The following is a 226,287-nucleotide window of genomic DNA, read 5'->3' as shown; positions in this document are numbered from 1 at the left end:
GTCGCGGTGCTCGAGGCGGAAATCGTCACGCTCGATCCGCATTTTTCCACGGCCTATATTTCGCGCACGTTCGGCTACATGGTGTTCGACACGCTGTTCGCGAAGGATTCCAAGGGCGAGATCAAGCCGCAGATGGTGCAGGACTGGAAAGTCTCTGCCGACGGGTTGACCTATACGTTCACGCTGCGCGACGGCCTGAAATGGCATGACGGCCAGCCGGTCACGGCGGCCGATTGCGTGGCCTCGCTGCGCCGCTGGGGCACCCGTAGCGCGCTCGGCCGCCGCATTTTTGCGATCACGACTTCGCTCGAGCCGACGGATGCGAAGACCTTCGTGCTGACGCTGAAGGAGCCGTCCGGTCTCGTCATCGACGCGCTCGGCAATCCCGTCAGCCCCGTTGCCTTCATGATGCCCGAGCGCATCGCGAAAACGCCCGGCGACCAGCGCATCACGGAGATCATCGGCTCCGGCCCGTTCGTCTACAGCAAGACCGATCACCGTACCGGCGACCGAATGATCCTGAAGAAGTTCGCCGACTATGTGCCGCGCCCCGAGCCTGCCGACTTCCTCGCCGGCGGCAAGCGCGTCAATGTCGACACGCTGGAGGTCCGCGTCATTCCCGATGGTGCGACGGCGGCCTCCGCGTTGCAGGCCGGCGAAGTCGACTTCATGCAATACGCGCCGTTCGATCTGCTGCCGCAGCTGGAGAAGAACTCGCGCGTGAAGCTCGTCAACTTCACCGGCGGCAACATGTTCGCGGGCGCCTATCGCCTCAACGCTGCGTCGAAACCGTTCGACGATCCCGAGATCAGGCGCGTGCTGTGGAAGCTGGTCGATCAGCGCGAAGTGCTGGACGCGCTCGGCTTAGACGCCAAATACGCCACCCCCTGCGCGACCTACTTCACCTGCGGCACGACTTATGAGAGCAAGGCCGGCACGGAAGCTGCCGCCAAGCCCTCAATCGAAGCGGCGAAGGCTGCGCTGAAGGCGACCAAATATGCCGGCGAGCCCGTAATCGTCATGGAGGCCAACGATCTCGAAGCGCCGCGCGTCTCGGCGCAGGTGCTGGCCGAGCGGCTGAAGGCCGCCGGCTTCAATGTCGATCTGCAGGTGATGGACTGGGCGAGCGTGCTGGCGCGCCGTGCCAAGAAGGAGGGCTGGAGCGTCTATGGCGTTCACGCCGGCGGTTTCGATCTCGGCTCGCCGCTGACCAACGTCATGGTCGCCTTCAACTGCGCCGACTTCACCGGCTGGCAGTGCGATGCGCGCATCACGCCTTTGATGGAAGCCTTCGCCAAGGCGCCGGCGGAGGAGGACCGCAAGAAGATCGCGGGCGAGATCCAGAGCGTGATGTACGATCAGGCACCCGCGATCCCGTGGGGCCAGTTCGCGCAGCCGGCCGCCTATCGCGCCACTCTGCGCGGTCTGATACCGTCCGCCATCCCGGTGTTCTGGAACGTTGAGAAGTAACGCGATGTACGATGTCATTGTTGTCGGCGGCGGTTCCGCCGGCGCCGCTGTGGCCGCAAGGCTCTCCGAAGATCCCGCACGCCGCGTGCTGCTGTTAGAGGCCGGTCTCGACTGGCGCGCTGATGAAGCGCCCTGGGAGGTGAGAACGCCGAACCCCATCCCGATCATCCACAAGCGCGAGTATCAGGAGAAATGGCAGTGGCCTGATCTCTTGACGCGCCGGGTGGCGGGCCAGGAGCCGCGCTTCTACTGGCGCGGCAAGGGGCTCGGCGGCTCATCGATGATGAACGGCCAGATCGCCATCCGCGGCGTTGCCGATGCCTTCGACGAATGGGCGGCCAATGGCTGCACCGGCTGGTCGGCCAAAGAGGTGATGCCGCTATTCTCGGTGATCGAGGATGATCTGGAGTTCGGCGACGCCGCGGGACATGGACGCGGCGGACCGCTGCCGGTCTATCGCGCGCCACCCGAGACGTGGGGCCCGATCGACCGGGGCTTGCGCGACGCCGCGCTGGCGGGCGGCTATCCCTGGTGCGCCGACCTCAACGGTCCTGACGGCGAGGGCGTCGCCTGTTATCCCATCAACAGCCGCGATAGCCGCCGCATCACCACCAATGAGGGCTATCTCGAGCCCGCGCGCGGCCGCGCCAATCTGGAGATCCGCGGCCATGCGCTGGTCGATCGCGTGCTGATCAGCGACGGAAGGGCGACCGGCCTCCGCGTCCACATCGAGGGGCAGGGCATCCACGAGATCAGCGCGCGTCAGATCGTGCTGTGTGCCGGCGCGATCCACAGCCCGGCGATCCTGCTGCGCTCGGGCATCGGCCCGGCCGAGGAGCTGAAGGCGATGGGGATCGCGGTCGAGCGCGACCTGCCGGTCGGTCGCCACTTCTTCGACCACCCGCTGTTTCGCGCCACGATCCAGCTCCGCGAGGACCTGCGGCCGACCGATCCCGATACCCGCCACACCAATTGCTGCGTGACCTATTCCTCGGGCCTCGCCAATGGCGGCAAGCGCGACATGATCCTGATCGCGTTCAACCATCGCGGCATTGGCGTGCCCGGCGCGATCGGCGCCGGGCTGTTCAACGCCTATTCGCGTGGCACGCTCAAGCTGGCCTCGACCGATCCTGCTATCGATCCTGTCGTCGAGGAGAACATGCTGGCCGATCCCCGCGACATGCAGCGAATGATGGATGCGGTGAAGCGCCTTGCCGTGATCACCTCGCAGCCGGCGCTATCAGGCATCGCCGACTGGATCAGGCTGACCGACACTGATTTGACGCTGCCGCAGGCAGCTAGCCTGCCCGATCACGAGCTCGATGCGCTGCTGCGCCGGGAGACCGGCGACATCCAGCACGCCGCCGGCAGCTGCCGCATGAGCGGCGTCAACGACGGCGATGGCGTGGTCAATCCCGATGGCGCCGTGAAGGGGATCAGCGGCCTGCGCGTCGCCGACGCCTCGATCATGCCGTCCGACTGCCGCGCCAACACGCATTTCACGACGGTGGTGATCGGGGAAGCGATTGCGCGGATGATGATGCGGTAGCGGGACAACGATGGTGTCATGCCCCGACTCGACCGCGGAGCGGGGCTTGACAGGCGGCGTGGCCGGCGTGCCGCGGCTGTTTTGTCCGACGGATATCGGTCGACGGGGGCCACGCCCAAGGATCCTCAGATTTCGCAACCGGTCAGATTCAGCGCCTTGAGCAAGCCACCGAACGCCTTGAGCCGACAGGGCTCTGTATTGTTTGCGGCCTTTGGACTTTGGAAATTGGAGGTTTGCTTGATGACGATTGCTCTTGGCTTCGGCTTGGGACGTTCAGCGGTCGCGATCTTCTTCGAATTGTGCCGATGACGGGCAATCGGCTTCGGCTCGGACGAACCAATATGGATGTCTTCCGGGGGAGCAACACGGTCTTCAACCACAGCAGCCTGTGTCGGCGTCTCGCTGCTCACAGCAACAATTTCAAGGCGGTCAGCCTTCGCCAGCGCACTATGTGAAGCGGAAATGTCTGTATTTTGCTGGGCGATCGCGGCTGCGCGACGCGGTGGAGCTCTCAGCTCCATGGCCGACAGCATTCCTACAGTCAGCAGGATCAGGAGGCCCAACAACGCCATTCTCAGCATAATGCGCCTCTAACCTGCGTTAGTGCTGCTGAAAATTCTCCGCTCCAATAAGGCAACTTGTCGGCGGGCCGCCGACCCACGACGGATCATTTACCGACAGGGTTAACGTCGGTGATGCTCCCCCACATGCCGAGAATGCTGCCGCTCACGTCCTTCCGGCGGCGAAAATGGAGGCGACTACACGCTCTAAATGACCCCTGCCAGCCGTAACGCCACGCCCGCCGCGCAACTGGCGGCGAGCACCGTCAGCATCCCCAGCTTGAACCGGAAGATCGCTGTCGCAGCCGCAATCGCCAGCAGCAGTGCGGGGATGTCGACGCTGGTCAAGACCGGCCGGTCGAAGGCGAAGGGGAAAGCGTGCACCGGCACGGTCTCGCGGAACAGCGTGTGCAGCGCGAACCAGATCGAGAGATTGAGGATCACGCCGACCACGGCGGCGGTGATCGCACTGAGCGCGCCGGCAAGGCCGGTGTTGCCGCGCAGGCGCTCGATGTAGGGGGCACCGACGAAGATCCAGAGGAAGCAGGGCGTGAAGGTGACCCAGGTTGCGAGCAGGCCGCCGAAGGTTGCCGCGACCATCGGCGACAGGCCGCCGGGGTCGCGATAGGCCGCCATGAAGCCCACGAACTGCAGCACCATGATCAGCGGGCCTGGCGTGGTCTCGGCCATGCCGAGGCCGTCGAGCATCTCGTGCGGCTTCAGCCAGTGATAATGCTCGACCGCCTGCTGGGCGACATAGGCCAGCACGGCGTAAGCGCCGCCGAAGGTGACCAGCGCCATCTTCGAGAAGAACAGCGCGATCTGGCTGAAGACGTTGGCCTGTCCGAACGCGGCGAGCAGGGCGATCACCGGCACCAGCCAGAGCGCCAGCCAGATCGCACCGATGCGGATCGCGCGGCCGGTGTCGGGTTTGACGTGGTCCGGCACGGCGTCGCCGAGCATGCTGTCGATCACGGCGCTGCTGTCGCCATGACCGTGACCGGCCGGGGCAAATTCCGGACGGCCTTGTCTGGCGCCGACATATCCGATCACGCCGGCGGCGATGATGATGATCGGGAAGGGGACGGCGAAGAAGAAGATCGCGACGAAGGCGAGGGCGGCGAGCGCGATCATGATGCGGTTCTTCAGCGCGCGCTTGCCGACGCGCACCACGGCCTCGACGACGATGGCGAGCACGGCGGCCTTCAGGCCGAAGAACAGCGCCTCGACGAAGCTGACATTGCCATAGGCGGCGTAGATATAGCTCAAGGCCATGATGGCGATGATGCCGGGCAGGATGAACAGCCCGCCCGCCATCAGGCCGCCGGCGGTGCGATGCATCAGCCAGCCGACATAGGTTGCAAGCTGCTGCGCCTCCGGTCCTGGCAGCAACATGCAATAGTTCAGCGCATGCAGGAAACGGCCCTCGGAGATCCACTTCTTCTCCTCGACCAGGATGCGGTGCATCACCGCGATCTGGCCCGCGGGCCCGCCGAAGCTCAGGCAGGCGACGCGAAGCCAGACGCGGAAGGCTTCGTTGAAGCTGATGCCGTGACCGGCATCAGCTCCCATTTGATTGGCGCGAGTATCCATTACGCCTTCACCTTGTTGGTCGGCCAGTTGTGGGTCTCGGTGGTGGCGTCGCGGCACCAGCGGTAGAAGGCGTCGTAGATCGTCATCCCGGCCTCGAGCTGCTCGAGATCGTCGTCATACATCCGCGACAGCCCGAGCGAGGCCGCGAGCAGGCCCGGTGCCTCCGGCGCCAGATCCGGCCGCGCGGTGTCGGCGCCGCGCACCAGCATCGCGAGGCGAAGCAGGGGCGGCGTCGCAATGCCGAACTCCTCGATCATGACGTCGAAGGTGCAGAGCTCGCCGCGGTGGCTCCAGAACACGTTCTCGATGTCGAAGGGCGCTGCGCCAAAGCGCTCGCCGACGGCGACCACCTCGGACGGCGCCACATAGAGGAACACCGCGCTGGGATCGACGAAGCGGCGGATCAGCCAGGGGCAGGCGATGCGGTCGACCTTCGGCCGCGCCCGGGTCACCCAGACGGTGCGACCCTGTGCGTCGCGCGGCGGCAGCTTGCGGGTGTCGAGCAGCGGCAGTTTTGCTGCTTTCCAGCCCTCGAAGCCGCCATCGAGCGCCTCGGCCTGCACACCGAGCTGCCTCAGCCAGGCGGCGGTGCCCTGCGCCAGCTTGGCACCGCGCAGGCAGGAGACGATGGCGGAGCGGCCGGCAAATTCGCCGCCCCATTCCGCAACGGTCTCGTGGCTGCGCCTGATGGAGCCGGGGATCAGCCGCCGGTCGGCGGCAAAATCCTCCTCGGTGCGGACGTCGATCAGGACAGGTGCATTGGCCGTGCCGATCAGGCGCGCCAATTTGTCGGATGATATGGTCGTGAAAGTAGACATGTTGTTGCGTCCTCGCAAAAACCGAACGGGACGCGATACTTGGGCATGTCGCCTCGTGGGGAGATCGCTCAAATCCCCATGGGCTGATTACAGCTAAACTAAGCGGAACTGTCAATCCGCAGGACGATTGGGTCTTAGAAAATTGGCCTGCACCGGTCTATAGTGCGCGCCAACACACCTGAATCTTCTGGAGAATTCGATGCATTCCCACTCCATTGAACAGTGGACCCATGACCACGCGTTCCTCGGCGAGAAGCACGACGAGAACGAGCGGCGCACTTGGCTCGTGGTCGTGCTGACGCTGGTCATGATGGTCGGCGAGATCGTGGCCGGTTCGCTGTTCGGCTCGATGGCGCTGCTCGCCGACGGCTGGCACATGGGAACGCATGCGGCCGCGCTCGGCATTGCCGCCTTCGCCTACCGCTTCGCGCGGAGGCACCTCGGCAATGCGCATTTCACCTTCGGCACCGGCAAGTTCGGCGATCTCGCCGCCTTCTCCAGCGCGATCATCCTCGGCCTGATTGCCGTCGAGATCGCCTATGAGAGCGTGCTGCGGCTGATCACGCCGGTGCCGATCGTCTATGGCGAGGCCATCGCGGTCGCCTCGCTGGGACTGTGCGTCAATCTCGCCAGCGCGTGGCTCTTGCGCGACAGCCACGACCATCACCACCACGGTCATGATCATGGCCACGGCCATGCGCATCATGATCACGATCATCATGACCACGACCATGATCACCACCACCATCGTCACGACAACAACCTTCGCGCAGCTTACGTCCACGTCATGGCGGACGCCGCGACCTCGGTGCTGGCGATCGGCGCCCTTGTGGTCGCAATGTATTCGGGCTGGGTCTGGGCCGACCCGGCTGTGGGCCTGATCGGCAGCGTCGTGATCGCGAGCTGGGCGTACGGCCTGATCAAGTCGTCGGGCGCGGTGCTGCTCGACGTGCGCGCCGACGAGAAGCTGGAGCGCGTGATCCGCGCGCGCATGGAGGTCGGCGAGGACCGCGTCACCGACCTGCATCTCTGGCAGGTCGGCCCCGGCCATTGTGCCGTGCTGGTGTCGGTGGTGTCGGACAAGCCGAAGCAGCCGGCGGTCTACAAGAAGCGGCTCGCCGGGCTGAAGGGTCTCAGCCACGTCACGGTCGAGGTCGAGACCTGCCCGCATTGACGTGATCGGCGGGCGCGGAATTCTGCGGCGCGGCCGGGGTTGATCCTCGGTCGCAGTCTGCATGGCGTTGAGGAGAAGCAACAATGATGCCCAGGATCACGCTCGCACTCGCCTTCGTTTCGCTAGCCTTGTCCGGCCATGCAGCGATGGCGCAGTCGGAGAAGGGCGGCGTCGAACGGCTCTACGTCCTCAATTGCGGTGAGGGCACTGCCGGCGACATCTCGCGCTGGACGCCCGGCATCAACGAAGGCAAGACGATGAACTTCGTCGATAGCTGCTACCTCGTCAAGCACGCCAAGGGCTGGTTCCTGTGGGACACCGGCGTCGCCGATGCAGTCGCAGCCATGCCCAACGGCCTGGCACCGGCCGACCCCAAGGCTGTGACCTGGCGCCGGCCGAAGACGCTGGCGGCCCAGCTCGAGCAGCTCGGCGTCAAGCCCGACGACATCAAGGCCATGGCCGTCTCGCACACGCACCCGGACCATTCCGGCAATGTCGAGCTGTTCCCGCAGGCCACGCTCTACGTGCAGAAGGACGAATATGACTGGCCCGGCGCCAATAACGAGCCGCGCTTCAAGCCTTCGCATCCGGTCGAGCAGCTCGCAGGAGACAAGGACGTGTTCGGCGACGGCAGCGTGACCATTCTGTCGACACCCGGCCACACGCCGGGGCACCAGTCGCTGCTGGTGAAATTGCCGAAGACCGGCGCGGTGGTGCTGTCCGGCGATGCCGTGCACTTCAAAGACAATTGGGACAACCGCCGCGTGCCCAGCATGAACCTCAACAAGGATCAGAGCGCGGCCTCGATGCAGAAGATCGCCGACACCCTCGCCAAGGAGAAGGCGCAGCTCTGGATCAACCACGACAAGGCCCAGCGCGACAGCCAGAAAATGGCGCCGGAGTTTTACGACTAGCGCTCGTCAACACCCCTGTTGCCACACCGGTGGCAGTAGGGCTGTGCTAGCGGTCCGCAAAAGCTCCGGCACAGGAGACGGTCGTGGGGGAGTGGCTCGGCGTTGCGATCGCGCTTGTCTCGAGCAGCTTAGGGGGCACCGCGGCGGCGATCACCCGCTATCTCGTCACCGGCGCCGATCCGGTCCTGCTGGCGATCCTGCGCTGGGGGATCGGTTTCCTCTGTCTCCTGCCATGCGCGCTGCTGCTTGGTGTACGCTGGCCGCAGCGCTCCGACTGGCCGGCGGTGGCGCTGCTCGGCATCTGCTTCTTCGGCCTGTTCTTCATCCTCTACAACATCGCGGTATCCTACACGACCGCGGCGCGCGCCAGCCTCGCGCTGGCGACGTTGCCGCTGCACACCATGGTGGTCGGCGCGATCCTCGGCGCGGAGCGACTGACCGCGCGCAAGATCATGGGGGTGGGCATCGCCGTGCTCGGCGTGACGGCGGCGCTCGCCGCGGGGCTCGCACAAAGCCCGCCGGGAGCCTGGCGCGGCGAACTGATCATGACCGCGGCCGTGTTCTGCATGGCGTTCTACAACGTCTTGTCGCGTCCGCTGATGCAGCGTTCGAGCGCGCTCGGCTTTCTCACGGTCGGCATGGGCGCGGGCGCCGTGGTGCTGGTCGTGGCGGGTTTGTTGAAGGGCAGTTTTGCGGCGCTCGACCAGTTCACGACGGGGCAGTGGATTGCCGGCATCTATCTCGGCGCTGGCGGCGGCGCGCTCGCCTTCATCCTCTGGGTCATGGCGCTGGCGCGGGCGACGCCGACCCGTGTCGCCAATACCATGACGGTCAATCCGATTGCCGCGACGCTTCTGGCCGCGCTGCTAATCGGCGAGCCGATCACGGCAAATCTGTTGATCGGGTTGGTGGCGGTGTTCGCCGGGATCTGGATTGCGACCAGCGAAGCGAAGCCGGCCTAGCTCTTCGGCGCCGTGGCCGCGGGCGGGCTCGCTTCGGGCGTCTTCTTCGGCTTTAGCGAGCCGGCATAGAACGAGACCAGCCACACCAGCAGGAGGGCGAGGAGATAAACGCCCCAGGCCTGCGGCGGCGTGGTCGCCCAGCGCAAAAGGCCCTTGAATGTGCGCGGCGGATTGTTGTCGTCGGTCATGGCCCGCTTGTGCGCGAAAGCGGCGGTGCGGTCAATCCGGCCGCCGCTCGGCGCGGATCAGGAACAGCGCCGCCAGCGCCGAGAGGCTGAGCGCGGAGGAGACGATCAACACCTTGGCGCCCATGACGTCGATGAGCAGGCCGAACACCAGCGGCGCCACCGCCTGCGCCATCCGCGCCGGCGCGCCGATGATACCGAGGCGGTAGCCGAAATCCTTGGGGCCGAAGATCGACAGCGGCAGCGTGCCGCGGGCGATCGTCAGGATGCCGTTGCCCGAGCCGTGGAACAGCGCAAAGGCGCTCGCTGCGGCACCGCCAAAGATGGCGACGACGGCAGCGCCGATCGGATGGGTCAGGCAGGCGAGCCGCGTCGACCACAAGGGATGAAAGCGGCTCAGAACGCTGGCTTCGAGGATGCGCGCCACCACCTGCGCCGGGCCGATCAGCGCGCCGGCCGCGATCGCCTCGACATGCGTCGCGCCGGTGGCCTCGACGATCCGCGGAAAATGCACGGCCATCGCGCCGGTGACGGTCCAGACCGCGGCAAAGACGAAGGCGAGCAGCACCATGGTGCGGTCGAGCGGCAGATGCGGCTTCTCGGCGGTCGCCGCCGCCTGCCTCGCGCCCTTGATCGTGGGCAGCATGAAGAAATTGAGGGGCAGGCCGATCAGGATGTTGGCGGCGGCCCAGGCAAAGCAGGTCTCGCGCCAGCCGATATGGGCAAGGCCCCAGGCGGTGAGCGGCCAGCCGACGGTCGAGGCAAAGCCCGCCATCAGCGTGATCCCGGTGATGGGCCTGCGCGCCTCGGTGCCGTAGATGCGCCCCAGTGCGGCGAAGGCGGCATCATAGAGACCCATCGCCATGCCGATGCCGAGCACGAGCCAGGCGATCGCCATCACTGCGACGGATTGCGAGACGCCGAGCAGGACGAGGCCGGCGGCGATGGTCAGGTTGGAGACCGACAGCACCTGCCGCCCGCCGACGAGATCGATCTGGCGCCCGATCCGCGGGCCGAGCATCGCCGAGATCACCAGCGAGGCCGAGAACGCGCCAAAAATCCAGTTGGAGGAGATGCCGAGGTCGCGCGCCATGGGATCGGCAAGCAGCGCCGGCAGATAGTAGCTGGAAGCCCAGGCCAAGGTCTGTGTGGTGCCGAGCGCCAGGATGATCGGAAGCTGGCGCTGGCTCATCTGCGCGTGCTTTCGATTCTGGCCGGCAATGTCATCATCGCCGGCATTTGCCGCCCGCGTGGCGAGCGCGTCAACCGCGGCTGCGGCATATTCGACCTGCGCGGGACGGGGAACCTTGCACACGGCCCCGCGCGAGGCTTGCGCCTTTCGCTCGTCACGAATGCACGCCATAATGGCGTATGCAATTGACCTCGCGCCTAGCGCTGATGAACTGGCTGACCGGCCAGGGGCTCACGGGCCTGCCCGAAAACGAACTGCTCAGAGGGTTCTGCGAGCGCTGCCGCGCCGAGGGCCTGGAGCTGTCGCGCGCCCTCGTTGTCATCGACACGCTGCATCCGATCTATGAGGGCCGCGGCTTCCTCTGGAGCGACCGCCCCAGCAACGAGAGCGACGTGTTCGAATACGGCTCGACCGCCGAGGGCGATGCCAACAAGAAGTGGCGCCGCTCGGTGTTCTTCCACATGCTCGAGCACGGCCATGACGAGATGGTGATCGATCTCGCCGATGCGCCCTCGATGGACTTCTCGCAGATCGGCGAACTCGCGGAGAAGGGCCACAAGCACTATCTCGCCTTCGTGCACCGCTTCGGCGAGAACGGCGCGCTCGGCCTGATGGACTGCCTGTACTCCTGCTGGACCACGCGCCGCGAGAGCGGCTTCAGCGAAGCCGAGCTGGAGTCCCTGCGCGATCTGGTGCCGGTACTGGGGCTTGCGATCAAGTCGGCGCAGCAGGTCGACATCGCGCGCACGCTGGGACGGGTCTATCTCGGCCGCGGTGCCTCCGAGCAGGTGCTGGGCGGGCGCATCTCGCGCGGCGTCACCGAGCGCATCAACGCCGTGCTGTGGTATTCGGATTTACGCGGCTCGACCGGGATCAGCGAGAGCATCGGCCCCGACGAGATCATCCCGTTCCTCAACGACTATGCGCAGGCGGTGATCGACGCGATCCACGACGCCGGCGGCGACGTCCTGAAGCTGATCGGCGACGGTGTGCTCGCGATGTTCACCGGCGAGGACATGGCGGCCGCGCGCCGTGCCGCGCTGCGCGCCGAGCACCTGTTCCGCCAGAACGTCGTGGCGCTGAACGCGCGCCGGGCCGCGGACGGCCGTCCCACCACGTCGGCCTATATCGGCCTGCATGTCGGCGAGGTCTTCTACGGCAATATCGGTAGCGAGGACCGGCTCGATTTCACGGTGGTGGGTCCGACGGTGAACGAGGTCAGCCGCATCGCCTCGATGAGCCGCTCGGTCGATCGCGAGCTCTTGGCATCAGCGGAATTCTACAAGGGCCTGGACGCCGCCGGCCGCCGCTATCTCGTCTCCACCGGCCGCTACGCGCTGCGCGGCATCGGCCGCGCGCAGGACCTCTACACGCTCGATCCCGATGTCGATGCCAGCGAGCCGGTGACGGGCAGCTACGAGCGATATCTGGCGGGTTAGGCACGACTGCTTCTCCAACGTCGTCCTGGCGAAAGCCAGGACCCATAACCACCGGCCTCGGTTTTGCGAAGACTAGTGGTTACCGGCTCGCCTCAAATTTCTCCCTGGGGTAATGGGTCCTGGCTTTCGCCAGGACGACGATGGAGATGTTGCGTCATTTTCCCCAATCGCGACGCGGCTAACACCGCACCGCCACCTCATCCCCCACCATGTCCGGCTGTCGGTCGAGCGTCGCGGCCGGAGACAGCAGGATCACCAGCGCCTGCGCGCCGAACACGGCGGCGGCGAGATAGAGGCACGCTTCGGCGCTCCAGAAGCCGCCGACGATTGCGCCAAGTGCCGAGCCGAGCGGGCGGGCGCCATAGCTCATGATGTTGATGGCGGAGACGCGGCCGAGCAGCCGCGGCGGCGTCACCGACTGGCGCAGCGTCGTGGTCGAGATCACCCACAGGATTGGCCCGACGCCGAGCAGGAAGAAGCTCAAGCCAGCGAGCCAGGGCGAGGGGACCAGCACCGTGAGCGCCATCACCACGGAGGCGACGAACCCCGTGACCGGGCCGAGGCCGACGACGGTGCCGAAGGCGATGCGCTGCATCACGCGCGTGGCGAGGAGCGCGCCGATCACCATGCCGACGCCGTACATCGTCAGCACCGTGCCGACGCCGGCGGCGGTCAGGCCGAGATGGCGCACCGCATAGGGCACGAACACCGCGATCTGCAGGAACCAGCCGGTGTTGAAGATGAACTGGGTGATGAACACCGGCCGCAGCAGCGGATGGTGGAACACGAAGGCCGCGCCTTCGCGGATTTCTTGGAACGGATGGCGCCGTGGCATCGGCGCGCGGGCGGGCTCGTAGATGCCGGAGAGCAGCACCACGGCGATGGCCGAGAGCGCCGCGGCGAAGCCGAAGGCGAGGCTCGCGCCCCACCAGCCGACCAGTGCGCCGCCGAGCGCAGGACCGCTTGCAAAGGCAATGGTGCGCGCAAGCTCGATCCGGGCATTCGCTGCGGGCAACAGATCCGCGCTGACCAGCGAGGGCACCAGCGCCGGCGCGGCGACGCTGTAGACGACGGTGCCGCATACCGCGGCAAAGCCGAGCAGCGACAGCAGCGAAAGATTGAGCGCGCCGAGCACGAGCAGCAGCACGATGGCCGCGAGCGCCGCCGCCCGCAGCGCCTCGGCCCCTGCCATCAGCGCGCGGCGCGAGATGCGGTCGGCGAGCAGGCCGGCCGGAATGGCGAACAGCACGAAGGGCAGGGTCAGCGCTGTCTGCAGCACCCCGGTCTGGCCCTCGGCGACCCCCAGCGTCAGCACGGCGACGATCGGAGCGGCGGCCAGCGCGATCTGCTCGGCGGACTGCGCGGCGAGATTGGACCAGGCGAGGCGGCTGAAGGTGTCAGGGAGGCGCGGCGAATTTGACATGGCTCATTTCCTGCAAAGTCGGATTGGCGCCAGTATTCGCGCCCGACGCCGGCCAAACCCACCCGCTTTCCGACTGGGCGGGGCAAAACGCGGCCGCACCGGGAACTGATGCGGCTAGATGCAGTTGCAAATGAGTTGCAATAAGCCCCGACTTCGGTATTCTGACCGCATGGATGCCCGATCGCCTGATTTGACCCCCAATGCCGCCGGCTGGCGCGCTGACGCGCCAGCCACCAAAAGCCTCGCCGAAGTGAACGCCACGGTCGCCATTCCGGTTGCGGCCCAGTGGTGGCGGCGGCTGCTCGCCTTTGTCGGTCCGGGCTATCTCGTCTCGGTCGGCTACATGGACCCCGGCAACTGGGCGACCGACCTCGCCGGCGGCTCGAAGTTCGGCTACACGCTGCTCTCGGTCATCCTGCTTTCGAACTTGATGGCGATCCTGCTGCAGTCGCTGGCGGCGCGGCTCGGCATCGTCACCGACCGCGATCTGGCGCAGGCCTGCCGCGCCACCTATTCGCCGGCGGTGAACTTTTTGCTTTGGCTTGCCTGCGAGGCGGCGATCATCGCCTGTGATCTCGCCGAGGTGATCGGCACCGCGATCGCGCTGAAACTCCTGTTCGGCATTCCCCTGATTGGCGGCGCATTGCTCGCAGCGCTCGACGCGTTCCTGCTGCTCATCCTGATGAACCGCGGCTTCCGCTTCCTCGAGGCCTTCGTCATCGCGCTGCTGGCGGTGATCGCGGCCTGCTTCGTGGTCCAGATCGCGGCGGCGGCCCCGCCGGTCGCTGAGGTCCTGCACGGCTTCGTGCCGAAGAGCGAGATCTTCACCAATCCGGAGATGCTCTACATCGCGATCGGCATCATCGGTGCCACCGTGATGCCGCACAATCTCTATCTGCACTCCTCGATCGTGCAGACGCGTGCCTATGAGCGCAACGACGAGGGCCGCCGCGAGGCGATCAAATGGGCGACGACGGACTCCACCATCGCCCTGATGCTGGCGCTGTTCATCAACGCCGCGATCCTCGTCGTGGCGGCCGCGACCTTCCACAAGAGCGGCCATGCCGACGTCGCCGAGATCGGCCAGGCCTTCGAGCTGCTGTCGCCGCTGCTCGGCCTCGGCATCGCCTCGACGCTGTTCGCGGTAGCGCTGCTCGCCTCGGGTCTCAACTCGACCGTCACTGCGACGCTCGCCGGCCAGATCGTGATGGAGGGCTTTCTCGACCTGCGCCTGCCGAGCTGGGCACGCCGACTCTTGACGCGCGGCATCGCGATCATTCCGGTGATCATCGTCACCGCGATCTATGGCGAGCGCGGCACGGCCGATTTGCTGGTGTTCAGCCAGGTCGTGCTGTCGATGCAGCTGCCCTTCGCCGTCATCCCGCTGGTCCGCTTCGTCTCCGACCGGCGCAAGATGGGCCAGTTCGCGATCCCGGTGTCCGTCGCCGCGATCGCGTGGATCGTCGCGGGCGTGATCGTGGTTTTGAATCTGAAGTTGCTGGCGGATACGCTGTTCGGGTGATGTTGTCACGACGCAGCTGTCATCGCCCGGTTCAACCGGGCGATCCAGTATTCCAGAGACGGTTGTGATTGAGCCGAGAAGCCGCGGCGTACTGGATGCCCCGGTCAAGCCGGGGCATGACAGAAAGCTAATCCTGCGGCTCGGACGCCGTATCTCCCTGCGCGTCGATGCGCAGCCAGCCCGAGGGAGCGAGCCGCTGCTGCGGCAGGAAGCGGGCCTTGTAGTCCATCTTCTTGGAGCCTTCGATCCAGTAGCCGAGATAGACGTAAGGCAGGCCCTGACGTCGCGCGCGGGCGATGTGGTCGAGGATCATGAAGGTGCCCATCGAGCGGCTGACCTGGCTCGGCTCGAAGAAGGAATAGACCATCGACAGGCCGTCGCTGAGCACGTCGGTGAGCGCGACTGCGATCAGCTCATCGCCGCGGCCGGTGATGCCGCTGTCGGGGCCGCGTTTGCGGTACTCGATGATGCGGGTCTCGACATGGCTGTCCTCGACCATCATGGCGTAGTCGAGCACGGTCATGTCGGCCATGCCGCCGTGGCGGTGGCGGGCGTCGAGATAGGCGCGGAACACCGAATATTGCTCGGAGGTCGGCACTGCGCTGCGCTGCTCGCCGATGATGTCGGCGTTGCGCGCCATCACCTTGCGGAAGTTGCGCGAGGGCCGGAACTCGTTGGCGATGACCCGGACCGAGACGCAGGCGCGGCACTGGTCGCAGGCCGGCCGGTAGGCGATCGACTGGCTGCGGCGGAAGCCGCCATGGGTCAGGAGGTCGTTGAGGTCGCCGGCGCGCTCCCCCACGAGGTGCGTAAACACCTTGCGCTCATGCCGGCCCGGCAGATACGGGCAGGGGGATGGCGCCGTAAGGTAAAATTGGGGGGTGTCGCGCGAGTGCTGGGTCAAGGGACGTCGTGGGCCTCCGAAATGAGTATCAGCATCGCGCTACGGAAGCTCTCGGTCAATCGGTCTGCTCGGCAGGTCAGATCAGTCAGCTTAGTGGGTCCTGGTTGACAGGCCGTTGATCAATACGGTCTGGCCGCTTGGGGCACGGGCGCGCGGACGGAGTTGTTGATCACGACCGTTCCCAGCACGAAATCGTGCAGCAGGCGCCGGCGGCCGTTGAACGGGCCGACCAGAACCACGAAGGGCGACAGGAACGAGACCGTCACCCAGAACAGCACGGCGTGGGTGGCGCCGAGCACCAAATAACCCGGCGCGCCGTACCAGGTGCGCAGCTCCAGATCCATCACCCGCATGCCAATCGTTGCCGACGACGGACCGCCGATGCAGGCGCCGTAATAGACGATGGCCCAGATCACGGAGGCCGGCCAGGCCAGCCAGAACAGCGCCCAGCCGATGCCGAGCGTGACCACGCCGAACAGCGCGATGAAGATGTAGCCGAGGATGACGGGAACGGAGATCACGACCATGTCGATCAGGAACGCGAAAACGCGCCGCGTCGCGACACCCCGGAACAGTTCCGGGTGGAGATAGGGATCGTAGGCGTGCGGTTGCATGGCGCCGTCGTTGCGCCAGGCGCCTGAATTTCCCGAGTCCGACATAGTCCGTTCTCCAGCGAAGCCCCCGTCGCAGGACATGGGAACAGGCCATCCCCGTGCCAAGGGCGCGCGTGTGCCAACAAGCCGAAATATTCCGGCGATTCGGGGGCGGATGGGGCCGCTGGCGCGGAAGCCGTAGGGTGGGCAAAGGCGCGTTAGCGCCGTGCCCACCATTGCCTGCTGTCGTGCACGATGGATGGATTGATGGGCACGCTTGCGCTTTGCCCACCCTACGGCACCTTATCCCTGGCTGCGCAGCTTCTCCGCCACCCGCGGCGCAAAATAGCTGAGCACGCCGTCGGCGCCGGCGCGCTTGAAGGCGACGAGGCTCTCCATCATCGCGCGCTCGCCGTCGAGCCAGCCATTGTTCGCCGCGGCGGCGATCATCGCGTATTCGCCGGAGACCTGATAGGCGAAGGTCGGCATCGCAAAGGTGTCCTTCACGCGGCGGACGACGTCGAGATAGGGCATGCCGGGCTTCACCATCACCATGTCGGCGCCCTCGGCGATGTCGAGCTCGACCTCGCGCAACGCTTCATCGGTGTTCGCGCTGTCCATCTGGTAGGTGCGCTTGTCGCCGGTGAGCGTCTTGGCCGAGCCGATCGCGTCGCGGAACGGGCCGTAGAAGGCGGAGGCGTATTTGGCCGCATAGGCCATGATCTGCACGTCGAGCAGGCCAGCGCGATCCAGCCCCTCGCGGATCGCGGCGACGCGGCCGTCCATCATGTCGGAGGGGGCGATGATGTCGCAACCGGCTTCGGCCTGCACGAGCGCCTGACGCACGAGCACGGCCACCGTCTCGTCGTTCAGGATCTTGCCGTCGGAGATCAGGCCGTCATGGCCGTGGCTGGTGAAGGGATCGAGCGCGACGTCGCAGAGGATGCCGATCTCCGGAAACTCCTTCTTGATCGCGCGCACCGCCTGGCAGACCAGGTTGTTCGGATTGGTGGCTTCCGAGCCTTCCTCGTCGCGCAAGGAGGGGTCGGTGTAGGGAAACAGCGCGAGGCAGGGGATGGTGAGCTTCATCGCGCGCTCGGCCTCGCGTACGGCCTGGTCGACGCTGAGGCGCTCGACGCCCGGCATTGAGGCGACCTGCTCACGCTTGTTGTTGCCGTCGATCAGGAACAGCGGCCAGATCAGATCGTCGGTGGTGAGGACGTTCTCGCGCACCATCCGCCGGGCCCATTCGGCCTTGCGGTTGCGGCGCGGGCGGACGGTCAGATCGAGGGCAGGGGAGGCTGCTCCGCCATCCCGGCGCGACACCTCGCGCAATTCGATCGGACGTCCGTATTTGATCGCCATCATTCTTCCTCCGGCTGGAATTATTCTTATACCAGCTCGCATGGTTCCCGTCACCGCGGCTTGACCTGCCGCAACGTGATGGCAGCCGATTGATTTTGCGGGCCGAAGCAGCCAGAAGGGGCCCATGTCCGAGATCTCCACCCGCGATGCGGCCCGTGACAGTGCCAGGGACGCTGCCCGAGACAATGCCAGAGAGAGCGCGCTCTCGGTGGCGGCGATCTCGTCGGAGCGGCCCGAGTCCGACGACAATGTCTGGACGCGTCGGCTCGTGCTGTTCCTGCGGGTGATGGCGCTGCTCTCGATCCTCAAGGGCCTCTATCACTGGGCGCAGGTGACCGGCTTCGTCGGCGGCGAGGACGAGGCGTTCGAGAACCAGTCGATGGCCTGGCAGGCCGCGACCGTCTATTTCGCCGTGATCGAGCTTGTCGCCGCCGTCGGCCTCTGGCTCGCCACGCCCTGGGGCGCGGTGGTGTGGCTGACCACCGTGGTGTCGATGGCGGTGATCGAGCTGATGTTCCCGGGAATCTACGGCGGCAGCCTGGTCGTGGTCGGTGTCGAGGTCTTCATGCTCGCCGCATATCTGGCGCTCGCCTGGATGGCCGCGCGCGAACGGCCGCCGTAGGCGACGTCGTCGCTCGAAAATACTCTTGTGCCCCGGACGCGACGCAGCACGCCGCTACTTGCGGCGTGATGCGTTGCAGAGCCGGGGCCCATCTATCGCAATCTCGCTTTGATACATCTGGGTCCCGGCTCTGCGCTCCGCTTCGCTGCGCTTGTCCGGGACACGAGTGTTGCGATTGGTTGACCGCTGGTTGCCTCGAATTTGCGGTAAGTTTTCACTAACCAGCGTGTTCCGCCACAGCCGTTACGCGCCCGTTTCGAAACGGGGCGGGGCTGTTCTGGAATGCGACAGCTGCGGCGGACGGAGGGTGAACAGGACCTTGCGAAGGTCAACAGAGGGTTGCGAAAAGTCCTTGTGGCACAGGCTTAATCAGCAATTCACTGTCTTAAATTCATGATCTCTTTATTCTCTTATTTAAGCCGATCTTCAAACGAGCCCCTTAAGTTGCACCTATCGGACGGGACACAAGTTTCGTCGAATAAGTGTCGATAAAAACGACAACAGGGGAAGTGTCATGATGAAAGCCGTCGCAACTGCGGCAGATACCGCAGAGCGCGTCTCCGGCCAGCAGGGTTCGGTGCAGTCGCTCTATCTGGAAGCTTTGACTCTGGTGGAGCGGCTGCATCGCCGGCTCCTCGACGTCATCAAGGACGAGTTCGATCGCCGCGGTCGCGCCGACATCAACTCGGTGCAGGCGCTCTTGCTTTACAACATCGGCGACAAGGAGCTGACTGCGGGCGAGCTGCGCACGCGCGGCTACTATCTCGGCTCCAACGTCTCCTACAATCTGAAGAAGCTCGTCGAGCTCGGCTTCCTCGATCATCAGCGCTCGCGCGTTGATCGCCGCTCGGTGCGCATCCGCCTGACCCCGCAGGGCCAGGAAGTCCGCCGCATCGTCGACGCGCTCTACCAGAAGCACGTCAAGACGGTCGAGCAGGTCGGCGGCATCTCGGGCGAGGAATTCTCGACCCTCAACAAGTCGCTGCACCGTCTCGAGCGGTTCTGGACCGACCAGATCCTGTACCGCCTCTGAGTTCCAAGGGATCAAGGCCAAGCCGGCCCGATAACAAGACCGGCAAGCCTCCCGAACGTGCCTGACCTCCCCAAGCGCATCGGCCCGGCTTCGCCCGGACCGGTGCGTTTTGCCATTTTGCAGTTGCGAAAAAATCGCCGTTCGGCCGGAACCAGATCCCGGCATCGCGGTTAGTCCTCTGGATCGGAGGATGCGATGCTGGGCGGGCGCGGGTTGCAGGCAATGAATGTCGAGCTCGTGAGCGAAGCTTATGCGATCGCCGCCAATTATCTACGCCGCTCCGGCGCGATCCCCGACACGCTCGTCACCAACGAGCGCCTGCTCGAGATCATCATCAAGTTGATCCAGCACGGTGAATTCAACAAGATCAGGCTCGCCAACAAGGCGATCACGTGGTTCGAGACGCAATCCGAGGCCCGCGCGGTTGCCTGATCAAGACTCCCAAGATTTGAGAGAACCAGAGGGTGCAATGGAAGCTGCCATCGACCGCATCATGCAGACCTATGACCTGCTCGCCAACCGCACCGCGGCGGCCAGCGAGGAGGCACGGGAGAAGGTGACGACCTACATCAATACGTTGATGGAAGCGGGCGAGAAGGACCCGCACAGGTTGACGGTCTGCGGCCTGACCTATTTGCGCCAGCTCGACGGCAGCGTGGACCCGGTCAAGGCGGGGTATACGGGGCTTTAGGGGCAGGCGGGGCGTCTCGGGGCTGGCCTTGGAGAGGTTTAAGGGGCCGAAACGGACCTTTAAGGATATTCGGCACGCGGGCGGCTCCCTCAAAGCCGCTCGTGCGCTCCAATCCTCCAATCCCACCATATCTTGCATAAATATCGGGCCTGACCCGCAAATGCTTGGCCGGGGGCGGGCGATGTGGTAGATCGCGCGTGCTTCCGATCGCCACACCAGACCCGCCCGTAGCCCGCCAAAAGGCTGCGGCGGTGGAGATATTCGCAAGATGACCCTCGCAAAAACCGCCTCCGCGCCCGATTCGTTTTTCACCGCCTCGCTCGAGCAGGCCGACCCGGAAATCGCCGCCGCCATCAAGGGCGAGCTCGGCCGGCAGCGCCATGAGGTCGAGCTGATCGCCTCCGAGAACATCGTCAGCCGGGCCGTGCTGGAAGCGCAGGGTTCGGTGATGACCAACAAGTACGCAGAGGGTTATCCGGGCGCGCGGTATTACGGCGGTTGTGAGTGGGTCGACGTCGCCGAGAACCTCGCGATCGATCGCGCCAAGAAGCTGTTCGGCGCCAACTTCGCCAACGTGCAGCCGAATTCCGGCAGCCAGATGAACCAGGCGGTGTTCCTGGCGCTGCTCCAGCCCGGCGACACCTTCATGGGCCTCGACCTCGCGGCCGGCGGCCATCTCACCCACGGCTCGCCCGTCAACATGAGCGGCAAGTGGTTCAAGGCCGCGCACTACACCGTGCGCCGCGAAGACCAGATCATCGACATGGATGCGGTCGCCAAGCAGGCCGAAGAGGTCAAGCCGAAGCTGATCGTCGCCGGCGGCTCCGCCTATTCGCGCGCCTGGGACTTCAAGCGTTTCCGCGAGATCGCGGACAGTGTCGGCGCCTATCTTCTGGTCGACATGGCGCACTTCGCCGGCCTCGTCGCCGGCGGCGTGCATGCCTCGCCGGTGCCGTATGCGCACGTCACCACGACCACGACGCACAAGTCGCTGCGCGGTCCGCGCGGTGGTCTGATCCTCAGCAATGACGAGACGCTCGCCAAGAAGCTCAACTCGGCGATCTTCCCGGGTCTGCAGGGCGGCCCCCTGATGCATGTGATCGCGGCGAAGGCCGTTGCCTTCGGCGAGGCGCTGCGTCCGGACTTCAAGGTCTATGCCAAGAACGTCGTCGAGAACGCCAAGGCGCTCGCCGAGGCGATGAAGAGCCACGGGTTCGATATCGTCTCCGGCGGCACCGACAACCATTTGATGTTGGTCGATCTCCGGCCGAAGGGCCTGAAGGGCAACGTCTCGGAGAAGGCGCTGGTCCGCGCCGCCATCACCTGCAACAAGAACGGCATCCCGTTCGACCCCGAGAAGCCGTTCGTCACGTCAGGCCTGCGTCTCGGCACGCCCGCTGCGACCACCCGCGGTTTCGGCGTTGCTGAATTCCAGCAGGTCGGCGGCATGATCGCCGAGGTCCTCAACGCGATCGCGCAGTCCGACGACGGCAAGGCGCCGCTGGTGGAAGCCGCGATCAAGGAACGGGTCAAGGCGCTCACCGACCGGTTTCCGATCTACCAGTAAGGTCAGGCCAAGCGGATGCGGTGCCCGAACTGCAACAGTCTCGATACGCAGGTAAAGGACTCGCGTCCGACCGAGGACTCGTCCGTGATCCGCAGGCGGCGCGTGTGCGTCGCCTGCAATTTCCGCTTCACCACCTTCGAACGCGTGCAGCTGCGCGAGCTCACGGTGATCAAGCGCAACGGCCGCCGCGTGCCATTCGACCGCGACAAGCTGATGCGCTCGGTGCAGATCTCGCTGCGCAAGCGGCAGGTCGAACCCGAGCGGGTGGAGAAGATGGTCTCCACCATCGTGCGCGAGCTCGAGACCGGGGGCGAGGCCGAGATCTCCTCCGAGGTGATCGGCGAGACCGTGATGGAGCATCTGCGCACGCTCGACGACGTCGCCTATGTGCGCTTCGCCTCGGTCTATCGCAATTTCCGCGAGGCCAAGGATTTCGCCGATGTGCTCGGCGAGCTCTCCGGTGAGGAGGAAGCGCGGCTCGCCGCGATCCGCAAATGATCTTCCGCATCCTGGAGGATCAATTCGCGCAGAAGGCCCGCGAGGCCAAGGACGCGGATCGCCGCTTCATGGAGCTGGCACTCTCGCTGGGTAGGCGCGGGCAGGGACGCACCTGGCCCAATCCGGCCGTGGGCGCGGTCATCGTGAAGGACGGCGTCATCGTCGGCCGCGGCTGGACGCAGCCCGGTGGGCGCCCGCACGGCGAGCCCGAGGCGCTGCGGCGCGCGGGCGAAGCGGCGCGGGGCGCCACGCTCTACGTTACGCTCGAGCCGTGCTCGCATTTCGGCAAGTCGCCGCCCTGCGCCGATGCGGTGATTGCCGCCGGCATCAAGCGCGTCGTGGCGGCGATCGAGGATCCCAATCCGGAAGTGGCGGGCCAGGGCCATGCGCGCTTGCGCGCCGCCGGCATCACGGTGGATGTCGGTCTTTGCGCGGCAGAGGCCGCGTTCGATCACGCCGGCCATTTCCGACGCATCCGGGACAAGCGCCCGCATGTGATCCTGAAGCTCGCGGTCTCGCCCGACGGCAAGATCGGCGCGGCCGGCGGCAAGCCAGTCGCGATCACGGGGGAGGCCGTGCGCAATCGCGTGCATCTGCTCCGGGCGCAGAGCGACGCCATCCTGGTCGGCATCGGTACGGTGCTGGCCGATGATCCGCAGCTCAACTGCCGCCTGCCAGGCATGGAAGCGCGCTCGCCGGTGCGCGTGGTGCTCGACCGGAGCCTGCGCATACCCGCATCGAGCCAGCTGGTGCGCTCCGCGCGCGAGACGCCGCTTTGGGTGATCGCTTCCGAGCTTGCGGAAGCGGCCGCCGCGACCCGCCTTGGCGCTGCCGGTGCGCAAATCATGCGCATGCCTACGGGCGTGGCATCCGGGCTCGATCTTTCGGCCGTGCTGCATGCGCTGGCGGAGAAGGGCATCACGCGGCTGATGGTCGAAGGCGGCAGTCGCGTTGCGGCTTCGTTCGTCGCGGCCGATCTCGTCGACGAAATCTGGCTGTTCCGCGGGACGGAAGCGGTCGGCGAGGGCGGCGTCGATGCGCTCGACGCATTGCCCCTGTCGAAAATCACGCAGTCGCAGGCCTACAAGGTTCATGCTAGCGAGACATTCGACAGGGATACTCTCACCATCTACGAGCGCGCCTAGCATGTTCACCGGCATTGTCACCGATATCGGCGAGATCGTCAGCTTCACGCCGACGGCGCAGGGCCAGCTGCACCGGCTGCGCATCGCCTGCCGCTACGATCAGACCACCATAGCCGACGGCGCCTCGATCGCCTGCAACGGCGTCTGCCTGACGGTGGTTGCCTCGGGCGTTGCGGACGGCAGGGATTCTACTCAAAAGACCTGGTTCGACGTCGATGCTGCCGCAGAGACACTGGCGCTGACGACGGCAAAGCACTGGAAGATGGGCACGAAGCTCAATCTCGAGCGCGCGCTGAAGATCGGCGACGAGCTCGGCGGCCATATCGTCGCCGGCCATGCCGATGGCATCGCCACCATCGTCAGTCGCGAGGACCTGCCCGACATGGCGCGGTTCGAGCTCTCGACGACGCGGGAGCTGGCGCGATTCATCGCCACCAAGGGCTCGATCACGCTCGATGGTGTCTCCCTGACGATCAATACGGTTGCAGACGTGACCTTTTCGGTGCTGATCATCCCGCACACGCTGACGGTCACGACGATCGGCGGCTGGAAGGCGGGGGCCGAGGTCAATATCGAGGTCGACCTGATGGCCCGCTACGCAGCGCGGCTGACGGAAATGAAGTGACGGCAGAGCCGTCATCCGGGGCGGCTCGAAGAGCCGAACTACGGTGCGCAATTGCGCACCTGAGAATCTCGAGATTCCGGGTTCGATGCTTCGCATCGCCCCGGAATGACAGTTTAAAACTTGGCTTAGCCTCTGGCGGCGACTACATAGGCCGACCCCTTTCGAAACGGATTGAACGATGGCAGACGCGCGGCGCGCACCCCTGAAGGACCAGACCGACATTTCCGGCGCACGGGCGCTGATTGTCGAGGCCCGGTTCTATGACGATCTCCAGGACGCGCTTCTCGACGGCGCGGTGACCGAGCTGAAGGCGGCCGGTCTGACGCACGACGTGATCACGGTTCCCGGCGCGCTTGAGATCCCGGCGGCTGTGGCGATCGCGGTCGATGCCGCGGCGGCAAACGGCAAGCCCTATGACGCGGTGGTCGCGCTCGGTTGCGTGATCCGCGGCGACACCATCCATTTCGAGATCGTCTCGCAGGAATCCTCGCGCGCGCTGATGGACCTCGCCGTGGCGCGCAAGCTGCCGCTCGGCAACGGCATCCTCACCGTCAACACCGAGGCGCAGGCCTGGGCGCGGGCGCGCGCCAGCGAGCTCAACAAGGGCGGCGATGCCGCGCGCGCGGCGCTGGCGATGCTGCGCATCAAACGCCGCCTGGCGCGGGCCTGAAGCCATGGCCGACAACACCAAGAAACCGGCGGGGCTCAGCGAGAAGAAGGCGAACCGCCGCGGTGCGGCGCGGCTCGCGGCCGTGCAGGCGCTGTACCAGATGGATATCGCCGGCGCCGGCATCAACGACATCTTCGCCGAGTTCGAGAGCCACTGGCTCGGCAACGAGGTCGAGGGCGACACCTATCTGCCGGCCGAAGCCGCCTTCTTCCGCGACGTCGTCTCGGGCGTCGTGCGCGACCAGAAGAAGCTGGATCCCCTGATCGACGAAGCGCTGTCGAAGGGCTGGCCGCTCAAGCGCATCGAGGCGATCCTGCGCGCGGTGCTACGGGCCGGGGCCTATGAGCTCCAGCACCGCAAGGACGTGCCGGGCCGCGTCGTCGTCTCCGAATATGTCGACGTCGCCAATGCCTTTGTCGACCGCGAGGAGACCGGCATGGTCAACGCGGTGCTCGACCAGATCGGCCGCCAGTTTCGCGGCGACGAGTTCGGGCGGGGGTAATTGAGACAACGACTTCCGCCGTAGCCGTCACCCTGAGGTGCCGGAGCGAAGCGGAGGCCTCGAAGGGCGGCGGCGTGCCATTAAAGGTGCACCTCGGCCGTGCATCCTTCGAGGCTCGCAAGAGCTCGCACCTCAGGATGACGGGTTTACTGTCGTGACACAAGACAGAACACAGCCCTCCGCCGAAGACTCCCTCATCGCGCGCTATTTCAAGCCGCTGGCGACCGATCCCGGTGCGTTCGGGCTGGTCGACGACGCCGCGATCCTGTCCTCATCCGGCGACGACATCGTCGTCACCACCGATGCCGTGGTCGAGGGCGTGCATTATCTTGCCACCGATCCCCCTGACACCATCGCGCGCAAGGCGCTGCGGGTGAATCTGTCCGATCTTGCCGCCAAGGGCGCAGCGCCCGCCGGCTTCGTGCTGACGCTGGCGCTGCGCAGCAAGGAAGACTCCTGGCTCCGGCCGTTTGCGGACGCGCTCGGCGAGGACGCGAAAGCCTTCGCCTGTCCGCTGCTGGGCGGCGACACGGTGTCGACGCCGGGACCGCAGATGATCTCGATCACCGCTTTCGGCCGTGTGCCGAAGGGACGCATGGTCGGCCGCACCGGCGCCAGGGCCGGCGACCGCATCTTGGTGACAGGCACGATCGGTGATGCCGCGCTCGGTCTAGGCGTGCTCACCGGCGGCGCAGCGGCTGAGGCGCTGGCGTCCGATCCCGCTGGAAGAGAAGCCTTGATCTCGCGCTATCGTATCCCGCAGCCGCGCAACGCGCTGGCGCTGGCCGTGCGCGACCATGCATCGGCCGCGATGGACGTCTCCGATGGCCTTGCCGGCGATCTGACCAAACTCTGTGCGGCGTCCGGCGTCTCGGCCACGGTCGACGTGGCGAGCGTGCCGCTTTCGGCGACCGCAGCAAGCCTCGTCGCCCGCAACGTTGTTTGTGTTGAGACGCTGCTGGCCGGGGGCGACGATTACGAGGTCCTGTGCACTGTTCCGCCGGCGCAAAGCGATGCGTTGATCGCAGCCGGTCGGGCCGCGGGCCTTTCCGTTGCCGCGATCGGCACGATCGTCGCGGGCCAGGAGCGGCCACGCTTCCTCGACGGGCAGGGGCGAGAACTGACCTTGAAGCGGCTGTCCTACAGTCACTTCTAGGAATTGCTCCAAACCGGCATCCTGGTTCTCGGGACTTGGCCTAAATACCTGCCGAGATCGGCCTTTTCGGCTCTATCCGGCGTTGCACCCTCAATTTGATTTTGGCAAGCTTGTGACCGACTGGAGCCGCCCCTTCGGGAAAGGGGCGGCTTTGTTCAAAATCAAGGCGCCGCACCGCACGACGGACAACAAAAGGCGCCGGGGGTACATCAAGGATCTGAGGCAAAAATCACATGACAGCATTATGGTTGATAGTGCTCTGCGGAGTGCTTTCCGTCGTCTACGCGATTTGGGCGACGTCTTCGGTGTTAGGCGCGGATGCGGGGTCGCCGCGCATGCAGGAGATCGCGGGGGCGGTGCGCGAAGGCGCACAGGCCTATCTCCGGCGCCAGTACACCACGATCGGTATCGTCGGCATCGTCATCTTCGTGCTGCTTGCCTATTTCCTTGGCCTCTATGTCGCGATCGGTTTTGCCATCGGCGCCATCCTGTCGGGGGCGGCCGGCTTCATCGGCATGAACGTCTCGGTCCGCGCCAATGTGCGCACCGCCCAGGCGGCGACGACGTCGCTGGCCGGCGGCCTTGAACTCGCCTTCAAGGCGGGTGCCATCACCGGGCTCCTGGTGGCGGGTCTCGCGCTGCTCGGTGTGACCCTCTATTTCGGCTTCCTGGTCCATTCGCTGAAGCTCGCGCCCGATAGCCGCACCGTGGTCGACGCGATGGTGGCGCTCGGCTTCGGCGCCTCGCTGATCTCGATCTTCGCCCGTCTCGGCGGCGGCATCTTCACCAAGGGTGCGGACGTCGGCGGCGACCTCGTCGGCAAGGTCGAGGCCGGCATTCCCGAGGACGACCCGCGCAACCCCGCGACCATCGCCGACAACGTCGGCGACAACGTGGGCGACTGCGCCGGCATGGCCGCCGACCTGTTCGAGACCTACGCGGTGACCGCGGTCGCCACCATGGTGCTCGCGGCGATCTTCTTCGCCAAGACGCCGATCCTCGCCAACATGATGACGCTGCCGCTCGCCATCGGCGGCATCTGCATCATCACCTCGATCATCGGCACCTTCTTCGTCAAGCTCGGGCCGAGCCAGTCGATCATGGGGGCACTCTACAAGGGCCTGATCGCAACCGGCGTCCTGTCGCTGATCGGCATCGGCGGCGTGATCTACGCCCTGATCGGCTTCGGCAAGCTCGACGGCGTCGACTACACCGGCATGGCGCTGTTCGAATGCGGCGTGGTCGGTCTCATCGTCACCGCGCTGATCATCTGGATCACCGAATACTACACCGGAACCGACTATCGTCCGGTGAAGTCGATTGCCCAGGCGTCGGTGACCGGTCACGGCACCAACGTGATCCAGGGCCTTGCCGTCTCGATGGAGGCGACCGCGCTGCCCGCGATCGTCATCATCGCCGGCATCCTCGTCACCTACAGCCTGGCCGGCCTGTTCGGCATCGCGATCGCGACCGCCACCATGCTGGCGCTGGCCGGCATGGTCGTCGCGCTCGACGCCTTCGGCCCCGTCACCGACAACGCCGGCGGCATCGCCGAGATGGCGGGCCTGCCCAAGGAGGTGCGCAAGTCGACCGACGCGCTCGACGCGGTCGGCAACACCACCAAGGCGGTGACCAAGGGCTACGCGATCGGCTCGGCCGGTCTCGGCGCGCTGGTGCTGTTTGCGGCCTATAACGAAGACCTCAAGTTCTTCGTCGCGAGCAAGACCCCGTACTTCGTCGGCGTCGCTCCGGACTTCTCGCTCAACAACCCCTACGTCGTCGTCGGCCTGCTGTTCGGCGGCCTGCTGCCGTACCTGTTCGGCGCGATGGGCATGACCGCGGTGGGCCGTGCGGCCGGCGCGATCGTCGAGGAAGTGCGGCGTCAGTTCCGCGAAAAACCCGGCATCATGCAGGGCACCGACAAGCCGGACTATGGCAAGGCGGTCGACCTGCTGACCAAGGCGGCGATCAAGGAAATGATCATCCCGTCGCTGCTGCCGGTGCTGTCGCCGATCTTCGTCTATTTCGTGATCTACGCGATCGCGGGTGGGGGCGCGGCCGGCAAGTCGGCGGCGTTCTCCGCCGTCGGCGCGATGCTGCTCGGCGTCATCGTGACGGGCCTGTTCGTCGCGATCTCCATGACCTCGGGCGGCGGTGCCTGGGACAACGCCAAGAAGTACATCGAGGACGGCCATTTCGGCGGCAAGGGCAGCGATGCCCACAAGTCCGCCGTCACCGGCGACACCGTCGGCGATCCCTACAAGGACACGGCGGGTCCCGCGGTGAACCCGATGATCAAGATCACCAACATCGTGGCGCTCCTGCTGCTGGCGATCCTGGCGCACTGAGCGGCGATAACGAGACAAGACGAAACCCCGCGGCGCGAGCCGCGGGGTTTTTGTTTGGTGGGTGGGCTGCGCAGGGTGGATTAGCCCTGCGGGTTGTTGGTCTGCGCCTGGCTGAGAAGCCATATCTCCAAGCGCCTTATCGTATCGGCACGTGATTTATGCCCGCCTTTTGTGACAAGGTAATAGCCCTCGGGAAGAGGGACTGTTGCGTCGAGAGCGCGAAGGCGACCGCTCGCAAGATGGGGCGCAGCATAGGCGAGATCCATCGCTGCTATGCCCGCACCAGCTAGCGCGGCATCCATGGCCTGGGCTCGGGTCTCTACCACGACGCTCCGACCGGGTGGATCACCGACCTTACCTGATAAGCGCCACCAACGATTCCAATCGCGAAAGCGGGAGCGCGCGCGGATGACGGTACTATTGCTCGAAAGCTCAGAGATATGCGGGTGAGCGACGGGGAGCAAAGTTTCGTTGAACAGGCGAGTTGCCGTGAGGCCTTTCCAATCGCCGAGGCCATGTCGAATAGCGCAGTCGAAGTCTTCGTTCGTAAGATCGATCGTCCGGGTCGTCGTCGAGATCGCCAACTCCACATCGGGGTTCAGGTGTTGCCAATCCGGAAGGCGCGGGATCAACCAGTGTGAAGCGAAAGTCGCAACGGTGCTGATCCTCAGTTGCCCACGTCGGCGCCGAAGGGGTGTCACTGCTGCTTCGATGCGGTCGAGCGCGTCACCCATAACCATCAGAAGGGATTCGGCGTCTTCTGTCAGTTTGCCGCATCGACCGACTTGGCGGACGAGCGTGACGCCAAGCTGACGCTCCAATTCTGCAATCCTGTGCGACAGTGCCGATCGCGTCACGCCAAGCGTTTCGGCCGCCTTGGATAGGCTTGGCGCCTTCTTCAGCGCCGCAAGTGCCTGCAAGCCCCTTGTCGAAGGCAGATCCATACTAATGTTCCCCGACACAACGTGTGAATATATCTCACGCAATATCCCCTGCGAAGCCGCTACATTCCCGAGCGGAGGCTTGGATGATGACAGCCCTTTTCAGTCAGTTCGCTGCGTATAACCGATGGGCCAATGCTCGCCTTTACGCTGCTGCGCTAGCTCTGCCAGACGAAGCGTATCGGCGTCCGATCGGCGTTTTCTTCGGGAGCCTTCACGGGACGCTCAATCACCTGCTCGTCACAGATCGAATCTGGCTCCGTCGTCTGACTGGCGAGGGTGAACACCCCGATCGGCTCAATGCCATCATCCATGACGACCGGAACGAACTGGCACGTGCTCGTTTTGGGGAAGACGAGCGCCTGATTTCCGTGGTCGAAGCCTATAGCGATAGCGACTTGGATCGGGCGCATGGCTATCGGACGACCAGCGGTCAGCCACACGAGCAGCGGATCGCAGATATCCTCCAGCACCTCTTCAACCACCAGACGCATCATCGCGGTCAAGCACATGCTTGTTGCTCTATTCTAACCGGAAAGGAGCCGCCCTCCCTGGATCTCCTAGCGTTCCAACGAGGGGTCCCGGCGCCTTCAATATCGATCGACTAAGAAAGCGGTCGCTTCGGTTTACCCCGTCAGTGTCGCGCGGGCGAGGAATCGCAAGGCTCAGGGATGCAGTCGAGCAGCGCGAGCTGGTCGATCGACATCCAGTGGCACGTGGCTCTGTCCCAACTGCAACTCCCACCTCAAAGGTGCCAAATTTTCAGACATTGAGAAGAGCAGACGAAAATTGTTGCATGACGTCGGAGTGTACGAATGAGCCCTTCCGGAGCTTTGATCGCGATCCTGCCGTGTAACGACCTTGATGCGTCGGAGCGGTTCTACAATCGGCTGGGCTTTGCGCGCCCGGACAGTGAAAGGCCTGCTCCGGGAGAGCCTGACACCTATCGCATGCTGTCGAACGGGAAGGGCGGATATCTACATCTGACGGACGCGGTCGAGGGATGGCTAACGCCGGGCAGAAACCCTTTTGGGCTTTATCTTTACCTCGAGAGTGTTGATGCTGCGGCGCGCGAATTTCAGCAATCACCCGAAGACAAGCCGTGGGGGATGTACGAATTTGCGATCTCTGACCCGGATGAAACGTTGGTCCGTGTCGGTTGGCCAACCCCTCTCCGCGCCGGAGCGCAATAGAGGCGTTGTCGCTCAGTTTCGGAAAGCGTGGTTGGAGTAACTGCCAGCAATTCCGCTAGCAGCTCATCCACAGCTGCGGTTAGAGCTATAGGGATTCCTCTCGGATTGTTGCCTTCCGGTTCATGCTGGCCCGACGGCAACTCACTGCACGTCCATCTGCAGGCCTTCCTTCTGGATGATGCCGGCGAACTTCTTCGTCTCGGCGTCCACGAAGTCGGCGAATTGTTGCGGGGTGCCGTAATCGGCGCGGGCGCCCATGGCGGCGATCTGCTTCTTGATGTCGTCGCGCTCCAGCATCGCCTTGACCTGGAGATTGAGCGCGTTGAGCACCTCGGGTGAGACCCCCTTCGGCAGGAACACCGAGAACCAGGACGATATGTCGAAATTCGCCAGCTCCGGCGCGCTCTCGCGCATGGTCGGCAGGTTAGGCGCGAGGTCGCTGCGGTCCGTCGTCGTGACGCAGAGACCGTTGAGCGTGCCGTTCTGCACCTGCGGCAGGCTCGGATAGAGATTGTCGAACAGGATCTGGATGTCGCCGGCGAGTGCGGCCTGGAGCGCGGGCCCTGCGCCGCGGAACGGGATGTGCGTCATCTTCAGCCCGGTGAGCTGGAGGAACCAGGCGCCGGTGAGGTGAGGGCTCTGGCCGACGCCGGAGGAGGCGTAGCTGAGCTTGTCCGGATTGGCCTTCAGGTACGCGATCAGCTCGGCGACCGACTTGATGCCGGTCTTCGGATGCGCCGACACGATGTTCGGGATCCGGATCATGTTGGAGACCGGCTGGAGCTGGTCCGGCTTGTAGGTCAGGTTCTTGAAGATGCTGTAGGCGATCGCGTTCGGGCCGGGGTTGCCGATCAGGATGGTGTGACCGTCGGGCTTGGCGCGGACCACCTCGGCGGTGCCGATCGTGCCGCCGCCGCCGGAGCGGTTCTCCACGACGGCCGACTGGCCCCAGGCGGTTTGCAGATGAGCGGCCAGCAGCCGGCCCATGACATCGGTCGAGCCGCCGGCCGCGGCCGGTACGACGAGGCGGACGTTCTCGGTGGGTTTCCAGTCCGCCAGGCTCGATCGCGGCAGGATCGCTGCGGCCGAAAGGCCGGCAGCGCCGGCAAGCACACGACGGCGGGACAACAAAGTGTTCTGAAGTTTCTTGGACACGAATCCACTCCCAGCTTCTTGTTTTGCTGGGAGCGTAGGGAACCCGCTGCGCAACGGCAAGTCGCGAGCGACGGCGAGTGCCGCGCGGATCGCGGCACGACGCCGCAGGCTGAAGGCTTAGTTAAAGCTGAGCAGCTTGAAGATCGGCGCGAGGTAGCTCATCTCCTGGCCCGAGGTCGGCGTGGTCCGGCTGATGAAGTCGAAGATCTTGCCGTCCTGCAGGCCGTAATTCGCCAGCCGGCGCACGCGCCGGTTCTTGTCGAAATAGATCGCGATCACGCGCTGGTCGACCACCTTCTGGTTCATGAAGGCAACCATTCGCTCCGAGCGCTGCGAGATGTAGTAGAACACCTCGCCGTCGAGCGTCGCGACGGTGGAAGGGGTGCCCATCACGATGAGCACCTGGTCCTGGCTTGCGCCGATCGGAATCTGCTCCAATGCGCCGGGCGGCAGGATGTAGCCCTTCTGAAATTGCTCGCCGGTGCAGCCCGCAAGCGCGACGCCGACCAAGGCCGCAGCGGCCGCCAGGCGCAGGCCGCGCCAACGTGCATGAAGGCCGCGCCGCGGATTTGCGCGCAGGCCGGTCTGGTTCGTTATTGTCATAGCGGAACTGATTCCGTCCCCTTGCGTCGCGCGAGGCGCTGAAGTACCGGGCGGAGGCTCTGAATGCAACTCGCGCGCGCCCGCTTGCGGAAACCACAATGCTTTGGCCGTTCAATCACTTCAGGAAACCCCGGCTAACCCCGCCGGGCACCATTGAAGCCATCTATGGCATGATCGTGACGCAGGCGCGAGAACCCATATTTTACCGCGACTTGGGCGTGCCGGATACGGTTAACGGCCGTTTCGACCTGTTGCTGCTGCATCTGTGGCTGTTGCTTCGGCGTCTGCGCACGGTCCAGAGCGCCACGGAGCTGTCTCAGGCGCTGTTCGATCGCTTCTGCGAGGACATGGACGACAATCTGCGCGAGATGGGTGTGGGCGACCAGACCGTGCCGAAGCGGATGCGGGCCTTCGGCGAGGCCTTCTACGGCCGCGTCCAGGCTTATGACCAGGCCATGGAGGACGACGGCGAGGCGCTGGCGGCGGCGATCTGCAAGAATATCTTGAATGGCACCGGCATGGACCAGGCTCGGCAGCTCGCGGCCTATGCCAGGGCCGCCGAGGCCGACCTCGGCCGGGCCAGCGAGGCCGCGCTGCTCGATGCGTCCTTCAATTTTCCCCCGGCGTTCAGGGAGGGTGCCAAGCCATGAGCCGACCCAACATCACATCCTCGCCCGATCCCTGGCGGGCGCCCGTCATCGTGGCGCACATCCCCGACACCGGTTTGCATCGCAAGCTCGAGGCATCGGCCGCCGAGCGGCAGGCCATGGCGGAGCTCGCTGGCCTGAGGGAGGTCCTGTCCGCGCACGCCAGCTTCGACGTCGTGCCGAAGAGTGGCGGCCGGATCCAGGTCACGGGGCAGGTCCGCGCCCGGATCGGCCAGACCTGTGTGGTCACGCTCGATCCGATCGAGAGCGAGATCGACGAGGAGGTGGACCTGACGTTCGCCCCCGAGGCCGAGGCGCGGCGCTTGGCCGACCTGATCGAGGAGGGGCAGGACGACGAGGAGCCGCCGGAGGTCGTCGATCCGCCGGAGGCCATCATCAATGGCGTCATCGACCTCGGCCGGCTCGCCACGGATGCCCTGTTCCTGGCGATCGACCCCTATCCGCGCAAGGAGGGGGCCGTATTCGAGGCGGAGGTGGTCGCCCCTGACCCGGAGGACCATCCGTTCGCGGCGCTGAAGGCGCTCCAGGACAACAAAAAGAACCGGTAGCTGCCGATTCCCCGTAAGACCGCTTGCCAAGGCACGGGAGGTGTCTGTGGCAGTGGTTTGAAAGTCCGATTTATCTATTTGATTTCTATATATTTCCGGCGGATTTTACCGATCCGCCGCCTGGTCGTCCTGAATGCAAAAGGCTGGGGGCAAGAGGTTGTTTCGGGATAACAAAACGCTATTGTCGCGCCCCGGTCCGGGTGCGGCGTGGCGCTTGGCCGGCCGCCATGTCATGGCGAACCCATTTGCGGCCCCGCTCGTTCAAGACCGCACCAGACCAGGTTTCCAGGACTTTCATGCCCAGCAAGGTTCGCATCGCGCTTGACGCCATGGGGGGCGACGACGGCGCCGCCGTGGTCATTCCAGGCGCCGCCATCTCGCTTGGCAGGCATCGCGACACCGAGTTCCTGCTGGTCGGGGACCGGGCCAAGATCGAGCCCGAACTCGAGAAGCATCCCCAGCTCAAGGCCGCCTCGAAGATCATCCATACCGACGTCGCCGTCAGCATGCACGACAAGCCGAGCCAGGCGCTGCGGCGCGGCCGCAAGACCTCCTCGATGTGGCTGGCCATCGACGCGGTAAAGAAGGGCGAGGCGGATGTCGCGGTCTCCGCCGGCAATACCGGCGCGTTGATGGCGATGTCGCGCTTCCATCTGCGCACGCTGCCGGGCATCGACCGCCCGGCGATCACGGGGATATGGCCGACCAGGCGCAGCGAATCCGTCGTGCTCGACCTCGGCGCCACCATCGGCGGCGATGCGCACCATCTGGTGTCGCTGGCGCTCATGGGCGCAGCGATGGCGAGCGTGCTGTTCGACAAGAAACGCCCCACGGTTGGCCTCCTCAATATCGGAACCGAGGAGATCAAGGGGCACGAGGAGATCCGTGAGGCCGGGGAAATCCTGCGTGCCAGAAATCTGCCGGAGCTCGACTATATCGGCTTCGTCGAGGGCGACGGCATCGGCAAGGGGCTGGCCGACGTCATCGTGACCGAAGGTTTCAGCGGCAATATTGCCCTGAAAGCTGCCGAGGGAACCGCGCGGCAGATGGCGGAATTACTCCGCAACGAGATGCAGCGGAGCTGGCTGTCCAAGCTCGGCTATCTCTTTGCGCGCAGCGCCTTCCAGGCCCTGCGGGACAAGATGGACCCCAACAAGTCCAATGGTGGCGTGTTCCTGGGGCTCAACGGACTGGTGGTTAAAAGCCATGGCGGAACCAGCGCCGAAGGCTTTGCCTATGCGATCGATGTTGGCTATGAGATGGCTCACTACGATCTCCTGAACAAGATCAATCAGATGCTCAACCGCGAGGGTGGTGCACTCAGTTCCGTGCAGGCCGCGCAGGAGGCTGTTTCGTGACGAAAATCCGTTCGGTCGTGCTCGGCTGCGGCTCCTACCTGCCGGAGCAGGTGGTGACCAACGCCCAATTGGCAGCGCGTATCGACACCTCCGACGAGTGGATCGTCCAGCGCACCGGCATTCGCGAGCGGCACATCGCGGCCGAGGGCGAGTTCACCTCGCACCTCGCCATCAAGGCGGCGCAGGCCGCGCTCAGCGACGCCGGCGTGGACGCGCAGTCGATCGAGCTGATCGTGCTGGCGACCTCGACGCCCGACAACACGTTCCCTGCATCGGCGGTCGCCGTGCAGCACGGCCTCGGCATCAACCATGGCGCGGCCTTCGATCTTCAGGCGGTGTGCTCCGGCTTCGTGTTCGCGCTCGCGACGGCGGACAATTTCCTGCGCACCGGCGCCTACAAGCGCGCGCTGGTGATCGGCGCGGAGACCTTCTCGCGCATCCTCGACTGGAACGACCGCGGCACCTGCGTGCTGTTCGGCGACGGCGCCGGCGCTGTGGTGCTGGAGGCGCAGGAGCAGCCGGGCAATGCCGCGACCGACCGCGGCATCGTCACCACGCATCTGCGTTCCGACGGCCGCCACAAGGCAAAGCTGTTCGTCGACGGCGGACCGTCCTCGACCCAGACCGTCGGGCACTTACGCATGGAAGGCCGCGAGGTCTTCAAGCATGCAGTCGGCATGATCACCGACGTGATCGTCGATGCCTTCGAGGCGACCGGGCTCAACGCCGACAGCATCAACTGGTTCGTGCCGCACCAGGCCAACAAGCGAATCATCGACGCGTCCGCCCACAAGCTGCATATCGCGCCGGAGAAGGTGGTGCTGACGGTGGACCGTCACGGCAACACCTCGGCCGCCTCGATTCCGCTGGCGCTGGCGGTGGCGCGCAAGGATGGCCGCATCAAGAAGGGCGACCTCGTTCTGCTGGAAGCGATGGGCGGCGGCTTTACCTGGGGTTCAGCGCTGGTGCGCTGGTAGCGCCACAGTTGATAAAATTTTGCCAGAATCAGCCGCGATTATCGATGCGTCTGCATTGATGAGCGCTGTTGACCGCCGTATCGTAACCTCATAATTTCAGACAACAATTGTTCGCCGTGATGTGGGGCAGGGCGATGACCGATCAAAGTAAAACCGTAACGCGTGTCGATCTCTGCGAAGCCGTCTACCAGAAGGTGGGCCTGTCGCGGACGGAGTCGTCCGCGTTCGTGGAACTCGTGCTGAAGGAGATCACCGACTGCCTTGAGAAGGGCGAGACGGTGAAGCTGTCCTCGTTCGGTTCCTTCATGGTGCGCAAGAAGGGCCAGCGTATCGGCCGCAATCCGAAGACCGGCACCGAGGTGCCGATCTCGCCGCGCCGCGTCATGGTGTTCAAGCCGTCCGCGATCCTGAAGCAGCGCATCAACGCGCAGCACCGCACCAACGGCGACGGCAGCAAGGTTCAACCCGAGGCGTAACCGCCTTTCGGAAAGGATGGGCATTTGGACAAGGCGCCGGATGCGTTCCGAACCATCAGCGAAGTAGCGCAGGAACTCGACATTCCGCAGCACGTGCTGCGGTTCTGGGAGACCCGATTCTCCCAGATCAAGCCGATGAAGCGCAGCGGCGGCCGCCGCTATTACCGTCCCGACGACGTCGACCTGCTCAAGGGCATCCGCCGGCTGCTCTACGGAGAGGGCTACACCATCCGCGGGGTGCAGCGGATCCTCAAAGAGCACGGCGTCAAGTCGGTGCAGGGCCTCGCCGACGGCGCGGCCGCGGTCTCGTTCGGAGCCATCGAGGACGCCATCGGCGCGAGCCTGATGGAGCCGGACGACGAGGGCCCCATCAAGGGCATCGCCGATGCCGACGATGACGACTACCAGGGCGATGAGGAGGAAGGCATCGACTTCCGCTTCACGGAGGTCGATGACGAGGAGATCCTCACCACGTTCCGCAAGGGCGGTGCCGCCGCGCCGGCAGGTCCCAGCGCGCTCGACCGGGAGCGCCTCGGGCGGGCACTCGCCGACCTCGTCGCCTGCCGGGAGATGCTGGATCAGGCGCTGAAGGACGGGTAGGGCAGGTCCGCCGGCGGCTTTTTCGGCCAGTTCCGGGAGATCTGGCCGGGGGCACACCAAAATGGTGTGACCTCGCCTTGCGCAAAGCGGCGATCCTAGCTAATGGAACGGCGTTCGGAGCGTGGCGCAGCCCGGTTAGCGCACTAGTCTGGGAGACTAGGGGTCGGAGGTTCAAATCCTCTCGCTCCGACCATCACTTAGCCGGATTTTAGGGCGTCCGGATTTCACTCAGGGTAACGGATAGGGTAACGTCTCCCCGGCGGGCGAATGGTGTCGAACGTCATCAATTTCTACATGGATGATTCGGGAACGCGGCACCCCGACCACAAGGTCGGGAAGCGGGCAGGACACGGCTACGATTGGTTTGCGCTCGGCGGCGTGCTTGTCGCCGATTCTGACGAAGCGCTTGCACGTGAAATGCACGAGACTTTCTGTCGACGGTGGGGGCTCACTGAGCCCATCCATTCGGTCGAGGTCCGGTCGCGGACCAAAGGTTTTCTTTGGCTGGAGCGACGGCCGCAGCGCGACAGGGATATCTTCTACGAGGAGCTGTACCAGCTCATGATGGGCTCGCCTGTCGTGGGCCTGGCGTGTGTGATCGACAGGCCTGGATACAACGCCCGCTATCGGGAAAAGTATGGCCGAGAGCGCTGGTCGTTGTGCAAGAGCGCCTTCACCATCAGCGTTGAGCGTGCCGCAAAGTACGCGAGAGAGCGAAGGTGCAGGCTCCGGGTGATGCCTGAGCGCTGTAACAAGGCCGAAGATCGTGTGCTCAAGGGCTACTATGAGAATCTCAAAAAAGACGGCCCGCCGTTCGATCCGAATACATCGGAAAAGTATCGGCCGCTTTCCCCACAAGAGTTCAGCGAAACTCTGCTGGAGTTTGCGCCGAAGATGAAGTCTTCACCTATGGCTCAAATGGCCGACCTCTATCTCTGGCCGATTTGCATGGGCGGGTACAATCCGGACTGCCGGCCCTACGAGAGATTGAAATCCGACGGGAAGCTCATCGAGTACCACCTGTCGCGAGAGGACTGGCCAAATCTCGGAAGCAAGTACTACTGCTTCGACGGTCCCGAGAAGCCTATGCCAGAAAGTAAAAACCCCGCCGAAGCGGGGTCGGCCACACACGGTGACCTCGGGGCAGAGCCCGCCTGAACAATGCCGATTCGGGGTTAAAGTTTCAATATCGCTATCGGTAACTTTATTTCGTTGTACAGGCGTGTACGGACGGGCCGAGCGCCCGCGACATCCGCTGCCTTACCCTAAGCATATCCATATTTTCCAATTTCTGGAAGATTGACGTCGGGGATTTCTTCTATATATTGGAAGATACCCGGGGCACAATCGGGTAAGGGGAACCGAAGCATCAGAGGCACAAAGGCTCATCATGGACACCACCCTCAAGCAGACGGAGCAAGTCGTAATGCTCGCAATCATGCGAAAGCAGCCCGACGCGTATGGCGTCTCCATCTACGAGGAACTCGAAAAGCGTCTGAACAAAGCAGTTCCGATGGCGACGATCTACGCGACTCTCGAAACCCTCGAAAAGAAGGGGTTTGTTCAAAGCAAACAAGGTCAGGCAACCGCAGAACGCGGTGGCCGAGCGAAAATGTTCTTCCAGATCACCGGTAAGGGGCAGATGGCCCTGAATGCATCCCTCTCTGCGCTCGACCGGTTGCGCGCAGGGACCAAACTGGCAGGAGCCATGGCGTGACCGAAAAGAGCGGGGACGACGATAAGAATTCCAAGCCTGACGTGGGGAAGTTTACCTATTTGTCAGGCTCGTACGAGATTTCGCACATCATTCAACGTGTGGCGATCAAAGCCGATTTGGATATAGAGTATCGGATTAAGCTCGCTACTGGCGAACGCAAGATACTTAAAGCAAAACTCCGGAAACTTCAGAAGGGGCTGGAGAGCGAGGCGGAGCAAGATTCGTCGGCTCCGCCCAAGCGCTCGACCCCGCCGGCAGCGGCCGCCTTCCTATTAGCATTCATCGCGCCGAAGAACTCGGCGCAAGCTCTGCTCGGCGATCTTGAGGAGATATTCCAGAGGAATGCCATCCGGCTCGGCGAGCCACAAGCACGTCGTATGTACTGGTTTGAGGTCGCGCGTTCATTTGGGCCGTTATTGTGGCAATGGATCAAGCGAATGGGTTTCGTAACGCTGGTGGTCGACTACGTCCGTTCGAAATTCGGCCTTTAGATCCGCAACTCGCTGCAGATCGTCACCGGTCCCTGCGTTGCCATCCACAGCGTTATGGCGACCGACAGGACCAAGTCGTCATGAGCGCCGACTCTGGCTGCATAGGTCGTGCGGCCGGCCTCCGATATCTTCCGCTTGAAGTCTTTCAATTCTTCCTTGAGCGCCGCAGCATCGTTCGCAGCCGCCGCGATGCGCAGTTCTCCGCTGTGCGAATGGGCTTCGAGGTTCGAAATCAGCAAGCCTTTGGGCACGTGCCAGGTCTTGGCGCCGTGCTGCGTCGCCTCTAATCCCGCCGTGATGGTGATCCTGTTCGGGTGCAGGCCGGCAGCATCGAACATGTCGCCGACCGGACGGCCGACGCCCGTTTCGTCAATGACCAGCTTGGGCTTTAGCGCGTCGAGCGGCGGGCGAGCCAACAGGTTGACCACACGCTGGATCTGCTGCGGGTAGGACATGCCGAGCGGCAAGCGCTCCAAATGGCGCACGTCGAAGTGCTCAGTACGATCCTGGCGCCAGTAGCCGGCTTTGATGTTCTCTTTCCACGTGTCGAGCGGGACGACGCGGTGGTTCAAAACGCAGATTGCGGTAGGGTCGGTGCTCTGCCCAAGGTCGACGCCGACGAACCATCGGTCGATTGCGCGCGCCGGGTACTGAGGCCAATCGAAAGATCTACGAGCTAAATCCATAGCGGTCGAACCTCATTGGTGAACATAGCGTCGATGATCGTTGTCGAGAATGCTGCGTCCTCTGTGTCGAGGAATTCGCAGAGGTATTCCTGTCGAAATTTCGTCTCGCCGAGGTTCTTGCGTTCGCGGGCGAGAAACTCCGGCGTGATGCGGGAGCATGATCCGAGTTCAACGCGTATGCGGTGCCAGTCCGGATCGTTTGCGAACCATGTTTCGTAGAATGCGCCTCGTTTGCCGGCGGGCGTCGACAGGTAAACGAGCTGCGCGCGCGGGTGCGTGGCAAGCATGGGGCGAATGGCGGTGATCAGTTCATCCGAGCAGCGCGAAGCTTCGTCGATGATCGCGAGGCGAACGCGAGCCAGGCCGCGGAGCGTGTCGCCGTCATTGTCACCCGGAAGCGCGAGGATGCGGCTCCCATTCTCGAATTCGATACGGCGCGCGGCATCCCCGACAAGTCCTGGCGCGTCCGGCAGTCGACCATAGGTCTTACGCGATCGCCGGACAAACTCGTCTGAAAGCCGCTGTGCTGGCGAGGCGATCAGAATTAGGCTGTCCGGCTCGGTGGTGGCGACGGAGAGCGACTTGATCGTCGCGGCCTCCGTCTTCCCATGCTGCCGCGGGATGAGCATGGCCGTCTGCGGCGCGTCAGATCGAACGAAATCGGCCTGCCAGTCGTCCAGCTCGATATCCGCGTCGACAGCGAGCAAGGCCGGATCCAGTGCGCGCGCTATGTCGCGTGCCATCAGCATGGCGGTGGCACCGGGCAGGGCGGTACGGCGGGCTTGGTCTCGATGACCAGGGGCGGCTTGCCGGCGCGCTGGGTGATCTCGGCGGCCGCATCAGTCTCCAGCCGGTGCAGGACCGCCCCCACGGCGCGCGCCGCCTCAGGGAAGGGGCGCAGCGCGCTTACGAGAGCGTGGCGCATGGCCAGGTAATCCGCGCTGATCAGGAGCGACGTCGAGCGGACGTCGTGACGCTGCACGATCATCCCCAGCAGCTTGCCAACGAGCGCCAGGTTGGCGGTAATGGCGCCTTCCGCGCTGATCGCCGCTTTGATGTCGCCGAAATCGATCGCAGTAGCCACGTGCTGTTGCAGGCGCGCGCGCTGGTGCACGAGCTGAGACAGCAAACCTTCCTGTTCGCTCGCTTGCAACGCGTCTAGATCGATCTCAGTGGGCTTCTGTGCGGTCAGGATCGCCGCGCGCATGGCGGGGCTGACGTGGTTGGCGGCGTGCCGGCCGACGGCATCAGCGCTGACGTTGAACCGGCGGGCGAGGGCGTTGTGCGCAATGCCGTGCGCGAGTCCAATCTCGATCTGGTGCCGGTGCTTGGAATTGCAAACGCTACACTTGGGGCCGGTCTTGCCCATTACTCAACTCACTTGCGATTTGGCCACGCGAGTTCGCGTTTCGATACCCCGTTGTTTACCCCATCGTACCAAAGAATTCGTGAATCAGCAAAAGTGCTGCGAGTATAGTAACGATACGTAACGGAGCACTAGTCAGTAGAACTAGAGCGCATCGAATTAAGCGAGCGATGCGGCGCGGACGAGTGGCGATGAGCGTGCGGATTTATGCAGCGCTGCGATGCGCCATTGAAACGCGCCCTGCCGCTCGTTGGTTGGAGGGTAATCGAAACTGCTCTCGGAGATCCCCCATGAGCGATAAGGATATGCTCGTCCTGTCCGGATTGGCCGGATTGGCCTGGTGGACATACATCTTTCTGCCTCTGGTCTATTTCCATGCCTGAGGGTTGATAGGTGGAATCGGTGGAGTCGGTGATCCGCTATTGCACTCCTTTTCCCAAACCAAACCACTCTGCTTTAGTAGCTCTTGTTCAATTACGTGTAGACAGGAGGGGAGGGCGAAAAGGATGAAGCTATAAACGATAATAGCGGATCACCGACTCCACCGATTCCACCTATCGGTTTGGCAGTGGCGGCATTGGTAAACCTGCCGAGGATAGCCGTTCGGCCGCTGCAATTTGATCCCGTGGCGACAGTTCACGCTTGGCATAAACCGGTGCACGCTTTCCATTCACGACCCAATAGCCGTCTCCGGCAGAAGGGTTGCGCACCGGCACATAGCCGCATTCCTCGAACCGGTGAGGGATCTTGCGACGGTTGCGGCGGTCTTGCAGCCACTCGCCGAAGTTAGGGGCAGCCCGCGTCAAGACGCTTGCCAGGGTCGCCGCGTCGGGCTTGCCGAGCGCATCCAAAGCGTCGGCCATCTCGGCATCTTCCGGAGCCCGGGAACTGTCCACCATCTCCCAAAAGGCTTGCGTCTTGGGCGGCGGTGCTTTCGGATCGAAGCCATTGAGGTCGAGCTTCGCGAGATGATGTGCCACGATCTCAGATCCTCCGCGCGCAAACCATCCGTAGAGCTTGTTCCAGTAATCCGGATGGAAGTCGTCCTTGCTCCGAGCGGACCAAGCCACGAAATGCCGGCGATCGTCAGCGGGCAGGTGCATGGAGTCTTTGTTGTTGGTCGTGACGATCACACCGCACACATTCAATACAGCATGCTCCCGCAGGTGCTTCTCGTCGACCCGGAGAACGTCCGGCGGCGCCGCGGTCAACGTTTTCATGTGCTCGTAAAAGCCATAGCGATCCACGTCCCCGAGGTCGCGAGCTTCGCTGATGCGCAGGATGACGGACTTAACGAAGCCGTTGAAGCGACCTAGCATCTGCACGGGTGATACTTCGGTGAAATTCCAAGGCCCGATTGCCTGCTTGACCGGTTCGAGCATCGTATCCTTGCCGATACCCTGCGGACCGCCGAGCACCAGGGCGTGATTGATCTTTTGGTCGGGTCGCTGCACCCGCTGTGCGAGCCAATGGATGATGTGGTCTGCCTCGCTTTCGAAGATGTAGCGGACGTGTTCGATCCATGGCGCTGCGTCGCCCATCGCCGGCTTGATCACGGGCGCACGATACAGATTGAATACGCTACAACCTAGCCGATCGATCCAACCACCGTCGGCGATCAGCTTGTCGGCGATGACCATTGGCCGACCAGGCGCCCAGGTCATCTGCTCGACGGCGCGGTGCGTGGCGAGCCAGGTAGATGCTTGGATCGGTTTCTCCCGCATGGGGACGGCGACTGGCCCAATCTTCGAATTAACGGACGTCGCTGGCCACATCTCGCGTGTCGGGGTGAAGATAAAGGCGCCGGCCGGCAGGCACGCATAGAAATCTTCGAGCGCTACCGCTTGCTGCGCGGTGAGATTGGGGTGATCGGGGAGGGGCATTGGCAACGGGACAGGGCAAGGCGTCACGGGTCGCGCGTCGTGACGAGCCATCAAGATTTCATTCTCGACGCGCAGTCGATCGCGAAACGAGAGTTCCGCAAGGTCGGCTTCGGTCAGCGTCAGGGGTCCCTTGGCAAGCAACGCAGCCACCGCGCCCGGGTTGGTGATGCCAGCCGCTATTTCCAATCGATCAAACTCGGCAGAGTCGAGTTCGTTGAATAGGCGGTGCAGATTTTTGATTGCCTCTTCCTCTTCAGGATAGATCTCGTCCGGCGTGAGCGCGAATAGGCCGCCTTCGTTCGCCTCATCGTGATACAGCGACGCCAGCGCGCGAAGCACCAGGACATCTTCGCCGTCGATGTACGGCCGATCTGCCGCGGTCCACAGTGACGGAAGGCGTTCTGGATCGTCCCATTCCTCAAAAACCGGAAGCAGCCATTCTTCAGCGAGTTTGTAGTCGCCACCGAGCAAGCGTCGGACATCCCAGACAAAATGATGAATGGGGAAAATGGGAGAATTCTTCTGGGCGTGAAACAGCCAAAGATTCACAATCTCGCGTGGGATCGCGACCGCCAGAGCATCCTGTACAGTGGGGGGCATGGCATAGGCGCTGCCGTTGCTGAATTGAAAAAGGCGTTCGTTCGCTTGCGCCCATTCCTCAACGTTAGTGACTCTCATAGCTTGCGGACTCCATTTGTTTGGAGCCCCGAGCCAAGTTCTGATTGCAAAAATCGCGGAATGTGATAGGTAAAGGCCGCCAAGCAATTTACCGAACCATCCCGCGGCCCTGCGATCAATCCTGATCCGGGGCCGTTTCGCTATTCAACAGTCATCGGCTCCATCGCCTTCGCGAGTTCTTCAAGAGCGAACAGATCCAGCTCTGCGATCTGGTTGAGACAAGGCCCGCCAAAATCGCCATGCTCGTTGCGAAAAACTAGCACCGACATCGGGTCGCCAAGCCGTTGCAGATTGATAAAGATCCGGCCCCCATGGTCGTAAAATCTGATAACGGCATGAGGATATGACTCCCCCTTCCAAGCGGCATAGGTACCGCTGCGCATGTCCGCGACTAGCGCTTCAATCGCGTCGCCGAAGGTGCTTGCGTGCGCGACTGAGAGGTCTCTAATCGCTTCATTGTTGATGTGAGGAGCGTAGTCGGTCACACGAACTGCCGCACGGGCGGTTCGGACCACGTCCAACGGATGAGGTGCTGTGCGACCGGTTGACGGTGTCGCGCATAGGGCAATGAGAAGGTTGGCAACTTCGCTGGCCGTCGGCTCAACTGAACCCATTCCGCGCTTTCCGCGGCGAAAGATCTTCTCGTCCTCGCGCAAGCGCTGAACGTACGTCGTTATCGTTGGGACCGGAATCCCTAAGAGCCGGTTCTGAATCTCGACGTATCTGGTGGTTGACGCCATGCCGACCAGATTATATGAATATCATATAATGTCAAGGCCTCGGCCTATTCGCGGTCCTTAGCCCGCGGCGCCTTCAATCCGATCTCGATTAATTGCCGGATCGCGTCCGAAACATTGGGGATTGGCTTCTGCTTCGCGCGCCATTTGTCGATCGCCTCCAACATGCTCTCGGTGAGGCCGACTAGCTTCTTGATCCGCGCCAACTCGTCGATGTGGAAACCTGTGTTTGAGTTTTGTCCCGATATGCGGCCAGACACCGCATCAACGCATAAAGTCGTAACGGAGCCCGCTAAAGGTCAGGCCGAGCGGACCCAACCCTCAAGGCGACGGCCTGCAAGCGGCATAGTGCGCGGCGGCGGCGCTAGCAGACTTTCAGAATTCGCGGTTCATCGCCGGATGGGTCCGGTTCTTCACCTTGACCCATTCCTTGGTACGGCCGACGATGTAACGCCGATCGCGGCGCTTGGAGACGATGCCCTCGAGGCGGAGGTCGCAGGCGGCGCGAAACAGCTCCGGCCCGATCGCACCGCTCTCGAACGGCGCGATGAACATGCCGTCGGGCCGGCCACGCAAAAGCCGCGCGAGGTTGGTCTTGCGCATCTCCAGCGGCAGCTGGCGCAGATCCTCGCCGCCGAGCGCGAGGAGATCGAAGGCATAGAGCTGCACCTCGTCGTCGTGCCGGCGCGAGTGCAGCGCATCGAAGTCGGAGACGCCGTCGACGCCGAGCACCACGGCCTCGCCGTCGATGACGAATTGCTGCTCGCGGTTGCGCAGCGCCGCCTGCACGATCCAGGGGAAGCGGTCGGTCCAGTTGTGCCCATTCCTGGTGATCAGGCGCACGGTGCGGCCGTTGCGCTCGACGCGCAGGCGATAGCCGTCATACTTGATTTCGTGGAACCAGTCGGGGCCATCGGGGACGGCCTTGGCCGCGGTCGGCAGGCAAAACTCGAATGTGCTGGGCATGAAAACGAGATAGTCACGCGGCTGCGAATATGCGAATCTTGCGTTCGATTTGAGCGTCGGGATTTCGTCAGTGAGGGACCGATGACAATTGCATTGCCATACGTTGGAATTGCGGTCTGCTGCTCGCTCACGGTCTGGTTGGTGAGCCTGGTGCTTTAGGACCGGAGCGGAAGCGCTAGCTGCACGCCGCCGATCGAGCGGCCAAGTCGGCTCTCGACAAAATCCTTCGAGGCGTCCGAGCTCCCATGACCTTCGGCGCAAATCTACTGGCTGGAGTCCTGCCGCCGTTCCCGGATCTCGATAGCTTTCCGATAATACTCGGCCACCTTAAGCAGGCCCTCCCGCTCAAGGTCAAAGGAAGCGATGGCGGCGTGTTCTCTGCAAGCCCTTTCGAGCCTGCGGAATTCCTTTAATTCCCGCTTCAACGACAGCTCCCCCGGCCAGAGGCGACACGTCTAGGATTAAAGTGACAATGTAACCAATTGCCGAAAATTCCCGCAACAACAAACATCAACCACTGCGCGAAATTTCGAACCGCCAGTTCCGGTATGGGAACAGAGCTAGTTCTGTGCACCCTGGACTGCCGAAAAAAGGCCCCAGCTTCACCAAAAGGATAAGTAGCTGGGGCACAAGTCACCTTCTGACCCAAGATCACGAACCTGGGGCTATCAGCGGTCAAGCTTTCGAATGAAGTCATCATAGTTGTCGCTCAACTGCATCGCCAAACGAGCAGCGGCCCCACCAACGCTGGCATGACGTGGCGAGGCCGCCTGCGCTCCGGATCACCAGGGCTGGATATTGCCCGGAGGTTTGCCAATCTTACCACCGCCACCAAGAATAACGATCGCCCGAAAGGGGCACTCATTAGGAGTGCAAAAAAGCCCCAGCTCACGCAGGGGCGCATTTGAGCCGGGGCCGACTTAGGGTCACCCTTTGGGGAAGGGTATCGGAACAACTTGGAAATCGCTCGAACGTTCCTGTCCTTTTCAAAGGAGCGTGTTTTCCGGGATAACCTGGCACAAACTGCATAACCGGCCTGACTTAACTCAGGTTAAGATAGGGCATGGGCAGAGAACTACTAGTGCGTGTGCTTGTCGTTGGCGCTGGTGTTTTCACGGTGGCCGCAGCAACGGCGCTAATCTTTAGTCTTTGATTTATCTCAAGCAGCGCACGCGAGCCGCCCCGCATCTTCCCATCCTGTGGGAGGCGACAATGACAATGCGGCCTTGGATGTTGCATGCGCTGGCGTGGGGTGCAGCCGCCCTGGGCTTGGCAGCCATCATCTCCATGAGCATGTAGGCGTCGGCTTCCGCATCTTCATCCGTCCGAACGGACATCGTTCCAGGCCAGAACGATGTTCGCTATTGCGTAGAGTGACCTTCCACGGTCGGCATCTCAGTCGACCTGACGCCAGGTATCTGAATTGTTGCCCCGAGAACGCTACGGTAGGACGTGATGCCGGTGAAAAGTCCTCTTACCGAGACAACGTCTCCCTCCAAAATCCTTCCCCTTTCGGATGGGCCACGCCTATATTCTACGTACACAGTGTCGCTGAAGCCCCGATAATCCTCCGAGGGAGTGACGTTGACCCGAAGCATACCGCCACTGCCGTTATCGATAACCTGGATGACCTTGCCTTTCAGAATGAGCGAGGCCCCTGTGAATTCCTCCGGTCTCCGCGAGATGTCATCATAACTCACGTCGTTCACCCGGATAACGTTGCTGGGCCAAGACCTCAGGTAAAAAACTCGTTCCGACGGGGTAGCGGATGGCTCCGGGTCTGCTTGGGGAGGTGCCGGTGGTGGCGGCGGGTGAGACTTAGAGTACGGACGAAAGAGTCCATTCTCGTCGTAGTAGCCCCGCTGAGCATAACTGTCGGTTGCGCAGCCGAAAACGATCAGCACGAACGCATTCGCGAAAGCGATTAGCCCGCTCCTCATGGCCCCTCCAACCGTGCGACTTTATCGCATTAGCTGCGACCAGCAACCGGGACTTAAGCTGCATGCTGGCGCCTTTGACCCGCCCCGACTCAGGCGTGCCTCCTTCCGCAGCGCAATTCTGCGCTTTGTGGAGGCGAGCATGGCGGCGACCTGTACAGGCGATGTCAGGCTGGCAAGGAGCGCGATTGGTCTGCCACCGACGCCTACGGCATAGCCGGCAGTGCAAATCAAGGCTCCTTCTGAGCGTGCTCGGCCTCGACAGCGCTGAGCAGGGCGGCAAGGCTGGGATATTCCACGCCGTTGCGAGCGTAGCGGTTGACGCGCTCGACATAGCGGGCCGATCCGTCGGGCTTGCCGCGCCAGCTGAACAGCAACACGGCGCTGTTGTGCTCGCGCAGGACGTGGCCGGCGCCACGACCGAAATACTTGCTCATGGCGTGGGGCTTCATGGCCGCGCCTCCAGTTTCGCCAGCTCCGACCCGTCCATTCCCGGATAAGCATCCGGAACGGAGACGTTCCTATTGTAGGCGAGGAGAGATTCGGCGAGGGTGACCAGCTTCACACTTCTTGGTTTTCAGGCGGACCGGCCAGCATGCCAGGCCGCCCCGGCGTCGGGTGAAGAAGGCCGGCGAGGATCTGCTGGCGCGGCGTCTTATTTGAGCAGATCTTGGCCGGGCTTCAGCAGTCTCACATAGGTGCCGCTTTCATGCAGCTCGAGCCAGCCGCGCTCGATCGCAAACCTGAGGCCGGCGCCGAATTCGGCGCCTGTTGCCTTGCAGCCGTTCTTCGAAAGGAATGGCGCGTTGATCTTCTCAATGTGAATGCGACCGTCCTGGACCGCTTCGATGCTCGCGGCGAGATCCAACAGCTTGCGTGCCGCGGCTTCAGGGTTGGAGTAGGGCCGTTCGTTAGTTAGGTTCATCGATTACCCATAGCCAATGGCGGCTTGCCGCTCTTGAAATCCGGTCTGACATCGGCGCCGCGTCTGCCGCAAACTCGGCATATGAACCGCGACTCAATATCCGATAGCCGTACATCATCAGCCCATCGATCGGCGCTCAATGCAACGCTGTGGCCGCAACGATAATCGGCGCAGAAGACGATGACGCTGCGGACGCCCATCTCGCGCATTTCGCCGAACGTGATCTTGAGCGGGCGACCATCGGCGTGAGTATGCTTGTGGCGGGCGGTGGATCGAGACATGCCGCGATCAAAGCGGCAACCTAAGTACATCGCAAATTGTCGATTCCTCGTAGCTCAAGGCGACAGGGAACTACTATGTCTCGTGGGTGTGGAAAAGAGGCCGCCAAAACACACGGCCTGATTTCCTGAATGCAAGCTTCTCTTCGTTATCGGCCAAGCCGTCGTAAGAGGCCCCGATCCTCTTGTTGCCGTCAACCCGACTTCGCTCCGATCTCTTCGGCTTGGCGATACCGCCGCAATGAGCAGCGTGGTCATGCGCGGGGTCAGTCTGGCGTGAACGCTGAAATTTGCGCGTTTGACGCTGCCAGGATCTGATCCTGCCAATCCTGCGCCTGGTCCGGCGCGAATTGGCCATGGCTCAACATCCGAACGGTATCGTTGAGGGCGGCGTGGTCGAGCGGAAAGCCCTGCACGGTAGCGGCGCTGACGTTCGTATTGCGAAGTGTCCGGTCCAGCGCCGCCAACGCAATGTATGCCGATTTCAACGACGCGAGCGCCGTAGCGTACGTCGCTCCGGCCGTAGCACGGGAGGATTGGAGTTGAGACAATGTAGCCATATCAGTTCGCCTCTTCGATGAGCTTGGAAAATTCGTGGGATTGCCAGCCGCCAGTGCGCGCAGCCTCGTTCGCAACGGTGCTGCTGACGGCGTCGAGCAGCGCGATTGCCTCCTGTTGCTGAGCGATAAGTTGCATATCTCCGGCGTGAAACTGGCTTCGGTAATTGTCGAGAAGCTTGCCGCGCTGATCTTCGCTAATGCCGGACAGCATGGCCGGACCCGACAACAGCGCTGAATACACCTCGACGGGATGGTCGAGCTTTGCCAGGAACTGCACTTGCTGCGGGACCGTCATTCCGCGGAACATCGCGCGAATGTCACTGCGGATCACAGCCAGATCCAGATCGCCTTTGTCACCGGGTGCGGGGACCAAACGCTTGGTCCAAGTGGCCAGATCATCGCGGCATTGCTTGGCCTGCGATCGCGCCTTCCGGAGATAGGCGCACGTACCGTCATGGATGTGAGTACGGACGAACGCACGCTGGCCTTCGGCCGTGCGGGTTCGATCTGCGGCCGCATTCTTCGCGACCGTTCGACACGCATCCAGCGCATCCGCCAGGTCACGGGCCGTCCTGACGACGGCTCGCTCCCGCTCGACCGCCTCGTGATGTGCGCCCCGCTGTTCGATCAATCTGTGCAGTTCGTTCATATTTGATGGTCCTTGATTGGCTGTCACGCGGCGATGGGCTGACGACGCGCGGCGACACTGCGTTCCCACGCGGCTAATTCACCGAGGCGCCAGAAACGGCGCTTGGCGATGTAGAGCGGGCGAGGGAAGGCGGGATCGTCTTTTAGACGGCGCTCGACCCACATATGACTCACGCCGCCGTAGCGGGCGCGGACCTGTGATGTGGGGATGAGTGCGTTAGGATCGTCGGCGGACATCGTGACCTCATGTGTTGATCACAGAGTCTCACGCTGCGCCTCATTCGGCCATCAATCGGGACAAAAGTGCACTTTCGTGTTGAAAGGACCTTCTTCCGCGTTAGCTATTAATTAAGAATTGGTCACATCGCGCCGAATCGTCTTCACGGTGACTCCAAGCTTCGCTGCGGTTCGCTTGTAGGCTTCGGCGTCTGAAAAACAGCGTTTGCGTTCGGCTTCAAAGACCGCGCGCCGTTCGTTGGTCCTTTCGCGCTTGCGACGCCGCCAACGACCGCGTTCGTCTCCCTCTCTTTCCGGTCGGCGCGCAATTTCTCCGAGGTGCCGGATCTCGGCGAGACGTTCGCCGAGTTGGCATGCGGCCCATGCTGCAGCGGAAGCGTCCCCGGCCATCAGCGCGTCGCGGATTTCGTCACAGCGTTTATCCGCCCAATCTGCTAAATCGTCGTCATCGAGCGTCGGAACAATAGACTCGACTTCGATCAGCAATTCGACGATCGGGGCGGTGCTCATGCCTGCTCCCTCTGGAACGGGAAAACATTGCTAGCGGTCCGGCCATTCACCAGATCGTCGACATATCGCGCCCAAGCGGTGAAGGCTTGAGTCTTTTCACGCAGGTATTTATGACGAGCATAGACCCTGGCGACGCCGCGGATAGAGCCCGAGGAATGGTTGACGCACGCTTCTGCGATCTCGATGGAGAACCCAAGCGCTTGCAGGCCAGAATAGAAGGTCCGGCGCAAGTCGTGCAGCGTCCACTTCTCCCACTTGTATTCGGGATCCGCTTTGCGCAACTCGGCACGCATCGCTTCATCGAACCGCTTCTTAGCCTTCGACAATCCGCTGATGGGCGTTTCGCCCGTCGTGGTGAACAGCCATCCCTTGCCCTTGATGGTGGGAAGCGACTTCAACAACGCCACGGCCTGCGGGCTGAGCGGCACTAAGTGCTCGCGCCCATTCTTCGTTCGCTCTTTCGGGATTGTCCACAGAGGCTCATTCCAGCGGCTGCCATCGTCGAGAACTATTGAGGTGCCGTTCAAGTCAAGTTCGGTTCGCGGCAGTTCGCGCAGTTCATCGCGTCGCTGCCCGAGCAGGATCAAGGATTGCACGAGACGGCCAAAAGGGTAGCCCTCGCGATCGGCGACTTTCCAAGCTGCCACCAGTTCAGCAGCGGTTAGCTTGCGCTCACGCTCGGTTTCGTGCGCGAAGGCGTCGAGGGATGCGACCGGAGAGGATTCCCGCATATCGCGATCGACGCACCAGTCGAAAAACGTCTTCAACGTGGTCAAGGTGCGATTCGCCGTTACTCCGCGCCCAGCGTCGACCAGGCCGTCGAGCAGCACAATTGCATCATGCTTGGTAATGGATGCGAGGGGGCGACCTGACCATTTGCCGAGCACACCTTTCCCGCTCTTTTTCCATTCGCCCGGTTTCTCCGGATCTGGTTTCAGGCCGAAATAGTGGGCAGTGAGCAGGCGGGTCGATTCGCGCAAACCTTGGCGCTTGCGGCCCTTGTACCGCTTCAGGAACTCGATCACAGCCGCATCGATGGTGTTGTCGCGGACAGCCTCCCGCTTGGCCTCAGCCTTCTCCTGCCGGCGCACAAACGTAGGGTCGATGCCCCTCTGCACGTCTAGCATCGCGGCGGCAGCCAAGGCGCGGGCTTGGGTCGGATTGAGGGGATGACCGAGCTGTGGCTCGGCTTTCGATGGCGCCAGGGAAACGGTGCCGAGTGTCAGTTTTTTGGGCTTTCCTTTGTCCTCCGGCGAGCGAAAGCGGAACACCCACGACATATTGCCCTTGGGATGGACTGCTATTCCAAGGCCACGTGCGCCCGGATCCGGCATCTCCCACCGCACCGCGCGCGGTTTAAGTTGTTCGATCGCCTGGTTGGATAGCGCCCTAGTCTTGCCCATGCCGTTACCCCAAGGTGCTGTGGGGTAACGTTTCTAGCCTGTTAGTGGCCGTTACCCCATGTTCGTAACATGCCACAAAAAACCGGAAATATCTAGTTCAATAAAGTGTTTACACCCTGTCCGATCGTTCAGTCTCGTTACGCTTTGTTACGGTATCGCCATCGTCTGGGAGACTAGGGGTCGGAGGTTCAAATCCTCTCGCTCCGACCATTTAATCCCATTGATCTTGCTGTCTTTTTCGTGCTCCCCGGCGCCTGCCGGGGAGGACGATTTAGCGAACGAAAAGCGGCAAAACGCCCGAAATCGTAACATGGACCACCGGAGAATCTACCGGAGCGTTACTGTTCCTTCGGTGACCGTTCTCCCGCGACTCTCGCCGCTTGCAAGAAGCCATCCACATCCAAGGGGCCGCACCCGCACGCAGTACGACAATTCTGACAAACGAAAGCCCCGCTGGCGGCAACCAGCGGGGCTTTCTGAATTTCAACATCAACACGATGGGGGCAACCACCGTGATCGACGACGACAATATACATCCTGCTCGGACTCCACACAAGAGTCGTCACCTTCCAGCTCGCGCGAAAGCCACGATCGCCGCAGAGCGAAGTCTACCACGCATGCACTGGCAATGGCGTCGTAGGACTCGGGAGATCTTTGCCTTACTAGACTTGCGATCGGTCATAGTCCTGCCGGACAACGACTCGGGTTTGCAGGCCGCCAAGCTGAAGGGGGCGCGAAAGCGCCACTTCTTCGCAACACGTTAGCGTTTCTATACTGCGATGTATCCGATCAACGAGATGGCGCTTTGGGATCAAGCCAACTGACTCTCAAACAGCAGGTCCCAGGTTCGAGCCCTGGTGCGCCCACCATTTCAAGGCCTTAGTCGGCAAAACCGTTTGAGCAGTGGATTTTTCAAACGGTCTTTTTTGAACCAATGGCCAACAGCGCCCGATAAAGAGGGGCGTCGCGCGACACCTCGGCAGTTCGTTGTGTAGTGAGGCCTGACTGGCTGTCGGCGAATAGCAAGCCACGCGCGCGGCGGCTTGTCCAATGATGGGCTGGACCGAAAATTCAAGTTTTCAATCGATTTGCTGGCGGGGTGTGCACGACGTGTGCACCGGGAGATCAAGAAAAATCCTGCGTCGGCCAATCTGGGCAGGCCCCGGAAGTGGGGCCGCATCCGAACTGCGAACGTACGAGCAAGCTTCAAGGACGTGGGACTAGGCGGTGCGGGCGCAAGACGGATCCGCGCATCCGCTGCGTTGAGATGGCGGAAAGTTAAACGAAGGCGCAACGTAGCGCGGCGCGGCAGTTGGGTTGCCGTTCGGGCCAGCCTCTGTCGTAAGATATCGGTTCCGCTCAAGCCCTAAAGCGTCGGCTCGAACTGGCAGTGCACGAGCATCTCGGAGACCGAGGCGTTGTTCGGCAGCATGAGTGCAGTTTCCACCAGGCGGGCGATGTCGCCGGGCTGGCTCATCTCGTGGCGCGGAATCTCGTCGTCGTTCAGCGTCATGTCGGTGGCAACATAGCCCGGGCAGATCACCGTCGCCCGAATGCCGGCCGCACGTCCTTCCCGGCGAATGCCGTGGGTGAGTGCGACCACGGCGAACTTGGTCATGGCGTAGCCGACATTGCTTCCAACGCGCTTGCCGGCGAGGGATCCCAGATTGACGACCCGGCCATGACCGCAGACGGCCAAATGAGGGAGGGTGGCTCTGACGAGGCGCAGGGGACCCTTGACGTTCACGCGCCACATTTCATCCAGCTCGTTCTCGCCCTCGTCGGAGACACGGACCTTCGGATTGATGCCGGCCGCATTGACGATGGCGTCGACGCCGCCCCACCGCGCGACCGTTGCGTTGACCCAGGCGATCGGGCTCTTGGCGTCTTCGGCATCATAGCGGTGGGTCATGAGCCTCTCGCTCTCGGCGAGACGGCTCGGATCGCGAAGCCCCGCCGATACGCGGAAGCCCGAGGCCAGCAGCCGGTCGACGACGGCGCGTCCGATGCCGCGCGAAGCCCCGGAGACCATGACGATCCGATTGCCGACTTCCAACATCCCTAGTCCGTCTCCCATGGCTGAGCGAAGCGCATCGCGAAATCTAAGGGGATGCGCGCGGCGACGAGTAAGAGAAATTCACTCTGCCTGCATCGGGTGTGCTTATGGCTCGCGCGCCCGGCGAGTTTCGGCGGGATATTGGATGTCCTTATGAGGGCAGAACGAATCCGCTGTATGCGCGTGCCAATCTCCGCACGTAACTTTCCGCCGCTCTGGCTGACTGCAAGAGAGCCTTGCGGATGGGATTTTCGGACTACCGAACGGCGTTGGTGACGGGCGCGTCCTCAGGTATTGGGGCTGCGACGGTTCGGCGCCTCCGCGCCGAGGGGCTCGAGGTTCATGCGTTGGCGCGCGACGTTCGCCGGCTGGCCAGCCTGTCGGCCGAGACGGGATGTCACGCTTGTGCGGTCGATGTGAACGATCGCGACGCCTTGGAGCGCCTTGCGAGCTCGGCCGAATTCGATGTTCTCGTCAACAATGCCGGCCAGTCGCGGCGCGGCGATATCCTGGATACAGCGCCCGACGATGTCGACACGCTGGTCGACGTCAATCTGCGGGCGGTCCTGCACCTGACGCGGCTGATCGCACCAGGCATGGCGCGACGCAACCGCGGCCACGTGGTCAATGTCTCGTCGATCGCCGGCCACTATGCCTTCGGCGAGAACGCCACGACATTCAATTCATCCGTGGCCTATCACGCGACGAAGGCCGGCGTTCATTCGTTGTCGCAGCAATTGCGCGTCGATCTCTACGGCACCTGCGTTCGCGTTACCGAAGTCTCGCCCGGGCGCGTGGCGACGAGCATCTTCCAGAACCAGAACGCCGCCGACAATCCGGATGCCCGCTTCGTCGGCGGCTTCGAGACGCTCCAGTCCGGAGACGTCGCGGATGCCATTGCGTTCGCGGTGGGATCGCCGGCGCGGATGAATGTCGCGATGATCGAGGTCGTACCCACGTTCCAGGTCGTCGGCGAACTGCGATTTGCGAGCCGATCCGAGGCTGCGCGCTTGAAAGACATGAGAAGTGGAGCTGACAATGCCTGAACTCGCAAACCGCCTCAAGACCGTGAAGGTGTCGGCCTCGGCGGCGATGACGGACAAGGCGCGCGAGTTGCGGGATGCGGGCGTCAAGATCGTGGGCCTGTCGTCCGGCGAGCCCGATTTTCCGACGCCGCCGCATGCGATCGAGGCCGCACATCGGGCTGCCCTCGCAGGCGATACCAAGTATCCGGCGCAGCCGGGGACTGTTGCGCTGCGGACCGCGGTCCAGCGCAAGTTCAAGCGCGAGAACAATCTCGACTACGCCCTCGACGAGATCCTGATCGCCAATGGCGGCAAGCAGATCATCTTCAACGCGCTGTTCGCGACCTGCAATCCCGGCGACGAGGTCGTCATTCCGGCGCCGGGCTGGATCACCTATGCGGACATCGTTCTTCTGGCGGAGGCGACGCCCATCGCGGTGCCTTGCCCGGAGAACAACCAGTTCAAGCTTCGTCCGGCGGACCTGGATGCGGCGATCACGTCCCGGACGAAGTGGCTGATCCTGAATTTTCCCAACAATCCGACGGGCGCTGCCTGTACGCGCGAGGAGATGCGCGCGATCGCCGACGTCATGCTGAAGCACCCCGACGTCTGGATTCTCACCGACGACATCTATGAACATCTCACCTATGACGGTTTCGAGTTCTGCACCATCGCGGAGGTCGAGCCGAAGCTGAAGGATCGCGTCGTGACCGTGAACGGCGCGTCCAAGGCCTACGCCATGACCGGGTGGCGGGTCGGCTATTGTGGCGGTCCCAAGGACCTGATTGCGGCGATGAACAATGTCCACGGTCAGGCGACCGGCGGAATCTGCACGGTGAGCCAGGCAGCGGCCGTCGCGGTGCTGGATGGACCGCAGGACTACCTGAAGGAGCGCGCCGACATCTATCGCGATCGGCGCGATCTGGTGGTCAAGCTCCTCAATCAGATTCCGGGCATCACCTGCCACAAGCCCCAAGGGGCCTTCTACGTGTTTCCGAACATCGCCGGCTGCATCGGCAAGATCACGAAGGGCGGTCGGCGGCTGGAAACCGATGCCGACTTCATCTCGGCTCTGCTGGAAGAACAGCACGTCGCAGCCGTACCGGGCGGCGCCTACGGCATGAGCCCGTACTTCCGGATCTCCTACGCGACCGATACCGAATCGCTGAAGGAAGGCTGTCGGCGTATCGCGAGCTTCTGCGAAAGCCTGCGCTGACCGGACGTCGATATGTCAGGAGGCTTGGCCCTCGGCGGAGAACGAAAGATGCAGCCAGCGGCATTCGTCGACCAAGATCGGAGCAGGATGCCGAACCAATTGTCATAATCCTTCCTGATGCCCCTAAACGAAGATGTTCTTGGTCCTGTAGGATGTCGACGCATAAGCTTTGTGCAAAGAGGGGTGTTGCCTTGGTATCGAGCAGTCGAGGACGGCCAGCGATGACCACCAGCGACGATGCGGTGGCAGTCTTAGCTGTTCAAACTCCACCGGCAACCCGGCGGGCATCGCGGTGGCGCTTGGCTCTGCCGGTCGGGCTCTTGGCCATCCCGATGCTGGCGTTCTTGACGTACTTCTTCTTCTATCCGGCGCTCGGGCTGCTGCTCTCGAGCATCCAGACCCAGGACAGCCGCGGCATCATCGGCCGTCCGTTCACGCTGGCGCACTACGCCCGTCTGGTCAACGTCGAGCTCTACGCGCGCGTGCTCTGGACCACGCTGCGGATCAGCATCGTCACCTCGGTGCTTGCGACAGTGCTCGCCTATCCGGTCGCCCTGGTGATGGTCAAAAGCCGTCCGATGGTCACGCGCATCATTACCCTGATCGTCATCGCGCCCCTGATCGTCAGCGTCGTCGTTCGCGGATACGGCTGGCAATTGGTGCTTCAGAACGGTCCGAAAGGAATGCTGAACTGGATCCTGATGTCGCTGCACATCGTCGACGCGCCGATATCGGTCCTCTACACCGAGGCCGCCGTCGTCATCGGATCGCTGCACGTGTTCTTCCCGATGATGGTTCTGCCGCTGGCCTCGGCGCTCGGCAAGATCGATCCCAACCTCGAAGATGCAGCCCGGATGCTAGGCGCGCCATGGTGGAAGGTGTTCCTTCGGGTGACGCTGCCGCTGAGCATGCCCGGCTTCGTCGCGGGCTTTACCCTGGTCTTTTCGCTCACCGCCGGCTCCTTCGTCATTCCGGCGATCCTGGGCGGTGCCTCGGCGGTGATGCTCGGCAATCTGATCGAGCAGCAGATCTTCGTCGTCTACGACTGGCCGTTCGGCGCCGCGATCGCCGTCGTTCTCGTCGGCCTCGTCCTTGCGGTGAACGGCGTCTCGATGTGGCTTCTGGAAGGCCGGCGGCTCAGGAGGCCCGAGTGATGGACGAGCGGTTTTCCGGCTTCGGCGCCTTCATCCTCTACAGCATCACGGCCGGCATGATGCTGTTCATCCTGGCGCCGCTGCTTCTCGTCATGGCGGTGTCGGTCTCCGATTCCTATTTCGTGACGTTCCCGCCGCAGGGCTTCACGTTGAAATGGTACGCCAAAGTTCTGCAGGACCGCGACTTCCTCGAGGCGATGCGGCTGAGCATCCTGCTCGCGCTCGGCACCACGGCGGGCTCGCTCCTGCTCGGCGTGCCTGCGGCCTTCGCGCTGGTGCGCGGCCATTTCTTCGGTCTGGCGGCGATCAAGGGATTCCTGCTGTCGCCGCTGATTTTTCCGGCGCTGGTCACGGGCCTGGCGCTGCTTCAGGTGCTGACCAAGCTCGGTTCGCAGGATGCGCGGCTCAACCTCCTGATCGGGCACGTGGTCGTGACGTCGCCTTATGTCATCCGAACCGTCGTCACCAGCCTTCAGCTCGTGGATGAGAACCTGGAGGATGCCGCGCGCACCCTCGGCGCAAACCGGCTGACGACCTTCTGGCGCGTGACGCTGCCGCAGATCGCCTCGGGCGTCGCCGCCGGCGGCCTGTTCGCCTTCATGGTGTCCTTCGACAATTACCCGGTCACGATGTGGCTGGCGAACTCGGAGTACTCGCCCGTGCCGCTCGTCCTGATGCGGCAACTGGTCAACGTCTTTGACCCTTCCGTGCCGGCGATGTCGACGATCATCATCCTGATGGCGATGGTCGGCGTGCTGCTGCTGGAGAAACTGGTCGGCCTTCGCCGCGCGCTGGCTGCCTGATGTGCATTGGTTAGATGGAGATTGGACCCATGAAGCTGACACGTAGGACTCTCATTAAGGCCGGTGCATCCGCGGTTGCTTTCCCGACGATCATCAGCCGGTCGTGGGCGCAGGACGCCAAGCAACTGCACGTCGGCGTCTACAACTCCGCGCTGGGCAAGCTGATCCAGAAGGAGGTCATTCCGAAGTTCGAGGCCGAGTTCAAGTGCCGCGTCTTCACGATCGAAGGCGCGACGCTCTCCAACATCGCCGCTCTGCGCGCGACCCGCGACACGCCGCGCTTCAGCATGATGATGATGGACGATGTCGGCATCCCCCAAGCCAAGCAGGAAGGGCTGATCGACAAGCTCGATGCCGGGAAAATTCCCAACCTCGAGAAGGTCTATAAGCGCTATCTGTTCGAGGATGGCTACGGCGTCGGCTTCTCGATCTCGAGCGCGGCCATGTTCATCAATCCGCAGGTGACGAAGCCGCTCGAGAGCTATGAGCAGATCTTCGATGCGAAATATCGCAAGCAGATCCTGCTGAACACGCCCAAGAACACCCAGAGCGTGCTGATGCTCATCGTGGCGACGGCGCTCACGACAGGCAAGCCGCTGCAGGAAGCGCAGTACCTGGTCGACAGCGGCTGGGACAAGCTCGCGGCTCTCAAGCCCAATGTCCTGACGATCTACGACAGCGAGGCGCAGGTGCTCCAGGTGGCCCAGGGCCAGGCGACCATCGGCGGCATCGAATATTCGAAGGCGATCTATCCGCACACGGCGAAGGGCATGCCGATCGACATGACCTTCCCCAAGGAGGGCGCCTTCACCGGCATCAACAGCATGACGCTGGTCAAGAATGCACCCGAGCCGGAGCTCGCCTGTGCCCTGATCAACCGCATTCTGGAGCCTTCGGTCGCCAAGATGCTGTCCGAGCAGACACTCAGCGCGCCCTCGGTCGGCGGCATCGACTTCAAGCCGGAGACGGCCAAGTTCCTGGCCTATCCCGACACCAAGGCAACCGATCTCGGACTGTTCACGCCGGACTGGAAGTTCATCGTTCCGCGCCGCGGTCCGTGGCTGGAGCGCTATAATCAGGTGTTCACGAGCTAGGACAGGCTGTCATGAGGTCTTCCGAAGTCAGGCTTGACCGCCTCAGCAAGGAATATAACCGCACCGTTGCGGTCGACGACGTCTCGCTCACGATCGAGCCCGGCCATATGGTGGCGCTGCTCGGTCCGAGCGGATGCGGCAAGACGACCTGCCTGCGCATGATCGCGGGGCTGATCCGCCCGACATCCGGCGACGTCTTCGTGAACGACAAGAGGATGACCGATGTTCCCGTGCATCGGCGCAATGTCGGGATGCTGTTCCAGAACTACGCGCTGTTTCCTCATCTGACCGTCGAGGAGAACATCGCCTTCGGCCTCGAGATGCGCGGGATATCCAAGGCCGATGCCGCAAGGAAGGTGGGCGAGGCGCTCAGCCTCGTGCAGCTCTCCAGCTTCGGCAAGCGCTATCCGGCGCAGCTCTCCGGCGGCCAGCAGCAGCGCGTCGCATTGGGGCGCGCCCTGGTGATCGAGCCGGCCATGCTGCTGCTCGACGAGCCGCTCGGGGCGCTCGACAAGGGGCTTCGCGAGAGCATGCAGGTCGAGCTGCGCGCGCTTCAGCGCAGGCTCGGCCTGACCACCGTCATGGTGACCCACGACCAGGACGAGGCCCTGACGATGGCCGACAAGATCGTGGTCATGCGCGACGGCAAGCTCGAGCAGGTCGGTTCGGCGACGGAAATCTACCAGCGTCCGGCCTCGAAATTCGTCGCGCAGTTCATCGGCGCGTCAAATCTGTTTCAGGGGCCCGTCGAGCAGCGCAACGGAAGCGGAGCGGTCATTCGTGTCTCGCCCGAATTGAGCCTTCAGGTCGATCAGATCCCGTCGTCGGCCAGCGACGTGATGGTTTCGATCAGGCCCGAGGCGATCGTGGTCGAGCGCGCTGGCCAAAGCCCGGCGTCGCAACGCGCCAACAGCGTGACGGCGCGCGTCGACCAGGCCATCTATCGCGGGTTCGTCAGTCACTACTATCTCAAGACGCCGAGTGGCGGCCAGATCATCGTGTTCGAGCAGAACCAGTCGCAGCAGGCCGGGCTCCGATACGCGGTGGGCGAAGAGGTCGTGGCTCGCTGGGAGTCGCCCAGCAATCACGTCATTGCGCGTCACTGACATCGGAGGCGAGTGCGACGTCCGGCCGGCAATCGACATCCCTTATACCCGCAGACGAACATCGTCTTGGATCGGCTTGTGCCGCTTGGCTAGATCTAAAGCATGATCCGGAAAAGTGCGAAGCGGTTTTCCGAAAAGATCATGCGTAACAACAACCTGGAGCGCGATGACGATTCATCCAAATCTCATCGCGCTTCAGGGGCGGCGGCGCCACGGGCGTTCGACCAGCGAGGCCCTTTTGTCGATTAATCAGCCCAACGCGCCTTTTGTCGGCACGATCGAGAAAAGCCCGAAGATCAGCCTGATCGGCACGCTTGCGATGCTGGTCGAGGCACCGGGTGATTTCGACCTGGTGCAGCAGGGCCGCATCTGGGCCCTTGCGGATGCGGTTTCCGCCTGGCCCAATGTCCAGGAGGCCGTCATTGGCGTCACCAATGTGATGCTCGTATTCGAGCAGCCGCCGGCGGATATCGGCATGCTCAGCGCCTCGATCGTCGAGCTGTGGCATCGTGTGCCCGGCCGCAAGGCCGACGGCAAGCTCATCGAGATTCCCGTGGTCTATGGCGGTGAGATCGGCTTCGATCTGCCGGCGGTTGCGAAGCGCGCCGGATTGTCCGAGCGCGACGTCATCAGGATTCACAGCGAAGGCGAATACACCGTCTGTGCCGTCGCGAGCTCGCCGGGGTTCGGCTATCTCCACGGCCTCGATCCGCGCATCACCACGCCGCGCAAATCCGTGCCCTCGCTCAACATGCGCGCAGGCTCGGTGACCATCGGCGGAATGCAGACAGGTGTTGCGGTGCTGACAAGTCCGAATGGATGGAATGCCATCGGCTGGGCCTCGATCGCCATGTTCGATCCGAAATCCGAGCAGCCCTCGCTCATGCTTCCGGGCGACCGTGTCAAATTCAGGATCGATCGGATCGAGCTATGATCGAGATCCTGACCAGCCCCGCCTTCAACACAATCCAGGACCTGGGCCGCCACGGCGCGCGCCGTTTCGGCGTGAGCACCTCGGGCGCCATGGATCCCGTCGCGCTCGCCGCCGGCAATGCGCTGCTCGGCAACGACGACAATTCGGCCGGCATCGAGATTCAGACCTTTCCGTTCCGCCTGCGCTTTTCGACCGAGACCGCCTTTGCGCTCACCGGCGCCGATCACGACGCGACGCTGGCGGGATCAACCGTCCGGCCATGGTGGTGCACGCGGGCGAAGGCGGGCGACGTTCTCGCGATCACCGCGCCGCGGCGTGGTGCGCGGGTCTACACGACGTTCGGCGGCGGTATCGACGTTCCGCGCGTGCTGGGTTCGCGCAGCACGCATGTACGCGGCGGCTTCGGCGGGCTCGAGGGCCGTACCTTGCGGGCGGGCGACGTCGTGCCGATCGGGAGTTCGTCGCACAGCGGCGAGGGCCGCTTCGACTTCGGCGTCGTGCCGCCGGATGTCGCGATCGAAGGTGCCGCTCCAGCGGATGACCGCGTGCTGCGGATACGCGTCATGCGGGCAGGCGAGTACGACCTGTTTTCCGAGGCGATGCAGGCGACGTTCTGGTCGACGCGATGGAAGATCAGCGCTCAGAGCGATCGAGGCGGCTACCGCCTCGCCGGCGGCAAGCTGACATTGGACGCGCCGGTCGAGATGCGCTCACACGGTGTGGTGGCCGGCGTCGTGCAGGTGCCGCCGGCCGGCGAGCCGATCATCCAGATGAGCGATGCCAATACGGCCGGTGGCTATCCGAAGATGGCGGCCGTGATCCAGGCCGACCTCTGGCGCCTCGGCCAGGCGGCACCGGGATCGGTCATCGCCTTCAGTGAGGTGAGCTATCAGGACGCGGTCGCGGCCATGGCTCCCGTCAGCGACTATCTTGCGAAGCTGCGCGCGACCGCGGATCTCTATCGAGCGCTTTGAGTGGACGTCAACAATAACAAGAGCAGGGTACGAACATGAAAATCGGCATCAATTCGGACATGGGCGAAGGTTTTGGCAACTATCGCATCTGCGACGACGAGGCGCTGATGGGTATCATCTCGTCGGCCAACGTCGCGTGCGGTTTCCACGCCGGCGATCCCATCATCATGGATCGCATGGTTCGCCTGGCAAAGCAGAAGGGGGTCGAGGTCGGCGCCCATCCGGGCCTGCCCGACCTGCTCGGATTTGGCCGCCGCGTGATCCAGATGGACGCCGCCGAGCTCGAGAAGCATATGGTCTATCAGATCGGCGCCTTGCAGGCGATCGCGGCCAATGCGGACTATCGCGTGACCCATGTCAGCTTCCACGCCGCGATGGGGAACATGGTCAATGCCGCCCCCGACATGGCCGATGTCGTTGCCCGTGCGATTGCTACCATCAATCGCGATTTCATCGTGTTCTCGCAGCCTGACGCCGAGATCGTGCGTGCCGCGCGCAAGGTGGGCCTGCGCATCCTCACGCTGTTCCTGGCTGACCGCGCCTATGACGAGCACGGCCACCTGGTGTCCCGCAAGCTTCCCAACTCGGTCATCACCTCCACCGAGGCGGTGGCCGAGCGGGTCAAGCGCTTCCTCGACAGCGGAACTGTGCAGACCATCGAGGGCAAGTCGATCAAGGTCGAGGCGCGCTCGATCCTGATCCACAGCGACACGCCCGGATCGGTCAACCTCGCCGGCACCGTACGCCGCGTGATCGAGCAGGGCGGCGGCGAAGTCACGCCCGCGACCGTCCTGCTCAACTGAGCGTGCGGATGCGCACGACCGGTGTGCCGTAGCCGATCGTAGCGCCAGGCTCCGCGATCACGGCGTCAACGGTGCCGGCGGCCGGCGCCACGATGGGCGCATACAAGAGCCCGATCTTGACGAGGCCGACGATCGCGCCGGCCTCGATGCGCTGGCCCTGTGCGACGAGCGGCTTGTCCCGCCAGGGATGAGCCGCAAGGAAATGCCCTGCGACTTCGGCTTTGGCGATGACGGAATGGTCTTTGGTAGGGACGGTCGGCGTCGGTGACACGGCCATTCGCGGTCCCGTGTCGACGACGAGCTTCAGGGACTGGCCGGGCTCCTCGATCTCGATCGTGTCCACCCCGGACCTTTCGAGGATCTGCGCCAGACGCGCGATATCGGTCAGCTCTATCGGCATGTTCTGCTCTCCTCGACAAGGCGCACATTGGTCCTGAGCCGGTCAAGATAGACCGACATCTCGGCTTCGGCTGCCAGCGCATCGGAATAAGCAGTTTGCTCGAACCGCAGCTTGCTGCCGAGCCGCGCTTGCCCGACGCGCCACAGATCGGCGCGGATTACGGTTGCGATCTTCGGGTAGCCGCCGGAGGTCTGCGCGTCGCGCATCTGGATGATCGGCTGTCCGTTCGGCGGAATCTGGATGACGCCGGGGACGATGCCGTGCGAGCGTTTCTCGATCGGTGCCTTCGGCTTCACGGCGGGGCCTTGCAGGCGGTAGCCGTAACGGTTGCTCTGCGGCGTGATCTTCCAGCTGCTGGACCAGAACAGCGCCTGCGTGGCGGCGTCGAACCCGTCATACTCGCCGGCAATCACGACCCTGACGATGGTCTCGTCCGCGCCGGTGTTCGGCCGCGCCAGCGTGATCTCGGCCGGCTCGACCCCGAGCTCGCCGATGGTCGAAGTCGACACGGCGCAGGGCAGGATGTCGCCTGGTTGGAGCGGCCGTCCGCGCCAGCCGCCGAACTCGCCGCGAAACTGCGTGCTGCGTGAGCCCAGCACCATGGGCACGTCGATGCCGCCGCCAACGGTCAGATAGAGCCGTGCGCCGCGGGGCATTGCCTTGATGGTCAAGATATCGCCGGCACGGGCGTGCGACCGCCACCATGGCGGGATCACGCGTCCTGCGATCTCGGCCTCGACATCGGCGCCCGTGAGCGCAAAGGCCATGCCCCGGCCGAAACGAAGCTTGAACGGCAGCATCGGGATTTCGATGCCGGCGGCGTTCTCGTCGTTGCCAACAAGAATGTTGCCGGCACGCAGCGCGACATCGTCCATCGCACCCGACGTGCCGACCCCGAAGCGATACTGGTCGAAGCGGCCGAGATCCTGGACGCTGGCGGGCCCCGTGACTGACAGGATCTCGATCACCGGATCACCCGTTCGATCTCGAAGCGGATCGTGTCGCCCGGTGCGAGCGCGGCTGGCGTCGGCCAGGACGGATCGAAGAACGTCCAGCTCGTGTGCCCGATGGCGTGCCAGCCGCTGGGGCCGGGCGATGCGGAGATACCTGTCTGCGATCCGCCGATGGAGACCGAGCCGCCCGCGGAGCGTTGCAGCGGCGTCTGTCGCCGCGGCATGGTGATGCGCGGGTCCATGCCGCCGAGATAGCAATAGCCGGGATGGCTGCCGAGCGCGAACACGGTGTAGAGCGGCGCGGCATGGATCGAGACCACGTCGTCGACGGACAGGCCGCAATGATCGGCGACGGACTGAAGCGACGATCCGATCTCGCCGCCATAGGTGACGGGCAGCCTGATCTCGCGGCCGCCGATCGCGAGGCTGTCCGCCGCGTCCCAGCCGTCGTTGAGCGCCCCGATCAGGGTGTCGAGCTCGCGCGGAGGGGTCTTGAAGGTCAGCATCATGTTGGTGATGCCGGGAATGGCCTCGCGGATATCAGGCCATTTCGACGCGGTGGCCGCCAGCGCCCAGATGCGCCGCTGATGCGGCAGGTCGAACGCGCCGGGCGCCTCGAACAGGAGCGCCGACGTCCCGAGCAGGCTGATCCGCGGCCGGTCCGGCGTGGTCATGGCGCGGCTACCTTCGCATTCATCCAGTGCTCGAGATGATGGATGTCGTAGCCGCCGCGGCAGAACGCGGGATCGGCGAGGATCGCCTGATGCAACGGCACATTGGTCCGGATGCCTTCGGCGCAGAGTTCGGACAAGGCGACGCGCGCGCGTGCCAGGGCCTCCTCGCGGGTGCCGCCGTGGGCGATCAGCTTACCGATCAGCGAGTCATAGTGTCGGGGAACGGTAGCGCCCGCGGTGATATGCGAATCGAAGCGGATGCCGATGCCGCCGGGAACATCCCAGCGCGTCACCGTGCCGGGCGAGGGCGCGAAACTGGTGGGGTCCTCGGCATTGATGCGGAATTCGACGGCATGGCCGACACAGGCGATGTCGCCCTGCGCGATGCCCAACGGCTCGCCTTGCGCGATCCGGATTTGCCCCTTGACGATGTCGATGCCCGTCGTCATCTCGGTGACGGGATGCTCGACTTGGACGCGCGTGTTCATCTCGATGAAGAAGAACTGCCCGTCCTCGTAAAGGAATTCGAAGGTGCCGGCGCTGCGATAGCCGATCCGCCGGCAGGCCTCGACGCAGCTTGCGCCCACCCGCTCGATCAGCGCGCGGTCGATGCCGGGCGCGGGAGCTTCCTCGACCACCTTCTGGTTCCTGCGCTGCAGCGAGCAGTCGCGGTCGCCGAGCCAGAGATGGTTGTCGTGCTGGTCGCACAGCACCTGGATCTCGATATGGCGGGGTTTTTCGAGGAATTTCTCGATATAGACAGCAGCGTTCTTGAAGGCCTTGCTGGCTTCCGCGCGGGTCAGCGCCAGCGCCTCGTCCAGTGCGCCTTCGCTGCGCACGATCCGCATGCCGCGTCCGCCGCCGCCGCCGGCAGCCTTGATGATGACGGGATATCCGATGTCCTGCGCGATCGCGCGCACCTCGGCCGGATCATCGGGCAGGGCGCTGTCCGGCCCCGGCACGCAAGGCACGCCCGCCAGCCGCATCGCGCGCTTGGCTGCGACCTTGTCGCCCATGGTCCGGATACAGTCCGCAGGCGGGCCGATGAAGGTGAGACCGGCGCGCGCGACCCGATCGGCGAACTCCGCGCTCTCCGAGAGAAATCCGTAGCCGGGGTGAATTGCCTGGGCGCCGCTGACCTCGGCTGCGAGCAGGATCGCCGCAACGTTGAGATAGGTGCTGCTCGCCGGCGCCGGCCCGACGCAGAGTGCCTCATCGGCGAGTGCGACATAGCGTGCGTCGCGGTCCGCCTCCGAGTGAATGACGACTGTCTTGAGACCCATCGCCCGACAGGCGCGCTGGATGCGAAGCGCGATCTCGCCGCGATTGGCGATCAGGACCTTGTCGAACATCAGGATGAACCCGCAGGACCGATCCGGAACAGGGCTTGACCCGCTGCGATCTCCTCACCGTTCTCCGCGAGAACCGCGAGCACGACGCCGGGCGCCTCGGCGGCAATATCGATGAAGGTCTTCATCGCTTCGATGATGCAGATCTTCTGCCCGACCTCGATCCGTGCGCCGACCTCGACCAGCGGCGGCTCGTCCGGCGCCGCGGCCCGGTAGAAGATGCCATGCATCGGCGCGGGCACGACAATGTCGGCGGTGGCCTCGGGAGCAGCGCGTTCCTGGTGATCGAGCGTGGCGGCGGCCTCAACCGTGACCCGGTTTGCATGGTGCGCCGAGGCCGGGGGCGCTTCTGCAGACGCGCGCTTGAGGATGCGGATGCGGGTGCCGTCCTGCGCGAGGTCCAGCTCCGCGATGGAGGAGCGCGTAACGAGATCGACGAGTTGTTCGATTTTGGCGAGGTCCACAGTCACGTTCCGCGTTGCAGGCCTGTCGAGTTCGGGGCGTTCATGCGTCACTCCGCAGGCGGCCGGCTCTTCTGTGCAAAATTGAGGCCGCCGACGACCTGCTGGGTCGGCAGGACTTCCATGAAGGCGACATTCATGCGCGCCGGCGACCCAACCGCGAACGCGATCGAATTGGCGATGTCCTCGGGCTGAAGCGAATCATAGTCGTCGAAGAAGCGACGTTTGGCTTCGGCGAGGTCACCGAGCAGCCGGCCGAAAACCTCGGTCTCGACCCGCGCCGGCGAAATCTCGGTGACGCGAACCCTGGTCCCGTAGAGATCGACGCGCAGCTGCTGCGACAGCGAGTGAATGCCAGCCTTCGTGGCGTGATACACGGTGTTGCCGCCGCCGAATGCGTAGTGGCCGGCGATCGAGGAGATGTTGACGACATGGCCGCGGTCGCGTTGCGCCATGCCGGGCACGACCAGCCGCGTCAGATGCAGGACCGCGCGAAGATTGACGTCGATGAGGGCGTCGACATCCTCCGCCGTGGTGTCCAGGATATTGCCGCGCCGGGACTGGCCGGCATTGTTGACCAGGACGTCGAACTCGGCCGACTTCGCCAATGAGGCAAGCGCGTCGAGGTCGCTGATGTCGACGGCGCAGGTGCGGCATCCGGTCTCCGCCGACAGGGCGCTCAGGCGAGCGGCGTCGCGGGCGACGGCGTAGACTTCGAGCCCTTCCGCACTCAGGCGGCGAACCGTCGCAGCTCCTATTCCGGAGGATGCGCCCGTCACCAGGGCCGTCCGATAGTCCGAAAATCCCATCCGCGAGGGCTCCTCTGCTACCGTCCAACCCGCTGGTGGCGTCGGCTGCAACGCGAGCGGCGGACGAGTTCAGCACTAGCTATAGGCCCCTCAGGTTCCCAGTGGTAAGAACAATTCCTTCTGATCCCATAGCTTCAGCCTATCGCTGCTGCATTGCTCCCTGACGGGATATCCGGAGACGCCGTATTGGATACGAAACGCTTGGAGGCCTTCATCAAGGTCGTGGATCTCGGCAGCATGACGAGCGCGGCGAAGGTGCTGAATGTCGCGCAGCCGGCCCTGAGCCAGCACATTGCGAGCCTGGAGGTTGATTTCAAGTGCAAGCTGCTCGACCGCAGCGCCCGCGGGGTCAAGCCCACCGAGGCCGGACGAATCCTCTACCGCTATGCCAAGTCGATCCAGCGGCAGATCGAAGAGGCGAGGCGCACCATTCTGGACAACAAGCCGGAGCTGACCGGCAACGTCACGATCGGCCTGGCCCCGCTCAGCTCGGCGGCATTGCTGGCGACCCCGCTGCTGATGCAGGTACGCGAACGCTATCCCGGCATCGTGCCGCACATCTACGACAGCTCCGGGGTCATGCTCAGCGAGATGATGCTGAAGGGGAGCATGGATATGGCTGTCCTCTATGGCGAGCGCCCGGTGACCGGTCTCGATTACAAGCCGCTGATGCGCGAGTACTTTTATCTTGTCGTACCCCGCAGCATGTATCCGGTGCAGATGCCTCCGGAGGACGTTTCGGCGGCGGAGGTCGCGCAATTCGACCTGCTGCTGCCATATCGGGAATCCTTCCTGCGGCAGACGGTCGAGCGGGTCTGCGCCGAGGTCGGACTCCGCCCGCGCATCGTCGCCGAGATCCATTCCCAATCGACCCTCTCTTCGGCGATTGCGGCCGGCGTGGGGGCGGCAGTGCTGCCGATGTCGATCGCAAAGGAGTTGCCGAACCTCGACGAACTCTGCATTCGGAGGATCGACGCGCCGTCGGCCTCGCAACAGATGTCGCTCTGCATTTCCGATAACGCTGCTTTGTCCGATGCCGCATTCGCCGTCTACAAGATCCTGCTCGAGATCATCGTCAAGACCTGGGGACCGCTCGGTATCCATCTCGGCTCGACCGCCATCGCCACGGGTGCCCCAACGTCGCCTCTGGATGGGCCGAAGGACGAGCCATAACGAAACACGATGCGGCAATCCTAAAATCTGAATTTGCCGCCCCAAGGCGGTTGGTTATGGAGGTGTAACGGAGATCGCGACTGCAAGGAGGTTATCATGGTGCATGTGATCAGGACATTCGACCGGCCCGCCGCCGAGCTTGTCGAGCGCATCAAGAAGTTTCCTCCGTCCACCCTGCACGAGGCGCAGGGGCGCTCGGGCGCGCTGACCTCCCGCATCAAGCCAATCTATTCCGGCATGCGCGCCTGCGGACCGGCGCTGACGGTGAGCTGCCATCCGGCCGACAACATCATGCTGATCACGGCGATTTCGCTGGCCAAGCCCGGCGACGTGCTCGTGGTGAGCGCGGGCGATCATCCCGAGCAGGGCGGCTTCGGCGAGGTGCTGGCGACGGCCTGCGTCGCCAAGGGCATCGTCGGGCTGGTCACGGATGCCGGCGTTCGCGACGGTCTTGCGGTGCGTGACACCGGCTTCAACGTCTTCTCCTACGGCCTCTGCATGAAAGGCACCGTCAAGGAGACCCTCGGCACCATCAATCAGCCGATCGTCATCGGCGGCATTGCCGTCCGCCCCGGCGACATCGTCAGCGCCGATGACGACGGCGTCGTGATCGTGCCGAAGGAGAACATCGCCGATGTCTGCGCCAAGTCGGCGGCGCGCGAGGACAAGGAAGCCGGCGTGATGAAGGCGCTCAAGGCCGGCGGCGACATTCTCGAGCTCTCCGGCATCGGCAAGGTGCTCGAATCCAAGGGCTGCACTTTCGCCTGAGGGGACAAGCGCCGCACGGACGCAGTGATGGGAGATCAGGTGTCAGCCATTCTCGGCTCTGGAGAGCATCGCTACCGCGTCGTCGATAACTGGGCGAAGTTGCCGGATGGCTGGCAGCTCACCGACGTCGCCTCCGTCGCCGTCGACAGCAAGGATCGCATCTACGTCTTCAACCGCGGCGCCCATCCGATGGTGGTGTTCGACCGCGACGGCAATTTCCTGCGCAGCTGGGGCGAGGGGCTGTTCTCCCGCGCCCACGGCCTGCACATCGATGCCGACGACAATCTCTACTGCACCGATGACGGCGACCACACCGTGCGAAAATGCACGACGGACGGCAAGGTGCTGCTGACGATCGGCGTCCCCGAAAGGCCCGCACCGTTCATGAGCGGCGACCCCTTCCATCGCTGCACCCACACGGCCTTGTCGCCGAAGGGCGAGATCTATGTCTCCGACGGCTACGGCAACGCCCGCATCCACAAATTCACGCCGGACGGCGAGCTGATCAGGAGCTGGGGCGCGCCCGGCACTGATCCCGGCCAGTTCAATATCGTGCACAATATCGTCGCCGATGCCGATGGCTGGGTCTATGTCGCCGATCGCGAGAACCATCGCGTGCAGGTGTTCGACGGCAACGGCAAGTACGAGACGCAGTGGAACAATCTGCACCGGCCGTGTGCGCTGTGCTGCTGCGGCGGGGCTAAGAACCCCACCTTCGTCATCGGCGAGCTCGGTCCCGCCATGCCGGTCAACCGCAAGGTGCCCAATCTCGGCCCGCGGCTGTCGATCGTGGACGCCAAGGGCAACCGCATCGCGCGGCTCGGCGGCGAGGACGGCCCCGGTCTTGCGAGCGGCAAGTTCCTCGCGCCGCATGGGATCGCGCTGGACTCCAGAGGCGACATGTATGTTGGCGAGGTCGGTGTCACCGACTGGAAGACGAACTTCCCGGACGAGGACATGCCGGAATTGGTCCGCACCTCGCGTTGCCTGCAGAAGCTGGAGCGGGTGGCTGAGAGGCGAGCCTAAACGACTGGTCGGACTTCTCGACGCCGGCGCGCGTCCGGCTGCCGGGTTGTGCTGTGGGTATACTGACGCTCGGGGGCAGAGGCTCTTGGCGCAAAACGAGCCGGTTTGCCTTGATCTTCTCCACCGTAGATAGTCCCTCTGCCGATGGCGGAACCCGCAAAGTTGTCGGCTGATACCGACGCTAACCCTCACCGCGCACTCTAGTCCAACCAGAAACGCGAGGATTCGCAGCGCCGTCGATTAGGAAAGCGTTGGTGCGCTATCGGCGAATTTGTCCGGTGATTTTGGCCCCCAACCCGCACGCCTTGATCCCGTCCATGATGTGTGCACTGAAAATCCGAAGATGTGATTTTCGCTTCCAATTCAGGCATATATGGCCCTAGAAGGGCCTGGCGGCAGAAGCGCTGTCAAACCGGATTTCTCCATCGGTCCAATTGCGCATAGGATTGATCGGAAGCGAAATATCTCTGTAGAATGAATAATTTAGATCGCAGATTTTCCACGGCCCTCATGATGGATCGGAGCGAGAGTTCAAGCTTTTCAAATGGTTAGAGGGCGGCATGTGCACGACGTGTGCACCGGGAGATCAAGAAAAATCGCATCAAGGCCAGTGCGGGCAAGCATCCAAAAAGTGGATCGAGGCGCCCTTCGAGCAAGTCACAGGACACACGATGTCTGAGAGCAGGGGACACATGGCGTGGCGACAGGCGATAGCAACTGTCCGCTGATAGAGGTGTCACCCCTTACGAAGCACCCTAGTCTAATCAGAGGCGAAGTGTTTTGCGGCGTCACTTGGGGATGCTTCGGTACGCATCGGTGAATTTGTCGTGTGGTGTAGGCTCGCCGTAGCGTTTATTCCGCTGCAACGGGCGGAATCGGCAGCGCCGTGATCGACTTGATCTTCTCCATCGCGAAGCGCGAGGTGACGTTTTTCAGCGGCACGGCGTGGATCAGTTTCTTGTAGAACACGTCGTAGCTCTGCATGTCCGGGATCACGACTCGCAGCATGTAGTCGACGTCGCCGGCCATTCGGTAGAATTCCATCACTTCGGGCATGGCGCTGACGGCTTCGGCAAAGCGTTTCAGCCAGGCATCCGAGGTCGGAGCTCTCCACGGAGACGAACACCGAAAGGCCAAGCCCGATCCTGTTCTGATCGACCAGGGCAACCCGTCTCAGGATCACGCCATCGGCTTCCAGCCGCTGGACGCGTTTCCAGCACGGCGTCGAGGACAAGCCGACGCGGTCGCCGATTTCCGCAACCGAGAGTGAGGCGTCCTCCTGGAGGACCGCCAGCATCTGCACACGTGCTCGAGGGCTTGTGGACCGAGTTGGCCGATCACGCAGACACAGGGACAATCGCCTCGCGCGAGACGGCGGCTCTATTGGCGACAGCGCGCTGGTCCGTCGCCACGGCGGCAACACGTAAGGAGAGCAGGGGCCTTCATCGCCGCGAGGATTTCCCTTCACGGGATTCCGGGCTTGCAGTCCGTCTGCTGAGTGGCGGTCTGGACCAGGTCTGGGTCGCGGTCGATGGTGCTCCTGCGGACGCCAAGACCGGTCAGCTCGAGGCGGCATCATGATCGAACTCATCGTCGCGGACCGCTGTACGGATTGCGGGGCATGCATCGAGGTTTGCCCAGCTGATGTGCTCGACGCCGGGCAAGGCGGCCTGCCGATCCTCGCGCGTGTCGAGGATTGCCAGACCTGCTTCATGTGCGAGCTCTATTGTCAGGCCGACGCCATCTACGTCGCACCCGATTGCGACCGCCGTGTCGCCGTCGACGAGACCGAGGTGGTGGCCTCCGGCCGCCTCGGTCAATACCGCAAGCATTCCGGCTGGGACGAATGGTCCGATCGCTTCCCTAACGAGCAATGGCTGATGGAAACCGTATTCCGTCGCGCCGGCGGGGCCACGGCGAAGCCGACGTCGGCTGACGTTATCCGCACGAAGTGAGTCCAGAGAGACGAACTCTTATGTCGTGCCGAGATGCGTCGCCCTGTTGTTGCAGGACAGCGGCGATCTTTGAAAAGACTATCTTGGTCTGAGCGCCTAGCATGTCCTCGCTATTGCCATCGTAAAGCTGCAAGACATGAACTCTCCCCGAATTGAAAGCAAGAACGCCACCACCAGCGTGCGATCGCCGATCATCGTCAATCAGCTTGGGCCGGACGTTCGCGCCGTCCTGGCCGATCACTGGTCGCGTCCGCTGATCATCGATCACCCCGCCGATCGCGCGCCATGGGAGATCGCTCCGGAGGCGGACGTTCTGCTGACGCGGCCGCTGGCGGGCTGGCACAAGGCGCCCGCGCCGGCTGGCCGTTTGGCCTGCGCTGGATCCAGACTGCCTCGACCGGCGTCGATTTCTTTCCGGCCTGGCTGCTCGACGGTCCCGTGGTTACGGTCGGCCGTGGCATCTCGGCTGATCCGATCGCGGAATATGTCCTTGCGGCGATCCTCGGCTTCGAAAAGCGCATCCACGACATCCGTCCGCGCAACCGCGAACAATGGAAGATTGCTCCGCTCGGTTCGCTCAGCGGCAAGACCATCGGGATCGCGGGCCTCGGTGCGATCGGCCGTGCCGTTGTCGAGCGTATCAAGCCGTTCGGTGTCAACATCAGGGTTTTGCGGCGCTCAGGCTGGCCATATGTCCTCCCGAGCATTCAGCCTGTCGACAGCATCGAGCAGCTGGTCGAGGTTTCCGATCATCTCGTTCTCGCCCTGCCGGCGACGACGAAGACGGCGCGTCTGATCAACGCCGACGTGCTGGCACGCGCCAAGCCATCGCTGCACCTGATCAACGTCGCGCGCGGACGGATCGTCGATCAGGGCGCCCTATTGCAGGCGCTCGATGAGGGACGGATTGCCGGCGCGACGCTCGATGTGACCGATCCCGAGCCACCGCCGGAGGACGATCCGATCTATAGCCATCCCAAGGTCGTCCTGACCCCGCACGTGTCATGGACGGGTGGCGAGGATGCCAAGCGGCTGGCCGACAAGACCCTGGTCAACCTCGACGCCTATGCGCATGGCGTGGCGCTGGCCGACGTCTTCGACAAGAACCTCGAATACTAGAAAAGGAGTCGCATCCATGAACAAGGTCGTCGAGAGGCCCAAGAAATACTCCCTGGTCGAGCGCACGCCGGCCGCGACATTCGAGGAAGAGCGGCTGCACCGCAAACAGCGGCTTGCCGCAACATTTCGCTTGTTCTCGCGCTATGGTTACGATCAGGGCCTCGCGGGCCATGTCACCGTGCGCGATCCGGAGTTTCCCGAACGGTTCTGGATCAACCCGCTGTCAAAGCATTTCAGCCAGATCAAGGTGTCCGACCTTCAGCTGGTCGATCACGAGGGCAACATCCTGATCGGCGACAAGCCGATCAACCAGGCCGGCTTCGTGATCCACTCGGCGATCCACGCCGCGCATCCGGAGGTGATCGCGGCCGCCCACACCCACTCGACCTACGGCAAGGCTTGGTCGGCCCTCGGCCGTCTGCTCGATCCGCTGACACACATGAAGATAAGGGAGACAACGTGCCTCAGGCCGCCCATATTCCGTACCTCACTTCAAATCAACACAGAAAGGCAATCTATGGTTGCTGCGACTTGCGGGTCGACCTCTTGGTGCAGCAACTGATTCACTCGCGCACGAGAGCTCGCTCAGCGGAAATTATCCTCGCGATCTAGATTGAGGACACCGCGGTCACGACTCATGTGCTGGAGAGACAGCGCTCGGGATGTCACGGACCTCGGAACTAAGGCGAACAGTGGATATGTCGCGGCCGCGGGCCGTGTCTACTATCTTGACGTCTTAAACCACCAGCATTCAACTGACTTTTGCTTTGTCCTGTTTTCATCGGGCGCTCGGGCGTTCTGTCCGGATTATCATCTTAAAATGCGCTGACTAGCGCAAGAACATAAAGCCCACGAGCTAATCACGCATTCCAAAAGAAACTTTCTCCGTCAGAGATAAGCAGAAAACAACGGCCCGTGCTTATCCCGAAGGGACAGAAACTCGAGATTCATGCCATCGAAGGTCTATCTAGGAGCGCGTCGCTGATGACGGCCATCGCAGCGAGGTGGTGTCCGGTGCCCTCGTCGTAAGCTTCGTAGCGCCGATCGCAAGCGATCGTCCACCTACCTCAAATACCCCACCACCATCCTCGTCGTCTCGTCCACCAGCACCTTCACAATCTTCTCCGTCAGCATCTCGGCATGGTTCAACACCGTGTTGTGCGCGACTGACTCGATCGCGCTGACGCAGATGAAGGTTGCGACATCGACGTCCACCTTGCGCATCTCCCTGCGGCGGCTTTCGAGATAGGTGCGCACCAAAGTGTGGACCTCGCGGTTGAAGGCTTCGACGTCCTTGAGCTGGCCGGTGCGGGGGATCTGCTCGGCGAGCACGCGGTGCAGTTTCGGGTTGATGCGGTGGGCGTCGATCGCGACGGTGACGAGCTTTCGCACGGCTTTGTCGATCGGGAGGTCGGCGACTTCAAGGAGCGCCGTGCGGACGAGGCCCATGATCTCCTCGTTGTGGCGATCGATCACGGCGGCGACCAGCGCTTCCTTGCTCGGAAAATATTGGTAGAGCGAGCCGACGCTGACGCCGGCGATTTCGGCGATGCGGTTGGTGCTGGCCTTTTCAAAACCTTCCTTGACCAGAATGCGAGCAGTTGCCTCGACCAATGCGTCGACGGTGGCGCGGGATCACTGCTGCAGGGCATTTTTCCGGGGTTTTGTGTACGGTTTGCGGGCCACGGCCTTGTGATCTGAATGCGAGTAGGAAAAGCGAGTGAATGCTCGCATTATATCGGAAAGTGGCGGCGGGTCGGCAAGTCTCTTCGTCGCCGTTTCGAAAGAGACAGATGGGGATGTGGCCATGAGCGTTGCCAGGATCGTGTCGGCCTTGCAGTTTTGCCCGGGCGGTTGCGCGTTCAGTCCACCGGCCCGGCGCGATCCCGCGCCAAGCCTGCAAAGCCGCGCCTTCAACCTGCTGCTGCGGCAGCTTCCCTACAAGCAGCAGCTCGCATCAGCCGAAGCCGTGCAGGCGCACGTGCAGAGGCTCGCATTGGAGCCTGTAACGTTCGAGCCGACGGGACTTGGCCGCGGCGTCGAGGCGACGCTGACGAAGATGGGCGGCTGGCCGGTCTATTACACCGCGCCGTCGTCGGGACACGAAGGCTGCAACTACGTCATGTTCCTGCATGGCGGCGGCTACATCAACGAGATCGTGCCGGCGCATTGGCGCTTCGTCGGACAGATGACGCGGCAGGCGCGCGTGTGCTGCGTCGTGCCGATCTATCCACTTGCGCCGCGCGCGACCGCGAAGGATGTCGTGCCGGCGACGGCGGAGCTGTTACGCATGTTGTTGGAGGACGCCGGGCCGGCAAAGGTCACGGTGGTCGGCAATTCCGCTGGCGCAGGGCTCGCGCTCGCGGCCTGCCAGTGGCTGCGCGATCGCGGCCATCGGCAGCCAAGCAGGCTGGTGCTGATCTCGCCCGCAGCCGATGCGTCGGTCAGCCGTCCGGAGCAGGTTGCGATCGCGGCGCGCGATCCGATCCAGGACATTCCGGGGATCGTCGAGGCGGGACGGCTCTATGCCGGCGAGCTCGATGTCGGCCATCCCTTCGTCAGTCCGCTCAACGGCGCGTTTCGTGCGCTGGCGCCGATGACGATCTTCGCTGGCACGCGCGATCTGCTCTATCCCGATAGCGTCGATCTCGCGGAGCGGGCGAGGGCGGTGGGCGTGTCGGTCGAGCTGCATCTGTTGCGGGACCAGCCGCACAATTATGCGCTGATGCCGACGCCGGAGGGACGGCGGGCGCGTGCAATCATCGTGCGCGAGATTGGCTAGGAATGTGGCGTGATCATCGTCACAGAGCGCGCCGCCGCGATCGGTCCGGCGCTGGCGGTGCCCGCACGGAGGGATAAGGCGACCCCCGGGGCGTTTCCTCCTAGATCAGTCGTCCTGGTATCCGTCGACCCGGTACCAGTAATTTTGCGGGGCCCTCAGGCGTGGCCCTTGATCTCGTAGTGACCCGGCACGCATTTGTAGCGCTCGAGGCGCCAGTTAGCGTGATAGATCGGATGCTCGCCCATCCATTTTGCCAGCGGTGCCTGTGCACCGATCGCACACTGCATCATCGACATTTCGGGCGTCATGTTGCTGTCGGTCACGATTTCCTCGACGCAAGCGCCCGAGGCAGATGCACCTAGCCGGCAGAGCACGGCAACGACGGTCACGAACATTCCAGTCACCTCATCGGTAGTTTCAGACCACGAAGAGGATGCAAGCGGAGTGCCAGAGCCTGTGACACAAACAACACGCTGACCCGGACGACTCGACCTAGCGTCCACCTTCCTTTGACGATTCGGATTGTAAAAAATTGCCATTAACCCGAATCCGGACAAATACGGGGAACCCGCAGCAAAACACCCAGGAATGATCGATTGTCAGGGCAGCGCCGCGTATGAGCCACTTCACAAGGCCCGCACGGCCGATACGATTCGTGAAGTTGCGGGCACTCGCCAAAAGAGCGGGGCTGCCGCAGCACCACAGGAAACGCGAGGGCGGACCATGAAGGTACGACCGACCGGCGTGATCCCGCCGATGACAACGCCGTTCCGGAAAGACGGCGAGATCGACTTTGAGCTCGTGGCGCCCCAGGTCGACTGGATGATCGGTGCCGGCGTGCACGGCGTTGCGGCCGGCGGTTCCACCGGCGAGGGCCACACGCTCGACCATGAGGAATATCGCGACCTCGTGGCTGCGACGGTGGCGGCGGTGAAGAGACGCATTCCCGTGATCGCCGGCATCATCGTCGATTCCACGCGCGATGCGATCCGCCGCGGCAAGCTCGTCCGCGACATGGATGTCGCAGCGCTCCAGGTCACGCCGGTGCATTACCTGTTCAAGCCGGACGACGAGGCGATGGTCGCGCATTTCCGCGCCATGGCGGACGAGACCGGCATGCCCATCATCATCTACAACGTGGTGCCGTGGTCGTATTTGTCGCCGGCGCTGTTGACGCGGATCATGACCGAGGTGCCGCTGGTCGTGGGCGTCAAGCAGAGCGCGGGCGATCTAAAGCTGTTCGCGGACCTCATGATGATGGCGCCCGACAAGCTGATCTACAGTGCCGTCGATGCCCTGATGTATCCGTCCTACACGCTCGGGGCCCATGGCTCGATCGCCGCGATCCTGACCGCGGCACCGCATGCCTCCGTCGTGCTGTGGGATGCGGTGAAGGCGGGCGACCATCCGCGCGTGCTCGATCTGCACAAGAAGCTGCTGACGCTGTGGAATGCGGTCATTGCCGACAATCTTCCGGCCTGCACGCGCTACGCATAGACGCTCCAGGGCCTGCCGAAAACGTATCCGCGCGCGCCGATGCCGGAGGCATCGCCCACGCAGCAGGCCGCAATCCGCAAGGCGCTGGAGGGCCTCGGCGCGCTGAACGGGGCGCGTAGTGAGGCGGCCGAATAATCCGCCGGCCGAAATAACCGACGTCGAACGGCAGCGCCGATCCGCTTTTACCTGCGGATGCGGCGCTGCTACATTTTGCCCGCGCGTCAGCGCGTAGCGATGAAGAAACATACCGACAAGGGGAGGGGCCGAAAGTCCCATGAAGGATTTTGCTGGAAAGATCGCGGTCATCACCGGCGGCGGCACGGGAATGGGGCGCGAGCTCGCGCGGCAGCTCGTTGCCGAGGGCTGCAATGTCGCGATGTGCGACGTCTCGGAGGCCGCGATGGCCGAGACCAAACGGCTGTGTGAGGTCGAGAAGCTGCCGCAGGGCCTGCGCGTCACGACGCATGTCGCCGACGTCGCCATCGAGGATCATCTCAAGCGCTTCCGCGACGAGCTCGCCGAGCAGCAGGAGACGGACAGGATCCATCTCCTGTTCAACAATGCCGGCATCGGCGGTGGCGGCAGCCTGTTCACCAACACGCGCGAGCAGTGGGAGCGCACCTTCAGCATCTGCTGGGGCGGGGTCTATCTCGGCGTGCGCACCTTCCTGCCGATGCTGGTCGCGGCCGACGAGGCCCACATCGTCAACACCGCCAGCGTCAACGGCTTCTGGGCCTCGATCGGCATGAACCAGGCGCACACCGCCTACAGCTCGGCCAAGTTCGCGGTGAAGGGATTTACCGAAGCGCTGATCAACGACCTGCGCCTGCACGCCCCGCACGTCAAATGCTCGGTGGTGATGCCCGGCCATATCGGCACCTCGATCGTCTCCAATTCGCGCAAGGTGCAAAGCGCCGACGGCTCGGAGCGGCTCAACGCCGACGAGGTCGCCCTGACCCGCAAGCGCATGGTTGCCGCCGGTGTGCCGGATGCCGACAAGATGTCGGACGAGGACATCCAGGCGGCGTTCGCCGAGCGCGCCCGCAGCTTCCTGGAGGACGCGCCGACAACGGCCGCGCAGGCCGCGAAGATCATCCTCGACGGGGTCAAGGCGGAGCGCTGGCGCATCCTCGTGGGTGAGGATGCCAGGCGCCTCGACGAGCGTGTCCGCGCCACGCCGGAGCAGGCCTATGACCGCGCCTTCTACGAAAGCTTTACCCAGGAGGTCGGCTGGCGACTCGGTTGAGTCTGCCTGGCTGCGCCGGTCAATGAAGGCGCCCGAATATGGGTATGATGATCGTCATGGCAAGAGGTGCGCAGGTTCATTTGACGTGCCACCTCCTGCCATTGTTCACAGCCTCATGACGAATTGGAATGTCACGCATGCGACGTGGCCCGTCGTTCAAGCATCGTTCAAGCGATGGTGATGTCCAACGGCTCTCATTCGGCGCACGGCAGCTTGGTTGGGGAACCGAAATAGTTTAGTCAATCAGGGGTAACGCGATGACAGAGCGTAGCTCCCGATGACGCCCGCATGCCTCTCCGACGACTGGATCCTTTGCCCGGAGAGAGAGGACATCTCCGCTGAGTTCACGCGGCTCCTCACCGCGGCCCAGGAAGGCGGCGCCACGATCGCGGAATGCCTGATGATCGCGCGGCAGCTCAAGCGGGGTGACGAGCAATCCTGGCATCGCGAGTGGAAGAGGCTCGCGCGGACCAATCGCCACCGTGCCGAGGCCGCCTTCGCGGAAGGCCACATGGCCACCGCTCAGCGCAACTGGCTGCGGGCGCTCAACTACTACGGTGCTGCGGCGATGCCGCTCGATCCGGCCGACGAGCGCCGCTGGGTTGCGGTGCTGGCGATGCAGGAGTGCGCCCGCCGCTATCTCACGGCGCGCGCGCCGGCCGGCGAGGTCGTGACCATTCCCTGGGTCGAGGATCATGCGTTGCAGGGCTACTTGCTGCCCGCGCCGTCGGCGCGGGGACGGGCGCCGACCGTGATCTGCATCGGCGAGCCCGGGCACCGCAAGGAGGAATTCCTGTTCAAGCTCGCGCCGCATGCGCGCGAGCGCGGACTGTCGATGCTGGCGCTCGACCTGCTCGGCGACCAGCGCGACGACTACACCGACACGCTTCTGCAGCGCCGCGACCTCGAGAGCTCGATTGCGAGCGTCATGGATTATCTGGAAACGCGCGGCGACGTCGATTTCGACCGCGTCGCCATCGTGGCGGACGGGTGGGGCTCCTCCTTCGTGGCGCGCGCGGTGCTGCAGGAGCCGCGGCTGGCTGCGGCAGTCTGCGACGGCGGCCTGTGGGATCTGCACGAACGATCCTTCTTCGCCAGCCGATTCGCGGTGAGCGACCTCAGCATCGTCCCGGTGCCGCATTCGCCGCTGATGGCTTCCAGCGCGGATTGTCCGGTGCTGATCACGCTCGGCGAGGATGGCTGGCTCAAGGCCGACCGGGCGCGTCAGATCGTCCAGAAATCCCGCCTCGGCAGCTCCGACGTCGCGCTGAAGGTGTTCACCGCGGCGGAGACCGGCGCGGCGCAGGCGCATGCGGACAATCCGAGCCTTGCCAACGAATACATCTTCGACTGGCTGGAAACGCGGCTCGAGGCCGGGCGGGGCGCCTGAGCGCCTCGCGCGCTTTAGGTTGTTATTTGAGCATGATCTTTTCGGAAAACCGCTGCACACTTTTCCGGATCATGCTCAGAAATCGAGCGAGATCCTGACGCAGGCCTTTTCCAACCGCGTCTTCAGCGTCGCGAGCTTGGTGGTGAATTCCGTCAGCTCGTTCTCGTCGAATTCCTGGAACACGAATTCGCGAATCGTCTTGTACTGCTCGTTGAGGCTCGCAATGTGCTTCTGGGTCTTGTCGACCAGGGACAGCCGCACGACGCGGGCGTCGGTCGGCGAGGGACGCCGGCGCAGCAGGCCCTTCTTCTCCAGCAGCTTGGACTGGGTGGTGACGAAGGAGGGATCGACGTGGAGCAGCTTGGAGACCACGTTGACCGGAACGCCGTCGTCCTTGTCGAGGTCGGAGATCGCCATCAGGATCAACCATTGCGGGCCGCTGATGCCGAGCGTCCTCGCCCAGAACTGACGCAGCTCCTCCAGATACATGTTGATCGAGGAGATCTCCCAGGTGAAGCGCCTGATGATATCCAGGTTGCCGACGGAGCGCAGGCGCGCTCCTTCTTTCCTCGTCGCGGACACAGCATCACTCCCGTGAAATGATTCTTCAGGCCGGTGTTCGTGCGGGGGGCATAGTCCACGCAAGCCTGCCCTGACGCAAGTGCAGAGCAGGGTAATTTTGTCACTAAAATTACAAAGATGAGCTGGTCAGCATATTCGTCCGGCCCGGGTGTTGCGCCCGGGGCACAGGCTTAGTGAAACCAGAAAGCTGACCAAATAAACTATTTTGATTACGGAACGGCGCAGGCATATTGGCACGCGACGGTGGGGGGTACTCGATCGTCCCGTTGCAGGTGGTTCGCTCACGTCCCTCGCGTCGAAAGCGGGTGTGTCCGAAAGCGCGAAGCGGCCGGGCGGATTTGAAGAGACGGGGATCTGGGGGGCCTCACGGTCCAGTCTCCGTAAAATGAGCAACTTGGAGGTTTTAAATGAAAATGGTGAAGAGCCTTTTGCTCGGCACTGCGGCGGGTCTGATCGCCGTCGGCGGAGCTCAGGCAGCCGATCTTCCGGTCAAGGCCAAGGCGGTCGAGTACGTGAAGATCTGCTCGCTGTACGGCGCCGGCTTCTACTACATCCCGGGCACCGACACCTGCATCAAGCTCGGCGGCTATCTGCGTGCCGAAGTGGCGCTCAATGCCGGCGGCAACTACAGCGCCCAGTACAACGGCGTGTTCGCGGCCAACAACCGCCTGACCAACTACTACTCGATGCGTGCTCGTGAAGATCTCAACATCGACACGCGCACCGCGACCGAGTACGGCGTGGTCCGCACCTATTTCGACGCGGTCTTCACCTGGACGACCGGCAACTATGGCGGCACCGGTTCGGCCACGGGCGGCACCCAGTACAGCGGCACCATCGGCCTCAACGCCGCGGGGACCGGCCTCACGGGCTCGAGCGGCGGTGCCGTCAACGCCACCGACGGCGGCATCTCCGGCGGCGCGCTCGGCGTCTACTACGCCTTCATCCAGTTCGCCGGCTTCACCCTGGGTAAGGCGGTCTCGCAGTTCGACGCGCCCTGGATCAACTATCCCGGCAACAACTTCGACCAGCTCGTCGGCGGCAGCGGCTCCACCAACGGCGTCGTTCAGGCCACCTACACGGCCGATTTCGGCCAGGGCGTGACGGCCGCGTTCTCGGTGCAGGACCAGACTCAGTTCTTCACGAGCAACCTCTGGAACACCGCGGGCATGAGCACCACCGGCGTGCTCGGCGGCGCCTACGGCTCCAACGCCATCGGCGGCACCAGGTCTCCCGACATCGTCGGCATGGTTCGTGTCGACCAGGCCTGGGGCCTGTTCCAGGCGTCGGTCGCCGCGCACGACAACCATGTCGGCTATTACGGCGCAACCGAAGTCACCGGTCATCCCGAAGACAAGTGGGGCTGGGCCGTCCAGCTCGCCCTGCAGATCAAGAACATCCCGACCGGCGCCGGCGACACGATCAACGTCTCGGGCGTCTACACCGAAGGCGCGAGCCGCTATAACTTCCAGTCGCTGGCCGCGACCAGCTACTCGATGTTCGGCAGCTCGAACGCGGCCTATCAGAGCATCGGCTTTGCCGGCGTGTCTGACGCGGTGTACGCTCCGGGCGGCGGCCTCGAGCTGACCAAGACCTACGGCTTCCGTGGTGCTTACACCCACAACTGGAGCCCGTACTGGAACACGGCGCTCTACGGCGCGTGGGCTGCGGTCAACTACAGCGGCACGGTCAAGGGCCTGATCTGCGGCAGCGCCGCGTTCGCCACCCTGACCGGTGCCTGCAACCCGGACTTCAACATCGGCCAGGTGGGCGTCATCACCCGCTGGACGCCGGTGAAGAACCTGACCTTCTCGGCTGACTTCACCTACAGCCATCTCGACCAGAAGTATTCGGGCGTGATCACGACCGGAGCGCTGACGGGCGTCGCCAAGCCGGCGGCCACCTACGAGCTGAAGGACCAGGACACCTACAGCCTGCTGCTGCGCGCCCAGCGCAACTGGTAAGGTCGGTCTATCGGACCTGATGAAGCCCCGGCGGGAAACCGCCGGGGCTTTTTCTCGAAGGGAGGGGCTTTCGGAAAATCCGGCGGGCCTCTGCCGGGGACGAAGACGAGCTATGCGAGTCGATCGTCTTCAAACTTATTTACTTACCTGAGTTAATCAGCTATATAGTTCTCAGCCAAATACGAAAGTTGCGGCTCTTAGCTTCACGCTAAGCCTCCAGGAACCTCCGGTGATGCCCCGCCGGAGGTTTTTCTTTTTGGAGAACAGCGCTCAACCGCGCATCACGCGGGCGCGCGAGTTGGGCCGGTAGGCGAGGCGGCTGTGGCCGGCGCAATAGGGCTGGCCGTCGGGCGAAGTATTGCCGCAGAAGCAGAAATCGTCTTCGCCCGGGCTGGAGATCGGCCAGCGGCAGCGGTTCTCGGACAATTCGAGCAGCGAGCAGCGATTGGCATCGTCGATGGGACCTGCGGCCGCGGGCGCGTCGGTCTCGCCGTAGATCGTGGCGAGCATCTCGTATTGCAGCCGCGGTACGGCGCGGGTCGCGCGCGCCGGCGGCGCGAGGCTTCGCTCGAGCCTGCGGTCTTCGACCGCGCGGCTGCGGGTCAGATTGAGCCGGGACAGCTTGCCGATGACCGCGTTGCGGCTGACGCCGATGTCGGCGGCGATCTCGCGGCAGGAGAGGCCGGCCTCGAAGTGCTGCTTCAGAAGTTCAATTCGTTCGTCGGTCCAGGTCGGTGAGAGAACAGGCATTGGTAACGGTCCCAGGTTGCAGATGCCGGCCATCCGCTTTCTCGAGATCCGTCCGCCTCACGTCCGGCGCGCGCTCACGTCCTGCCATTGTCGCGAATCGACAGGAGCCCGTCCTTGATGGCGAGACGGATGCCTTCCTCGATCAAGGTTCGTGCGACGCCGGGAACGCTGGTGCCGTGGGTGCCCTGTCTCACCAGTTTCTCCAGATAGGTGATGGTCGAGAGCGCCAAGGTTACGGGAATGCGGTCAGTCTCGGCTTTTTCGGTGGCCATGGCCCGAACGCTAGCCTCTTACTCGGGTACATAAAAGTAACGATTAAGACTCTATTTAGGTTCGGGGGTGGAAGTCAAATGCGGTCTCGGGCCGTAGCTCAGCGCATTGGAATCACTGGAGAAATCTGGCGCGCGGCGGCGCACCGCGCGGAAACCCGCGCGGCGGCGTGGCGTCGACAGGGCAGAAGGTGCGGGCCGGCTCAGCCGTGCACGATGGCCTTTTCGATCATGCAATGGATGCCCTTGGAGCCGTTGACGGTCTGGGTCACCCGCAGATCGGCCGCCAGGCTGCACAGGGTGTAGGCGTCCTCGCGCGACAGGTTTCGGGTCTCGCCGAGCAGGGCGATCATGTCGCGGAGCGCGCGCACCGCGCACTGGTCGAGGTCGGGGTCCATCGCCATGGTCATGTAGTGCGTCGCCGTTTCGGCGCGGGGATAGTCGAGCTTCAGGTCCTTGCGCAGCGTCAGGCGGAAGCGGCCCTGCAGCGCGGTCTCGATCGCGGTGACGCAGACCTCGCCGTCACCCTGCACGCCATGGCCGTCGCCGCAGGAGAACATCGCGCCCGGAACGAACACCGGCAGATAGAGCGTCGCCCCAGTGCCGAGCTCCTTGTTGTCGAGATTGCCGCCCATGGCGCGCGGGACCAGCGAGGAGATGCGGCCCCAGCTAGGTGGCGGCGACACGCCCATCACGCCGAAGAACGGTTTGAGCGGCAGATCCAGCCCCCACGGCATACGGCCGACCATCCGCGTCCGGTCGAGCGGGATGTTGAGGATGCGTGTCTCGTGGAAATCGTCGGGCAGGGTGCCGGACAGCGGCTTGATCATGTTCCAGCCCCAGTCCTGCCGGAGCTGGACGTCGAGGATCTCGACCGCGAGCACGTCGCCGGGCTCGGCGCCCTCGACCGCGATCGGGCCGGTGAGGATGTGACCGGGCAGCATGCGCTCGCTTTTGGCATGGACCTCGTACATCTCCGGCGGAATGTGAAACTTGTCGCGGTCGGGCAGCATGTCGGGGCCGCCGCTGATGGTGTCGACGGTCACCTCGTCACCGCTTTTGATCGTCAGCACCGGCTTGAGCTTGGCTTCGAAGAAGCCCCAATGACAGGTCTCGGGGCTGGAATGCAGGTGGTGATGGGTCATTTGCGGCCGTCCAATCGGTTTGCTTGTCATGCCCGGGCTTGACCCGGCGAGCGATCCTCTTTCAAGAAGATTTCCGATCATGGGCGGGGCGGTCAAGCCCGCGCGTGGCACGGTCATTCGAGCGAGGCTCCCCTGTATTTCGTTCTTTCCAAGACGCTCGGCACGGCGCTGCTGCCGATCAACCTCCTGGTCGAGCTCGGCATCCTGTCGCTGGTGCTGATGCTGACGCGCTTTGCCGCGCTCGGCCGCAAGCTTGCGGTGACCACGCTGATCCTGCTGGCGCTGGCTGCGTTCTCGCCGCTCGGCAATCTCCTGCTTTATCCGCTGGAGTCGCGCTTTCCGAAATGGGACCCGTCGCGGGGCGCGCCCGACGGCATCATCGTGCTCGGCGGCTCCGTCGACACCGATCTGTCGGCGGCGCATCGCACGCCGGTGGTCTCGGCCGCAGCCGATCGCATGCTGGCACCGGCCGAGCTCGCGCGCCGCTATCCGAATGCGCGCATCGTTTTCACCGGCGGCTCGGCGAACCTGGTCTCCACCGATGCCAGGGAAGCCGACTACTCCGCGCCGATCCTGGAAAACCTCGGCATCCCGAAGGAACGCCTGATCGTCGAACGGGACTCGCGCAACACCTGGGAGAATGCGGTCTTCACCCGGCAATTGGTGGCGCCGAAGCCGGGTGAGCGCTGGCTGCTGGTGACGTCGGCCTTCCACATGCCGCGCGCGATGGGGATCTTTCGCAAGGCCGGATTTGACGTCGAGGCCTATCCGGTCGACTGGCGCATGGGCGGGCGTGACGATCTCTTCGCGTTCACCCATCTCGGCAAGGAGGGTCTCGGCAGGACCGACGTCGCCATGCGCGAATGGATCGGTCTTTTGGCGTACCGCGTGATGGGCCGGACCGGCAAGTTGCTACCGGGGCCGGCCAAGGACTAGAACGGGGGTCGCAAAACAAGAACACAGCACCGGCGCGCGACCGCCGGTCGGGAGGACGCGATGCAGCAACAGAGTGCAGAGAGGATCGACCTTGCCGGCCTCGTCGCCGATCTCAACAGCCTGTTGCGGCTGAAGACGACGGTGATCGGCATGAAGCTGTTCGCGCACGCTGCTGAGATGGAAGCGATCCCGAAAATACGGCGGCCGAATGCGATCCACACCACCGACCAGATCGTCAGCATGGCGGCGCGTCTGGGCTGGACCGTCGGCATCACCGCCGACGATCTGGTAGGCAGCCAGTGCCGCGCGGTGATTGGGCTCAGCCCCCAGGACGACAAATGGCTCGCCGGCGAGAACTATGTCGGGGTCTGGCACGGCACCGCGGAGGACGCGCGCAAGCGTCAGGAGGCGCTGGACGTGGTTCCGTTCGGGCACTATCAGGCGCTCGCGGTCAGCCCGCTCGCCAGCGGCCGGCTCGATCCGCCCGACATCTGCCTCGTCTACGCGACGCCGGGGCAAATGATCATCCTGATCAACGGGCTGCAATATACCGGCTACAGGAAATTCGAATGGGGCGTGGTCGGCGAGACCGCTTGCGCGGATTCCTGGGGCCGGGCGCTCAAGACCGGGGAGCCCAGCCTGTCCTTGCCATGTTATGCCGAACGGCGCTATGGCGGCGTGCCGGACGAGGAGATGCTGATGGCCCTGAAACCTTCGCATCTCGCCAAGGCAATCGAGGGCATGAAGGCGCTGGCGAAGAACGGCCTGCGCTATCCGATCCCGCCCTATGGTATTCAAAGCGACGTCCGTGCCGGCATGGGCGTGAGCTACGCGAAGAAGTAAAGGCCAGTCATGAGCTCTGCGAAATTCGACATCGTCGTCTACGGCGCGACCGGTTTCACCGGCCAGCTCGTCGCCGAATATCTGGCGGCGCATTACAAGGACGACAAGGCGCTCAAATGGGCGATGGCGGGCCGCAGCCTCGACAAGCTGAAAGCGGTGCGTGATGCCATCGGCGCACCCGCCGATACGCCGCTGATCGTGGCGGACGCGTCGGACGCGGCCTCGCTGAAGGCGATGGTGGCGCAGACGAAGTCGGTGATCACGACGGTCGGCCCGTATCAATTCTATGGCGAGGACCTGTTAGCTGCCTGCGTCGCTGCGGGTGCGGATTATTTCGATCTCTGCGGCGAGCCGGTCTGGATGCGGCAGATGATCGACAAGTACGGTGCGGCGGCCAAGGCGAGCGGCGCGCGCATCGTGTTCTCCTGCGGCTACGATTCCGTGCCGTTCGAGCTCGGCACGTTCTTCGTGCAGGAAGAGGCGAAGCGTGTGTTCGGCGCGCCGGCGGCCCGCGTGAAGGGACGCGTGCGCGACATGCGCGGCACGCTGTCGGGCGGCACCGCAGCCAGTGCGAAAGCGACTTTCGACGCCGTCGCCAAGGACCTCAGCCTCGTCGCCATCCTCAACGATCACTTCGCGCTGACGCCCGGCTTCACCGGCCCGAAGCAGCCCAAGGGCAACAGAGCCGTTTACGAAGAGGACCTGCAGTCCTGGGCCGCACCGTTCATGATGGCGCTGATCAACACCCGCAACGTCCATCGTTCCAACATGCTGATGGGCTTTCCCTACGGCCAGGACTTCGTCTACGACGAGATGGTCCTGACCGGTCCCGGCGAGAAGGGCGAGGCCAACGCCAAGCGCGTGATGGCGGCCAATGCCGAGAAGACCGGCCCGAATGCACCGAAGCCGGGCGAGGGGCCGTCGAAGGAGGAGCGTGAGAACGGCCTCTTCAACCTGCTCTATGTCGCGATCGCGCCCGACGGCCGCATGGTCCGCGCCGGCGTCACCGGTGACCGCGATCCCGGCTACGGCTCGACCTCCAAGATGATCTCCGAATGCGCGATCTGCCTGCTGCGTGACGCGAGCGATGTTGCCGCCGGATTCTGGACGCCGGGCGCAGCGATGCAGCACAAGCTGATCAAGCGGCTGCAGGACAATGCGGGGCTGACGTTTGGGGTGGAGAGCTAGCTCGGTATCGTAGGGTGGGCAAAGGCGCAACGCGCCGTGCCCACGATCTCTCAGTGGTGGGCACGCTGCGCTTTGCCCACCCTACGGCAGTTGAGATTGCCGCTACGCCGCCCGCGCGTCGTACGCGTACATGAACTCCATGCTCTTCGAGCCCAGCGGCAATAGCCATTTCAGCATCTGATTGCGCATCCACGCGCCGGTAGCGCTGAACTCGCGCTTGCTGTTGCCGTTGCGGCGGGCCATCGCGACGATCTTCTCGGTGCGCGGACGCCGTTCGGCCTCGAAGGCCTGGAAGGTGGCGCCGAGCTCCTGTCCCTCCTGCATCAGGCGGGCGAGCCGCATCGCATCCTCCAACGCGAGCGAGGCGCCCTGACCGGCATGGGGGCTGGTGGCATGCGCGGCATCGCCGATCAGCAGCGAGCGCTTGCGCGACCAGGTCGGCAGCGTCGCGACGTCGAGCGTGTCGGTGACCACGATGTTCTCGGCCGCCGCGATGATATCAGGGATCGGATCGTGCCAGCCGCGGTGGAAGCCGCGCAGATGCTGCTTCAGCGTCGCGTGGTCGAGCGCGCGGAACATCGCCGCGTCCATGCCGTGCGCGGGCTGCGTGCTCCACCACATCACGCCGTCGTTCGGGTCCGGGCTGCAATGGCCGTAGCCGAAGAAGCCGCTCTGGCCGAAGGTGGTCTCGACATGACGGCCGATCGGCCTGCCGTCGAGGACGGCGTGCGGCACGAAGCCGCCGAAGCCGATCAGGCCGGTGTCGAAGGGTTGCGGTCCGTCCGGCACGACCTGGCGGCGCACCACCGAGTGCACGCCGTCGGCGCCGATCAGGAAATCGCCTTCGGCGGTGGTGCCGTCGGAGAAGTAGGCGATGATCGGCTGGTCGCCGCGATCCTCGATCTTGATCAGGCGCTTTTCGAAATAGAGCGACACGCAGGCGCACCAGGCCTTGTCGATCAGGATCTCGTTCAGCGTCGCGCGGGAGATATTGACGGCCGGCTGGCCGAACCGCCGCGCCATGTCGCGGTTGATCGAGCCGAGCTTCTCGCCGCCCTGCGAATAGAAGTCGAAGGCCTCCGCGACCGAGCCGCGGCTGATCAGCTCGTTCGCAAGGCCGATCTCGTCCATCACATGCATGCCGTTCGGCGCGATCTGGAGGCCGCCGCCGATGCCCTTCGAATAGGGCCACGCCTCGTAGATCGCGGACTCGATCCCGGCGCGGCGCAGCAGGATCGCGGCGACGGGGCCGGCGATACCGGCGCCGATGATCAGGGCCTTGCGGGGACGATAGGACATGACTTGCTCCCGACGTTTCCGTGGTGCTAGGAGAAATTACGGTCGCTAAATCTCTTAGCGGCTAAGATATATATCGAGTAAGATAAGAGGCCGACCTTGTCAAGGACGAAGGCGCGGGTTGCGCTGTTGCAGGAGCTCGAGGCGGCGATGCGCAGGTCGTCCGCGCAGGGCGTGCTCTATGGCCAGACCGTTGCGAACGTTGCCGGAATCGCCAATTCCGACCTCGAATGCATGGACATCCTCTATCTCGAGGGCCGCGTCACCGCCGGCCGGCTCGCCGAAGTCACCGGATTGACTACGGGCGCGATCACCGGCGTGATCGACCGGCTCGAGAAGGCCGGCCTCGTGCGCCGCGAGCGGGACGAGAAGGACCGCCGCAAGGTCTTCATTTCGGTCGTGCCGGAGACGGCCATGAAGATCGGCCAGCTCTACGTGCCGATGCAGCAGGCGATGGAGAAAGTGTTCGGCGCCTATTCCGACGAGGAGCTGCGCCTGCTGCTGCGTTTCGCCAATGAGGGCTACAAGGGCGTGCTCGCGGCAACCGAAGCGCTGAAGAGCCTTCTCGACACGCCGCCGGAGAAGCGTCCCGATCTCAAGCTGAAGAAGCTTCGTCGCTAACCTTATAGGCCTGCGCGGCGGCGATCATGCCCCACATCGCGCCCAGCATCATCCAGAAGTGGCGCCAGTGGTCGGTGTCGATCACGAAGCTTTCGCCGACGGTCCCGACGAAAGCGGAGAAGATCGCGAGATAAGCGCGCTGCCAGGGCACGCGGACGAAGATGTGCCTGAAGCCCATGATGACGGTGGTGAAGACCAGCGCGGGATAGCACACGCCAGAGAGCCAGCCGCCCGACATGAAGGCGTTGAGGTAGGAGTTGTGGGTATCCTCGGGGAAGTAGCGGTGGAATTGCAGCGGGCCGATGCCGAACGGCAGCTCGAGCGCCATCTCCGCACCCAGGATGTGCCGGCCGAAGCGTCCGAAGCGGCCTTCGTCATAGCTCTGGTCGAAGCTGGCGCGCTGCTTGAACATCTCGGCGGTGGCATCGAATGACAGCAGCACCGCGATCAGCGCAAGGCCCAGCACCGCGGCGACGATCGCCATGATGACGATGCGCGAGCGCTGCGCGTTGGTGCGGCTGGTCAGCACCATCAGCGCCAGCATGAAGGCGGAGGTCAGCACGAGGCCGCCCCAGGCGGCGCGCGAGAACGCGAGCAGGATCGCCAGCGACATGATGCCGAAGGCGATGACGTTGCGGATCGCCTTGCCGAGCTTGTCCGAGACCACGCTCTGGAGCGCGAACAGCGCCGGCAGGATCAGAAAGGCGCCGAGCACGTTCGGATCCTTGAACGTGCCGCGCGCACGGCCGTACAGCGTCAGCAGGTCGTTGCTGCCCGGCACCAGGTGGAAGTAGCCGGCGACCGCCAGGAGTGAGGCGACCATCGCACCGACCACGAGACCGCGGCGGAGCATGTCGAGCCGGGCCTCGGTGTCCTCGGAGATGACCATGGCGAAGAACACCACGGTCACAGCCATGTACCAGGAGGTCGCGATCCAGCTCACCACCTCGGACTGCTCGAACAGCGGGATCGCGCTGATGGTGTAGCCGACATTGAGCAGGACCAGCATCAGCACCAGCGGCATCAGCACGAGCCGCAGGCGCAGGCCGGTGGCGAAGAAGGTGACGGTCGCGAGCAGCGTCACGATCTCGTAGGGGCTCGGCTCGATGAAGACGATGGCGCCGGAGGCGCCGACCAGCCACACCAGCGCGCGCTGGAGCGCCAGCACGCCGGGCGCAGCCGGTGCGGCCAATTTCACTCCACCGGCTGTCGCCGCATACGCCATCACACGCTCATACGCTTACGCAACTCGCACGCCACAAACACCGCTGTCATCGCCTGGCTTGACCGGGCGATCAGTTCAATACGCGTTCTCGTTCTTGGTCAGCAGCGAGATCGGCGTTTTCAGGAGAATGACGAGGTCGAACAGCACCGACCAGTTCTCGATGTAATAGAGGTCGAACTCGACGCGCTTCTGGATCTTCTCTTCGTTGTCGATCTCGCCGCGCCAGCCGTTGATCTGGGCCCAGCCGCTGATGCCGGGCTTGACGCGATGGCGAGCGAAATAGCCGTCGACGGCTTCGTCGAACAGCCGGCTCTGGAGCTTGCCCTGCACCGCATGCGGGCGCGGGCCGACCAAAGAGAGATTGCCGGAGAATACCACGTTGAAGAGCTGCGGCAGCTCGTCCAGGCTGGTCTTGCGGATGAAGCGGCCGACGCGGGTGACGCGCGGATCGTTCTTGGTCACCACTTTCGATGCCGTCGGGTCGGCCTGGTGGTGGTACATCGAGCGGAACTTGTAGACGTCGATGCGCTCGTTGTTGAAGCCGAAGCGCTTCTGGCGGAACAGCACCGGACCGGGGCTGTCGAGCTTTACGGCCAACGCCACCAGTCCCATGATCGGCAGCGCTGCGAGCAGCGCGAGGCCGCCGACGATGCGGTCGAACAGCCATTTCATCACCAGATCCCAGTCGGTGATCGGCGCCTCGAACACGTCGAGCGTCGGCACCTCGCCGAGATAGGAATAGGAGCGGGGACGGAAGCGCAGCTTGTTGGTGTGCGCGGAGAGACGGATGTCGACCGGCAGCACCCAGAGCTTCTTCAGCATCTCCAGGATGCGCGTCTCGGCGGAGATCGGCAGCGCGAACAGCACCAGGTCGACGCGGGTGCGGCGGGCAAACTCGACGATGTCGTCGACCTTGCCGAGCTTGCGCGCGCCGGCGCAGGTGTCGAGCGCGCGGCTGTCGTTGCGGTCGTCGAACACGCCGAGCACGTGGATGTCGGAATCCTCCTGCGCGTTCAGTGCCTCGACAAGCTCTTCGCCGTTGCGGTCGGCGCCGACGATGATGGTGCGGCGGTCGAGCCGGCCCTGCCGCGCCCAGGCGCGCACCAGCGAGCGCAGCACCAGGCGCTCCGCGATCAGTGCGGCGAGCCCGAGGAAGTAGAAGGCGGCGAGCCACAGCCGCGACATTTCGCTGCCGAACTTGGCAAAGAAGGAGACGCCGATGAACAGCAGGAAGACGAACGACCAGGACGAGATCATTCGCGTCATCTGCCGGAGCTGTCCGCGGAACAGCTGCACCTGGTAGATGTCGGCGGCCTGGAAGCAGACCACGGCGGCGATCGCGACGGCCACGATCTCCGCAGGATAGGTCCAGCTGAAGCCGCCGGCGAGCGGCATGACATAACCGACATAGACCCCGAGGCCGACGAGGCTCAGCAGCGCGAAGTCAATGAGGCGGACGAAGCCGGCGATCACGATCGGCGAATAGGCGCGGGCGACCTTCTGGTTGACGACCTCGAGCGCGGCGGGCGAGAGCCGGCGGCGGCGTTCCACAAAGGGCTGATCAGCGGGCCTCGCCGCAGCGCTGGCCGCGGCATCGAGCATCGAGCGTGCGTTGAGCGGTTCCACGGGCGTCCACGTCCATTCCAAGAACCCGTGGGTCGCGACTTTGCGGCCCCGGGCAAGCATCCCCTGGCACTCGATTACCGGACAAATCGGAAGATTTTCTAAAGCGGCCTTAAGGATGGTTAATGATTGGCAAATGCGTCGCGATAGCCCGCGAGCACGCCGTCGACCATGGCCTGCTGGGAGAAATGCGCGGAGATGCGCTCGCGCAAGGAGGTCGCGCGTTGCGCGGTCGCTTGCGGATCGTCCAGCGCCGCTGCGATCGCCTCGGCCATGGCCTCGGGGTTGCTCGGCGCGAACAAAGCGGGGCTGTTGGTGCCGAAGATTTCGGGGATGCCGCCGATCTTCGAGGCGATCATGGGAATGCCGGCGGCTCCCGCCTCGATTACGACATAGGGCATGGAATCGCCGCGCGAGGGAACGACCAGCAGTCGCCCCTTGGAGAAGCCGTAGCGCGCCTTGACGTGGCCGATGAAACGGATGGTGCTGGTGAGGCCGAGCTTCTCGACCTGCGCCTTCAGCGCCGCCGTCTCCTCGCCGTCGCCGCCGAGGGTGAGCGTGACGTTCTTGCCGCCTTCGCGCAGCCGCGCCACGGCATCGACCAGCAGGTCTGCACCCTTAATGTGCCTGAACTCGCCGACATAGCAGAGGTCGGTGGCATCCTCGGCGGTGATGACTGGTTCGAATTCTTCCGGCGTCACGCCATTGAAGACGCAATGCACCACGCCCTTGGGCGTGCCGACGATGCGCTGATAGGTGTCGCGGGCAAAGGCGCTCTCGAACAGGAACAGGTCGGTCGCGCCCATCAAGGAGCGTTCGAGCCGCGCGTAGAACTCGCCCTTCAAGGTGTTGAGCGGATAGTGCAGCGAGCCGCCATGCGGCGTGTAGATGCGGATGGTGTCGTCGGTGCGCCGTCGCATGCGGATGAAGGCGCCGGCCTTGGCGCCGTGGCCGTGCATGACGTGAGGCTTGAGCTTCGCGATCAGGCGCCGCATCCGCATCCACACCATGACATCGTCGGGCGACGGCTCGCGGCGAATCGCCATGCGGTACACGCCGAGCCTCAAGCGCGGCGCGAGCTCCGTCAGCGCCTTGTCGGCGCGTTCGCCGCCGGTGAGGCTGTCGGCAAGGATCCCGACGTGGTGGCCGCGGTCGACCTGGCCGTTGGCGACGTCGAGGATGTGGCGAAAGATGCCGCCGACCGGAGCGCGCACGGCGTGCAGGATTCGAAGCGGCTGGTCGGGTGAGGGGGGCATGATCAAAACCAGCGCTCGACGGCGAGTACCGAACGATTCCAGGAAATATCGAGAGGGATTAAGAGCCTTCGTGGTTAACAAACGGTGAGGAGCGCGCGGACACGAGGCGCTGGATGCCGCGATTAACCCAGCGGCAACCTTAATGGAGTGTAATCGCTGCGGTTGAGGTAGCTTGGTGGCGTTGCCCCTGCGGGAGTGTTCGATGCGTTTAGCGTTCTGGCGTGCCGGCAAGGACAAGGCGGTGATCGAGCGGGCTGTTTCGAGGTCCAAGTCCGAAGCCAAGGCGTCCGAAGCCAGGATGGTCGAAGCCGCGCCCAAGGTCGAAGCCGCCAAGGTCGAAGCAAAGCCTGCGCCGGTCATCGCGAAGCAGGCCGCGGTCGAATCCGGTGACATCGATCTGCACGCGCTCGGCGCAGCACTGGCGCGCAAGCGCGGCTGGATCATCGTGCCTACGGTGCTGGCGCTCGTCGCGTCGATTGCCGCCGTGAACCTGGTTACGCCGCGCTACAAGTCGGAAACCCGCATCCTGATCGACGGCCGCGAGAACGTGTTCCTGCGCCCGAACAGCGACCGCACCGAGGAGCGGCAGGCGCTCGATGCCGAGGCCGTCACCAGCCAGGTGCAGCTCGTGCTGTCGCGCGATCTCGCGCGCGAGATCATCAAGAAGAACAAGCTCGCCGAGCGGCCCGAATTCGATCCGGTGCTGCAAGGCATCTCGCCGCTGAAGTCGCTGGCGGCCCTCGTCGGCATCGGCCGCGATCCGTTCTCGATGACGCCGGAAGAGCGCGTGCTGGATGCCTATTACGAGCGCTTGCAGGCCTACGCCGTCGACAAGTCGCGCGTCATCGTGGTCGAATTCCAGTCCGCCGACCCGGACCTTGCCGCACGCGTCGCCAACTCGATCGCCGACGGCTACCTCGTGCTGCAGCAGAATGCCCGCCAGGACCAGGCCAAGAACGCGAGCCAGTGGCTCGCGGGCGAGATCGAGAATCTGCGCAAGAAGGTGTCCGACGCCGAGGCCAGGGTCGAGGATTTCCGCTCGAAGTCGAGCCTGTTCGTCGGCACCAACAACACCACGCTGTCGAACCAGCAGATGGGCGAGGTCAACACCCAGCTCAACAATGCGCGCTCGATGAAGGCGGATGCGGAATCCAAGGCGCGGCTGATCAAGGAGATGCTCCAGAGCGGCAAGCCGATCGAGGCATCCGAAGTGGTGAACTCCGAGCTGATGCGTCGATTGTCGGAGCAGCGGGTGACATTGCGGGCGCAGCTCGCCGAACAATCGTCCACGCTGCTCGGCAACCACCCGCGCATCAAGGAGCTGAAGGCCCAGCTCGGCGACCTCGACAACCAGATCCGGGACGAGGCGGCCAAGATCTCCCGCTCGCTCGAAAACGACGCCCGCATCGCCAGTGGCCGGGTCGACGGCCTGACGGCGAGCCTCGAGCAGCTCAAGAAGCAGGCGACCTCGACCAACGGGCAGGACGTGCAACTGCGCGCGCTCGAGCGCGAGGCCAAGGCGCAGCGCGACCTGCTCGAGACCTATCTCGCGAAGTATCGCGAGGCCAATACCCGCGAGACCATCGACACCGCGCCGACCGATGGCCGCATCATCTCGCGCGCCATCGTCTCCAATACGCCGGCCTATCCGAAGAAGCTGCCGATCGTGCTGATCGCGACGATCGCGACGCTGCTGCTCTCGTCAGGCGTCGTCGTCACCAGCGAGCTGCTCCGCCAGACCGCGCCGCGCGCGGTGGCCGCCTTCACGCCGGCGCCGGCGCAACCGCAGGCGGCGGTCCGCCGGGAACCAGTCGTCCAGCCGCCCGTCGAGCCGTTCGTCGAGCCGGTCATCGAAGAGCCGGCGCCGCTTCAGCCGGAGATGACGGCCGGTGCCGGTGTCGCCGAATTCGCCGAGATCGAGCATCTGGCGGGCAGCCTGCGCGCTGCAGGCGCCGCGGCGAAGAAGGTCACGGTGCTCGGCACCGCGTCCGGCGAAGCCGTGACGCTATCGGCCTTGACGCTGGCCCGGCATCTGGCGCGCGACGCGCGCGTCGTCGTGGTCGATCTCGCCGCGTCCTCGCCGACGACCGCCGCCGTGTCGGTCGACGCCTCCGCGCCCGGCCTTGCCGAGCTGATGCAGGGCGAAGCCTCGTTCGCCCAGGTCATCACCCGCGACAAGCTCTCGCGGCTGCATCTGGTCATGGCCGGCCGTCCCGGCTTCGACCGCAGCCTGCTGCAATCACCGCGCGTGGGCCTCGCGATCGACGCGTTGCTGCGCGCCTATGACCATGTGCTGCTCGATGCCGGCGGTGCTTCCGACCTTCCGGCCGAGCTGCTGACGACCAGCGCCCGCGCCGTCGTGGTGCCCGATGCCTCGATGGCACAGGACGCGCGCACGCTGATGTGCGAGCAGCTGAAGGCCGTCGGCTTCAGCGAGGTGACGATGCTGAGCAAGCCCGTGCAGCCGTCGGATGCCGTGGAGACGCCGCGCGTGGTCGCGGCGTAGTAGATATTACCCTCTCCCATTGTGGAAGAGGGTGGCCTCGCGAAAGCGAAGCCGGGTGAGGGGTCTCTCTCCGCGAGTCCGGAATCGTAGGGTGGGCAAAGGCGCACTTGCGCCGTGCCTACCACCTTTCAACGATTGCGGCAGACGTGGGCACGCTTCGCTTTGCCCACCCTACGACACTGCGAAGTTTACCCGAACGCCTGGCGCAGTCGTCGGGCCAGGTCGAACAGCACCTGGTTCTGCTTCACCAGCCGCTTGCCGTGGCTGAGTGATGACATCGCCATCGCCGCGAGCTTGCCGCGCGAAGTCAGCGGAACAAAACTGTCGAAGATGTCCTCGTCGTCCTTGCAGAACATCCGCTTGTACTCGTCCGAGCCGATGCCGAGGTCGAGCGAGCGGTAGCCGCGCTCGCCGTAGCGGTCGATGATGTAGCGCATCAGGATCAGGCCCGGGCTGTAGCGGGCGTTCTCCGACATCGTGTAGGTGTTGAACATCATCGAGAAGCGCTGGCCGTCGGCGACGCCGGCGAAGATCGCGATCACCTCGTCGTCGCATTCGAGCGCGTGGATGTCGATGACGCGTCCTTCGCCACGTGGCGACAGGCAGGCGCTGCGGACGAACTGCTCGACACCGGGCTCGGCGAAAACGTTCGGCAGTTTCTGTTCGGCCATCCGCGCCGGCTTGACGCGGAAGAACCAGTCGAGCAGGCGGGTGACGTCCGCGTCCGTCGTGGCAAGGTGATAGCGGTAGCCGGCGAGCGACTGGAGCTTCTTCTCCTTGCTCTTGAGGCGGCGGCGGAAGGAGTTGCTGATCCGCGATGCGGGCGGGCCGCCCGGCTCCATCGTCAGCAGCGGACAGCCGTTGATCGCGCTCTGTCGCGGCAAGGCCGCGAACGGGTTGTGCTGGTCGCACCAGCGCAGCGGCTGCTGCGTCAGCGCGAGCACGTCGACATGCGCGCGCAGCGGTGCAAGCAGCGCGTGGAGATCGGCGGTGCCGGCTTCGCCTGCGAACTCGGCGTTCCACAATCCCATGTTGAAGGTCGTGTGCTTGCCGCCCATGAAGCAGGCCGTGCGCACGCCGTGGCTTTGGCGCAGCGCGAGCGGCAGCAGCAGGAGGGGCTGGCGATCGGCGTTGCGGGCGATGACGATGAAGGGACGGGCGCCTTCGTGAGCGCCGACCTGTCGCTGCCAAGGGCCGAGCAGGTCAAAGCGCTGATAGGGCGTGAAGAGATGGCCGGGCTCCTCGAAGGCGCGCCAGATCGCTTCGGCCTCGCCGAGGTCGCCGAGGATATCGACATGCGCGATACGGCTCGCTTTCGACCGCGCTGGCGCTTCTGCCGTCCGGCTTTGCATCGCCGCAGCCATGGTCATTCGCGAAACCTGTCGAGAAAACGAAAAATGCGTAATTCGGCCTGTGGCCGACCTTTGCAAACAAATGTCAACAAAGGGTAATGAGGAGGGGCCAGGACCTGAGCAAGCGAACGGGCCGCCGGCGAGCGCGAAGGTGGGATATTGGCATCCGACGACAGATGGCTGCAACGGTTGCGCCTCGAGCTGACCTGGTTCACCGGTCAGGCTGCGCTGCGCAGTCGTGGTGCCGGCGCCATCCTGCGCTTTGCGCATGTGCGGCCGCGGCGGCGCGGCGGGTTTCAGCCGCTGCGCCAGCACGAGATCACGCCGCATTTCCTCGACCGCGCCATTCGCGCGCTGAAGCGGTGGAAGTACGATTTCCTCGGCATGGACGAGGTCTGCCGGCGTGCGGTGACGCTGCCGGAGAAGCGTCGCTTCGTGGCGCTCACCTTCGACGGCGCGCCGAAGGATCTTATCAAGTTTGCCTATCCGGTGCTGGCGCGCCACGGCGTGCCTTTCACGATCTATGTGCCCACCGCGTTTCCCGATGGCGTCGGTGAAGCCTGGTGGCTCGGGCTGGAGCAGGTGATCGCGCGCGAGAGCCGCATCAGCCTGATGATGGGCGACAGGGAGCAGCGCTTCACGGTCACAGGCAATGCCGAGAAGCAGGCGTTGTTCGCTTATCTCGAAGGCTGGCTGCGCTCGCTGCCGCCGGTGGAGCTGTCGGCTGCAATCGCCGATCTCTGCACGCGCTACCGGGTCGACCTCGCCGCCCTATCGCGCGAAGCGTCGATGGATTGGGAGGATCTGGCGAAGCTCGCTGCCGACCCGCTGGTCACGATCGGCAGCGCAACCGTGAACTATCCTGTCCTGGCCAACATGAAGGACACGGCGGCGCTGCGCGAGATGACGATGGGCAAGGCCGTGGCGGAATCCGCGTTCGATCGCGAGATCAGGCATCTGGCGTTTCCGTTCGGCGACCGCGCCGCGTTCCGGCGCAGCCACGTCGTGATGGCGGAGGAGGCCGGGTTTGCCAGCGCGGTCTCGACGATCCCGGGCATCGTGGAGGCGGAGGGGCGCACCAATCTGCGGGCGCTGCCGCGGATCTCATGGGACGGGCGCGTGCGCTCGCTGCGGATGCTGCGCGTGCTGGTATCAGGTGTCGCCTTTGCGCCGGTGAGGCCGACCGGCAGCGCTACGGGCCAGACTTGACGCGATCGGGCCGCTGCATCCAGCTCACGATCGGCATCGCCGGCAGCACCCAGCCCATGCCGACCACGACGTAATAGATCGCCTGCCGCCAGCCGGATTCGGCGATCCACGGCATCTGCGCCGCCGCCATGCCGAGAAGGGCCCAGACGGTGGCCAGCACCAGGAGCAGGATGGCGCCGAGGAACTTGCGGGTGCGGATCGTCATGGCGGACTGTTGCGGCTTTCGCGTAACTTGCGCTGCGGGAGCGGGGGACTATAAGGGGCACGCAGTCCGGTTCAAGTCTCTTAGGCACAGGCTTGGTTTTGTCCTTGAAATGACGATGATTTCCACCCCGTCCGAGCCGCACCGCGCCGTGCGCTGGTGGCTGATCTCCGTGGCCGCTCTGATCGCGCTGATGGTGCTGGTCGGCGGGGCGACGCGGCTGACGGAATCCGGCCTGTCGATCGTCGAATGGAAACCGGTCACGGGCAGCGTTCCGCCGCTTTCGGAGACGCAGTGGACCGAGGCGTTCGAGGCCTACAAGAAGATCCCGCAATATCGTGAGCTCAACGTGGGCATGAGCCTGTCCGAGTTCAAGGAGATCTTCTGGTGGGAATGGAGCCACCGGCTGCTCGGCCGCTTCATCGGCGTCGCCTATCTGCTGCCGTTCCTGTTCTTCCTCTGGCGCGGCGGCCTGTCGGGTGAGCTGAAGCGGCGCCTGTGGCTGCTGTTCGCGCTCGGCGGGCTGCAGGGTGCGGTCGGCTGGTGGATGGTGGCCTCGGGCCTGACGGAGCGGGTCGAGGTCTCGCAATACCGGCTGGCGACGCATCTGGTGCTGGCGCTGCTGATCTTCGCCGGCATCGTCTGGACGGTGCGGCGGCTCAAGGCGCGGCCGCAGATCGCCGCGCCCGCGCGGCTGCGGTTCACCAGCGCGCTGCTCCTCGTCGTGACGTTCGTGCAGATCTATTTCGGTGCGCTGGTCGCGGGCCTGCGCGCCGGGCGCGCCTACAACACCTGGCCGCAGATCGACGGTGCGTTCATTCCCTCGGCCGAGCGGCTGTGGTTCGAGACGCCGTGGTGGCGCAACATGTTCGACAACGTGCTGACCGTGCAGTTCGAGCACCGCATGACGGCCTATTTGCTGTTCGTGCTGGCGGCGTTGCATGCGTTCGACGCGGTGCGTTCGCGCGCGGGTGCCGCGGCCGGCGGCGCGCTCTGGCTGTTCGCGGCGGTCAGCGTGCAGGCCGTGCTCGGCATCCTCACGCTGCTCAACCAGGTGCCGATCGACCTTGCGCTTTCGCACCAGGCGATGGCGATCGTGGTGCTCACGCTCGCGGTGATGCAGGTGGAGCGGCTGGCCTCGCGACACTCCGCGCAAGCGCAGCCGCGCGCGGTTCCTGTCAGCCAGCCCGGCTGATCAGCAATAGCCGTAGACCCCGCACGCGTAGGGCAGGCGCCAGAAATAATCGACCTGCTTCCCGCCGTAATACGGGCCCTGATAATCGTAGCTCCAGGGGCGGCCGTAATAGCCCGGCAAGGTGTTGGAGCCGGGCAGGAGCGGCGTGCCCGGCAGGTTGCGGACATAGCTGCCGATGCCATAGGCCGGCGAGATCAGCGCATCCGGATCGGTCTCGACATAGACCTGTGGCGGGTCCTGCGGCGGCACGGCAGCGCGCCGCATTGCCGTCGCCGGCAGATCGGCGGCGAGCGCGCTTGAAACCGTCAACATCGCCGCAAGGGCAGGCACCATCCAGCGCAGCATCGTCGGCTCCGAATCAAAGGGGCGATCCAAGGACGATGTATGCGATAGATATGGTTAATGACTGTTAACTGACGGCGGCCGAAACGGCCGCCGTTATTCCGGGGCGGTGCGCAGCACCGAACCCGGAATCTAGAGATGACCAGACAATCTCGAGGTTCCGGATTCGCGCTTTGCGCGCACCGGAACGACCGGAAGCTAAGCCCCCAGCGCTTGCTCCAGGTCCGCGATCAGATCTTCCTTGTCCTCGATGCCGATCGAGAGCCGCACCACGTCGGGGCCCGCGCCGGACTTCACCTTCGCGGCGTCGTCGAGCTGGCTGTGCGTGGTCGAGGCTGGGTGGATCACCAGCGAGCGGGTGTCGCCGACATTGGCGAGGTGCGAGAACAGCTGCAGCTTCGACACCAGGCTGACGCCGGCGTCATAGCCGCCCTTCAGGCTGAAGGTGAACACCGCGCCCGCGCCCTTCGGCGCGTATTTGCGCGCGAGCTGGTTGTACTTGTCGCTCGGCAGGCCGGCATAGCTCACCGAGGCCACCGCCGGATGGCCGGCGAGGAATTCGGCGACCGCCTTGGCGTTGTCGCAGTGCTTCTGCATGCGCAGCGGCAGCGTCTCGATGCCGGTCAGGATCATGAAAGCGTTGAAGGGCGAGAGCGCCGGTCCAAGGTCGCGCAGGCCGAGCACGCGGCAGGCGATCGCGAAGGCGAAATTGCCAAAAGTCTCCTGCAGACGGATGCCGTGATATTCCGGTCGCGGCTCGGAGAGCATCGGATATTTGCCGCCGGTGGACCAGTCGAAGGTACCGGCATCGACGATGATGCCGCCGAGCGAGTTGCCGTGGCCGCCCAAAAATTTCGTCAGCGAGTGCACGACGATGTCGGCGCCGTGGTCGATCGGACGGATCAGATAGGGCGAGGCCAGCGTGTTGTCGACGATCAGCGGCACGCCCGCCTTGCGCGCGACCGTCGAGATCGCCTCGATGTCGGTGATGCTGCCGGCGGGGTTGGCGATGGACTCGATGAAGATCGCCTTGGTGCGCGGCGTCACCGCGCGCTCGAAGCTTGCGATGTCATCGGGGTCGGCCCACACCACGTTCCAGCCAAAGCTCTTGAACGCATGCGTGAACTGGTTGATCGAGCCGCCATAGAGCTTTCGCGCGGCGATGAACTCGTCGCCGGGCTGCAGCAATTGCTGCAACACCACGACCTGCGCGGCATGGCCCGAGGCAACCGCCAGCGCAGCGGTGCCGCCTTCGAGCGCGGCGACGCGCTCTTCCAGCACGGCGTTGGTCGGGTTGCCGATGCGGGTGTAGATGTTGCCGAACGCCTGCAGGCCGAACAGCGAGGCGGCGTGATCGGCGTCGTTGAAGACAAATGATGTCGTTTGATAAATCGGAGTCGCGCGCGCGCCGGTGGTCGGATCGGGCTGTGCACCGGCATGCACGGCGAGGGTTGAAAATCCCGGAAGGCGATCGCTCATTGAGGGCGTCCTGTTCTTGTGGTCTGAAATCGCGCGGCATGCTGATCGGCGCCGCGGCTGTCGTCAAGCCGCCGCTTCACAGCTCGACGCTACGCATTGTCACGTTCGCAGAGGCGGAAATTTAGTGCGTCAGCTTTGCTCGGTCTTGTTTTTCGCCGCGCGATCGGATGCTGCGGTATCGCCGCCGCCGACGCTCATCCGATTGAGGGATAGCCGCATGCCCTGTGTCGGTGCCGGCGCACGCTTGGAGCTGAGCGTGCGCGAATTCACGCCCATCCAGGATATTTCGGAGGACAGGCGGCCATATTCGATCTTGGGGCAGCGGTTCATGACCACCTTGATGCCGACCGATTCCGCTTTCGCTGCCGCGGCATCATCGCGTGCGCCGAGCTGCATCCAGATCACCTTCGGCAGCGGATCGAGCGTGAGCGCCTCTTCGACGACAGGCATGATGTGGCTGGAGTTGCGAAAAATGTCGATCATGTCGACGGGGCGGCCGATGTCGGAGAGCGAGGCGACGAACGGCTTTCCGAGCAGATCCTTGCCGACATGACCGGGATTGACCGGGATCATGTCGTAGCCGCGCTGCGCCAGATATTTGAACGCGAAATAGCTTGGCCGCACGTTGACCGGCGATGCGCCGACCATCGCGATCGACTTCACGCTGTTGAGGATGCCGCGGATGTAATTGTCGGGATAGGCGTCGTGGTTCATCTTTTTCTTTCTCTGGCCCTCATGGTGAGGAGCGCGGCACACGCGTCTCGAACCATGAAGCCGCAGTCGGGCCTCTATCCTTCGAGACGCCGCGTTCCGCGGCTCCTCAGGATGAGGAGTTGACTACTCATCCCGCCATGTCGGGGTGCGCTTCTCGATGAAGGCGCCGATGCCTTCCTCGGCGTCGCGCGCCATCATGTTCTCGGTCATCACCTCTGCGGCATAGCGATAGGCGTCCGCAAGGCTCATTTCGACCTGGCGGTAGAAGGCCTCCTTGCCGAGCTTGACGGTATAGGCGGATTTCAGCGCGACCTGTTGCGCGAGCTCGATCGCGGCGCCGAGTTCGGTGCCGGCAGGCACGACGCGATTGACGAGCCCGATCTCGCGGGCGCGGTCGGCCGTGACAGGCTCGCCCGTCAGCAGCATCTCCATCGCCTGCTTGCGCGGCACGTTGCGCGACAGCGCCACCATCGGCGTCGAGCAGAACAGGCCGATATCGACACCGGGCGTCGCGAACTTCGCGTCCTCCGATGCGATCGCGAGATCGCAGCTCGCAACCAGCTGGCAGCCGGCCGCGGTCGCGATGCCCTGGACGGCGGCGACCACGGGCTTGGGCAGATGCACGACCGCCTGCATCATCGCGCTACAGGCATTCATCATCTCGGCGAAGAAGGCGCGGCCACGGTCCGGGTCAGTGCGGCGCGCGGTCAGTTCCTTCATGTCGTGGCCGGCGGAGAAGGCGGGACCGTTGGCCGCGATCACCACGCCGCGGACGGCCTTGTCGTCGCGGATCTCGTTGAGCTCGGCATGCAGGGCCGCGATCATCGCCGCCGACAGGCTGTTGCGCGCAGCCGGGCGGTTGAGCGTCAGGACCGCGATGGAGCCAATGGTCTCACGCAGCAGGATCTGCGGTTGCGGGGAGGGGGCGCGGGCGGCCTGGACGGACATTGACGCGACTTCCGTGGAATGATTGCAATTGGATGACACCAATAACTTAATGTACCAGGGCAAGCGAAGCGAGGGTGGGGAACGGCATGGCGTTAGCGAAAATGAGCGTGGCGGAGCTCGAGCAGTTTCTCCGTGACGAGTTTCCCCAGGCCTTCAGCGGCGACGACATCACGATCGAGAGCGCGGACGGCCAGACCAGCCTTTTGCGCCAGCGCTACAGCGAAAGGATGCTGCGGCCGGGTGGAACCGTGTCGGGCCCGACGCTGATGGCGCTGGCCGATTTCGCGATGTACGTGGTGCTGCTGTCCGCGATCGGGCCGATCGGGCTCGCGGTCACCACCAATCTCAACATCAATTTCCTGCGCAAGGGCCAGCCCGGGCAGGATGTGCTGGCCGAGGCCCGGCTGCTCAAGCTCGGCAAGCGCCTGGCGGTCGGGGAGGTGAACCTGTTGTCCGGGACCTCACCCGATCCGATCGCCCATGTCACCTCGACCTATTCCATTCCAAATGTTTGAGCTTTTTGCAGGTAATATAGCACCATATTTTTAAATTATTGATTTTGCTTAAGTAATTTCCGTCGTGTAGCATTGACCGTTGCGCGTCTCTTCTCTAGAAACCCGCGCAGTCCGGCGCGGTGTTCGCGCCGATGCTCCCCGTCCACGGAAACTCTGACATGAAAACCTTTTCGGCAAAGCCGGCCGAGGTGACGAAGAAGTGGGTGCTGATCGACGCCAAGGGTCTGGTCGTCGGCCGTCTCGCCACCATCGTCGCCATGCGCCTGCGCGGCAAGCACCTCCCGACCTACACCCCGCACGTTGATTGCGGCGACAACGTCATCATCATCAACGCGCAGCATGCGGTCCTCACCGGTCGCAAGCGCGAGCAGAAGACCTACTACAAGCACACCGGCTATGTCGGCCACGTCAAGGAGCGCACCGCGCGCCAGATCCTCGAGGGTCGTCATCCCGAGCGCGTGCTCGAGAAGGCCGTCGAGCGCATGATCCCGCGTGGTCCGCTCGGTCGCGTGCAGATGGGCAACCTCCGTGTCTACGGCGGCGCCGATCATCCGCACGAGGCGCAGCAGCCCGAGAAGATCGATATCGCCAAGTTGAACCGCAAGAACACGAGGGCCGCATAACATGGCCGAATCCATCCAGTCGCTCGACCAGCTCTCGCAGCTCAAGACGGCGGCGGCGCCCGAGGCGCCCAAGCACGAGAAGAAGGTCGACAAGTTCAACCGCGCCTATGCCACCGGCAAGCGCAAGGACGCGGTCGCTCGCGTGTGGATCAAGCCGGGCGCCGGCAAGGTCACCGTCAACTCGCGCGAGGTCGAGGTCTATTTCGCCCGTCCCGTGCTGCGCATGATGATCGAGCAGCCGTTCTCGGTGGCCCAGCGTTCGGGCCAGTACGACGTGATCTGCACCGTCGCCGGCGGCGGTCTGTCCGGCCAGGCCGGCGCGGTCCGTCACGGCATCTCCAAGGCGCTCACCTATTTCGAGCCGGAGCTGCGCTCCGTGCTCAAGAAGGGTGGCTTCCTCACCCGCGACTCGCGCGTGGTCGAGCGTAAGAAGTACGGCAAGGCCAAGGCCCGCCGGTCCTTCCAGTTCTCGAAGCGTTAATCGCTTCGGTCGCATTCGCCGCGAAAGCGGCTTCAATGAGATGCAAAAGGGCGCTGATTTTCAGCGCCCTTTTTATTGTTCGTTTGTATGCAAATTGACGACGAGTTTCCGGAAAACTTGCGGACGCGCGAAAACCTGAATGGAACCCGCGGGCCATAGCGTCGCATTCGGAAGGGCGCGCAAATCGGATGTGCCGATCGCGTAACTGCTATGTTTTCAAGGGGGCCGACATGATGTCGCTCGATAGCATCACGCTCTATTTGGTTGCCACCATGGTTGCCGCACTGCTCGGCGCCATGATGGTGTTCTTCGGCAAACAGGAGAACAGTCCTGCGCTGAAATGGTGGGGCACCGCCTATCTGCTCGGCGCCGCCTCCGTCGCACTGTGGACGGCGGCCGGCGAGAGGCTGGGGCCGCATCTCTATCTGGCGTTAAATGCCGTCGGCTTCGTGGCCTGCGGCATGGTGTGGAATGCTGCGCGCGTCTTCCACGGGCGCAAGCCGAACTGGCCCGGCCTCGTGCTCGGCGCGCTCGCCTGGGTCGCCGCCGTGACGCTGCTCGATCCCACGGCGTCCATGCTGCGCATGATCATCGGCGCCGGCATCGTCTCGGTGTACGCGGCGGTGACGGCGAGCGAGCTCTGGGTCGAGCGGCGCAAGAGCCTGCAGCGGCGCTGGCCGGCCTTCGTCGTGCCTGTCATGCACGGCTGCGTGCTGATGCTGCCGATCCTGATCGGCAGCTTCCTGCGGCCGCATGATGCCGGCTTCTCCTCGAGCATCTGGGTCACCGTGTTCGCGGTCGAGCTCGTGCTCTACGCCGTCGGCACCGTCTTCGTGATCTTCATGCTGGTCTCGGAGCGCACCGTCACCGCGCACCGGACCGCGGCGTCGACCGATCCGCTCACCGGCATGCTCAATCGCCGCGGCTTCTCCGAAGCCTGCGGCCGCGTGATCGATCGGGAGGCCAAGGCCGGACGGCCCGTCACCGTGATGATCTTCGACATCGACCACTTCAAGTCGATCAACGACCGCTTCGGCCATCCCGCAGGCGACGAGATGCTGAGACTGTTCTCGACCGTCGTCGTCAGCAATCTGCGCATCTCCGACCTTTCGGGGCGCATCGGCGGCGAGGAGTTCGCAGCGCTCCTGCCGTGTGCGCTGGAGGAGGGCGTGCTCGTGGCCGAGCGCGTGCGCGAGGCGTTCGAGACCTCCGGCGTCGTGGTCGACGAAGGCCCGGTCGACACCACCGTCAGCATCGGCGTTGCCGGCGGTCCGGCCGGCACCGAGCTCGAGGTGCTCTTGGCCTCGGCCGACACCGCGCTCTACCAGGCCAAGCGCGGCGGCCGTAACCGCGTCGAGGCGGCGGAGGAACTGCCGCTGTCGCTGGAGAACTGGCGCCGCCAGAGCGCGGCGCGGGTCGGTGCGCCGCAGGCGCGTCCGGTCACGGCGTGAACGCGAGGGCGGCCCTGCGGTAATCCGCTGTTTACCAATCGATCCCTACCATTGCGGTCATGGAATCGATCCGTCGACAGAACCCGCAGGCCGCCCTGATGTCGCTCGAAGCGCAAGCAGCCTCGGCACGCGGCGGCTTCGCCTGCCTGTTCTCGACTGCGGACGAATACGAGACGGCGCTGATCACCGAGCGCCGTGCGCAGGGGCGCTATACGCAAGGCCGCAGCTACTGGCCGCTTGCGCTGTTCCTCGGTTGCGCGCTGATCGTGGCGGGAACGGTCCTGCTGTTCGCCTGAGAGCGCCCGCATTTTTGCTCCACCAGGGCGCCGTTTCGGCGCCTTTTTCTTTGCTGCGGTCTGCGGTAGACACGGCCATCAAACAAAAGGGTGGAAACCGATGATCACCGAGATCGCGCAAATCGACGTCAAGCCGGGCAGCGAGAAGGATTTTGAGGCCGCCGTCGCCAAGGCCAAGGCCGCCTTCGGCCGTTCCAAGGGCTTTCACGGCTTCGAACTGCACAAGTCGATCGAGAAGCCGCAGCGTTACCGGCTGATGGTGAAGTGGGCGACGCTGGAAAACCACACCGTCGATTTCCGCGGCTCGGAGAATTTCACCGAATGGCGCGGCCTCGTCGGCCAGTATTTTGCAGCGCCGCCGGAGGTCGAGCACACCGAGACCGTGCTGACCACGTAAGGCAGGCTCTATTTCTGGAGCATGATCTTTTCGGAAAACCGCTGCGCACTTTTCCGGACCATGCTCTACGCCGCCTCCGCCAGAGGAGGCGCCTCATACGTCTTGAAATGGTCGATCATGACCTTGGCGATGGCGACCAGCGGGAGCGCCAGCGCGAGGCCCCAGATTCCGAACACGACGCCGAGCAGGATCTGGAACGCGAACAGCGTGGCTGGCGGGATGTCGAGCGCCTGCCGCTGCAGCAGCGGCGTCAGCACGTAACTCTCCATGGCGTGCACGCCCATGAAGAGCAGAAAGGCCGACAGCGCCGGGATCCAGCCCGAGGCGAGGCTCGCCAGCACCACGACGACGCCGGCGATGATGGCGCCGACGGTCGGGATGAAAGCGAGCAGGCCGGCCTGAATCCCCAGGATGAACGAGCCGGGAATGCCGATGATGGCGAGCCCGATCCAGGTCACGACGCCAACCGCGATCATGACGATGATCTGTGCGATCAGCCAGCGCTCAAGCGTCTCCGCCGTCCGATCGATGATGAGCGCGACGCGGGTGCGATACTTCGCAGGCGCGAGGAACAGCAGGCCGTCGTGATAGACGGCGGGCTGGGCGGCGAAGGCGAGCCCCAGAAACAGCACGATGAAGATGTTGCCGACGGCGCTGATCGCGCCGAACAGCAGCTTGAAGGTCTGGCTCACGATCGCCCCGCCGCTGGAGGCAAGCGCGCCCGCGCCCGGTAGGCCGCCGTGGGAACTGGGGCTCGGGGCGGGCGCCGACGTCTCGTCGGTTGAGGCCGCAGGCGCGGCATTGCCGAGATCGAACACGCTGGTGTCGATGCCGTGGTTCTCCAGGAAGGACCGGACGTTGGTGATCTGCGACTTGATGGTCTTGCTGAGCAGCGAGGCCTGCTCTGCGATGGTGGCGCCGCCGAGATAGGCAACGCCGGCGAGCAGCACTGCAAGGACGAGGCAGACGATCGCGAGCCGCATCGTATGTGGCAGGTGAACGCGCCGTCCGAGCGCATTGGTCAGCGCGTTGAGGCCGACGCCGAGCAGCATGCCGGTGAAGATCAGCAGCAGGGTGGCCGCAAAGTGCCAGGTGAAGACCAAGAGCGCGGTGAACAGCACGACGCCGATGCCGCCGACCGAGATCGCCCAGGCCTGATCCCAAGCCTGATCTCGAGGCTGATCTCGAGCCAGGTCGGTGCGGGTCCGGGGCCGTTCATCTCTGGAAAGGGTCACATCGGGTCCTTTTCGGAACGCTGCAGGCGGCCACTCTTTCGCGAAATTCCAGCGGGGATCAAGCCGGGCCCGGTGCCGGCCTGGTGCCGATTTGACGCGTCCGGCCTGAAAGCATCAACGTCCCGGGCGCCAAAAGGGGCCATACCTGCGCGCTGGCCCGGCATTTGCGCGAAAATAGCATTGCCGTCCCGCGATCCCTTCGGTTGAATTTGTTCCATCCCAGGGGCATGTTTGGAGAATCTTCTTAACGCGGGAGGTCGGAAGGACAGATGAGAAAGCCGGTCGTCGGCGTGATCGGGAATGCCCATCGCGTCGAGAATCGATTTCAGGTCCAGATGGTCGGCGAGCGCAATTTGCGCGCCGTGGCCGAGGTCTCCGGCGGCTTGCCGGTGATGTTCGCGGGTGCGCCAGATATCACCGATATCGGCGCGCTGCTCGACGTGGTCGACGGGATCGTGCTCACCGGCGCCCGCGCCAACGTCCATCCGACCCGCTTCAATGTCGATCCGTGCGAGCGGCACGAGCCCTACGACATCCACCGCGACGAGGTCGCCCTGGCGCTCTCGGTCGCGTGCGTTGCCCGTGGCATTCCGCTGTTCGGTATCTGCCGCGGCCTTCAGGAGATGAATGTCGCCTTCGGCGGCTCGCTGCATCCGGAGATCCGCGAGATCCCCGGCCGCATGAACCATCGCATGCCCCGGCTCGAGAACGGCGAGATCCATCCCGATCCGACCGTGGTGTTCGCCGACCGCCACGACGTCGACCTGACGCCGGGCGGGGCGTTCGCAACGCTGCTCGGCTGCGAGAGGATCAGGGTCAATTCGCTGCACGGGCAGGGCATCCTGGACCCCGGCAAGCGGGTGCTGATCGAGGGCATCGCCGAGGACGGCACCATCGAGGCGATCCGCATCGCGGAGGCCCCGACCTTTGCGCTCGGCGTGCAATGGCATGCCGAGTACGACCCGCAGCACAATCCCATCAACCGCAAGCTGTTCGAGGCCTTCGGCGAAGCGCTGGTGGCGCGGCAGAAGGCGGCGGCGTAGGGCGAGCTCTCATCCCGTCGTCATTGCGAGCCGGAGCGAAGCAATCGCGCGCTCGAAATTCGGACGAGATAAACCAATCAGTAGGAATTGGTCTGCGCTGATTTTTGCGGCTCTGATTTGTTCTTTGAGAACGAAGTGGAGTCAGATGCAGAACGAATGCTGACGGCGCGAAGGCGAATACTAACTCGGCGTCGCCGGCATCCGCCGCGCCCGATACGCCTGCGGCGACATCAAGGTCAGCTTGCGGAACGCCTTGCGGAAGCTGCTTTCGTCCTCGTAGCCGGCGGTGCGGGCGATGGTCTTGACCGGCTGCGTCGTCGTCTCCAGCAGCGTGCGCGCATGCTCGACGCGGCGGCGCATGATGAAGGCCTGCGGCGGCTCGTGCGTCAGCTCCTGAAACTTGCGGTTCAGCGTGCGCTCGCTGAGGCCGAGCGCATTCGCGAGGCGCTTGACCGTCATCGGGCTTTTGCCGGTGCGGCGAACCAGAAGGTCGGCCCGGGTCAGCAGCGGGTCCTGCGACAGCAGATAGCCGACGGGCATGAAGATCGACTGGGTGCGCTGCGCGGTGTCGATCACGACATAGTCCGCGCAGAGTTTGGCAATTTCTTTCCCATCCACCATCTCGATCAGCCTGAGCAGCAGATCGACCCACGACATTGGTCCGGCCGCACAGACGATGCGGTCGGTCGCGGTGATGACGGCGTCGGCAGCGAGGTCGATCGAGGGATGCCGCTGCCGCAGTTCGCCTTGCAGCCACCAGGTGATGGTGGCGCGGCGGTTATCGAGCAGGCCGGCGCCTGCGAGCAGGAAGACGCCGCTGCAAAATGCCCCGATCAGCCGGCCGTTCGCATGCTGCTGCCGCAGCCAGGCGCCGGCACGGGCATATTGCGGTTGCAGCCGCGCGGCCGTGACGTGATCGACGAGGTTGCCGGGGACGAGGATCGCATCGAAGCTGCCGCGTTTGCCGATCGCGCCGTCGACCGCGACCATCTGGCCGCCGCCGGCGCGCACGGCCCGGCCGTCGAGCGACAGCGTCTGCCAGGTGAAGCGCGATTTTGCGCCGCCTTGCTGCATCACATGATTGGCGAGCGACAGCACGTCGGCGACGCCGGCGATCGCCGAATGCATGCAACCTTCCAGCGCGAGAATTGCGAGCTTCATGGGACCTCCAGCAGGATGCGGCGATCCTAGCCGATCGCCGCGCCCGCGCGTGGCGGAAATTGCCCGATCTCTGGCTTATCCGCCACTGCCTTGCCGGGCCTGCCGGATCCAAATTCGCCGCGTCGTCACCCGACATGATTGGAGAGAGACATGCCTTACATCACCATTTCCACCGTCCGCGGCATCCTGGACGCCGCACAGAAGAAGACGCTGCTCGAGCGGATCACCGACCTGATGGTCGAGGTCGAAGGGCAGGGCAGTGCGGATTTCCGCCGCAACGTCTGGGTCCGGATCGAGGAGCAGGAGCCCTCGCACTGGTCGCTCGGCGGCATGCAGCCGACGAGCGAGATCATCGCAAGCACGTTCGGCGCGATCGGAGCCGATGGCGTGAGGGTGGCACGGTAGCAGCGCTTGGCGCGGGGCGGATCAGCCGGAGTCATGGTCCGCCACTGCCTCCGCTCAACGGATCACGCCATCCTGCATGGCCTTCCCATTGCGTTGCACAATCGCAACGTTGGTCTCCGCGCGCAGCATTGAGGTTCTCAAGAGGAACACCATATCCTCTGCAAGGGAGCCCTTGCCGTGCAGACCATGAAGGCGGCCCTCGTTGCGGCGATCACCGTCGTGGCTTTGACCTGCTGCCTCCTTCCCAGCTCAGCGGAGGAGAGCGGGCGTGTTGCACTGATCGTTTCGATCGACGGGGCCATTGGTCCGGCGTCGGCCAGCTACGTGAAGGAGGCTTTGGCCAAGGCGAGTGAACGGCGCGCCGAGGTCGTGCTTCTGAGAATGAACACGCCCGGCGGCCTCAATTCCAGCATGCGCGAGATCATCGCGGATGTGCTCGCCTCGCCCATCCCTGTTATCGGCTATGTCGCTCCTTCCGGCGCCCACGCGGCGAGTGCGGGGACCTATATCCTTTATGCGACCCACATCGCGGCGATGGCGCCAGGCACCAATATTGGTGCGGCGACGCCGGTGCAGATTGGCGGGCCGCTGCCGGGGCTGCCGAGCGGTGCGCCGGACAAGGGCGGAAAGGACAAGAAGGACGGTGACCAGCAGAGCGAGCCCAAGGATCATTCCAAGGATCAGCTCAAGGATCCTATGACGGCGAAGGCGACCAATGATGCGGTTGCTTTCATCCGCAGCCTTGCGGAGCTGCGCGGCCGCAATGCGGACTGGGGGGAGAAGGCGGTCCGAGAGGCTGCCACACTCTCTGCCAACGGCGCGCTGGAAGCTCATGCCATCGATCTCGTCGCGCGCGATCAGGCTGAATTGCTGAGGCAGCTCGACGGCCGTGTGGTGGAGGTTGCAGGCGGCAAGACGCAACGCCTCGCGACCAGGGATGCCGTCGTTGAAGCCGTCGACCCCGGACGGATATCGCGCTTCCTGGCGGTCATCACCGATCCGAACGTGGCGTTCATTCTCCTGATGATCGGCATCTACGGCCTGATCTTCGAATTCATGTCTCCCGGTGCCGTCGCCCCGGGAGTCGTCGGCGCGATCTGTCTGTTGATCGGCCTCTATGCGCTTAATCTGCTGCCGGTCAACTATGCCGGCTTCGCGCTGATGCTGGTCGGGCTCGTGCTTCTCACGATCGAAGCCTTCAACCCGACCGTGGTCGTCGGTCTCGGAGGAATCATCGCTTTCGTGCTGGGAGCCTTGATGCTTTTCAGGGGCGAGGCGCCCGGCTACCAGCTGTCGTGGTGGGTGATCGGCATCACTGCGGCCGTGTTCACCGGCTTCGCGCTCGTCGTGCTCGGTTCACTTCGGCGCGTCCGCTCGGCTCCTGCACTGGTCGGCGCGAAGGCCATGCGAGGCTTGCCTGCGGAGGTTCTCGACTGGAACGGGAACGAGGGTCATGTGTTCGCCCATGGTGAGCGCTGGCAGGCGCGCGGTGCCGAAACGTTCAAACCCGGAGAGATGGCCGAAGTCGCGAGCGTCATCGACCTGACGCTGCTGATACGGCGCGCACCAGCCCGAACCGGCGAGGGAGGTCCATCATGATGCTGGAATATCTGACTTATGCGGCGCTTGCGCTGCTTGTCATCATGTTTCTATCCCAGGCCATTCGAATCCTGCGCGAATACGAGCGTGGCGTCATCTTTACACTCGGCCGCTTCACCGGCGTGAAAGGACCGGGCCTCATCCTCCTCATTCCGGTCGTGCAGCAACTCGTCAAGGTCGATCTCCGGGTGATGGTGCAGGTCGTGCCGCCGCAGGACGTGATTTCCCGGGACAACGTCTCCGTCAAGGTCAACGCCGTTCTGTACTTCCGCATCGTCGACCCCGAACGTGCCATCATCAAGGTCGGCGACTACATGGCCGCCACCAGCCAGCTCGCCCAGACCACGTTGCGCTCGGTCCTCGGCAAGCACGAGCTCGACGAGATGCTTGCTGAGCGCGACAGGTTGAACGCCGACATCCAGGAGATCCTCGACAAGCAGACCGACGTCTGGGGCATCAAGGTCACCGGCATAGAGATCAAGGACGTCGATATCAACGAAACCATGGTTCGCGCCATTGCCAAACAGGCCGAGGCGGAGCGCTTGCGGCGAGCCAAGGTGATCAATGCGATGGGCGAGCAGCAGGCTGCTGAAAAATTGGTCGAAGCCGGCCGGATTCTTGCGCAGGAGCCCCAGGCGATGCAGCTGCGCTATTTTGCGGCTCTGCACGACATCGCGGGCGAACGGTCCTCGACCGTCGTCTTTCCTCTGCCGACAGGGCTGCTCGACCATTTCATGCCGCGGCGGGACAACCCGTAGCAATTGGCAACGAGCTGACCCATCTTCGGCCTTAATGGGCGTATCGAATGTCGATCCCTACTTAAACGGGAGGACAATTCGATGACGAAGCCTACCGCCGGCCGAGCCAGCCGTCGCCAACGTCGAACATTCATGCTCGCCATTCCGCTGATCTCATTCGCGCTCTGGTCCGGCGGTATCGGCGCAGCGGCGCAAGCTGCGGAGCCGGGCAAGGACGCTGCGGCCGGTAGCCTGCCGCGCATTCTCGTGCTTGCGACGGGAGGCACCATCGCGGGCCAGGCCGACCCGCGTGCGACGGGCGCGTACAAATCCGGCCAGATCACCGGCGAGCAGCTGATGGCGTCGGTGCCGGGGCTGGACAAGCTGGCGAAGCTGAGCGCCGAACAGATTTCGTCGATCGGGTCCCAGGACATGAACGACAAGGTCTGGTTTGCGCTGGCCCGTCGCATCCAGGAGGCCTTCGACAAGAATGAAGCCGACGGCGTTCTCATTACCCACGGCACCGATACGCTCGAGGAGACCGCGTTCTTTCTCGACAATGTTGTGCGCGGCGACAAGCCGGTGGTGATCGTCGGCTCGATGCGGCCGGCGACGGCCGTCAGCGCGGACGGCCCCGGCAATCTCTACGAGGCGGTGCAGGTGGCGGCCGATCCGCGCTCGCGCGGCCGCGGCGTGATGGCCGTGCTGAACGACAAGATTCAGGGCGCGCGCTCGGTCACCAAGACCAATACGACGAGCATCGAGACCTTCAGCTCCCCCAATGACGGCCCGATCGGCTATGTCGACACCGCCGGCGGCATCCGTTTCATGACCCAGGCCGGCGGCTTCAAGCGCGCGACCTATCAGCTTCCCGCGGGCGAGCAGTTGCCGCGCGTCGAGATCGTCTACTCGCATGCCAACATGGATGCCGTTCCGATCGAGGACGCGATTTCCCACGGTGCCAAGGGCATCGTGCTGGCCGGCGTTGGCGACGGCAACACGTCCAAGTCCGCCCTCGATGCGCTCGAAGCGGCCGCCAAGAAGGGCATCATCGTCGTCCGCTCGACGCGGGTTCGCTCCGGCTTCGTCACCCGGAACGTCGAGGTCGACGACGACAAGAACGGGTTCGTCGTGTCGGAGGATCTCAATCCCCAGAAGGCGCGCGTGCTCACGCAATTGCTGATCGCGAGCGGCGTGACGGCGCCGGCCGACCTGCAGAAGGCCTTTACGGCGACGTGGTGATATATCTTGTAGGGTGGGTTAGCCGTGCGGATTGTGCGAAGCGCAATCCGTACGGCGTAACCCACCTCTTCTGCTCGCTCGGATAGAGACAGTGGTGGGTTACGCATTGCAAATGCACTTCGCACATCTGCAATGCTAACCCACCCTACGGACCCAACCTCCCAAACGAAAAGGCGCCCCTTTCGGAGCGCCTTTTGCTTGTTGCAGAGAGTTCGGGCCGATTAGCCCGAATAGTACATGTCGAACTCGACCGGGTGCGGGGTCATCTCGAAGCGTTCGACCTCGGTCATCTTCAGCTCGATATAAGCGTCGATGAAGTCGTCGTCGAACACGCCGCCGTTCTTGAGGAAGCCGCGGTCCTTGTCGAGGTTTTCCAGCGCCTCGCGCAAGCTGCCGCAGACGGTCGGGATCTGCTTCAGCTCTTCCTTCGGCAGGTCGTAGAGGTCCTTGTCCATCGCCGGACCCGGATCGATCTTGTTCTTGATGCCGTCGAGGCCGGCCATCAGCATCGCGGCGAAGCCGAGATAGGGATTGGCAAGCGGATCGGGGAAGCGCACCTCGACACGCTTGGCCTTCGGCGAAGCGGTGTAGGGGATGCGGCAGGAGGCCGAGCGGTTGCGCGCGGAGTAGGCGAGCAGCACGGGAGCCTCATAGCCCGGGACCAGACGCTTGTAGGAGTTGGTCGACGGGTTGGTGAAGGCGTTGATCGCCTTGGCGTGCTTGATGATGCCGCCGATGTAGTGGAGGCAGGTCTCCGACAGGTCGGCATATTTGTTGCCGGCGAACACCGGCTTGCCGTCCTTCCAGATCGACTGGTGCACGTGCATGCCCGAGCCGTTGTCGCCGTAGACCGGCTTCGGCATGAAGGTGGCGGTCTTGCCGTAGATATGCGCGACCTGGTGGATACAGTATTTGTAGATCTGCAGGTGGTCGGCCATCAGCGTCAGCGTGTCGAACTTCATGCCGAGCTCGTGCTGGGCGGAAGCGACCTCGTGGTGATGCTTCTCGACCTTGACGCCCATCTTGGCCATGGCGCCGAGCATCTCGGAGCGCATGTCCTGCACCGAGTCCTGCGGCGGCACCGGGAAGTAGCCGGCCTTGGTGCGGATGCGGTGGCCGAGGTTGCCGCCCTCATATTCCGTGTCGGTGTTGGTCGGCAGCTCCGAGGAGTCGAGGCGGAAACCGGTGTTGTAGGGGCTGGAGGAGAAGCGCACGTCGTCGAACACGAAGAACTCGGCTTCGGGGCCGACGAACACGCTGTCGCCTACGCCCATCGACTTCACCATGGCTTCGGCCTTCTTGGCGATGCCGCGGGGGTCGCGATTGTAGGGCTCGCCGGTGGTCGGCTCGAGCACGTCGCAGGTGATGACCATCGTGGTCTCGGCGAAGAACGGATCGATCGTCGCGGTCACCGGATCGGGCATCAGGCACATGTCGGACTCGTTGATCGCCTTCCAGCCGGCGATCGAGGAGCCGTCGAACATCGTTCCTTCGGCGAAAATGTCCTCATCGATCATGCTGACGTCGAACGTGACGTGCTGCCACTTGCCGCGCGGATCGGTGAAGCGCAGGTCGACGTATTTGACGTCGTTGTCCTTGATCGATTTCAGGACGTCTTTGGCGGTCTTCATGCATACCCCTTTTGGCTCTGCGGGTCGGTTTCCAGATGAGCAAAATTATTCTCGCTTGGGCGAGTTTTGCGCGACCGCACAAACGAAATCAGGCCGCCGAAGCAGCCTTATTTCTTGTCAGAGTGTCGCAAAATGCGGGATAGCACCCGGCTCAGATAGCGTCCAGCCCGGATTCGCCGGTCCGGATGCGGATCGCCTCTTCGATGTTGGAGACGAAGATCTTGCCGTCGCCGATGCGCCCGGTTTGCGCCGCGCGGCGGATCGCGTCGATGGCGCGCTCGACCAGATCGTCGCCGATCACGATCTCGATCTTCACCTTGGGCAGGAAATCGACGATGTATTCTGCGCCGCGGTAAAGCTCGGCGTGACCCTTCTGCCGGCCGAAGCCCTTGGCTTCGGTGACGGTGATGCCCTGAAGGCCGACTTCCTGAAGCGCTTCCTTCACCTCGTCGAGCTTGAACGGCTTGATGATGGCTTCGATTTTCTTCACTGCGCGCCTCCCGGCCTTTCGATCAAATAGCAACGTCTTCGTCAGGATGCGCTTTTCTTAAAGCACGATGTTGTCTTCGCTATGCCGGGATCCCTGACCAGTCCGGCAACAACGGCCGGCCACACCGTGATAAATGCCAGTGAGCACGACGAACCGAAGCAGCTTCCTCGAAAGCAGGGTCTATGCCAAGTTGCAAATGCCCTGATTATTGGAGCGTTATCAGCCTTTTAACGAGCATCTCTGATAGGTGGTGCCGACGGGCCAAAATACCGAAGACTACGAAATAGGCAAACAGTTCAGTATCTGTGCAAATCTGTGTTCCGGGCGCCGGATCGGCACAAAAGATGCCTGTTGAAGAGGCGTTTGTACCAGGGAAGTGGCATGGAAGTTCTGACCAACGCCGAAATGCAGCGCGCCGACCAGCTCGCGATCGCGGCCGGGACACCCGGCTTCAAGCTGATGCTGAGCGCCGGCCAGGCGGTTGCGGCGGCCGCCAACGTACTGGTGGAGGAGGGGCCGATCCTGATCGTGGCCGGCCCCGGCAACAATGGCGGTGACGGTTTTGTCGCAGCCGCCGAGCTCGCCGCGCAAGGCCGCGAGGTCTCGGTGATCCTGATGTGCGAGCGCGACCAGCTCCAGGGCGATGCGGCCTCCGCCGCGCGCGGCTGGAAGCACCCGGTGCTCCCGTTCAATCCGCAGGCGATCGGAAGGCCCGCGCTGATTATCGACGCGCTGTTCGGCGCCGGCCTCAGCCGCTCCGTCGAGGGCGAGGCGCGGGAGATGATCGAGGCGATCAATGCCAACGGCGCGCCAGTGCTGGCGGTCGACCTGCCGAGCGGCATCAACGGCACCAGCGCGGCGGTGCTGGGCGTGGCGGTGAACGCCACCGAGACCGTCACCTTCTTCCGCAAGAAGCCGGCGCACCTGCTGCTGCCGGGACGGATGCATTGCGGCCGGGTGCGGGTTGCCGACATCGGTATCGACGCACAGGTGCTGGACGAGATCGGCCCGCAGATTTTCGAGAACGACCCGGATTTCTGGGGCGCGGCGTTTCCGGTGCCGCGCATCGACGGCCACAAATATGCGCGAGGCCACGTGCTCGCGGTCTCCGGCGACGCGGCCGCGACCGGCGCCGCGCGGCTCGCCGCGCGCGGGGCGTTACGCGCCGGCGCCGGGCTCGTGACGCTCGCCACACCGCGCGATGCGCTCGCGATCAATGCGGCCGCGCTCACGGCGGTGATGGTGCGGCCCGTCGATACCGTGGTCGAGTTCGGCGAGCTGCTGGGCGACAAGCGCTACAACACCTGCATCATCGGTCCCGGCACCGGCATCGGTGAGCGCACCTGCGACATGGTGCATACCGCGCTCACCGCGCAACGGCATCTGGTGCTGGACGCGGATGCGCTGACGAGCTTTGCCGCAAACCCCGAGCGCCTGTTTGAATCGATCAAGTCCTCGCACGACAGTGCGGTGGTGCTGACGCCGCACGAGGGCGAGTTTCCGCGCCTGTTCTCCGACCTCAGCAACAAGCATCCGGGCCGCTCCAAGCTCGAGCGCGTCCGGGCCGCCGCCGAGCGCTCCGGCGCGGTGGTGCTGCTGAAGGGGCCCGATACCACCATCGCCGCGCCCGACGGCCGCGCCACCATCGCCGCCAACGCGCCGCCCTGGCTCGCCACCGCCGGCGCCGGTGACGTGCTCTCCGGCATCATCGCAGGGCTCCTGGCGCAGGGCGTGCCCGCCTTCGAAGCCGCGAGCATCGGCGTCTGGATGCATGGCGAGGCGGCAAGCGAGGCCGGGCCGGGACTGATCGCGGAGGACCTGACCGAGACGCTGCCGGCCGTGCACCGGCGCATCTATGATGCGCTGGGAGTGGAGTACTAGTGCTGAGGCAGCTCGCGCTCGCCGACATGGGCGCGGCGGCGCAGATCCACCGGATCGCGTTCGACCAGGCGATGCCGTGGCTCGCCGGGTTGCACAGGCCGGAGGAGGACCGCTGGTTCTATTGCGAGCGCATCTTTCCAACGTGCCGCGTGTGGGGACGCTTCGACGATGACGTCCTGAGCGGGATCATCGCCCACCGAGACGGCTGGGTCGAACAGCTCTATGTGCTTCCGGTCGCGCAGGGGCGCGGCGTCGGCAGCGAGCTCCTCGACATCGCGAAAGGCGCCGGCGATCGGCTGGAGCTTTGGACCTTCCAGCGCAACGCACCGGCGCGACGCTTTTATGAGGCGCGCGGGTTCAGGCTGGTCGAGCAGACCGACGGGACGCGGAACGAGGAGAGGGAGCCGGACGCGCGGTACATCTGGACGCGCTAACGCCGATGGGGCGGGCAGGATGGGTAGAGCGCAGCGAAACCCATCATCTCAAACCTCGGCGCGATGGCGATGGGTTTCGCTGCGCTCTACCCATCCTACAAGGCCTCACTCCACCCCATACCAGCGCACCAGGCGTGGCGCGGCCCAGTCCGTCACAACCGACTCGATCAGCCATCGTCCGGGTGAGGTCGCCGCGAACGCGATGCGCTGGGTCTGGCCGGGCTCGATCGCGAGCGTGTCGAGCCAGTAGGGCTTCCAGCCGTCGTCGAGCTTGTCGAGCAGGCGGAACGGGTGGCCGTGCAGGTGGAAGACGGTGGTGGCGGGGGCGGGGTTCTTCAGGGCCAGAACGACGGTGCGGCCGGTCTTGGCGCGGAAGGCGGGGGCGGACGCCGTGGAGAAGCTTGCGGGCCGTGCCCAGCCGGCATCGGCCGCGCCGAGCGCGACATCGAACCGCAGGGCGCCTTTCAGATCGAGCTTCTCGGGGAGATCATTCGACGGCAGCGGCTGTGACGGCAACAGCGGCACGCGCCGCTCCGATTGGCCCGATACTTTGAGGCTGCCCACCCGGCGCGCCTCCTTGCCGTCATGCAGCAGGAATGCGGCCGATGTGGCCGTATCCACAAACGCGTCGGCTCGTCCGCCGGGCGCCAGCACCAGGGCGCCGTTGCGGGCCGGGAATGGCTCGGCGGGCTGCCCGTCCATGGCCATCACGCGAACCTCGTGGCTTTCCAATTTGATCGCAAGAACAGTGCGTTGGGAGCCATTGATAAAGCGCAGCCGCAGCCGTTCATTGGCCGCGGCTGAGAGTTCGAATGAGGTCTGTCCGTTGACCGTGTAGAGCGGTGTCGTGTCCTTCGGGTCCTGGCCCGGGAGAAGCGCGCTTCCGTCCGGCCGCAGGCGCCATTCCTCGATCAGCAGGATCTCGTCGCGATCGACGGCAACCGGGCTGGTCTCGACCGCGACGATCGGAAGCGGCCGCGCGGGTTGCTTCAGGCCGTCCTCGAAGAGACGGAAGTCGGCCAACAGGGTTCCCGCGTTAGCTATTGAAATAATTGACGTTTCTGTCGTGCTCGGAGCCGTCGGCGCGCGTCCGCGGAGCGGATCGCCCGCGGCCGGGGCATTGAGGCCGTACCAAACTGGTGCAAGCGGCACAGGCAGGTCGTTCCGGAACACCACCTCGCAGCGGTCAAAGCGCTTGAGACGGACGTCCCTGAGGTGGCTTACGGCGGCCAGCTCCCAGATCGGTGTAGCCGGCTGATCTGGCCTCAGAGCCAGCGTTGAGGGCCTTGCCTGAAGCGCGAGCTGGGCGGTCACGGAGGGGCCGGCGCCGCCGGCGATCAACCCGGCCGCCGAGGCTCCGAGGCCTGCCAAAACCTGGCGTCTGTTCAGGTCAAAGATCCGCGGTTTCATGGCGCGATCCGGACCACGCCGCGCTGGATAAGTCCAGTCGTCATGCCTACTTGAAGCCTGCCGCCATCGGACCATTTTTTTGCTGCGAACAGTCAGGCACATGTTATAAGCCCGGCCGCCCGCGGCATCGCGGCCGGTTTGGATGCAAATTCACGCGGGCGTGGCGGAACTGGTAGACGCGCCGGATTTAGGTTCCGGTGACGAAAGTTGTGGGGGTTCGAGTCCCTCCGCCCGCACCAAGCGCTTATCGCGTTTGCACGGATTACGGGGCCTGCTGCCGGCGGATGTTGTCCGCCTGAAGCCGGTCCGATGAACCACCGGCGGTGAGGCGTTTGCCTCGCGCCGGATCGATTAATGACAGCGTCCCGACGCATGCGCGCCGGGGCCGAACGAAAAGAAGATTGGACGCCATGCAGGTCACAGAGACCCTCTCGGAAGGTTTGAAGCACGAGTTCAAGATCAGCGTTCCGGCGTCTGATCTCGACGCCAAGGCCGGCGCCAAGCTCGTCGATCTCAAGGACAAGGTCCGCATCAACGGCTTCCGTCCCGGCAAGGTGCCGGTGACGCACCTGAAGAAGGTCTATGGCCGCTCGGTGATGGCCGAGACGATCGACCAGACCATCCGCGATACCAACACGCAGCTGTTTTCCGAGCGCGGCTTCCGTCTCGCGACCGAGCCGAAGATCACGATGCCGACCGAGCAGGCCGAGGTCGAGGAGCTGCTGAACGGCAAGACCGATCTGACCTACACGGTCGCGATCGAGGTGGTGCCGTCGATTGCGCTCGCCGATTTCAAGACCTTCCAGGTCGAGAAGCCCGTTGCCGAAGTGACCGACTCCGACGTCGACGAGGCGATCAAGCGCATTGCGGACAGCAACCGCGGTTATGCCGCGAAGGGCGAGGGCGAGAAGGCCGCCTCCGGCGACCGCGTCACCATCAACTTCAAGGGCAGCATCAACGGCGAGGCCTTCGAGGGCGGTGCCGGCGAAGGCATCCAGGTCGTGATCGGCTCCAACACCTTCATCCCGGGCTTCGAGGAGCAGCTCATCGGCATCGGTGCGAACGAGACGCGCACGCTGAAGGTGACGTTCCCCAAGAACTACATGAGCGAGAAGCTCGCCGGCCAGCCGGCCGAGTTCGAGACCACCGCGACGACGATCGAGGCGCCGCAGGACGTCGCGATCGACGACGAGTTCGCCAAGACGCTCGGCCTGGAATCGCTGGACAAGCTGAAGGAAGCCGCGCGCGAGCGTCTGGTCGCCGAATTCGCCACCGCGACGCGCCAGCGCGTCAAGCGCGCGCTGCTCGACCGTCTCGACGAAGCGCATCGCTTCGAGGCGCCGCCCTCGCTGGTCGACGAGGAGTTCAATCTGATGTGGAACTCGGTCAAGGCCGAGATGGACTCCGCCGGCAAGACCTTTGCCGACGAGGACACCACTGAGGACAAGGCGAAGGAAGAGTACCGCAAGATCGCCGACCGCCGCGTGCGGCTCGGCCTCGTGCTCTCCGAGATCGGCGAGAAGAACAAGATCACCGTGACCGACGACGAGGTCGGCCGCGCCGTGATCGAGCGCGCCCGGCAGATGCCCGGCCGCGAGAAGGAGGTCTGGGACTATTACCGCAGCAACGCCCAGGCGCTGGCCCAGCTTCGTGCACCGATCTACGAGGACAAGGTCGTCGACTTCATCCTCGAGCTCGCCAACGTGACCGAGAAGAAGGTCTCGCGCGAGGATCTCTACAAGGACGACGAGGCGGAAAAGACCGCCGCCTGAAGGCTCTAGAGCGTATTCGAGCGAAGTGGATACCGGTTCGCGCGAAGAAGACGCGTCAAAAATAGAAGCTGGCGCCCCTTTCCGATTCCATCGGAGCGGGGCTCTGGGACAGTCTTCTATTAAGGATGATCAGCGAAGGGGCCCAGCTAGCCAGATGGCCTGCTGGGCCTCTTTGTGCGAATCAGCTTCAACTGCCCGGCGGATTAAGCCTTAATGCGCTCCGCACTTGTCAGGCGCGAATTGGGCTATATCTGTCGCTACATCCTACAAGTCCTGCATCACGGGACGTCCATCGGCCTTCCGGCACATCCAGCCCAACTGGCAGCCAAGACTGGCGATGTTCGCCTCTCAAAACCCTAGGTGACTCATGCGCGATCCGGTTGAAACCTACATGAACCTCGTGCCCATGGTGGTCGAGCAGACCAACCGTGGCGAGCGCGCCTACGACATTTTCTCGCGCCTCCTGAAGGAGCGCATCATCTTCGTGACCGGTCCGGTCGAGGACGGCATGTCGACGCTGATCGTCGCACAGCTCTTGTTCCTCGAGGCGGAAAATCCGAAGAAGGAAATCTCGATGTATATCAACTCGCCGGGCGGCGTGGTGACGTCGGGCCTTGCGATCTACGACACCATGCAGTTCATCCGCCCGCCGGTCTCGACGCTCTGCACCGGCCAGGCCGCCTCGATGGGCTCGCTGCTGCTCGCCGCCGGCGAGAAGGACATGCGCTTCTCGCTGCCGAACGCGCGCATCATGGTCCACCAGCCCTCCGGCGGCTTCCAGGGTCAGGCCACCGACATCATGCTGCACGCCCAGGAAATCCTGAACCTGAAGAAGCGGCTCAACGAGATCTACGTGAAGCACACCGGCCAGACCTACAAGACGATCGAGGACGCGTTGGAACGCGATAAGTTCCTGACCGCCAACGACGCCAAGGAGTTCGGCCTGGTCGACAAGGTCATCGACAAGCGCGCCGAGGAGCCGGCGCCGGCGAAGGCCCAGTAGCACTACCGGACCGTAACGGCGATCCCTGGGATCGCCGGGGTCCCATCAGGGTGGCGTTCACGCTAGGTGCGCGTGAGCGCATTGCAAAACGTCGTTTTGCGCCCTGCGACAGGCAGAAAGTTCCGCTTTCGTGCTTGTTATTTCGTGGTAATCCAGCAACGCCGGGGTGATTTCGGTCACTTCGCCCGTGCCAAGACCGGAAATCACGGTATTGTCACGGGTAGCGCGCGACCCCCGATTAGCGAATTCTTGATAGTCGGGTGACAGCATGGTTGGCTACGATTGATCGGCTATGATCGCGGGAGAATCGAGTGACCGTGATTCGCACGGGATGTAGTAACGCGTAGGTCTTTTTTGGTACGGAATTTGCTCTATTTGAACTTCATCCCGGCCATCGTGTCGGAATGGAGCGATCGAGCGGAACGGGATCGAACCGCGGACGGAGACATGAATGAGTAAGGTCGGCACGAGCGACTCCAAGAACACGCTGTATTGCTCGTTCTGCGGCAAGAGCCAGCACGAAGTCCGCAAACTGATCGCGGGTCCCACGGTCTTCATCTGCGACGAGTGCGTCGAGCTCTGCATGGACATCATCCGTGAGGAGAACAAGTCCTCGCTGGTGAAGTCGCGCGACGGGATTCCGACGCCGAAGGAAATCTGCAAGGTGCTGGACGATTACGTGATCGGCCAGAGTCATGCGAAGAAGGTCCTGTCGGTCGCGGTGCACAACCACTACAAGCGCCTCAACCACCAGACCAAGCACAACGACGTCGAGCTCGCGAAGTCGAACATCCTGCTGATCGGTCCGACCGGCTCGGGCAAGACGCTGCTCGCGCAGACGCTCGCCCGCATTCTGGACGTGCCGTTCACGATGGCGGATGCGACCACGCTGACCGAAGCCGGCTATGTCGGCGAGGACGTCGAGAACATCATCCTGAAGCTGCTCCAGGCCGCCGACTACAATGTCGAGCGCGCCCAGCGCGGCATCGTCTACATCGACGAAATCGACAAGATCAGCCGTAAGTCCGACAATCCCTCGATCACGCGCGACGTGTCGGGTGAGGGCGTGCAGCAGGCGCTGCTCAAGATCATGGAAGGCACGGTGGCCTCGGTCCCGCCGCAGGGCGGCCGCAAGCATCCGCAGCAGGAATTCCTGCAGGTGGACACCACCAACATCCTGTTCATCTGCGGCGGTGCCTTCGCCGGCCTCGAGAAGATCATCTCGGCGCGCGGCCGGTCGACCTCGATCGGCTTCGGCGCCCAGGTGCTCGCGCCGGAAGATCGCCGGACCGGCGAGATCTTCCGTCACGTCGAGCCTGAGGACCTCCTGAAGTACGGCCTCATCCCCGAATTCGTCGGTCGTCTGCCGGTCGTGGCGACGCTCGAGGACCTCGACGAGACCTCGCTGAAGAAGATTCTCACCGAGCCGAAGAACGCGCTGGTGAAACAGTACCAGCGGCTGTTCGAGATGGAGAACATCGAGCTGACCTTCGCCGACGAGGCGCTTGGCGCGGTTGCCCGCAAGGCGATCGAGCGCAAGACCGGTGCGCGCGGGCTGCGTTCGATCCTCGAGGCGATCCTGCTCGAGACCATGTTCGACCTGCCGGGCCTGGAAGGTGTGGAAGAAGTCGTGATTTCCCGCGAAGTCGTGGAAGGTACGGCGCGTCCGCTCTACATCTACGCCGATCGGACCGATCGCGCCGTCGAGAATGCCAGCGCCTGATTTCCCGGCGCTGGGAACGCTCCAATCGTCTCATCGAGTTGGGCTGCGGAAGTGTATCTCCGCAGCCAATGTTGCGTCGCATATCTGCGTGCGTAAGCGCCTGATGGCGCGCGTATTTCAATGACTTGACACCCCCCGGGTCGATAGCCACCTAATGTCGGCGGCGAGCGAGAATTCTCTTCAAGATTCGCCTCAGTTCCGATCCGGCAAGCCCGGTCCAACCTGGAAATGGTAGACCGGTTTTGTGGATCACCTCGGCACCTTGTGGCGGTTGCGCATGAGCATGGCGGGCTGCGTGCAAGGGGGCAAAGCAAAAGGAAAAGGCCATGACTAATCCAAAACCCCGGCCAACCATCGTCCACGGCGAAGCGCACGCTTACCCCGTGCTGCCGCTGCGCGACATCGTCGTCTTCCCGCACATGATCGTTCCGCTCTTCGTCGGCCGCGAGAAGTCGATCCGCGCGCTTGAAGAGGTGATGAAGAACGACGCGCTGATCATGCTCGCGACGCAGAAGAACGCGTCCGACGACGATCCGGCGCCCGACGCCATTTACGAGACCGGTACGCTCGCCAGCGTGCTCCAGCTCTTGAAGCTTCCCGACGGCACCGTGAAGGTGCTGGTCGAAGGGCTCGAGCGTGCGCGCGTGCAGAAATACACCGATCGCGCCGACTACTACGAAGCCACCGCCGTGGCGCTCGCCGACACCGATGCGAAATCGGTCGAGGCGGAAGCCTTGGCGCGCTCGGTCGTGTCCGACTTCGAGAGCTATGTGAAGCTCAACAAGAAGATCTCGGCCGAGGTCGTCGGCGTCGTGCAGGCGATCACCGATTTCGCCAAGCTCGCCGACACGGTTGCCTCGCATCTCGCGGTCAAGATCGCCGACCGCCAGGGCATCCTGGAGACGCTGTCCGTCACCACGCGCCTGGAGAAGGTGCTGGGCCTGATGGAGAGCGAGATCTCGGTGCTGCAGGTCGAGAAGCGCATCCGCTCGCGCGTCAAGCGCCAGATGGAGAAGACCCAGCGCGAGTACTATCTCAACGAGCAGATGAAGGCGATCCAGAAGGAACTCGGCGACGACGACGGTCGCGACGAGCTCGCCGATCTCGAAGAGAAGATCGCCAAGACCAAGCTCTCCAAGGAAGCGCGCGAGAAGGCGCAGCATGAATTGAAGAAGCTGCGCCAGATGTCGCCGATGTCCGCGGAAGCGACCGTCGTGCGCAACTATCTGGATTGGCTGCTGTCGATTCCGTGGAACAAGAAGTCCAAGGTGAAGAAGGACCTGGAGGCCGCGCAGGCGGTTCTGGATGCCGATCACTACGGGCTGGAGAAGGTCAAGGACCGCATCGTCGAGTATCTCGCGGTGCAGTCGCGCGCCAACAAGCTGACGGGACCGATCCTGTGCCTCGTCGGGCCTCCCGGCGTCGGCAAGACCTCGCTCGGCAAGTCGATCGCGAAGGCCACGGGGCGCGAGTTCGTGCGCGTCTCCCTCGGCGGCGTGCGCGACGAGGCCGAGATCCGCGGTCACCGCCGCACCTATATCGGCTCGATGCCCGGCAAGATCATCCAGTCGATGCGGAAGGCGAAGTCGTCCAATCCGCTGTTCCTCTTGGACGAGATCGACAAGATGGGCGCCGATTTCCGCGGCGATCCGTCCTCGGCGCTGCTCGAGGTCCTCGACCCCGAGCAGAACGGGACCTTCAACGACCACTATCTCGAGGTCGACTACGATCTGTCGAACGTGATGTTCATCACGACCGCGAATACGCTGAATATTCCAGGTCCCCTGATGGACCGCATGGAGATCATCCGGATCGCGGGCTACACCGAGAACGAGAAGGTCGAGATCTCGCGCAAGCACCTGATCCCGAACGCGGTGTCCAAGCACGGCCTGGACTCCAAGGAGTTCTCGATCGACGACGACGCGCTGCTGCTTTTGATCCGCCGCTACACCCGCGAAGCGGGCGTGCGCAACCTGGAGCGTGAGCTCTCCACACTCGCCCGCAAGGCGGTGAAGGAGCTGATGATCTCCAAGAAGAAGTCGGTCAAGGTCACCGAGAAGACTCTGGAAGAGCTGCTCGGCGTTCCGAAGTACCGCTTCGGCGAGATCGAGAGCGAGCCGCAGGTCGGCATCGTCACCGGCCTTGCCTGGACCGATGTCGGCGGTGAGCTGCTGACGATCGAAGGCGTCATGATGCCCGGCAAGGGCAAGATGACGGTCACGGGCAATTTGCGCGACGTGATGAAGGAATCGATCTCGGCGGCGGCGTCCTATGTCCGCTCGCGGGCGATCAACTACGGCATCGAGCCGCCGATGTTCGACCGTCGCGACATCCACGTGCACGTGCCGGAAGGCGCGACGCCGAAGGATGGTCCGTCGGCGGGCGTGGCCATGGCCACCGCGATCATCTCGGTGATGACCGGCATCCCGGTCCGCCACGATGTCGCGATGACCGGCGAGATCACGCTGCGCGGCCGCGTGCTGCCGATCGGCGGCCTCAAGGAGAAGCTGCTGGCTGCGGCCCGCGGCGGCATCAAGACGGTGCTGATCCCCGAGGACAACGCCAAGGATCTCACGGAGATTTCCGATGCGATCAAGGGCGGCATGGAGATCATCCCGGTCTCCCGCCTCGACGACGTCGTCGCCAAGGCGCTGGTGAAGAAGCCGGTGCCGATCGTCTGGGAAGAAGACACCAAAGTGACGGTGAAGCCGGATGGCGATGAAGCCGCCGGCGGCCTGACCGCTCACTGACCTCAAGCGAAAGATGATAAAACGGCGCCTTCGGGCGCCGTTTTTGTTTCCTGACGGGAAGAGAGCCATGCAGGTCGACGGGCAATGCCATTGCGGCAAGATCACCTTCGAGGCCGAGATTGACCCCGAGGCGGTCTCGGTGTGCCACTGCACCGACTGCCAGACGCTGACCGGCTCGCCGTTCCGGGTGACTGCGATTTGCACAGGCGCCGACGTCAGGCTGACCGCCGGCACGCCCAAGGTCTACGGCAAGCGCGGCGACAACGGCCGCATGCGCTTCCAGCATTTCTGCGCCGACTGCGGTTCCCCGCTGTTCACCAGCGGGGAGGGCGACCAGGCCGACGATTGGGGCATCCGCTGGGGCAGCATCCGCCAGCGCGACGCCCTGCGGCCTGGCAGGCAGATCTGGTGCCAGTCGGCGGCCGTGTGGATCGACGCCGTGCCGCTGCTGCCGGGGCGGCCCGGGGATTGAAGCCCAGGAAATGAAGTTCCGCGCTTGCCCGTCCGGGGCCTGTGAGGCTAAAGAGGCGGCCAGGGGCGGTTAGCTCAGCTGGTTAGAGCATCTCGTTTACACCGAGAGGGTCCGCGGTTCGAATCCGTGACCGCCCACCAGATTCGCTCGCTGATGCGGTTTCCGATCCGGCCATCCGCGTCCGGTCACGTGAGAAAGACTCGCCAGGGGACGTCGGATGCTGCGCCAGATCATTGCGGAGGAAGTACCCGGCGACCACGACTTTTCCGCTCCGCTCTCGGATCTGCCGATCGACAGTTTCGGGCTGGTGGTGCTGCGGGGCAGGATCGAGGCCGCGCTCGAACGCCCCGTCAGTGACGCCGCGTGGGGGCGCGTGGAGACCTTGAACGATATTCTGGCTCTTTCGTCGGTGCAGGGGCCTGCAAGCGTCTCCACGGCGACGGCCATGGAGCGGCGCAGCCTGTCCGTGAACATGCCGCAGATGGCCATGGGAGGGCTGTCGGAGTCGTGGCTCCTGAAGGAGCTGGGCGACATGCACTGGACCATGATCACCTCGGGCCTCGGCAGCCCGAGCTCGGCATTGAAGGACGGCGGAGGCAATCGCCTATACGCGACGTTCACGCGCATTGGCTATTCGCTGCGCAAGCCGCTCAGCGTGATTGGCGAGGACAGCGGCCTCGATCTCACGGGGACGATTTCCAGGTTCGGAGCCGGCACGTTCATCTCGGACATCGCGCTGCGCCACGACCTTGCCGGGGGAGAGGCGCGTCTCATGTCGAATTTTTCCCGGCGTGGCGAAGCCAACAACACCTCGCTCCTGAAGGGGCAGCCGACGATTCCGCCGAATTGTCCGATTCCGGAAGTCCCGCTGCCGGCCTTCGTATCGGAATACCGTGAGGTGAGGGCAAGGACGCCGGCAGCGCCGCTGTTCGAGACCGAATACGACATCATCCCGTTTCACGACATCAACGGTGTCGGGCTGCTTTACTTCGCGTCCTATCCCATCATCAGCGACATCTGCGCGCTGCGCTATTCCCCGGATTTTTCCGAGCAGAGCACGGTTTCGCGCGACATCTACTACTTTGCCAACGCGGACATCAAAGACCGCATCGTGTTCCGTATCCACAAATGGGAGCAGTCCGAAACCTTGCTCGCCACGGAGATTTCCCTGTCGCGCAAGAGCGATGGTGTCATGATGGCCTATATGATGACGAAGAAATCACATGGCTAAGGCCTATATCTTCGGTGGGGGCGGTCATGCCCGCGTGATCGCTTCCTTCCTCGATGTCTCGCCCGTCTTTGTCGTTCGCAGCCTCGACGGCCAGGCGGCGCTGCCCGGAAGCGTGATGTCCGAGGACGACTATTTCCGTGAGCTTCCGCCCGGGGATGCCTATGTCGGAATAGGAGCCAACGCGGCGCGCGAACTCTGCGCCTCGCGCTTGCGGGAAGCCAAGGTCAATATGCCGCCGTGCATCGCGCCGACGGCCTTCGTCGCGCGGGACGCCGAGATCTACAGCGGCGCGGTGATCGGGGCCGGTGCTGTCATCGGCTCGAGAGCCCTGATCGGGCGTGACACGATCGTCAACACCCTGTCCAGCGTCGACCATGATTGTGTTCTCGGTGCGCTGTCCCAGGTGACGGCCGGCGTGACGTTCGGCGGAGGCGTCAGAGTTGGCGCCAATTGCTTCTTTGGCATCAAGAGCGGCGTCGTTCCGAACAGGACCATCGGAGACAATGTTCAGGTCATGGCGGGCAGCCTGATCACGGCCGACGTCGAGCCTGACGTCGTGATGGGCGGAAATCCGGCGCGGCTCGTCAAGCGCATCGGTTGAGGCCGCGCGATCGCGGCGGGTGGCCGTTTGGCAGATAAGCGTCTCTCGGGCGAGCCGTTTCGTTCGACTGGCCCCACGGTCGTCGCATCTTGTTACGGTAATAAGCCCGCCGCATAACAGCTCCGAACTCGCCCAACAAAGAGCTGCGCTGGGGGGCCTGACGTGATATCGCCGCTGTGCCGGTGCCGCGTGAGATTGGATCACGATGGCGGTAGGCGTTGCGTGCATGGGAACGACCGGGGATATGATGCAGCAACCCAGCGGACACGAGCAAAACGCCGACCAGATCGCCTATTGGAACGGCCCCAGCGGACAGCGCTGGGCTGACCGCCATGCCGTGCAGGAGAAGCTGCTCGGGCCGATCGCCGATGTGCTGATCGACCGCGCCGGACCCAGACCGGGCGAGCGCGTGATCGACGTCGGTTGCGGCTCGGGTGCAACGACGGTCGCGTTCGCGAAGGCTGTCGCGCCGGACGGCTTCGCGCTCGGCCTCGATGTTTCCGAGCCGATGCTGTCGCAGGCGCGGGCGCTGGCGCCAAAGGACCTGCCGCTCGATTTCGTGCTGGCGGACGCGACGGTGCATCCGTTCGAGCCGGCGAGCTTTGATCTCTTGGCCTCGCGCTTCGGCGTCATGTTCTTTGCTGATCCGATCGCGTCCTTTGCCAATCTCCGCCGTGCACTGAAGCCCACCGGGCGGCTCGCCTTCGTCTGTTGGCGCGAGCCGAAGGAAAATCCGTGGATGATGGCGCCGCTGATGGCGGTCTACAAGCACGTGCCGAAGATGCCGCCGGTCGGGCCTGAGGAGCCGGGCCCGTTCGCCTTTGCTTCAGAGGAGCGCGTGATGCGCATCCTGAAGGGCGCCGGCTTCGCGGATGTCGCAATGGAGCCGCACAATCTGGCGATGGATATCGCGATCGGCGGCGGCCTCGATGCCGCCGTCGACGGCTCGCTCCAGATCGGCCCGGCCAGCCGTGCGCTGCAGGGCCATCCGCCGGAAACCTATGAGGCCGCAAAAGCCTCGATCCGCGAGGCGCTCGCGCCGTTTTTGAAAGAGCAAAGCGTGGCGCTGCAGGGCGCGATCTGGATCGTGACGGCGAAGGCGGGGTAGGCTGCCGCTCTCACTACGCCGTCATTGCGAGCGCAGCGAAGCAGTCCAGAATCCCTCCGCGGAGACAGTCTGGATTGCTTCGCTGCGCTCGCAATGACGGCTGTGGCTCCCTCACACCACGTCATCCGGCGCCAGCGCGCAGCCATTGTCCGGATGCGTCTCGACCTGAAGCGTGGTGTGGCCGATGCGGAAGGATGCCTTCAGCAGCTGCGCGGTCTCCATCAGGAAGGCGTCGCCGGCCCCGTCGGGCATGACGAGATGGCAGGTCAGCGCCGTCTCGGTGGTCGAGATCGGCCAGACATGGAGATCGTGGATCGCGGACACGCCGGGGCGCGCGAGCATGAATGCCCTGATCGCAGCGAGGTCGGTGCCCTTGGGCGCGGCCGCCATCGACATGTCGATCGAGCCGCGCAAGAGGCTGGTCGTGCTCCAGAGGATGGTGGCGCAGATCACGAGGCTGGTGACGGGATCGAGCCAGAGCCAGCCGGTCCAGATGATCAGCGCGGCCGAGACGACGACGCCGAGCGAGACGGCGGCATCCGCCGCCATGTGCAGATACGCGCCTTCGATGTTGATGTCGTCCTTGCGTCCGCGCGCGAACAGCATGGCGGTGAAACCGTTGATGAGGATGCCGATGCCGGCAACCACCATCACGGTCACGCCCGCGATCGGTTCCGGCTGGCGCAGGCGCAAGATCGCTTCCCAGCCGATGGCGCCGGTCGCAACCAGCAGCAACACCGCGTTCGCCAGCGCCGCCAGGATGGTGGAGGCGCGCAAGCCGTAGGTGAAGCGGCCGCTCGGCGCGCGCTTTGCCGCGATCGATGCGCCCCAGGCCACGACCAGGCCCAGCACGTCGGACAGATTGTGGCCGGCATCCGCGAGTAGCGCAGTGGAGTTGCCGATATAGCCATAGACCACCTCGGCCACGACCAGCGCGGTGTTGAGGGTAATGCCGATCGCGAAGGCTCTGCCGAAATTGGCGGGCGCGTGGACGTGCCCGTGGCCAACCCCATGAGCGTGCCCGTGGTCGTGACCATGGCCATGATCATGCGCATGGCCGGCATGGTCATGATGGTGATGGCCGTGATGGTCGTGGCTGCCCAAATCTAGCGCTCCCCGGAAGCCGCCAAATCAGGGGCCATTCTAGGCGTTTCGTGCGCCCCGTCACGCCGGAACAGCACGTAGAGCGCCGGCAGCACCAGCAGCGTCAGCACGGTCGAGGAGATGATGCCGCCGATCACGACGGTTGCGAGCGGCCGCTGCACCTCGGCGCCGGCGCCGGTGGCGAGTGCCATCGGGACGAAGCCGAGCGAGGCGACGAGGGCCGTCATCAGCACCGGGCGCAGGCGCGTCAGCGCGCCCTCGCGCACCGCCTCCGCAATGGGCCGCCCCTCGCTGCGCAGCCGCTCGATGAAGGCGATGATGACGAGGCCGTTGAGCACGGCGACGCCCGACAGCGCAATGAAGCCGACGCCGGCGCTGATCGACAACGGAATCCCGCGCAGCAAGAGCGCGGCGACACCGCCGGTCAGCGCCAGCGGCACGCCGGAGAACACCAGTGCCGCATCGGCCGCCGATCCCATGCCCATGAACAGCAGCAAAAACACCAGCAGCAGCGCCACCGGCACCACGATGGTCAGCCGCTTGGTGGCGGAGACCAGCTGCTCGAACTGCCCGCCCCAGCCGATCCAGTAGCCCGGTGGCAGCTTGACCTTCTCGGCGACGGCGGCCTGCGTCTCGGCGACGAAGGAGCGCAGGTCGCGCCCGCGAACGTTGGCCATCACCACGACGCGGCGCTTGCCGTTCTCGCGGCTGATCTGGTTGGGGCCCGGCGCGATCTCGATCGCCGCGACCGAGGAGAGCGGCACGTAGCGCGGTGTCGTCGCTGGTGCCCCCGGCCAGGCGGTCTTCGTGACGGAAGCGACGTCCTCGCCCGGCGGCAGCGGGATCGGCAGCGACTTGATCGTATCCGGATTGGCCCGCAGGCTTTCCGGCAGCCGCACCACGATGTCGAAGCGCCGGTCGCCCTCGAACAGCTTGCCGACCGGCTTGCCGCCGATCGCGATCTCGACGAGATTCTGCACCTCGCTGAGGCTGAGGCCGTAGCGCGACAGCGCCTGGCGGTCGAGCTTGACGGTGAGGATCGGCAGGCCCGCGATCTGTTCGGTCTTGACGTCGGCGGCGCCCTCGATGCCGCGCACCACGCCGTTGACCTGCTGGGCGATGCCGGCGAGCACGTCGAGATCGTCGCCGAAGATCTTGACGCCGACGTCGCTGCGGATGCCTGCGATGAGCTCGTTGAAGCGCATCTGGATCGGCTGGGTCATGCCATAGGCGGTGCCGGGCAGGGTGTTGGCGGCGCGTTCGATCTCCTCGATCACCTCGCTCTTGGGCTTGGCGGGATCGGGCCATTCCTCGCGCGGCTTCAGCGTGACATAGGTGTCGGCGACGTTCGGCGGCATCGGGTCGTTGGCAATCTCGGCGGTGCCGATCTTGGAGAAGATGGTCGCGACCTCCGGCACCTGCTTCACCGCCTTCTCCAGCCGCAGCTGCATGTCGACGCTCTGGGTCAGGCTTGTGCCGGGAATCCGGATGGTCTCGATGGTGATGTCGCCTTCGTCGAGGCTGGGAATGAACTCGCCACCCATGCGCGTTGCGGCGAAGATGCTGCCGGCGACGATCAGCACGGCGCCGAACGCGACGCTGCCGCGATAGCGGATGGCGCGGTCGAGCAGCGGCACATAGAACCGCTTGGCCGCCCGCATGAACACGTTCTCCGTCTCCGAGACCTTGCCGGTGACGAAGATGGCAACCGCGGCCGGGACGAAGGTGACCGACAGCAGCGCCGCGCCGGCGAGCGCCATCAGCACCGTCAGCGCCATCGGCGTGAACATCTTGCCTTCGGTCCCGGTCAGGGTGAGGACCGGAAGATAGACGACGGCGATGATCAGCGTGCCGAACAGGCTCGGCTTGATCACCTCGCTGGCACCGGCGCGGATGGTCTGCAGGCGTTCATCCAGCGTCAGCAGCCGGCCGCGCCGGTGCTGTTCGGCGGCGAGCAGCCGCAGGCAGTTCTCGACGATGATGACCGCGCCATCGACGATGATGCCGAAATCGATGGCGCCGAGACTCATCAGATTGGCGCTGACCTTGCTCTCGACCATGCCCGTGATCGTGAACAGCATGGAGAGCGGGATGACGCAGGCCGTGATCAGCGCGGCGCGGAAATTGCCAAGGATCAGGAACAGCACCGCGATCACCAGCGCCGCACCCTCAATGAGGTTCTTCTCGACCGTCTGGATGGTGGCTTCCACCAGATGCGTGCGGTCGTAGACGGCGCGCGCGATGACGCCGTCGGGGAGCGATTTCGCGATCTCCGCGAGCCTGGCCTTCACGCGCTGAGCCACGGTTCGGCTGTTTTCGCCGATCAGCAGCATGGCGGTGCCGAGGACGGTCTCACCGCCGTTCGTGGTCGCAGCGCCACTGCGCAGGTCCTGGCCTTCCTGGACGTCGGCAACGTCGCGGATGCGCACCGGCACGCCGCCGCGCGAGCCGATCACGATGTCCCTGATGTCCTCGATATTGGCGACCTGGCCGGGCGCGCGTACGAGATATTGCTCGCCGTTGCGCTCGATATAGCCGGCGCCGACATTGGCATTGTTGGCGGCCAGCGCCGTCATGATGTCGCGGAATCCGAGCTTGTAGGCCATCAGCCGGCCCGGGATCGGCAGTACGTGGAATTGTCGCTCATAGCCGCCGATCGAGTTGACCTCGACCACGCCGGGAATGGTGCGCAGCTGCGGCTTGATGATCCAGTCCTGGATGGTTCGCAGCTCCGTCGGCGTGAACTCGTTGCCGGTTGATGATTTCGCGCCGGCCTTGGCTTCGACCGAGTAGACGTAGATCTCGCCGAGCCCGGTCGAGATCGGCCCCATCGCGACCTCGGTGCCTGCAGGCAGTTGCTCCTTCGCCTGCTGGATGCGCTCGTTGACGAGCTGCCGCGCGAAATAGATGTCGGTGCCGTCCTGGAATACGACCGTGACCTGGCTCAGGCCGTAACGCGAGAGCGAGCGGGTGTAGTCGAGCCTGGGCAGGCCGCCCATCGCGGTCTCGAGCGGGAAGGTGATGCGCTGCTCGGCTTCGAGCGGCGACAGGCCCGGCGCGCGCGTGTTGATCTGGACCTGGACGTTGGTGACGTCAGGCACCGCGTCGATCGGCAGGCGCGTGAAATTCCAGACGCCAAAGGCGCCGGCCGCGAGCGCAAGCAGGACCACCAGCCAGCGCTGGCGGACGGAAAAGGCGATGAGGGCGTCAATCATGGTCGGCGTCTCCCTTGCCCATCTCCGCCTTGACCACAAAACTGTTCTCGGCGACGTAGTGCTCGCCGGTCGAAAGGCCGGCGCGGATCTCGACGAATTTCGGGTCGGAATCGCCAAGCTCCACGGGGCGCGCCTCGATCTTGTCGCCATCCTCGCGGACGAACACGATGGTCCTGTTCTCCAGCGTCTGGATCGCACTTCGCCGCACGGCGACCGCGACATTGCGGGCGGCGAGGATCAGCCGCGCCGTGACGAACAGGCCGGGCCGAAGCCGGCCCTCGGGGTTGGGCAGCACCACGCGCGCGAGCGCGGTCTGCGTCTCGCTCGAGCCGATCGGCGCCATGTAGGAGATCGTGCCCTTGATCTCGCCACGGCCGTCGTCGGGATCGATCAGCACCTCGTCGTTGAGACGGACGCGCTTCAAATCCTGCCGGTAGATCGACAGATCGACCCAGATGGTCGAGAGGTCGGCGACGACGAAAGCCGGCTTCTGCTCGGAGGCGTATTCGCCGAGCGAGATCTGCCGCTCGATGATGGTGCCGGCGAGCGGCGCCTTCAGCTCGTAGACCGTGAGGCTCTGGTTGCTCTCGATCGCGGCGAGCAGGTCATCCTTGGCGACCTTGTCGCCGATGCGCTTCTGGATCGATTTTGCAATGCCGGGAAAGCGGGGCGTGACCTGGACGACCGCCTCCTGGTTGGCGCGCAGGATACCGTTGAAGGAGAGCGTGTCGGTCAGCGTCGCGCTCGCGGCTTCCGCCAGGGTCACGCCGGCGGCGGCCAGCTTGACGTCCGAGATGCGGATGCGGTCGGCGCCGTGCTCGTCCTGCTCGACATGGTCGTTCGGTTTCTTCGGTTCGGAATGCTCGGCATGTTCCGTCGAGGCGACCTTGGCCGGCACGAGCAGGGAATAACCGTAGGCGCCGAGGGCGGCGGAAATGACGGCCACGACGATGGTGGATGATGTCTTCATCGCGCGCTCTCCCGGGCCAGCGCAAAGGGATTGCCGACGAGGCCTTCGATGGTCGCAACGCCGGCATGGAAATTCTGCTGCGCTTCCTGCTCGCGCAGTCGCGCCTGGGTGACGCTCGCCTGCGCATCGAGCACTTCAAGCAGGGTGAAGCGGCCCTGGCCGTAGCCTTGCGAGATCGCCTCGGACGCTTCGACGGCCTTGGGGATGGCGGTCTCGCGCAGCACGGCGAGCTCGCGCAGCGAGCCCTGCAGCGAGTCATAGGCACGGCCGGCAATCACGATCAGCGTGTTGCGGTTGGCCTCGCGCTCGGCTTTGGTCTTGGCGAGGCTCTCCTGCGCCGAGAGGATATTGCCCTGGTTCTGGTCGAACACGGGGATCGGGACCGAGACGGTGAGGCGTACCGCGTCGTCATTGCTTTCGTTGAAGTGACGCCAGCCGGCGGCGATCCGCACGTCCGGATAGGGCTTGAGCCGCGCGATCAGCAGCTCGGCGTTGCGCTGGGCATAGACCGCCGTCCAGCGCACAAGTTGCGGATTGGCGTCGATGGCCGCGACCACCGACTGGAACGTCGGCGGACGCCCCGTGGTGTCGAGCCGGCCGGAGACTTCGCCGAATTTCGCCCCGGGATCGCCCATCAGCACCGCAAGCTCGCGCCTGGCGCTCGCCAGCGTCGCCTTGAGGCGCTCGCGGTCGGCCTTCACGAGGGCCGAGGCGACCTCGGCGCGGCCGGTCTCGGCCGGCGAGGAGGCGCCGGCCTCGACGCGGCGGCGGAGCAGCGGCGTCAGGCGGTCGATCGCGTCGATCTGCTCGTCGAGGATCTGGATCCGCCGCTGCGCGCCGAGCACGCTGAGGAAGGCGATCGCGGTCTCCGACAACACCTCCAGCCTGACCGCCTTGCGCTGGATCGCGGCGACCTCGATGCCGGCCTGTCCGGCGGCGATCCTGGCGTCGCGCTTGCCGAACAGCTCGAAGGCCTGGCTGATCTGGAGCGTCGTCTCGGCCGATCTGGTGCCGCGATAGATGCCGGAGCCGAACGAATTGTCCTGCTCGTACGACAGCTCCGGATTGAGCAGCGCGCCCGCCTGGATGCGCTGACCCGTGGCGATGCCGACATCGCGCTCCGCCGCCGTCAGGCGCGGGCTCGCGGCCAGCGCGCGCGAGAGTGCTGCGCGCATGGTCAGCGTCTGGGCGTGCGAGGTCAGCGCCAGGGGCGGGCTGATGAGAATAGCCAGCGCGCACGCGATGCGCGCGGCCGTTCGTCTGCGAAGCATGAAAAAGACCCGTGAAGGAGAACCGATGGGCGCGCGCAGCGCCCGGCTGATCCGTTCAGGTCAGGTGTTTTGGAGGCGGGGAATCGGTATCGGGCGCGATGCCGGCAAGCGCCGGCTGCCGCTGCTGGACCGGCGGGGCGATCACGTCGGTCGCGGCGTCCGACTGCACCGGCTGTATGACGGCGACCGAAAAGCAGCCGTGGCAGTGATGGCCGGCCAGCGCCTTGTGGTCGCCATGGCCGGCCGCGCCGTCGTCGAGGATCGAGGCGATCTCCGAGCCGCCGGAGGGGCTGGTCACATCGATGTCATGGGCGCCATGGAGTGCGCCCGAGAGCAGATACAGGACCGCGACCACCACAGCCACGAGCCCGCGCCAGTTGTGCGTCGAGCTCAGTCTGAAGGGCTTGCGGTTCGGGGCCACGAATTCACTCTTGCTGTCGGTCCGGCTGGCCTAGCATGGCAGCGGGAACAGTGTCGACCTGCAATAGTGTTACGTGTGGGGAACTCAACGTCGCAGCCGCACGTCTCCGTGCGACTGCGACCGGCTCGCAACATGTGCGAGCTCATTCGGCGGCCTCCCGGACTTGCTCAGATGCGACAACCCCGTCGCCCGCATGCAGCCCAAAACCCTTCACCAGAGCGAAGATGGCGGGGATCACGATCAGCGTCAGCAGCGTCGACGAGATCATGCCGCCGATCATGGGCACGGCGATGCGCTGCATGATCTCCGATCCCGTTCCGCTGCTCCACATGATCGGCAGCAGGCCGGCCATGATCGCAACCACCGTCATCATCTTCGGGCGGACGCGCTCGACCGCGCCTTCCATGATGGCCTCATTGAGATCGGCGCGGGTCAGGACGCGGCCGGCGCGCGCGCAGCGCGCTTCGGTTTCGGCAAGAGCGTGGTTGAGATAGATCAGCATCACCACGCCGGTTTCGGCGGCGACGCCCGCGAGCGCGATGAAGCCGACGGCGACCGCGACCGAGAGGTTGAATCCGAGCCACCACATCAGCCACAGCCCGCCGACGAGCGCGAAGGGCAGGGACAGCATCACGATCACGGTCTCGGTGATCGAGCGGAAGTTGAGATAGAGCAGCAGGAAGATGATCAGCAGCGTCACCGGCACGACGATCTTGAGCCGCGCGGTGGCACGTTCCAGATATTCGTATTGCCCGCTCCAGACCACGTAATAGCCTGGCGGGAACGCGACGCTCGCCTGCACCGCCGCGCGCGCGTCGGCGACATAGCCGCCGAGGTCGCGGTCGCGGATGTCGACATAGATGTAGGTGGCGAGCTGCCCGTTCTCGGTCCGGATCGAGGTCGGCCCGCGCGCCGGCGCGACGCTTGCGACCTCGCCGAGCGGGACGGCACCGCCTGATGGCATCGGCACCAGGATGTCGCTGGCGATCGCCTTCGGATTGTCGCGCAGGTCGCGGGGGTAGCGCATGTTGACGGTGAAGCGCTGGCGGCCCTCGACCGTCGTCGTCACCGCCTGGCCGCCGAGCGCGGTGGCGATCGTGTCCTGCACGTCCTGCACCATGATGCCGTAGCGCGACAGCGCCTCGCGGTCCGGCGCGATCTCGAGATAGTAGCCGCCGAGGCTGCGCTCGGCATAGGCCGAGGACGTGCCCGGCACCGCCTTGAGCACCTGCTCGATCTGCCGGGCGAGCTTGTCGATTCCGACCAGATCGGTGCCGATGACCTTGATGCCCACGGGTGTGCGGATGCCGGTCGAGAGCATGTCGATGCGCGCCTTGATCGGCATGGTCCAGGCGTTGGAGACGCCGGGAAACTGCAGCGCCTTGTCCATCTCGGCGATCAGGCTGTCGATGGTCACGCCGGGGCGCCATTGCTCCTTCGGCTTGAGGTCGACGATGGTCTCGAACATCTCCGACGGCGCCGGATCGGTCGCGGTCGCCGCGCGGCCGGCCTTGCCGTAGACCGAAGCGACTTCCGGAAACGAGCGGATGATCCGGTTCTGGGTCTGCATCAGCTCGGCGGCCTTGGTCACGGAGATGCCTGGAAGGGTCGTCGGCATGTAGAGCAGGGTGCCCTCGTTGAGGTTCGGCATGAACTCGGAGCCGAGCCGGCCGGCCGGCCAGACCGAGGCGGCGAGCACGCCGAGCGCGAGCAGGATCACCGGGATTCTGGCGCGCAGCACGCCTGATATCACCGGCCGGTAGATCCAGATCAGGAAGCGGTTGATCGGGTTCATGTGCTCCGGGATGATTTTGCCGCGGACGAAGATCACCATCAGCGCCGGCACCAGCGTCACCGACAGCAAGGCCGCCGCCGCCATCGCAAACGTCTTGGTGAAGGCGAGCGGGCTGAACAGCCGGCCCTCCTGCGATTCCAGCGTGAAGATCGGCATGAACGATACGGTGATGATCAGGAGGCTGAAGAACAGCGCCGGGCCGACCTCGGCGGCGGCCTCGATCAGGATCGCGACCCTGGATTGGCCGGGCTCGGCGCGCTCGAGATGCTTGTGCGCGTTTTCGATCATGACGATGGCGGCGTCGATCATGGCGCCGATCGCGATCGCGATGCCGCCGAGGCTCATGATGTTGGAGCCGATGCCCAGCAGCTTCATGGCCCCGAAAGCCATGAGGACACCGACGGGGAGCATCAGGATGGCGACCAGCGCGCTGCGGACATGCAGCAGGAACACGATGCAGACCAGTGCCACCACGACGCTCTCCTCGAGCAGCGTGTGCCGGAGCGTGTCGATCGCGGCCTTGATGAGGTTGGAGCGGTCGTAGACCGGGACGATCTCGACCGATTTCGGCAGGCTGGTCGCGATCTCCCTGAACCGCTTCTTGACGTTCTCGATCACGTCGAGCGCGTTCATGCCGAAGCGCTGCAGCACGATGCCGCTCGCCACCTCGCCTTCGCCGTTGAGCTCGGCAATGCCGCGCCGCTCATCCGGCCCAAGCTCGACGCGGGAGACGTCGCGCAGCTTGACCGGCGTTCCGTTGTCGGTCTTCAGCACGATGTTGCCGAGATCGTCGACGCTTTTCAGATAGCCCTTGCCGCGAATGACATATTCGAATTCGGACAGCTCGACGGTGCGGCCGCCGACGTCGGCGTTGCTGGCGCGGATGGCCTCGCGCATCTTCTGCATGGTGATGCCGAGGTCGCGCATGCGCTGCGGATCGAGGATGACGTTGTACTGCCGGACGAAGCCGCCGACGCCGGCAACCTCCGCCACGCCTTCCGCCCTGGCGAGCGCGAACTTCAGATTCCAGTCCTGGATCGTCCGGGTTTCCGCGAGGTTCAGTTCCTTGGACATCACGGCATACTGGTAGACCCAGCCGACACCGGTGGCGTCGGGGCCGATCGTCGGCGTGACCCCGGCCGGCAACCGGGAGGCTGCACCGTTGAGGAATTCGAGCACGCGCGAGCGGGCCCAGTAGATGTCGGTGCCGTCCTCGAAGATGACGTAGACGAAAGAGACGCCGAAGAAGGAGAAGCCGCGCACCACTTTCGACTTCGGCACCGTCAGCATCGCGGTGGTGAGGGGATAGGTGACCTGGTCCTCGATCACCTGGGGCGCCTGCCCCTGGTATTCGGTGTAGACGATGACCTGGGTGTCGGAGAGATCGGGGATGGCATCCAGCGGCAGATGCAGCAGGGCATAAAGGCCGGCAGCGGCGGCAAAGCCGGTGCCGAACAGCACCAGCAGCAGGTTGCGTGCCGACCAGGCGATGATGCGCGCGATCATGGCTTGCCTCCCATCGCGTTGCCGCCTTCGGCGAGCCCCTTGAGGGCCGCCTTGAGGTTGCTCTCGGCGTCGATCAGGAAGTTGGCGGAGGTGACGATGGCGTCGCCCTCGGCAAGGCCGTCGCGGATCTCGACATAACCATCGCCCCGCCGTCCGAGCTTGACTTCGCGCGGCTCGAAGCGGCCCTGTCCCTTGTCGACCAGGACGGCCTGGCGGCTGCCGGTGTCGAGCACCGCGCTTTCGGCGACGCTGAGCACCGGCGTCGGAGTGCCGGTATCGATCTCGGCATCGACATACATGTCGGGAAGCAGCGCGAGGTCGGCGTTGGCGAGCTCGATCCGCAAACGGGCCGTGCGCGTCTCCTTGTTCAGCTGCGGGTAGATGACGCTGATCCGGCCCTTGAAATCCCGGCCGGGATAGCTGCGTGCGCGCACCGTCACGGGCTGGCCGACGGCGATGCCGCCGAGGTCGCGCTCGGCGACGTCGATGGTGGCCCACACCAGCGAGATGTCGGCGATGCGGAACAGGATGTCGCCGGGTTGGGCGCGCATGCCGTCGATGGCGCTCCGCTGGAGCACGATGCCGTCACGCGGCGACGACCATGGGATGGTGATCGGGACCGAATGGCTCTTCTCCATCTCGGTGATGACGGGTTCGGGGACGTCGAGATTGACCAGCCGCTGCCGCGAGCCCCGGCCGTAAGGCTCGATGCCCGCGGTGGTCTTCGAGGTGATGGTCGCGAGGTATTCGGCCGCCGCGGACGACACCGCGGGGCTGTAGATCTCCATCAACGGCTGCCCCTTGCTCACGCGGCTTCCGGTGGTGACGTCGGCAACCTTCTGCACAAAGCTCTCGGCGCGCATGGCGATCACCGAGATCCGCCGTTCGTCGAGCTGGATCGTGCCGGGCGCGCGCACCAGCATCCGCAGCCGGCGCAGTTCGGCAGGCTCCGATTTGACGCCGCTGCGCTGGATCTTGCCGGGCGACAGTTTTACCGAGCCATCGTCGCTGTCGTCGCCGTCATAGACGGGGATGTAGTCCATCCCCATCGAATCCTTCTTCGGCACCGGCGAGGTGTCGGGCAGGCCCATCGGGTTGCGGTAATATTTGATCTTGCGATCGCGCTTGTGCTCGGCCGCGCTCATCGTCGCCGGCTGCTCGGAGGCATCGGACGGCGCCGGCACGGCGACGTAGTCCCGGCCGTCGTCGGTCTTCTTCGGCGTCGGCGAATAGAGCGGCTTGCCGTCCGGGTCCTGGTAATAGAGCGGGGCGGGCGCATCCGCCGCATTGGCGGCGGACAGGATCGGATCGTCGTTCGGCGGCATTAGGCTGCCGGCGAACAGCGCGAGGCCTGCCGCTGCGACAAGCGCAGCGGCAGTGCCGATGAGGCGGCTCGTAGTCATTGCTCGGCCGTGACGACGAGCTTGTTGTCGACCGTGCCGGTTTCGCCCTGAATCTTTGCGCCGAGCGAAAGCTGCCAGCGTCCGGCCATGCCGAAGGTCGCCTTGAAACGGTAGGTGCCGGGCTCGCTGCCCAGCACCGGCGTCACCTTGGTGGCCATCTCCTGCATGCCGTCAGGCGCCATGTCGAGCCGGCTGGCGAACACCACGGCATCGGGCACCGCCTTGCCGGTGGTCTTGTCGACCAGTCGCACCGCCACGACGCGATCGGCGCCGGCCTTGACGGTCGGCTGCACCAGCTGGAATTCGTAGTTCTTGATCTCGGCGCGCGCGGCAGTCGCGAACGCTGCGGTGATGAGCGCGGCCAGAGCGGCGCGCGCGAGGTTGGACGTTGTCATGATTTCAATTCCTCGATGGGTCTGATGGAGCCGCACGCAACGACGTGTTGCGAGACGGCAGGCAGCGATGCGCGCCGGTTCCGGCGCGCATGTTCACCAGGCGCTCGGGGCGCCTGTCAGACGATCGATCGAGGTGGGTGGTCCGGAGGCGGGCGGGCGAGGCCGTCGACGATGGCATCATCGAGCGGCCGAAGCAGAGCGAGGGCGCGCGCATAGCGGGTTGCCGTCATGACGGCGGGCCCCGCCTGCAACACCTTCAACATGCAGATCGCGAGGAGAGGGCAGTCCTGGCACTGCTTGCTGTTCGGCTCGTCGGGGCAGCAGGGCATGTCGGCCGACATGCCTTGCGCATCGGTCATCTGCATGTCGCTCGCCATCGCTGGCCCCGCCGCCGGCGTCACCAGCGGCGCAACCGTCAGCCCCGCGGTCACGAGGACCGCGAGCAGGAGCCTGAGGATGCGACGAGCAATCATGGTGCCACACTCTCACGCGGGGGAGACGCTGGAAAGTCCTCCGGTTCACAAATGCGCGAGCCAGGCGCCCTGTGGTTAACTTGTCTCAAACGGGTCAACCAATGGCTTCCTTGCCAACAAAACGCATGAACGGCGTCCGACCGGCCGGTCCAAACAGCACGATGGTATAAGGCTGGGGGTCCCCACCTTCCATTCCCGGCGACCCTATGGGCATGCCGGGCACAGCGAGCCCCGTAGCCTTCGGGCGTTCGGCCAGCAACCGCTGCACCGCCGACGCCGGGACGTGTCCCTCAATGATGTAGCCGCCCACCTCTGCCGTATGGCACGCCGCTAGATCGAGTGGGACGCCCAGGCGCCTCCGCACGCTCGGGAGGTCAGAAGCATCCTCCGCTTCGACGGTGAACCCTGCGTCGCGCAAGTGTTGTACCCAACCAGAGCAACAGCCGCAGTTCGGATCCTTGTGAACCTTGATCACCGGTTCAGCAGCTAAAGCAGGGCGCGTCACCACTCCGAGTGTTGCGGCAGCGATCAACCCCAGAAGGGATCGTCGCGCAAAACGGTGTGCGTCCTTTTTGGCGCTTCCTGCATGGTCGCTTGGAATCATCAGACGTGTCTCCGTTGCGGTGAATTCGAACGCGAGGGATCGCGGAGCACCATGCTATTGCGCGATCCCACGCCGGACAAAGCGAATATAGGCCGCTCAAAGAACTAGCGGGACTTGGGTCCCCCCTGATAGCGCCCGCCGGATGCGCCGACGGACGGTGGTCGCAGGCTGCGCGCGAGATCCGGCATCATAGGCGAACGCGGAGCTCAGGTCGCGTTGCGAGATACCTGCGCTGGATTGTGTGGCTTGCCTGGCCTCGCTCGGCCAGTAGCTCCTGTCGGAAATGGTAGAGCCCGCATGGGCGCTGGCCGACACGGCCACGAGAAGCGTGAGTGCGAGTAGGCTCTTCGTCAACATAGTTCCGGCTCCATCATTTTTGCGGAAGCGCCTCTGTTGCGCTTCTACTGAGGAGTTCGGAGCCGTCCGTCCGACGGTTACAAGCTCACGCCGACGTGAGATCTGTTACCAGCGCAGCAGCCGCGGCCCCAGTATCGCGCCTGCGAGCGTACACAGCACGATCGTGCCGCCATACCAGAGCGCGACAAAGGGCAGCGAGTCGTCGGTACAGTGAAGTGCATAGGCGATCGCACTGATCCCGCCTGCGACAAGCCCGCTGAAGGCGCCTGTGCGAACCAGACTGGTTGGGGCCGCCCTTCGCACTGCCCAAATAACGACGGCAAAGGGAACGACCGCAATGACCGGGATGGAAACGAGGCATTCGAGCCAGTCATTCCCCATCACCATCTTGTCCCAATGGGAGCTGGGCGCCTGTCCCAGGCTGATGCCGGCAAGCAGCAGGATCGCCAAAAATGGCAGCGCGGCGAGACCTGAGGATACTCTTCGCTCGCCTCCGGGACGTGCCAGCCGCGCCAGATAGACAGATGCCGCGCCCACCGTGCCGATCGCGAACAGGAGTTTCAGGAACAGGAAAATCACGGCGCGAGGTGTGGCCAGGTCCGCGCGGAGGCCGAGCGCAACGAGCGTCACACCTATCGCAACGGCGGTTCCTACCGCGAGCGCAATGCCTACGCCGCGGTTGACCAGCCGGCGGTTGACCGGTTCGACGTTCATGCTGAGTGCAGTGATCAGTTCGTCCGTCTTCATGATTGCGTCCTCTGTGCGATCAGCGCCGCCAACGCCTTCAACCCGCGATGAATGTTGACCTTCACCCCAGACTCCGAAATACGGCAGCGCAGTGCCGCTTCGGCTACGCTCAATCCGTCCAATTTCACGGCCTCGATGGCGCATCGCATCTTTTCGGGCAGGCGCATTAGCAGGCGCCTGACATCAAAGCTGCTCTCTGCGCCGAGGTGATCGTCATTCGCCGTGACTTCGTGCGCTTCATCGATCGGCACGTCGGCGACGGATGCCCGGTTCCGGCGCAAAAAATCGATCAGCTTGTAGCTGCGATCGCATATACCCAGGGCGTTAACGGCTCCTCCGGATCGTAGGTGTGTCGCTGGAGGTGGATCGCCAGCACGGCCTCCTGAACCAGATCCTCGGCTTCCGTTGTACCTCGGCCTATTCTTACGAGCTTGCCCTTGTAATAGGCGCGCAAATGGCGGCTTAACCGCTCCAACAGCACCCGATGCGCAGCCGCATCGCCGTCCTGGCTGGCAAGCATCAGTGCCTTCAGCTCTATTTCTGGAGACGTCATACCCACTTGGCTTTAGTTCGGTCGTATTGCCGACCCGGTTACAGTCAGTTCGAAAGATTCTCATTTTCCGGCTCCAAGGGAAACGGTGCGAAGGGGCCGATCGAGGAGGGCGCAACGCGGGTCGGATGGCTTCGTTCGAAGGGGCTAGAGGCCCAGGCAATTGTGAAACATGCCTAGAAGTCGCCATCGGTGCGGGTTGATGGTAAGATGGCACGCGGAGAGGAGCCTGGAATGCCCGAAGAGTCTTGCTGCTCGCACGACGCGTGCTGCGGGGAAGCCGTTAAACCCCGGGTGGAGGAGGTCGCCACGTCAGGCTGCGCCGACTGCTGCTCGGCAGGCGTTCCGGTCTTCGACGGGCTCGATCCACGATACAAGCGCGTGCTGTGGACCGTCATCGCCATCAATGCGACGATGTTCGTGAGCGAAATGGCGGCGGGCCACTTGGCCGGCTCGCAGGCTCTCAAGGCCGATGCCCTCGACTTCCTCGCCGATACCGTCACCTACGGCCTGAGCCTTTCGGTGATCGGTGCGAGCATCAGGACGCGCGCAACTGCCGCGCTGTTCAAGGGCCTGTCGCTCAGCGCCATGGCCGCCTGGGTGTTCGGGTCGACGGTCTATCAGACCCTCGTCCTGGGGCTGCCCCGCGCAGAGCTGATGGGGGCGATGAGCCTGGCCGCACTGGCGGCTAACTTGACCTCGGTTCTCCTGCTTGCGCGCTACAAGGACGGTGACGCCAACGTCCGATCGGTATGGCTCTGCTCGCGCAATGACGCCATCGGCAACGTCATCGTGATGGTTGCTGCCGTTGGCGTGTTCGGCACCGCGACGGCTTGGCCCGATCTGGCTGTCGCCGCGGTGATGGCAGGAATCTTCCTCACCTCATCGCTGCAAATTCTGCGGCAAGCGTGGGCGGAGTATCGCGGCGGGCAAGCTGCTGCGACGGCCTGAGGCCGGACGGACGAACAGGTGAGCCGCGACGGAATTTAAGCTCAGCGCAAGCTACGCCTTCTCCTCCCAGATCATGGCGAGATGGACGATTGTCTGCACCGCCTTCTCCATGTCCTGCCGGCTGACCCATTCGAGGCGCGAGTGGAAGGCGTGCTCGCCGGCGAAGATGTTGGGGCAGGGCAGGCCCATGAAGGACAGGCGGGAGCCGTCGGTGCCGCCGCGGATGGCGGTGCGCATCGGGCGCAGGCCGGCCCGGCGGATCGCCTCGATGGCGTATTCGAGCACGTGCGGGTGACGGTCGATCACCTGCTTCATGTTGCGGTACTGCTCCCTGACCTCGAAGCTATAGGTCGAGCGCGGATAGTCCTTCATCACGTCCTTGACGATGCCCTCGAGCAGCGCCTCCTTCTCCTTCAGCCCTTCCTCGGTGAAGTCGCGGACGATGAAGGAGAGCGTCGCCTGCTCCAGCGCGCCGTCGATGCCGATCGGATGCAGAAAGCCCTGCTTGCCTGAGGTGGTCTCGGGCGAGCAGCCTTCCTTCGGCAGCCGCTCGACGATGGCGGCCGCGATCTTGATCGCGTGCTCCATCTTGCCCTTGGCGTAGCCGGGATGGGCGCTGACGCCGTTGATGGTGATGGTGGCACCATCAGCCGAGAAGGTCTCGTCCTCGACTGAGCCCGCGCTCTCGCCGTCCATGGTGTAGCCGAAATCGGCACCGAGCTTGTTCAGATCGACATTGTCGACGCCGCGGCCGATCTCCTCGTCCGGCGTGAACAGGATCTTGATGGTGCCGTGCTTCACATCAGGGTTGTTGATGAAGAAATGCGCGGCATCCATGATCTCGGCGACGCCGGCCTTGTTGTCGGCGCCCAGCAGCGTGGTGCCGTCGGTGGTGATGATGTCGTTGCCGATCTGGTTCTTCAGCGCCGGATGCTCGGCGAAGCGGATCACCTGGCTGGTGTCGCCCGGCAGCACGATGTCGCCGCCGCGATAGTTCTTCACCATCTGCGGCTTGACGTCCTTGCCCGTGACGTCGGGCGAGGTGTCCATGTGCGAGCAGAAGCAGATCACCGGCACCTTCTTGGTCGTATTGGCCGGGATGGTGCCGTAGACATAGCCGTAATCGTCGAGATGGGCGTCAGCGACGCCGATGGCCTTCAGCTCGGCGGCGAGCACGCGGCCGAGATCCTTCTGCTTCTCGGTCGAGGGCGAGCGCGGGGATTCCGGATCGGACTGGGTGTCGATGGTGACGTAGCGCAGGAAGCGCTCGGTCACGGTGTGCGTAAAGGTGAGGGAGGACATTTCTGGTCAAACCGCCGGGGCTTTTGGGAGCAGGTTCTTGGGGAAGCAGGCGGTATATCAGAAAAGCAGGCCGCGATGCGGCCGGAACGAGCTCGGATCAGCCTTAATGGAATGTAAGCGCTAGATCGCCTCTTTGAGTTCCTTGACCGGGCGGAACGCGACCTTCTTGCTCGCCTTGATGTGAATGGCTTCGCCGGTGGAGGGATTGCGGCCGGTGCGGGCGGCGCGCTTGCGGACCTGGAGGATGCCGAGCCCCACGATGCGGACCCGGTCACCCTTCTTCAGGTGCTTGGTGATCAGATCGACCATGTCGGTCAGGACGGCCTCGGCGTGCTTCTTGGACAGGTCCTGGCTCTCGGCGATATCGGCGGCGAGGTGCTTGAGCGTGATGGTGGCGGGAGCAACTGCCTTCTTTGCCGAATCCTTTTTTGCCATGTCTGGCCTCCTCAATGACAGGGAAGCCCCGGAAAAGCCGGAAAAGCATGGGGATCCCTTCTTAAGTCCTGGAAGGCGTAGACGATTCGGACGCGGGCTGACTATGCCACGGGTTCCCGACTTCGCGGACAAGGCCGCGAAAGGCGTCGAGAAGTTCGGACTAAGGCTATGAAGGGATTGCCAAAATGGCGCGAGAGACGGGGCTCGAACCCGCGACCTCCGGCGTGACAGGCCGGCGCTCTAACCAACTGAGCTACTCCCGCGTGGCTCGCTGAAAGCGCGCGGAACGAGGGGGGACTTAAAGGCGGGGCTTGGTGAAGTCAAGGACGTTGCGCTTCGCCAGCACATCTCGGCTAAGCATTGCTCTGGAAAACGAAAAAGGCCGCCCGGAGGCGGCCTCTGGTTAGCCCGGAGCAGGGCTTATCAGCGAATCTCCGACGTGCCCGCGCTGGTGATCGCCACCGGCTTGCCGGCCTTGATCACCTGACTGGACTGGGCGGTCTGGCCGTAATCGGCATTGGTACGGGCCGCGATCCCGAATCCGGCCACCACAATGCCGGCCACCAGCGCCACCACCACGATCTTCAGGTGGGTCGCACGATCAGCAGAGTGAATTGAGTGGTTCATGTGAGCCTCCCGACGGGCTTTGCCGCCGTCTATGGGCTCTTCTTCTAAGGGCCATCTGTTTCCGGATGGTTTCGCGGGTTCCGCAAAATGGTTTCATCTGCCCGCCCGGCTGGTTTCGCCGGGCGGTGGCGCGGGGCCGGCTTTCAGGCCGCGGCCCGGCCGATATCGTTCCGGATCGAGCGGGCGGCCCAGACGAACAGGAGCGCGCCGAGCGTGGTCGTGACCGCAGCCGAGAGCAGCGAATAGCGCACCGCTTCCGCGCCATAGCTGCCCTTCAGGGCATCGTTGACCATCCCTACGGCGAGCGGGCCGACACCCTGGCCGAAGCAGGTGGCTGTCAGCGCGATCAGCGCGGAGGCCAGCGCGCGCATGCTGGGTTTTGCCACGGTCTGCGCGATCGCGAAGATCGGGCCGAGATGAAAGCCGACCAGGAACGAGGTCAGTGCCAGCATCGCCACCATCATCGCGAAATCCTGCGTCAGCATGCAGAGCGCGAACACCGGTCCGGCGAGGCCTGAGGTGATCGCGGGCGCCCACAGTTTCCAGCGGTCGTCGCGGCGGCTGATTTGCGCCACCACGAAGCCGCCGAGCAGGGTGCCCGCCATGCCGGCGAGGCCCTTGAAGGTGCCGGCATAGGTGCCGATCTCGGCGCTCGACAAATGGTGCACGCGGGCCAGGAACGGCGGGATCCAGGCCGCGGTCGCATAGTTGGTGTAGGTGGTGAGGCAGAAGCCGATCAGCACGATGATGAAGCTCTGCTGGGACGCGAGGAAGCGCAGCGTCGGGCCGAGCGGCTCGGGCACGAAACTTTCCTGCATGGCGCCGCGCTTCGGCTCGGAGATCGTCAGCCACAGGACAGCCGCGAGCAGGATGCCGGGCAGGCCGGCGACGTAGAAGGCCATCCGCCAGCCATAATGCTGGTTGACGTAGCCGCCGACGAAATAGCCGAGGAAGACGCCGAGATAGGTGCCGATGGCGTAGATGCCGAGCGCGCGCGGTCGCTCGTTCTTGGCGAAGAGATCGGCGACGATCGACTGCGAGGCCGGGGATCCCGCGGATTCGCCGATGCCGACGCCGATGCGTGCCAGCGCCAGCGAGGTCAGGCTGGTGGCCGCGCCGCACAGAGCCGTCATTGCGCTCCAGAACGCGAAGGCGACGGCGACGATGTTGCGCCGGTTCAGCCGGTCGGCGACGCGCGCGATGGGGATGCCGAGCAGGGAATAGAACAGCGCGAAGCCGAACCCTGCGAGCAGGCCCATCATGGTGTCGCTGAGGGCGAACTCCTTCTTGATCGGCTCGATCAGGACGTTGAAGATCGTGCGGTCGAGGAAGTTCAGCGCGTAGATGACGGTGAGCAGCCCCAGCACGTAGTAGCGCCGCGCGGAGGGCTTTGCCGTCGCAGCCGTTTGCACCGACACTTGTGACGTCACATCGACCATCGCTTCCCCCAATTTGTCTTTGTTGTCGTTGTCGGTCCAGCCCTGTGGGCTGGTGGCTCAGCCTTCGCGGATGTAATTCCCCGCTTCGAATTCGACCGGCGGCGTGCTCGCATCAAAGGACACGCCGATCGGATCGCGGCCCGCGGCGAGCGCGTCGAGCTGGTCGCTCAGCATGCGCCGGATCATCAGGATGCCGCGGTCGCTCTGGCCGAAATGCTCCTCGGAGTGAACCGTCACCTCGCCCTGGCCGACCTGGGCCTCATAGTCGCCCGGGAATTGCTGGTGCTCTTCCTCGCTCATGTCCCACCAGAATTTTCCGTTGAACTTCGAGCGCATGCGGCTGATCTCGCCGGGAGCCTTGACGCGGCCGGCGACATAGATGCGGAACGAGCTGTCGTCGATCGGCAACACCCAGCCGATCGATTCGACGCGGGCGAACTGCGCGACCCGCGGGTTCGGCACCACGCGCAGCGTCGGCAGCGCTGCCTCGCTGACGCGATAAAACACCTTGCCGTCGTCCTGCTTGCGCTCGGAGCGCACGAGCACGCCGCGCGGCGATTTCTCGAATTTCACCTCCGGGATCGACGCCATCATGTTGGTGAATTGCGGGCCCGAGAACGAGCCGTGCAGCACCGGCACGTGGTAGGGGTCGACCACGTTCTCGAAATGCTGGAGCCAGTTGCAGGGGATGATCGCGGGACCGCCGCCGCCGATCGAGGAATCGTCGGCCTCGACCAGCTCGCCGTCATCCATCTTTTCCAGGCACTCATAGCGCGGCAGCACCGGGCGTTTCTCGGCCGGGCCCATATAGGCGAAGATCAGCCCGTAGCGTTCCTCGACCGGATACCAGGGCTGGCGGATCTTGTCCTTGAACTGGCCGCCATCGGGCTCGCAGGGCTGCTCCAGGCAGTGGCCTTCGGTGTCGAACTTCCAGCCGTGATAGCAGCAGCGGATGCCGTCCTCCTCGACCTTTCCGTAATAGAGCGTGGTGCCGCGGTGGCAGCAGCGGGCGTGCAGGAGCCCGGCGCGCCCATGCTTGTCGCGGAACAGCACCAGGTCCTCGCCCAGCGCGCGCACCTTCTTCGGCGTGTCGGTGGCATCGCCGACGAGCCCGACCGGATGCCAGTAGCGGCGCAGCAGTTCACCCATCGGCGTGCCGCGCACGACCGAGGTGAGCTCGGTACGCGTGTGCGCCGGCTTCATCGCATAGGCCGTGCCGAGATCACGATCCCGCTGGGTGATGGTCATGCTGCTCCTCCCGCTGTCGGCCGCGCTGGCCGGGCCTTTTTGATGTCTTGGCCGCAGTGAAAGTTAATTCGATGACATTGTCAACGATCTTCTAAATGCCTCTTAATCGCATTTGAGGAGAAGGGCTGGCCGCAGCGGGCTCAGGCTTGGCAGGGCCGGGCTTTCTTGGCAGAGGTGGACGATGAACCAGACACCGAGCAGGGACGGGTGGACGGCCCCCGAGCCGGGCGAGAGCGAGCCGGCGCCGATCACCGCGATGCTGTCCTCGCGGCTGATGGTGCTCGCCAATCTGCTCAAGCGCGGCGCCATCCTGCGCTACAAGCGCCTCACCGGATTGTCCTCCGTCGAGTTCGGTCTCGTCGCCTCGCTCGGCCGGCGTCCGCCGATGAGCGTGGCGCGGCTCGCCGAGGCCGTCGGCCAGGACAAGGGGCAGATCAGCCGCGCTCTGGCCAATCTGGTGTCGCGCAAGCTGATCGCGAAATCGGCAAATCCGAAGGATAGCCGAGAGGTGCTGATCTCGCTCACCGCGGCGGGCCTCGCCGCGCATGATGCGATCGTCGAAGGCGCGCAGGAGCGCAACCGCCGCCTGCTGGAACATCTGAGTCCAGCCGAGTTCGACATGCTGCTGCAGCAGGTCGATCAGCTCACGGCGATCGCCGCCGAGATGCTCGAGAGCGAGAAGAATTCGCGCTGACGTTCCCGATCGTGCCCGGGAACAATGGATCGATTCTAAGAGTCGCTCTAAGAAGCTTTCAATTAGGGAAATCGAGCGCCCTCACATAAGCGTCACCATCAGGCGCATGCCGTGCCGGGACACGGCATGACGCATCAAACATGCAGCTTTGGGGTGGCGCGTTGAACAGTCTTGGAATGCTGCGGTCGGCCGTGTTGGCGACCGCATCCGCTTGGGTTTTGGTGCCGCAGGCATCGCTCGCACAATCGTCCACGCAGAGCGGCGCGCAGAACCTGCCGTCCGTGACCGTCACCGCACCGGAAGCGCGCCGCCGCGCACCCGCCTCCGCCGCGCGCAGCGCGCCACGGCGATCGGTGCAGGCCGCGAACAGAAGCAAGCCGCAGCCCCAGCGCAATGCCGGCTTCGTCGAGACGCCGCGCGGCCCGGTGCGCGGCTACGTCGCCGGCCGCAGCTCGTCCGGCACCAAGACCGACACGCCGATCATGGAGACACCGCAATCGGTGTCCGTCATCGGCGCGGAGCAGATCCGCGACCAGAAGCCGAACAAGCTCGACGAGGTGCTGCGCTATACCGCCGGCGTGCGGGCAGGGACCTTTGGTGCGGATACGCGCAACGACTGGTGGCTGATCCGCGGCTTCAAGTCCGATGATATCGGCCTGTTTCTCGACGGCATGCAGCTGTTCTACACGTCCTATGCGAGCTGGAAGCTCCAGCCGTTCAACATGGAGCGCGTCGAGGTGCTGCGCGGTCCGTCGGCGGTGCTTTACGGCGGATCGAGCCCGAGCGGCATCGTCAACGTCATCAGCAAGATGCCGCCGGCCGAGCCGATCCGCTACGTCGAGACCGGCGTCAACAATTTCGGCAATGCCTATGTCGGTTTCGATTTCGGCGGTCCGGTCGCGACGCAGCCTCAGGACGGCAAGCTGTTCTACCGCGTCGTCGGTCAGGTTCAGAACGGCCCGACGCAGGTCAACTTCACGCCCGACAACAATTACTTCATCGCTCCGTCATTCACCTGGAAGCCGGATGCCGACACCACCTTCACGGTGCTGGCGTCGGCCTCCAAGCAGGACACGCGTGGAATCAACTTCCTGCCTTACCAGGGCACGGTGACCAGCGCGCCGTTCGGCAAGATCTCGACCAGCTTCTTCGCCGGCGATCCCAGCGTCGACAAGTTCACGCGCGAGCAGGAGATGCTCGGCTATCAGTTCGAGCGCAATCTGACCGACGACCTGACGTTCCGGCAGAATGCGCGGTTCGCACATGTCGACGTGACCTATCGCGGCTACGTGGCCAGCGGCTACACCAGCGCGGCGACCGGCGATCTCTTCCGTTACAATTGGTATGCAAAGGATACGGCCAATCAGGCCAATCTCGACAATCAGTTGGAGTATCGCTTCAACACCGGACCGGTAAGGCACACGATGCTGTTCGGCGTCGACCTGAAGGGCTACCAGATCGACGACTATCAGGCTTTCAACTTCTTCGGCGTGCCGTCGATCAACGTCCTAAATCCAGCATATGGTGTCGGCGACATTCCGATCACGGGCGCGCCGTTCCGCAATTTCCAGATCACGCAGAAGCAGGCCGGCACCTATCTCCAGGACCAGATGAAGCTCGGCAACTTCACGCTGGTCTTGAGCGGCCGCAACGACTGGGTCGAGACGACCCAGGCCGCCCGAGACACCGGCGCCGTCGTCGGCCAGCGTGACGACAGCAAGTTCAGCGGGCGTGCCGGACTGATCTACAATTTCGACAACGGAATTGCGCCCTACGTCTCCTATGCGACGAGCTACAATCCGATCATCGGCCTCAATGCGACGAACCAGTTGTTCCTGCCGGAGACCGGCCAGCAGGCCGAGATCGGCGTGAAGGTCGCGCCGAAGGGTTTCGATGGCTACTTCACCGCCTCGGTTTTCGACCTGAAGCGGCAGAACGTGGCGTCCACCGCGCCGGGCGCGATCGTCACGTTGCAGAACCAGACCGCAGAGGTCACCTCGCGCGGCATCGAGCTCGAAGCGGTGGCCAATGCCACGAAGGAGCTGAAGCTGATCGGCGCCTTCACCGCCTATCATCTCTTCAACAGCAAGGATATCGACCCCTCGGTGATCGGCAAGACGCCGACCAACACGCCCGAGATGCTGGTGTCGGGCTGGGCCGACTACACCTTCAAGGACGGACCGCTTGAGGGCTTCGGCTTCGGCGGCGGCGTCCGCTATATCGGCTCCTCCTGGGCCGACATCGCCAACACCCTCGAAGTTCCCGCGGTGGTGCTCGGCGATCTCACGGTCCATTACGAATGGCAGAACTGGCGCACGGCACTCAATGTGATCAACGTGACCGACAAGATCTATGTCGCGAGCTGCGCCTCGGACGGGGCCTGCTTCTACGGCGACCGCCGGCGCGTCACCGCCAGCGTCTCCTACAAATGGTGAAGCAAGGGATGAGGAGAGGCGGGGGCAGCATCGAGCGCCCCTGATCTCGATCATCCCGAGGCTCTACCGACCGGACGACCGCTGATCTCCCATCGGGAGATCGATGAGCTCCCGGGCCATGCCCCCCGGCCCGAAGCTCATGCGAGCGCGGCGCGTGCGACGGCCCAGCAAGTCGCCGCCGCGCTCGCGGTCGCTCCGGATCGGATGCTGTCCTGACGCATTCGCCGGACGAGGTGCGGTCCCGTCATGATGCATGGCTGACCAGCCGCGCCTGCGGATACGGATATTGCCGCGCATGTCCTGCCTGCGCCCGCGACCTTCACCGGCCGTCCGTTGCGCCAACCGGCCGGGTCAGTATCTCGCCCGAGTGACGGAAAGGGCCGTCACGGCCGTTATTGCCTGGGTCTGGGTGCGCTGCCGCAGGAAAAACCCGAGAATTTTGACCGGACGCTGTGTCGCAAATCGCGGTCCTGGTCCGCGCCCCACAATCTCAGAACAAGCCGCCGTGCAAAACTGTGGTCACCCTTGCTGGTCTGGGCGATCTGCTCCATACCAACCGCGGGGTGATTCCGGGATTTCCACCGTTCTGGGGGCGGCAAAGGGCCTGAAAAGAGCGTGTCTTGCGCCCATTGGTGCACTGCGCTAAGGCTCAGAATAATTCCAAATCGGGACGAATCCGCGGCTCCCCCGACGTCGCGGGAAAAAGGGCTCGTCAATGAGCGGCATTCTACAGAACTATCTTCCACTCGTCGTCTTTATAGGGGTAGCGGGCCTCATCGGCCTCGTGCTGCTGATCGCGCCGTTCATCGTGGCGTTCCAGCAGCCGGACCCGGAAAAGCTGTCGGCGTATGAGTGCGGTTTCAACGCCTTCGACGACGCGCGAATGAAGTTCGACGTCCGCTTCTATCTGGTCGCCATCCTCTTCATCATCTTCGACCTCGAGGTGGCGTTCCTGTTTCCCTGGGCGGTGGCGTTCGGCAAGCTTGGCGCGACCGGCTTCTGGTCCATGGTGGTGTTCCTCGCCGTGCTGACGGTCGGGTTCGCCTATGAATGGAAGAAAGGGGCACTCGAATGGGATTGAACCCAGCACCGTCCACCGGTCCGGTTGTTGCGCCGGCCCCCAAGGGTATCCTGGACCCGTCGACCGGCAAGCCGGTCGGGGCCAATGATCCGTTCTTCCTCGAGGTCAATTCCGAGCTGTCCGACAAGGGCTTCTTCGTGGCCGCGACCGACGATCTCATCACCTGGGCGCGCACCGGCTCCTTGATGTGGATGACCTTCGGTCTCGCCTGCTGCGCCGTCGAGATGATGCAGGTGTCGATGCCGCGCTACGACGTCGAGCGCTTCGGCTTCGCCCCGCGTGCCTCGCCGCGCCAGTCCGACGTGATGATCGTCGCGGGCACGCTGACCAACAAGATGGCGCCGGCGCTGCGCAAGGTCTACGACCAGATGCCCGAGCCGCGCTACGTCATCTCGATGGGCTCCTGCGCCAATGGCGGGGGCTACTATCACTATTCCTACTCGGTCGTGCGCGGCTGCGACCGCATCGTGCCGATCGACATCTACGTGCCGGGCTGCCCGCCCACGGCGGAAGCGCTGCTCTACGGCGTGCTGCTGCTGCAGAAGAAGATCCGCCGCACCGGCACCATCGAACGCTAAGGTTTTACGTCATGGACGACGCCAAGCTCGACGCACTGGGGCAGACGATCGTTAGCGCGCTTCCGGGCGCCGCCACCGGTCACACGGTGGCCTTCAACCAGCTCACGGTTGATGTCGAGGCCAGCAAGATCGTCGAGGTGGTCAAGTACCTCCGCGACGATCCGAACTGCCGTTTCGTCAACTTCACCGACATCACGGCTGCGGACTATCCGTCGCGCGAAAAGCGCTTCGACGTGATCTATCACTTCCTGTCACCCACCCTGAACACGCGCATCCGCCTCAAGGCCCAGGCCGACGAGACCACCCAGGTGCCGTCGCTGATCGAGGTGTTCCCGGGCGCCGACTGGTTCGAGCGCGAGGCCTACGACCTCTACGGCGTGTTCTTTGTCGGTCATCCCGACATGCGCCGTATCCTCACCGATTACGGTTTCGAGGGGCATCCGCTGCGCAAGGATTTCCCGCTTACCGGCTTCGTCGAGGTCCGCTACGACGACCAGGAGAAGCGGGTGGTGTACGAGCCTGTCCGGCTCAACCAGGAATTCCGCAAGTTTGATTTCTTGTCGCCGTGGGAAGGCGCGGACTATCCGCTGCCTGGCGACGAAAAGGCGGGGCCGAAGGTCTGATCATGAATGAACAACCTGAGAACCTCAGAAACTTTACCATCAACTTCGGCCCGCAACACCCTGCGGCGCACGGCGTGCTGCGCCTGGTGCTGGAGCTGGACGGTGAGGTGGTCGCCCGCGTCGACCCGCATATCGGCCTGCTTCACCGCGGCACCGAAAAGCTGATCGAGCAGAAGACCTATCTCCAGGCGATCCCTTATTTCGACCGCCTCGACTACGTCGCGCCGATGAACCAGGAGCATGCCTTCTGCCTCGCCGCTGAAAAGCTGCTGGGCATCGAGGTGCCGCGCCGCGGCCAGCTCATCCGCGTGCTCTATTGCGAGATCGGCCGCATCCTGTCGCATCTGCTCAACGTCACCACGCAGGCGATGGACGTCGGCGCGCTCACCCCGCCGCTGTGGGGCTTCGAAGAGCGCGAGAAGCTGATGGTGTTCTACGAGCGCGCCTCGGGCAGCCGCATGCATGCAGCCTTCTTCCGCGTCGGCGGCGTGCATCAGGACCTGCCGCAGAAGCTGGTCGACGACATCGAGGCCTGGTGCGATCCGTTCCTGAAGGTCGTGGACGACCTCGACCGGCTGCTCACCGCCAACCGCATCTTCAAGCAGCGCAACGTCGACATCGGCGTGGTGCCGCTGAAGGAAGCCTGGGAGTGGGGTTTTTCGGGCGTGATGGTGCGCGGCTCGGGCGCGGCCTGGGACCTGCGCAAGTCGCAGCCCTATGAATGCTACGCCGAGATGGATTTCGACATTCCGATCGGCAAGAACGGCGACTGCTACGACCGCTATCTGATCCGCATGGAAGAGATGCGCCAGGCCGTGCGCATCATGAAGCAGTGCATCCAGAAGCTGAATGCGCCGGATGGCAAGGGCCCCGTCGTCGTCGAGGACAACAAGGTCGCGCCGCCGCGCCGCGGCGAGATGAAGCGCTCGATGGAAGCGCTGATCCACCACTTCAAGCTCTACACCGAAGGCGTCCACGTGCCGGCCGGTGAAGTCTATGCCGCGGTCGAAGCGCCCAAGGGCGAGTTCGGCGTCTACCTGATCTCTGACGGCACCAACAAGCCGTACAAGTGCAAGATCCGCGCGCCGGGCTTTGCCCATCTGCAGGCGATGGACCACATCTGCCGCGGCCATCTGCTCGCGGACGTCTCGGCGATCCTGGGCTCGCTCGACATCGTGTTCGGAGAGGTCGATCGGTGATGGCGCAGGCGCCAATCCAGTTTGACCGCGCCTCGGGGGCCCTTGAAGGGGCCAACCTGTGGGAGCGGACGGCTGCCTTGGCGCTGGTGACGGGATCGAAGATCTCCTCGCACTTCTCGCACATGGGCTACATTGCCTGCGCCAATCTGTTGGCGAAGACGCTGCCCAAGCGCAACATTGCGATCAAGCTCAACCCCGACGCCGTGTTCGAATTTCCCTACGGCGACGGCTACTGGAGCAAGCTGCTCAACCGCTCGTACAATTATGAGGACGAGCTCGAGGTGCTGTTCGCCGACTCCGTCGACGTCGACTACACGCTGCTCGATTGCGGCGCCAATTACGGCTACTGGTCGGTGCTGGTGTCGAGCAAGCCGTTCGGCTCGCACAAGGCGATCGCGATCGAGCCGTCGGGCCAGAACTATCCGAAGCTCGCCAACAACGCCCGCGTGAATGGCAACCGCTTCGAGACCATGAAGTGCGCCATCGGCGCCGCCCGCGGCACGGCGCGTCTCTCCGGCACCAAGCACGAGGCCTTCAGCATCGCCGGTGACGCATCGGCAGGTGGGGAAGAGGTGCCGGTCCTGGCACTCGACAACCTAATTGACGACGGAAAGATCGCCGCCAGCGGCAAGTACCTGATCAAGCTCGACGTCGAGGGCGTCGAGATCGAGGCGATCAAGGGCGGCGCCCGGCTGCTCCAGGCCGACAGCGTCATCATGTGCGAGGAGCACGGCAGCGACCGCTCCCATGCCGTGTCGCGCTACATCCTCGAACAGACCCCGCTGAAGCTGATCGTGTTCGATCCGCGCAGCAACCGGATGGAGACCGTGACCGAGTTGTCGATCCTCGATCGCATCAAGGTCTCGACCCATGTCGGCTACAACGTTTTCGGCACCGCAAGCGCGTTCTGGCAGGACAGGATCGAATCCCTGAATGCCAAAACCGCGCGCCGCATGCAGTGAGAGATTGAAGAGATGTCCGTTCGCCGATTAGCACCGAAGGAAGTCCAGCCCGCGAGCTTTGCGTTCACGGAGGAGAACCTCGCATTCGCCAAGCAGCAGATCGCGAAATATCCGGCCGGCCGGCAAGCCTCCGCCGTCATCGCCATCCTCTGGCGGGCGCAGGAGCAGCACGACGGTTGGGTCTCGGAAGCCGCGATCCGCGTCATCGCCGACATGCTCGACATGCCCTACATCCGCGTGCTCGAGGTCGCGACCTTCTACACGATGTTCCAGCTCGCACCCGTGGGCAAGAAGGCCCACGTCCAGGTTTGCGGCACCACGCCGTGCCGCCTGCGCGGCGCCGAGGATCTGATCCACGTCTGCGAGCACCGCATCCATCACGAGCCCTTCCATCTCTCCAAGGACGGCAATTTCAGCTGGGAGGAGGTCGAGTGCCTGGGGGCCTGCGTGAACGCGCCGATGGTGCTGATCGGCAAGGACACCTATGAGGACCTGACCAAGGAAAGCTTCGGCAAGGTGCTCGACGGCTTTGCTTCGGGCAATCCGCCCAAGCCCGGCCCGCAGAACGGCCGCCAGTTCTCGGCGCCGATCACCGGGCCGACCACGCTGAAGGAGATCACCTGATGCGTGATCTCTCGCAGCCTTCGGTGGAGGGGAGCGGTGCCATGAAGAAGTGGGGCTTCATCGCGATGCATGCCGCCGTGGCGGCTGCCTTCATCTTTCTCCTGCAACGCTTCAGCCTGAACGCGTCGCTGGAATCCAGCCTGCTCTGGGCGTTGACCTTCGCCGTCTGCGCCGCCGGACTTGCCTACAAGCAGTCCAATCGTTGATCGGAAAGCACTGATATGCTCGAGGACAAGGACCGCATCTTCAAGAACCTCTACGGCCTCCACGACTGGGGGCTGGAGGGTGCGCGGCGCCGCGGCGCCTGGGATGGTACGAAGAATATCATCGACAAGGGCCGCGACTGGATCATCAACGAGATGAAGGCGTCGGGCCTGCGCGGCCGCGGCGGCGCCGGCTTCCCGACCGGTCTGAAATGGTCCTTCATGCCGAAGGAATCGACCGACGGCCGGCCGAGCTATCTCGTCGTCAACGCCGACGAGTCCGAGCCCGGCACCTGCAAGGATCGCGAGATCATGCGGCATGATCCGCATCTCCTGATCGAGGGCTGCCTGATCGCGAGCTGCGCGATGAATGCGCATGCCTGCTACATCTATGTCCGCGGCGAGTTCATCCGCGAACGCGAGCATCTGCAGGCGGCGATCGACCAGGCCTATGAGGCCAAGCTGGTCGGCAAGGACAACGTCAACGGCTGGCCGTTCGACATCTACGTCGCGCACGGCGCCGGCGCTTACATCTGCGGCGAGGAGACCGCGCTGCTCGAAAGCCTCGAAGGCAAGAAGGGCCAGCCGCGCCTGAAGCCGCCGTTCCCGGCCAACGTCGGCCTGTTCGGCTGCCCGACCACCGTCAATAACGTCGAGTCGATCGCGGTTGCGCCGGACATTCTCCGTCGCGGCGCCGCCTGGTTCGCCGGCATCGGCCGTCCGAACAATGTCGGCACCAAGCTCTTCTGCATCTCCGGCCATGTCGAGCGGCCCTGCAACGTCGAAGAAGCCATGGGCATTCCGTTCCGTGAGCTGATCGACAAGCATTGCGGCGGCATCCGCGGCGGCTGGGACAACCTCAAGGCCGTGATCCCCGGCGGCTCGTCGGTGCGCATGGTGCCGGCCGAGCAGATCATCGACACGCCGATGGATTTCGACAGCCTGAGCAAGCTGCGCTCGGGCCTCGGCACCGCGGCCGTGATCGTGATGGACAAGTCCACCGACCTGATCCGCGCCATCGCCCGCATCTCGTATTTCTACAAGCACGAGAGCTGCGGCCAGTGTACGCCGTGCCGCGAGGGCACCGGCTGGATGTGGCGCGTCCTGACCCGCATGGCCGAAGGCCGCGCCCACAAGCGCGAGATCGACATGCTGCTCGAAGTCACCAAGCAGGTCGAAGGCCACACCATCTGCGCGCTTGGCGACGCGGCGGCCTGGCCGATCCAGGGCCTGATCGCGCATTTCCGTCACGAGATCGAAGCGCGCATCGATCAGTATTCGCATAAGGCCGACATCGACGATGCCGGCGTCCGCGATCCCGTGAACATGGTCGCGGCGGAGTAAGAGACATGACCAAGCTCATCATCGACGGCAAAGAGATCGATGTCCCCGCCGAGTACACGCTGCTTCAGGCGTGCGAGGCGGCCGGCGCCGAGATTCCGCGCTTCTGCTATCACGAGCGGCTGTCGATCGCCGGCAATTGCCGGATGTGCCTCGTCGAGGTGAAGGGCGGCCCGAAGCCGGTCGCCAGCTGCGCCTGGGGCGTGCGCGACTGCCGTCCGGGCCCGAAGGGCGAGCCGCCGGAGATCTCCACGCGTTCGCCGATGGTGAAGAAGGCGCGCGAAGGCGTGATGGAATTCCTTCTCATCAACCATCCGCTGGACTGCCCGATCTGCGACCAGGGCGGCGAGTGCGACCTGCAGGACCAGGCGATGGGCTATGGTGTCGACACCAGCCGCTTCGCCGAGAACAAGCGCGCCGTCGAGGACAAGTATCTCGGCGCGCTGGTCAAGACCTCGATGAACCGCTGCATCCAGTGCACGCGCTGCGTCCGCTTCTCGGCGGAAGTCGCCGGCGCGCCCGAGATGGGCGCGACGGGGCGCGGCGAGGACATGGAGATCACGACCTATCTCCAGCACGCGCTGACGTCGGAATTGCAGGGCAATCTCGTCGACATCTGCCCGGTCGGCGCACTGACCTCGAAGCCCTATGCCTTCGCGGCGCGTCCGTGGGAGCTCGGCAAGACCCAGTCGATCGACGTCATGGACGGCGTGGGCTCGGCGATCCGCGTCGACACCCGCGGCCGTGAAGTGATGCGCGTGCTGCCGCGCATCAACGAGGCCGTGAACGAGGAGTGGATCTCCGACAAGACCCGCCACATCGTCGACGGCCTGCGCACCCAGCGCCTCGACCGGCCCTATATCCGCGAGGCCGGCAAGCTGCGCGCGGCGAGCTGGCAGGAGGCCTTCGCCGCGATCGCCTCCAAGGCGGCGCGCACCGACGGCAAGCGCATCGGTGCGATCGCCGGCGACCTCGCCGGCGTCGAGGAGATGTTCGCGCTGAAGGACCTGCTCGCCAAGTACGGCTCGAGCAACCTGGCGGTGCAGGGCGGCGACGCCTTCGACCCCGCGCTCGGCCGCGGCTCCTACATCTTCAATCCGACGCTGGTCGGCGTCGAGCAGGCGGACGCGCTGCTCATCATCGGCGCCAATCCGCGGAAAGAGGCGGCCGTGTTCAACGCCCGCATCCGCAAGCGCTGGCGCGGCGGCGGCTTCAAGGTCGGCGTGATCGGCGCCAAGGCCGACCTGACCTATGATTACGATCATCTCGGCGCGGGCACCGAGACGCTCGGTGAGCTCGCGGCCGGCAAGCACTCCTTCATGGACGTGCTGAAGAACGCCAAGCATCCGATCATCCTGGTCGGCGCGGGCGCGGCCGCCCGTCACGACGGCGCCGCCATCCTCGCAGCTAGCGCCAAGCTCGCGCTCGACGTCGGCGCGGTCAAGGACGGCTGGAACGGCTTCGGCGTGCTGCACGAGACCGCCTCACGCGTCGGCGCGCTCGACATCGGCTTCGCCGCAAGCGCGGGTGGGCTGAACGCTGCGCAGATGACGACGTTCGGCACGCTGGACCTGTTGTTCCTGCTTGGCGCCGACGAGATCAAGGCGCCGGACGGCACCTTCGTCGTCTATATCGGCACCCATGGCGACCGCGGCGCGCATCGCGCCGACGTGATCCTGCCGGCCGCCGCCTACACCGAGAAGTCCGCGATCTACGTCAACACCGAAGGCCGCGTGCAGATGACCGGTCGCGCCGCGTTCCCACCGGGCGAGGCCCGCGAGGACTGGGCGATCGTCCGTGCGCTGTCGGAAGCGCTCGGCAAGAAGCTCGGTTATGACTCGCTCTCGGCGCTGCGCCAGGCGATCTTCAAGGTCGTGCCGCATCTGATCCGTCTCGACCAGATCGAGGTCGGCTCCGCCGACCAGGTCAAGAAGCTGGCGGGGAAGGGCGGCTCGCCCGAGAAGGCGCCGTTCAAGCCGCTGGTCGAGGACTTCTATTTGACCAACCCAATCGCGCGTGCGTCCGCCGTGATGGCGGAGTGCTCGCGGCTTGCCTCCGGGCAGATGCTGACCGCAGCGGAGTGAGCGTGATCTGATGGAATTTTTCGAAAGCGCATTCTGGACCGGGTTCCTCTGGCCGCTGATCATCATGGTCGCCGAGAGCGTCCTGGTGCTCGTCGTCCTGCTGGTGGCGATCGCCTACATCCTGCTCGCCGACCGCAAGATCTGGGCGGCGGTGCAGATCCGCCGCGGCCCGAACGTGGTCGGCCCGTGGGGCCTGCTGCAGTCCTTCGCGGACCTGCTCAAGTTCGTGCTGAAGGAGCCGATCATCCCGGCCGGCGCCAACAAGGGCGTGTTCCTGCTGGCGCCGCTGGTCTCCTGCGTGCTCGCGCTCGCGGCCTGGGCGGTGATCCCGACCAATCTCGGCTGGGTGATTTCCGACATCAATGTCGGCGTCCTCTTCATCTTCGCGATCTCGTCGCTGTCGATCTACGGCATCATCATGGCCGGCTGGTCGTCGAACTCGAAATATCCGTTCCTGGCCGCGCTGCGCTCGGCGGCGCAGATGGTGTCCTATGAAGTCTCGATCGGCTTCGTCATCATCACGGTGCTGCTCTGCGCCGGCACGCTGAACCTGTCGGCCGTGGTCGAGGCCCAGCACGCGCGCGGCCTTGCGAGCCTGATCGGGCTGCCGCAGCTCACCATCCTGAACTGGTACGTCTGGCCGCTGTTCCCGATGTTCGTGGTGTTCTACGTCTCGGCGCTGGCGGAAACCAACCGTCCGCCCTTCGACCTCGTCGAAGCGGAATCCGAGCTCGTCGCCGGCTTCATGGTCGAATACGGCTCGACGCCGTATCTGCTGTTCATGCTCGGCGAATACGTGGCGATCGTCACGATGTGCGCGTTGGCGACGATCCTGTTCCTCGGAGGCTGGCTGCCGCCGGTGGACCTGCCGCCCTTCAACTGGGTGCCGGGGATCATCTGGTTCGCGCTGAAACTGTTCTTCATGTTCTTCCTGTTCGCGATGGCAAAGGCGATCGTGCCGCGCTACCGCTACGACCAACTGATGCGCCTCGGCTGGAAGGTGTTCCTGCCGCTGTCGCTGGCGATGGTGATCGTGGTGGCCGGCGTGCTGCATTTCGCCGGCATCGCGCCGAAGTGAGGGCCGTCGTCATGGGTATCAACATCAACGCCACTGCACGCTCGCTTCTGCTGTCGGAATTCGTCTCGGCGTTTTTCCTCGCCATGCGCTATTTCTTCCAGCCGAAGCCGACGCTGAACTATCCGTTCGAGAAGGGCCCGATCTCGCCGCGCTTCCGCGGCGAGCATGCGCTGCGCCGCTATCCGAACGGCGAGGAGCGCTGCATCGCCTGTAAGCTGTGCGAAGCGGTCTGCCCGGCGCAGGCCATCACCATCGAGGCCGGCCCGCGCCGCAACGACGGCACCCGCCGCACCGTGCGCTACGACATCGACATGGTGAAATGCATCTATTGCGGCCTCTGCCAGGAGGCCTGTCCGGTCGACGCCATCGTCGAAGGTCCGAACTTCGAGTTCGCGACCGAGACCCGCGAGGAACTGTTCTATGACAAGGCCAAGCTGCTCGCCAACGGCGACCGCTGGGAACGCGAGATCGCGAAGGCGATCGAGCTCGACGCGCCTTACCGGTGAGATGAGAGCATGATCCTTCCCGCGCTGTTCTTCTATCTCTTCGCCGGCATCTGCGTTGCCTCGGCGGTGATGGTGATTGTCTCGCGCAATCCCGTGCACTCCGTGCTGTACCTGATCCTGGCCTTCGTCAACGCCTCCGGCCTGTTCGTGCTGATGGGCGCCGAGTTCCTCGGCATGATGCTGATCGTCGTCTATGTCGGCGCGGTCGCGGTGCTGTTCCTGTTCGTGATCATGATGCTCGACGTCGACTTCCTCGAGCTGCGCGAGGGCTTCATCGAGTACCTCCCGGTCGGCCTCGTGATCGGCGGCATCTTCCTGTTCGAGCTGCTGCTCACCGTCGGCTTCTGGGTCATCAACCCCGGCGTCTCCAAGACGATCACGGCGGCGATCCCGACCAACGTCTCCAACACCGAGGCGCTGGGGCTCGTGCTCTATACGAAGTACATCCACTACTTCCAGCTCGCGGGCATGGTGCTTCTGGTCGCCATGATCGGCGCCATCGTGCTGACGCTGCGGCACAAGGCCAACGTGAAGCGGCAGGACATCAACGTTCAGAACGCGCGCACGCCCGAGATGGCGATGGCGATGCGCAAGGTGGCGCCGGGGCAGGGACTCCAGGATGCCGATGCGGCGGAGTGGGTGAAATGACGATCGGGCTCGGACATTATCTGGCGGTCGGCGCGATCCTGTTCACGCTCGGGATCCTCGGCATCTTCCTGAACCGCAAGAACATCATCGTCATCCTGATGTCGATCGAGCTGATCCTGCTCTCGGTCAACATCAACCTCGTGGCGTTCTCGACCTTCCTCGGCGACATCGTCGGCCAGGTCTTCGCGCTCCTGGTGCTGACGGTCGCGGCCGCTGAAGCCGCGATCGGTCTCGCCATCCTGGTGGTCTATTTCCGCAACCGCGGCTCGATCGCGGTTGAGGACGTCAATCTGATGAAGGGCTGAGCTCTCAAATGGTTCAGGCAATCGTTTTCCTGCCCCTGCTGGGCGCCATTCTGGCCGGGCTCATCTCCCTGGTCGGTGCGCATGCCCGCAACCCCTCGGGCGACGAGGTCGAGCATCACGGCGACCATGGCCATGGCGATGCCCACGCATCGGCGGCCCATGACGACCATGGGCACGACGATCACGGTCATGACGACCACGGCCACGGCCCGGTCGAGCCGGCTGCTGCGGGCTCGCGCGCGGCGGAGCTGATCACCACGGGACTGCTGTTCGTCGCGGCGGCGCTGTCCTGGATGACGCTGGTCGACGTCGGCTTCATGCACCATGACGCGCGCATCCAGCTGCTGCCCTTCATCTTCTCCGGCGACCTCCAGGTCTGGTGGACGCTGCGCGTCGACACGCTCACCGCCGTGATGCTGGTGGTGGTGACGACGGTGTCCTCGCTCGTGCACCTCTATTCCATCGGCTACATGGACGAGGATCCGTATCGGCCGCGCTTCTTCGGCTATCTCAGCCTGTTCACCTTCGCCATGCTGATGCTGGTGACGGCGGACAACCTGGTCCAGCTGTTCTTCGGCTGGGAAGGCGTGGGTCTGGCGAGCTACCTGCTGATCGGCTTCTGGTACCAGAAGCCCTCGGCGAACGCCGCCGCCATCAAGGCCTTCGTGGTCAACCGCGTCGGCGATTTCGGTTTCGCGCTCGGTATCTTCGCGATCTTCATGCTGGCCGGCTCGACCGATTTCGAGACCATCTTCCATGCCGCACCCGGCCTCACCGGCAAGACCATCAACTTCCTCGGCTGGCACGCCGACGCGCTGACCCTGACCTGCCTGCTGCTGTTCATGGGTGCGATGGGCAAGTCGGCGCAGTTCCTGCTGCACACCTGGTTGCCGGACGCGATGGAAGGCCCGACCCCGGTCTCGGCGCTGATCCATGCCGCGACCATGGTCACCGCGGGCGTCTTCATGGTGGCGCGCCTGTCGCCGCTGTTCGAGCTCGCCCCGACCGCCCAGGCCGTGGTGATGTTCTTCGGCGCGACCACGGCGTTCTTCGCGGCCACGATCGGCCTCGTCCAGAACGACATCAAGCGCATCGTCGCCTACTCGACCTGTTCGCAGCTCGGCTACATGTTCGTGGCGATGGGAGCAGGGGCCTATTCGGTCGGCATGTTCCACTTGTTCACGCACGCCTTCTTCAAGGCGCTGCTGTTCTTGGGCTCCGGCTCGGTGATCTACGCGATGCACCACGAGCAGGACATCCGCAACATGGGCGGCCTCTGGCGCAAGATCCCCTACACCTATGCGGTGATGGTGGTCGGCACGCTGGCCCTGACCGGATTCCCGCTCACCGCCGGCTACTTCTCCAAGGACGCGATCATCGAGTCCGCCTACGCCTCGCACAATCCGTTCGGGGTCTACGGCTTCCTGATGACCGTCGTCGCCGCCGGCCTGACCTCGTTCTACTCCTGGCGCCTGATCTTCAAGACCTTCCACGGCGAGCCGCATGACGAGCATCATTACGAGGCCGCGCATGAGGCCCCGCTCTGGATCCTGATCCCGATCGGCGTGCTTGCGGTCGGCTCGTTCGTCGCGGGTCTGCCGTTCAAGGAGCTGTTCGCAGGCCACGGCGTCGAGGAGTTCTTCCGCGAGTCCGTGAAGATGAACCCGCACATCATCGAGGAGATGCACCACATCCCCGAGACCATCGCCTTCCTGCCGACGGTGATGATGGTGCTGGGCTTCCTGGTGTCGTACCTGTTCTACATCCGCCGGCCTTACATCCCCGTTCGGCTCGCCGCAGAGCATCCGATGCTGTACCAGTTCCTGCTCAACAAATGGTACTTCGACGAGCTCTACGAGATCATCTTCGTCCGTCCGGCGAAGTGGATCGGCTATCAGCTCTGGAAGAAGGGCGACGGCTTCATCATCGACGGCTTCGGTCCCGACGGCGTCTCCGCCCGCGTGCTGGACGTCACCCGCAACGTGGTGAAGATCCAGACCGGCTATCTCTATCACTATGCATTCGCCATGCTGATCGGTGCCGCCGGCCTGATCACCTGGTTCATGTTCGGCTTTGGAGGCCAGTAAATGACAACCTGGCCCATTCTTTCGGTCACGACGTTCCTGCCGGCGGTCGGCGCGCTGATCGTCTATCTCAGCCGCGGCGATGACGAGGCTAGCAGGCGCAATTCGCGCTGGATCGCGCTCTGGACCACGCTGATCACCTTCGCGGTGTCGGTGATCCTGGTCATGCGCTTCGACCCCAACACCGCCGACTTCCAGTTCGTCGAGAAGGCGAACTGGCTCGCCACCGGCATCACCTATCACATGGGCGTGGACGGCATTTCGCTGCCGCTCGTGATCCTCACCACCGCCGTGATGCCGTTCTGCATCATCGCGAGCTGGAAGGCGATCACCAACCGCGTCCGCGAATACATGATGGCGTTCCTGATCCTGGAAACGCTGATGGTCGGCACCTTCTCGGCGCTCGATCTCGTGCTGTTCTACCTGTTCTTCGAGGGCGGCCTGATCCCGATGTTCCTGATCATCGGCGTCTGGGGCGGTCCGCGCCGGGTCTATGCCTCCTTCAAGTTCTTCCTCTACACGCTGCTTGGCTCGGTCCTGATGCTGCTCGCCATCATGGCGCTGTACTGGAACGGCGGCACCACGGATATTCCGACCCTGATGCACACCGCCGTGCCGCGGTCCTTGCAGACCTGGGCCTGGCTTGCCTTCTTCGCCTCGTTTGCGGTGAAGATGCCGATGTGGCCGGTGCACACCTGGCTGCCCGACGCGCACGTCGAGGCGCCGACCGCGGGCTCGGTGGTCCTCGCCGCGATCCTGCTGAAGATGGGCGGCTACGGCTTCCTGCGCTTCTCGCTGCCGATGTTCCCGCTGGCCTCGCACGACTTCGCGCCGCTGATCTTCACGCTCTCGGCCATCGCCATCATCTACACCTCGCTGGTGGCCCTGATGCAGGAGGACATGAAGAAGCTGATCGCCTACTCGTCAGTGGCGCATATGGGCTTCGTCACCATGGGCATCTTCGCCGGCACCATGCAGGGCGTCGCCGGCGGCATGTTCCAGATGATCTCGCACGGCATCGTCTCCGGCGCGCTGTTCCTCTGCGTCGGCGTCGTCTACGACCGCCTGCACACCCGCGAGATCGCGGCCTATGGCGGCCTCGTCAACCGGATGCCGCTCTACGCGATGACCTTCATGGTCTTCACCATGGCCAATGTCGGCCTGCCCGGGACGAGCGGCTTCGTCGGCGAGTTCATGACGCTGCTCGGCACCTTCAAGGTCTCGATCCCGACCGCGTTCTTCGCCACCTTCGGCGTGATCCTCTCGGCGGGCTACGCGCTGTGGCTCTACCGCAAGGTCGTGTTCGGAGCGCTGGTCAAGCCGTCGCTGACGAGCATGAAGGACCTGACCTTGCGCGAATGCGTGATTCTGTTCCCGATGATCGCGCTGACGATCCTGTTCGGCGTCTATCCGAAGCCGGTGCTCGACATGTCGGCCGCCTCGGTCCAGCAACTCGTCAACAATTACAACACCGCTGTGACGGCCGTGAAGGCCGCCGCACTGCTCCAGTGATCGGGCAGGTCAGGATATCGCCATGAGCTTTTCGACTGCAGGTTATCAACTGGCGCCGGTGCTGCCCGAGCTCGTGCTCGCGGTCGGCGCCATGGCGCTTCTGATGCTCGGGGCCTATCGCGGGCAGGAGACGACCAGGACGGTGACGTCGCTGGCGGTCCTGCTCCTGATCGTGGTCGGAGTGCTCGAATATCTCCAGCCGGCGGGCAAGACCGTAACCTTCGGCGGCAGCTTCATCGTCGACGACTTCGCCCGCTTCATGAAGATCCTGGCCCTGATCGGCTCGGCGGTGACGCTGATCCTGTCGACCGAGTTCCTGTCCGATCCCTCGCGCCGCATCTTCGAATACGCCATCCTGGTGCTGCTCTCGACCCTCGGCATGATGGTGCTGATCTCGGCCGGCGACCTGATCTCGCTCTATCTCGGCCTCGAATTGATGTCGCTGGCGCTCTACGTCGTGGCGGCCTCGAACCGCGACAACGCCAAGTCGACCGAAGCCGGCCTGAAGTACTTCGTGCTCGGTGCGCTGTCCTCGGGCATGCTGCTCTACGGCTCTTCGCTGGTCTATGGCTTCACCGGCACGGTCAGCTTCACCGGCATCGCCGCAGCCGCGACGGTCTCGAATATCGGCCTTATCTTCGGCCTGGTCTTCCTGCTCGCCGGCCTCTGCTTCAAGGTCTCGGCTGTGCCGTTCCACATGTGGACGCCGGACGTGTATGAGGGCGCCCCGACCCCGGTCACCGCGTTCTTTGCCTCGGCGCCGAAGGTGGCCGCACTCGCTGTCTTCACCCGCGTCACGCTGACCGCATTCCCGGGCATCGTCTCGCAGTGGCAGCAGATCCTGGTGTTCGTGGCGATCGCCTCGATGGCGCTCGGCTCCTTCGCCGCGATCGGCCAGAGCAACATCAAGCGCCTGATGGCGTATTCCTCGATCGGCCACATGGGCTTTGCCCTGGTCGGCTTGGCCTCCGGCACGGTCGAGGGCGCGCAGGGCGTCCTGATGTACATCGTGATCTATGTCGCGATGACGCTCGGCTCGTTCTCGATCATCCTCGCCATGAAGCGCAACGGCCAGGCCGTCGAGCAGATCAGCGATTTCGCCGGCCTGTCGCGCACCAACCCGCTGCTCGCCTTCATGTTCGCGATGCTGCTGTTCTCGCTCGCCGGCATTCCGCCGCTCGCCGGCTTCTTCGCAAAGTGGTACGTCTTCGTCGCCGCCATCAAGGCGAACCTGTTCACGCTCGCCGTCATCGGCGTGCTCTCCAGCGTGGTCGGCGCCTACTACTATCTCGCCATCGTCAAGACGATGTATTTCGACGAGCCGGCCGGCCAGGTCGATCCGGTACGCGTCGAGGTGAAGACGGTGCTGGCGGTCGCGGGCCTGTTCAACATCCTGTTCGCGCTGTTCGCTGGCCCCGTGGTGAGCGTCGCCTCCGCCGCGGCAAAGTCGCTGTTCTAGGATGGGGTTCGCGCTCGGTCCTCGCGCACTCTCGGCGGGCTATAAGCTCGCCGCTTTCGAACGGACCGGCTCGACCAATACCGACGCGATCGAGCACGCGCGGGCCGGCGAACGCGGCCCGATGTGGTTCGTCACGTCAGAGCAGACCGCCGGCCGCGGCCGGCGCCAGCGCGCCTGGATCGCCCCAAAGGGCAATCTCGCCGCCAGCGTCCTCGAGATCCTCGACATCCCGCCTGCGGTTGCCGCCACCATCGGGTTTGCGGCGGGGCTGGCGGAGGAGGCTGCCCTTGAGAAGGTCAGCTTAGAAGCCGCGCTGCGGCTCGGACCTGACCGTCCCCGCTACGCCCTGAAATGGCCGAACGACGTCCTCGCCAACGGCAAGAAGCTGGTCGGCATCGGCCTTGAGGCTGAGGCCGTCGGCGATCGCCTTGCCATCGTCGTCGGCATCGGCACCAATGTCGTCGCCGCGCCCGAGGGAACGCCGACGCCCGCCGTGTCGCTCGCGGACCTCAGCGTTCAGATCAGCGCGGAGGAGCTGTTTACGGCCCTGTCGGACGCCTGGGTCGAGTTCCGTGGTATATGGGACAATGGCCGCGGCTTTGCCGATATCCGTAAACTGTGGCTTGAGCGCGCTGCCGGCCTCGGCGAGCGGGTCGCGATCCATACGGGGACGACGACACTGGAAGGCATTTTCGACACCATCGACGACACCGGTTGCCTGATCGTCCGCACCGCGGAGGGCCGCCACGTGCCCGTCGCAGCGGGTGAAGTCTTCTTCGGCCCGGCCCGCTCCGTGGGGGCTGCGTGATGGCGAGGCCGGACGAACTGGTGTTTGCGTCGCTCGGCGGCGTCGGTGAGATCGGCATGAACCTGTCGATCTACGGCCTCGGCAACCGCCATCAGCGCGCCTGGCTCGCGGTCGATCTCGGCGTCTCCTTCGGCGACGAAGAGCATCTGCCGGGCATCGATTTGATCATGCCCGACATCAGCTTCCTGGAGAAGGAACGCAAAAACCTGATGGGCCTCGTGCTGACGCACGCCCATGAGGATCATTTCGGCGCCATCATCGACCTCTGGCCGAAGCTGAGATGCCCGATCTACGCGACCAAGTTCAGCGCCGCGCTGTTCGAGGCCAAATGCGCCGCCGAGCGCAATGCGCCCGAGATCCCGGTGACCGTGGTGCCATCGGGTGGCCGCGTCGATATCGGCCCGTTCAATGTCGAGTTCATTCCGGTCGCGCACTCGATTCCGGAAGCGCATGCGCTGGCGATCCACACCGAAGCCGGCATCGTGCTGCACACCGGCGACTGGAAGATCGACCCGACCCCGACGCTGGGGGCCCCGACCGACGAGAAGCGGCTGCGCGAGCTCGGCGAGGAGGGCGTGCTCGCCCTAATCGGCGATTCCACCAATGCCGTCCGCGACGGCCGCTCGCCTTCGGAGGCCGAGGTCGCCAAAACCATCATCGACCTCGTCAAATCGGCCAAGGGCCGCGTCGCGGTCACGACCTTCGCCTCCAACGTCGCCCGCGTCAAAGCGGTGGCCGACGCCGCCAGGGCCGCCGACCGCGAGGTCGTCGTGGTCGGCCGCGCCATGGAACGCGTGGTGCAGGTCGCGCGCGAGACCGGCTATCTCGACGGCGTGCAGAACTTCCGCTCGCCCGAGGTCTACGGCCACCTGCCGCAGGACAAGGTGCTGGCGCTCTGCACCGGCAGCCAGGGCGAGCCGCGCGCCGCGTTGGCGCGCATCGCCAATGACGACCATCCCGAGATCACGCTGAACCGCGGCGACAGCGTGATCTTCTCCTCGCGCACCATCCCGGGCAACGAGAAGGCGGTCGGCTCGATCATCAACAATCTGGTGCTCCAGGGCGTCGAAATCATCACCGACCGTGACGCGCTGGTTCACGTCTCCGGCCATCCGCGCCGCGACGAGCTGCGCGATTTGATCTCCTGGGTGAAGCCGCAACTGCTGATCCCCGTCCATGGCGAGGCCCTGCATCTGCACGAGCACGCAAAGCTCGCGCGCGCCGCCGGCGTGCCGCGGGTGCTGGTCTGCCGCAATGGCGATCTCGTCAAGCTCGGCCCCGGCGATCCCGGCATTGTCGGCGAGGTGCCCTCGGGCCGGCTCTACAAGGACGGCACGATCCTGGAGGATTCAAAATCCCGTGCCGTGGTCGAGCGCCGCCGCATGGCCTTCTCCGGCTGCGCCTTCGTCGCCATCGCCCTGACCGCGCAGGGCGAGCTCGCCGACGAACCCGAGGTCGATCTCGTCGGCATCCCCGAGAAGAACAGGGCGGGAGAGACTTTTGACGACCTGGTCTTCGATGCCGTGATGTCCACGATCGAGGGCCTGCCGAAGGCGCGGCGGCGGGATCCGGACGCGCTGGCCGAGTCGGTGCGACGCGCGGTCCGGGCCGTCATCAACGAACATTGGGGCAAAAAGCCCCCCTGTCTGGTACACGTCCTGACAGTGTAGATTGGGCGTGTTCTCCAGATCACGCTCTGAGGGAGAAGAAACATGCTGGGTCGCCTCAACCACGTCGCGATCGCGACCAAGGACGCCGTCAAGGCCGCAAAGATCTACGGTGCGGCATTCGGTGCCCAGATTTCCGAGGCCGTGCCGCTGCCAGAGCACGGCGTCACCACCGTGTTCGCGACACTGCCCAATACCAAGATCGAGTTCATCGAGCCGCTCGGCGAGGCCTCGCCGATCGCAAAGTTCCTGGAACGTAATGCCGACGGCGGCATCCACCATGTCTGCTACGAGGTCGTCGACATCATCCACTCGCGCGACACGCTGGTGAAGGAGGGCGCAAGGGTGCTCGGCGACGGCGTGCCGAAGATCGGCGCCCACGGCAAGCCGGTGCTGTTCCTGCACCCGAAGGACTTTTCCGGCGCCCTCGTCGAGATCGAGCAGGCGTAAGGCCCCATGGCCATCCAGATATCGACCGCGCTTGCGATCTACTTCGTCATCTGGTGGATCGCGCTGTTCCTGACGCTGCCGTTCGGCGTGCGCAGCCAGCACGAGGACGGCGTCGGCGCCCCCGGCACCGACCCCGGCGCGCCGATCCTGACGCGGATGGGCCGCAAGCTGATCTGGACCACGATCATCTCGGCTATCATCTACGGCCTCGGCATGGTGGCCTATCATGCCGGCTATCTCTCGATCGAACGTCTGTCGAAAATGATGGGCATGCCATTTTAGGCATTCTTCACTAGATTTTTCTTGTTGCGTGTTTGTTGGGGGAACGAATGACTTTTCAACGGATCGTCGTCGCGCTTCTGCTGCTGATCGTCGCCGGGATCAGTGCCATCGGCTATTTCGAATGGAGGATCGCCGTTCAGGCCCGGACGCTGAAGGCGTTCGTCGAGGGCTATGTCTTCAACGAGGCGGTGATGGCCTGCGAGCAGGCCAAGAGCTCGACGCCGTTCAAGTGGAACGGCGGCAAGAGCACCTCGGTGATCGGGCTGAACTCGGTCAAGCCAGACAAATACAACGTCTTCGCCAGCTACACGCTGGTGGCGGACGGCGTCTATTGCGATTACGATCCCATCAAAAGAAAGGCCGAGATCGGCTCGAGCTTCCTGGAGCGGGAGTAACGATCCGGCCCATACCAGCATGATCCGGACCCGAAGGGCCGCGTTAGCGCAAAGTGTGAAGCGGTTTTCCGAAAAGATCATGCTCAAATAAGTGGGGTGGGATCGTCATGACCGGGGACCGGGCAGGGGATTATCGGATTCTGCATGAGGCGGCCTTGCGGGATTATCTCGCGGGCCTTCCGGACCTGAAGGCGCTTCTCGGAGGCGATCCCGCGTCCTGGGCGATCACCGAGGTCGGCGACGGCAATCTCAACCTTGTCTTCATCGTCAAGGGCGCAAGCGGCGGCATCGCCGTGAAGCAGGCGCTGCCTTACGTCCGCCTCGTCGGCGAGAGCTGGCCGCTGCCGCTGTCGCGGGCCCACTACGAATTTTTGGCCTTGTCCCGGCAGGCCGAGCTCGCGCCCGGCCTCGTGCCGGCCTTGCTGCATCACAACGAAAAGCTGGCGCTGACGGTGATGGAGCTGCTCGAGCCCCACATCATCATGCGCAAAGGGCTGGTCGCGGGAACGCGCTATCCGCGTTTCGTCGACGATATCACCACCTTCATGGCGCGCACGCTGTTCTTCACCTCCGACCTCGCGCTCTCCGCCGCCGAGAAGAAGGAGGGTATCGCGGCCTTCGCCGGCAACCATGCGCTCTGCAAGATCACCGAAGATTTGATCTTCACCGATCCCTACCGCGTCGCCGAACAGAACCGCTGGACCGCACCCTATCTCGACGGCCTTGCCGTCGATCTGCGCGACGACCTGGAGCTGCATGTTGCGATCTCCCGGCTGAAGCTGAAGTTCATGGCGAGCCCCGAGGCTCTCCTGCACGGCGACCTCCACACCGGTTCGATCATGGTCACGGACAGCCAGACGCGGGTGATCGACCCGGAATTTGCCTTCTACGGCCCGATGGGGTTCGACGTCGGTGCGGTGCTGGCTAATCTCCTGATGGCCTATTTTGCCTCCGCCGGCCACGAGCGCGCGCCGGGCCAGCGGGCGGCGTTCGAGGGCTGGGTGCTTGAGGCGGTCGAGCAGGTCTGGACCGGGTTCGCCGGCAAGTTCCTCGATCTCTGGCGCGCCGGCGCGGCCGGTGATGCCTATCCGCCCTCGCTGTTTCCGGGCGAGAAGGGCGCCGCGCGGCTTGAGGCGGAGCGGCAGGCCTACATGCAACGCCTGTTCGCGGACACGATCGGCTTCGCCGCAGCCAAGATCATCCGCCGCATCTTCGGCCTCGCCCACAACATCGATTTCGAGCTGATCGAGGACCCCAGGCAGCGGGCGACCACCGAAGCCCGCGCCGTGCGGCTGGCGAGGGCGATGATGGTGGAGACGGGGACATTTGGGGCAATCGCCGACGTGACCAGCGCCGCGCGAAAACTGCGGGATTGGCAGCCGGAACTAACCGGCTGAGAGGGCTTGGTGGCAGCCACCAGCCTCCGTCATTGCGAGCGTCGCGACCAGGCTTGCCAGCACAGCCGTCGCGACGGTCAGACTGCCGGCGAGCAGGGCACCTGGCGTTCGGCGAGTCATTTTTTCCGCGATCCCTGGGGCTCAGATAACGATCCCGAGCTTGGTCGCCTCGATCACGAAAAATGTTCACCGGTCCCTGGATGACGCACCGCGTCAATCGGTTTGCCCCGGAGGTCTCCGTCGAAGCACTGCCTCAGGAACCGGCATCGGTTGCCACCAAAACGAAGCTTGCTTTCGACACGCGACGAATGATCAAATCTCTTCTCGGAACACACCTGCGTTGTTGGGGGACTCATGATGTTCAGGATGATTGCGATCGTCGCGGGTTTGGGACTGGCGCTCGCCGGATCAGCGGAGGCCCAGACGCCGCGCAAGGGCGGCACCATCCGGATGACGGCGCCCTACGGCTCGAGCTTCACCAGCCTCGACATTCACACCACTCAGCGCGCCCAGGACGAGATCTACGCCAAGGGGCTGCACCGCTCGCTCTACATCTGGGATTCCGCGGAAGGCAAGCCGGTTCCGGAGCTTGCCAAGGAGGTCGTCGTCTCGGGTGGTGGCCTCGTTTACACCTTCAAGCTTCGCGACGACGCCTATTTCCACAATGGCCGCAAGATGACGGCCGACGACGTCATCTGGTCCTACAACCGCATCATGGACGGCACCAAGGCCTATCCCGGCGCGCGCTATGTCCGCGTGATCGAGGGCGCGGCCGCGGTGGAGAAGGGCCAGGCCAAGGACATCTCCGGCCTGAAGAAGATCGACGACTTCACCATCGAGATGAAGCTGACCGAGAAGGTCGATCCGGGCTTCTACTTCTTCACCGCGCTGACCTCGATCTATCCCGCCGACGAGGCCGCCAAGGAGAGCTTCATCCAGAAACCGATCGGTCTCGGCCCCTTCAAGTTCGTCGAGCACGTGCCGGGATCGCGCATCGTGCTGGAGCGGTGGGACAGGTTCTACAAGCCCGGCAAGCCCTACGCCGACAAGCTCATCGTGTCGGTCATGGGCGAGGCCGCGGCCCGCGATGTCGCCTTCCGCAACAAGGAGATCGACACCTCGGTGCTGGGACCTGCGCAGTATGTCGCCTACCAGTCCGACGCCGCCCTCAAGGGCACCATCGTCGAGGTCGCCGAGGTCTTCACGCGCTACATGGGCATGAACACCTCCTTCAAGCCGTTCGCCGACAAGCGCGTCCGGCAGGCGATCAACTACGCGATCGACACCGACCTGATCATCAACAAGCTGGTCAAGGGCAAGGCCTATCGCGCCACCAGCTGGCTGCCGCTGACCTCGCCGCTCTACGACAAGACCATGAAGCCGTATCCCTTCGATCCCGCGAAGGCCAAGCAGCTCCTCGCGGACGCGGGCTATCCCAACGGCTTCGAATTCGAATGGACCACCAGCCAGAACGAAAGCTGGGGCCTGCCGATCGTCACGGCCGTGATCCCGATGCTGGACAAGGTCGGCATCAAGGCCAAGGTCAAGCAGGTCGAGACCGCGGTGCTGGCGGAGGTGGTTCGCACCGGCGACTACCAGGCCTTCATCTATTCCCAGCAGACCGGCCCGGATCCCCAGGCGGCGCTGAAATGCTTCCACTCGGCGACGCCGCAATCGGCCTGCAACTACATGAACTTCAAGAACGCCGACTTCGACAAGCTGATGGACGAGGCCGGACAGGCCGACGACGTGGCAAAGCGCGGCCAGCTGCTGCAGAAGGCCAATGCGCTGCTCTATGACGAGGCGCCGGTCTGGTTCTTCAACTACAACAAGGCGGTTATGGCGGTGCAGCCCTGGCTCAAGGGAGTTCAGTTGAACGCGACGGAGCTGACCCATCAGAACGTCGAAGACCTCTGGGTCGACGAGACCTCGCCCGCGAAGTGATACGCGCGCTCCCGCCTAGCGCCACAGGCGAGGGAGGGAGCGGGGAAAAGTTGAGATGCTCTCGTTCCTGATCCGACGCCTCCTGCAGACCATTCCGACCGTGCTGGCCGTGGTGCTGTTGGTCTTCGTGCTGTTCAGCGTCGTTCCCGGCAGCATCGTCTCAACCATGAGCGACGACAGCGATCCGCAGGTCGAGCTGCGCATGAAGAAGCAGCTCGGCCTCGATGAGCCCGTCTACATGCGCTTCGGCGCCTATGTCGCAAGGCTCGCGACCGGTGATCTCGGAGCCTCGTTCCGGACGCGTGAGCCCGTCACGACCATGATCGCCAAGCGGGCATGGCCGACGCTGCAGCTGATCTTCGCCTCCATGGCGTTTGCGGTTCTGCTCGGCGTGCCGCTCGGCTTCATCGCGGCGTTGCGGCCGGGCAGCCTCGTCGACACCGTCTCGATGGTCCTGGCGGTGTCGGGTCTGTCATTGGCCAAGTTCTGGCTCGGACTGCTCCTGATGTACCTGTTCGCACTGAAACTCGGCTGGCTGCCGAGCTTCGGCTATGGCGATGGCGGTCTCAAATATCTGATCCTGCCGGCCGTGACGCTCGGCGTCTCGCCGATGGCGCTGCTGGCGCGGACGACGCGCGCCGCGGTCCTCGAGATCATGACGGCCGACTTCGTCCGCACGGCGCGCTCGAAGGGCATGAGCGAGACCAGGGTCGTGAAGTGGCACGTGATGCGCAACGCGCTCGTCCTCATCCTCACCACCATGGGGCTGCAATTCGGCGCGCTGATGGGGCAGGCGGTCGTGGTCGAGAAGCTGTTCTCCTGGCCGGGCATCGGCTCGCTGCTGGTCGACAGCGTCCTGCAGCGCGATATTCCCGCCGTCCAGGGCTCCATTCTCGTGGTCGTGCTGTTCTTTCTCGCGATCAATCTGCTGATCGACGTGCTCTACGGCGTGATCGATCCCAGGATCAGATACGCATGAAGCTCCGCGCCAATCTCGTCATCGGCGGTTCGTTGTTCGCGCTTGCGATCATCGTCGGCCTGCTCGCGCCCTGGCTGGCGCACACCGATCCCGTGATGGACGCCAATCTGATGAATGCGGAGGAGCCTCCGAGCTGGACCTGGTGGTTCGGCACCGACGGGCAGGGCCGCGACATCTATTCCCGCGTCCTCTACGGCGCGCGGGTCTCGCTGACCGTCGGCATCGTCTCCCAGCTCATCAACAGCGTCATCGGCGTGGGGCTGGGCCTCAGCGCCGGCTATTTCGGCGGCTGGTGGGACGATGTCGTCAACGCCCTCACCAATCTGATGCTCGCGATCCCCTCGCTGATCTTCGCGCTCGCCATCATGGCGGTGCTCGGCCCCGGTCTCACCAGCCTGTTGATCGCACTCGGGCTGACCAACTGGTCCTTCACCTGCCGCCTCGCACGCGCCTCGGCGCTGTCGCTGCGGAACCAGGGCTATGTGCAGGCGGCGACCGTGCTCGGCTACGGCGACCTGCGCATCATGATCACGCAGCTCTTGCCGAACATGCTCGGGCCGATCGTCGTCATCGGCACGCTCGGCATGGGCAGCGCTGTGCTGTCCGAAGCCGCCTTGTCGTTCCTGGGTCTCGGCGTCCGCCCGCCCTTTCCGAGCTGGGGCAGCATGTTGTCGGAGGCGCGCGACCAGATCACGACGGCGCCGTGGCTCTCGCTGTTTCCGGGCCTTGCCATCTTCCTGACGGTGCTCGGCCTCAATCTGCTCGGCGATGGCCTGCGCGACATTCTCGATCCCCACTCGCGGAGCCGGCGAACATGACGGGCTCCCCGCTGATCGAGGTCGAGGATCTGCGCATCGATCTCGATGATGGATCGAGACGCGTTGCGGCGGCCGAAGGCGTTTCATTCCGCATCGATCGGGGCGAGACGTTCGGCCTGGTCGGCGAGTCCGGCTGCGGAAAGAGCATCACGGCGCTCGCCTTGATCGGCCTGCTGCGGTCGCCCTTGTCGATCGGTGGCGGCGTCATCCGGTTCGATGGACGGGAGATCCAGCACCTCTCCGCCGCCGGGCAGCGGGAGCTGCGCGGCAACCGCATCGCCATGATCTTCCAGGAGCCGATGACGGCGCTGAATCCGGTCTCGCCGGTGGGACGGCAGATCGCCGAGATGTTTGTGCTGCACAAGGGCAAGAGCTGGCGGGAAGCCAACCAGCTGGCGGTCGAGGCGCTGGCGAGCGTCCGCGTGCCCGCGCCGGAGCGGCGCGTGAACGACTATCCGCATCAGCTGTCCGGCGGCATGCGCCAGCGCGTGATGATCGCGATTGCGCTGGCCTGCGGTCCGGATCTCCTGATCGCGGACGAGCCGACCACCGCGCTCGACGTCACCGTGCAGGCGGAGATCATCGAGCTGATGCGCAATCTGTGTGCCGAGCGGGGCACGGCGATCCTGATGATCAGCCATGATCTCGGCCTCGTCGCCAATGTCTGCCGCCGCGTCGCCGTCATGTATGCCGGCCGTATCGTCGAGGAGCGTGGCTCGGCCGACATCTTCCGCGCGCCCTCGCACCCGTATACGCAGGGCCTCGTCGCCTCGCTGCCGCGGCTGGGCAGCCGTGCCGCGCTCGGCCGCACAAGGCTCAAGGAAATCGCGGGCGTCGTCCCGGCGATCACAAGTTTTCCGGATGGCTGCCGGTTTAATCCACGCTGCGCGCAGGCGACCGACATCTGCCGGACGGTCGCGCCGCAGACGGATGCCCTCGAGGCCGGCGGTTTCGTCAGGTGTTACCACCATGCATGAGCCGCAAAATCTGCTGAGTGGGGCGAAACGGGACGACGATCTCATCCTCAGGGTCGAGGATCTCGCGGTTCATTTTCCGCTGGGAGGCGGCTTGTTCGGTCGCGAGCGGCGGCTGCTCCGTGCCGTCGACGGCGTCGATCTCACGCTGAAGCGTGGGGAATGCCTCGGCCTCGTCGGCGAGTCCGGGTCGGGCAAGTCGACGGTCGCCTTGTCGATCCTGGGACTGTTGAAGCCGACGCGCGGCCATATCGTGGTGGACGGCCGGGAGGTCGTGACGAACAGCCAATCCGGCGATCGCAAGGCCCTGGCGCGCACCGTGCAGATCGTGTTTCAGGATCCCTACGCCTCGCTCAACCCGCGCCAGACCGTGCGTCGTACGCTCGAAGATCCCCTGCGTGTGCACGGCGTGACTGCGAAAAGCGAGATCGAGGACCGCGTTGCGACCATGCTCAAGCATGTCGGCCTGCGTCCCGAGCAGGCCGACCGCTACCCGCATGAATTCTCCGGCGGCCAGCGCCAGCGCATCGGCATTGCGCGCGCGCTGATCCTCAATCCCAGGATCGTCATCTGCGACGAGCCGGTCTCGGCGCTCGATGTCTCGATCCGCGCCCAGATCATCAATCTGCTGCTGGAGCTGAAGGACACGCTCGGCCTGTCCTACATCATGATCAGCCACGACCTCGGCGTGGTCGAGCACATGAGCGATCGCGTCGCCGTGATGTATCTCGGCCGCATCGTCGAGAACGGCGACTGGCGCGAGATTTTTGAACGGCCGGCCCACCCCTACACGCAAGCCCTGATCGCCGCCATCCCCGATCCCTTGCGCCACGCACCGCTGGCGACGACAGGGGGCGACTTGCCCAACCCGCTCAACCCACCGAACGGATGCGCCTTCAGCCCGCGGTGTCGTTATGCGGAGGCCGTGTGCCGGAGCGAGCCGGGGCCGGTGCTCGAAACACGGCCTGACGGGCATGCGGTACGGTGCTGGCGGGCTGACGAGATTGCGGAGCGGATGGCGCTGGCTTCGGTAGAGGGCGGACGTCCCTAGCCCGCGGTTGCATGTCAGGCTGGCGCGACATCTTCGCACAGGAAGACGCAAAGGTCGGTTTCCGGCGGATTGACGTTCGAATCGAAGAACATCTCGCTCACCCAGCCGCGGTGATAGGTCTTGTGGTTCACGATGTGCAGAAACATGCCGCCTCGCGTCATTTCGGCGGCCTTGCCCGACACGAAGGTGAACTTCAGGCGCTGGCTCAAGCTCTCGACATTCTGGCTCCTGGCCCAGTCGATGTACCAATGATTGATCGCGGTTTGCTCCCTTATCAGGGCGCCAAGCTCGGGATGCAGCAGGTCGCGGCGGGTCGAGAAGCCGTGCTTCTCGCCGAGAAGATGGGCGCGCCAGATCAGGTCCACCACGTAGTTGTGATTGAGGGTGCCGATCATCGAGCCAAACAGCGTCTGGCGTGTCCGATAGATGGCGTCTTCCGGCAGTTCGGCCATGGCCTTGAACAGCACCTGATCGGCCCAGTTGCCATAGTTCGCCAGCATTACGGCCGTTTCCGTCGTCAGCATCGTCGTGTCTTTCGTTTATGCGCGCAGTCTCCAGCGTCCCGCTGGGCCGCTACCCGGAGAAGGGCGACCAATTTCGGTCAAGCGACCTTTCGGCCGTGATGGCTGTGAAGCTTGCTCGACAGGATGCCGCGCCATTCGTTGAATTCCGAACTCGCAATCTCTCGCGGCCGCTGCAGGTCGATGGCGTACTCGTTGTCGATCCGGCCCGGGCCGGGCGACATCACGACGACTCTGTCTGCCAGAAAGATGGCTTCGTCGATCGCGTGCGTGACGAACAAGACCGTCAGTTTGGTGCGCGACCAGATGTCCACCAGCTCATCTTGCAGGCGTTCGCGCGTCATGGCGTCCAGCGCACCGAACGGCTCGTCCATCAGCACGACCTCGGCGTCGTTTGCGAGCACGCGCGCGATGGCGACACGCTGCTTCATGCCGCCGGAAAGCTGATGGGGATAGGCGTCGGCAAAGCGCTGCAGCCCGACGAGCTCGATGAATTTCTCGGCTGTCTCCCTGACATCCTTGGTCGCGAGCCCGCGGGATCTTGGACCGAACCCGATGTTCTCCCTGACCGTCAGCCACGGAAAGAGCCCGTAATCCTGAAAGACCATGCCGCGCGACGGGTCGGGGCCGGCTATCGGCATGCCCCACATCAGGACCTCGCCGCTGGTCGGCGTTTCGAATCCCGCCACCATGCGGAGCAATGTCGATTTACCGCAGCCGGACGCGCCGATCAGGCAGATGAATTCGCCCTTGCGAACGGTCAGGCTGGCATTGCGCAACGCCTCGATCGATTGACCGTTCAGGGAGAACGTCTTGTGGACGTTCTTGATCTCCAGGATCGGAAGCGCGCTGTCAGACATGGGAGGGATTCCAGGCAAGGAAGCGCCGACCGATGAGCACGACGATCTGGTCGGACAGGAAACCGAAGATGCCGATGACGAGCATTCCGCAGATCACGATTTCGGTGCGCGATAGCTGACGCGCCTCCATGATGATGGCGCCAAGTCCGGTCGGCACGCCGGTCATCTCGCCGACGACGATCACAACCCACGAAAATCCCAGGCCCAGACGGAGGCCGGTAAAGATCGAGGGCAGGGCGGCAGGAAGGACGACACGAAAGAACTGCGCCGTTCCCTGACATCCCAGCATGGCAGCAGCTTCGAAGAGGCGCGGCTCGACTGAGCGGACGCCAAACACGGTATTCAGCAAGATGGGATAGAAGGCGCCGAGGAAGACCAGGAAAAGCGCCGAGCGCGGGCCCAATCCAAAGATGATCATCGCGAGCGGCAACCATGCCGTCACCGGAATTGGGCGCAAGATCTGCAACAGCGGTTCGATCAATCGCCGGACCAACTCAATCCGGCCGATCAGCATGCCGAGCGGAAGTGCGACGACGAGCGCGAGACTGAACCCGCCGAGCACGCGACCGACCGAAGCGAGGAGGTGCGTCAGCAGCGTGCCGCTATAGGCGTCGTCATTGATGCCACCGACTGCGAGATCGCGAAATTCCAGCCAGACCTCCAGCGGCGGTGGAATGAGGCTGGCCGGGCGCCCGACGGTCGCGAAATGCCAGATCGCAAGAAGCGCGACGGGCAGGGCCAGGGCTTGTGCGAGCCTCATCGCGCGCCGCATGATCGCTGCCGAAACAATCGACGGCCGCGGCCGACCAGCGGCCTTTTCATGCGTCGACACGACGACACTGCTCACAGCGGCCTCAATGCGTCGACGAAGCTGGTGTCGATGAAGGTGCTGAAGTCGGGCAGACGCTTGATCTGCTTGAGCGCCAGCATGTGCTCGGCATAGACCTTGGCCTGCTCGATCTGGGTGGGACCGAAGCGCCAGGTCAGTTCGACGTTCGGGATCGAGGCTTCGATCGCTTCCTTCTTCTGGCCAAGCTTGGCGGAAGCCAGCGCGATCAATTCGTCCTTGTTCCTGGTCGCATAATCCGTCGCCTGCTGATGAATGCTCAGCATCATTCGGACGAGGTCGGGCTTGCTGGTGATGACGTCGCGATGCGTGCCGAACACCATGTTCAACGAGCCCATGGCCGTCGAATAGGGATATTCGACCAGCTGGCCGATCCCGGTCGACAATGAAACGCCGGGGGCCGGTTCGGCGCCGACATAGGCATCGACATCGCCGCGGGCGAGCGCGATATGCATTTCGCTGAACGAAACCCGGACCGGTTCGACGTCCTTGATGGACATGCCTTCCATCCGCAGGCGCTCGAGGAAGAAAACTTCCTGCGTCGTTCCCGGAAAGACCGCGACACGTTTGCCCTTCAGGTCCTTGAGGGCGTGAATCGGACTGTCTTTCTTGGCGATGATTGCCATCCCGCGATTGCAGGTTGACGCAATCAGGACGATTGGCTCGCCGGCTGCGGCGCCAAGCTCCCCGGCCGCGATACCGAAATTGCCGAAATCGACGGACCGCGTGACGACGGCGGTCTTGCATTCGGTCGGTGTCTCGAACGGCAGCACTTCGACTTTGAAGCCGGCTGGCACGAAGCGCTCATAGAAGTAGGGGGCGATCGAATGGATCAGTTTCAGTGCGCCGACACGTATGACGGTAGGAGTCTGCGCACGCACGACGGCCGGAGCTGCAAGGAGACTTGCGCCGAGCCCGACAATGACGTCTCGGCGGCGGATGACGGTTCGCATAACCACACTTTCCTTGTGAGCGCGTCGGCCGCCGCGGCGGATCAGGTGGGCGGCCTTCATCTGGCATCGAGGGTTGGGAAGACGATAGCGATCGCGGTGTTGCAAACCAGTGCTTGATTTTGATCGCCCTGTTGCTAGAAACGCAACAGGCCCGTCTGGCCGGGGCCGTTCATGCGTCACCTGAAGATTCACCGGTATATTGCGGAGGTCGCCCGCCGCAGTTCCATTCGCGGCGCAGCCGAGCATCTGAACATCACGCCGTCGGCGTTAACCCGGCAAATTCAGGACTTTGAGGACGAGCTGGGCACGCCCATCTTCGAGCGGCTGCCGCAGGGCATGCGGTTGAATTCCGCCGGCGAGCTGTTGATCCGGCATATCCGCGACCAGAGGGCGGATTTTGAACGACTGCGATCCCAGATTGCGGATCTCTCGGGGGTTCGTCTCGGCCACGTGTCGGTCGCCTGCAGCCAGGCCTTCATTGACAATGTGCTGCCCGATGAGATCGCGGCCTATCGCGCTCAATTTCCGAAAGTGACGTTCTCGCTCGTCGTTCGCGATCACATCCTTGGTGCGACAGCTCTCAGTACTTTCGAAGTGGACCTTGCGCTGCTTCTGAATCCGCCTCCGGTCCCCGACATGCGCATTCTGTTCTCGACCGATCAGCCTCTCTGCGCGGTTTTTCGTGCCGACCATCCTTTGGCGCGTCCGGGTTCGGTACGCCTGCGGGACTGCTTTGCGTTTCCGACAGCGATGCCGGACCAGACACTCGCGATACGCCATTTGCTGGACGTGGCAACATCACGGCGCCAGATCGTTCCGAACATCCAGGTCGAGTCGGGATCATTGGAGTTCTTGCGCAACTACGTCATGCGTGAGCAGGCGGTAACGTTTCACGCCCTCAGCGCCGTTCCACGCGAGGACCGCCGCATCTACGCCAGACCGATCGACACACGGGACGTCACGCCGATTCAAATCGTGCTCGGACAGCTGAGAGGGCGCGTACTGTCTGTCGCTGCGGCAAAATTCGCCGATCAACTGAGCATTCATTTGGCGCGGCACGATCCCATCGCCGAATGATGAATGCATTGCCGGCTGGTCAAGTGCTGTCGCGATCCTCTGCGTAGGACTACAGATTGCCACTCCTTCATCAACTCCCTACACTCGCCGGACAAGAGCAGCGTCTGCGACGCGGCGATGATGAGAGATAAGACGTGACGGACGAGCAGAAAATCTCAGATGCCCGCGACGATATTCCGTTCCTGAAGAACGGGATTTATGTCGACAATGCCTCTGTTTCGCCCATGTCGACGCGCGTCCAGGCGGCGAGCGACCGCTTCAACACGGTAACGTCGACACAGCTGCGCGAGTCGAAGGCGATTGCGACGGGAGTCTACGACAAGGGTCGCGCGCTCGCAGCAAAGCTTGTGGGCTCGTCGGCTCGGAATATCGCCTACGTCCAGAATACGTCTCACGGTCTGTCCTTGGTCGCGCTCGGTGTCGACTGGCGGCAGGGAGACAACCTCGTCGTCTGCGCCGAGGAGTTTCCTTCGAATTATCTGTGCTGGGTCCAGCTGGCATCCAGGGGTGTGGAAATTCGCCGGGTGCCCGCTCCCGACGGGAAGTTGGAGACGGATCTGATCCGGCAAGCGGTGGACGGCCGAACCCGCGTCGTCGCCGTGAGCCATGTACAGTTCTACAGCGGCTTTCGGATCGATGTCGCGGCTCTTGGCGACCTCTGCGCTGCCAAGGGCACTCTTCTTGTTGTCGACGGTACACAGTCCATCGGCGCGCTCGGGCTGCATGTCGCGGCCACCGGCGTCGACGTGCTTGTCGTCAGCGCACACAAGTGGCTGATGGGCCCCCGCGGAATAGGCTTTGCGAGTTTCTCCGGCCGGGCCCTGGATCAGGTTACGCCTGCCATTGTCGGCTGGATGAGTGTCAACGATCCTTTCGCGTTCAACCGGACGCTCGACTATCTGCCGGACGCGAGGCGGTTTGAATCGGGCACGCCAAACGGGACTGGCATTTTCGGCCTCACGGAACGGCTGGCTCAGATCGATGAGCTTGGGATTGCCTGGATCGAAACGCGCGTGCTGGATTTGAACGAACTGGTCTGCGAGCTCGCTCTCCGCCACGGCATCCAGCCGGTCTATCAGTTCGAGCGCCGCTCGCGGTCTGGTATCGCCTTGTTGCGGAAGCCGGGGATCGCTGCCCCGGACATGAATTCACTGCTCGGGGCGAGCGGGGTTTTCGCGAGTATCCGAAACGGCGCCGTGAGGATTGCGCCGCATTACTACAACACGGTTGATGAGGTGGAGCAGGTCATGTCCATCATGGCCTCGGCCCGGGCTTAACGTTGCCCGGGGGGCGCCTCTCCTACATCATCAGCCACGACGTCGGCGTCGTCGAGCACATGAGCGACCGCGTCGCCGTGATGTATCTCGGCCGCATCGTCGGTCACAATCCGCCGCTCAGGATTTCGAGAAACGCGAGAGGCGATGCCGCCAGCACCGCTCCTGCGCAAAACCCGACGGTCCCAAGTGCGATGGCACCCAACGACTCGTGATGGGTCCAACCGTAGACGCCGCCGATGGCCGTACAGATGCCAATGATCGAAACAGACCACGCGATCTGCGCAGCAACCTTAACCGTTCTAATCATTGGCTCTTAACTTATCGCAGTTTGGCCCTGAAAGTACGCGCTTGCGATCGCCTATTGCCTCGTTGGCTTGCGATGTACAGGTAGTGAGGCATCGGGTTGGACGGAAGCCATGGTACGTAACGTGAGCAATATCCCGACCGGACGGACTTATGTTGGGTTCGTGTTAGTTTGGACGACCGCGCCGTTTTTGGTCGCCGCGTTTTGCATTGCGGCGATTAGAGATGGCCATTGGGTTGCCGGCGTGCTTCTCGTCCTGCTGACCGCTTACTGCTTTGTCCGGCACAGCATGTGGATTGGCAAACGCGCGGGGCGGGGGCTGTTCGCAGGCATTGAGGTGTTAGCGAGGTGTGGAAATCGCTGCCGCGCGCCTCGCTCTATCTCCGTCACCCTGAGGTGGCCGCTCCTTCAGCGGCCCTCGAAGGGCGACGGCCCGGCTGGCACCTCGGCCGTTCATCCTTCGAGGCTCCACATGCAATGCGCTTGCATCGCATGCCTCGCACCTCCAGCGACAACGGCTTCGCCGTTGCGCGGGGACGACGCGGCATCGCTCGCAGTCAACGTCGACGATCAGCGCCGCCAGCTCTTACGGCACGTTTCTGATCACCTTCGCCCCTACATAGGGACCTGAGACAGCGATATTCTGTTCCGGGCGTTGACCCAAATTCTGCGGGTTGTTGGGACGGGAATAGTTGCCTGTCTGCAATCCCTGGGGCTGGACCTGATTGGTCGGCCTTGGCGTGTTGGGGGTGGGCAATGTGCGAACAGTGACGCCGTTCCCACCGGTGGGCACCTGTACATTCTGTGCGTAGGCACTGGTAGCAATCAGAAGACAGCCAAGCAAAAGAGGTGCTCAATTCCACGTGTAGCGGAGACCGGCTTGGAATCCCGTCGTCTGGGTCGCGTTGTAGGTCGCTATCGGCTTGCTGGGGCCACTGGCCTGCCCGGTCGCGTGCACCTCGAGGTACGACGAAAAATTTGCGCTCCAGACAACGTTGATCTTGCCAGATCCGCGATAGCCAATTGCGCTCGAGGGGAAGATCGGCCCGACGACTCCCAGCGCGCTCGAGTCCGTAATCTGATAGGCGAACAGGGCGACGGCCGGCTGAACCGTATAGGTCATCCATTTCATTTCCGTGCCCAACCGCGCGCCAGCGTGCACTTCCGTGGTGTCCGAGAGCTTCGTTCCGAAATTGGCCGTGTAGCCTTCGGAATAGGTCATGCCAATTCCGGGTTCGATGAATACGGAATACGGGAAATCGAAACGGTATTGCACGTTTCCGGTGAAGCCGACCGAACTGCCCTTGATTACGGTTGGGACGAATACGGGACCTGACAGAGCGCTTCTCGTCCACCCGACAAAGCTGGTGAGGTCGAGGGAGAAGCCGCCGTTGAGATAGGCAAGCGTGGCGGAGGTCGAAGGGACGGAGGTGTCGACGTTCAACTGGCCGCCTTGGTGGGACCAGGCCTCGCCTCCCGTCCCCATGAAGGTCAAGGCGTCGTTCACGGTGAAGACCCCGATCTTCGTAACGTCGAATGCCCCTGTGACCGACGCCGTGTCGGTGATGATACCGGCGGTCATGGAGCGCTCCCCGCTGCCGATCAGATTGGCACCATAAAGCCAGTCCGAAGCGATGGCAGGTGTGCCTGCCGGGGCTTTCGCGTAGGCAAGAGCACCGAAGCGATCGTCAAAACCAGGGGCTGCAAACGGATTTCGAGTGTCGAAATCCGGTCCGCCTGCGCTGAAGGCGAGCCTGGTGGGAGACGAAACTGGCCGGCGTCCACGGATCTGGTCACGAAGGTTCTGCAGGATGTTCTGCACCGCGTTGTTGTTGATCTGCTGATAGAGGCTGATGCCGCCGGACTGGGCAGCGGCAGGTTGTGCCAGGATCAGGAGGAAAGCAGCCGCAGCTGCCGCCAAGGTGCTTGAAAATCCTCGAAATCTCATCTCGTTTCCGCTTTCGAATCTCTCGCCGAGAATAGCCAAACTGCGGATGTGGCCGCTAGTGCGGTGCCGACACGATCGCAGCCAGCAGTTGCAAGGGCGAGCGCCGGCTGCGGAGCACAAACGAGAAGGGCTCGGACCGGGCATGGCAGAGTCAGCTTCTGGCTGGATTTTCGCCAATTCGCTTCGTGGCGGGCGGGACGCGCCCGAGCGTCGCGTTCGAGTTGCGGATTGAGGGGGTAGAGCAGGCGAGCAGCGGCAGCATGACATCCTGCTCCTGTTTTGCCCGACGAGTCAAACCTCGGTGCGATCGCACTTCATGCATTTGCACGTTTGGTAAGCCGCTGAACTTCCTCACGGGTTCTACTGTGCATGGGGTTGTTTTCGCACTTATTGTTTTGGCGGCCGTCTACTCCGCCGCCTTTTCTCGCAAGCGCTGCGCATAGACGTTGATGATCAGCGCCGCCAGCAGGATCAGGCCGCGGATCAGGATCTTCAGGAAGCTGTCGATGTTGACGTGGTCGAGGCCGTTATTCAGGACACCGAGAACAAAGAGCCCGACGATGGTGTTGCCGATGCCGCCGCGCCCGCCGAACAGGCTGGTGCCGCCGACGACGACCGCGGCGATGGAGTCGAGCAAATAGGTGTCGAACTCGTTCTGCTGCGCGCTGCCGAAATGGGCGACACCGAGCATGCCGCCGATGCCGGAGCACACCGCCGAGATCACCATCACTGCGCCGAGGATGAGCTTGACGTTGAGGCCGGCATATTCGGCCGCCTCGCGATTGCCGCCGACCATGTAGACGTAGCGGCCGAAGCGGGTGTAGGTCAGCACCAGATGGCCGCCGAGCAGCATGATGGCGGCGACGATGACGATCCAGGGAATGCCGCCGATCGAGCCGGAGCCGAGCGTCGTGATCAGGCTCGGCACCTTGTAGGCGATCTGGCCGCGCACCAGGAGGGCCGAGATGCCGGCGGCGATCTGCATCATCGCCAGCGTCATGATGAAGGAGGGGATGCCGATCACGGTCAGCCCCAATGCGTTGACGAGGCCGAGCAGGGCGCAAAGCAGGATCGACAGGATGATCGCAGCCGCGCCGGGCAGGGGGATGTTGGCGATGTTGACGTAGGATTCCTGCAGCGTGAAGTAGGCGACCGCGATGCCGGTGACGTTGGCGATGCTGGCGATCGAGAGATCAATCTCGGCGCAGAGGATCACGAAGGTGAGGCCGACGGCGATGATGCCTGTCACCGACACCTGCGTCAGGATGTTGCCGAGATTGTCGAGCGTCGCGAAGGAAGGGCTGGCGAAAGCGAAGAAGGCGGAGAGGAAGATCAAGGTCAGGAACGGCGCGATGTTGCGCATCTGCGAGCGCAGGAAGGGCGCAAGGCCCCGCGTCCGCTGTCCCGCCGCTGGAACTGTCTCACTGCTCGCCATTGTGCTTCTCCGTCACGCCGCTTCCAGCAGGCGGTCCTTGCTGACCGGCTCGTTCCTGAATTCCCGCACCAATGCGCCGCGCTTGAGCACGAGGATGCGATCGGCCAGCGACAGCACCGTCTCCGGCTCGGTCGACAGCACGATGATCGCGAGCCCCCTGGCGCGGAGGTCGCGGACGATGTTGATGACGTCGTTCTTGGCGCCGACATCCATGCCGCGGGTCGGCTCGCACAGCACCAGCAGTTTTGGCGGATAGGTCAGCCATTTTGCCAGCGCGACCTTCTGCTGGTTGCCGCCGGAGAGCATGCCGAGATCGAGGCCCACCACCGGCGGCCGGATCTGCAGCTGCTCGACCTGACGCCTGGCGATGTCGCGCTCCTGTGCCGGCTTGAGCAGGAGGGACGAGATGCGGTCGAGGATGCTGATCGAGATGTTCTTGTAGACCGGCTCCTGGTGAAACAGCATGTCGCGCCGGCTCTCCGGCACCAGCGCAACGCCCGCGCGCCGCGCCGCCGCCGTGCTGGCGAAGGCTTTTGGCGTCCCATCGACCACCAGCGTGCCGCTGTCCGGCTTCAGCTTGCCGAACAGGATGCGCGACAATTCCTGCTGGCCGCAGCCCATGAAGCCGTAGATGCCGAGCACCTCGCCGGCGCGCGCCTCGAAGGAGACGTCCTTCAGGCTGCGCGCCAGCGACAGCTGATCGGCCTTCAGCACCACGGTGCTGTCGCTCGGCTGCGGCAGCATCAGATCGTCGGTATAGCTGTGCTCGAGCGCCTCGCCGCCGCGGCCGATCATGGCCTCGATCAGCGCGCCCTTGCTGGTCGCAGCGCTCGCGGTCTCCGCGACCTTCCGCCCGTTGCGGAACACGGTCACCGTGTCGGACACGAGCAGGATGTCCTCGATGAAATGCGAGATGAAGACGATTGCCGTGCCTTCCTCGCGCAGCCGCCTCAGCGTTGCGAACAGGCGCTCGACCTCGGGCGGGGAGAGGGCAGAGGTCGGCTCGTCCAGGATGACGATGCGCGCGCCGGAGAACAGCACGCGCGCGATCTCGATCAGCTGCTGCAGCCCGATCGGGAGATCGCCGAGCCGGGTCATCGGATCGACGTCGATGCCGAAGCGGGCGAGCTGCTCGCCGGCCTCGCGTGCCATGCGCCGCCATTGCACCAGGCCGAGGGCGTTGGTCGGCTGGTTGCCGAGAAAGACGTTCTCGGCGACCGTGAGATCGGGGGCGACAGAGAGCTCCTGATGCACCATGGCGATGCCCGCCGCGTGCGCATCGCGGGCCGAGCGGAAATGCGTCTCCTTGCCGTCGATCAGGAAGCGGCCGGAGAATTCGCTGTGCACGCCGGCGATGATCTTCATCAGCGTGCTTTTTCCCGCGCCGTTCTCGCCGACGAGACCGTGGATCTCGCCGGCGTGAAGCGCAAAGTCGACACCACGAAGCGCCTCGACGCCGCCGAAGCTCTTCGTGATGCCCTGCAGTTCCAGGATGGGCGATCGACCCTCTGACATGAAAGTTCAGATCTTGGAGGCTCAGATCAGGAAGTGATCCTGCATCCACTGCATCCCGGCGGCATTGGCCTTGGTCACGACAGGACCGTCGGTGACGACGTTCTTGGGAATGCCCTGACCGCTCTTCTCGCCGCCGACCACGGCGGAGACGCCCGCGATGATGGCGCCGCCATGGATGCGGCAGGACGGATTGCGCACGGTTGCGAACATACGGCCTTCGCTGACCGCCTGGATCGCCGGCGGCATGGCATCGACGCCGCCGATCAGGATGTTGGTACGGCCGCGCGCCTTCATGATGTTGGCCGCCGCAAGCGCCATGTCGTCATTGTGGAAGAACGCCGCGTCGATCTGCGGATATTTCGTGAGGTACGTTTCCCAGAGGCGCGCGGTCTTCGACACGTCCCAGTCGGCCGGCTGGGTGTCGAGCACCTCGATCCCGGGGAATTGCTTGACGACCGAGTTGAAGCCCTTGGCTCGTCCTTGCGCGCCGGTGTGGCCGAGGGCGCCCTGCGTCATGATGATCTTGCCCTTGCCGCCCATGGCGTTGCACAGCGCCTGCGTCACCGAAGCGCCCATGAACTCGTTGTCAGGGGCGAGGAAGGAGTGGACGTTGATCTGGTCGAGCGGCGCGATCAGCGTGTCCATGTCGATCACGGGCGTGCCGGCGTCGATCATCTTCTGCACCGGCTGGGTGAGGGTACCGATGCCGAACGCCTGGATCGCGACGAAGTCCCATTTCTGCGAGGCCATGTTGTCGATCGCGGCGCGCTGCTTCACCGCATCGAGCTGGCCGTCGAACCAGGTGACTTCGACATTGAACAGCTTGCCCCAGAATTCCGCGGCCTGCTTGCCCTGTGCGCACCAGGTGGCCTGAAGGCCGGCGTTGGAGAATGCCGCTTTCAGCGGCTTCTCGCTGCGTCCGACCTCGGCTGCCAGTGCGGGGTTTATGTCCATGCTGCCGAAGAGGGCAGCCCCGGCGCCGGCGGTCGCTGCCGCCTGAAGAAGATCGCGCCTCGTCGTCGAGAAATCTTTCGTCCCGGACATCGCTCGCTCCCATATATCTTGTCGTCGGCGCGTCATTGTTTGCGCGACCGATGTCCGAAAGTCTCTCACAAGAGTTGTTGGCACTCAATCTGCAATCAATCGCGACATCGCCGCAGCGTCACCGCTGCCGCGCGTTGGTGCAGCGCAAAGCGTCAGGCCGGAATACCGGCGTATGTATCGACCTCGACGAGCAATGCGTCCCAGGCCAGTGCCATGTCCGGCGTCCATTCATCGCCGAGCAGATCGCGCAGCGTATCCCTGATGATGGCGAAGAAGGCGATGAACAGCTCGCGCGACGTGCCATAGGCATCGTGCGATACGACTTCGCAGGCGATCATCCGGAAATGCCCGCGGCGCTCGCCCGCGAAATCGAGAATCGCCTCGATCGTCAGCGCCAGCATCGATCCCTTCACGAGATCGCTGCCTTGCGCGCGGAACATCGTCCGCGTTTCCGGATGTGCTTCGAACAGCCTTTGGTAGACGAGCGGCGTGAAATCAGCGCAGCGCTGTGCCGCGATCTCAAAACTCTGTTCGATCGGATTGGGGAAGGTATTCATCGGCTTTTCAGCCATGCGGGCAAAAAAAGAGCGGGGCCCTGGCCCCGCTCAAAAATTGTGTCGACCCTATTATCCCCGATCTTAAGATTTGATCTTGATTGACGGGGCGACGCTGCATTTTGCGCGCCAGGGGCTCCTCCCGAGACTTGGACCACCAGGCCTCGACCTCGCGGTCAGCGCCTGAGCAAGAGGATGCTAGATCAACTTTTCTCACTTGTCATCATTTTCGGCAACGATTGTTCAAAATAAGAGCAGCTGACGAAATGTTCGGGCTCTTGGCCATCTAAGCATATGACAAATATAAGAAATCTGTGGATGGGCGAGGGCGGTTTGGCTGCCTCAAATGCCGGACCCCACCCGTGGCAGGGGGCCCCGACCGCAGTTTTTGAGGAAATTTGCGCTGGGCCAAGCGGGCGGCGGAACTGGCCTCGACTCGGGTGCCGGCGCGGTGTTTAGTTAGCGCACGAACGAATGGTTCGGTGGATGCGCGCACGGCTGCAAAAATTCCTACCTCTGGTCCTGCTCGCTTTGGTGATGCAGGTGCTGGCGCCGATTGCCGCTTGTCTCGCGGCAGGCCAGGCCGTGGCCGATCCGCTGTCCGCCGCCGTCATCTGCCATAGCGCGAGCGACCAGGGTGGCGGCCTGAACGATCGGACCGGCGCGCCGACCGCGCATGCCGGCGCCTGTGCACTCTGCTGTCTTGCGCAGGCCAACGCATCGCTGGATTCGCCGCCGCAGCCGGCGCTCGCCATTCCCTTCCGCCACGCCGAGCGCGTGGTGTGGCACGCGGCGGATGTACCGGCCGTTTTCGCCCACAAGGGCTCGAGCGCCCAGGCGCGCGCGCCTCCTCGCATTTCCTGACGACCTCCACCGTCGCCGCGGCTCGTCCGCTGGCGATTGATGCTGTCGAACAGCCGGGAAGAAAGCCGGCGTCAGGAATGCCCTATGTTACGTTGTCATGCCCGCCGCGGCGTGAGCGTTGTTGCCGTCCAGGCGGCGCTGCTTGCGTCCTCGAGCGGAGCTTTCGCCCAGAGCGGCAGCGCAGTGCTGCCGCCGGTTACCGTCGATGCGCCGGCGGCAGTGAAACCCAAGCCGCGCAAGCCAGCGGTGCACAGGGCTGCCGCCAGGACCCAGTCGGCAAAGCCCGCCAGCGAGCGGGGAACTCCCATCGTCACGGGCGAGCAGGGGGCGGGCGGCGCCCGGCCGTCACTGGAGCCGCCGGCCGCCGTAGCGCGCTATCAATTGCCGCAACGGTCCTTCAGCGTCACGGCGAAGGAGGTCGATGAGACCATCAACCTCAAGGACCCCGAGGACGCCGTCAAATACATGCCGAGCCTGTTCGTGCGGAAGCGCAATGACGGGGACAACAATGCCGTGCTCGCGACGCGCAGCTGGGGCCTCAATTCGAGCTCGCGGACGTTGATCTACTACGACGATCTCCTGATCTCGGCGCTGATCGGCAACAACAACACGAATGCCTCGCCGAAGTGGAACCTGATCTCACCGGAAGCGATCGGTCGGGTCGACTACCTCAACGGTCCGTTCGCGGCCGCCTATCCCGGCAACTCGATCGGCGGTGTGCTGCTGATCTCGTCAAAGATGCCGGACAAGCCGTTTGCGGTCGCCAAGGAAACCGTGTCCGTCATGCCGTGGAATCAATACGGCACCAAGGACACCTACGTGACCAGCCAGACCAGCGCCGCCGCGGGCAATCGCGACGGCAAGCTGTCTTGGCTCGTCAGCGCCAACTATCTCGACAGCTACCAGCAGCCGCTGACATACGTGACCTTCGGCGCGACGCCCGCAAATCCCACCGGTACTCCGCCCGGCACGACCGGGATGTTTCCGGCGCTAAACAAGCAGGGTGTGATTGCAAATGTAGTGGGCGCCGGCACCGTCGCTCACTCGCAACAGACCTCCGGCAATCTCCGCTTTGCCTATGATGTGACACCGCTGGTGCAGGCGACATATTCGTTCGGAGTCTGGAACAACCATCAGGTTTCCGATCCCCAGACCTATCTGCGGTCGACGGCGACCGGGCTGCCGACCTTTAACAACATCACGACCTTCGCGAACTCCAAATATATCTGGGACGAAACCCATGTGAGCAACGCGGTCGCGATCAAGAGCGACACCAAAGGCACTTTCGATTTCGACCTGTCCGCCTCGAGCTACAACTATCTCGAGGATACCCAGCTCAATCCCTATGCCGTGACGTCGACCGGCGTCGGCTTCTCGCAGAACGGCAAGATCCAGCGCATGGACGGCACCAACTGGCAGAACGCCGATGCCAAGGGGATCTGGCGCCCGCTCGGTTACGGCGGAGAGCACGAGATCAGCTTCGGCATCCACGGCGACCGGTACCGCCTGGAAAATCCGACCTATGGGTCGGCCGTTTGGTATCAGGCTTCGACCGGCACGGGACAGCTTTACGCGAACAGTCAGGGCGAAACCCGCACCGGCGCGCTCTGGCTTCAGGACGCCTGGAAAATACAGCCCAATCTGAAACTGACCCTGGGCGGACGGCTGGAGACCTGGCAGTCGCTCGACGGTCAGAACGTCGTGACCCTGGCTAACGGGGCTGGCGTCATTACCTCGTCGTTCACGACCAACCAGCCGGGTCTTGCTTCGACGAATTTCTCGCCGAAGGCATCGCTCTCCTACGATCCGAACAAGGATTGGAACATCACAGTCAATTTCGGCGAGGCCTATCGCTACCCGACGGTTCTCGAACTCTATCAGAACGTGACCGTCGGCAATACGATTACGGTAGCCAATCCCTTCCTGAAACCCGAACAGGATTTCACCGGCGAGCTCAACATCGAGCGTCATTGGAATGACGGCCGCGTCCGCTTGACCTTGTTCAGGGAGCGGACGAACAACGCGATCATCGCGCAGACCAACATGATCAATGCGACCCAAAGCGCGACCACCTTCAGCAATGTCGATGCGATCCGCATGCAGGGCATCGAGCTTTCGGCCGACAAGGACAACGTTCTCGTCAACGGTCTGCAGCTGTTCGGGAGCGTGACCTATGTCGACTCGCGAATCCTCGCCGACTCGGGCTGGGCCGGCGTTGATCCCTTGACGAACCTGCCCACGACCGTCGTCGGCAAGCGCGTGCCTTACGTGCCCGACTGGCGCGCCAAGTTCGGCGTGACCTATCGGCCGAACGACAGCTGGGCCTACACGGTTGCCGCACGCTACAGCGGCAAGCAGTATTCGACGCTGGACAACACCGATCGCGTCTCCCACGTCTATGGCGCGTTCGATAACTTTTTCGTCGTGGACTTGAAGATCCACTACAACGCAACGAAGAACTTCGCATTCGACTTCGGCATCGATAATCTCCTCAACGAGCAGTATTTCCTGTTCCATCCGTTCCCGGGGCGAACCTTCGTTCTCGCCGGCAAGTACACGTTCTGACGGGTGGGGCGATGTTGACGACAAGAAAGGCAAAGGACATGACCAAGCTCTCACGCATCCTCGCGCTCGCAGCGCTCTCCGCCGCAATGTTCGCCGCCCCCGTCCGCGCCGAGGACGTCAAGGCCGGCGATCTCGTCATCTCGCAGGCGTGGAGCCGGGCGACGCCGGGCGGCGCGAAGGTCGCGGGCGGCTATCTGACGATCGAGAACAAGGGCACGGCCGCGGACAGACTGGTCAGCGTTTCCGCCGACATCGCGGGGAAGGCCGAGGTCCACGAAATGGCGATGGACAATGGCGTGATGAAGATGCGCCTGCTCGACAAGGGACTGGTGATCGATCCCGGCAAGACCGTGAAGCTCGCGCCGGGCGGCAATCATTTGATGCTCCAGGAGCTGAAGGGTCCGTTCAAACAGGGCGACAAGGTTCCGGTGACGCTTCAGTTCGAGAAGGCCGGCAAGGTCGCCGTGTCTCTCGATGTGCAGGCCGTCGGTGCGCAGGCGCCGGGCGACGGCGGGCAGATGATGAAGAAGATGCACGATCATTCGGGAATGAAAATGTGATGAAACGGATCAAGCCTCTCATGACCTCGAATCGAACCATCGCGGCCCTCGCGTTCGCAATGACCGCGCTGTTGTCGGTTGCCGCGACACCGCTTGCGGCGGCGACCGATGACGACAGCTTCTTCACACATCTGCACACCGAGAAGGCGATGGCCAATGTCACGGTCTCGCCCGGCCGCGCCGGCCCGGTCGAGATTGCCATCCAGCTCGAGACGGTCGACGAGACACCGCTCACGGCCAAAGCCGTATCGGTGACGCTCGTGGATACGCAGACCGGAAGAAAGCTCGCACCGGTCGCGGCCTCGCGCGACGGCGAGGATGGCTGGCGCGTGAAGGTGGCGCAGTTGACGCCTGGACGCTGGATGCTGGGCCTCGGGATTTCGATCTCCGAAGCCGACCACGTCAGCGTGGAATCGCCGATCCTGATCAAATGACTCCGCTCGAAAGGCCGAACATGTCGAAACTATCTCTCTTGTTCCTTATTGCTGCGCTCGCCGTGTCGCCGGCAACAGCGCATGTCTTTCTGGAGAGCAAACAAGCCACCGTCGGGGCGTCCTACAAGGCCGTGTTCGCGGTGCCGCACGGCTGCGCGGGCTCGCCGACGGTGAAGATCCGCGTGCAGGTCCCGGAAGGGGTGATCGCGGTGAAGCCGATGCCGAAGGCGGGCTGGAGTGTCGATGTCGTCGAGGGCCAATATGCCGCCGAATACAACTATCACGGCAACAAGCTCTCCTCCGGTGTCAAGGAGGTCGCATGGTCCGGCGGCAAGTTGTCGGACAAGAACTATGACGAGTTCGTCATGCACGCTGTCCTGACCGACGCGCTCAAGCCGAACACGACGCTGTACTTTCCCGTGGTCCAGGAATGCGAGACCGGCGTCAGCCGCTGGATTGAAATCCCGGCGGAGGGGGCAGGGCATTCGCATGAGAGCAAGTCGCCGGCGCCCGGGGTGAAGCTGCTGCCAAAACCCTGATGCGCTTCTTCGCCGCGCTCGCGACGTTGTTGCTCGTTGCCGGCTTTGCGACGGGCGCGTCGGCCCACGCCGCGCTCGTCTCGGTCGATCCGGCGAGCGGCAGCATCCTGAAGACCGCGCCGAAGGCGGTGGAGCTGCGCTTCAACGAGGCGGTGACGCCGGGCGCAATTCTGCTCATCGACGGTGCGGGCAAGGCACGGGACGACGCGCGCATCGACGCATCGGGCGAGACCATTTCGGTTGTGATGCCGCCTGACCTGCCGCAGGGAACGGCCGTGGTCAGCTATCGCGTGATCTCGCAGGACGGCCATCCCGTCGCGGGATCGGTGATCTTCTCGGTCGGTGCTCCGACGGCGACGAAGCCGCCCGGACGGGCGGACGGCGGATTGAGCGCGCTGATCTGGCTGGCACGGGTCGGTCTCTATCTCGGCCTGTTCGTCGGCGTCGGCGGCGTGTTCTTTTCGCGGTGGATTGCGTGGTCGATGACGGGCACCGCTGTACCTCGCATGGGGCTCGTCATCGGCATTCCGAGTGCGATCGTCTCGCTCGGTATGCTGGGCCTCGACCTTCTTGGCCTGCGGCCGGCCTTGCTCGCAACGGCTGCTCCGTGGAAGGTCGCATTCGCGACCAGCGCCGGGCCCGCGCTGCTCGTCGCGGTCGCATCGATGCTGCTCGCGATGATGGCGCTGCGCAGCGCGTGGTATGCGCGCGCCTTTGCGATGATCGCATTCATCGGCGTCGGCCTGTCGCTCGCCATGACCGGGCACGCAGCGACGGCACCGCCCGAGGTGCTGACTCGGCCGGCGATCTTCCTCCATGGCCTCGGCGTTGCCTTCTGGATCGGAGCCCTCGCGCCGCTCGCCGCACTGGTGTCGAAGCCGGCGACTGCGGCGCTGCCGGTCGTGAACCGGTTTTCGCGTATTGCCGTGCTGGCCGTCGGCGTGTTGGCGTTGACCGGACTTGGCCTCGCCATCGTCCAGCTCGAAAGGCCGTCCGCGCTGGTCGAGACCCGTTACGGGGCCATCCTGTCGATCAAGCTTGGTCTGGCCGTCCTGCTGCTGGCGCTTGCCGCACTCAACCGGTTCCGGCTGACGTCGGCTCTGGCGCAGGACGAGAACGCTGCGCCTGCGCTCAAGCGCTCGATCCTGCTCGAATGCGTGATCGCATTCGCCATCTTCGCCGTCGTGGCCGGCTGGCGTTTCACGCCGCCGCCGCGGACCATTGTTCCCGAGGCGCCGCTCGCGCTCCACATCCACACCGACAGAGCGATGTTCCAGGTGCTGGTCTCGCCGGGCAAGGCCGGCGTCGACGATTTCGTGCTCCAGCTCATGACCGGCGAGGGGACGCCGCTTGCGGCCAAGGAGGTGACGTTGACCCTGAGCCTGCCGGAGCGCGGCATCGAGCCGACCGAGCGGGCCGCTTCGCTCGGGCAGGACGGCTACTGGCACGTGCGCAAGGTCGAGCTGCCCTTCGCCGGCCGCTGGCACGTGCGGATCGATGCGCTGGTGACCGATTTCGAGCAGATCACACTCGAGGACGAATTTGAGGTGGCGCCGTAGGCAAACCGGTTCAAGCTGAATCTGAAGGCAACGGAAAAATGACAGGAATTCCGCCGTCTTAGCGGCTTTTCCTCATTCCCGGCCTTGTGTTTTCGCTCCCAATCCGGTTTCACTGCAACCCCTCACTGATTCCCAGAGTATTGCCATGCGGTTGTCGCGGTTCTTTCTGCCCATCCTGAAGGAAAATCCGAAAGAGGCGGAGATCGTCTCGCATCGGCTGATGCTCCGCGCCGGCATGATCCGGCAGGAGGCGGCCGGCATCTATGCTTGGCTGCCGCTCGGCTTCCGCGTGCTGAAGAAGATCGAGCAAATCGTGCGCGAGGAGCAGGACCGCTCCGGTGCGATCGAGGTGCTGATGCCGACGCTCCAGCTCGCCGACCTCTGGCGCGAAAGCGGCCGCTACGACGCCTACGGCCCGGAGATGCTGCGCATCGCCGACCGTCACAAGCGCGAGCTGCTGTACGGGCCGACCAACGAGGAAATGATCACCGAGATATTCCGCGCCTACGTGAAGTCCTACAAGAACCTGCCGCTGAATCTCTATCATATCCAATGGAAATTCCGCGACGAGCAGCGGCCGCGTTTCGGCGTGATGCGCGGCCGCGAGTTCCTGATGAAGGACGCCTATTCGTTCGACCTCAACGAGGCGGCGGCGCGCGTTGCCTACAACAAGATGTTCGTCGCCTATTTGCGCACCTTCGCGCGGATGGGGTTGAAGGCGATCCCGATGCGCGCCGAGACCGGCCCGATCGGCGGCGATCTCAGCCACGAATTCATCGTGCTCGCCGAGACCGGCGAATCCGGCGTGTTCATCAATCGCGACGTGCTGGACCTGCCGGTGCCTGGCGAGGACGTCGACTATGACAGCGACCTGACGCCGATCATCAAGCAGTGGACCTCGGTCTATGCCGCCACGGAAGACGTTCACGATGCCGCCCGGTTCGAGCAGGAAGTGCCCGCGGACAAGCGGGTGAACACCCGCGGCATCGAGGTTGGCCAGATCTTCTATTTCGGCACCAAATATTCCGAGCCCATGAAGGCGCTCGTGGCGGGCCCGGACGGCGTCGACGTGCCGATCCATGGCGGCTCCTACGGCGTCGGCGTCTCGCGCCTGCTGGGTGCCATCATCGAGGCCTGCCATGACGATGCCGGCATCAAATGGCCCGAGGCCGTCGCCCCGTTCCGCGCGGTGGTGCTCAATCTCAAGCAGGGCGATGCCGCGGTCGATGCGGCCTGCGAGAAGCTCTATGCCGAGCTCCAGGCCAAGGGCGTCGACGTGCTCTACGACGACACCGACCAGCGCGCCGGCGCCAAATTCGCCGCCGCCGACCTGATCGGCATCCCCTGGCAGATCATGATCGGGCCGAAGGGGCTCGCCGATGGCAAGGTCGAGATCAAGCGGCGCAGCGACGGCTCCCGCGAGACCATGTCGCCTGCGGACGCGGTCGCAAGACTTGTGGGCTGATAAGGCTGGTCGGCTGAATATTGTTCATCGCTTGATATCGCGGCCGCCAATCCGGCCACAATTGACCCCGAATCATGGGATTATCGAGCGATGGACGAGACCATGACTGAAACCGTGCAAACCGCGCCTTTTGCGCCATTCGAGTGGATGCTGTCGGCGCGCTACCTGCGGGCGCGCCGCAAGGAGGGATTCATCTCGGTCATCGCCGGGTTCTCGTTCCTCGGCATCATGCTGGGCGTTGCGACGCTGATCATCGTCATGGCGGTCATGAACGGCTTCCGCAAGGAGCTGCTCGACAAGATCCTGGGCCTGAACGGCCACATCCTGGTGCAGCCGCTGGAATCGCCGCTGACCGACTGGAAGGACGTCGCCGACCGCCTCAGCCAGGTGAAAGGCATCCGGCTCGCCGCACCCGTGGTGGACGGCCAGGCGCTGGCGTCCTCGCCGTGGAACGCCTCGGGCGTGCTGGTGCGCGGCATCCGCTCCGACGATCTCAACAACCTCACCTCGATCGCCAAGAACATCAAGCAGGGCTCGCTCGAAGGCTTCGACGAGGGGCAGGGCGTCGCGATTGGCCGGCGCCTTGCCGACCAGCTGTCGCTGCATGCCGGCGACAGCATCACGCTGGTGGCGCCGAAGGGCGCGGTGACGCCGATGGGCACGACGCCGCGCATAAAACCGTACAAGATCGTCGCCGTGTTCGAGATCGGCATGTCCGAATACGATCTCGGCTTCGTGTTCATGCCGCTGGCGGAGGCGCAGGCCTATTTCAACCGCAGCAACGACGTCACCTCGATCGAGGTGTTCACCACCAATCCCGATCAGATCGTCGCCTTCCGCCAGGCCGTGACGGAGGCCGCGGGCCGGCCGGTGTTCCTGGTCGACTGGCGGCAGCGCAACTCGACCTTCTTCAACGCGCTCCAGGTCGAGCGCAACGTCATGTTCCTGATCCTGACCATGATCGTGCTGGTCGCAGCCCTCAACATCGTCTCCGGCCTGATCATGCTGGTGAAGGACAAGGGCAGCGACATCGCGATCCTGCGCACCATGGGCGCCTCGCAGGGCTCGATCATGCGGATCTTCCTGATCACGGGTGCCTCGATCGGCGTGGTCGGCACCCTGGTCGGATTCGTCGTCGGCCTCGTGATCTGTCTCAACATCGAGTCCATCAGGCAATTCCTGTCCTGGCTGACCAGCACCGAGCTGTTCTCGCCGGAACTCTATTTCCTGTCGAAGCTGCCCGCCGAGATCGACATCGGCGAGACCACGGCGGTCGTCATCATGGCGCTGACGCTGTCGTTCCTGGCGACGCTGTACCCGTCCTGGCGCGCCGCGCGCCTCGATCCCGTCGAAGCGCTCCGGTACGAGTGAGGGGCTGATGGAGCAGCAGGGGGCTGAAGATGTACCGGTCATTTATCTCCACGAGATAAAGCGGCAGTACTTGCAGGGTGAGGTGCCGCTGACGATTTTGGACGGCGCCAAGCTCGCGCTGTGGGCCGGACAGTCGGTCGCGCTGGTGGCGCCGTCAGGCTCCGGCAAGTCGACGCTGCTGCACATTGCGGGTCTGCTCGAGGCGCCCGATTCCGGCGAGGTCTATGTCAACGGAGCGCCGACCTCGCAACTGCCCGACATCGAGCGCACCCAGCTGCGCCGCACCGATATCGGCTTCGTCTACCAGTCGCACCGGCTGCTGCCGGAGTTCTCGGCGCTCGAGAACGTGATGATGCCGCAGATGATCCGCGGCCTGAAGAAGTCCGAGAGCGTCAAGCGCGCCAAGGAGATCCTCGGCTATCTCGGCCTCGGCGACCGCATCACCCATCGTCCCGCGGAGCTGTCGGGCGGCGAGCAGCAGCGCGTGGCCATCGCGCGCGCGGTGGCCAATGCGCCGCGCGTGCTGTTTGCGGACGAGCCGACGGGCAACCTCGACCCGCACACGGCGGATCACGTGTTCCAGGCCCTGATGCAGCTCGTCAAGGCGACCAAGGTTTCTATGCTGATCGCGACCCACAACATGGAGCTCGCCGGCCGCATGGACCGGCGGGTCTCGCTGTCGAACGGCCAAGTGGTCGAGCTCGAATAAAAAAACTGCGAAAACAACCCCATGCACAGTAGCCGGCCGCTTTCGGTCGCGTTCGGGGTGACGCCTCCCAACGCTTTGACATGTCGGGCAAACCCGCTGCGACGGCGCATCGCCGCAGCGGGCGGGCTAGTTACGGCCTGATCACCGTCAATTTGAACGGCCCGCCATTGGCGGCGGCGTGCGCCACGGCTTCGTTGGCATGGTCGAGGTCGAAGGCCGTCGTCTCGTATTCCTCCAGCCGCAGCAGCCCTGAGCGCACCAGCGCGATCAGGCGGCTTGCCGCATCCGGCGGATACATCCAGACGCCGTGGATGCTGATGCAATCGCGCATGATCCAGGGGTAGGGCAGCTCGAGGCCCGCGCCGCCCGCCATGCCGACACCGCCCATCAGTACGACGCGGCCATAGGCGCGCACCGTCATCACCGCCGCGCGCACCACGGTCGGGCTGACCGAAGGCGGCATGATGTCGAACACGCAGTCGATCGGCCCGGGCGCGGCGCGCTTCATCGCTTCGCGGTCGTCGTCCTCGTGATCGCTGAGCCTGACCGGCTTCACGCGGCTGCCGAAGCGGCGGACGAGGTCGGCCAGAATCTTGTCGTTGCGGCCCGGCGTGACCACACAGGCCGCGCCCATGGCCAGTGCAACCGACACCGCCGCGCTGCCGAAGTTGCCGGTGGCTCCGCTGACCAGCACGGTCTCGCCTGCTTGCAGGTTGGCGGCGAGGAAGCCGCCATAGGGCACCAGCAGGGTGCCCAGCGCGCACCATCGCGTGGCCTGCTCGGACGTGATCGTGCCGAGGCGTTTGACGTTCTCCGTCGGCACGCGCATCTGCTCGGCAAACGAGCCGTGACGAAAATGCCGTTGCAGGCGCATGCCGCCGGGACCGGCCGCCGTGAGCCCCTGCAAGGCGATATCGGGCGCCACGGCGTCGTCGCGCGAGCGCACAGTCGGGTCGCAAAATACCCAGTCGCCGACGGCAAGCCTGGTCGCGTCCGGGCCGACCGCGCGCACGCGGCCGATGCCGCCCGGGCCGGGGATGATCGGAAGGTCGAGCGCGTAGTTTCGCTCTCCGCTGAAGACCTCGTTCATGTAGGACAGCACGCGCGTGGCGACGACGTCGATGACGACCTCGCCGGTGCCGAGCACCGGGTCGGGGGCGGTCTCGATCGCCAGCGGCGAGCCGAAGGATTTGAGCACGGCAGCTTTCATGATGTTCACCTCAGGGACGGGTGAGGTGGATATGCACCGCCCTTGAAGGGACAAGAAGGCCTGGTATTATCCTAGTATTACAAAGGCCCTCCATCGAGGACGCGCATCATGGCTGACCCGCGCCGCGTCGAATTCGGCGACTTCCTCAGGTCCCGCCGCGAAAAGCTGTCGCCGAAGACCGTCGGCCTGCCCGCGGGCCGGCGGCGGCGCACCGCGGGGCTGCGCCGCGAGGAGGTCGCCCAGCTCGCCGGCATTGGTGTCGACTGGTACATCCGCCTCGAGCAGGGCCGCACCGTCAGTCCCTCGGTCACCACGATCGACGCGCTGGCCCGCGCGCTGCGCCTCTCGAAGACCGAGCACGCGCATCTCAAGGCGCTGGCGCGCGATGGCGCCAGGGGCGCCTTCGTGCGGGAGACCGTGCCGCCGCCGATCCAGCGGATGATCGAGAGCCTGACCCAGCCGGCCTACATCACCGGGCGGCGCTGGGACGTGTTGGCCTGGAACGACGCGGCCGAGGAGGTCTTCGGTTTCGGGAAGCTACCCGAGCAGGACCGCAACACGCTGCTGCTGGTGCTGACCAGCAAGCAGACCCGAAAATTCTACGGCGCGAGCTGGACCGATGTCGCCAGGAGCATGGTCGCGATGTTTCGCGCCACCCACGACGTCTGGGCCGGCGATCCCGCCTTCACCGAGCTGCTCGCGCGGCTGCGTCAGGGCAGTCCGGAGTTCGTCAAATGGTGGGAGGCGCATGACATCCGCAACACCTCGTCGGGCCTCAAGACCATGAACCATCCGACCAAGGGCCTGCTCCGGTTCGAGCACACGAGCTTCCAGGCCAATGACGATCCCGCGCTGAAGCTCGTGATCTACACGCCGGTGTGAGGCCTGAAGACACAGGGCTCAACTGCCGGCTTTTTCAGCGGCGGTCGCCCGCGGCCGCTTCAATGCTTCAGCGTCTCGACCTCGAAAGTGAACTTCACCTGCATCACGGGGCCGCCGGCGTCCCGGACTTCGATCGCCATGCGGTGCGTGCCATTCACGGGAGCCGACGCACAGGCCGCGTCTCGCGCCATATCGACCAACGACCTGGCGGCCTCGACCTGGGCTGCGCGAAGGCCGGAGAGCTCGAGACCTTCCTCGTCGGGGGCCAACTCATCTTCGTCCCGAAGATCGAAATAGTAACGTGGCATTCTGATCTCCGATGCCAGTCGCTCAAGGGCGGTCTGCGCCAGGACGTTTCATATTGCGCGTTGTTGGCCGTTCTGTGCCATTCGGCAGCAAGCTGCCAGCATGCGTCGTAAGCGAGCGGATCGAGCGCTCCGCCGTCAATCAGCGGCACTGTTCCGCCTGAAGGCGTCAGCGCTTCGCATCGGCTTCATCGCGCGAAGCTCCCCTCGATGCGTCCGCTTTAACATAAGCTAACGGGCAGCAAACTCGTTCCAGTCAGAACTGATAGGGGGCAGTGCGAAATTCGATTAAACAAGGTCAGGCAGTGCTGCTGTCGGATCATAGGGGGACGTCTTGAGCCGCCGTATTGAAGTCGCCGGTCGTAGGATCGTTCACTTCGCCCGATAGAGCCGAAGATAGCCCGGCGAGTACATCGCCGCATTCTTGAGCGCTTCGAGATCTCTGATCGTCAGGGTCCGGTCCTTCAGGACGATCAGGCCGGACGCGCGCAATTCCTGGATCGTGCGGTTGGCATGAACCACCGACAGGCCGGTCGCGTCGGCCAGATCGGTCTGGGTCACCGGAAGCGCGCAGGAATTGCCGTCGACGAGGCCCACGGGGCGAAGCCGTTCGAAGATTTCGCAGAACAGATGGGCTACCCGCTCGAAGGCTGCCCGCCGGCCGAGGTTGATGACCCACTCGCGCTGGATCGCGCTGTTCAGCAGCGTCTCGCACATGAAGGCTTCGGCCAGCGTACGGTGAGCCGCCATCAGCAGTTCGAAGCGCGCGCGCTTGATCTCGGCATAGGCAACCGGCGTCGCCGTCGTAATCGCATGATCCATGGTGGACAGCAGATAGGCGTGGGCGTCGCAGGTCTCGCCCGGCAGGATGAAATTGACGATCTGCCGACGTCCGTCCTCCAGCGTCTTGTGGCGGAACATCCAGCCCGAGAGAACGAGGCGGACGCTGTCGACGGGATCGCCTTCGGCGATCAGGTCCTCGCCCGGCCCGGCACGCAACAAACCCTCGAGAATGGCATGTTCCAGCGCAGCGGCGTCCTCGTCGGACAGCGGGCGCAAGGCGTTGAAGCGGCGGAGGACCGCCTGCGCCACACCGCCATCGGTCCCGTGAGAGCGCATCATTCCTCCAGCGACGGCGTATGGAAGGTGCGCCTCGTCAGGGGGATCGCGATCAAGCACATGAGGCCGGACGCGTTGAACGACATGGTCGTCTGCCCCTTCAACTCGAACGCAAGGGTGCGTTCCAGAAGCTCGGTGCCAAAACCCTTGCGCGGCGGTGGTGTCACCGCCGGACCGCCGCGCTCACGCCATTCGAACAGCAGTTGCGGGAGCTCGACCGCCCCGTCGATACGCCACGAGATTTCGAGCCGACCGCCCGGTTGACTCAACGCGCCGTATTTGAGCGCATTGGTCGCAAGCTCGTGGATTGCGAGCGCAAACGTCTCCGCTGCCTTCGGCTGGAAACGGACCGCCGGCCCGGACGCGCGAACCTGCTCGCCCTCGTGGGCATTATAGGCCAGCAGCTCCTCGATCACCAGATATTCGAGATCGACGCCGCCCTCCGGATCCCGCGTCACGAGCGCCTGGGTGCGCGCGAAGGCATTGAGGCGCCCGTCGAGATGGGCGGAATATTCCTCGACCGTGGAGCTCGTCTCCGCGGAGCGGCGCGCGATCGACCGCACCACGCCCAGCGTATTGCGAACGCGGTGCTGAAGCTCGGCGAGGAGAAGGCGCTGCCGCTCCTCTGCGCGTGTGATCGCGGTGACATCGATGAAGTTGATCACGACGCCGGCGATGAAATTGTCGATGCTGCGATAGGGCAGGATGCGGACGATGTAGCGCGTGCCGCTGTCGGGCGCGGTCAGCTCGCGCTCGGCGCTGGCGAGCGTGCGCAGGACGCGGCGCACGTCGTCGTAGAGCTCCTCGATCGGAATGCGGGCCTTGATGTGGGCGATCGGGCGGCCGACATCGGTCTCGACCAGGTGCAGGATGTGCGTGATCGCGGGGGTGAAGTTCATCACGCGCAGATCGTTGTCGAGGAAGACGGTCGCGATCTGCGTGCTTTCGAGGAAGTTCTTGAGGTCGCTGGTGGCGCGGGTCAGCTCCTGAACCCGGTGCGCCAGTTCGCCGTTGACGGTGGTCAGTTCCTCGTTGACCGATTGCAGCTCCTCGCGCGAGGTCTCCAGCTCCTCGTTGGCGGATTGCAGCTCTTCATTGAGCGACTGATATTCCTCGTTCGAGGATTTCAGCTCTTCGTTGGTGCTTTCGAGCTCTTCGATCGTCGCCTGGAGGCGTTCGCGGGTCGCCCGCAATTCGCCCTCGAGACGTTCGACATGCTCGGTCCGCACCAGCGCGCCGGGATTGTTCTCGGGGACATCGGCGGCGCGCGCCGGTCCGTCCTTGAACAGGACGATGAAGTTGCGATGGCCGCCGGCGCCCTCCAGGATCGGCTCGACGGTGATGTCGACGAGCACGCGATGGCCGTTGACGTCGAGCTGAACCTGCTCGGCATGGGCGGATTCGTTGGTCTCCGAGGCGCGGGAGAGGGCAGTGCGCAATTCCAGCCTGAGATCGCGATGCACCAGCTGGAGCAGGTCGAGCGAGGCCGCCCCCGCGGTCGGCTCGATGTAGCGTCCGGTGCGGCCGGAGAAGTGCAGGATCTGGAAATTGTCGTCCGTAATCACGTAAGCTGGCGCATAGCGCTCGGCGATGCGCTGGGCGCGGCGTTCGAGGCCGACGTCCGGCCCGAACGAGCGAACCGGCGGCACCTCGACCGGCGTACGCCCGGCCGAGGTCGAGATCGGAAATTCCGGCGGCAGCCGCGTGCCGGTATCGAGCTTCCTGAAGATGCGGGCGCGGCGATCGATCGGCGCAAACAGCTTCGGGTGCCGGGTCACGTTCTCGGAGTTGCCGAGGAACAGGAAGCGCTCGGGCAGCAGCGCGAAATGGAACAGCGGGATGACCCGGTTCTGAAGCTCTGCGTTGAGGTAGATCAGCAGGTTGCGGCAGGAGACGAGATCGAGCTTGGAGAACGGGGCATCCTTGATCACGTTGTGCTGGGAGAAGATGCACATCTCCCGCAATTCCTTCACCACGCAATAGGTGTCGCCCTCGCGCACGAACCAGCGCGCCAGGCGCTCGGGAGACATGTCCTGCTCGATATTGGTGCGGTAGCGCCCGACGCGGGCGGTTGCGAGCGCGCGGCCGTCGATGTCGGTCGCGAAGATCTGGACCTGAGGAGTGGAGTCGAGCGTGGCCATGTGTTCGCGCAGCAGGATGCCGATCGAATAGGCCTCCTCGCCGGTGGCGCAGCCCAGCACCCAGACGCGAACCTGCTGGCCGTTTGCCTTGCCCTCGAAGATCTTCGGGATGATCTGCGTCTCGAACACTTCGAACTCGCGCTTGTCGCGGAAGAACTCGGTGACGCCGATCAGAAGATCGTTGAAGAGATTCTGGGCCTCGTCCTTGTCGGTGCGCAGGAAGTCGACATAGGCGGTGATCTCTTCGATCTGCACGACCTGCATGCGCCGCTGCACGCGGCGCAGGAAGGTGTTCTGCTTGTAGCCGTGGAAATCGTTGCCGGTCTTGTTGCGCAGAATGTCGGCGATGCGCGACAGCGAGCTCGCCGCCGCGGCCAGGACCTCGTCGAATCCCTGCTTCTCTTCGAGCCGCCGGAGATGGCGGGCATAGACCTGGATGTGCTCCGGGATGTCCTCGGGCGGCAGGACGTAATCTGCGATCGCCGCCGGTCTGCTGCTGTCGACCAGATGGTCGGACGATTCGTCGCCAGCCAATCTTTCCGCAATGGCGAGGCCGCCGTGGTCCTTCAGCGTGGCCGCGCCGAGCGTGCCGTCGCCGCCGGTCCCGTTCAAGAGAACGCCGATGGATTGCTCGGCACGCTCTTCGGCGAGCGACACCAGGAAGCTGTCGATGGTGGCCCGCTCGCCCGGGCCCTGTTCGGCCTTGCGAACCGCAAAGCGCCCGTCCTGGATCGTGGTGATCTTGGCCGCGGGACTGAGATAGATGACGCCGCCTTCGACCGCCATCGCATCGTGGATGTCGGCAAGACGCGCGCCATCGGCGCGCTGGACGAGGCCGCGCAACCGCCCGTCGCCGAGCGCCTCGGCATTTTGGAGGACCAGGACGACGGCCTGGTCGTCGCCCAATGTCAGCTTGGCGAAGAACCGCTCGATGCTGTCGATTGCACCGGCCGATGCCCCCACGCCGATGACCAACGGGGCCTTGGCTTGAGGCTCCGGCTCCCCCGCCGTCTTGCCGACTTCGTCCATGATCGCCGCTACTCTCGTTGCCCGGGACCAACGGATTCCGGTTTCTGCAAATAGCAGAAATCGATGTTATCCCAACAGCTAAAAGCGGGAAACGTTCGGCGTTGGCCGAGAGCCCGGATCCGGGAAGGCGTGGGCCTCGGCAGGGCAGCGTGGACCATGGCCCGCGCTAGGTGATCGGCGGCACCGGATCAACCTCCTCCCGGAGGTAATTCACCCTCTGAATGATCAGGGTGCGATGCCGCTCCCATTCCACCAGGGTCTGCTTGAGCAGCTCCACCAGCCGTTCCGCCTGCCGGCAATCGTATCCGCCGGCCTGCAACTCCCGCACCCGATCCTCTTGCCTGCGGACGCGCTGCAAGCCTTCCTCGATGTCGAGATCGGCTTTCTTCAGAAGCCGCTGCTCGTCGCGGAGTTGCCGGGTACGCTCGGTAAGGGATGCTGCCATGGCGGCGCTTCTCACTTCCCTCGCTGGATGGGAGGATCGAGCGATTGTAACACGACGCGCCGGATCATGTCGGCATATTCGCGATACTCGGCCGCGCGCTGCTGGTACATTTCGGCCACTGCCGGCCTGCCGCTGCGGCGGCCGTCCGCGGCCATGCGCTGCACCAGCTCGGCCCGCTCCTCGATGATCCGGAGCGCGACGCGCAGGGCTTCGTCGACTTGTCCTTCCTGCTCCTTGGCGAGCGCATCGGCCGTGTAGGCGTGGCCGACTTGGCAGCGAAACCTCATGGGACGCGCTTCCTTCACCTGAGAGAGAACCCCGCCGCAACCGGGGCAGGTCAGCGCCGCCGGATCGGCGATGTCTGCCAGGATCGCGGAGCCAATTCTTTCACCCGCGGCGATCTCCACCTCCAGGCGGATATCCGGGGCGATCGGAGGCGCGAGGCCCGGCGGTTCCCGGGCGAGATCGGAGAGGACGTCGCCGAGCCGCGCGGCGGGCACGCAAAGATCGGCCGTGGTCGCTTCCAGGGCGCGCTGCGGCATCTCCGCCGCGATCGCCTCCACTGGATCCTGCACGATCGCGATCCCGCCGCAGCGCTTGATCGCGTTGAGGCCGGCTGCGCCGTCCGAAAGCAATCCACTCAGCACCACTCCGATCACGCGTGGGCCGTGGTGGAGCGCGGCCGAGCGGAACAGCGGGTCAATCGCCGGCCGCACCATGTTCTCGCGCGGGCCGCGCCCGAGCCGAATACGATCGCCTGACAGCAGCAAATGATGGTCGGGAGCGCCGAGATAGACGTGGCCGCGCTCGAACTTCATGCCGTCGACGGCCTGATGCACCGGGAGCCTGCCGGCGGAAGCGGCGACAGTGGACAGGATACCGATGCCCTGCATGGGAAGGTGGAGGACGATAAAGACGGCTGCCGGAACATTCGGATGCAAACCCGCCAGAATCTGCTTCAGCGGCGCCGTTGCCCCGGAGGAGCCGCCGATGACGATGATGTCGCGGTTGCTCATGGAACCCGCCATTCAATGCTTCGTTTGCACCAAGACGGCCTTGAGGCCTATGTTCCTATCCGTGCTGGAGGAAACATGGCGCTATCGCCAACATTGTCGCGCAGGCATGCCCCCTTGTCGGGACGTCGCATCCTCGTGGTCGAGGACGAGTATTTCCTGGCCGACGACATCAGCCGTGCGCTGCGGTCGGCGGGTGCGGAAATTGCCGGTCCGGTCGGCGAGCTCGACGATGCGCTCCCGATCATCAACGACGGCGGTATTCTCGACGGCGCAGTGCTCGACGTGAACATTCGCAGCGAGATGGTTTTCCCGATTGCGCAGGAGCTCAGGGCGCGCCAGGTGCCGTTCGTATTCACGACCGGCTACGACAGGGTCAGCATTGCTCCGCAATTTCACGATGTGGTGCTGTTGGAAAAGCCGATCGACATCGCCGCGATGGTCCGCGGCCTGGCCGGGCTGATCGGGAAGCCGAAGGCGTGAGCCAGCGTCGCGCCTGGCGCAGCCCGCACACGATCCGAGTGAGGTTCGAATGATCTACACCGTCCGCGCGGACGACGCGCAGCTCCTGGCCTTTTCGCGCGAACTGGTTCGCGATGCCCTCGAGATACTGCGCAACAGCGAGCACATCGCAAGGGCGCAGCGTGTCCGCGATGAACTGGTTGGGGTTGAACCGGTTCGCGGGCAGGGCGATCCAGCCTGAAGCGCGATGTGAAGCGTCATCGCGCTTCAGTTGTTGTTTGAGCATGATCCACTCGGAAAACCGCTTCGCACTTTTCCGGATCATGCTTAGAGCAGGCGGCTCCAGGTCAGCCACATGGCCACGGCAATGCAGAGAGCTATCCCTAGATAGGGCAAGGCTTGCAACAAGCCTTGCGACACGGCTTGGCGCAACGAGGAGTCCGTCAAGCCACCATCATCCATATGATCGCTCCCAGCATCACCAGGAAACCCAGCATCGCTGTCGCGATGAAAGCCCGTTCGACCCGATCCATCGTCATCGTGTTGCCCTCATCCCGGACACGATTTTGACGTTTTGCCGCGCGGTGCGCATTAGGCTATGTGAATCGCTCGTCGCTTTCTGAGCGGGCCGGCCCTGCGTCCAAGCGAAGCTGGGCTTACGGCGCCACTGCAGCCGGAGGGGTCGTGCCGGCGTTCGGCACCGTGGCCGGCCAGGGGCTGATCGGGCTGAGCGCCGACAACGCGCAGGATGACTTGAGCTGCGTCCACGCCGGCGCGAGGCCCGTCAGGTCGATGTCGAATTTCGTCATGTCCGTCTTGTCGTCGGGCATCGTCGTGGTTTCGCGGACATGGAGGGAGCGGGAGGCCAGGATCGCCTTGACCATGTCGGCATCGATGCTGCCACGCCAGACCTCGTACTTGCCCGATCGCAGCGGTGGCCCTCCGGCCTCCTTGTCCGCGGCGGCGTCCGCCGTCATCAGGATCGTGCTCTTGCCGCTGGAGGCCTCGTCGATCTCGGCTGCGAACCACAGCGGCACGCGCGCCCTGCTTTCGCACGACAGGCGCCACTCCATGGTCCGGAACGAAGAGTCGTTCTTCTTCAGCACCGCGATCTTGCGGACGAACGGTCGTGCGTCCTTCTCCAGTTTCCACATCGTCTCGGCGAGCGGTCGCGTGTCGATCCCGAAACGATAGAGCTCGGCCCGGGTCAGCACGTGAAGGTTCTCGAACTTCACGGTCTGGATGAGAGCATCGAGCTCGCGGCTGATCCCCATCGACGCGATGAACGCAATGCGGTCGCGCTCGGCGCTCGCAATTCGGCGCTGCCTCGCCTCGGCGACGATCTGCGGCGGAGGATTTCCCCGAAAGCGCAGCACCAGCCTGGAATTATGGACCGCCACCACGGCGTCGGGGGCCACCTCGCGGGATGTCGCTCCGAGGAAGAGGTAACCGCAGGCCGAGTTGCACATGGCCTTGCGGGTGGTGAGCTCTGCCTCGACCTCGCCGCTCGCGTTTTTCACCTTCAGGCAGGCGGCATCCACCTGCGTGTCTGCGGCGCATGCCGTCACAAGGGTGCGGCCGACCCTGGCGATCGCCTTGCGGCTGCGCAGCAAGCGTGCGATCGCGTAGGACTGCTCCACGTTCCCGCCGGGTGAATAGAGATAGATCGGGCGCTGCGTGTCCTTGACGGCGGCGAGGAAGCGGCGAATGCGTGGGGCGGCGTCCGCATCGATCTCGCCTTCGATGGCGATCCAGCGATCGCAGCCCGGCCCGCACGCATCGGCCGTCCCCTTGGCAAGATAGATCGTCAGCTTGGACGCAAATCCGGCTTTCTCCGACGCCGTTTCGGCGCGCAATGCGCCGGGAAGCGACAGCGCGGCGACGACAAGCAGGATACGGACGAGCATGAAACGATCGACTATGCGGTGATGCCGGTCCTGACGCTATACGACGCTTTCCGATTGCACAACTTGCGGTGGCGCTCCGATTGGCGTTTATTTCCGCAGGCCGCAGGTCACGCCACCGGATCCTCGTGAGCAGCAGCGGAGCGGTTTCGATAGTGCGGCGCCGATCGCGCGGGAGCGTCGTCCGATGCTGCGGCGGGACTTTTCGCGTTGATGCTGACTGGCGCAGACCCGGCATCGCGCCGGGCGACGGCCCAGATCAGCAAACCGAGAAGCGCCAGTACAGCGCCGACGGGACCGGTGGAGGTCCAGCCCAACCCCGCACGGATCGCAAGGCCGCCGAGGAAAGGGCCGAGCGCGTTGGCGGTGTTGAAGGCCGAATGGTTCAGCGCGGCCGCGAGCGCCTGCGCGTCGCCGGCGACGTCCATCAGCCGCGTCTGGAGGATCGCGCCGAGCGAGACGCTGGCGCCGATGGCGAAGACGTCTGCGGCCAGGAGCCAGGGATTGGGGGCGGCGAGCGGGAAGAGCAGCAGCGCGACCGCGGCAAACAGCAGGATGACGCCCGCCGTCGGCATCAAGGCGCGGTCGGCAAAGCGCGGCACGAACAGATTGCCGAGCGTGGCGCCGACACCGAATATGGCGAGGAAGAACGGAATGGTCGTGGCACTGACCTTGGTGACCTCGATCAGCGTCGTCGCAAGATAGGTGTAGACGGCGAACATGCCGCCGAAGCCGATGGCGCCGATCGCCAGCGTGATCCAGACGCGGCCGCTTCCGAGGGCGGCGAGCTCGCGTAGCGGATCGGACCTGCCCGCCCGGTCACGCGGCGCGAACAGGGCGCACAGCAGCACCGTGAGCAGCGCCAGCACCGACACGAGACCGAAACTCGCGCGCCAGCCGACCGCCTGGCCGATCAGATTGGCCAGCGGCACGCCGATGATGGTGGCGCAGGTCAGGCCAAGCATGACCTGGCCGATCGCCTGCGAGCGCCGCTGTTGCGGAACAAGCGAAGCCGCGACCAGCGCGGCGATGCCGAAATAGGCGCCGTGTGGCAGCCCCGAGAGGAAGCGTGCCGCGATCATCCAGCCGAAGCCGGGTGCGAGCGCAGTGAGCGCGTTGCCGAGCGCAAACACGGCCATCAGAGCGAGCAGCTGCGTGCGCCGCGCGAACCGCGCACCGAGCACCGCGATCAGCGGCGCGCCCAGCACGACGCCGAGTGCGTAAGCACTGATCGCGTGCCCTGCGGTCGGCTCGTCGACGTGGAGGTCGGCGGCGAAGAACGGCAGCAGGCTCATCGACGCGAATTCGGTGGTCCCGATCGCAAAGCCGCCCATCGCGAGCGAGATCAGGACGATGGCGAGGTGAGGGGGATTAGCGCGGGGCGAGGTCGCGTGAGGCGAGATCGTCATGAGTCCTGCATCGGTGGCGTCAATGGGAACCAGCCCAGCGAACGTCGCCATCCCTGCAAGATTTCTCCGTCGTACTTAAACCCGGATCAGTCTGCGTCAACACTTAAGGCCGAGCGCACGGCAAGCCGCATATCAGCGTCCCGATTTGCGTGTGCCGAGAGCTAGCCGGGACGCTTCGACCGCGGAGCAGGTCTCCGCTGCGAAAAGTAGGGATTCGCGACGCAGCTCGCCGAACGCCCGACGGCGAGAAATCTGCATTGCTCGAGCGAGGTGTAGCGGCAATCGAAATAGCCCACCTGGCCGTAGATCTGCATGCAGACGGGATAGCTGGGATCGTAGGTCTGTGCGCGCGCCTGCGCACTCACGAAGAGTGTGCCGGTCGCAACAAGCGCAAGCCAGGCGCCGCGCATCTCAGCGCGACAACAAATAGCCCTGCGCCAGCGTGCGCGGACGATTCTGATAGGCGTAGGGATCATCACTCTGGCCCCCGAAATAGGGATTGGCGATGCAGGTCAGCGCGCGGCCCGATGCGCTCGCCTGACACTGCGCGTAGGTATCGAACCTGCAATTGCTCAGTCCCGGCCATTCATCGCCCGTGAGGCAGAATGCGTGATGCGTACCGAATGCGCGTGCAGGCGTGCTTGCGTTCAGCGTGAGCGTGAATGTGGCGATTGCGAGCGAAAGTGTGGCGACAATGGGGAGAGTAATTCGTGCGCGCATTTGAAATCTCCAATCACACAATTGTGCGCGCGACGATGTTACGCGCGCGTGCAGTTTATCTCGTCTCGTCGACATTGGAACTCTCGAAAACACTTGTTTCAAAGGGTTTCCAGTGCGCTCTGATAAATCTTCATTAATGAAGCGCGGGCCTTTGGCGTGAACTGTTGCGTCGAGGTTACAGCAATTCCATCGATCGCTGTTATGACCACGACACGGCCAGGGGGCCTAACGACGAAACTGGAACGGGATTGAAATGAAGAAGAATTTGTTGCTTGCCGCTGTGAGCCTCGTCGCGCTCAGCGCAGCTGCACCGGCGCTGGCTGCCGATCTCGCGGCGCGTCCGTACACCAAGGCGCCGCCTGCCGCGATCGCTACGATCTACGACTGGAGCGGCTTCTACATCGGCATCAACGGCGGCGGTGGTTCGTCGCACGCGACCTGGGATTTCGTTGGCGTTGGTCGCGAAGGCTCGCACGATGCGACCGGCGGCACGGTCGGTGGCCAGATCGGCTATCGCTGGCAGTCGGGCCAGTGGGTGTTCGGCGTTGAAGGCCAGGGCAACTGGGCCGACTTCTCGGGCGACAATCAGAGCGCGCTGTTCGCCACCCGCAACCGCACCAAGATCGACGCGTTCGGTCTGATCACCGGCCAGGTCGGCTACGCCTGGAACAACGTCCTGATCTACGTCAAGGGCGGTGCCGCTGTGGTCAGCGACAAGTACGAGATCTCCAGCACGGCCGGTGCGCTCCTCTCCTCGACCAGCGACACCCGTTGGGGTGGCACGGTCGGTGCCGGCCTCGAGTACGGCTTTGCGCCGAACTGGTCGGTTGGCGTCGAGTACAACCACATCTTCCTGTCGGACAAGGACGTCACCTTTGCTGGCTTCGCCGGCACCGAGCGCATCCGTCAGGACGTCGACATGGGCCTCGTCCGCCTGAACTACAAGTTCGGCGGCCCGATCCTCGGCCGTTACTGATACCGATCGCTTCGCAAGAAGCGGTTGTCGAAAGCCCCGGCCGTCGGCCGGGGCTTTTTTGTTGCGTGAATTCAGCGAGTTAACCATCGCATTTCGAGGTCGCCGAGACCGCTTGACTCCCGTGAACGAAACGAGAACAATGTTCTTCATACGTTCTAGCAAAGGAGCGAGACCATGTTCAGGATTTTCGTGGAAGAGGCGGCTGCACTGGCGTCCATCACGCTGTTCGTCGGGATGATCGCGATCTGGGCCCAGGTCATACCGCAGCTCTGATTCCGCAGCTCCAGGACAGGCTCGGCTGGGGAAAAGCGGGACGACGCGGCGAAGCGGCCGCTCCGGCGTGGACTCTGAGGCTGTGAGACCCCACCATTGCGATGCGAGTCGGCCGCACGGGTGCATGATGCCTTGAGGAGCCGGCGACCGCTCCATCTCATCTGCAAGAGGCCGTCACGCGACCATGCCGAGCGCCGGATTTGTCCACCTTCACGTTCACTCGGCCTATTCGCTGCTCAAGGGCTCGATCAAGATCGCCAAGCTCGCCGAGCTTGCCAAGAAAGACCACCAGCCCGCGCTGGCGCTGACCGACACCGACAATCTGTTCGGTGCGCTGGAGTTCTCCGACAAGATGGCGGGCTCCGGCATCCAGCCGATCGTCGGCTGCGAGCTTGCGATCGATTTCGGCGATCAGGACCCGAACGCGCGCAACGCGATGGGGCCCTCGCGCGTGGTGCTTTTGGCCGCGCAGGAGCGCGGCTATCGCAGCCTGATGCGGCTGAATTCACGGGCGTTCCTGGAAACACCCGACAGCCATGCCCCGTTCATCAAGTTCGACTGGTTCGACGGCGAGACCGAGGGGCTGATCGCGCTCACGGGCGGTCCGGACGGGCCGATCTCGCTGGCGCTCGCCGGCGGTATGGCCGAGCTTGCAGCTGCGCGCTGCGAGCGTCTGGCGGGCCTGTTCGGCGACCGGCTCTACATCGAGCTGCAGCGCCACAACATCGACAAGGAGCGGCGCGTCGAAAGCGGCTTGATCGACATCGCCTATGCGAAGGGCCTGCCGCTGGTCGCGACCAACGAGCCGTACTTCGCTTCGACCGACGATTACGAGGCGCATGACGCACTGCTGTGCATCGCCGGCGGCCGGCTGATCGCCGAGACCGATCGCGTGCAGCTCACGCCCGATCACCGCTTCAAGACCCGCGCCGAGATGGCGGTGCTGTTCGCCGACATTCCGGAGGCGCTGGCCTCCACGGTCGAGATCGCGGAGCGCTGCTCGTTCCGCCCGATGACGCGCAAGCCGATCCTGCCGTTCTTTACGGTCGGCGCCGCGGCGAGCTCGGACGCCGCATCGGTCGAGGCCGCCGAGTTGAAGCGGCAGGCGGAGGAGGGGCTTGCCAACCGTCTGCGCGTCCACGGCCTGTCGCAGGGCACGACGGACGAAGACTACAACAAGCGCCTGGCGTTCGAGCTCGACGTCATCATGCGCATGAAGTACGCGGGCTACTTCCTGATCGTGTCCGACTTCATCAAATGGGCCAAGGCGCACGGCATCCCGGTCGGGCCGGGCCGCGGCTCCGGCGCAGGCTCGCTGGTGGCGTGGGCGCTGACCATCACCGACCTCGACCCGATCAAGTTCGGCCTGCTGTTCGAGCGCTTCCTCAACCCGGAACGCGTCTCGATGCCGGACTTCGACATCGACTTCTGCCAGGACCGCCGCGGTGAGGTGATCAAGTACGTGCAGGATCGCTACGGCCGCGACCAGGTCGCGCAGATCATCACCTTCGGTACGCTGCAGGCGCGCGGCGTGCTGCGCGACGTCGGGCGCGTGCTGCAGATGCCCTACGGCCAGGTCGACAAGCTGACGAAGCTGGTGCCGCAGAATCCGGCCGCGCCGGTGACGCTGGCGGCTGCGATCGAGAGCGAGCCGAAGCTGCAGGCGTTCCGCGACGAAGACCCGGTGGTGGCGCGCGCCTTCGACATCGCGCAGCGCCTCGAAGGCCTGACCCGCCACGCCTCGACGCACGCGGCCGGCATCGTGATCGGCGATCGCCCGCTCAGCGAGCTCGTGCCGATGTACCGCGATCCGAAGTCGGATATGCCGGTGACCCAGTTCAACATGAAATGGGTCGAGCCCGCGGGCCTCGTGAAGTTCGACTTCCTCGGCCTGAAGACGCTGACCGTGCTCGACGTCGCGTGCAAACTGCTCAAGCCGCGCGACATCCATGTCGACCTGGCGACGCTGCCGATCGACGATGCCGAAAGCTACCAGATGCTGGCGCGCGGCGAGGTGGTCGGCGTGTTCCAGGTTGAAAGTCAGGGCATGCGGCGCGCGCTGGTCGACATGCGCCCCGACCGCTTCGAGGACATCATCGCGCTGGTCGCGCTCTATCGCCCGGGCCCGATGGCGAACATCCCGACCTATTGCGCGCGCAAGCACGGCGACGAGGAGCCGGAATATCTGCATCCCGTGCTCGAGCCGATCCTGAAGGAGACCTTCGGCGTCATCATCTACCAGGAACAGGTGATGCAGATCGCGCAGGTGATGTCGGGCTATTCGCTCGGCGACGCCGACCTCTTGCGCCGCGCCATGGGCAAGAAGATCCGCGCCGAGATGGACAAGCAGCGCGACATCTTCGTCGCGGGCGCGGTGAAGAACGGCGTGCCGAAAGGGCAGGCCGAGACCATCTTCGAATTGCTCGCAAAATTCGCCGACTACGGCTTCAACAAGAGCCACGCGGCGGCCTATGCGCTGGTGTCCTACCACACCGCCTACATGAAGGCGCATTATCCGGTGGAGTTCATCGCGGCGTCGATGACGCTCGATCTCAACAACACGGACAAGCTCTCCGAATTCCGCTCCGAGGCGCAGCGCCTCGGCATCAAGGTCGAGCCGCCGAACATCAACCGCTCGGGCGCAACCTTCGAGGTCGGCGACAAGGTCATCTACTACGCGCTCGCTGCGCTGAAGGGCGTTGGCATCCAGGCGATCGAGCAGATCATCGAGGAGCGGACGAAGCGTGGGGTGTTCACCTCGCTCGCCGATTTCGCTGCGCGCGTCAATCCGCGTGCGATCAACAAGCGCATCATCGAAAGCCTCGCTGCCGCCGGCGCCTTCGACACGCTGGAGCCGAACCGCGCCCGCGTCTTCGCCGGGGCGGACTCGATCCTGGCCGCCTGCCAGCGCGCGCATCAGGCCGAGACCATCGGCCAGAACGACATGTTCGGCATGTCTGCGGATGCGCCGACGATCATGCTGCCGCAGATCGAGCCGTGGCTGCCGGCCGAACGGCTGCGCCGCGAATATGATGCGATCGGCTTCTTCCTGTCGGGCCATCCGCTCGACGATTATGCCACCGTGCTGAAGCGGCTGCGCGTGCAGAGCTGGGCTGAATTCTCGCGCGCGGTGAAGACCGGCGCCACCGCCGGAAAGGTTGCGGCCACAGTGGTGTCGCGTATGGAGCGCCGCACCAAGACCGGCAACAAGATGGGCATCATGGGCCTGTCGGATCCGACCGGTCATTTCGAGGCGGTGCTGTTCTCCGAAGGGCTCGCGCAATATCGTGACGTGCTGGAGCCGGGCGCCGCCGTACTGCTCCAGCTCGGTGCCGAGCTCCAGGGCGAGGACGTCCGCGCGCGCGTGCTGCATGCCGAGCCGCTCGACGATGCCGCGGCCAAGACGCAGAAAGGCCTGCGCATCTTCCTGCGCGACACCAAGCCGCTGGACTCGATCGCCAAGCGCCTCGCCGGCCCCGATGCAGCTGCGTCGAACGGCGCCGCGCCAAAGGTCGGCAGTCCGGGGATTGCGCCGCGCTCCAACGGCGATGGCGAAGTCTCGCTGGTGTTGATGCTCGACCTCGAGACCGAGGTGGAGATGAAGCTGCCCGGCCGTTTCAAGGTCTCGCCGCAGATCGCCGGCGCGATCAAGGCGGTCGCCGGCGTCGTGGACGTGCAGCAGCTGTAGAGCGCGATGAGATTTGGAAGAATCGTCGTCGTGCCTTGGATCGTTATTGGACCATGATCTCCGTACAAACGCGTGCCGCTTTTTGTCGCGAGGGAAAATTGCTGCGTTTTTTTCGGATCAGGCCCTAGCAGCCGGTCGCGAATATATGCGGGCGAGCGCAGGTCTGCGCAGTCGCTGCGCGTGAGGCGAGCGGTCGCTTCGGCTTAGCAGCATGGTTCGCGCGGTGCAGCAATCATAAGTTGCGTCAATTATAATTGGTGATTTCTTCATATCGGCGCACCTATCATCGCGATGCTTCCATTCGTCCACCTGACCTGGGGAAACATCACATGTGTGACAAGTGCTCTGAATCTCTGCATCATCAATCTCTGCATGAAGACATCGCGCCGTCACGGCGGTCCGCGATGCTGTTTGGCGCCGCTGCGTTTGGCATGGCTTTCGCCGGCGGAGCTTTCGCCAACCGCGCCTTGGCCAAGGAAACCAAGCAGCCACCCAAGCCGCAGAACGTGCTGGCGCCCGACGCGGCGCTGAAGCGGCTGATGGCGGGCAATGCGCGCTACGTCGAGGGCGTGTCGCGGCGCCACGATTTCAAGCATGAGCGCGAGGCGCTGGTTGGTGGCCAGAACCCGTTCGCGGCCGTTCTGAGCTGCGCCGACTCGCGCATCGCGCCGGAATATGCCTTCGACACGGGGCGCGGCGACCTCTTCGTCTGTCGCGTTGCGGGCAACTTTGCCGGGACCGAGACCATCGCGAGCATGGAATATGCGGTGGCGGTGCTGAACACGCCGCTGATCCTCGTGCTTGGCCATGATGCCTGCGGCGCGATTGATGCGACGCTGAAGGCGATCAAGGACAATACGTCGCCGCCGGGACACATTCCCTCGCTGATTGATGCGATCGCGCCCGCCGCAAAGGCTGCGATGCAGCAGGGCGGCGGGGATGTCCTCGACAAGGCGATCCGGCAGAACGTGATCGACAACGTCGCAAAGCTGAAATCAGCCGCGCCGATCCTCAACGGGGCCGTGGAGCAGGGCAAGCTCAAGGTCGTCGGCGGCATCTACCGGCTCACGACGGGAACGGTCGACCTGATCGCGCAGGGCTAATTAAGGCGCACTATCGGGCCTCGCGGCGTTCCATCGTCGCGAGGCTTACGCGGGTCTGACGCGGGCGCCGACGTTGACGCCTGACCTGCGGCGGGCGCCATGTCGCCGCCTCAATCCAAGCCTTTCGTTCAAGCGCCATTCAGCTGGCCGCGCGTCTGATGTGCGATGGCCACCTCAACGACAAAAGCGGGCACAAGCCATGCGTGGGACGCTCAAAGTCTTCATCTGCCTTCTCCTGCCGATCATGGTCCTTGCCGCTGGCGGTCCAGGGCCAGTGCGTGCGCAGCAGCAGGAAAAGCGCATCGCGCTCGTTGTCGGCAACGGCGCCTATGCCAAGTCGCCGTTGGCAACCACTGCGAACGATGCCGGCCTGATCGCGCAGACGCTGCAGGCGGCGGGCTTCGACGTCGTCGGCGCCCGTGATCTCGACGGCGACACGCTGCGCAAGAGCTTTCGCGATTTCGTCCAGAAGGCGCAGGCCTCGGGCCCGGGCACCGTCGCGATGGTCTATCTCGCCGGCTACGGCGTGCAGCTCGCCGGCGAGAATTATTTCATCCCGGTCGATTCCAACATCACGCGCGATACCGACATTCCGACTGAGGCCTTGCGCATCAGCGACTATGCGCGTCAGCTTGCGGCCATTCCGCTCAAGGCCAACATCGTCGTGCTCGACGCAGCCCGCGCGCAGCCCTTCATCGAGGGCGGCCAGCCGATCGCGAGCGGGCTGGCGCTGGTCGAGCCCGATCCGAACATGCTGATCGCGTTCAACGCCGCGCCCGGCACGGTGGCGCCGGAGGAGCCGGGACCCTATGGCATCTACGCGCAATCGCTCGCCGAGATGATCCGCACCGGCGGCTTGGCGCTGCCCGACGTCTTCGACCGTGTCCGCCTGCGCGTCAACGAGGCCAGCAAGGGGGCGCAGGTGCCCTGGAACGAGCAGAAGATCTCGGCGCCGTTCTCCTTCTTCGAGCGCGGGCCCGACGCGCCGCCGCCGGAGACGGCACCGGACCAGGTCGCTGCGATCCGGAGCAAGCCGATCCGCGATCTCGGTGCGCAGGATGCCTATGCCGCCGCGCTCTCGCGCGACACGATGCCGGCCTATGAGGAATTTCTCGCGGCCTATCCGAACGATCCGATGTCCAAGCGCGTGATGGTGATCGTCGCGGCGCGCCGCGAGGCGATCACCTGGCGACGCACGTATCGGACCGACACGCCGGACGCTTACTGGTCCTATCTGCGCCGCTATCCGCGCGGGCCTCATGCTGGCGACGCACGACGCAGGCTCGCGATCCTGACCGCGCCGCTCGAGCCGCCGCCGAGCTTTGCCATGCTGGATTACGACGTGCCGCCACCGCCGCCGGAGGAGGTGGTCTATGTCGATCGCCCGGTGCTGTATTTCAGCGACCCCGATTTCGGCTTCGCGCCGCCACCGCCGCCGCCGGTCTACTATCTGCCGCCGCCGCCGCCGGATTTCGTCGTGCTGCCGCCGCCGCTGCCCGTGGTCGGCCTGTTCGTGCTTCCGCAGCCGGTGTTCGTGCCGATCCCGGTGTTCGTGCGGCCGCCGGTCTATGTCGCGCCGCCGCCGAACAACATCATCTATCAGAACATCCATAACACCACGGTCATCAACACCGTGATCAATCAGGCGCCGGCACCGGCGCCTGCTGCCGGAGCCGGCGCAGGTCCGGCCAATCTGGCGCCGGCGGTTGCCGGTCGTGCCAACCCGGTGGCACCCGCCGTGCCGCAGGCGGTGATGCAGCGCGCCGCCCTGATTCAGCAGGGCAAGGCGCCATTGCCGCCGAGCGCGACGATCCAGCCGACGGCGAGGCCCGGGGCGCCGCCGGTGGCGCCGGCACATGTCGCCCCAAACGCCTTGCCGGGCGCCGCCGCACCAAGTGTGGCCCCGAACGCTGCACCACAGGCCAGGCTGCCCGCGGCCAACACGTTGCCGGTGCCAGGGGCCCATGGCGGTCCGCCTGCGCCGCCGGCCGGCGCTGGCCCGCTGCCGAACGGCAGGCCCGCGCCGACCGCCGTTGCGCCCGGCGCGCC

Annotated in this window: 218 protein-coding genes, 4 tRNA genes and 3 pseudogenes (1 of these 225 only partly in view); 132 read left to right on the top strand and 93 right to left on the bottom strand. The window is 64.3% G+C overall.

All coding sequences use genetic code 11. The annotated features are described in order from the left end of the window. Together XH79_RS24970 and XH79_RS24965 are read left to right on the top strand one after the other, a co-directional pair. Positions 1 to 1,470 carry the 3' portion of an ABC transporter substrate-binding protein gene (locus tag XH79_RS24970; protein ID WP_271583298.1) on the top strand. Its footprint begins 81 nt before the window's first position, so only the last 1,470 of its 1,551 coding nucleotides appear in the window; its start codon lies beyond the left edge, outside the window; it ends in the stop codon at positions 1,468 to 1,470. Between the two features lie 4 nt (positions 1,471 to 1,474). Further along, entirely contained in the window at positions 1,475 to 3,019 is a 1,545-nt protein-coding gene (locus XH79_RS24965; protein ID WP_271583297.1) for a GMC family oxidoreductase, read from the top strand. A gap of 125 nt (positions 3,020 to 3,144) precedes the next feature. Here XH79_RS24965 and XH79_RS24960 read toward each other — a convergent pair whose 3' ends face one another. The 3 genes from XH79_RS24960 to XH79_RS24950 form a co-directional block, all read right to left on the bottom strand. Continuing rightward, positions 3,145 to 3,600 carry a hypothetical protein gene (locus XH79_RS24960; protein ID WP_271583296.1) on the bottom strand — a complete coding sequence of 152 codons (456 nt, stop codon included), beginning with the start codon at positions 3,598 to 3,600 and terminating at the stop codon, positions 3,145 to 3,147. A 186-nt stretch (positions 3,601 to 3,786) separates the two neighbouring features. Beyond that, positions 3,787 to 5,172 carry a chromate efflux transporter gene (gene chrA, locus XH79_RS24955; RefSeq protein WP_271583295.1) on the bottom strand — a complete coding sequence of 462 codons (1,386 nt, stop codon included), beginning with the start codon at positions 5,170 to 5,172 and terminating at the stop codon, positions 3,787 to 3,789. Next, positions 5,172 to 5,990 (bottom strand): chromate resistance protein ChrB domain-containing protein, encoded by an 819-nt coding sequence (locus XH79_RS24950; RefSeq protein WP_271583294.1) that lies wholly within the window; start codon positions 5,988 to 5,990, stop codon positions 5,172 to 5,174. Before XH79_RS24950 ends, chrA begins: the two co-directional genes overlap by 1 nt. A gap of 199 nt (positions 5,991 to 6,189) precedes the next feature. On the opposite strand from XH79_RS24950, the gene dmeF reads away from it, so the two are divergent. From dmeF to XH79_RS24935, 3 genes are all read left to right on the top strand, one after another. After that, on the top strand, positions 6,190 to 7,164 hold the full coding sequence (gene dmeF, locus XH79_RS24945; protein WP_271583293.1) for a CDF family Co(II)/Ni(II) efflux transporter DmeF: 975 nt from the start codon (positions 6,190 to 6,192) through the stop codon (positions 7,162 to 7,164). Positions 7,165 to 7,247: 83 nt separating this feature from the next. Further along, a complete protein-coding gene (locus XH79_RS24940; RefSeq protein ID WP_271583292.1) occupies positions 7,248 to 8,078 on the top strand; it encodes an N-acyl homoserine lactonase family protein in 831 nt (276 codons plus the stop codon). 83 nt (positions 8,079 to 8,161) lie between these two features. Next, entirely contained in the window at positions 8,162 to 9,040 is an 879-nt protein-coding gene (locus XH79_RS24935; protein ID WP_271583291.1) for a DMT family transporter, read from the top strand. On the opposite strand, the gene XH79_RS24930 is transcribed toward XH79_RS24935, so the two are convergent. Both XH79_RS24930 and XH79_RS24925 read right to left on the bottom strand, forming a co-directional pair. Continuing rightward, a complete protein-coding gene (locus XH79_RS24930; RefSeq protein WP_212335900.1) occupies positions 9,037 to 9,228 on the bottom strand; it encodes a hypothetical protein in 192 nt (63 codons plus the stop codon). The two genes, XH79_RS24935 and XH79_RS24930, sit on opposite strands and share 4 nt — an antisense overlap. A 31-nt stretch (positions 9,229 to 9,259) precedes the next feature. Then, positions 9,260 to 10,417 (bottom strand): MFS transporter, encoded by a 1,158-nt coding sequence (locus tag XH79_RS24925; protein ID WP_271583344.1) that lies wholly within the window; start codon positions 10,415 to 10,417, stop codon positions 9,260 to 9,262. Positions 10,418 to 10,596: 179 nt separating this feature from the next. Here XH79_RS24925 and XH79_RS24920 point away from each other — a divergent pair, with 179 nt between their 5' ends. Continuing rightward, a complete protein-coding gene (locus tag XH79_RS24920) occupies positions 10,597 to 11,856 on the top strand; it encodes an adenylate/guanylate cyclase domain-containing protein (RefSeq protein WP_271583290.1) in 1,260 nt (419 codons plus the stop codon). 178 nt (positions 11,857 to 12,034) lie between these two features. Here the strand turns inward: XH79_RS24920 and XH79_RS24915 are convergent, their stop codons facing one another. Then, the gene (locus tag XH79_RS24915; RefSeq protein WP_271583289.1) at positions 12,035 to 13,279 is read right to left on the bottom strand and encodes an MFS transporter; all 1,245 of its coding nucleotides are present in this window, start codon (positions 13,277 to 13,279) and stop codon (positions 12,035 to 12,037) included. Between the two features lie 169 nt (positions 13,280 to 13,448). Here XH79_RS24915 and XH79_RS24910 point away from each other — a divergent pair, with 169 nt between their 5' ends. After that, positions 13,449 to 14,801 (top strand): Nramp family divalent metal transporter, encoded by a 1,353-nt coding sequence (locus tag XH79_RS24910; RefSeq protein ID WP_212335903.1) that lies wholly within the window; start codon positions 13,449 to 13,451, stop codon positions 14,799 to 14,801. Positions 14,802 to 14,928: 127 nt separating this feature from the next. Here the strand turns inward: XH79_RS24910 and XH79_RS24905 are convergent, their stop codons facing one another. From XH79_RS24905 to hemB, 3 genes are all read right to left on the bottom strand, one after another. Beyond that, positions 14,929 to 15,705, bottom strand: a complete 777-nt coding sequence (locus tag XH79_RS24905) for an arginyltransferase (RefSeq protein ID WP_212335904.1) — start codon at positions 15,703 to 15,705, stop codon at positions 14,929 to 14,931. 119 nt (positions 15,706 to 15,824) lie between these two features. After that, the gene (locus XH79_RS24900; RefSeq protein WP_271583288.1) at positions 15,825 to 16,364 is read right to left on the bottom strand and encodes an RDD family protein; all 540 of its coding nucleotides are present in this window, start codon (positions 16,362 to 16,364) and stop codon (positions 15,825 to 15,827) included. 237 nt (positions 16,365 to 16,601) lie between these two features. Next, positions 16,602 to 17,663 (bottom strand): porphobilinogen synthase, encoded by a 1,062-nt coding sequence (gene hemB / locus XH79_RS24895; protein ID WP_271583343.1) that lies wholly within the window; start codon positions 17,661 to 17,663, stop codon positions 16,602 to 16,604. Between the two features lie 124 nt (positions 17,664 to 17,787). On the opposite strand from hemB, the gene XH79_RS24890 reads away from it, so the two are divergent. The 12 genes from XH79_RS24890 (at position 17,788) to XH79_RS24835 (ending at position 28,520) form a co-directional block, all read left to right on the top strand. After that, complete coding sequence (locus XH79_RS24890) at positions 17,788 to 18,285, top strand: DUF6163 family protein (RefSeq protein ID WP_212335906.1); 498 nt, start codon at positions 17,788 to 17,790, stop codon at positions 18,283 to 18,285. 514 nt (positions 18,286 to 18,799) lie between these two features. Next, positions 18,800 to 19,318 carry a transcriptional regulator LdtR gene (ldtR, locus tag XH79_RS24885; protein WP_018320040.1) on the top strand — a complete coding sequence of 173 codons (519 nt, stop codon included), beginning with the start codon at positions 18,800 to 18,802 and terminating at the stop codon, positions 19,316 to 19,318. Positions 19,319 to 19,513: 195 nt separating this feature from the next. Then, positions 19,514 to 19,750, top strand: a complete 237-nt coding sequence (locus XH79_RS24880) for a hypothetical protein (protein ID WP_212335907.1) — start codon at positions 19,514 to 19,516, stop codon at positions 19,748 to 19,750. Between the two features lie 37 nt (positions 19,751 to 19,787). Further along, complete coding sequence (locus XH79_RS24875) at positions 19,788 to 20,009, top strand: hypothetical protein (RefSeq protein WP_212335908.1); 222 nt, start codon at positions 19,788 to 19,790, stop codon at positions 20,007 to 20,009. Between the two features lie 268 nt (positions 20,010 to 20,277). Then, entirely contained in the window at positions 20,278 to 21,576 is a 1,299-nt protein-coding gene (gene glyA, locus XH79_RS24870; protein ID WP_271583287.1) for a serine hydroxymethyltransferase, read from the top strand. A gap of 15 nt (positions 21,577 to 21,591) precedes the next feature. Continuing rightward, a complete protein-coding gene (gene nrdR, locus XH79_RS24865) occupies positions 21,592 to 22,074 on the top strand; it encodes a transcriptional regulator NrdR (RefSeq protein ID WP_011087793.1) in 483 nt (160 codons plus the stop codon). Beyond that, the gene (gene ribD, locus XH79_RS24860) at positions 22,071 to 23,219 is read left to right on the top strand and encodes a bifunctional diaminohydroxyphosphoribosylaminopyrimidine deaminase/5-amino-6-(5-phosphoribosylamino)uracil reductase RibD (RefSeq protein WP_271583286.1); all 1,149 of its coding nucleotides are present in this window, start codon (positions 22,071 to 22,073) and stop codon (positions 23,217 to 23,219) included. The genes nrdR and ribD overlap by 4 nt, the downstream gene beginning before the upstream one ends. Before the next feature lies 1 nt (position 23,220). Further along, positions 23,221 to 23,844, top strand: coding sequence for a riboflavin synthase (locus XH79_RS24855; protein ID WP_271583285.1), 624 nt, complete (start codon positions 23,221 to 23,223; stop codon positions 23,842 to 23,844). Positions 23,845 to 24,022: 178 nt separating this feature from the next. Then, on the top strand, positions 24,023 to 24,514 hold the full coding sequence (gene ribH, locus XH79_RS24850; RefSeq protein WP_212335912.1) for a 6,7-dimethyl-8-ribityllumazine synthase: 492 nt from the start codon (positions 24,023 to 24,025) through the stop codon (positions 24,512 to 24,514). Positions 24,515 to 24,518: 4 nt separating this feature from the next. After that, complete coding sequence (nusB, locus tag XH79_RS24845) at positions 24,519 to 25,016, top strand: transcription antitermination factor NusB (protein WP_212335913.1); 498 nt, start codon at positions 24,519 to 24,521, stop codon at positions 25,014 to 25,016. Positions 25,017 to 25,170: 154 nt separating this feature from the next. After that, positions 25,171 to 26,172, top strand: a complete 1,002-nt coding sequence (gene thiL, locus XH79_RS24840) for a thiamine-phosphate kinase (RefSeq protein WP_271583284.1) — start codon at positions 25,171 to 25,173, stop codon at positions 26,170 to 26,172. A 233-nt stretch (positions 26,173 to 26,405) separates the two neighbouring features. Further along, positions 26,406 to 28,520 (top strand): sodium-translocating pyrophosphatase, encoded by a 2,115-nt coding sequence (locus XH79_RS24835; protein ID WP_212335915.1) that lies wholly within the window; start codon positions 26,406 to 26,408, stop codon positions 28,518 to 28,520. 80 nt (positions 28,521 to 28,600) lie between these two features. On the opposite strand, the gene XH79_RS24830 is transcribed toward XH79_RS24835, so the two are convergent. Continuing rightward, positions 28,601 to 29,464 carry a LysR substrate-binding domain-containing protein gene (locus XH79_RS24830; protein ID WP_212335916.1) on the bottom strand — a complete coding sequence of 288 codons (864 nt, stop codon included), beginning with the start codon at positions 29,462 to 29,464 and terminating at the stop codon, positions 28,601 to 28,603. Between the two features lie 83 nt (positions 29,465 to 29,547). On the opposite strand from XH79_RS24830, the gene XH79_RS24825 reads away from it, so the two are divergent. Beyond that, a complete protein-coding gene (locus tag XH79_RS24825; RefSeq protein WP_271583283.1) occupies positions 29,548 to 30,069 on the top strand; it encodes a DinB family protein in 522 nt (173 codons plus the stop codon). Between the two features lie 207 nt (positions 30,070 to 30,276). Then, the gene (locus XH79_RS24820; RefSeq protein WP_212335917.1) at positions 30,277 to 30,654 is read left to right on the top strand and encodes a VOC family protein; all 378 of its coding nucleotides are present in this window, start codon (positions 30,277 to 30,279) and stop codon (positions 30,652 to 30,654) included. A 141-nt stretch (positions 30,655 to 30,795) separates the two neighbouring features. Here the strand turns inward: XH79_RS24820 and XH79_RS24815 are convergent, their stop codons facing one another. Both XH79_RS24815 and XH79_RS24810 read right to left on the bottom strand, forming a co-directional pair. Next, a complete protein-coding gene (locus tag XH79_RS24815; protein ID WP_271583282.1) occupies positions 30,796 to 31,809 on the bottom strand; it encodes a Bug family tripartite tricarboxylate transporter substrate binding protein in 1,014 nt (337 codons plus the stop codon). Between the two features lie 117 nt (positions 31,810 to 31,926). Continuing rightward, entirely contained in the window at positions 31,927 to 32,412 is a 486-nt protein-coding gene (locus XH79_RS24810) for an outer membrane protein assembly factor BamE (RefSeq protein WP_271583281.1), read from the bottom strand. A gap of 98 nt (positions 32,413 to 32,510) precedes the next feature. Here XH79_RS24810 and XH79_RS24805 point away from each other — a divergent pair, with 98 nt between their 5' ends. The 10 genes from XH79_RS24805 to XH79_RS24760 all read left to right on the top strand — a co-directional run bounded on the left by XH79_RS24805 (position 32,511) and on the right by XH79_RS24760 (position 39,247). After that, the gene (locus XH79_RS24805; protein WP_271583280.1) at positions 32,511 to 33,062 is read left to right on the top strand and encodes a ubiquinol-cytochrome C chaperone family protein; all 552 of its coding nucleotides are present in this window, start codon (positions 32,511 to 32,513) and stop codon (positions 33,060 to 33,062) included. Next, positions 33,059 to 33,628, top strand: coding sequence for a YceD family protein (locus XH79_RS24800; RefSeq protein WP_271583279.1), 570 nt, complete (start codon positions 33,059 to 33,061; stop codon positions 33,626 to 33,628). The genes XH79_RS24805 and XH79_RS24800 overlap by 4 nt, the downstream gene beginning before the upstream one ends. 296 nt (positions 33,629 to 33,924) lie before the next feature. Then, the gene (gene plsX / locus XH79_RS24795) at positions 33,925 to 34,986 is read left to right on the top strand and encodes a phosphate acyltransferase PlsX (RefSeq protein WP_271583278.1); all 1,062 of its coding nucleotides are present in this window, start codon (positions 33,925 to 33,927) and stop codon (positions 34,984 to 34,986) included. Next, positions 34,983 to 35,963: a beta-ketoacyl-ACP synthase III gene (locus tag XH79_RS24790; protein WP_271583277.1), complete on the top strand. Its 981-nt coding sequence runs from the start codon at positions 34,983 to 34,985 to the stop codon at positions 35,961 to 35,963. The genes plsX and XH79_RS24790 overlap by 4 nt, the downstream gene beginning before the upstream one ends. A 134-nt stretch (positions 35,964 to 36,097) precedes the next feature. Beyond that, positions 36,098 to 36,439 (top strand): integration host factor subunit alpha, encoded by a 342-nt coding sequence (locus tag XH79_RS24785; RefSeq protein ID WP_026311906.1) that lies wholly within the window; start codon positions 36,098 to 36,100, stop codon positions 36,437 to 36,439. 24 nt (positions 36,440 to 36,463) lie between these two features. After that, positions 36,464 to 37,039 (top strand): MerR family transcriptional regulator, encoded by a 576-nt coding sequence (locus XH79_RS24780; protein WP_271583276.1) that lies wholly within the window; start codon positions 36,464 to 36,466, stop codon positions 37,037 to 37,039. A 115-nt stretch (positions 37,040 to 37,154) separates the two neighbouring features. Next, positions 37,155 to 37,232: transfer RNA gene (locus XH79_RS24775), tRNA-Pro, on the top strand. 74 nt (positions 37,233 to 37,306) lie between these two features. Continuing rightward, on the top strand, positions 37,307 to 38,197 hold the full coding sequence (locus XH79_RS24770) for a DUF3800 domain-containing protein (RefSeq protein ID WP_271583275.1): 891 nt from the start codon (positions 37,307 to 37,309) through the stop codon (positions 38,195 to 38,197). A gap of 232 nt (positions 38,198 to 38,429) precedes the next feature. Next, the gene (locus XH79_RS24765; RefSeq protein WP_271583274.1) at positions 38,430 to 38,756 is read left to right on the top strand and encodes a PadR family transcriptional regulator; all 327 of its coding nucleotides are present in this window, start codon (positions 38,430 to 38,432) and stop codon (positions 38,754 to 38,756) included. Further along, the gene (locus tag XH79_RS24760; protein WP_271583273.1) at positions 38,753 to 39,247 is read left to right on the top strand and encodes a permease prefix domain 2-containing transporter; all 495 of its coding nucleotides are present in this window, start codon (positions 38,753 to 38,755) and stop codon (positions 39,245 to 39,247) included. Before XH79_RS24765 ends, XH79_RS24760 begins: the two co-directional genes overlap by 4 nt. On the opposite strand, the gene XH79_RS24755 is transcribed toward XH79_RS24760, so the two are convergent. The 7 genes from XH79_RS24755 to XH79_RS24725 form a co-directional block, all read right to left on the bottom strand. Continuing rightward, entirely contained in the window at positions 39,244 to 39,819 is a 576-nt protein-coding gene (locus tag XH79_RS24755) for a hypothetical protein (protein ID WP_271583272.1), read from the bottom strand. The two genes, XH79_RS24760 and XH79_RS24755, sit on opposite strands and share 4 nt — an antisense overlap. A 104-nt stretch (positions 39,820 to 39,923) precedes the next feature. Beyond that, a complete protein-coding gene (locus tag XH79_RS24750) occupies positions 39,924 to 40,682 on the bottom strand; it encodes a phage terminase large subunit (RefSeq protein ID WP_271583271.1) in 759 nt (252 codons plus the stop codon). Continuing rightward, on the bottom strand, positions 40,676 to 41,302 hold the full coding sequence (locus XH79_RS24745) for a hypothetical protein (protein WP_271583270.1): 627 nt from the start codon (positions 41,300 to 41,302) through the stop codon (positions 40,676 to 40,678). The genes XH79_RS24750 and XH79_RS24745 overlap by 7 nt, the downstream gene beginning before the upstream one ends. Before the next feature lie 551 nt (positions 41,303 to 41,853). Further along, positions 41,854 to 43,860, bottom strand: a complete 2,007-nt coding sequence (locus XH79_RS24740; protein ID WP_271583269.1) for a primase-helicase family protein — start codon at positions 43,858 to 43,860, stop codon at positions 41,854 to 41,856. A 140-nt stretch (positions 43,861 to 44,000) separates the two neighbouring features. Then, a complete protein-coding gene (locus XH79_RS24735; protein ID WP_271583268.1) occupies positions 44,001 to 44,474 on the bottom strand; it encodes a hypothetical protein in 474 nt (157 codons plus the stop codon). Between the two features lie 170 nt (positions 44,475 to 44,644). Then, positions 44,645 to 44,857 (bottom strand): hypothetical protein, encoded by a 213-nt coding sequence (locus XH79_RS24730; RefSeq protein WP_271583267.1) that lies wholly within the window; start codon positions 44,855 to 44,857, stop codon positions 44,645 to 44,647. Between the two features lie 115 nt (positions 44,858 to 44,972). Beyond that, positions 44,973 to 45,563, bottom strand: a complete 591-nt coding sequence (locus XH79_RS24725; RefSeq protein WP_271583266.1) for an ATP-dependent DNA ligase — start codon at positions 45,561 to 45,563, stop codon at positions 44,973 to 44,975. A 245-nt stretch (positions 45,564 to 45,808) separates the two neighbouring features. On the opposite strand from XH79_RS24725, the gene XH79_RS24720 reads away from it, so the two are divergent. Further along, positions 45,809 to 45,976 (top strand): hypothetical protein, encoded by a 168-nt coding sequence (locus tag XH79_RS24720; protein ID WP_271583265.1) that lies wholly within the window; start codon positions 45,809 to 45,811, stop codon positions 45,974 to 45,976. Between the two features lie 1,754 nt (positions 45,977 to 47,730). Here the strand turns inward: XH79_RS24720 and XH79_RS24715 are convergent. The 9 genes from XH79_RS24715 to XH79_RS24675 form a co-directional block, all read right to left on the bottom strand. Then, entirely contained in the window at positions 47,731 to 47,952 is a 222-nt protein-coding gene (locus XH79_RS24715; protein WP_271583264.1) for a hypothetical protein, read from the bottom strand. A 203-nt stretch (positions 47,953 to 48,155) separates the two neighbouring features. After that, the gene (locus XH79_RS24710; protein ID WP_271583263.1) at positions 48,156 to 48,425 is read right to left on the bottom strand and encodes a hypothetical protein; all 270 of its coding nucleotides are present in this window, start codon (positions 48,423 to 48,425) and stop codon (positions 48,156 to 48,158) included. After that, the gene (locus XH79_RS24705; RefSeq protein WP_271583262.1) at positions 48,422 to 48,706 is read right to left on the bottom strand and encodes a hypothetical protein; all 285 of its coding nucleotides are present in this window, start codon (positions 48,704 to 48,706) and stop codon (positions 48,422 to 48,424) included. Before XH79_RS24705 ends, XH79_RS24710 begins: the two co-directional genes overlap by 4 nt. Before the next feature lie 263 nt (positions 48,707 to 48,969). Continuing rightward, a complete protein-coding gene (locus tag XH79_RS24700; RefSeq protein WP_271583261.1) occupies positions 48,970 to 49,191 on the bottom strand; it encodes a hypothetical protein in 222 nt (73 codons plus the stop codon). 73 nt (positions 49,192 to 49,264) lie between these two features. Then, entirely contained in the window at positions 49,265 to 49,912 is a 648-nt protein-coding gene (locus tag XH79_RS24695; RefSeq protein WP_271583260.1) for a hypothetical protein, read from the bottom strand. 23 nt (positions 49,913 to 49,935) lie between these two features. Further along, the gene (locus tag XH79_RS24690) at positions 49,936 to 50,148 is read right to left on the bottom strand and encodes a hypothetical protein (protein WP_271583259.1); all 213 of its coding nucleotides are present in this window, start codon (positions 50,146 to 50,148) and stop codon (positions 49,936 to 49,938) included. Positions 50,149 to 50,259: 111 nt separating this feature from the next. Continuing rightward, positions 50,260 to 50,658 (bottom strand): hypothetical protein, encoded by a 399-nt coding sequence (locus tag XH79_RS24685; protein ID WP_271583258.1) that lies wholly within the window; start codon positions 50,656 to 50,658, stop codon positions 50,260 to 50,262. Further along, the gene (locus XH79_RS24680) at positions 50,655 to 52,061 is read right to left on the bottom strand and encodes a tyrosine-type recombinase/integrase (RefSeq protein ID WP_271583257.1); all 1,407 of its coding nucleotides are present in this window, start codon (positions 52,059 to 52,061) and stop codon (positions 50,655 to 50,657) included. The genes XH79_RS24685 and XH79_RS24680 overlap by 4 nt, the downstream gene beginning before the upstream one ends. A gap of 1,366 nt (positions 52,062 to 53,427) precedes the next feature. Beyond that, a complete protein-coding gene (locus tag XH79_RS24675; protein WP_212337751.1) occupies positions 53,428 to 54,120 on the bottom strand; it encodes an SDR family NAD(P)-dependent oxidoreductase in 693 nt (230 codons plus the stop codon). Between the two features lie 239 nt (positions 54,121 to 54,359). On the opposite strand from XH79_RS24675, the gene XH79_RS24670 reads away from it, so the two are divergent. From XH79_RS24670 to XH79_RS24630, 9 genes are all read left to right on the top strand, one after another. Beyond that, complete coding sequence (locus XH79_RS24670; protein WP_271583256.1) at positions 54,360 to 55,163, top strand: SDR family oxidoreductase; 804 nt, start codon at positions 54,360 to 54,362, stop codon at positions 55,161 to 55,163. Next, positions 55,156 to 56,358 carry a pyridoxal phosphate-dependent aminotransferase gene (locus tag XH79_RS24665; protein ID WP_271583255.1) on the top strand — a complete coding sequence of 401 codons (1,203 nt, stop codon included), beginning with the start codon at positions 55,156 to 55,158 and terminating at the stop codon, positions 56,356 to 56,358. Before XH79_RS24670 ends, XH79_RS24665 begins: the two co-directional genes overlap by 8 nt. Positions 56,359 to 56,690: 332 nt before the next feature. After that, on the top strand, positions 56,691 to 57,512 hold the full coding sequence (locus tag XH79_RS24660) for an ABC transporter permease (RefSeq protein ID WP_271583254.1): 822 nt from the start codon (positions 56,691 to 56,693) through the stop codon (positions 57,510 to 57,512). Continuing rightward, complete coding sequence (locus XH79_RS24655; protein WP_212337755.1) at positions 57,512 to 58,315, top strand: ABC transporter permease; 804 nt, start codon at positions 57,512 to 57,514, stop codon at positions 58,313 to 58,315. The genes XH79_RS24660 and XH79_RS24655 overlap by 1 nt, the downstream gene beginning before the upstream one ends. 29 nt (positions 58,316 to 58,344) lie before the next feature. Then, positions 58,345 to 59,409: an extracellular solute-binding protein gene (locus XH79_RS24650; RefSeq protein ID WP_245003409.1), complete on the top strand. Its 1,065-nt coding sequence runs from the start codon at positions 58,345 to 58,347 to the stop codon at positions 59,407 to 59,409. An 11-nt stretch (positions 59,410 to 59,420) separates the two neighbouring features. Then, positions 59,421 to 60,515 carry an ABC transporter ATP-binding protein gene (locus tag XH79_RS24645; RefSeq protein WP_212337757.1) on the top strand — a complete coding sequence of 365 codons (1,095 nt, stop codon included), beginning with the start codon at positions 59,421 to 59,423 and terminating at the stop codon, positions 60,513 to 60,515. A gap of 166 nt (positions 60,516 to 60,681) precedes the next feature. Then, positions 60,682 to 61,449: a 5-oxoprolinase subunit PxpB gene (pxpB, locus tag XH79_RS24640; RefSeq protein ID WP_271583253.1), complete on the top strand. Its 768-nt coding sequence runs from the start codon at positions 60,682 to 60,684 to the stop codon at positions 61,447 to 61,449. After that, the gene (locus tag XH79_RS24635; RefSeq protein ID WP_271583252.1) at positions 61,446 to 62,423 is read left to right on the top strand and encodes a biotin-dependent carboxyltransferase family protein; all 978 of its coding nucleotides are present in this window, start codon (positions 61,446 to 61,448) and stop codon (positions 62,421 to 62,423) included. The genes pxpB (XH79_RS24640) and XH79_RS24635 overlap by 4 nt, the downstream gene beginning before the upstream one ends. Positions 62,424 to 62,458: 35 nt before the next feature. Continuing rightward, positions 62,459 to 63,226 carry a LamB/YcsF family protein gene (locus tag XH79_RS24630; RefSeq protein WP_271583251.1) on the top strand — a complete coding sequence of 256 codons (768 nt, stop codon included), beginning with the start codon at positions 62,459 to 62,461 and terminating at the stop codon, positions 63,224 to 63,226. Here XH79_RS24630 and XH79_RS24625 read toward each other — a convergent pair. Genes XH79_RS24625 through XH79_RS24600 form a run of 6 tightly spaced genes read right to left on the bottom strand, consistent with a single transcriptional unit; the run spans position 63,219 to position 67,872 of the window. Next, positions 63,219 to 63,626 (bottom strand): acetyl-CoA carboxylase biotin carboxyl carrier protein, encoded by a 408-nt coding sequence (locus tag XH79_RS24625; RefSeq protein WP_271583250.1) that lies wholly within the window; start codon positions 63,624 to 63,626, stop codon positions 63,219 to 63,221. The two genes, XH79_RS24630 and XH79_RS24625, sit on opposite strands and share 8 nt — an antisense overlap. After that, a complete protein-coding gene (locus tag XH79_RS24620) occupies positions 63,617 to 64,594 on the bottom strand; it encodes a biotin-dependent carboxyltransferase family protein (protein WP_271583249.1) in 978 nt (325 codons plus the stop codon). Before XH79_RS24620 ends, XH79_RS24625 begins: the two co-directional genes overlap by 10 nt. Further along, positions 64,591 to 65,253 (bottom strand): 5-oxoprolinase subunit PxpB, encoded by a 663-nt coding sequence (pxpB, locus tag XH79_RS24615; protein ID WP_271583248.1) that lies wholly within the window; start codon positions 65,251 to 65,253, stop codon positions 64,591 to 64,593. The genes XH79_RS24620 and pxpB (XH79_RS24615) overlap by 4 nt, the downstream gene beginning before the upstream one ends. After that, positions 65,250 to 66,605, bottom strand: coding sequence for an acetyl-CoA carboxylase biotin carboxylase subunit (gene accC / locus XH79_RS24610; protein ID WP_271583247.1), 1,356 nt, complete (start codon positions 66,603 to 66,605; stop codon positions 65,250 to 65,252). The genes pxpB (XH79_RS24615) and accC overlap by 4 nt, the downstream gene beginning before the upstream one ends. Further along, on the bottom strand, positions 66,605 to 67,066 hold the full coding sequence (locus XH79_RS24605; RefSeq protein WP_271583246.1) for an acetyl-CoA carboxylase biotin carboxyl carrier protein: 462 nt from the start codon (positions 67,064 to 67,066) through the stop codon (positions 66,605 to 66,607). The genes accC and XH79_RS24605 overlap by 1 nt, the downstream gene beginning before the upstream one ends. A 47-nt stretch (positions 67,067 to 67,113) precedes the next feature. Next, complete coding sequence (locus XH79_RS24600) at positions 67,114 to 67,872, bottom strand: SDR family oxidoreductase (RefSeq protein ID WP_212337771.1); 759 nt, start codon at positions 67,870 to 67,872, stop codon at positions 67,114 to 67,116. A gap of 186 nt (positions 67,873 to 68,058) precedes the next feature. Between XH79_RS24600 and XH79_RS24595 the strand changes: the two genes are divergently transcribed. The 3 genes from XH79_RS24595 to XH79_RS24585 all read left to right on the top strand — a co-directional run bounded on the left by XH79_RS24595 (position 68,059) and on the right by XH79_RS24585 (position 70,839). Then, positions 68,059 to 69,045: a LysR substrate-binding domain-containing protein gene (locus XH79_RS24595; RefSeq protein ID WP_212337773.1), complete on the top strand. Its 987-nt coding sequence runs from the start codon at positions 68,059 to 68,061 to the stop codon at positions 69,043 to 69,045. 96 nt (positions 69,046 to 69,141) lie between these two features. Then, positions 69,142 to 69,813, top strand: a complete 672-nt coding sequence (locus XH79_RS24590) for a 4-carboxy-4-hydroxy-2-oxoadipate aldolase/oxaloacetate decarboxylase (RefSeq protein ID WP_212337775.1) — start codon at positions 69,142 to 69,144, stop codon at positions 69,811 to 69,813. A gap of 39 nt (positions 69,814 to 69,852) precedes the next feature. Then, entirely contained in the window at positions 69,853 to 70,839 is a 987-nt protein-coding gene (locus XH79_RS24585) for a peptidyl-alpha-hydroxyglycine alpha-amidating lyase family protein (protein ID WP_271583245.1), read from the top strand. A gap of 852 nt (positions 70,840 to 71,691) precedes the next feature. Here the strand turns inward: XH79_RS24585 and XH79_RS24580 are convergent. Further along, positions 71,692 to 72,136: pseudogene (locus tag XH79_RS24580) on the bottom strand (Lrp/AsnC family transcriptional regulator). Here XH79_RS24580 and XH79_RS24575 point away from each other — a divergent pair. From XH79_RS24575 to XH79_RS24560, 4 genes are all read left to right on the top strand, one after another. After that, a complete protein-coding gene (locus tag XH79_RS24575) occupies positions 72,106 to 72,420 on the top strand; it encodes a hypothetical protein (protein WP_442869970.1) in 315 nt (104 codons plus the stop codon). The pseudogene XH79_RS24580 and the gene XH79_RS24575 sit on opposite strands and share 31 nt — an antisense overlap. Beyond that, complete coding sequence (locus XH79_RS24570; RefSeq protein WP_271583243.1) at positions 72,417 to 72,794, top strand: 4Fe-4S dicluster domain-containing protein; 378 nt, start codon at positions 72,417 to 72,419, stop codon at positions 72,792 to 72,794. The genes XH79_RS24575 and XH79_RS24570 overlap by 4 nt, the downstream gene beginning before the upstream one ends. Positions 72,795 to 73,079: 285 nt before the next feature. Continuing rightward, positions 73,080 to 73,913 carry an NAD(P)-dependent oxidoreductase gene (locus XH79_RS24565; RefSeq protein WP_271583242.1) on the top strand — a complete coding sequence of 278 codons (834 nt, stop codon included), beginning with the start codon at positions 73,080 to 73,082 and terminating at the stop codon, positions 73,911 to 73,913. Positions 73,914 to 73,929: 16 nt separating this feature from the next. Then, entirely contained in the window at positions 73,930 to 74,475 is a 546-nt protein-coding gene (locus XH79_RS24560; protein WP_271583241.1) for a class II aldolase/adducin family protein, read from the top strand. A 500-nt stretch (positions 74,476 to 74,975) separates the two neighbouring features. On the opposite strand, the gene XH79_RS24555 is transcribed toward XH79_RS24560, so the two are convergent. Then, on the bottom strand, positions 74,976 to 75,527 hold the full coding sequence (locus tag XH79_RS24555; RefSeq protein WP_271583240.1) for a TetR/AcrR family transcriptional regulator: 552 nt from the start codon (positions 75,525 to 75,527) through the stop codon (positions 74,976 to 74,978). Positions 75,528 to 75,720: 193 nt separating this feature from the next. On the opposite strand from XH79_RS24555, the gene XH79_RS24550 reads away from it, so the two are divergent. After that, entirely contained in the window at positions 75,721 to 76,695 is a 975-nt protein-coding gene (locus tag XH79_RS24550) for an alpha/beta fold hydrolase (protein WP_271583239.1), read from the top strand. A gap of 155 nt (positions 76,696 to 76,850) precedes the next feature. Here XH79_RS24550 and XH79_RS24545 read toward each other — a convergent pair whose 3' ends face one another. Next, positions 76,851 to 77,090 (bottom strand): hypothetical protein, encoded by a 240-nt coding sequence (locus XH79_RS24545; RefSeq protein WP_027547402.1) that lies wholly within the window; start codon positions 77,088 to 77,090, stop codon positions 76,851 to 76,853. Between the two features lie 328 nt (positions 77,091 to 77,418). On the opposite strand from XH79_RS24545, the pseudogene XH79_RS24540 reads away from it, so the two are divergent. From XH79_RS24540 to XH79_RS24530, 3 genes and pseudogenes are all read left to right on the top strand, one after another. Beyond that, positions 77,419 to 78,327, top strand: a pseudogene (locus XH79_RS24540) (dihydrodipicolinate synthase family protein). Positions 78,328 to 78,466: 139 nt separating this feature from the next. After that, the gene (locus XH79_RS24535) at positions 78,467 to 79,438 is read left to right on the top strand and encodes an SDR family NAD(P)-dependent oxidoreductase (protein ID WP_271583238.1); all 972 of its coding nucleotides are present in this window, start codon (positions 78,467 to 78,469) and stop codon (positions 79,436 to 79,438) included. Positions 79,439 to 79,715: 277 nt separating this feature from the next. Next, positions 79,716 to 80,828, top strand: a complete 1,113-nt coding sequence (locus XH79_RS24530; RefSeq protein ID WP_271583237.1) for an alpha/beta hydrolase family protein — start codon at positions 79,716 to 79,718, stop codon at positions 80,826 to 80,828. Positions 80,829 to 80,903: 75 nt separating this feature from the next. Here the strand turns inward: XH79_RS24530 and XH79_RS24525 are convergent, their stop codons facing one another. Then, positions 80,904 to 81,410 (bottom strand): MarR family winged helix-turn-helix transcriptional regulator, encoded by a 507-nt coding sequence (locus tag XH79_RS24525; RefSeq protein WP_212335929.1) that lies wholly within the window; start codon positions 81,408 to 81,410, stop codon positions 80,904 to 80,906. Positions 81,411 to 81,817: 407 nt separating this feature from the next. Here XH79_RS24525 and XH79_RS24520 point away from each other — a divergent pair, with 407 nt between their 5' ends. Beyond that, on the top strand, positions 81,818 to 83,374 hold the full coding sequence (locus XH79_RS24520) for a porin (protein WP_271583236.1): 1,557 nt from the start codon (positions 81,818 to 81,820) through the stop codon (positions 83,372 to 83,374). 270 nt (positions 83,375 to 83,644) lie between these two features. On the opposite strand, the gene XH79_RS24515 is transcribed toward XH79_RS24520, so the two are convergent. From XH79_RS24515 to XH79_RS24505, 3 genes are all read right to left on the bottom strand, one after another. After that, the gene (locus XH79_RS24515; RefSeq protein WP_271583235.1) at positions 83,645 to 84,124 is read right to left on the bottom strand and encodes a GcrA family cell cycle regulator; all 480 of its coding nucleotides are present in this window, start codon (positions 84,122 to 84,124) and stop codon (positions 83,645 to 83,647) included. A 74-nt stretch (positions 84,125 to 84,198) separates the two neighbouring features. Continuing rightward, positions 84,199 to 84,396, bottom strand: a complete 198-nt coding sequence (locus XH79_RS24510; protein ID WP_007603456.1) for a hypothetical protein — start codon at positions 84,394 to 84,396, stop codon at positions 84,199 to 84,201. 200 nt (positions 84,397 to 84,596) lie between these two features. Beyond that, a complete protein-coding gene (locus XH79_RS24505; protein ID WP_271583234.1) occupies positions 84,597 to 85,538 on the bottom strand; it encodes an acetamidase/formamidase family protein in 942 nt (313 codons plus the stop codon). Between the two features lie 132 nt (positions 85,539 to 85,670). On the opposite strand from XH79_RS24505, the gene XH79_RS24500 reads away from it, so the two are divergent. The 3 genes from XH79_RS24500 to XH79_RS24490 are packed head-to-tail and all read left to right on the top strand — an operon-like array spanning position 85,671 to position 88,505. Further along, a complete protein-coding gene (locus XH79_RS24500; protein WP_245003432.1) occupies positions 85,671 to 86,474 on the top strand; it encodes a YdcF family protein in 804 nt (267 codons plus the stop codon). Between the two features lie 60 nt (positions 86,475 to 86,534). Continuing rightward, on the top strand, positions 86,535 to 87,317 hold the full coding sequence (locus XH79_RS24495) for a DUF169 domain-containing protein (RefSeq protein ID WP_212335933.1): 783 nt from the start codon (positions 86,535 to 86,537) through the stop codon (positions 87,315 to 87,317). Positions 87,318 to 87,326: 9 nt separating this feature from the next. Then, entirely contained in the window at positions 87,327 to 88,505 is a 1,179-nt protein-coding gene (locus tag XH79_RS24490; protein WP_212335934.1) for a saccharopine dehydrogenase family protein, read from the top strand. Between the two features lie 102 nt (positions 88,506 to 88,607). Here the strand turns inward: XH79_RS24490 and XH79_RS24485 are convergent, their stop codons facing one another. After that, entirely contained in the window at positions 88,608 to 89,804 is a 1,197-nt protein-coding gene (locus XH79_RS24485; protein ID WP_271583233.1) for an FAD-dependent monooxygenase, read from the bottom strand. Between the two features lie 147 nt (positions 89,805 to 89,951). Here XH79_RS24485 and XH79_RS24480 point away from each other — a divergent pair, with 147 nt between their 5' ends. Further along, positions 89,952 to 90,422 carry a MarR family transcriptional regulator gene (locus XH79_RS24480; RefSeq protein WP_212338107.1) on the top strand — a complete coding sequence of 157 codons (471 nt, stop codon included), beginning with the start codon at positions 89,952 to 89,954 and terminating at the stop codon, positions 90,420 to 90,422. Here the strand turns inward: XH79_RS24480 and XH79_RS24475 are convergent. The 3 genes from XH79_RS24475 to XH79_RS24465 form a co-directional block, all read right to left on the bottom strand. Next, positions 90,397 to 91,647 (bottom strand): O-antigen ligase family protein, encoded by a 1,251-nt coding sequence (locus tag XH79_RS24475; RefSeq protein WP_271583232.1) that lies wholly within the window; start codon positions 91,645 to 91,647, stop codon positions 90,397 to 90,399. The two genes, XH79_RS24480 and XH79_RS24475, sit on opposite strands and share 26 nt — an antisense overlap. A gap of 75 nt (positions 91,648 to 91,722) precedes the next feature. After that, complete coding sequence (locus tag XH79_RS24470) at positions 91,723 to 93,273, bottom strand: undecaprenyl-phosphate glucose phosphotransferase (RefSeq protein WP_271583231.1); 1,551 nt, start codon at positions 93,271 to 93,273, stop codon at positions 91,723 to 91,725. Positions 93,274 to 93,392: 119 nt separating this feature from the next. Next, positions 93,393 to 94,526: a glycosyltransferase family 4 protein gene (locus XH79_RS24465; protein WP_271583230.1), complete on the bottom strand. Its 1,134-nt coding sequence runs from the start codon at positions 94,524 to 94,526 to the stop codon at positions 93,393 to 93,395. Between the two features lie 202 nt (positions 94,527 to 94,728). Between XH79_RS24465 and XH79_RS24460 the strand changes: the two genes are divergently transcribed. Continuing rightward, positions 94,729 to 97,032, top strand: a complete 2,304-nt coding sequence (locus XH79_RS24460; RefSeq protein ID WP_271583229.1) for a GumC family protein — start codon at positions 94,729 to 94,731, stop codon at positions 97,030 to 97,032. A gap of 188 nt (positions 97,033 to 97,220) precedes the next feature. Here XH79_RS24460 and XH79_RS24455 read toward each other — a convergent pair whose 3' ends face one another. Then, positions 97,221 to 98,402: a GNAT family N-acetyltransferase gene (locus tag XH79_RS24455; RefSeq protein ID WP_271583228.1), complete on the bottom strand. Its 1,182-nt coding sequence runs from the start codon at positions 98,400 to 98,402 to the stop codon at positions 97,221 to 97,223. Positions 98,403 to 98,543: 141 nt separating this feature from the next. Between XH79_RS24455 and XH79_RS24450 the strand changes: the two genes are divergently transcribed. Then, on the top strand, positions 98,544 to 99,593 hold the full coding sequence (locus XH79_RS24450) for a polysaccharide deacetylase family protein (protein WP_271583227.1): 1,050 nt from the start codon (positions 98,544 to 98,546) through the stop codon (positions 99,591 to 99,593). Here XH79_RS24450 and XH79_RS24445 read toward each other — a convergent pair. Beyond that, the gene (locus XH79_RS24445) at positions 99,577 to 99,798 is read right to left on the bottom strand and encodes a DUF2842 domain-containing protein (RefSeq protein ID WP_018642447.1); all 222 of its coding nucleotides are present in this window, start codon (positions 99,796 to 99,798) and stop codon (positions 99,577 to 99,579) included. The genes XH79_RS24450 and XH79_RS24445 overlap by 17 nt on opposite strands. Positions 99,799 to 99,907: 109 nt before the next feature. Between XH79_RS24445 and XH79_RS24440 the strand changes: the two genes are divergently transcribed. Continuing rightward, on the top strand, positions 99,908 to 100,990 hold the full coding sequence (locus XH79_RS24440; RefSeq protein ID WP_271583226.1) for a COX15/CtaA family protein: 1,083 nt from the start codon (positions 99,908 to 99,910) through the stop codon (positions 100,988 to 100,990). On the opposite strand, the gene XH79_RS24435 is transcribed toward XH79_RS24440, so the two are convergent. From XH79_RS24435 to XH79_RS24420, 4 genes are all read right to left on the bottom strand, one after another. Beyond that, positions 100,991 to 101,335, bottom strand: a complete 345-nt coding sequence (locus XH79_RS24435; RefSeq protein ID WP_271583225.1) for a hypothetical protein — start codon at positions 101,333 to 101,335, stop codon at positions 100,991 to 100,993. It abuts the gene before it with no gap. A gap of 195 nt (positions 101,336 to 101,530) precedes the next feature. Next, positions 101,531 to 102,811, bottom strand: a complete 1,281-nt coding sequence (locus XH79_RS24430) for an O-acetylhomoserine aminocarboxypropyltransferase (protein ID WP_212335944.1) — start codon at positions 102,809 to 102,811, stop codon at positions 101,531 to 101,533. Between the two features lie 129 nt (positions 102,812 to 102,940). Next, the gene (locus tag XH79_RS24425; protein ID WP_271583224.1) at positions 102,941 to 103,525 is read right to left on the bottom strand and encodes a CoA-binding protein; all 585 of its coding nucleotides are present in this window, start codon (positions 103,523 to 103,525) and stop codon (positions 102,941 to 102,943) included. Positions 103,526 to 103,648: 123 nt separating this feature from the next. Further along, on the bottom strand, positions 103,649 to 104,473 hold the full coding sequence (locus XH79_RS24420) for an enoyl-CoA hydratase (protein WP_271583223.1): 825 nt from the start codon (positions 104,471 to 104,473) through the stop codon (positions 103,649 to 103,651). An 86-nt stretch (positions 104,474 to 104,559) separates the two neighbouring features. Between XH79_RS24420 and XH79_RS24415 the strand changes: the two genes are divergently transcribed. The 6 genes from XH79_RS24415 (at position 104,560) to XH79_RS24390 (ending at position 108,236) form a co-directional block, all read left to right on the top strand. Beyond that, entirely contained in the window at positions 104,560 to 104,988 is a 429-nt protein-coding gene (locus XH79_RS24415) for a PaaI family thioesterase (RefSeq protein WP_025036650.1), read from the top strand. Between the two features lie 158 nt (positions 104,989 to 105,146). Then, positions 105,147 to 105,611 (top strand): 50S ribosomal protein L13, encoded by a 465-nt coding sequence (gene rplM, locus XH79_RS24410; protein WP_018642440.1) that lies wholly within the window; start codon positions 105,147 to 105,149, stop codon positions 105,609 to 105,611. Between the two features lies 1 nt (position 105,612). Continuing rightward, positions 105,613 to 106,092, top strand: coding sequence for a 30S ribosomal protein S9 (rpsI, locus tag XH79_RS24405; protein WP_018642439.1), 480 nt, complete (start codon positions 105,613 to 105,615; stop codon positions 106,090 to 106,092). 230 nt (positions 106,093 to 106,322) lie between these two features. After that, positions 106,323 to 107,543: a GGDEF domain-containing protein gene (locus tag XH79_RS24400; RefSeq protein WP_271583222.1), complete on the top strand. Its 1,221-nt coding sequence runs from the start codon at positions 106,323 to 106,325 to the stop codon at positions 107,541 to 107,543. Between the two features lie 59 nt (positions 107,544 to 107,602). Further along, positions 107,603 to 107,839 (top strand): hypothetical protein, encoded by a 237-nt coding sequence (locus tag XH79_RS24395; RefSeq protein ID WP_271583221.1) that lies wholly within the window; start codon positions 107,603 to 107,605, stop codon positions 107,837 to 107,839. A gap of 100 nt (positions 107,840 to 107,939) precedes the next feature. Continuing rightward, complete coding sequence (locus XH79_RS24390; protein ID WP_025036647.1) at positions 107,940 to 108,236, top strand: antibiotic biosynthesis monooxygenase family protein; 297 nt, start codon at positions 107,940 to 107,942, stop codon at positions 108,234 to 108,236. Between the two features lie 65 nt (positions 108,237 to 108,301). Here XH79_RS24390 and XH79_RS24385 read toward each other — a convergent pair whose 3' ends face one another. Beyond that, entirely contained in the window at positions 108,302 to 109,471 is a 1,170-nt protein-coding gene (locus tag XH79_RS24385; RefSeq protein ID WP_271583220.1) for an AI-2E family transporter, read from the bottom strand. A gap of 269 nt (positions 109,472 to 109,740) precedes the next feature. Here XH79_RS24385 and XH79_RS24380 point away from each other — a divergent pair, with 269 nt between their 5' ends. After that, complete coding sequence (locus XH79_RS24380) at positions 109,741 to 110,514, top strand: gamma-glutamyl-gamma-aminobutyrate hydrolase family protein (RefSeq protein ID WP_271583219.1); 774 nt, start codon at positions 109,741 to 109,743, stop codon at positions 110,512 to 110,514. A gap of 180 nt (positions 110,515 to 110,694) precedes the next feature. Here the strand turns inward: XH79_RS24380 and XH79_RS24375 are convergent, their stop codons facing one another. Next, a complete protein-coding gene (locus XH79_RS24375) occupies positions 110,695 to 111,675 on the bottom strand; it encodes a GlxA family transcriptional regulator (RefSeq protein ID WP_271583218.1) in 981 nt (326 codons plus the stop codon). 150 nt (positions 111,676 to 111,825) lie between these two features. Here XH79_RS24375 and XH79_RS24370 point away from each other — a divergent pair, with 150 nt between their 5' ends. From XH79_RS24370 to XH79_RS24355, 4 genes are all read left to right on the top strand, one after another. After that, positions 111,826 to 112,080, top strand: coding sequence for a tautomerase family protein (locus XH79_RS24370; RefSeq protein ID WP_212335951.1), 255 nt, complete (start codon positions 111,826 to 111,828; stop codon positions 112,078 to 112,080). Between the two features lie 177 nt (positions 112,081 to 112,257). Beyond that, positions 112,258 to 113,679: an NfeD family protein gene (locus tag XH79_RS24365; protein WP_271583217.1), complete on the top strand. Its 1,422-nt coding sequence runs from the start codon at positions 112,258 to 112,260 to the stop codon at positions 113,677 to 113,679. After that, a complete protein-coding gene (locus XH79_RS24360; protein WP_063683133.1) occupies positions 113,676 to 114,437 on the top strand; it encodes a slipin family protein in 762 nt (253 codons plus the stop codon). Before XH79_RS24365 ends, XH79_RS24360 begins: the two co-directional genes overlap by 4 nt. An 81-nt stretch (positions 114,438 to 114,518) precedes the next feature. Beyond that, the gene (locus XH79_RS24355; protein WP_271583216.1) at positions 114,519 to 115,658 is read left to right on the top strand and encodes an asparaginase; all 1,140 of its coding nucleotides are present in this window, start codon (positions 114,519 to 114,521) and stop codon (positions 115,656 to 115,658) included. 221 nt (positions 115,659 to 115,879) lie between these two features. On the opposite strand, the gene glnA is transcribed toward XH79_RS24355, so the two are convergent. Continuing rightward, positions 115,880 to 117,289, bottom strand: coding sequence for a type I glutamate--ammonia ligase (gene glnA / locus XH79_RS24350; protein WP_014494828.1), 1,410 nt, complete (start codon positions 117,287 to 117,289; stop codon positions 115,880 to 115,882). A 151-nt stretch (positions 117,290 to 117,440) separates the two neighbouring features. Then, on the bottom strand, positions 117,441 to 117,779 hold the full coding sequence (locus XH79_RS24345; protein WP_007603495.1) for a P-II family nitrogen regulator: 339 nt from the start codon (positions 117,777 to 117,779) through the stop codon (positions 117,441 to 117,443). Between the two features lie 381 nt (positions 117,780 to 118,160). Here XH79_RS24345 and XH79_RS24340 point away from each other — a divergent pair, with 381 nt between their 5' ends. Then, complete coding sequence (locus XH79_RS24340) at positions 118,161 to 119,660, top strand: NAD(P)H-hydrate dehydratase (protein WP_271583215.1); 1,500 nt, start codon at positions 118,161 to 118,163, stop codon at positions 119,658 to 119,660. Continuing rightward, positions 119,660 to 120,094 carry a GNAT family N-acetyltransferase gene (locus tag XH79_RS24335; RefSeq protein ID WP_271583214.1) on the top strand — a complete coding sequence of 145 codons (435 nt, stop codon included), beginning with the start codon at positions 119,660 to 119,662 and terminating at the stop codon, positions 120,092 to 120,094. The genes XH79_RS24340 and XH79_RS24335 overlap by 1 nt, the downstream gene beginning before the upstream one ends. A gap of 105 nt (positions 120,095 to 120,199) precedes the next feature. Here the strand turns inward: XH79_RS24335 and XH79_RS24330 are convergent, their stop codons facing one another. Then, entirely contained in the window at positions 120,200 to 121,504 is a 1,305-nt protein-coding gene (locus XH79_RS24330; RefSeq protein WP_271583213.1) for a multicopper oxidase family protein, read from the bottom strand. A 154-nt stretch (positions 121,505 to 121,658) separates the two neighbouring features. Between XH79_RS24330 and XH79_RS24325 the strand changes: the two genes are divergently transcribed. The 10 genes from XH79_RS24325 to XH79_RS24280 all read left to right on the top strand — a co-directional run bounded on the left by XH79_RS24325 (position 121,659) and on the right by XH79_RS24280 (position 132,164). Then, positions 121,659 to 121,743, top strand: a tRNA-Leu gene (locus XH79_RS24325). A gap of 171 nt (positions 121,744 to 121,914) precedes the next feature. Then, positions 121,915 to 123,276, top strand: a complete 1,362-nt coding sequence (tig, locus tag XH79_RS24320; RefSeq protein ID WP_271583212.1) for a trigger factor — start codon at positions 121,915 to 121,917, stop codon at positions 123,274 to 123,276. A 367-nt stretch (positions 123,277 to 123,643) separates the two neighbouring features. Continuing rightward, on the top strand, positions 123,644 to 124,279 hold the full coding sequence (locus XH79_RS24315) for an ATP-dependent Clp protease proteolytic subunit (RefSeq protein WP_212335958.1): 636 nt from the start codon (positions 123,644 to 123,646) through the stop codon (positions 124,277 to 124,279). Between the two features lie 451 nt (positions 124,280 to 124,730). Beyond that, complete coding sequence (clpX, locus tag XH79_RS24310) at positions 124,731 to 126,002, top strand: ATP-dependent Clp protease ATP-binding subunit ClpX (protein WP_211402163.1); 1,272 nt, start codon at positions 124,731 to 124,733, stop codon at positions 126,000 to 126,002. Between the two features lie 326 nt (positions 126,003 to 126,328). Beyond that, positions 126,329 to 128,752 carry an endopeptidase La gene (lon, locus tag XH79_RS24305; protein ID WP_212335959.1) on the top strand — a complete coding sequence of 808 codons (2,424 nt, stop codon included), beginning with the start codon at positions 126,329 to 126,331 and terminating at the stop codon, positions 128,750 to 128,752. A 67-nt stretch (positions 128,753 to 128,819) separates the two neighbouring features. Further along, a complete protein-coding gene (locus tag XH79_RS24300) occupies positions 128,820 to 129,224 on the top strand; it encodes a GFA family protein (RefSeq protein ID WP_212335960.1) in 405 nt (134 codons plus the stop codon). Positions 129,225 to 129,287: 63 nt separating this feature from the next. Beyond that, a tRNA-Val gene (locus tag XH79_RS24295) sits at positions 129,288 to 129,364 on the top strand. A 77-nt stretch (positions 129,365 to 129,441) separates the two neighbouring features. Continuing rightward, positions 129,442 to 130,455, top strand: coding sequence for a Pnap_2097 family protein (locus XH79_RS24290; RefSeq protein ID WP_271583211.1), 1,014 nt, complete (start codon positions 129,442 to 129,444; stop codon positions 130,453 to 130,455). Then, on the top strand, positions 130,448 to 131,056 hold the full coding sequence (locus XH79_RS24285) for an acetyltransferase (RefSeq protein WP_271583210.1): 609 nt from the start codon (positions 130,448 to 130,450) through the stop codon (positions 131,054 to 131,056). The genes XH79_RS24290 and XH79_RS24285 overlap by 8 nt, the downstream gene beginning before the upstream one ends. Before the next feature lie 247 nt (positions 131,057 to 131,303). After that, the gene (locus XH79_RS24280) at positions 131,304 to 132,164 is read left to right on the top strand and encodes a class I SAM-dependent methyltransferase (RefSeq protein WP_271583342.1); all 861 of its coding nucleotides are present in this window, start codon (positions 131,304 to 131,306) and stop codon (positions 132,162 to 132,164) included. Between the two features lie 111 nt (positions 132,165 to 132,275). Here the strand turns inward: XH79_RS24280 and XH79_RS24275 are convergent, their stop codons facing one another. From XH79_RS24275 to XH79_RS24220, 12 genes and pseudogenes are all read right to left on the bottom strand, one after another. Continuing rightward, positions 132,276 to 133,268, bottom strand: coding sequence for a cation diffusion facilitator family transporter (locus tag XH79_RS24275; RefSeq protein WP_212335966.1), 993 nt, complete (start codon positions 133,266 to 133,268; stop codon positions 132,276 to 132,278). Between the two features lie 2 nt (positions 133,269 to 133,270). Next, entirely contained in the window at positions 133,271 to 136,483 is a 3,213-nt protein-coding gene (gene ihpC, locus XH79_RS24270) for a divalent metal ion exporter subunit IhpC (protein ID WP_271583209.1), read from the bottom strand. Next, the gene (ihpB, locus tag XH79_RS24265) at positions 136,476 to 137,453 is read right to left on the bottom strand and encodes a divalent metal ion exporter adaptor subunit IhpB (RefSeq protein ID WP_271583208.1); all 978 of its coding nucleotides are present in this window, start codon (positions 137,451 to 137,453) and stop codon (positions 136,476 to 136,478) included. Before ihpB ends, ihpC begins: the two co-directional genes overlap by 8 nt. After that, entirely contained in the window at positions 137,450 to 138,724 is a 1,275-nt protein-coding gene (ihpA, locus tag XH79_RS24260; protein WP_271583207.1) for a divalent metal ion exporter subunit IhpA, read from the bottom strand. The genes ihpB and ihpA overlap by 4 nt, the downstream gene beginning before the upstream one ends. A 55-nt stretch (positions 138,725 to 138,779) precedes the next feature. Continuing rightward, positions 138,780 to 139,145 carry a hypothetical protein gene (locus XH79_RS24255; RefSeq protein WP_271583206.1) on the bottom strand — a complete coding sequence of 122 codons (366 nt, stop codon included), beginning with the start codon at positions 139,143 to 139,145 and terminating at the stop codon, positions 138,780 to 138,782. A gap of 142 nt (positions 139,146 to 139,287) precedes the next feature. After that, a complete protein-coding gene (locus XH79_RS24250; protein ID WP_271583205.1) occupies positions 139,288 to 142,446 on the bottom strand; it encodes an efflux RND transporter permease subunit in 3,159 nt (1,052 codons plus the stop codon). Next, a complete protein-coding gene (locus tag XH79_RS24245) occupies positions 142,443 to 143,849 on the bottom strand; it encodes an efflux RND transporter periplasmic adaptor subunit (protein ID WP_271583204.1) in 1,407 nt (468 codons plus the stop codon). The genes XH79_RS24250 and XH79_RS24245 overlap by 4 nt, the downstream gene beginning before the upstream one ends. Further along, the gene (locus XH79_RS24240) at positions 143,846 to 144,244 is read right to left on the bottom strand and encodes a FixH family protein (RefSeq protein ID WP_271583203.1); all 399 of its coding nucleotides are present in this window, start codon (positions 144,242 to 144,244) and stop codon (positions 143,846 to 143,848) included. The genes XH79_RS24245 and XH79_RS24240 overlap by 4 nt, the downstream gene beginning before the upstream one ends. A 116-nt stretch (positions 144,245 to 144,360) precedes the next feature. Continuing rightward, the gene (locus tag XH79_RS24235; RefSeq protein ID WP_212335974.1) at positions 144,361 to 144,717 is read right to left on the bottom strand and encodes a hypothetical protein; all 357 of its coding nucleotides are present in this window, start codon (positions 144,715 to 144,717) and stop codon (positions 144,361 to 144,363) included. A 94-nt stretch (positions 144,718 to 144,811) separates the two neighbouring features. Beyond that, entirely contained in the window at positions 144,812 to 145,321 is a 510-nt protein-coding gene (locus XH79_RS24230; protein ID WP_245003341.1) for a DUF411 domain-containing protein, read from the bottom strand. Positions 145,322 to 145,783: 462 nt separating this feature from the next. Continuing rightward, positions 145,784 to 146,425, bottom strand: coding sequence for an NrsF family protein (locus XH79_RS24225; protein ID WP_212335975.1), 642 nt, complete (start codon positions 146,423 to 146,425; stop codon positions 145,784 to 145,786). Beyond that, positions 146,422 to 146,978, bottom strand: a pseudogene (locus tag XH79_RS24220) (sigma-70 family RNA polymerase sigma factor). Before XH79_RS24220 ends, XH79_RS24225 begins: the two are co-directional and overlap by 4 nt. Before the next feature lie 231 nt (positions 146,979 to 147,209). On the opposite strand from XH79_RS24220, the gene XH79_RS24215 reads away from it, so the two are divergent. Next, the gene (locus tag XH79_RS24215) at positions 147,210 to 147,926 is read left to right on the top strand and encodes a cation transporter (protein WP_271583202.1); all 717 of its coding nucleotides are present in this window, start codon (positions 147,210 to 147,212) and stop codon (positions 147,924 to 147,926) included. A 51-nt stretch (positions 147,927 to 147,977) separates the two neighbouring features. On the opposite strand, the gene pepT is transcribed toward XH79_RS24215, so the two are convergent. The 6 genes from pepT to XH79_RS24185 form a co-directional block, all read right to left on the bottom strand. Continuing rightward, positions 147,978 to 149,228 carry a peptidase T gene (gene pepT, locus XH79_RS24210; protein WP_271583201.1) on the bottom strand — a complete coding sequence of 417 codons (1,251 nt, stop codon included), beginning with the start codon at positions 149,226 to 149,228 and terminating at the stop codon, positions 147,978 to 147,980. 120 nt (positions 149,229 to 149,348) lie between these two features. Continuing rightward, the gene (locus tag XH79_RS24205) at positions 149,349 to 149,663 is read right to left on the bottom strand and encodes an HU family DNA-binding protein (RefSeq protein ID WP_271583200.1); all 315 of its coding nucleotides are present in this window, start codon (positions 149,661 to 149,663) and stop codon (positions 149,349 to 149,351) included. Between the two features lie 186 nt (positions 149,664 to 149,849). After that, a tRNA-Asp gene (locus XH79_RS24200) sits at positions 149,850 to 149,926 on the bottom strand. Positions 149,927 to 150,086: 160 nt separating this feature from the next. Further along, the gene (locus tag XH79_RS24195; protein WP_212335980.1) at positions 150,087 to 150,290 is read right to left on the bottom strand and encodes a hypothetical protein; all 204 of its coding nucleotides are present in this window, start codon (positions 150,288 to 150,290) and stop codon (positions 150,087 to 150,089) included. Positions 150,291 to 150,433: 143 nt separating this feature from the next. Beyond that, complete coding sequence (locus XH79_RS24190) at positions 150,434 to 151,729, bottom strand: spinster family MFS transporter (RefSeq protein ID WP_271583199.1); 1,296 nt, start codon at positions 151,727 to 151,729, stop codon at positions 150,434 to 150,436. 57 nt (positions 151,730 to 151,786) lie between these two features. Then, positions 151,787 to 152,977 carry an aromatic ring-hydroxylating dioxygenase subunit alpha gene (locus XH79_RS24185; protein ID WP_271583198.1) on the bottom strand — a complete coding sequence of 397 codons (1,191 nt, stop codon included), beginning with the start codon at positions 152,975 to 152,977 and terminating at the stop codon, positions 151,787 to 151,789. A gap of 181 nt (positions 152,978 to 153,158) precedes the next feature. Here XH79_RS24185 and XH79_RS24180 point away from each other — a divergent pair, with 181 nt between their 5' ends. The 29 genes from XH79_RS24180 (at position 153,159) to XH79_RS24040 (ending at position 183,158) form a co-directional block, all read left to right on the top strand. Then, on the top strand, positions 153,159 to 153,671 hold the full coding sequence (locus tag XH79_RS24180) for a MarR family winged helix-turn-helix transcriptional regulator (RefSeq protein WP_212335983.1): 513 nt from the start codon (positions 153,159 to 153,161) through the stop codon (positions 153,669 to 153,671). A gap of 176 nt (positions 153,672 to 153,847) precedes the next feature. Then, entirely contained in the window at positions 153,848 to 156,106 is a 2,259-nt protein-coding gene (locus tag XH79_RS24175; RefSeq protein WP_271583197.1) for a TonB-dependent siderophore receptor, read from the top strand. Positions 156,107 to 156,821: 715 nt separating this feature from the next. Further along, positions 156,822 to 157,187, top strand: coding sequence for an NADH-quinone oxidoreductase subunit A (locus tag XH79_RS24170; RefSeq protein ID WP_008136158.1), 366 nt, complete (start codon positions 156,822 to 156,824; stop codon positions 157,185 to 157,187). Further along, a complete protein-coding gene (locus tag XH79_RS24165) occupies positions 157,184 to 157,765 on the top strand; it encodes a NuoB/complex I 20 kDa subunit family protein (protein WP_442869971.1) in 582 nt (193 codons plus the stop codon). Before XH79_RS24170 ends, XH79_RS24165 begins: the two co-directional genes overlap by 4 nt. 11 nt (positions 157,766 to 157,776) lie before the next feature. Then, on the top strand, positions 157,777 to 158,388 hold the full coding sequence (locus XH79_RS24160) for an NADH-quinone oxidoreductase subunit C (protein ID WP_212335985.1): 612 nt from the start codon (positions 157,777 to 157,779) through the stop codon (positions 158,386 to 158,388). A gap of 2 nt (positions 158,389 to 158,390) precedes the next feature. Further along, positions 158,391 to 159,587 (top strand): NADH-quinone oxidoreductase subunit D, encoded by a 1,197-nt coding sequence (locus XH79_RS24155; RefSeq protein WP_212335986.1) that lies wholly within the window; start codon positions 158,391 to 158,393, stop codon positions 159,585 to 159,587. Next, complete coding sequence (locus XH79_RS24150; protein WP_212335987.1) at positions 159,587 to 160,549, top strand: FkbM family methyltransferase; 963 nt, start codon at positions 159,587 to 159,589, stop codon at positions 160,547 to 160,549. Before XH79_RS24155 ends, XH79_RS24150 begins: the two co-directional genes overlap by 1 nt. A 12-nt stretch (positions 160,550 to 160,561) precedes the next feature. Then, positions 160,562 to 161,173: an NADH-quinone oxidoreductase subunit NuoE gene (gene nuoE, locus XH79_RS24145; protein ID WP_011087680.1), complete on the top strand. Its 612-nt coding sequence runs from the start codon at positions 160,562 to 160,564 to the stop codon at positions 161,171 to 161,173. Beyond that, the gene (locus XH79_RS24140) at positions 161,173 to 161,379 is read left to right on the top strand and encodes a hypothetical protein (RefSeq protein ID WP_212335988.1); all 207 of its coding nucleotides are present in this window, start codon (positions 161,173 to 161,175) and stop codon (positions 161,377 to 161,379) included. Before nuoE ends, XH79_RS24140 begins: the two co-directional genes overlap by 1 nt. A gap of 15 nt (positions 161,380 to 161,394) precedes the next feature. After that, positions 161,395 to 162,720 (top strand): NADH-quinone oxidoreductase subunit NuoF, encoded by a 1,326-nt coding sequence (gene nuoF, locus XH79_RS24135; RefSeq protein ID WP_212335989.1) that lies wholly within the window; start codon positions 161,395 to 161,397, stop codon positions 162,718 to 162,720. Between the two features lie 5 nt (positions 162,721 to 162,725). Further along, positions 162,726 to 164,801, top strand: coding sequence for an NADH-quinone oxidoreductase subunit NuoG (gene nuoG, locus XH79_RS24130; protein ID WP_271583195.1), 2,076 nt, complete (start codon positions 162,726 to 162,728; stop codon positions 164,799 to 164,801). Between the two features lie 10 nt (positions 164,802 to 164,811). Further along, entirely contained in the window at positions 164,812 to 165,879 is a 1,068-nt protein-coding gene (gene nuoH, locus XH79_RS24125) for an NADH-quinone oxidoreductase subunit NuoH (RefSeq protein WP_018642373.1), read from the top strand. Positions 165,880 to 165,896: 17 nt separating this feature from the next. Next, positions 165,897 to 166,385, top strand: coding sequence for an NADH-quinone oxidoreductase subunit NuoI (gene nuoI / locus XH79_RS24120; protein WP_026232873.1), 489 nt, complete (start codon positions 165,897 to 165,899; stop codon positions 166,383 to 166,385). Positions 166,386 to 166,394: 9 nt separating this feature from the next. Further along, complete coding sequence (locus XH79_RS24115; RefSeq protein ID WP_212335991.1) at positions 166,395 to 167,033, top strand: NADH-quinone oxidoreductase subunit J; 639 nt, start codon at positions 166,395 to 166,397, stop codon at positions 167,031 to 167,033. After that, a complete protein-coding gene (gene nuoK / locus XH79_RS24110) occupies positions 167,030 to 167,338 on the top strand; it encodes an NADH-quinone oxidoreductase subunit NuoK (RefSeq protein ID WP_008547737.1) in 309 nt (102 codons plus the stop codon). The genes XH79_RS24115 and nuoK overlap by 4 nt, the downstream gene beginning before the upstream one ends. Positions 167,339 to 167,346: 8 nt before the next feature. Further along, positions 167,347 to 169,425, top strand: a complete 2,079-nt coding sequence (nuoL, locus tag XH79_RS24105; RefSeq protein ID WP_212335992.1) for an NADH-quinone oxidoreductase subunit L — start codon at positions 167,347 to 167,349, stop codon at positions 169,423 to 169,425. Beyond that, positions 169,426 to 170,934, top strand: a complete 1,509-nt coding sequence (locus XH79_RS24100; protein WP_212335993.1) for an NADH-quinone oxidoreductase subunit M — start codon at positions 169,426 to 169,428, stop codon at positions 170,932 to 170,934. Positions 170,935 to 170,956: 22 nt separating this feature from the next. Then, a complete protein-coding gene (nuoN, locus tag XH79_RS24095) occupies positions 170,957 to 172,393 on the top strand; it encodes an NADH-quinone oxidoreductase subunit NuoN (protein WP_212335994.1) in 1,437 nt (478 codons plus the stop codon). Between the two features lies 1 nt (position 172,394). After that, positions 172,395 to 173,201, top strand: coding sequence for a biotin--[acetyl-CoA-carboxylase] ligase (locus tag XH79_RS24090; RefSeq protein ID WP_271583194.1), 807 nt, complete (start codon positions 172,395 to 172,397; stop codon positions 173,199 to 173,201). Continuing rightward, the gene (locus XH79_RS24085) at positions 173,201 to 174,871 is read left to right on the top strand and encodes a ribonuclease J (protein WP_271583193.1); all 1,671 of its coding nucleotides are present in this window, start codon (positions 173,201 to 173,203) and stop codon (positions 174,869 to 174,871) included. Before XH79_RS24090 ends, XH79_RS24085 begins: the two co-directional genes overlap by 1 nt. Before the next feature lie 42 nt (positions 174,872 to 174,913). Continuing rightward, positions 174,914 to 175,318 carry a methylmalonyl-CoA epimerase gene (mce, locus tag XH79_RS24080; RefSeq protein WP_212335997.1) on the top strand — a complete coding sequence of 135 codons (405 nt, stop codon included), beginning with the start codon at positions 174,914 to 174,916 and terminating at the stop codon, positions 175,316 to 175,318. Positions 175,319 to 175,324: 6 nt separating this feature from the next. Continuing rightward, positions 175,325 to 175,600 (top strand): DUF1467 family protein, encoded by a 276-nt coding sequence (locus XH79_RS24075; protein ID WP_271583192.1) that lies wholly within the window; start codon positions 175,325 to 175,327, stop codon positions 175,598 to 175,600. 47 nt (positions 175,601 to 175,647) lie between these two features. Continuing rightward, the gene (locus XH79_RS24070) at positions 175,648 to 175,995 is read left to right on the top strand and encodes a hypothetical protein (RefSeq protein WP_271583191.1); all 348 of its coding nucleotides are present in this window, start codon (positions 175,648 to 175,650) and stop codon (positions 175,993 to 175,995) included. A 107-nt stretch (positions 175,996 to 176,102) separates the two neighbouring features. Continuing rightward, positions 176,103 to 177,392, top strand: a complete 1,290-nt coding sequence (mtnK, locus tag XH79_RS24065; protein ID WP_271583190.1) for an S-methyl-5-thioribose kinase — start codon at positions 176,103 to 176,105, stop codon at positions 177,390 to 177,392. Positions 177,393 to 177,746: 354 nt separating this feature from the next. Then, entirely contained in the window at positions 177,747 to 179,336 is a 1,590-nt protein-coding gene (locus XH79_RS24060) for an ABC transporter substrate-binding protein (protein WP_271583189.1), read from the top strand. A 55-nt stretch (positions 179,337 to 179,391) separates the two neighbouring features. After that, positions 179,392 to 180,315 carry an ABC transporter permease gene (locus XH79_RS24055; RefSeq protein WP_271583188.1) on the top strand — a complete coding sequence of 308 codons (924 nt, stop codon included), beginning with the start codon at positions 179,392 to 179,394 and terminating at the stop codon, positions 180,313 to 180,315. After that, entirely contained in the window at positions 180,312 to 181,133 is an 822-nt protein-coding gene (locus tag XH79_RS24050) for an ABC transporter permease (protein WP_183238916.1), read from the top strand. The genes XH79_RS24055 and XH79_RS24050 overlap by 4 nt, the downstream gene beginning before the upstream one ends. Further along, positions 181,130 to 182,110, top strand: coding sequence for an ABC transporter ATP-binding protein (locus XH79_RS24045; RefSeq protein ID WP_271583187.1), 981 nt, complete (start codon positions 181,130 to 181,132; stop codon positions 182,108 to 182,110). Before XH79_RS24050 ends, XH79_RS24045 begins: the two co-directional genes overlap by 4 nt. After that, a complete protein-coding gene (locus XH79_RS24040; protein ID WP_271583186.1) occupies positions 182,103 to 183,158 on the top strand; it encodes an ABC transporter ATP-binding protein in 1,056 nt (351 codons plus the stop codon). The genes XH79_RS24045 and XH79_RS24040 overlap by 8 nt, the downstream gene beginning before the upstream one ends. A 14-nt stretch (positions 183,159 to 183,172) precedes the next feature. Here XH79_RS24040 and XH79_RS24035 read toward each other — a convergent pair whose 3' ends face one another. The 4 genes from XH79_RS24035 to XH79_RS24020 all read right to left on the bottom strand — a co-directional run bounded on the left by XH79_RS24035 (position 183,173) and on the right by XH79_RS24020 (position 186,339). Beyond that, entirely contained in the window at positions 183,173 to 183,682 is a 510-nt protein-coding gene (locus tag XH79_RS24035) for a DinB family protein (RefSeq protein ID WP_271583185.1), read from the bottom strand. Positions 183,683 to 183,759: 77 nt separating this feature from the next. After that, positions 183,760 to 184,539 (bottom strand): ABC transporter ATP-binding protein, encoded by a 780-nt coding sequence (locus XH79_RS24030; protein WP_212336005.1) that lies wholly within the window; start codon positions 184,537 to 184,539, stop codon positions 183,760 to 183,762. Further along, entirely contained in the window at positions 184,532 to 185,311 is a 780-nt protein-coding gene (locus XH79_RS24025) for an ABC transporter permease (RefSeq protein ID WP_271583341.1), read from the bottom strand. Before XH79_RS24025 ends, XH79_RS24030 begins: the two co-directional genes overlap by 8 nt. A 71-nt stretch (positions 185,312 to 185,382) precedes the next feature. Further along, positions 185,383 to 186,339, bottom strand: a complete 957-nt coding sequence (locus XH79_RS24020) for an ABC transporter substrate-binding protein (protein WP_271583340.1) — start codon at positions 186,337 to 186,339, stop codon at positions 185,383 to 185,385. Positions 186,340 to 186,510: 171 nt separating this feature from the next. Between XH79_RS24020 and XH79_RS24015 the strand changes: the two genes are divergently transcribed. From XH79_RS24015 to XH79_RS24005, 3 genes are all read left to right on the top strand, one after another. Continuing rightward, entirely contained in the window at positions 186,511 to 187,416 is a 906-nt protein-coding gene (locus XH79_RS24015; RefSeq protein ID WP_271583184.1) for a LysR family transcriptional regulator, read from the top strand. Positions 187,417 to 187,550: 134 nt separating this feature from the next. Next, positions 187,551 to 188,693 carry an aminotransferase class V-fold PLP-dependent enzyme gene (locus tag XH79_RS24010; RefSeq protein ID WP_271583183.1) on the top strand — a complete coding sequence of 381 codons (1,143 nt, stop codon included), beginning with the start codon at positions 187,551 to 187,553 and terminating at the stop codon, positions 188,691 to 188,693. A 2-nt stretch (positions 188,694 to 188,695) separates the two neighbouring features. Next, positions 188,696 to 188,905: a hypothetical protein gene (locus XH79_RS24005; RefSeq protein ID WP_271583182.1), complete on the top strand. Its 210-nt coding sequence runs from the start codon at positions 188,696 to 188,698 to the stop codon at positions 188,903 to 188,905. Between the two features lie 945 nt (positions 188,906 to 189,850). On the opposite strand, the gene XH79_RS24000 is transcribed toward XH79_RS24005, so the two are convergent. From XH79_RS24000 to XH79_RS23980, 5 genes are all read right to left on the bottom strand, one after another. Next, on the bottom strand, positions 189,851 to 190,918 hold the full coding sequence (locus XH79_RS24000; protein ID WP_271583181.1) for a hypothetical protein: 1,068 nt from the start codon (positions 190,916 to 190,918) through the stop codon (positions 189,851 to 189,853). Between the two features lie 433 nt (positions 190,919 to 191,351). Further along, positions 191,352 to 192,380: an ABC transporter permease gene (locus tag XH79_RS23995; protein ID WP_271583180.1), complete on the bottom strand. Its 1,029-nt coding sequence runs from the start codon at positions 192,378 to 192,380 to the stop codon at positions 191,352 to 191,354. A 12-nt stretch (positions 192,381 to 192,392) separates the two neighbouring features. Continuing rightward, on the bottom strand, positions 192,393 to 193,895 hold the full coding sequence (locus XH79_RS23990) for a sugar ABC transporter ATP-binding protein (RefSeq protein ID WP_271583179.1): 1,503 nt from the start codon (positions 193,893 to 193,895) through the stop codon (positions 192,393 to 192,395). Between the two features lie 21 nt (positions 193,896 to 193,916). Continuing rightward, positions 193,917 to 194,939 carry a sugar ABC transporter substrate-binding protein gene (locus XH79_RS23985; RefSeq protein WP_271583178.1) on the bottom strand — a complete coding sequence of 341 codons (1,023 nt, stop codon included), beginning with the start codon at positions 194,937 to 194,939 and terminating at the stop codon, positions 193,917 to 193,919. Positions 194,940 to 195,091: 152 nt separating this feature from the next. Next, positions 195,092 to 195,496: a globin gene (locus XH79_RS23980; protein ID WP_271583177.1), complete on the bottom strand. Its 405-nt coding sequence runs from the start codon at positions 195,494 to 195,496 to the stop codon at positions 195,092 to 195,094. 483 nt (positions 195,497 to 195,979) lie between these two features. On the opposite strand from XH79_RS23980, the gene XH79_RS23975 reads away from it, so the two are divergent. The 9 genes from XH79_RS23975 (at position 195,980) to XH79_RS23935 (ending at position 205,559) form a co-directional block, all read left to right on the top strand. Then, positions 195,980 to 196,357 (top strand): DUF2946 domain-containing protein, encoded by a 378-nt coding sequence (locus XH79_RS23975; RefSeq protein WP_212336012.1) that lies wholly within the window; start codon positions 195,980 to 195,982, stop codon positions 196,355 to 196,357. Between the two features lie 84 nt (positions 196,358 to 196,441). After that, complete coding sequence (locus tag XH79_RS23970) at positions 196,442 to 198,922, top strand: TonB-dependent receptor (protein WP_271583176.1); 2,481 nt, start codon at positions 196,442 to 196,444, stop codon at positions 198,920 to 198,922. 38 nt (positions 198,923 to 198,960) lie between these two features. Then, entirely contained in the window at positions 198,961 to 199,482 is a 522-nt protein-coding gene (locus XH79_RS23965) for a copper chaperone PCu(A)C (protein WP_271583175.1), read from the top strand. A 20-nt stretch (positions 199,483 to 199,502) separates the two neighbouring features. Continuing rightward, entirely contained in the window at positions 199,503 to 199,916 is a 414-nt protein-coding gene (locus tag XH79_RS23960) for a hypothetical protein (protein ID WP_271583174.1), read from the top strand. 20 nt (positions 199,917 to 199,936) lie between these two features. Further along, complete coding sequence (locus tag XH79_RS23955) at positions 199,937 to 200,455, top strand: YcnI family copper-binding membrane protein (protein WP_271583173.1); 519 nt, start codon at positions 199,937 to 199,939, stop codon at positions 200,453 to 200,455. Then, positions 200,455 to 202,014 (top strand): copper resistance CopC/CopD family protein, encoded by a 1,560-nt coding sequence (locus tag XH79_RS23950; RefSeq protein ID WP_271583172.1) that lies wholly within the window; start codon positions 200,455 to 200,457, stop codon positions 202,012 to 202,014. Before XH79_RS23955 ends, XH79_RS23950 begins: the two co-directional genes overlap by 1 nt. Before the next feature lie 145 nt (positions 202,015 to 202,159). Continuing rightward, positions 202,160 to 203,479 carry a proline--tRNA ligase gene (proS, locus tag XH79_RS23945; protein WP_183238930.1) on the top strand — a complete coding sequence of 440 codons (1,320 nt, stop codon included), beginning with the start codon at positions 202,160 to 202,162 and terminating at the stop codon, positions 203,477 to 203,479. A 90-nt stretch (positions 203,480 to 203,569) separates the two neighbouring features. Next, a complete protein-coding gene (locus tag XH79_RS23940; protein WP_018642337.1) occupies positions 203,570 to 204,850 on the top strand; it encodes a lipoprotein-releasing ABC transporter permease subunit in 1,281 nt (426 codons plus the stop codon). A 7-nt stretch (positions 204,851 to 204,857) separates the two neighbouring features. Next, a complete protein-coding gene (locus XH79_RS23935; RefSeq protein WP_174719152.1) occupies positions 204,858 to 205,559 on the top strand; it encodes an ABC transporter ATP-binding protein in 702 nt (233 codons plus the stop codon). A gap of 130 nt (positions 205,560 to 205,689) precedes the next feature. Here the strand turns inward: XH79_RS23935 and XH79_RS23930 are convergent, their stop codons facing one another. Then, positions 205,690 to 206,769, bottom strand: a complete 1,080-nt coding sequence (locus XH79_RS23930) for a quinone oxidoreductase family protein (protein ID WP_271583171.1) — start codon at positions 206,767 to 206,769, stop codon at positions 205,690 to 205,692. 108 nt (positions 206,770 to 206,877) lie between these two features. Here XH79_RS23930 and XH79_RS23925 point away from each other — a divergent pair, with 108 nt between their 5' ends. Then, positions 206,878 to 207,651 (top strand): helix-turn-helix transcriptional regulator, encoded by a 774-nt coding sequence (locus XH79_RS23925; RefSeq protein WP_271583170.1) that lies wholly within the window; start codon positions 206,878 to 206,880, stop codon positions 207,649 to 207,651. 59 nt (positions 207,652 to 207,710) lie between these two features. On the opposite strand, the gene XH79_RS23920 is transcribed toward XH79_RS23925, so the two are convergent. The 5 genes from XH79_RS23920 to XH79_RS23900 all read right to left on the bottom strand — a co-directional run bounded on the left by XH79_RS23920 (position 207,711) and on the right by XH79_RS23900 (position 213,706). After that, positions 207,711 to 207,959, bottom strand: coding sequence for a DUF6894 family protein (locus tag XH79_RS23920; RefSeq protein WP_212336020.1), 249 nt, complete (start codon positions 207,957 to 207,959; stop codon positions 207,711 to 207,713). Positions 207,960 to 208,328: 369 nt separating this feature from the next. Further along, positions 208,329 to 209,078: a Crp/Fnr family transcriptional regulator gene (locus tag XH79_RS23915; protein WP_271583169.1), complete on the bottom strand. Its 750-nt coding sequence runs from the start codon at positions 209,076 to 209,078 to the stop codon at positions 208,329 to 208,331. Then, positions 209,075 to 212,245, bottom strand: a complete 3,171-nt coding sequence (locus XH79_RS23910) for a CheR family methyltransferase (protein ID WP_271583168.1) — start codon at positions 212,243 to 212,245, stop codon at positions 209,075 to 209,077. Before XH79_RS23910 ends, XH79_RS23915 begins: the two co-directional genes overlap by 4 nt. A gap of 166 nt (positions 212,246 to 212,411) precedes the next feature. Beyond that, on the bottom strand, positions 212,412 to 212,690 hold the full coding sequence (locus XH79_RS23905; protein WP_271583167.1) for a hypothetical protein: 279 nt from the start codon (positions 212,688 to 212,690) through the stop codon (positions 212,412 to 212,414). An 11-nt stretch (positions 212,691 to 212,701) separates the two neighbouring features. Then, positions 212,702 to 213,706 carry a chemotaxis protein CheB gene (locus XH79_RS23900; protein ID WP_212336023.1) on the bottom strand — a complete coding sequence of 335 codons (1,005 nt, stop codon included), beginning with the start codon at positions 213,704 to 213,706 and terminating at the stop codon, positions 212,702 to 212,704. Positions 213,707 to 213,781: 75 nt separating this feature from the next. Between XH79_RS23900 and XH79_RS23895 the strand changes: the two genes are divergently transcribed. Next, positions 213,782 to 214,186 (top strand): response regulator, encoded by a 405-nt coding sequence (locus XH79_RS23895; protein ID WP_271583339.1) that lies wholly within the window; start codon positions 213,782 to 213,784, stop codon positions 214,184 to 214,186. A gap of 49 nt (positions 214,187 to 214,235) precedes the next feature. After that, on the top strand, positions 214,236 to 214,406 hold the full coding sequence (locus tag XH79_RS23890; RefSeq protein WP_212336024.1) for a hypothetical protein: 171 nt from the start codon (positions 214,236 to 214,238) through the stop codon (positions 214,404 to 214,406). A gap of 415 nt (positions 214,407 to 214,821) precedes the next feature. Here the strand turns inward: XH79_RS23890 and XH79_RS23885 are convergent, their stop codons facing one another. The 4 genes from XH79_RS23885 to XH79_RS23870 form a co-directional block, all read right to left on the bottom strand. After that, a complete protein-coding gene (locus XH79_RS23885; RefSeq protein ID WP_271583166.1) occupies positions 214,822 to 216,072 on the bottom strand; it encodes a hypothetical protein in 1,251 nt (416 codons plus the stop codon). 107 nt (positions 216,073 to 216,179) lie between these two features. Next, entirely contained in the window at positions 216,180 to 217,478 is a 1,299-nt protein-coding gene (locus XH79_RS23880) for an MFS transporter (protein WP_271583338.1), read from the bottom strand. A 161-nt stretch (positions 217,479 to 217,639) separates the two neighbouring features. Continuing rightward, positions 217,640 to 217,888 carry a DUF3551 domain-containing protein gene (locus XH79_RS23875; RefSeq protein ID WP_271583165.1) on the bottom strand — a complete coding sequence of 83 codons (249 nt, stop codon included), beginning with the start codon at positions 217,886 to 217,888 and terminating at the stop codon, positions 217,640 to 217,642. A gap of 1 nt (position 217,889) precedes the next feature. Next, positions 217,890 to 218,198, bottom strand: a complete 309-nt coding sequence (locus tag XH79_RS23870; RefSeq protein WP_271583164.1) for a DUF3551 domain-containing protein — start codon at positions 218,196 to 218,198, stop codon at positions 217,890 to 217,892. A 253-nt stretch (positions 218,199 to 218,451) separates the two neighbouring features. On the opposite strand from XH79_RS23870, the gene XH79_RS23865 reads away from it, so the two are divergent. The 4 genes from XH79_RS23865 to XH79_RS23850 form a co-directional block, all read left to right on the top strand. Beyond that, the gene (locus tag XH79_RS23865; RefSeq protein ID WP_212336029.1) at positions 218,452 to 219,174 is read left to right on the top strand and encodes an outer membrane protein; all 723 of its coding nucleotides are present in this window, start codon (positions 218,452 to 218,454) and stop codon (positions 219,172 to 219,174) included. A 457-nt stretch (positions 219,175 to 219,631) separates the two neighbouring features. Beyond that, positions 219,632 to 223,135: a DNA polymerase III subunit alpha gene (gene dnaE, locus XH79_RS23860; protein WP_271583163.1), complete on the top strand. Its 3,504-nt coding sequence runs from the start codon at positions 219,632 to 219,634 to the stop codon at positions 223,133 to 223,135. Positions 223,136 to 223,464: 329 nt separating this feature from the next. Next, a complete protein-coding gene (locus tag XH79_RS23855) occupies positions 223,465 to 224,238 on the top strand; it encodes a carbonic anhydrase (protein WP_212336031.1) in 774 nt (257 codons plus the stop codon). 199 nt (positions 224,239 to 224,437) lie between these two features. Next, the coding region (locus XH79_RS23850; RefSeq protein ID WP_271583162.1) for a caspase family protein at positions 224,438 to 226,287 on the top strand (1,850 nt) is incomplete at its 3' end.

It is taken from the genome of Bradyrhizobium sp. CCBAU 45389 (assembly GCF_028128625.1).
GTDB lineage: Bacteria > Pseudomonadota > Alphaproteobacteria > Rhizobiales > Xanthobacteraceae > Bradyrhizobium > Bradyrhizobium liaoningense_B.
The sequence above is the reverse complement of the archived record's forward strand: the minus strand, read 5'-3'. Positions and strand labels throughout refer to the sequence as shown.

Excerpts from the sequence above, each read along its gene's own strand:
- XH79_RS24965 (WP_271583297.1), top strand. The coding sequence starts at position 1,475 with ATGTACGATGTCATTGTTGTCGGCGGCGGTTCCGCCGGCGCCGCTGTG.
- XH79_RS24960 (WP_271583296.1), bottom strand. The coding sequence starts at position 3,600 with ATGCTGAGAATGGCGTTGTTGGGCCTCCTGATCCTGCTGACTGTAGGA.
- chrA (WP_271583295.1), bottom strand. The coding sequence starts at position 5,172 with ATGGATACTCGCGCCAATCAAATGGGAGCTGATGCCGGTCACGGCATC.
- XH79_RS24950 (WP_271583294.1), bottom strand. The coding sequence starts at position 5,990 with ATGTCTACTTTCACGACCATATCATCCGACAAATTGGCGCGCCTGATC.
- dmeF (WP_271583293.1), top strand. The coding sequence starts at position 6,190 with ATGCATTCCCACTCCATTGAACAGTGGACCCATGACCACGCGTTCCTC.
- XH79_RS24940 (WP_271583292.1), top strand. The coding sequence starts at position 7,248 with ATGATGCCCAGGATCACGCTCGCACTCGCCTTCGTTTCGCTAGCCTTG.
- XH79_RS24930 (WP_212335900.1), bottom strand. The coding sequence starts at position 9,228 with ATGACCGACGACAACAATCCGCCGCGCACATTCAAGGGCCTTTTGCGC.
- XH79_RS24925 (WP_271583344.1), bottom strand. The coding sequence starts at position 10,417 with ATGAGCCAGCGCCAGCTTCCGATCATCCTGGCGCTCGGCACCACACAG.
- XH79_RS24920 (WP_271583290.1), top strand. The coding sequence starts at position 10,597 with ATGCAATTGACCTCGCGCCTAGCGCTGATGAACTGGCTGACCGGCCAG.
- XH79_RS24915 (WP_271583289.1), bottom strand. The coding sequence starts at position 13,279 with ATGTCAAATTCGCCGCGCCTCCCTGACACCTTCAGCCGCCTCGCCTGG.
- XH79_RS24910 (WP_212335903.1), top strand. The coding sequence starts at position 13,449 with ATGGATGCCCGATCGCCTGATTTGACCCCCAATGCCGCCGGCTGGCGC.
- XH79_RS24900 (WP_271583288.1), bottom strand. The coding sequence starts at position 16,364 with ATGTCGGACTCGGGAAATTCAGGCGCCTGGCGCAACGACGGCGCCATG.
- hemB (WP_271583343.1), bottom strand. The coding sequence starts at position 17,663 with ATGGCGATCAAATACGGACGTCCGATCGAATTGCGCGAGGTGTCGCGC.
- XH79_RS24890 (WP_212335906.1), top strand. The coding sequence starts at position 17,788 with ATGTCCGAGATCTCCACCCGCGATGCGGCCCGTGACAGTGCCAGGGAC.
- ldtR (WP_018320040.1), top strand. The coding sequence starts at position 18,800 with ATGATGAAAGCCGTCGCAACTGCGGCAGATACCGCAGAGCGCGTCTCC.
- XH79_RS24880 (WP_212335907.1), top strand. The coding sequence starts at position 19,514 with ATGCTGGGCGGGCGCGGGTTGCAGGCAATGAATGTCGAGCTCGTGAGC.
- XH79_RS24875 (WP_212335908.1), top strand. The coding sequence starts at position 19,788 with ATGGAAGCTGCCATCGACCGCATCATGCAGACCTATGACCTGCTCGCC.
- glyA (WP_271583287.1), top strand. The coding sequence starts at position 20,278 with ATGACCCTCGCAAAAACCGCCTCCGCGCCCGATTCGTTTTTCACCGCC.
- nrdR (WP_011087793.1), top strand. The coding sequence starts at position 21,592 with ATGCGGTGCCCGAACTGCAACAGTCTCGATACGCAGGTAAAGGACTCG.
- ribD (WP_271583286.1), top strand. The coding sequence starts at position 22,071 with ATGATCTTCCGCATCCTGGAGGATCAATTCGCGCAGAAGGCCCGCGAG.
- XH79_RS24855 (WP_271583285.1), top strand. The coding sequence starts at position 23,221 with ATGTTCACCGGCATTGTCACCGATATCGGCGAGATCGTCAGCTTCACG.
- ribH (WP_212335912.1), top strand. The coding sequence starts at position 24,023 with ATGGCAGACGCGCGGCGCGCACCCCTGAAGGACCAGACCGACATTTCC.
- nusB (WP_212335913.1), top strand. The coding sequence starts at position 24,519 with ATGGCCGACAACACCAAGAAACCGGCGGGGCTCAGCGAGAAGAAGGCG.
- XH79_RS24835 (WP_212335915.1), top strand. The coding sequence starts at position 26,406 with ATGACAGCATTATGGTTGATAGTGCTCTGCGGAGTGCTTTCCGTCGTC.
- XH79_RS24830 (WP_212335916.1), bottom strand. The coding sequence starts at position 29,464 with ATGGATCTGCCTTCGACAAGGGGCTTGCAGGCACTTGCGGCGCTGAAG.
- XH79_RS24825 (WP_271583283.1), top strand. The coding sequence starts at position 29,548 with ATGATGACAGCCCTTTTCAGTCAGTTCGCTGCGTATAACCGATGGGCC.
- XH79_RS24820 (WP_212335917.1), top strand. The coding sequence starts at position 30,277 with ATGAGCCCTTCCGGAGCTTTGATCGCGATCCTGCCGTGTAACGACCTT.
- XH79_RS24810 (WP_271583281.1), bottom strand. The coding sequence starts at position 32,412 with ATGACAATAACGAACCAGACCGGCCTGCGCGCAAATCCGCGGCGCGGC.
- XH79_RS24805 (WP_271583280.1), top strand. The coding sequence starts at position 32,511 with ATGCTTTGGCCGTTCAATCACTTCAGGAAACCCCGGCTAACCCCGCCG.
- XH79_RS24800 (WP_271583279.1), top strand. The coding sequence starts at position 33,059 with ATGAGCCGACCCAACATCACATCCTCGCCCGATCCCTGGCGGGCGCCC.
- plsX (WP_271583278.1), top strand. The coding sequence starts at position 33,925 with ATGCCCAGCAAGGTTCGCATCGCGCTTGACGCCATGGGGGGCGACGAC.
- XH79_RS24785 (WP_026311906.1), top strand. The coding sequence starts at position 36,098 with ATGACCGATCAAAGTAAAACCGTAACGCGTGTCGATCTCTGCGAAGCC.
- XH79_RS24770 (WP_271583275.1), top strand. The coding sequence starts at position 37,307 with ATGGTGTCGAACGTCATCAATTTCTACATGGATGATTCGGGAACGCGG.
- XH79_RS24765 (WP_271583274.1), top strand. The coding sequence starts at position 38,430 with ATGGACACCACCCTCAAGCAGACGGAGCAAGTCGTAATGCTCGCAATC.
- XH79_RS24750 (WP_271583271.1), bottom strand. The coding sequence starts at position 40,682 with ATGCTGATGGCACGCGACATAGCGCGCGCACTGGATCCGGCCTTGCTC.
- XH79_RS24745 (WP_271583270.1), bottom strand. The coding sequence starts at position 41,302 with ATGGGCAAGACCGGCCCCAAGTGTAGCGTTTGCAATTCCAAGCACCGG.
- XH79_RS24740 (WP_271583269.1), bottom strand. The coding sequence starts at position 43,860 with ATGAGAGTCACTAACGTTGAGGAATGGGCGCAAGCGAACGAACGCCTT.
- XH79_RS24735 (WP_271583268.1), bottom strand. The coding sequence starts at position 44,474 with ATGGGTTCAGTTGAGCCGACGGCCAGCGAAGTTGCCAACCTTCTCATT.
- XH79_RS24725 (WP_271583266.1), bottom strand. The coding sequence starts at position 45,563 with ATGCCCAGCACATTCGAGTTTTGCCTGCCGACCGCGGCCAAGGCCGTC.
- XH79_RS24720 (WP_271583265.1), top strand. The coding sequence starts at position 45,809 with ATGACCTTCGGCGCAAATCTACTGGCTGGAGTCCTGCCGCCGTTCCCG.
- XH79_RS24715 (WP_271583264.1), bottom strand. The coding sequence starts at position 47,952 with ATGAAGCCCCACGCCATGAGCAAGTATTTCGGTCGTGGCGCCGGCCAC.
- XH79_RS24710 (WP_271583263.1), bottom strand. The coding sequence starts at position 48,425 with ATGAACCTAACTAACGAACGGCCCTACTCCAACCCTGAAGCCGCGGCA.
- XH79_RS24705 (WP_271583262.1), bottom strand. The coding sequence starts at position 48,706 with ATGTCTCGATCCACCGCCCGCCACAAGCATACTCACGCCGATGGTCGC.
- XH79_RS24695 (WP_271583260.1), bottom strand. The coding sequence starts at position 49,912 with ATGAACGAACTGCACAGATTGATCGAACAGCGGGGCGCACATCACGAG.
- XH79_RS24690 (WP_271583259.1), bottom strand. The coding sequence starts at position 50,148 with ATGTCCGCCGACGATCCTAACGCACTCATCCCCACATCACAGGTCCGC.
- XH79_RS24685 (WP_271583258.1), bottom strand. The coding sequence starts at position 50,658 with ATGAGCACCGCCCCGATCGTCGAATTGCTGATCGAAGTCGAGTCTATT.
- XH79_RS24680 (WP_271583257.1), bottom strand. The coding sequence starts at position 52,061 with ATGGGCAAGACTAGGGCGCTATCCAACCAGGCGATCGAACAACTTAAA.
- XH79_RS24675 (WP_212337751.1), bottom strand. The coding sequence starts at position 54,120 with ATGTTGGAAGTCGGCAATCGGATCGTCATGGTCTCCGGGGCTTCGCGC.
- XH79_RS24670 (WP_271583256.1), top strand. The coding sequence starts at position 54,360 with ATGGGATTTTCGGACTACCGAACGGCGTTGGTGACGGGCGCGTCCTCA.
- XH79_RS24665 (WP_271583255.1), top strand. The coding sequence starts at position 55,156 with ATGCCTGAACTCGCAAACCGCCTCAAGACCGTGAAGGTGTCGGCCTCG.
- XH79_RS24660 (WP_271583254.1), top strand. The coding sequence starts at position 56,691 with ATGCTGGCGTTCTTGACGTACTTCTTCTTCTATCCGGCGCTCGGGCTG.
- XH79_RS24655 (WP_212337755.1), top strand. The coding sequence starts at position 57,512 with ATGGACGAGCGGTTTTCCGGCTTCGGCGCCTTCATCCTCTACAGCATC.
- XH79_RS24650 (WP_245003409.1), top strand. The coding sequence starts at position 58,345 with ATGAAGCTGACACGTAGGACTCTCATTAAGGCCGGTGCATCCGCGGTT.
- XH79_RS24645 (WP_212337757.1), top strand. The coding sequence starts at position 59,421 with ATGAGGTCTTCCGAAGTCAGGCTTGACCGCCTCAGCAAGGAATATAAC.
- pxpB (WP_271583253.1), top strand. The coding sequence starts at position 60,682 with ATGACGATTCATCCAAATCTCATCGCGCTTCAGGGGCGGCGGCGCCAC.
- XH79_RS24635 (WP_271583252.1), top strand. The coding sequence starts at position 61,446 with ATGATCGAGATCCTGACCAGCCCCGCCTTCAACACAATCCAGGACCTG.
- XH79_RS24630 (WP_271583251.1), top strand. The coding sequence starts at position 62,459 with ATGAAAATCGGCATCAATTCGGACATGGGCGAAGGTTTTGGCAACTAT.
- XH79_RS24625 (WP_271583250.1), bottom strand. The coding sequence starts at position 63,626 with ATGCCGATAGAGCTGACCGATATCGCGCGTCTGGCGCAGATCCTCGAA.
- pxpB (WP_271583248.1), bottom strand. The coding sequence starts at position 65,253 with ATGACCACGCCGGACCGGCCGCGGATCAGCCTGCTCGGGACGTCGGCG.
- accC (WP_271583247.1), bottom strand. The coding sequence starts at position 66,605 with ATGTTCGACAAGGTCCTGATCGCCAATCGCGGCGAGATCGCGCTTCGC.
- XH79_RS24600 (WP_212337771.1), bottom strand. The coding sequence starts at position 67,872 with ATGGGATTTTCGGACTATCGGACGGCCCTGGTGACGGGCGCATCCTCC.
- XH79_RS24590 (WP_212337775.1), top strand. The coding sequence starts at position 69,142 with ATGGTGCATGTGATCAGGACATTCGACCGGCCCGCCGCCGAGCTTGTC.
- XH79_RS24570 (WP_271583243.1), top strand. The coding sequence starts at position 72,417 with ATGATCGAACTCATCGTCGCGGACCGCTGTACGGATTGCGGGGCATGC.
- XH79_RS24565 (WP_271583242.1), top strand. The coding sequence starts at position 73,080 with ATGGGAGATCGCTCCGGAGGCGGACGTTCTGCTGACGCGGCCGCTGGC.
- XH79_RS24560 (WP_271583241.1), top strand. The coding sequence starts at position 73,930 with ATGAACAAGGTCGTCGAGAGGCCCAAGAAATACTCCCTGGTCGAGCGC.
- XH79_RS24550 (WP_271583239.1), top strand. The coding sequence starts at position 75,721 with ATGAGCGTTGCCAGGATCGTGTCGGCCTTGCAGTTTTGCCCGGGCGGT.
- XH79_RS24545 (WP_027547402.1), bottom strand. The coding sequence starts at position 77,090 with ATGTTCGTGACCGTCGTTGCCGTGCTCTGCCGGCTAGGTGCATCTGCC.
- XH79_RS24535 (WP_271583238.1), top strand. The coding sequence starts at position 78,467 with ATGAAGGATTTTGCTGGAAAGATCGCGGTCATCACCGGCGGCGGCACG.
- XH79_RS24530 (WP_271583237.1), top strand. The coding sequence starts at position 79,716 with ATGACGCCCGCATGCCTCTCCGACGACTGGATCCTTTGCCCGGAGAGA.
- XH79_RS24520 (WP_271583236.1), top strand. The coding sequence starts at position 81,818 with ATGAAAATGGTGAAGAGCCTTTTGCTCGGCACTGCGGCGGGTCTGATC.
- XH79_RS24515 (WP_271583235.1), bottom strand. The coding sequence starts at position 84,124 with ATGCCTGTTCTCTCACCGACCTGGACCGACGAACGAATTGAACTTCTG.
- XH79_RS24510 (WP_007603456.1), bottom strand. The coding sequence starts at position 84,396 with ATGGCCACCGAAAAAGCCGAGACTGACCGCATTCCCGTAACCTTGGCG.
- XH79_RS24505 (WP_271583234.1), bottom strand. The coding sequence starts at position 85,538 with ATGACCCATCACCACCTGCATTCCAGCCCCGAGACCTGTCATTGGGGC.
- XH79_RS24495 (WP_212335933.1), top strand. The coding sequence starts at position 86,535 with ATGCAGCAACAGAGTGCAGAGAGGATCGACCTTGCCGGCCTCGTCGCC.
- XH79_RS24490 (WP_212335934.1), top strand. The coding sequence starts at position 87,327 with ATGAGCTCTGCGAAATTCGACATCGTCGTCTACGGCGCGACCGGTTTC.
- XH79_RS24485 (WP_271583233.1), bottom strand. The coding sequence starts at position 89,804 with ATGTCCTATCGTCCCCGCAAGGCCCTGATCATCGGCGCCGGTATCGCC.
- XH79_RS24480 (WP_212338107.1), top strand. The coding sequence starts at position 89,952 with ATGCGCAGGTCGTCCGCGCAGGGCGTGCTCTATGGCCAGACCGTTGCG.
- XH79_RS24475 (WP_271583232.1), bottom strand. The coding sequence starts at position 91,647 with ATGGCGTATGCGGCGACAGCCGGTGGAGTGAAATTGGCCGCACCGGCT.
- XH79_RS24465 (WP_271583230.1), bottom strand. The coding sequence starts at position 94,526 with ATGCCCCCCTCACCCGACCAGCCGCTTCGAATCCTGCACGCCGTGCGC.
- XH79_RS24460 (WP_271583229.1), top strand. The coding sequence starts at position 94,729 with ATGCGTTTAGCGTTCTGGCGTGCCGGCAAGGACAAGGCGGTGATCGAG.
- XH79_RS24455 (WP_271583228.1), bottom strand. The coding sequence starts at position 98,402 with ATGACCATGGCTGCGGCGATGCAAAGCCGGACGGCAGAAGCGCCAGCG.
- XH79_RS24445 (WP_018642447.1), bottom strand. The coding sequence starts at position 99,798 with ATGACGATCCGCACCCGCAAGTTCCTCGGCGCCATCCTGCTCCTGGTG.
- XH79_RS24440 (WP_271583226.1), top strand. The coding sequence starts at position 99,908 with ATGACGATGATTTCCACCCCGTCCGAGCCGCACCGCGCCGTGCGCTGG.
- XH79_RS24435 (WP_271583225.1), bottom strand. The coding sequence starts at position 101,335 with ATGCTGCGCTGGATGGTGCCTGCCCTTGCGGCGATGTTGACGGTTTCA.
- XH79_RS24430 (WP_212335944.1), bottom strand. The coding sequence starts at position 102,811 with ATGAGCGATCGCCTTCCGGGATTTTCAACCCTCGCCGTGCATGCCGGT.
- XH79_RS24425 (WP_271583224.1), bottom strand. The coding sequence starts at position 103,525 with ATGAACCACGACGCCTATCCCGACAATTACATCCGCGGCATCCTCAAC.
- XH79_RS24420 (WP_271583223.1), bottom strand. The coding sequence starts at position 104,473 with ATGTCCGTCCAGGCCGCCCGCGCCCCCTCCCCGCAACCGCAGATCCTG.
- XH79_RS24415 (WP_025036650.1), top strand. The coding sequence starts at position 104,560 with ATGGCGTTAGCGAAAATGAGCGTGGCGGAGCTCGAGCAGTTTCTCCGT.
- rplM (WP_018642440.1), top strand. The coding sequence starts at position 105,147 with ATGAAAACCTTTTCGGCAAAGCCGGCCGAGGTGACGAAGAAGTGGGTG.
- rpsI (WP_018642439.1), top strand. The coding sequence starts at position 105,613 with ATGGCCGAATCCATCCAGTCGCTCGACCAGCTCTCGCAGCTCAAGACG.
- XH79_RS24400 (WP_271583222.1), top strand. The coding sequence starts at position 106,323 with ATGATGTCGCTCGATAGCATCACGCTCTATTTGGTTGCCACCATGGTT.
- XH79_RS24395 (WP_271583221.1), top strand. The coding sequence starts at position 107,603 with ATGGAATCGATCCGTCGACAGAACCCGCAGGCCGCCCTGATGTCGCTC.
- XH79_RS24390 (WP_025036647.1), top strand. The coding sequence starts at position 107,940 with ATGATCACCGAGATCGCGCAAATCGACGTCAAGCCGGGCAGCGAGAAG.
- XH79_RS24380 (WP_271583219.1), top strand. The coding sequence starts at position 109,741 with ATGAGAAAGCCGGTCGTCGGCGTGATCGGGAATGCCCATCGCGTCGAG.
- XH79_RS24375 (WP_271583218.1), bottom strand. The coding sequence starts at position 111,675 with ATGAAGCTCGCAATTCTCGCGCTGGAAGGTTGCATGCATTCGGCGATC.
- XH79_RS24370 (WP_212335951.1), top strand. The coding sequence starts at position 111,826 with ATGCCTTACATCACCATTTCCACCGTCCGCGGCATCCTGGACGCCGCA.
- XH79_RS24360 (WP_063683133.1), top strand. The coding sequence starts at position 113,676 with ATGATGCTGGAATATCTGACTTATGCGGCGCTTGCGCTGCTTGTCATC.
- XH79_RS24355 (WP_271583216.1), top strand. The coding sequence starts at position 114,519 with ATGACGAAGCCTACCGCCGGCCGAGCCAGCCGTCGCCAACGTCGAACA.
- glnA (WP_014494828.1), bottom strand. The coding sequence starts at position 117,289 with ATGAAGACCGCCAAAGACGTCCTGAAATCGATCAAGGACAACGACGTC.
- XH79_RS24340 (WP_271583215.1), top strand. The coding sequence starts at position 118,161 with ATGGAAGTTCTGACCAACGCCGAAATGCAGCGCGCCGACCAGCTCGCG.
- XH79_RS24330 (WP_271583213.1), bottom strand. The coding sequence starts at position 121,504 with ATGAAACCGCGGATCTTTGACCTGAACAGACGCCAGGTTTTGGCAGGC.
- tig (WP_271583212.1), top strand. The coding sequence starts at position 121,915 with ATGCAGGTCACAGAGACCCTCTCGGAAGGTTTGAAGCACGAGTTCAAG.
- XH79_RS24315 (WP_212335958.1), top strand. The coding sequence starts at position 123,644 with ATGCGCGATCCGGTTGAAACCTACATGAACCTCGTGCCCATGGTGGTC.
- clpX (WP_211402163.1), top strand. The coding sequence starts at position 124,731 with ATGAGTAAGGTCGGCACGAGCGACTCCAAGAACACGCTGTATTGCTCG.
- lon (WP_212335959.1), top strand. The coding sequence starts at position 126,329 with ATGACTAATCCAAAACCCCGGCCAACCATCGTCCACGGCGAAGCGCAC.
- XH79_RS24300 (WP_212335960.1), top strand. The coding sequence starts at position 128,820 with ATGCAGGTCGACGGGCAATGCCATTGCGGCAAGATCACCTTCGAGGCC.
- XH79_RS24290 (WP_271583211.1), top strand. The coding sequence starts at position 129,442 with ATGCTGCGCCAGATCATTGCGGAGGAAGTACCCGGCGACCACGACTTT.
- XH79_RS24285 (WP_271583210.1), top strand. The coding sequence starts at position 130,448 with ATGGCTAAGGCCTATATCTTCGGTGGGGGCGGTCATGCCCGCGTGATC.
- XH79_RS24280 (WP_271583342.1), top strand. The coding sequence starts at position 131,304 with ATGCAGCAACCCAGCGGACACGAGCAAAACGCCGACCAGATCGCCTAT.
- ihpC (WP_271583209.1), bottom strand. The coding sequence starts at position 136,483 with ATGATTGACGCCCTCATCGCCTTTTCCGTCCGCCAGCGCTGGCTGGTG.
- ihpB (WP_271583208.1), bottom strand. The coding sequence starts at position 137,453 with ATGAAGACATCATCCACCATCGTCGTGGCCGTCATTTCCGCCGCCCTC.
- ihpA (WP_271583207.1), bottom strand. The coding sequence starts at position 138,724 with ATGCTTCGCAGACGAACGGCCGCGCGCATCGCGTGCGCGCTGGCTATT.
- XH79_RS24250 (WP_271583205.1), bottom strand. The coding sequence starts at position 142,446 with ATGATCGCGCGCATCATCGCCTGGTCGGCACGCAACCTGCTGCTGGTG.
- XH79_RS24245 (WP_271583204.1), bottom strand. The coding sequence starts at position 143,849 with ATGACTACGAGCCGCCTCATCGGCACTGCCGCTGCGCTTGTCGCAGCG.
- XH79_RS24240 (WP_271583203.1), bottom strand. The coding sequence starts at position 144,244 with ATGACAACGTCCAACCTCGCGCGCGCCGCTCTGGCCGCGCTCATCACC.
- XH79_RS24235 (WP_212335974.1), bottom strand. The coding sequence starts at position 144,717 with ATGATTGCTCGTCGCATCCTCAGGCTCCTGCTCGCGGTCCTCGTGACC.
- XH79_RS24230 (WP_245003341.1), bottom strand. The coding sequence starts at position 145,321 with ATGATTCCAAGCGACCATGCAGGAAGCGCCAAAAAGGACGCACACCGT.
- XH79_RS24225 (WP_212335975.1), bottom strand. The coding sequence starts at position 146,425 with ATGAAGACGGACGAACTGATCACTGCACTCAGCATGAACGTCGAACCG.
- XH79_RS24215 (WP_271583202.1), top strand. The coding sequence starts at position 147,210 with ATGCCCGAAGAGTCTTGCTGCTCGCACGACGCGTGCTGCGGGGAAGCC.
- pepT (WP_271583201.1), bottom strand. The coding sequence starts at position 149,228 with ATGTCCTCCCTCACCTTTACGCACACCGTGACCGAGCGCTTCCTGCGC.
- XH79_RS24205 (WP_271583200.1), bottom strand. The coding sequence starts at position 149,663 with ATGGCAAAAAAGGATTCGGCAAAGAAGGCAGTTGCTCCCGCCACCATC.
- XH79_RS24195 (WP_212335980.1), bottom strand. The coding sequence starts at position 150,290 with ATGAACCACTCAATTCACTCTGCTGATCGTGCGACCCACCTGAAGATC.
- XH79_RS24190 (WP_271583199.1), bottom strand. The coding sequence starts at position 151,729 with ATGGTCGATGTGACGTCACAAGTGTCGGTGCAAACGGCTGCGACGGCA.
- XH79_RS24185 (WP_271583198.1), bottom strand. The coding sequence starts at position 152,977 with ATGACCATCACCCAGCGGGATCGTGATCTCGGCACGGCCTATGCGATG.
- XH79_RS24180 (WP_212335983.1), top strand. The coding sequence starts at position 153,159 with ATGAACCAGACACCGAGCAGGGACGGGTGGACGGCCCCCGAGCCGGGC.
- XH79_RS24175 (WP_271583197.1), top strand. The coding sequence starts at position 153,848 with ATGCTGCGGTCGGCCGTGTTGGCGACCGCATCCGCTTGGGTTTTGGTG.
- XH79_RS24170 (WP_008136158.1), top strand. The coding sequence starts at position 156,822 with ATGAGCGGCATTCTACAGAACTATCTTCCACTCGTCGTCTTTATAGGG.
- XH79_RS24160 (WP_212335985.1), top strand. The coding sequence starts at position 157,777 with ATGGACGACGCCAAGCTCGACGCACTGGGGCAGACGATCGTTAGCGCG.
- XH79_RS24155 (WP_212335986.1), top strand. The coding sequence starts at position 158,391 with ATGAATGAACAACCTGAGAACCTCAGAAACTTTACCATCAACTTCGGC.
- XH79_RS24150 (WP_212335987.1), top strand. The coding sequence starts at position 159,587 with ATGGCGCAGGCGCCAATCCAGTTTGACCGCGCCTCGGGGGCCCTTGAA.
- nuoE (WP_011087680.1), top strand. The coding sequence starts at position 160,562 with ATGTCCGTTCGCCGATTAGCACCGAAGGAAGTCCAGCCCGCGAGCTTT.
- XH79_RS24140 (WP_212335988.1), top strand. The coding sequence starts at position 161,173 with ATGCGTGATCTCTCGCAGCCTTCGGTGGAGGGGAGCGGTGCCATGAAG.
- nuoF (WP_212335989.1), top strand. The coding sequence starts at position 161,395 with ATGCTCGAGGACAAGGACCGCATCTTCAAGAACCTCTACGGCCTCCAC.
- nuoG (WP_271583195.1), top strand. The coding sequence starts at position 162,726 with ATGACCAAGCTCATCATCGACGGCAAAGAGATCGATGTCCCCGCCGAG.
- nuoH (WP_018642373.1), top strand. The coding sequence starts at position 164,812 with ATGGAATTTTTCGAAAGCGCATTCTGGACCGGGTTCCTCTGGCCGCTG.
- XH79_RS24115 (WP_212335991.1), top strand. The coding sequence starts at position 166,395 with ATGATCCTTCCCGCGCTGTTCTTCTATCTCTTCGCCGGCATCTGCGTT.
- nuoK (WP_008547737.1), top strand. The coding sequence starts at position 167,030 with ATGACGATCGGGCTCGGACATTATCTGGCGGTCGGCGCGATCCTGTTC.
- nuoL (WP_212335992.1), top strand. The coding sequence starts at position 167,347 with ATGGTTCAGGCAATCGTTTTCCTGCCCCTGCTGGGCGCCATTCTGGCC.
- XH79_RS24100 (WP_212335993.1), top strand. The coding sequence starts at position 169,426 with ATGACAACCTGGCCCATTCTTTCGGTCACGACGTTCCTGCCGGCGGTC.
- nuoN (WP_212335994.1), top strand. The coding sequence starts at position 170,957 with ATGAGCTTTTCGACTGCAGGTTATCAACTGGCGCCGGTGCTGCCCGAG.
- XH79_RS24090 (WP_271583194.1), top strand. The coding sequence starts at position 172,395 with ATGGGGTTCGCGCTCGGTCCTCGCGCACTCTCGGCGGGCTATAAGCTC.
- XH79_RS24085 (WP_271583193.1), top strand. The coding sequence starts at position 173,201 with ATGGCGAGGCCGGACGAACTGGTGTTTGCGTCGCTCGGCGGCGTCGGT.
- mce (WP_212335997.1), top strand. The coding sequence starts at position 174,914 with ATGCTGGGTCGCCTCAACCACGTCGCGATCGCGACCAAGGACGCCGTC.
- XH79_RS24075 (WP_271583192.1), top strand. The coding sequence starts at position 175,325 with ATGGCCATCCAGATATCGACCGCGCTTGCGATCTACTTCGTCATCTGG.
- XH79_RS24070 (WP_271583191.1), top strand. The coding sequence starts at position 175,648 with ATGACTTTTCAACGGATCGTCGTCGCGCTTCTGCTGCTGATCGTCGCC.
- mtnK (WP_271583190.1), top strand. The coding sequence starts at position 176,103 with ATGACCGGGGACCGGGCAGGGGATTATCGGATTCTGCATGAGGCGGCC.
- XH79_RS24060 (WP_271583189.1), top strand. The coding sequence starts at position 177,747 with ATGATGTTCAGGATGATTGCGATCGTCGCGGGTTTGGGACTGGCGCTC.
- XH79_RS24055 (WP_271583188.1), top strand. The coding sequence starts at position 179,392 with ATGCTCTCGTTCCTGATCCGACGCCTCCTGCAGACCATTCCGACCGTG.
- XH79_RS24050 (WP_183238916.1), top strand. The coding sequence starts at position 180,312 with ATGAAGCTCCGCGCCAATCTCGTCATCGGCGGTTCGTTGTTCGCGCTT.
- XH79_RS24045 (WP_271583187.1), top strand. The coding sequence starts at position 181,130 with ATGACGGGCTCCCCGCTGATCGAGGTCGAGGATCTGCGCATCGATCTC.
- XH79_RS24040 (WP_271583186.1), top strand. The coding sequence starts at position 182,103 with ATGCATGAGCCGCAAAATCTGCTGAGTGGGGCGAAACGGGACGACGAT.
- XH79_RS24035 (WP_271583185.1), bottom strand. The coding sequence starts at position 183,682 with ATGCTGACGACGGAAACGGCCGTAATGCTGGCGAACTATGGCAACTGG.
- XH79_RS24030 (WP_212336005.1), bottom strand. The coding sequence starts at position 184,539 with ATGTCTGACAGCGCGCTTCCGATCCTGGAGATCAAGAACGTCCACAAG.
- XH79_RS24025 (WP_271583341.1), bottom strand. The coding sequence starts at position 185,311 with ATGCGGCGCGCGATGAGGCTCGCACAAGCCCTGGCCCTGCCCGTCGCG.
- XH79_RS24020 (WP_271583340.1), bottom strand. The coding sequence starts at position 186,339 with ATGCGAACCGTCATCCGCCGCCGAGACGTCATTGTCGGGCTCGGCGCA.
- XH79_RS24015 (WP_271583184.1), top strand. The coding sequence starts at position 186,511 with ATGCGTCACCTGAAGATTCACCGGTATATTGCGGAGGTCGCCCGCCGC.
- XH79_RS23995 (WP_271583180.1), bottom strand. The coding sequence starts at position 192,380 with ATGGCGAGCAGTGAGACAGTTCCAGCGGCGGGACAGCGGACGCGGGGC.
- XH79_RS23990 (WP_271583179.1), bottom strand. The coding sequence starts at position 193,895 with ATGTCAGAGGGTCGATCGCCCATCCTGGAACTGCAGGGCATCACGAAG.
- XH79_RS23985 (WP_271583178.1), bottom strand. The coding sequence starts at position 194,939 with ATGTCCGGGACGAAAGATTTCTCGACGACGAGGCGCGATCTTCTTCAG.
- XH79_RS23980 (WP_271583177.1), bottom strand. The coding sequence starts at position 195,496 with ATGAATACCTTCCCCAATCCGATCGAACAGAGTTTTGAGATCGCGGCA.
- XH79_RS23975 (WP_212336012.1), top strand. The coding sequence starts at position 195,980 with ATGCGCGCACGGCTGCAAAAATTCCTACCTCTGGTCCTGCTCGCTTTG.
- XH79_RS23970 (WP_271583176.1), top strand. The coding sequence starts at position 196,442 with ATGTTACGTTGTCATGCCCGCCGCGGCGTGAGCGTTGTTGCCGTCCAG.
- XH79_RS23965 (WP_271583175.1), top strand. The coding sequence starts at position 198,961 with ATGACCAAGCTCTCACGCATCCTCGCGCTCGCAGCGCTCTCCGCCGCA.
- XH79_RS23960 (WP_271583174.1), top strand. The coding sequence starts at position 199,503 with ATGACCTCGAATCGAACCATCGCGGCCCTCGCGTTCGCAATGACCGCG.
- XH79_RS23955 (WP_271583173.1), top strand. The coding sequence starts at position 199,937 with ATGTCGAAACTATCTCTCTTGTTCCTTATTGCTGCGCTCGCCGTGTCG.
- XH79_RS23950 (WP_271583172.1), top strand. The coding sequence starts at position 200,455 with ATGCGCTTCTTCGCCGCGCTCGCGACGTTGTTGCTCGTTGCCGGCTTT.
- proS (WP_183238930.1), top strand. The coding sequence starts at position 202,160 with ATGCGGTTGTCGCGGTTCTTTCTGCCCATCCTGAAGGAAAATCCGAAA.
- XH79_RS23940 (WP_018642337.1), top strand. The coding sequence starts at position 203,570 with ATGGACGAGACCATGACTGAAACCGTGCAAACCGCGCCTTTTGCGCCA.
- XH79_RS23935 (WP_174719152.1), top strand. The coding sequence starts at position 204,858 with ATGGAGCAGCAGGGGGCTGAAGATGTACCGGTCATTTATCTCCACGAG.
- XH79_RS23930 (WP_271583171.1), bottom strand. The coding sequence starts at position 206,769 with ATGAAAGCTGCCGTGCTCAAATCCTTCGGCTCGCCGCTGGCGATCGAG.
- XH79_RS23925 (WP_271583170.1), top strand. The coding sequence starts at position 206,878 with ATGGCTGACCCGCGCCGCGTCGAATTCGGCGACTTCCTCAGGTCCCGC.
- XH79_RS23920 (WP_212336020.1), bottom strand. The coding sequence starts at position 207,959 with ATGCCACGTTACTATTTCGATCTTCGGGACGAAGATGAGTTGGCCCCC.
- XH79_RS23915 (WP_271583169.1), bottom strand. The coding sequence starts at position 209,078 with ATGATGCGCTCTCACGGGACCGATGGCGGTGTGGCGCAGGCGGTCCTC.
- XH79_RS23910 (WP_271583168.1), bottom strand. The coding sequence starts at position 212,245 with ATGGACGAAGTCGGCAAGACGGCGGGGGAGCCGGAGCCTCAAGCCAAG.
- XH79_RS23905 (WP_271583167.1), bottom strand. The coding sequence starts at position 212,690 with ATGGCAGCATCCCTTACCGAGCGTACCCGGCAACTCCGCGACGAGCAG.
- XH79_RS23900 (WP_212336023.1), bottom strand. The coding sequence starts at position 213,706 with ATGAGCAACCGCGACATCATCGTCATCGGCGGCTCCTCCGGGGCAACG.
- XH79_RS23895 (WP_271583339.1), top strand. The coding sequence starts at position 213,782 with ATGGCGCTATCGCCAACATTGTCGCGCAGGCATGCCCCCTTGTCGGGA.
- XH79_RS23890 (WP_212336024.1), top strand. The coding sequence starts at position 214,236 with ATGATCTACACCGTCCGCGCGGACGACGCGCAGCTCCTGGCCTTTTCG.
- XH79_RS23885 (WP_271583166.1), bottom strand. The coding sequence starts at position 216,072 with ATGCTCGTCCGTATCCTGCTTGTCGTCGCCGCGCTGTCGCTTCCCGGC.
- XH79_RS23880 (WP_271583338.1), bottom strand. The coding sequence starts at position 217,478 with ATGACGATCTCGCCTCACGCGACCTCGCCCCGCGCTAATCCCCCTCAC.
- XH79_RS23875 (WP_271583165.1), bottom strand. The coding sequence starts at position 217,888 with ATGCGCGGCGCCTGGCTTGCGCTTGTTGCGACCGGCACACTCTTCGTG.
- XH79_RS23870 (WP_271583164.1), bottom strand. The coding sequence starts at position 218,198 with ATGCGCGCACGAATTACTCTCCCCATTGTCGCCACACTTTCGCTCGCA.
- XH79_RS23865 (WP_212336029.1), top strand. The coding sequence starts at position 218,452 with ATGAAGAAGAATTTGTTGCTTGCCGCTGTGAGCCTCGTCGCGCTCAGC.
- dnaE (WP_271583163.1), top strand. The coding sequence starts at position 219,632 with ATGCCGAGCGCCGGATTTGTCCACCTTCACGTTCACTCGGCCTATTCG.
- XH79_RS23855 (WP_212336031.1), top strand. The coding sequence starts at position 223,465 with ATGTGTGACAAGTGCTCTGAATCTCTGCATCATCAATCTCTGCATGAA.